Source organism: Streptomyces sp. SKN60 (assembly GCF_026236535.1).
Taxonomy (GTDB): Bacteria; Actinomycetota; Actinomycetes; order Streptomycetales; family Streptomycetaceae; genus Streptomyces.
Window position 1 is genome coordinate 1 of the sequence record NZ_JAHTMW010000013.1, and the last position, 225165, is coordinate 225165.

The window sequence follows — 225165 nt, forward strand, 5'->3', positions numbered from 1 at the left end:
CCGCCCGGAGGCGTACCCCCACCCGGAACACCCGGCGGCGGAGGCGGAGGCGGCGGCGTACCCGGACCACCCGACGAAGCCGGACCACCCGGGCCCAGCTGGCTGGGCTGGGCCAGCATCGTCGCCGCGTGCGCGACCCCGCCCGGAGGCGTACCCCCACCCGGAACACCCGGCGGCGGAGGCGGAGGCGGCGGCGTACCCGGACCACCCGACGACGCCGGACCACCCGGGCCCAGCTGGTCGGGGTGCGCGAGCATCGTCGCGGCCTGGTGCACGGCCGGCGGCGGCGTCGGCGGACCGGGGGGACCAGGCGGCGTCGGCGCACCGGGCGCACCGGGCGCACCGGGCGGGGCCGGCGTGCCGCCGGGCAGCTGCGACACCAGCTGGGTGCGCACATAACCGCCGGGCGGCGGCGTGGCCTTGCTGGTCGCGGCGTTGGCGATGTCCGCCGCACCGGCGGAAGCCGGCGGGGCGGAAGGCGCCGGCGGGGCCGCCGGCGGCGTGGCGGGAGCGGGCGGGGTCGCCGGCGGCGGGGCGAGCGGGCCGCCCTGACCGAAGCTGCCGTCCGGGTTCAGGCGCGGGGCGATCGCGGTCGCCGGCAGCGCGCTGCCGCCCTTCATCAGCGCCGTGGGCGCGTCCGCACCCACCACCGGCGGCGGCGCGTCCTCGTCGTCCGCGCCCGTCAGCGGCGGCGCGAACACCGTCGCCGGCAGCGGTACGGCTCCGTCGGCGCCGCCCGAACTGGCGTTGGCGTCCGCCCACGGGCTCGCCGGCGTCGCGGGCGCGGGCACTGGCGCGGACACCGGCACACCGTCGTTCGCGGTCGGCTCGTGGGCCTCTGCGGCCTCCGGCTCGCTCGACTCCTCGACGGTCTCGACGGCCTCGACCGCCGCAGGCTCAGCGGGCTCCACCGCCACCGGCTCGACCACCGGCTCCACCGGAGCCGCCACCGGCTCCGACGCCTCCTCCGACGGCTCGGCCGCCGGCGCCGCGGACGGCAGCCCCGCCGCCGGGGTCGACGACGCGCTCTCCGACGAGGCACCCGCCGACGCCTGCGAGGCGTTCGACTCCACCGGCGGCAGACCGATCTTGTCCGCCGCCTCCTGCAGCCACTCCGGCGGACTCAGCAGGAACGACGTCTGGTTCAGGTCGATCCGCGCCGCCGGCGCCGCCGCCGGGGCCGCCGCCTCGGCGGAAGCCCCGTACTCCTCCTCGTAACGGCGGATCACCTCACCCACCGGCAGCCCCGGCCACAGCGTCGCCTCACCGCTGTCCCGCGCGATGACCAGGCGCTGGCGCCCCCCGTCCGGGGTCGGCGCCTCCTCCCGGTCCTCCGCCCAGACCACGAACCCGAGCCCGAACTCCCGTACCCGCACCTCACGGTGCAGATACGCCGGCACGTCGCCGTTGATCCACTCCTCGGCGCGCTCCTGCGCCTGCGCGAACGTCACCACAGCCAGTTCACTCCCCCACCGGGACCACGGGAACGGCGCGCGCGAAGCCGCCGTCCACCATCAGGTTCGCCACCGTCTCCAGCTCCGGCGGACTGCCCGCGAGCCGCTGCAGGAAGGCGTCGAAATCCGCGCCGCAGGGCAGCAGCAGCCGCTCCACCCGCTCGTTCACCGTCCACGCCGCCGCCAACTCACCGGCGTCACGGGCGTCGTCGTACGGACAGAACCACACCGAACCGGTGCCCTGCCCCCGTACCTTCACCGCGAGCAGACCGCCCTGCACGAAGGCGACGCCCAGATAGTCCTTCGTCAGATGGTCCCGCAGACACTTGTTGACGTAGACGAGGTCATTGATCCCCGCCTCCTCGCGCAGCGTGAAGAACGGCTGGTCGACGAGGACACCCAGCTCCGCGTCGAGCGCCGTGCCCACCGGAGCACTGCCGCCCGCCGCCTTCAGGAACGAGCGGTACGCCCCCGGCAGCCGGTAGCCCAGGTCCTCCTCCACGCCCTGCACCTGCTGCTCCGACACCGCCACCACACGCTTCGGCAGCCCGAAGTGCACCGGCCGGGTCTCCTGCAGCGGACGCGTACCGCGCTTCGACTGGTCCACACCGACCGCCGTCGCCACCCCGCCGTGATGCCGCAGCAGCGCCTTCACCTCGACCGGGACCAGTTCGAGCCGGCGGGTGCCCGCCACGTGGTGCCAGGTCCAGCCGTGCGGCGTCGCCACCGCCGGAATCGTGTCCCACAGCTCGTGCCCGGTCGCGGCGAGCGCCGCGTTCGCCGACACGTAGTCCGTCAGGCGCAGTTCGTCGACGCCGAAGCCCTCCGGCGGATCGGCGATCTCCGCCGCCGCCCGCGCGTACGGAGAAAAGTCCGGAAAGCCGCGCTCGTCCACCCGCACCCCTCTAGGATGCCGGGAGGCCCGGACCGGATCCGGGAAGTGCACGACCTGACCGGCGTACGCCGCGTTCGGCGGCGGCGCGATGTCCTGGCCGAGCCGACCTGTCGTCATGGCGGTTGCCCCCTGAGTGGCTGTGCCTGCTACTGCGTGGCTGCTTCTACTGTCCCTGGCTGGTCCGCACAGCCTAAGCGCTGCCCACGACTGCCGACCCGGCCCGCCCCGGCACCACCGCCACCACCCCCCGCACCGTCACCAACGGTGACCAAGTGTCACGACGGCATGACGACGCCACCATGATTCCGACACACCGAAAGCGTGTTTCCGCGCCCCAGCTTCCCCATCGGGCACCGCGTTTGGCAGGCTGTTCACGCAACTCGGGGGATTGCAGGAGGGGAAGACCAGCACCATGCACGCAAGCACCACACCAGCACCAGCGCCCACGCAGGGTGACCCACGCCTCATCTGGGGCAACGACGCCGACACCGCTCGCGCCCCCTTACTGCGCCACCGCCGCGACGGCATCCTGCCCACCGTCGGCGCCGCCCTCTCCGTCCGCGGCGAGACCACCCTCACGTGCACCGCCGCACGCGGCGAGACCGCGCCCACCCTCCACCCACTCGTCCAGGACTTCCTCGACACCCTCACCAGCAGCCAGCGCGAACGCTTCACCGGACGCTGCCCCGAGGCCATCCTGCTGTCCCGGCACCTCACCGCCACCGAGGGCGCCCGCTCCAAGCGCGCCCAGCGCAAGCCGCTCACCCACAGCGAGGCCCGCCGCTCCCTCAAGCACGCCAAGCTCACGGCGCGCCGCATCCGCGAGGACGGCGACCCGCTGCACGGCAGCTACGCCGCGCCCTGCCGCTCGTGCAGCGCGATGCTCGCGCACTTCGGAGTCCGTACGGTCGACCCGACCACCACCCAGAACAGCTGACCGCCACCCATGCCCGATCTCCGCAGCACCCGCTTCCCGGTCAACGTCGACGCCGCCCTGCGCGAGGCCGGCTGGCAGCCCGGCCGCTGGGACATAAAGCTCGCCGAACAGTGGGCCGACACCCTGCGCGGCCACGTCTCCCCCGGCGGCCACCGGCACAGCGTCTTCCCCGCCGTCGTCGAGGCCTGGGCGGAATTCGGCGGCCTGCGCGTCACCGCCCCCGGCCACGGCCGGCAGATAGCCCCCGCCACCCTCCGCTTCGACCCCCTCACCGGCCTCCACCTCGCCCGCACCCTCGGCGACCTCGGCCGCGCCCTCGACACCGAGCTGGCGCCCCTGGGCGAGGAACTGGGCGAGGAGGGCGAGGCCGGCGAGCAGCGCGCGGTCCTGGCGATGGACATGGAGGGCCGGGTCTACAGCGTCGACCACACCGGCGACTGGTACCTGGGCCGGGACATCGACACGGCGCTCGCGACGCTGATCACGGGGACGCTGCCGACGCGGCTGACGGCGGGCGGCTGAGCGCCTCTCCCGGCCCCGTACGTACGGGCGGGGCTGCCGTTACGTCGCCACGGGGCGAGCTCCGTCCGTACGTACGCGGGCTGCCGTCACGCGGACCGCTGAGGTACGACCTCGGCGGCCGCCGCCACCGGCAGCACCGCGCTCACCCGGAAACCGCCCGCGTCCGTCGGCCCCGACACGAACGCACCGCCGAGCCGGGTCACCCGCTCCCGCATGCCGACCAGACCGTTCCCGCCGCTCGGCAGATCCGCGGCCGCCGCGGCCGCGTCCGAAGGCCCGTTCTCCACCTGCATCGCGACCTCGGCCTCCCGGTGCGCGAGCCGCACCACGACCTCGGCGCCCGCCGCGTGCTTGTGGACGTTCGTCAACGCCTCCTGCACCACCCGGTACGCGGTCTGCTCGACCTCCGCCCCATACGCCCGGGCCTCCCCCATCACCACGAACTCCACGACCGCACCGGCCTGCCGCGACTGCTCGACCAGGTCCGGGAGCGCGTCCAGGCAGGGCCCGCCGTCCTGCGCGGCCGCCTCCGCCGCAGCGGCGGCGGCACGGCCGACGGCGGCGAGCGGAGCAGCGGCAGGAGCCGCGGGCACGGCCGGCGCCTCCTCGCGCAACACCCCCAGCATCTCCCGCAGCTCCGTCAGCGCCTGCCGGCCCATGTCACCCACCAGAGCCGCGTTCTTCACGGCCTTCTGCGGATCCTTCAACGCCACCGCCTGCAGCGCCGCCGCGTGCACCACCATCAACGACACCCGGTGCGCCACCACGTCATGCATCTCGCGCGCGATCCGCGTCCGCTCCTCCTGCCGCGCCCACTGCGCCCGCTGCTCCGCCCGGTCCGCCAGCAGCGACAACTCCTGCTCCAGACTGTCCGCCCGCTCCCGCAACGACTCCATCAGCCGCCGCCGCGCCCCTATGTAGAGGCCGAGCAGCAACGGCGGGGCGTTGAGCCCGAGCGTGAGGAGCAACGACATGACCGGCACGTACCAGCCACTCGGATCGAAATCCGCCTGCCCCACATCAGCCTGCGCGACGTCCGCCCGCATCCGCACCACGGTCACGATGTACACGGCGGCCGTCGACATGCCGGCGAGCGCCGCCGTGAACCGGCGCGGCACCTCGGAGGCGGCCAGCGAGTACAGCCCGACCAGGCCCATGAGGTAGCCCATCTCGGCGGGCGTGACCGCGATGGAGACCAGCACCACGGTGATCGGCCACCGCCGCCGCACCACGAGCACGGACCCGACCACGAGCCCGAACAGCACCCCCAGGGGCACCGGCAACGACGCCTTCTCGGCGAACCCGACCCCCTCGAGCCCGCACTCCAGCGCCGACACCACGGCCAGCGAGACATCCAGCACGGCACTACGCCGTCTCCCCCACCACCCCCAGCCCCGCCGCGCCCCCTCCACGCCCGCCGTGTCCCGGTCCGCCCCCGTTGTGGTCATGCCTTCCACCCTACGGGCGAGGGCCACCGATTTTCCCTCCGCTGCGGGGCCCGGGAGCGGCGCCCGTCAACGCGCGTGGACACCAGTCCCTCGAACTGTTGAATCGACAGGGTTTTCGACCCGGACGTCCGCATTCCGGACGACGGTGTTCACATGACATCCAGTACGAGCAAGTACACGGACTTCGAGGCCCTGCGCGAACAGGCCACCGCGTTACGCCGAGCAGGCCTCAGCCGCCGGCAGATCCGCGACCGCATCCACGTCGACAACAACGACCTCCTCAACCGACTCCTCGAAGGAGAACCCCCACCGGATTGGACCCGCCGCCCCAACGCCAAGGACGACCTCCGGGCCCGCGCCCGCGAGCTGCGCCTGGAAGGGAAGACGTACGACCAGATCCAGGTCGAGCTGGGGTGCTCGAAGAGCTCGATCTCGCTGTGGGTGCGGGACCTGCCGAAGCCGGAGCGCCGCGATCCGTCGGAGCAGGCCAAGATCGCGGCACGCAAGCGGTGGGATCACGAGCTCGCGATGCGCGATGCGGAACGCCAGAAGACCAAGCGGGCCGCCGCCCTGGAGTTCGACTCGATGACCGAGCGCGAGCTCCTCGTCGCAGGCACCGCCCTCTACTGGGCGGAGGGATCGAAGGACAAACCGTACGCACGCCGCGAGAATGTGCTGTTTGTGAACAGCGACCCCGGCGTCATCCGGCTGTACCTGGCATGGCTCCGCCTCCTCGGCATCGCACCAGAGCGGCTGGCCTTCCGGGTCATGATCCACATGACGGCGGACGTCGAGGGCGCCAAGCGTTTCTGGGCCGATCTCGTCGGCGTCGACCCGGGCGCGTTCCAGAAGACCACGATCAAGAAGCACAACCCGAAAACGGTCCGGAAGAACGTCGGCCCCGACTACCGCGGATGCCTCGTCATCCGGGTCGCACAGGGGGCTGAGTTGTACCGCCGGATCGAGGGCTGGTGGGCCGGAATGGTCAGCGCCGCCACAACGAACAACGCCACCGATCCCTCCGGTAAGGTCTGACGCAGATCCGCCGTGGGGTAACGGTAGCCCGCGGGCCTTTGAAGCCCTGTAGTGCTGGTTCGAATCCAGCCGGCGGAGCTGCTCGGTTCGGGTCCCGACCTCCCAGGTCGGGGCCCTTCCTCGTTCCCCGCCCGACACCCCCCGGTATCCTTCGGTGGTCCAGCCACCCGAAGCCGAAGGGCATCCCCGTGAGCGCCAACCGCCCGGCCGCCGTCGTCGTCCTCGCAGCGGGTGAGGGCACCCGCATGAAGTCGAAGACCCCCAAGGTTCTGCACGAGATCGCCGGGCGTTCGCTCGTCGGGCATGTCGTGTCCGCCGCCCGTGAGCTGGAGCCGGAGGACCTGGTCGTGGTCGTCGGGCATGCGCGGGAGCTGGTGAAGGGGCACCTGGACGAGCAGTACGCGGGGACGCGGACCGCCGTGCAGGAGGAGCAGAACGGGACCGGGCACGCGGTGCGGATGGCGCTGCAGGAGCTGGGGCGGACGCCCGAGGGGACCGTGGTCGTGGTGTGCGGCGACACGCCGCTGCTGTCGGGCGAGACACTGCGGGCGCTGGCCGGCACGCACGCCGCGGACGGCAACGCCGTGACCGTGCTGACCGCCGAGGTGCCGGACTCGACCGGCTACGGCCGGATCGTGCGCGACCCGGCGTCGGGCGCGGTGACCGAGATCGTGGAGCACAAGGACGCCTCGGACGAGCAGCGCGCGATCAAGGAGATCAACTCCGGCGTGTTCGCGTTCGACGGCGCGCTGCTCGCGGACGCGCTCGGCAAGGTGCGGACGGACAACAGTCAGGGCGAGGAGTACCTGACGGACGTGCTGTCGATCCTGCGCGAGGCGGGGCACCGGGTGGGTGCGTCGGTGGCGGCGGACCACCGGGAGATCCTGGGGATCAACAACCGGGTGCAGCTGGCCGAGGCCCGCGCCCTGCTGAACGCGCGCCTGCTGGAGCGGGCGATGCTCGCGGGTGTGACGGTCGTGGACCCGGCGTCGACGTTCGTGGACGTGACAGTGACCTTCGAGGCGGACGCGACGGTCCTGCCGAACACCCTGCTCCTCGGCGCGACGCACATCGCGGAGGACGCGGTGGTGGGTCCGAACACGCGCCTGAAGGACACGACGGTGGCGCGCGGCGCCCGCGTGGACAACACGGTGGCGGACACGGCGGTCGTGGGCGAGGGCGCGTCGGTGGGCCCGTACGCGTATCTGCGTCCGGGGACGAATCTGGGCGCGAAGTCCAAGGCGGGTACGTACGTCGAGATGAAGGCGGCCGTCATCGGTGAGGGGACGAAGGTCCCCCATCTGTCGTACGTGGGCGACGCGACCATCGGCGAGTACACCAACATCGGTGCGGCGAGTGTCTTCGTGAACTACGACGGCGAGACGAAGCACCACACGACGGTGGGCTCGCACTGCAAGACGGGTTCGGACAACATGTTTGTGGCTCCTGTCACCATCGGGGACGGTGCCTACACCGCTGCCGGGTCCGTCATCACCAAGGACGTGCCGCCCGGCGCCCTGGCCGTCGCCCGTGGCCAGCAGCGGAATATCGAGGGTTGGGTGGCTCGAAAGCGTCCTGGCAGCGCCGCCGCGCAGGCCGCGGTGAATGCCACTGAGAAGTCCGCAGGCGAAAGCTGACCGGAAACGAGTACGTCGAACTCGGCGTACCGTGATACGTGCACACAAATTCGGCTGGCTCGCACGCGCGCACGGGAGCGCGGGGATCCGCGGCCAGAGAAACCGTCGAGGAGACAGTGCTGTGACCGGGATCAAGACGACCGGCGAGAAGAAGCTGATGCTCTTCTCCGGCCGCGCCCACCCCGAGCTGGCCGAGGAGGTCGCACACCAGCTGGGTGTCGGCATCGTTCCGACCAAGGCGTTCGACTTCGCCAACGGTGAGATCTACGTCCGCTTCCAGGAGTCGGCGCGTGGCGCGGACTGCTTCCTGATCCAGAGCCACACGGCTCCGATCAACAAGTGGATCATGGAGCAGCTGATCATGATCGATGCTCTGAAGCGGGCCTCGGCCCGGAGCATCACCGTGATCGTGCCGTCGTACGGCTACGCCCGTCAGGACAAGAAGCACCGTGGCCGTGAGCCGATCTCGGCCCGTCTGGTGGCCGATCTGCTGAAGACGGCGGGTGCGGACCGGATCCTGACCGTGGACCTGCACACGGACCAGATCCAGGGCTTCTTCGACGGTCCGGTGGACCACCTGTCCGCCCTGCCGGTCCTCGCGGACTACGTGGGTGCGAAGGTCGACCGCGAGAAGCTGACGATCGTGTCCCCGGACGCCGGCCGCGTGCGTGTCGCCGACCGCTGGTGCGACCGTCTGGACGCGCCGCTGGCGATCGTCCACAAGCGCCGTGACAAGGACGTCGCGAACCAGGTGACCGTCCACGAGGTCGTCGGTGACGTGAAGGGCCGTGTGTGTGTCCTGGTGGACGACATGGTCGACACCGCGGGCACGATCTGCGCCGCCGCGGACGCGCTGTTCGCGCACGGTGCGGAGGACGTCATCGTGACGGCGACGCACGGCATTCTGTCCGGTCCGGCCGCGGACCGGCTGAAGAACTCCAAGGTGAGCGAGTTCGTGTTCACGGACACGCTGCCGGACCCGAGCTCGCTGGAGCTGGACAAGATCACGGTCCTGTCCATCGCGCCGACGATCGCCCGCGCGGTGCGCGAGGTGTTCGAGGACGGTTCGGTGACGAGCCTGTTCGAGGAGCACTGAGCCTCTCAGAGCGATGATGAAGGGCCGTTTCCCCCTGGGGAGGCGGCCCTTCGCCGTTGATCCAGGGGGGCCACGGTGATCCATTTGGGCCCCGGAGTCGTCGCCGTTAGACTGTCGTGGTTGCTCGGCGAGGGAGGCCGGACGCGCGTACGGCGTACGCACGGTTCCGGCGGTCCGTTATCGACGCGCTCTTCGTAGCAGGCCCACGCCAGTCGGGCCGGGTGACAGTCGCATCCGTCACCGCACCACACGAGGAGTGCACATGTCCGAGGTGAAGCTCACCGCGTCCGTCCGCACCACGTTCGGCAAGGGCGCCGCCCGCCAGCTGCGTCGCGCCGCCCAGGTTCCCGCCGTTCTGTACGGCCACGGCTCGGACCCGATCCACCTGGCGCTGCCGACCCACGAGACCGGCATGGCGCTCCGTACGCCGAACGTCCTGCTGTCCCTGGACATCGAGGGCAAGGGCTCCGAGCTGGCCATCCCGAAGGCCGTGCAGCGTGACCCGCTGAAGGGCTTCCTGGAGCACGTCGACCTGCTTCTCGTGAAGCGCGGCGAGAAGGTCACCGTCGAGGTTCCGGTCGTCGCCGAGGGCGAGCTGGCCGCCGGTGGCAACCTGCTCGAGCACGTTCTGAACACCCTCTCGGTCGAGGCCGAGGCCACCCACCTGCCGGTGTCCTTCACCGTCTCCGTGGAGGGCCTGGAGGCCGGTGCCTCCGTCCTGGCGCAGGACGTCGTCCTGCCGTCCGGCGTGACCCTGGTGACCGAGGGCGACGCCGTCGTCCTGCAGGTCCTGGCCGCGCAGGCCGAGGAGCCGGCCGCCGAGGGTGCCGAGGGCGAGGCCGCCGAGGGCGCCGAGGCCTGAGCCGTAGGCTCTGCCTGACGTGACGGGGTGACGGGCCACGGCCCGTCACCCCGTTTCTCTGTGCCGGTACGGATCTGGCCGGTACGGATCTGGCCGGCATGGATCTGTACGAATACGAGGAGACGAGACGCAGATGACGGACGACGCGAACGCCCCCTGGCTGATCGTCGGCCTCGGCAATCCGGGCCCTGAGTACGCGGGCAACCGGCACAACGTGGGCTTCATGGTGGCGGACCTGCTGGCCGACCGGATCGGCGGCAAGTTCAAGCGCGCGGGCAAGGCGCAGGCGCAGGTCGTGGAGGGGCGGATCGGCCCGCCCGGGCCGGCGGGCCGCCGGGTGGTGCTGGCGAAGCCGATGTCGTACATGAACCTGTCGGGCGGCCCGGTGACGTCGCTGCGCGACTTCTACAAGGTGCCGACGGCGCACATCGTGGCGATCCACGACGAGCTCGACATCGACTACGGGGTGCTGCGGCTGAAGATCGGCGGCGGCGACAACGGCCACAACGGGCTGAAGTCGATGACGAAGTCGATGGGCGCGGACTATCACCGGCTGCGGTTCGGCATCGGCCGGCCGCCGGGCCGGATGCAGGTCGCGGACTTCGTCCTGAAGGACTTCTCGTCGACCGAGCGCAAGGAGCTGGACTACTTCGTGGACCGGGCGGCGGACGCGGTGGAGTGCCTGGTGACGGAGGGGTTGGAGCGGGCGCAGTCGGCGTACAACGCGTAGGCGCCGGACCGGGGCGGAACCTTCGCGGGTGACGGCGCATCTTCCTGCCCGCGAGGGGCGGGGAGAGCCCCACCGGGGGAAAGGCGGGTCGGCCCGATGGCGCGGAGGACGGTCGCGGTCGTGGTCCTTGGCATGGCGCTGCTGACGGGAGCGGTCGCCTGTGGCGGCGGCCGGGACGGCGCGGCGCACTGCGGGACGGCGGACCTGCGCTGGAAGGCGACGCGTACGTCCGGTGACGGTCAGGAGGAGCCGGCCGCCGTGCTCAGCGCGACGAACAAGGGCGGCGCCCCGTGCGCCCTGGACGGCTATCCGGAGCTCGACGCCCACGTCGGTAAGGCGCAGGGCACGACGGCGAAGCCGCAGCCGGGGAGGGAGACGCCGGACCGTGTGGTCCTGGAGCCGGGCGAGACGGCCGATTTCGCGCTGTTCTACGATCCGAAGCCCGACTCGGACTACTGCTTCATGGACGGTGTCCTCGACCCGTCGTTGTACGTGTATCCGCCTCACCCGGCTCCGGACGACCACGGCACCCCGGCGGAGCTGACCGACGCGAAGGGCCGGCATGTGCCCGCCCAGATCTGCGGGGACGACGTCCGGATCGGCCCGGCCCGGCTGCGGTAGGCGCCTGGCGCGTTCGGGGTACGACTGTACGATCGCGGGTCATGACGCATGCCCGTAACGCCGCCATGGCCCTCGTCGCCCTGCTTCTCGTCGTCGCCGGGGCGTGGACGTCCTGGCAGACGGCTCAGCACGTGCTGCTTTCGAAGGGCCGCGAGCATGGGGTGTTGACGGTGACGGGCTGCAACGAGGAGACGTGCAGCGGGCGTTATGTGCCGGATGACCGGGCCTCGTCGCGCCACACGGTGACGATCGCGCATTCGGTGGCGGCGGAGAAGGGCGAGACGCTGCCGGTGGTCGTCAAGCCGGGTACGGACGAGGCGGTCCGTACCGGCTGGGGCGGCGGTCTGCACGCGTGGCTGCCGCTGGGCGGTGCGCTGTTGCTGGCGGCGCCGTTGGTGGGCGGCGGGCTGCGGTTGGTGCGGACGGCGTGGTCGGTGGCGGGGGTGGGGGCGGTGTTGTTGCTGGGGGCGTTCTTCGCGCTCTAGTCGTTTTCGGACACTGTGGCCGGTTCCCGCCGAATCGTTATCGTCCCTTGGGTTAAACGTGACTTTGAGCGATGGATAGGCTGCCCCCGCCACCTCCCACTCGGCATCCCTCATCCGACAAGTTGGACGACAATGCGACGTTCTCTCATCTCCGCCGGCGCGCTCTTCGCGGCCGTTGCGGGTTCGCTCGTCACCGCGCCGGCGGCTTCGGCCACCGACGGCCCCATCACCCTTCCCCTGCACCAGGCGAAGGACCTTCCGCTGACCGCCACCGGTTGGACCGGTGACACGAAGAAGGTCTGCGGCGACATCCCGGCCGGCCAGGACGGCTGGCACTTCGTTCTGCCCGGCAGCGGCAAGGACGACAGCGCCGTGTTCACCAAGCTGACGGTGACCTTCGAGCCGGGCGGCACCCAGGTCATCACGAACTTCGGTCCGCCGTCGGACAAGCACGCCTACGTGGGATCCGAGCCCGGCGCCAAGCTGGTCTCCGCCGAGGCCGAGGTCTCCGCCGAGGTCAAGCAGGGCTGGTTCAACCTGTCCCACACCTGCCCGGCATCGGTGAAGCCCACCCCGTCGGGCACCCCGTCCGGCACCCCCTCGGGCACGCCGTCCACGTCGGAGTCCCCGAGCTCCTCGACCTCCCCGTCGACCTCGACGTCCCCGAGCTCCACCGTCTCCCCGTCCGCCTCGGAGAGCGGCGCCGCCGGTGGTCAGCCGACCCCCGGCGCGTCCAACTCCGCGGGCGCCGAGGGTGACCTCGCCGAGACCGGTTCCAGCGCCCCCGTCGGCATCATCGCCGGTGTCGCCGTGGCCCTCGCGGCCGCCGGTGCCTTCCTGGTGACCCGCCGCCGCAAGGCCCAGCAGCACTGACGTCACGCCTCGGCGCCGTCATGACAGTGCCCCCGTGGAAGGACTCCACGGGGGCACTGTCGTACGTATCGGGCCTGGATCAGCCGGTGTTGCGGAGGCCCGCCGCCACGCCGTTCACCGTGAGGAGCAGCGCCCGCGAAAGGAGCGGGTCGGGGTCCTCGCCGCGTTCGGCGGCGGTGCGCTGGCGGGCGAGGAGGGCCACCTGGAGGTAGGAGATCGGGTCCAGGTAGGCGTCGCGGATGGCGAAGGTCTGCTGGAGGACCGGGTTGGAGTCGAGCAGGCGCTCGCCGCCCGTGACCTTGAGGACCTCGGCGACGGTGAGCGCGTGCTCGGCCTCGATGGTCTCGAAGATGTGCTTGAGCTCGTCCGGGACGAGGGTGTCGACGTAGTGGCGGGCGATCCGCAGGTCCGTCTTGGCCAGCGTCATCTCGACGTTGGAGAGGAAGTTGCGGAAGAAGTGCCAGCGTTCGTGCATCTCGCCGAGGACCGCATCGAGGCCGGCCTCGCGCAGCGCCTTCAGGCCGGATCCGACGCCGAACCAGCCGGGGACGATCTGGCGGGACTGGGTCCAGCCGAACACCCACGGGATGGCGCGGAGTCCGTCGAGGGAGACGCCGGAGCCGGGGCGGCGCGAGGGGCGCGAGCCGAGGTGCAGGTCGGCGAGCTGGTCGACGGGGGTGGAGGCGAGGAAGTACGCCGGCAGGCCGGGGTCTTCGACGAGCTTGCGGTACGCGGTGTGGGCAGCCTCCGAGACGGTGTCCATGGCCGCGTCCCAGCGGGCGAGGGCGTCGTCGGACTGGCGCGGCGCGGTGTGCAGGGCGGAGGCCTGGAGGGTGGCGGCGACCGTCAGTTCCAGGTTCTCCCGCGCCAGGGACGGGATCAGGTACTTGTCGGAGATGACCTCGCCCTGCTCGGTCACCTTGATCTCGCCCTCCAGGGTGCCCCAGGGCTGGGCGAGGATCGCGTCGTGCGAGGGGCCGCCGCCGCGGCCGACGGTGCCGCCGCGGCCGTGGAAGAGCCGGAGCCGTACGCCGTAGCGGTGGGCGACGTCGCGGAGCCGGCGCTGGGCGCGGTGGATCTCCCACTGGCTGGTGGTGATGCCGCCGAACTTGGAGGAGTCGGAGTAGCCGAGCATGACCTCCTGGACGTCGCCGCGGAGCGAGACGAGGCGCCGGTAGGAGGGGTCGGCGAGCATGTCGTTGAGGATGACGTCGGCGGCGCGGAGCTCGTCGGTGGTCTCCAGGAGCGGCACGATGCCGATCTTGGCCCAGCCGGCGTGCAGGTCGACGAGGCCGGCCTCGCGGGCGAGGACGGCGGCGGCGAAGACGTCGTCGGCGCCCTGGCACATGGAGATGATGTACGACTCGATGACCTCGGGTCCGAAGACCTCCAAGGCCCGCTTCACGGTCTGGAAGACGCCGAGGGTCTTCTCGCCGGCGGCGTCGAGCGGGGCCGGGGTGGGGGCCAGCGGGCGGCGGGAGCGGAGCTCCTTGGCGAGCAGCTTCTGCCGGTAGTCGCGGGGCATGTCGGCGTAGCGCCAGGACTCCTCGCCGAGCCGGTCGAAGAGCTGGCCGAGGGCGTGGTGGTGGGCGTCGGCGTGCTCGCGGACGTCCATGGTGGCGAGCTGCAGGCCGAAGGCGGCGAGGGTGCGGATGGTGCGGTCCATCCGCCCGTCGGCGAAGAGGCCGCCGCGGTGGGCGCGCAGCGAGGTCTGGATCAGGGTGAGGTCGCGGAGGAGTTCGGCGGTGCCGAGGTAGTCGCGGCCGTCGTGGTGCGGGGTGCCGTTGGCGAGGCGCTCGCGAGTGTTGAGGAGCTTCTGGCGGACGCAGGTGACCTTGAGCCGGTAGGGCTCCTCGGCGTTGAGGCGCTTGTAGCGGGGGCTGATCTCGGGCAGCAGCTCCAGGTCGGCCCGGAGGGACTCCAGGAGCTCCTCGGTCGCGCCGGCGTAGCGGATGGAGTTGGAGAGGAGTCCGCGCAGGTGGTCGACGAGTTCGAGGGCGTCGGTGATGCCGTGCTCGTGCTGGAGGATGAGCACGTCCCAGGTGACCTGGGGGGTGACGTTGGGGTTGCCGTCGCGGTCGCCGCCGATCCAGGTGCCGAAGGTCAGCGGGCGGGTGCCGGCGGGCAGCTCGAAGCCGACGCGTTCCAGCTCGGCGGCGAGGTCTTCGAGGACGTCGCCGACGGCGTCGGCGTGCAGCTCGTCGAGGTAGTAGATGGCGTTGCGGGCCTCGTCGGCGGGCTCGGGGCGGACGACGCGGAGTTCGTCGGTCTGCCAGACGAGGTCGATGTTCTCGGCGAGGCGGAGGTCGACGCGGCGGCGGTCGGCCTCGATGACCGGGGTCTCCAGGAGGGCCCCGATGCGGCGCAGCTTGTTGAGGACGGAGCGGCGGGCGGCCTCGGTCGGGTGGGCGGTGAACACCGGCCGTACGTTGAGGTTCTTGATCGTCTCGCGTACGTGGGCGGGGTCGCCGTCCTTGAGCATGTCGGCGGTGCGGGCGAGGAGGCCGCCCTCGGCGGCGCGCTTCTCGCGCATCTCGCGGCCGCGGTGGACCTGCTCGGTGACGTTGGCGAGGTGGAAGTAGGTGGAGAACGCGCGCACGAGGCGGGCGGCGGTCTCCAGCTCGACGCCGCGCAGCAGCTCGGCGGCTGCCTCGCCGTCCTCGCGGGTGAGGCGGCGGACCTTCTCGACGAGTTCCAGGAGCTCCGGGCCTTCCTGGCGGACGAGGGTCTCGCCCAGGAGATCGCCCAGTCGGCGGATGTCGGCACGCAGCTCGGCGCTGGCGGTGGAGGTCTGGTCGGCACTGCTCACAGGTGCGGCTCCTTGCAGTGTTTGAGCACGTCTGGAGGGGTACTGGAGGCTTGCGGACCGCGCTGTCCGACGCACCCAGGATAGGTGTCCGTCGCCGCGGCACGGGCCACGCCCCGCCTTTGGCGCTCTTGCCGCGCGCCGCGGCGCTGCCATACTTACGTCGCCGTAGGTTACGGAACCGTAGCCAGGGCTCCGTTTTCGTACCCGCCCGTGCGTTCCGCCCGGTTTCCTCGCCCTCACCCTCACCCCCCAGGGGACAGTCATGACCACAAGCCCCGAGTTGACCTCGGAGTCCCGGGAAGTCACCGCTCAGGACCTGCCTTCCGCCACGCTCGGCGGGGACAACAAGCGTTCGATCGAGCAGATCACGCTGCTGCTGTTCATCACGGTGCCCTTCCTGGCGCTGGTCGCGGCGGTGCCGCTGGCCTGGGGGTGGGGGGTGAGCTGGCTGGATCTGGGGCTGATGACGGCGATGTACTTCATCGGCTGCCACGGGATCACGATCGGTTTCCACCGCTATTTCACGCATGGTTCGTTCAAGGCGAAGCGGCCGCTGCGGATCGCGCTGGCGATCATGGGGTCGCTGGCGGTCGAGGGGCCGCTCGTGCGGTGGGTGGCGGATCACCGCAAGCACCACAAGTTCTCGGACGCGGAGGGCGACCCGCATTCGCCGTGGCGGTTCGGGGAGACGGTGCCGGCCCTGATGAAGGGGCTGTGGTGGGCGCACATCGGGTGGATGTTCGACGAGGAGCAGACCCCGCAGCACAAGTACGCACCGGATCTGATCAAGGACCCGGCGATCCGGACGATCTCGCGCCAGTTCGTGCTGTGGACGGTGGTGTCGCTGGCGATCCCGCCGCTGGTGGGCGGTCTGGTGACGATGTCGTGGTGGGGCGCGTTCACGGCGTTCTTCTGGGGCTCGCTGGTGCGGGTGGCGCTGCTGCACCACGTCACGTGGTCGATCAACTCGATCTGTCACGCGGTCGGCAAGCGTCCGTTCAAGTCGCGTGACCGCTCGGGCAACGTGTGGTGGCTGGCGGTGCTGTCGTGCGGCGAGTCCTGGCACAACCTGCACCACGCGGACCCGACGTCGGCGCGGCACGGGGTGCTGCGGGGGCAGGTGGACTCCAGCGCGCGGCTGATCCGCTGGTTCGAGCTGGCGGGCTGGGCGTCCGACGTGCGGTGGCCGGCGCAGGCGCGGATCGACGCCCGGCGCCAGGACGCGTCCGCCGACGCGGCATGATGGAAGACGTGGCGATCGACGGCAGCACAGGCAGTGCGAGCAGCACGAGCGAGCAGAAGCCCCGGCGTGGCCGCCGGGTGAGGATGACGGGCGCCGAGCGCCGGGAGCAGCTCCTCGACATCGGTCGCACGCTGTTCGCGGAGAAGGGCTTCGAGGGCACGTCGGTGGAGGAGATCGCGGCGAAGGCCGGGGTGTCCAAGCCGGTGGTGTACGAGCACTTCGGCGGCAAGGAGGGCCTGTACGCGGTTGTGGTGGACCGGGAGATGCGGCAGCTGCTCGACATGGTGACGGGCGCGCTGACCGCGGGCCATCCGCGTGAGCTCCTGGAGCAGGCGGCCTTCGCGCTGCTCGACTACATCGAGCGCTATACGGACGGTTTCCGGATCCTGGTCCGCGACTCCCCGGTCGCCCAGTCGACGGGCACCTTCGCGTCCCTCATCAGCGACATCGCCACCCAGGTGGAGGACATCCTGGGCCTGGAGTTCAAGGCCCGCGGCTTCGACCCCAAGCTGGCCCCGCTCTACGCCCAGGCCCTGGTCGGCAGCGTGGCGCTGACCGGCCAGTGGTGGCTGGACGTCCGCAAGCCGAAGAAGGCCGAGGTCGCCGCCCATCTGGTCAATCTGGCCTGGCACGGTCTGGACGGCCTGGAGCAGAAGCCCCGGCTGATAGGGCACCGCAAGAGCTGAGGATCTTCGAAGGGGTGGGGGCGGGGCGCCGGCTGCGGCGCCCCGCCCCCGTCTCATTCCAAGGGCTCCAGGAACTCCAGCCGGTTGCCGACCGGGTCGCGGGCCGCGTAGTCGGCGATTCCGGTCACCCGCAGCCCGGGGTGGCCCTTCTTCGCCGCCCGACAGTGGCTTTCTCCGCCTCCGCCGGGGGCCGCCTCGACTCCGAGATGCAGCTGGACCGGCCCCGGGGCGAGCTGGACGTGGTCGACGGCGGATAAGGACATCAGGCGGCCTTCCTCGCGAGGGCGAAAATCCGGCGGAACGGGAACGCGGTGCCGTGCGGGCCCGGCGGGTAGGCCTCGCGGAGGCGGTCGCGGTACTGGGTGAGGAAGGCCTCGGTGGCCTCCGGGTCCTCGCGCAGGGCGGTGAGGACGGGGCGCAGGGCGGTGCCCTTGACCCAGTCGAGGACCGGGTCCTCGCCCTGGAGCAGTTGGATGTACGTGGTCTCCCAGACGTCCGTCTCGCAGCCGAGGTCGGCGAGCCGCTGCAGATAGTCGACGGGCTCCAGGATGTGCACGAAGCGCCGCCCCTGGTCCCCGACCCGGTCCCGCCACTCGGGGCTCTCGCACAGCTCGCCGAGCAGGGCGTGGCTGGGCGAGGTGAAGTTGCCGGGGACCTGGAAGGCGAAGGTGCCGCCGGGCCGCAGTCCGTCGATCCAGACGGCGAAGGACTCGGGGTGGTTGGGCACCCACTGCAGGGCGGCGTTGGAGACGATCAGGTCGTAGGGCTCGTCGGGTGTCCAGTGCGCCGCGTCGGCCTGCCGGAAGTCGAGCCAGCCGCCCCCGGCGGTGGTGCCGGCCCAGTCCTTCTCGGCCCGTTCCAGCATCTCGGGCGAGAGGTCGAAGCCGGTGATGTGCGCGTCGGGCCAGCGGTCGGCGAGGAGGATCGTGACGTTGCCCGGTCCGCAGCCGAGGTCGGCGATGCGGGCGGGGCGCGGGTGGTTCGGCAGCTGCGGTATTCGTGCGAGCAGATCGAGGAACGGGCGGGTGCGATGACCCGCGTGGCGCAGGTACTGCTGTGGGTCCCACGTCGGTGCGGCGGAGTCCACGGAATGCATGTTCGAAGCCCCCTTGCTGGAACGAGTTGCCGAAACGGAACGGAGTTCCGGCCCGGTCCCTTCCCCATAGTCAAGAAGACTATATCTCGACATCAAGATTCTCACCTCCAAGAGACTCGATATCAAGAGACTTTACGTCAACAGACCCTCTACACTGATCGACATGGAGGACGAGGTCGACCGATTGGTCGCTGCATGGCGTCGCGAGCGCCCGGACCTCGACGTGGAACCGCTCGAGGTGCTCAGCCGTGTCTCACGCCTGGCCCGCCACCTCGACCGCGCTCGTCGACTCGCCTTCTCCGAGCACCAGCTGGAGCCCTGGGAGTTCGACGTCCTGACGTCGCTGCGCCGGGCCGGCGCGCCCTACCAGCTCTCCCCCGGCCAGCTGCTCACCCAGACCCTGGTCACCTCGGGCACCATGACCAACCGCATCGACCGGCTCGCCAAGAAGGGCCTGGTGGAGCGGCTGCCCGACCCCAGCGACCGGCGCGGCGTCCTGGTCCGCCTCACCCCCGAGGGCCGCGACCGCGCCGACCAGGCGCTGGCCGGACTGCTCGCCCAGGAGCGCGCCATCCTGGCCCGCCTCCCCCGTAACCAGCGCGGCGAACTGGCCGATCTGCTACGCCAGTTGACCGCCCCGTTCGACAACCTCCCCGGCTAGCGCCGGCCCCGGGACCACCGGCGCCGGCTCCTCCGCCGGGTCCACCCCGGCCCGCCGGGCCAGCGCCACCGCCGCGAGCGTCGAGTGCACGCCGAGCTTGCCCAGGACGTTCTGCATGTGGGTCCGCACGGTGTGCGGCGACAGGAAGAGCCGCTCGGCGACGGCCTTCCGCCCGAGCCCGGCCACCATGCACCGCAGCACTTCCCGCTCCCTCGGCGTCAGCGACTCCACGAGCCGCTCGCTCTCCGTACGGTGCCGGCGGGCCTCCGTCAGCTCCCGCAGCACCCCGGTGAGGAGCGCCGGCGGCAGATGCGTCTCGTCCCTCAGCACGCCGCGCACCACCGCGAGCAACCGCTGCAGCGAGGAGTCCTTGGCCACCCAGCCCCAGGCCCCGGCCTGCAGGGCGAGCGCCGCCCGGCGGGCGTCGTCCCGCTCCGCGAGCACCACGCTGCGCAGCCCCGGCCGGCCCTCCCGGATCTGCCCGACCAGCTCGACCCCGTCGCCGGAGCCCAGCTCGGCGTCCACCAGCATCACGTCGAACCGCCGCCCCTCCGCGGCCGCCCGGTCCAGACACCGCAGGGCGGCCGGCCCGCTTCCCGCGGCGGCGACCTCGACGTCGGGCTCCGCCGCGAGGGCGGCGGCCAGCGATTCTGCGAAGACACGGTGGTCGTCCACCACCAGAACCCGGATACGGGCCACGGAAACCCCTCATGTGGTCGAGGAACGGCCCCGGCACGGGTAGGACGCCGGGCGCGGGCCGTCACTCGCACGGCCGCCGCCGTGCCAGACAGATACCCCCGCCCCGGGCGCCGTACCCGGCGGGTCTCGATACCCCTGATCAGCACCGGCCCCCACCGGCGCTGCGACCAGACTAGGGGCGCCCCCGACGCCCCGCGGCGAAATCGCCGAAGTCCCCCCGCACGCGCGTCACCGAAGCCGACGCGCGCCGTCCCCCGGAACGACCGGAAACACCCGCGGCTCGACGAACCCGGCAGCACCGAACGCCTTCCCGACCGCACCCGCGACCTCGTCGGCGGCGCCGTCCTCCACCAGCACCACCGCGGACCCCCCGAAGCCACCCCCCGTCATCCGCGCCCCGAGCGCCCCCGCCCCGACCGCCGCCGCGACCGCGAGGTCGAGCTCCGGGCAGGACACCCGCAGATCGTCGCGGAGCGAGGCGTGGCCCTCGACGAGCAGCGGGCCGACCGCGCGCGGGTCGCCCGCGTCGAGCAGGGCGATGGTGCGTGCCACGCGCGCGTTGTCGGTGACCACGTGCCGTACGTACCGGCGAACCGTTTCATCGGTCAACCGCCCGAGCGCTGCGGGCAGATGCGCGGCATCCACCTCGCGCAGCGTGCGCACGCCGAGCGCCCGCGCACCTGCCTCGCACCCGGCGCGCCGCTCCGCGTACGCGCCGTCCCCGAGGGCGTGCTTGACCCGGGTGTCCACGACGAGCAGCCGCAGCCCGTGCGCGGCGAGGTCGAAGGGCACCTGCCGGTACGACAGGTCGCGGGTGTCGAGGTGGAGCGCGTGGCCCTCGGTGGCGCAGGCGGAGGCCATCTGGTCCATCACCCCGCACGGCACGCCGACGAAGGCGTTCTCGGCGCGCTGGGCGACCACGGCGAGTTCGGGGCGGCTCAGCCCGAGCCCGTACAGGTCGTTCAGGGCGAGCGCGGTGACGACCTCCAGGGCCGCCGAGGAGGACAGCCCCGCGCCGGTCGGCACGGTGGACGCGAGGTGCACGTCCGCGCCGCCCACCGGGTGCCCGGCCGCGCGCAGCGCCCACACCACGCCGGCCGGGTAGGCGGCCCAGCCGTCGACCGTGCCCGGCTCCAGGGCGGTCACGTCCAGCCGTACCGGACCGCCCGGCACGTCACGGGAGTGCAGCCGCAGGACCCCGTCGTCGCGCCGGGACACCGCGGCCACGGTGGTGTGCGGCAGGGCCAGCGGGAGCACGAAGCCCTCGTTGAAGTCGGTGTACTCACCGATCAGGTTGACCCGTCCGGGCGCGGCCCAGACCCCCTCGGGCCCGGCCCCGTACAGCGCGCCGAACTCCGCCGCGACACCGTTCATCCGTTATCCCTGCTCCTTCTTCTGCGCGAACGCCCACGCGTCCTCGACGATGGCCGCCAGATCCGGGCGGGACGGGGTCCAGCCGAGCCGCTCGCGGGCGGCGTCGGCGGAGGCGACGAGCACGGCCGGGTCGCCGGCCCGGCGCTCGGCCATGACCTCGGGCACCGGGTGGCCGGTGACCTTGCGGACGGTCTCGACGACCTCGCGGACGGAGAAGCCGTTGCCGTTGCCGAGGTTGCAGATCAGGTGCTCGCCCGCGGTCATCGCGTCGAGCGCGGCCAGGTGGGCCTCGGCGAGGTCGGCGACGTGGATGTAGTCGCGGACACAGGTGCCGTCCGGGGTCGGGTAGTCGTCGCCGTAGACGTTGATGGCCTCGCGCTTGCCGAGGGCGACCTGGAGGACCAGCGGGATGAGGTGCGACTCGGGGTCGTGCCGCTCGCCGCACTCCTTGTAGGCGCCGGCCACGTTGAAGTAGCGCAGCGAGACGGCGGCCAGGCCGTGCGCGGCGCACTCGCCGGTGATCATGTGGTCGACGGCCAGCTTGGTCGCGCCGTACGGGTTGGTGGGCGCGGTCGGCGCGGCCTCGGTGATCGGCACGGTCTCCGGCTCGCCGTAGGTGGCGGCGGTGGAGGAGAAGACCAGCTTGCGCACGCCGGCCGCGCGCATGGCGGCGATCAGCGCCATGGTGCCGCCGACGTTGTTGTCCCAGTACTTCTCCGGCTTGGCGACGGACTCGCCGACCTGCGAGAAGGCGGCGAAGTGCAGCACGCCGTCGAAGGACGCGTCGAGCCACTTCGCGGCGTCCTGGATGCGGCCCTCGATGAACTCCGCACCGGCGGGCACGCCCGCGCGGAAGCCGGTGGACAGGTCGTCGAGGACGGTGACCTCGTGCCCCGCCTCCAACAGGTGGGCTGCGACCGTGCTGCCCACATAGCCGGCTCCGCCCGTCACCAGGTACTTACTCAACTGCTTGCCACCTCTCGGAGTCTGTCGGCCGCGGACTCCGGCGACACGTCGTTCATGAACGCGCCCATGCCGGATTCGGTGCCCGCGAGGTACTTCAGCTTGCCAGAGGCCCGCCGGACGGTGAAAAGCTCCAGGTGCAGCGCGAACTCCTCGCGGCCCGCGCCGGTGACCGGGGCCTGGTGCCAGGCGGAGATGTACGGGGTCGGGGGCGCGTCCGGGCCGAAGATCCGGTCGAAGCGGCGGAGCAGCTCCAGGTAGACGGACGGGAACTCGGCGCGGGCCGCCGCGTCGAGCCCGGTGAGGTCGGCGGTCCGCCGGTGCGGCTGAAGATGCACCTCGTACGGCCAGCGGGCGGCGTACGGCACATAGGCGGTCCAGTGCTCGCCGGCGAGCACCACCCGCTCGCCCGCCCGCTCCTCGGCGAGCACGTCCTCGAAGAGGTTGCGGCCGGTGCGGGCGCGGTGGGCGGCGGCGCTGCGGAGCATGGTGGCGGTGCGCGGGGTGGTGAAGGGGAAGGCGTACACCTGCCCGTGCGGGTGGGCGAGGGTGACGCCGATCTCGGCGCCGCGGTTCTCGAAGCAGTACACCTGCGCGACGCCGGGGCGGGCGGACAGTTCGGCGGTGCGGTCGGTCCAGGCGGCGAGCACGAGGGCGGCGCGCTCCTCGTCGAGCTCGGCGAAGGAGGCGTGGTGGTCGGAGGTGAAGCAGACCACCTCGCAGCGCCCGTTGGCGCCGGACAGCGACGGGAAGCGGTTCTCGAAGACGGCGACCTGGTAGTCCCCGGCCGGGATCTCGCTGTGCCAGGCCTCGGTGGAGGGGCAGAGCGGGCAGCTGTCGGCGGGCGGGTGGTAGATGCGGCCCTGCCGGTGGGAGGCGATGGCGACGTGCTCGCCGAGCAGCGGGTCGAGGCGGATCTCGGAGGCGGAGACGACGGGGTCGAGGGGGCGCGGGTCGACGGCGTCGCGCGCTCCGCCCTCGCGGGCGGCGTCCTCGGCGTCGTAGTAGATGAGCTCGCGCCCGTCGGCGAGACGGGTGACGGTCTTCTTCACGGCGGGCGGCTCCCTCAGCCATCCAACAAACAGAACCACCCATAAAAAAGCACAATCAAACATCGACGCGCAACACTCAACCCGATCCGCGCCCCGGATCGACACGAAGGAGGGCTGGCGGAGGGTTGAAGGAGGCTTACGGGTCAGGCGAGGGTTACGGGGTTACGGGTCAGGCCCGCGGCGCCGGCACGCGCACCGGCACCCGGTCGAGCAGCCCCGTCCGCGCCGCGAGCGCCGCCGCCTCCAGGCGCGAGCCCACGCCCAGCTTCATGAGCACCCGCTGCACATGGGTGCGCGCCGTGCTCGGGGCGATCGCCATGCCCGCCGCGATCACCCGGGTGTCCTCGCCCTCGGCCACCCGGACCAGGACCTCCGCCTCGCGCGGGGTCAGCAGCCGCAGCAGCCGCTGCCCCTCGTCGTCGGGCTGCACGGCCGGGTTCAGGAGCTCGGCGAAGGCCCCCTGGATCAGCTGCGGCGCCACCGCGGCCTCGCCCGCGCGCGCCTTCACCAGGGCGCGCTCGACGCCCTCGATCCGCTCGTCGTGGCGGACGTAACCGGACGCGCCGGCCGCGAACGCGGCGGCGATCCCGCGCGGCGACGGCACCGGGCCCAGCACCACCACCGCGATCTGCGGCCGCTCGCGCTTGATCCGCACGACCGGGTCGAAGGTGCCCGGTTCGGCGGGCGCCGCCGTGCCGATCAGGCAGACCTCGGGTGCGCGGCTCACCACCAGCTCCGCGGCCCCGGCCACGGGCGCCGCCGCGGCGAGCACCCGGTGCCCGCGCAGCTTCAGCGCCGAGGCCAGTGCCTCCGCGTGCAGTCGGTGGTCGTCGACCACCATGAGCCGTACGCCCATCGTTCGTTCCCCCATCCCCGGGCCGGCCTTCCCCTGGCCGCCCTGCCCGGCAAGCTACACACTCCCCCGCCCCGCTTTGCCCCAATCGCGCCGACCCGCGAAACGCCCGTGCCCCGAAACGCCCGTGGGGCCCCTTCTCCGGAAGGGACCCCACGGGGCTCGGGTGCGCGGTGCGCGGTGCGCGCCGCACGGGCCGGTCAGCCGCCGACGCGGTAGCCCACGGCCAGGTACTGCTTGAACGTGGAGGTCGACGAGGACGAGGACTTGCTGATGGTCGTCCCCGAGACGAAGAACCGCCCGTTCGCGTAGCGGTACTCGGCGCTGAGCGAGCTGAAGCTGGTCTCGCCCTCCCTGGACGTCTTCTCCGACGGGTTCTCCATCAGCAGCGTCGACTTCATGGTGCCGCCGTCGATGGAGACGATCTGCCCGCCCTTGTCGTACGGCGGGTACTTGTACGCGATCAGGTTGCCGCCGTCCATGCGGAGCGGCACCAGCGTGTACTTGTCGCCGGCGTCGGCCTTGTTCGGCGTCAGCTGGCCGGTGTTCAGGTCGAAGGCGACGATCTCGTTGGTCTCGTCGCCGTACTCCCCGGTGCTGCCCTCGTGCTCCTCGGTCGGCACGTAGAGCCGCCCGTTGCCGACGGCGACCCAGGTGCAGGACTCGACCTTGGTCGAGCGGCAGCGGGCGGCGTAGCGGTCCGCGTCGGCCGTGATCTTCGCCTTCAGCGTGCCGGTCTTCTCGTCGATCGAGAAGAAGTCCGAGATGCCGCTGCCGTCGCCGGCGGTGTCGCCGACCTCGGCCGCGACCACCAGCGGCTTGGTGGAGACCACGGACGCCCACTTGACGCCCTTCGGCATCTTGAACTGCGCGATGGGCGCGCCGGACGTCGGGTTGAGGTTCTGGATGGTGACGGTCGGGTCGTCGTACGAGCCGCACTTGCGGACCGCCACGAGGCCGCCCTCGCCGCCGCCGTACCCCAGGTCCTCGCAGTTGTTGGCGTCGGGCTGCGGCTTCCACCGCGGGTTGCCGTTGGCCAGGTCGAAGGCCGCGCCGCCGTCGCCGCCGCCGGCCGCGACGGTCTGGCCGTGCACGGTGACCTCGCCGAAGGTGACCTTCTTGTCGCCGGCGGTGCCGCCGGTGATCGACTTCGACCACACCAGCTTGCCGGTGTTCAGGTCGACCAGGCCGACCTCGGTGCACGGCTGGAAGTAGCGCGGCGCCGTGCGCTTGGCGGCCTCGAAGAGGATCGGCAGCTTGTGGTCGGCCGTCATGTGGACCGAGGTGCCGCAGACCTGACCGGTCAGCGGCAGGGTCCACTGGACCGTGCCCTTGTCCAGGTCGTAGCCGACCATGGAGTCGATGCCGGTCTTCACGTACGCCTTGTCCGTGATCCAGGAGCCGGCGACGTCGGTGACGTCCGGCACCTTCGGCTGCGGCAGCTGGAAGGACGCGACCGACTTCGGGTCGGCCGGCACCTTCTCCTTGCCGCCCCCGCCGATGCCGCCCGCACCGGCGTCCTTGCCGCCGTCCTGACCGGCGTTCTGCCCGGCGCTGGTCCCGCCCGAACCGCCCTTGGCGGTGTCGTCCCCGTCACCGCCGGAGTTCGCGTACCAGATGCCGCCGCCGACGATCAGCGCCACGGCGACGACCGCCGCGATGACGATCTGCATCTGCGCGGACAGCTTCTTGCCGCCGCCGGGGGCCGGCGGAGGCGTCTGCTGCGGGTACATCGGCTGCGTCGGGTAGCCGTACGGCTGCTGGGGCTGGCCCTGCTGCGGCGGCTGCGGGTAGCCGTACTGCTGCGGCGGCTGGCCGTACGGGGGCTGCGCGGGCGGCTGCTCCTGCGGGTAGCCGTACGGCGGCTGGGCGGGCGGCTGCGCCGGGGGCGGCGGGGGCGTGGGCGCCCCGAAGCCTCCGTGGGGAGGCTCCTGCGGCGCGCCGAACCCGCCCGGGGGCGGCCCCGGCGGCTGGTTCGGCGGAGGGGGCGGCTGGGTCATGGCTGAGGACACCTCGGTCGGATCGGGAAGCGGACGGCGAAACGGACGGCGGATCAGGCGGAACGGAACGAGCGGGGGTCCGCCCGGCGGCCGGCGCCGGACAGACCCCCGGGCGTCACTTGGCGTACGCCATCATCGTCTTGGTCTCCTTCTCCTCCTTGTCGTTGGAGGCGGAGACCCGGCCGGCCGAGATCACGAACGTGCCGTTGGAGTACGCGTACTTGGCGCTGTAGAAGGAGGTCTCCATCGAGGAGACCTCGGCCTGGCCCTGGAGCAGCACCTTCGGCGCGCCACCGGTCGGCGCGAGCGTCGCGACCGCGCTGCCCGTGTCGTACCGCGGCTCGACGTAGAGCAGGACGTCCGAGCCCTCCATGCGCAGCGGGCTCATCTGCTGCTCACCGGGCGCCTTGGAACGCCACTTCGCCTTGCCGGTGTTCAGGTCGAAGGCGATGACCTCGTTGGGCGTGCCGTACGCGGTCTCGGTCGCCATGTAGAAGGTGTTCGCGTCGGCGGCGACACCGGTGCAGCCCTGGAGGTTCTTGCCGAAGATGACGAAGCTGCCGCCGCACTTCGGGGCGAACTTGTCGGTGCCGCCCTGGATCTGCGAGCGCTCCTTGCCGTCCGCGGTGAGCGAGAAGATCGCCCACTTCTTCTGCTCGCGCTGGGTGGCGGAGACGACCAGCGGGTCCACCGAGTAGACCTTGTCGACCTCCCAGGTCGCCTGCAGCTTGAAGGTCCACTTGGTCTTGCCCGTGTTCGGGTCGACCTCGCTGATCTCGTGCTGCTCCTTGTTCACGTCGCCGGTGCGGCACTGGGAGGCGGCGATCAGCTTGCTGCCGCCCGCGTACGCGTAGGGCTTGCAGCCGCTGGTGGGGCCGGTGAAGAGCTGCTTGCCGTCGGCGAGGGAGAAGCCGTAGGCGGAGCTGGAGCCGGAGGCCGTCACCGTGTTGCCGCTGATGGCGAGGGTGTTGTCGGAGAAGGCGAAGAGGCCGGTCGGCTTGGGGATGGACTTCTTCCAGCCCGCCTTGCCGGTGTTGAGGTCGACCTGCTGCATCTCCAGGCACTTGGCGCGGTCGCCGGCGGAGTCCTTGTAGCCGAAGACCATGATGCCGTTGGCGGACGGCTGCGGCGGCGCGGCGCACAGCTCGTTGGGCACGTCGATGTGCCACTTGCTGGAGCCGTCGGCCAGGCTGTAGCCGTCGATGCCCTTGTACATCGCCTTGACGACGGTGTCGCCGACGATCCACGGGCCGTAGACGTCGGAGCCGTTGCGCGGCAGGTCGACGTTGTTCTTGAGCAGCCAGCTGATCTTGGCCTCGCCGTCCTTGCGGCCGGCGTTGAGGTCCTCGGGACCGCCGTTCTCGCCGTCGCCGCTGCCGTCGCCCTTGTCGACGGACTCGGTCGGCTTCGGACCGGTGGTCGCGGACTGGGTCGGCTCGGCGACCGGGTCCTTCTCGCCGTCGCCGCTCAGCGCGAACCAGGTGCCGAGGCCGATGACGAGCGCCGCGGCGACGGAGGCCGCCACGATGATGCCGGGCTTGCCCTTGAAGGGGTTCTTGCCGCCGCCACCGCCGGGCGCCGGGGGCATCGGGGCCGTCGGGTAGGCCCCGTACGGACCCGGCTGTCCCCCTGGGCCTTGCGGCCCGGGAGGTGCCCCCAGCCCGTAGGGGCCGGGCTGCTGGGCGTACGGACCGGGCTGTTGCGGGTACCCGTAGGGGCCGGGCTGGCCCGGCTGCTGCTGCGGCGCCTCCTGCGGGTACCCGTACGGGCCCTGCTGAGGTGCCTGCGGCGGCGTCTGCGGGTACCCGTACGGGCCGGGCTGCGCGGCCGGCGCGGCGGGCACGGTCGGCGGGGCCTGCGGCGGGGCGGTCGGCGGAGCCGGCGGTGCCTGCGGCGGCATCGGCGGGACCGGCGGGACGTTCGGGTCCGGCGCGCCGAAGCCTCCCGGCGGCTGGTTGCTGGGCGGCTGGGTCATCAGCGCTTCCCCCTTGATGTGAGCGGGTTTTCTTTCTACCACTCACCGGATGGCGCAAAAGTGACCGGTCCGTCCCTTGTTCCCAAGGGAGGACCGGTCCGTGATGCCAGCGTTACGCGTCCTCTACGACATCTCTACGCGTCTTCGGCGAGTTCCAGCCAGCGCATCTCCAACTCCTCGCGCTCACCTGCGAGTTCCCGGAGCTCCGCGTCCAGTTTGGCCACCTTTTCGAAGTCCGTGGCGTTTTCGGCGATTTGAGTGTGGAGCTTGCTCTCCTTCTCGGAGATCTTGTCGAGCTGTCGCTCGACCTTCTGCAGCTCCTTCTTCGCGGCGCGGGCGTCGGCGGCCGAGACGCCGGACTTCGCCGAGGCCGCGGGAGCGGCCGGCGCCGGGGCGGCGGCCTCGATCATCCGCTGCCGCCGCTCCAGGTACTCGTCGATGCCGCGCGGCAGCATCCGCAGGGTCCTGTCGCCGAGCAGCGCGAAGGTGCGGTCGGTGGTGCGCTCGATGAAGAAGCGGTCGTGGGAGATGACGACCATCGAGCCGGGCCAGCCGTCGAGCAGGTCCTCCAGCTGGGTCAGGGTCTCGATGTCGAGGTCGTTGGTGGGCTCGTCGAGGAAGAGCACGTTGGGCTCGTCCATGAGCAGCCGCAGCAGCTGGAGCCGGCGCCGCTCGCCGCCCGACAGGTCGCCGACCGGCGTCCACTGCTTCTCTTTGGAGAAGCCGAACTGCTCGCACAGCTGCCCGGCGGTCATCTCCCGGCCCTTGCCGAGGTCGACCCGGTCGCGGATCTGCTGCACGGCCTCCAGGACCCGCAGCTCGGCGGGGAGTTCGGTGACGTCCTGGGAGAGGTAGGCGAGCCGCACGGTCTTGCCGACCACGACCCGGCCGGCGGCGGGCTGGATGTCCCCCTCCGTGACGGCGGCATCGGCGAGCGCCCGCAGGAGTGAGGTCTTGCCCGCGCCGTTGACGCCGACCAGACCGATGCGGTCACCGGGGCCGAGCTGCCAGGTGAGGTGCTGGAGCAGGGTCTTCGGACCGGCGGTGACGGTCACGTCCTCCAGGTCGAAGACGGTCTTGCCGAGCCGGGCGTTGGCGAACTTCATCAGCTCGCTGCTGTCCCGGGGCTCCGGCACGTCCGCGATGAGCGCGTTGGCCGCCTCGATCCGGAAGCGCGGCTTCGACGTCCGGGCGGGGGCGCCGCGGCGCAGCCAGGCCAGCTCCTTGCGGACCAGGTTCTGCCGCTTGACCTCCTCGGTCGCGGCGATCCGCTCGCGCTCGGCGCGCGCGAAGACGTAGTCGGAGTAGCCGCCCTCGTACTCGTACACCGTGCCGCGCTGCACGTCCCACATGCGGGTGCAGACCTGGTCGAGGAACCACCGGTCGTGGGTGACGCAGACGAGCGCGGAGCGCCGCTCGCGCAGGTGCTGGGCGAGCCAGGCGATGCCCTCGACGTCGAGGTGGTTGGTGGGCTCGTCGAGGACGATCAGGTCCTGCTCCTCGATGAGCAGCTTGGCGAGCGCGATGCGCCGCCGCTCGCCACCGGACAGCGGCCCGATGACGGTGTCGAGCCCCTTCTCGAAGCCGGGCAGGTCGAGCCCGCCGAAGAGCCCGGTGAGCACGTCGCGGATCTTGGCGCTGCCGGCCCACTCGTGGTCGGCCATGACGCCGATGACCTCGTGGCGGATGGTCGCCGTCGGGTCGAGCGAGTCGTGCTGGGTGAGCACCCCGAGCCGCAGTCCGCCGCTGTGGGTGACCCGGCCGGTGTCGGCCTCCTCCAGCTTGGCGAGCATCCGGATGAGGGTGGTCTTGCCGTCGCCGTTGCGGCCGACGACGCCGATCCGGTCCCCTTCGGAGACGCCGAGGGACACCCCGTCGAGCAGTGCACGGGTGCCGTACACCTTGCTGACGGACTCGACATTGACCAGGTTGACGGCCATTTCACTCCTGTACGGGGGGTTCGGTCGACGTCCAGGGTAGACGGGTGGGGCGGGTGGGATAGCGTGCGGTGATTCGTTCGCGAGTGCGACCGCGTGCGAAGACGGGGACGGCGTGCGGGATCCCGTATGGGACGCGTACGGGACGGCGGGTGCGAGGGCGTACGGGACGGCGTACGGAACGGGGGCGGAATGACGGATTCGGTGTGGGCGCGGTTCCGGCGGCACCGGTGGCTGCCACAGGCCTCGGCGCTGCTGCTGCTCGCGGCCGTGATCACGGCGTTCGTCCTGGTCAGGGCCGGGCAGCGGGACCGGCACAACGAGGACGCGCTGCGCCGGGCGTGCGGCGGGGCGCTGCCGGCGAAGGCCGCGGCGAAGCTGCTGCCCGACGGCGTCCGGTGGGAGCTGCGGACCGGGCCGGGCCCGCGCGGCCTGGTGTCCTGCTCCCTGTCCGGGGACGACGACGACTCGGGGTTCACGGTGACGGCGGTGCCGGTCCTGGACGCGCCCCTGAAGGGCGTCCGGGTCGACGATCTCGTCTCCGACACCCCGTACGCGAAGCCCCCGGAGTGGACCGAGGACTACGCCCGGGCGGACGAGCGGATCACCGTTCCCTGCCCGAACGGGCTGCCCGGCTATCCGCGGCCCGTCACGACGTTCCGGGTGTACGGGACGACGGACGCGAAGGCCCGGGAGTGGCTCGGCGGCCTCGTGGCGGCCGTCGCCGAGGACGTGCGGAAGGACGCGCGCTGCGGCGGGGCGCCAGTGCGGGACGAAGCCGTGCAGTCGTGGCGGTCGTCCCCGCCGGAGGAGGAACCGGACGGGGAGGAGGAGTGCGGCTGGTTCCGCCCGGAGCTCCTCGGCCCCGCCTGGAAGAACGCCCACTGGGCCGCGGAGGGCGGCACCCACGCCTGGGCCCGGGCCTGCGCCACCACCGTCGGCACGAGCCGGTCCTCGGTGGCGGTGAGCTCCGCGACCTGGTGGGGCGAGGCGCTGCCGGAGGCGCGCGTCGAGTACGGGCGGGAGCTCGCCGCCGTCGGGAAGGGCGCCGAGCCCGGAGGCGAGCAGCAGGCCGGCGAACAGCAGGCCGGGGAGAAGCGGGCCCACCGGCTCGCGGTGTGGGCCGAGGCGCGGTGCGCGGGTGGCCCGGCCCTGCACCGGCTGGGCCTGGAGGGGACGGACCGCGCGCTGCTCGCCGCCCGCGCCGACGCGTTCCTCACGCGCTCGCTGGACGCGTCGGGCGACTGCGACGGCATCAAGGTTCTGGGGAAGGTGTGGGGATGAGCGGGGAGACCGGGGAGACCCGAGAGACTGGGCAGACCTTGGAAGGGTTCCGGCGGCGCCGGAGGATCCGCCTCGCGGCGGGCCTCACGGCCGGCGCCGTGCTGGTGGCGGGCGGCGTGTTCTGGCTGTCCGGCGGCTGGGACGAGTGGCGCCACGACCGGGCCCTCGACTCGGCGTGCGACGGCGCGCTCGCGGCCGGGCCGCTGCGGGAGCTGCTCGGCGGGGCCGAGGTCACCGCCGAGACCAGGCGGGACGCGGGGGCCTGGTGGCAGTGCCGGGTGAGCGGGGCCGACCGGGAGAAGGACGGCCGGATCGACCTGCGGGTGACGGTGGACGAGGCGGGCGACCGCCACGCCGATCTCGAATCGGCCGCCACCGACGCACCGCTCGGCCACGGCTGGACCGGCGGCTTCACGTTCGACCCGGACCACGACTCCGACGATCGGGGCGAGGCGCGGGCCTCGCTGCTCCTCGGCTGCGCCGCCAAGCCCGGTGCCAAGTCCGGCGCCGAGTCCGGTGCCAAGTCCGGCGCCGGAATCTCCGCCGAGGTGAGCGCCCGGATCTCGCGCGCCGACTTCGCCCTGCCGGAGACCCGGACCCGGCTCGCCGCGGTCCTGACCGGCACGGCCTCCGCCTTCGCCCGGCAGCACGACTGCGCGCCCGCCGAGGGCGAGCCGGTGCGGGAGGTCGGCGTCTCGGTGAACGCCTGGGACTACCGCCCGTTCGCCTCGGTCTCGGGCAGCTGCGCCGGCCTGCTCGACGCCCCGACCGCCGCCCGCTGGGGCGTCCGCACCGCCGTCGAGACCGCCCCGGGCCCGAAGCCCACGGAGGGCTGCACGCTCGGCGGCCTGCAGGGCGCGCCGCTGTACGCCTTCGAGGCCCGGTACGGCGCGGCCCTGAGCTGGTACGAGCGGGAGGAACTGCGGGACCTGACCGCCCCGCCGACGCACGTCGACCCGAAGGGCCACTACGTCCTCTGGGCCGAGTGCCCGGGCGCGGCGCAGCTCGCCGCCTACACGGTCACCCCCGACGACTCGGGCACCCGCGCCGCCACCACCGGCCCCGCCCTCGACCACCCCGCCCTGCGCAAGGCCCTGCAGTCCTTCGCCGCCCGCTCGGCGCAGACCCACGGCTGCACGCCGCCGGGCACCGCGCCGGTCTACCCCGACATCGACTAGGGGCAGCCCCTGGACGACCGGCTACGCCCGCCCCCGGCCCGCCCGCTCCACCAGGAACCAGCCCGCGAGCGCCATCGCGATGGCCGCCGGGGCGGTCACCCTCAGGGCGATCAGGGTGGCGGTGTGGCCCTCCAGGAGGCCGCCGAGGCCGGTCATGGAGAGGCCGAGGACGCCGAGCAGGGCCAGGGTGATGCCGAGGGCGGCGAGGGGGGCGCCGGTGTCGGTCGCGGGGGCGGTGCGGGCCGGGTTTTCGAAGCGGCGGAAGAGGGTCACCAGGAGGGCGGTGAGCACGGCCGCCGCCGCGAGGCGCAGCGGGACCTGGGCCCACCAGGCGCCGGTGGCGGGGGCGGGCAGGTCGACGCCGAGGGTGAGCAGCGCGCCGTACACGCCGAGCATCGCCGTCAGGTGCCAGAGGAAGGCGGTCATGGCGATCCCGTTGGCGGCGACGACCGCGCGCCAGACCCGGGCGCGGGCCGTGAGGCGGGCGCCGGGGCCCTTCAGGAGTTCGACCGCGCCGACCAGCCACAGGCCGTGGCAGAGCAGGGCGAGGGTGGGCGGGGCCATGTTGGAGACCTGCTCGCCCGGCATGCCGACCATGGACAGCGGATACGGGCCGAGGGCCACGAGCAGCCCCGCGCCCGCCAGACCGGCCGCCGCGAGGAGCGCCGGGCGGCGGATCATGCCGTCGGCGCGCAGGAAGCCGAGCTGGTGGACGGCCAGCCAGACGAGCGCGAAGTTCAGGAACTCGACGTACGGCACGCCGGCCGCGAACCGCAGCACGTCCACCACGACCGCGCCCGCCACCAGCGCGCCGAACGCGCCCCACCCGTACCGCCCGTGCGCCTTCAGGAGCGGCGGCGTGAAGGCGACCATGGCGAGGTAGATGCCGATGAACCACAGCGGCTGGGTGACGAGCCGCAGCGCCACCCCGGTCAGCCCGCCGTCCGCGCCGAGCAGCTGGACGGCGAGGGCCGGCACGGCCCACACCCCGATGAAGACCATCGTCGGCCGCAGCAGCCGCTGCAGCCGGGCCCGCAGGAAGGCGGCGTAGCGGGGGCGGGAGCGGTGGGCGAGGGCGTGCGAGAAGCCGCCCACGAAGAAGAACACCGGCATGACCTGCAGCGCCCAGGTCAGCACCTGGAGGCCGGGCACGACGGCGAGCAGGTTGCCGACCTGTCCGTCGGCGGTGACGGCCGCCATCAGCCAGTGGCCGAGCACGACGACCGCGAGCGAGGCGACCCGCAGCAGGTCGACGTAGCGGTCGCGGGTCGCGGGCGTGGCGGCGGCGAGTTCCCGAGCACTGATTCCCATACGGGCACGGTGCCGGGCGGGCCCGGGGCGCCGGGAGCGCTCGGATACTCAACTCGCGCGTGAGTACGAGCCGTACCCACGAGTGCCGCCCGGCCCGGATGCCCCGGCCCGGATGGCGGGAGCGCGCTCCACCGCGCGGGCGAACCCACGGCCGGGGCACCGCACCGAAGCCCTGACAGTCCGTCACATTCAGGGCGTCGTCACCTTGTCCCCGAACCCGAGGGAGCCCCATGACCCGCCCCGTCCTCGCCGCCGCCGGCGCCGCGCTCGCCGCCCTGCTCGTCTCCGCACCGATCGGAGGCGACCCGACCGTCTCGCACGCGCGCGTGCTCACCCACTTCGTCGGCGCCGGGCAGACCCCGGAGAACATCGCGCTCGAACCCGACGGCTCGGCCGACCTCACCTTCGCCTTCGCCCACCAGGTCGCCCGCGTCGACAAGAAGGGCGCCATCGACGTCCTCGCCACCCTGCCCGCCGTGGCGAACCCGAACACGCCCGTGGGCGCCGCCATCACCACCGGCATCGCCCGCGCCCACGACGGCACGCTGTACGTCGGCTACGCCACCGGCGACGCGGCCACGAACGGCATCTGGCGGATCGCCCCCGGCAGCGGCGCCGCCGAGCGGATCGTGGCGCTGCCGGTCGACGCGCTGCCCAACGGGATGGCCCTCGACGAAGAGTGCGACGAGCTGTACGTCGCCGACTCCTCGCGCGGTGTGGTGTGGCGCGTACCGGTGAACGGGGGCGAGCCCGTCGTGTGGGCCTCCGGAACGGCCCTGGAGCCGACCGCCGAGCTCCCCTTCGGCGCCAACGGTCTCAAGCTGCACGACGGCGCGGTCTGGGTGTCCAACTCCGCCCGAGGCACCCTGCTGCGCATCCCGATCGGCACCGGTCCCGACCGAGAGGCCGGGCCGGTCGAGACGCGGGCTAGCGGACTCACCCTGGACGACTTCGCCTTCACCGGGCACGGCGACACGGTCCTGGCGGCCCGGATCCTCGACGACAAGCTGGAGCTCATCCGCCCGGACGGCACCCACAAGACGGTCCTCACGGCCGCGGACGGGCTGCGCAACCCGACGTCCGTGGCCGTGCACGCCAAGAAGGTGTACGTGCCGAGCGCGGCCTACTTCCCGCCGCCGAACACGACCCCGGACCCGAACCTGCTGCTCGCCCGGATCTCCAAGAACAAGCTGTAGCCGGCCGAGAAGGATCAGGCGAGAAGGGTCGCCCCGGCCGCCGGGGAGGTCGCCACGCGGGCCGTCCGGCAGGTGCCGGAGGCGATCAGCGCGGCGGCGACCGACTCGGCGGACTCCGGGTCCTTCACCAGGAACGCGGTCGTCGGGCCCGAGCCGGAGACCAGGGCCGCGAGCGCGCCCGCGTCCGTGCCAGCCGCGAGGGTGGCCGCCAGCGAGGGCCGCAGGGACAGCGCGGCCGGCTGGAGGTCGTTGGCGAGGGCGCCCGCGAGCGCGGTGGCGTCGCCGGCGCGCAGGGCGTCGAGGAGTACGGGCGAGGCGGCCGGCTCCGGCACGGCCACGCCCTCGCTGAGCCGGTCGAACTCGCCGTACACCGCCGGGGTCGACAGACCGCCGTCGGCGACCGCGAAGACCCAGTGGAAGGCGCCGCCGGCAGCACCGCCGACCGGCAGCTCGGTCAGCCGCTCGCCGCGGCCGACGCCGAGCGCGGCGCCGCCGACCAGGCTGAACGGCACGTCGGAGCCCAGCTCGGCGCAGATGTCGAGGAGTTCGGCGCGCGGGGTGTTCAGGCCCCACAGCGCGTCGCAGGCGAGCAGCGCGCCCGCGCCGTCGGCGCTGCCGCCGGCCATGCCGCCGGCCACCGGGATGTCCTTGAGGATGTGCAGGTGCACGTCGGGCGAGATGCCGTGGCGGGCGGCGAGCAGTTCGGCGGCGCGCGCGGCCAGGTTGCTGCGGTCGAGCGGCACCTTGTCGGCGTCGGGGCCCTCGCACGTGATCGTCAGGGTCTCGGCGGGCGTCGCGGTGACCTCGTCGTACAGCGACACGGCGAGGAAGACGTTGGCCAGGTCGTGGAAGCCGTCGGGGCGGGCGCCGCCGACCGCGAGCTGGACGTTGACCTTGGCGGGCACCCGTACGGTCACGCTCGTGCTCGTGTTCACGCTCATGCCGTGGCCTCCGGCTTGTTCTCGGCGATCCGGGCGAACTCCTCGACCGTCAGCGCCTCGCCCCGCGCCTGCGGCGAGATCCCGGCCTTCACCAGGGCCTCCTCGGCCGCGGCCGGCGAACCCGCCCAGCCCGCGAGCGCGGCCCGCAGGGTCTTGCGGCGCTGCGCGAAGGCCGCGTCGACGACCGCGAAGACCTCGGCCTTGGCGGCGGTCGTGGCGATCGGCTCCGTGCGCCGGACGAGCGAGACCAGGCCGGAGTCGACGTTCGGCGCGGGCCAGAACACGTTGCGGCCGATGGCGCCGGCCCGCTTGACCTCCGCGTACCAGTTCGCCTTCACGGAGGGGACCCCGTACACCTTGTTGCCGGGGCGCGCCGCCAGCCGGTCGGCGACCTCCGCCTGCACCATCACGAGGGTCCGCTCGATGGTCGGGAAGCGGTCCAGCATGTGCAGGAGGACGGGCACGGCCACGTTGTACGGCAGGTTCGCCACGAGCGCGGTCGGCGCCGGGCCCGGCAGCTCCTGCACGTGCATGGCGTCCGAGTGGACCAGCGCGAACCGGTCCTTCTTCCCCGGCATCCGCGCGGCGATCGTCGCCGGCAGCGCCGCGGCCAGGATGTCGTCGATCTCGACCGCCGTCACCCGGTCCGCCGCCTCGAGCAGCGCCAGGGTCAACGACCCGAGCCCGGGCCCCACCTCGACGACCACGTCGTCCGGCCGCACCTCGGCCGTCCGGACGATGCGCCGCACGGTGTTGGCGTCGATGACGAAGTTCTGGCCCTTCTGCTTCGTGGGCCGCACGCCGAGTGCGGCGGCCAGCTCACGAATGTCGGCGGGGCCGAGGAGGGCGGAGTCGGGGCTGTCGGGGCCGGTGGTGGTGCTCACCGGTACAGCGTAGGGCCTACGCGGGGTGGGAACGGCCGGGGCCGGGCCCGGGCTCCCCGGGGCCTACTGGTGCAGCCGCCGCCCGCAGTGCGGCCACGGGCTCGCGCCCCGCTGCACGTACAGCTTCTTCGCGCGGAAGGTCTGTTCCGCCGCCGGGGCGTTCTGGGCGACGCCGGTGCCGCCGAGGGCGCGCCAGGTGCCGGGGTCGAACTGGTAGAGGCCGCCGTAGGTGCCGGAGGGGTCGACGGCGGTGGGGCGGCCGCCGGACTCGCAGGCGGCGAGGGCGCCCCAGTTCAGGCCGTCGGCGCCGGAGACCGAGGTGGGCAGGGGGCGGGTGCCGACCCGGACGCGCTGGGAGACCGGCTCGCGGACGGTCTCCTCGCCCATGCGGCGCGGCCGCTGCCGGACCCCGTTGACGGTCCGCAGGGCGTACGTGACGCGGCGCACGCCCGGCACGCCCTGGCGTTCGACCAGCTCGGTGCCGGCGAAGAGCTCCGGGTCGCGGGTCCGCTCGACGGCGAATGGCACCGGCTCCTCGCGGATCTCCTGGGTGCCGGTGATCCGCAGCACGGCGACGGTCTGCCCGTCGCGCGGGAAGGAGTCGAGCGGCACCGAGGTGGTGTCCTGCCCGGCGAGCGCGATCCCGGCCTCCTCGGCGGCCTCCCGGACGGTGGCCGCGTTGGTGCGCACGGTCCGCTCCCGCCCGTCCGCCAGGAAGGTGACGGCCCGCTCGGTGCGCACGTCGAGCGCGAGGCCCTGCCGGGAGATCGGCGCCGACCGGGACACCGACAGATACGCGCCCTCCGCCCGCACCCCGAGCTGCCGCAGCGCGCCGTCGACCGTGCGGGCGGTGGTCCACACCTGGCGGCGCCGGCCGTCGAGGGTGAGGGAGACCGGGCGCCCGTAGCGGACGGCGATCTCGTCGCCGCTGCCCAGGGCGGTGCCGGGGGCGGGCGCGACGATGTCGTGCGCGCCGACCACGAGGCCCTCGTCGGCGAGCAGCTCCTCGACGTCGTCGGCGAAGGTGTGCAGGGTGCGCGGGACCCCGTCGACGGAGACCTTCACGGCCTTGTCGTCGGCGACGAAGGCGCTGGTGCCGCCGGCGAGGAAGGCGACGACGAGGGCCTGCGGGACGATCCGCCGCAGCCCTTCGGCGGCGGGCGGGCTCGCCTTGCGGCGCCGGGCGGCCCGGCGAGCCCCGGATCCCCCGGAACGGTGCGAAGTGCTCACGAGGCCGGGACCCTAGCCCCGCGCGCGGTCACTCTCCAAAACCACCCGGCTGCGACACGTAACCGTTATGGATCAGTAATCGAAGGCGCGGGCCGTGTTCACGGCGATCGCCCCGGCCAGCTCCTCCTCCGTGATCCCGCGCACCGCCGCCATCGCCCGCACGGTCACCGGGATCAGATACGGGGCGTTGGGGCGGCCCCGGAAGGGTGCGGGGGTGAGGAAGGGGGCGTCGGTCTCGACGAGGACGAGCTCCAGCGGGGCGACGGCGAGGGCGTCGCGCAGCGGCTGGGCGTTCTTGAAGGTGACGTTGCCGGCGAAGGACATGTAGTAGCCCTTGGCGGCGCAGATCCCGGCCATCTCGGCGTCGCCGGAGTAGCAGTGGAAGACGGTCCGCTCGGGCGCGCCCTCCTCGTCGAGGACGCGGAGCACGTCGGCGTGGGCCTCGCGGTCGTGGATGACGAGCGTCTTGCCCCGCCGCTTGGCGATCTCGATGTGGGCGCGGAAGGACCGCTCCTGGGCGGCCATGCCCTCGGGACCCGTACGGAAGTAGTCCAGGCCCGTCTCGCCGACGCCGAGGACGTGCGGCAGGGCGGCGAGCCGGTCGATCTCGGTGAGGGCGTCGTCGAGGGCCGCGTCGCCGCCGGCCTCCCGCGCGCCCTGGCGGGACCACCCGTCGGGGTCGCCGAGGACGATCCGGGGCGCCTCGTTGGGGTGCAGGGCCACGGCCGCGTGCACGTGCTCGTGCGCGGCGGCGGTCTCGGCGGCCCACTGCGAGCCCTTGATGTCGCAGCCCACCTGGACGACCGTGGTGACGCCGACGGCGGCGGCCTTGACCAGGGCCTCCTCGACGGTGCCGGACTGCATGTCGAGGTGGGTGTGCGAGTCCGCGACCGGGACGGGCAGGGGCTCGGGCAGCGGCGGCGGGGCGTCCTTGGCACTCATGGCCCCGATCGTACGAGGGCCATGAGTGCGAGGGCGAAGGATTACCGGCGGGACCGGCGCGGATTACCGGCGGGACCGGCGCGGATTACCGGCGCGGCCTGCGGTGGAAGAGGTCGGAGAGGTGCCAGTGGTGCGGTACCGGCGGCGGCTCCTCGCCCGCGACGGGGACGGGGACGTCCTCCGTCAGCTCCTGGCCGATCGGCCCGGCGATGCCCACCGGCTTGGCCGGCTTGGCCCCCGGGCCGTGGTGCTCGGTCGCCGCGACCATGTCGAGCACCGAGGACACCCTGCCCGCACGCATGATGCGGACGACGTGGCTGTCGCAGTTCATGCAGGTCGGACGCGACAGCGGGGACGGGACCCGCTGGCCGTCGGCCTTGTAGACGACGTACTCGTGACCGTGCTCGTCGGTGTGGTGCTCGATCTCGTACGCCTGCTCCCAGCCGTATCCGCACCTCATGCAGGCGAAGGCATACGCTTCGTGAGCGACGGGCGTTCCGGTGCCGGTGATCTCACTCATTCCAGCTCCTCTCCACTGATCCAGTGGACGCCTTTTCCGGCCGGAACGCATCAGCGCCGGAAGAACCATGGACGCTCTTTGGCGTTTCCTTGCCCAAAAGGCCTTCGAGCAGCCCCGTCACCGGGTTCCGCTTTGCCTTTCAGATTAGTCCTTTACCGTTTCCAGAGCCCGGTCCCGCCGGGTCCTTTGCCACCCCGGCCGCGTTCTTTGCCGCCACGACGGCATCGAACACCTCGCGCTTGGGAAGCCCCGCCTCGGCGGCGACCGCCGCGATGGCCTCTTTGCGCCGCTCCCCCGCCTCCTCGCGCACCCGCACCCGGCGCACCAGCTCCTCGGCGTCGAGCTCGGCGGGCCCGGTCTCCGGGGCGCCCTCGACGACGACGGTGATCTCGCCGCGTACGCCCTCCTTCGCCCACTCCACCAGCTCGCCGAGCGGGCCACGCCTGACCTCCTCGTACGTCTTGGTCAGCTCCCGGCAGACGGCGGCGCGCCGGTCGGTGCCGAAGACCTCGGCCATCGCGGCGAGCGTGTCGTCGAGCCGGTGCGGGGCCTCGAAGTAGACGAGGGTGCGGCGCTCCTGCCCGACCTCGCGCAGCCGGGACAGGCGCTCGCCGGCCTTGCGGGGCAGGAAGCCCTCGAAGCAGAAGCGGTCCACGGGCAGCCCGGACAGGGCGAGCGCGGTGAGCACGGCGGAGGGGCCGGGCACGGCGGTGACCTTGATGTCCCGCTCGACGGCGGCGGCGACCAGGCGGTAGCCGGGGTCGGAGACCGAGGGCATCCCGGCGTCGGTGACGAGCAGCACGCGCGCGCCGCCCTCCAGGGCCTCCACCAGTTCGGGCGTACGGGCCGACTCGTTGCCCTCGAAGTAGGAAACCACCCGGCCCTGGGTGTGCACACCGAGCGCGCGGGTGAGTCCGCGCAGCCTGCGGGTGTCCTCGGCGGCCACGACGTCCGCCCGCTCCAGCTCGGTGGCGAGCCGCGGCGGGGCGTCCGCGATGTCGCCGATGGGGGTCCCTGCGAGTACCAGCGTTCCAGTCACAGGAGCATCCTCCCAGCCCGGACAGGCGACGCGCACAGGCGCGTTCCCTACGATGGCGCGGTGACCAGAACCGCACCCGAGGCCCTGGAGGGTCAGCAGCCCATGGATCCCATGGACCCCACGGCTCACGTGGACCCCACGGCCCCCGTGGATCCCGCGGCTTCCATGGCCCCCGCCGCGGCGGAGTCCTCCGAGTGGCTGCGCAGGCTGCGGCGCTTCGGTTACCGGCCCGACCCGACGGCCTCCCTCTCCATCGGGCTGCGGGAGCGGCTCGTACCGCCGTACACCCGGCCCTCGCCGCGCCTGTGGTCGCTGTTCGGCATCGGCCCCAAGGCCGCCCACCAGCTGTGGCGGATCGCCGCCTGGGCCGGTCCGCTGCTCGTCGCGCTGGTGGCGGGCCTGCTGCGGTTCTGGAACCTGGGCCGGCCGAACGCGGTGATATTCGACGAGACGTACTACGCCAAGGACTCCTGGGCCCTGATCAACCAGGGGTACGAGGGGGCGTGGCCGAAGGACATCGACAAGACGATCCTGGCGAACCCGGACTCGGTGCTCGTCCCGACGGATCCCGGCTATGTGGTCCATCCGCCGGTCGGCAAATGGGTCATCGGGATCGGCGAGAAGATCTTCGGCTTCGAGCCCTTCGGCTGGCGCTTCATGGTGGCGCTGCTCGGCACCCTGTCGGTGCTGATGCTGTGCCGGATCGGCCGGCGGCTTTTCCGCTCGACGTTCCTGGGCTGTCTGGCGGGTCTGCTGCTCGCGGTGGACGGCCTGCACTTCGTGATGAGCCGCACGGCGCTGCTCGACCAGGTGCTGATGTTCTTCGTGCTCGCCGCCTTCGGCTGCCTGGTGATCGACCGGGACCGGGCGCGGGCCCGGCTGGCCGGGGCGCTGCCGGTGGACTCCGACGGGGGTGCGGGCGTGCTGCGGCCGGACGCGGAGGTCGCGGAGGGCCTGGGGCTCGGCTGGCGGCCGTGGCGGCTCGCGGCGGGCGTGATGCTGGGCCTGGCCGCAGGCACCAAGTGGAACGGGCTTTACATCATGGCCGCGTTCGGCCTGATGACGGTGTTGTGGGACATCGGCGCGCGGCGCACGGCGGGCGCGGTCCGGCCGTACGCGGCGGTGGCCCGGCGGGACCTCGTGCCGGCCTTCGTCTCGGTCGTGCCGGTGGCCGTCGCCACGTATCTGGTCTCCTGGTCGGGCTGGATCTTCACCGACAAGGGCTACTTCCGGAACTGGGCCGCCGAGCAGGACAAGCTCGGCGGCGGCGGGACGTGGGGCTGGCTGCCGGAGTGGCTGCGCAGCCTGTGGCACTACGAGACCGAGGTCTACAAGTTCCACGTGGGCCTGAGCTCGCCGCACACCTACGAGTCCAACCCGTGGAGCTGGCTGGTCCTCGGCCGCCCGGTCTCCTACTTCTACGAGTCCCCCGCCCCCGGCACCGCCGGCTGCCCGGTCGACGCCCAGGAGAAGTGCGCCCAGGAGGTCCTCGCCCTCGGCACCCCGCTCCTGTGGTGGGCGGCCTGCTTCGCGCTCCTGTACATCCTGTGGCGCTGGGCCTTCCGCCGCGACTGGCGCGCGGGCGCGATCGCCTGCGGCGTCCTGGCCGGCTGGGCGCCCTGGCTGCTCTATCAGGAACGCACCATTTTCCTTTTCTACGCGGTGGTGTTCGTCCCCTTCCTGTGCCTCGCGGTGGCGATGATGCTCGGGGCGATCGTGGGCCCGGCGGGCTCCTCGGAAAGGCGCCGCACTTTCGGTGCGGTGGCGGCGGGGGTGCTCGTTCTGCTCATCGTCTGGAATTTCATCTATTTCTGGCCGCTGTACACCGGGACGGCGATTCCGATGGAGCAGTGGCGGAACAGGATGTGGCTGGACACCTGGGTGTAGGGAGCCCCTACGGGGCTTCCTCGCCCAGCGGGGTGAGGCAGAGGGTGAAGCCGCTGCGGCCGGTCTCGGAGTACTCGGCGTAGCGGGTCAGGTCGCAGTGGTCGTAGCCGCTGTCGTGGCGCTCCGCGACCCGGAAGTCGGCCTCCGCGGAGGAGCAGTCGACGACCACGACGTTCGGGAACATCTCGCTGCCCTTGTTGTGGACGCAGGAGCCGACGTCGGCGGTGCTGGCGGCGTCTCCGAAGGCGAACGCCAGCACGCCGACGATGGCGAACGGCAGCAGGACGCCGAGCGCCTCGACGCGGCGGACGATCGGGCGGCCGGGGTCCGCCGGGGGACACACGCCGCCGGAGGGCGGGTTCAGGCGGCCGAGACGGATCCGCTGGACGAGATTGAGCGCCAGAACGACGAACGTGTAGAAGAACGAGGCGGGTCCCCACCAGCCCTGGTAGAGCGTCCGGGCCGTCATCTGCCGGTGCAGGGCGATCCCGCAGTTCCGGCAGAGCGTCTGGCGGCACTTGAAGCTCCGCATGAGGAGCACGATGCCCTGGTGGGCACGGACCGTGGTGCGCAGGGCGGGCCGGGCGCCGCAGATCTGGCAGCCGTCGACGGCGAGTTCGGGAACGGCGGGCTCGGAAGAAGCCGGCGTGGGCTCGGAAGAAGCCGGCGTCGGCTCGGTGGGACCGGCAGGCTTGGACAGCGGTGTGGACATGGTGAATTCCCCCCCGGGAAACAGAAAGAGTGGTACGCGAGAGGCTGAAGAGTACGGCCCCGCACCGACAGACGGTCGGCCGAGCGGATCGCTATCCGGTAACAACCGTCCCGGCTCTCACTCCTGACACCACAGGCGAAGATTAGGCTCCCCGCTGGGGCCATACCTGGGGGAGGGAGGCGCAGTCATGCGCAGTGGTGCCAAGGTCGCGATCGTCGGGGGAGTCTTCGTCGTCGTGGCGAGCGGGGTGGGATACGGGGGCTACAACCTCTGGAACGGGATCAGCGGAGGCTCCGACGGGCCGACGACGGCGTCCGGTTCGAACAGCAAGAAGACCGGGCCGGTCACCGCCGAGGAGGTCACGGCGACCGCGAAGGACTTCCTCGCGGCCTGGGCCGGCGGCGAGTCCGAGACGGCCGCGCAGCTGACCAACAACCCGGTCGCCGCCGGCCCCGCGCTGCTCGGCTTCCGCGAGGAGGCGAAGGTCTCCGCCGCACAGATCACCCCGGGCACGCCGACCGGGACGACGGTGCCGTTCACCGTGAAGGCCACCATCACGTACGAGGGCGGGTCCAAGCCCTGGACGTACGCCTCGCAGCTCACCGTCGTCCGGGGGCTCACGACCGGCCGGCCGCTGGTCGACTGGAAGCCGGCCGTGCTGCACCCGAAGCTGACGGCGGGCGGCTCGCTGCGCACCGGCGGCGCGAGCTCCGGCGAGATCGAGGCCGTCGACCGCAAGGGCCGGGTCCTGACGGCGGAGAAGTACCCCTCGCTCGGGCCCGTCCTGGCCCAGCTGCGCGAGCGCTACGGCTCGACGACGGGCGGCAAGCCGGGCGTCGAGGTGTACGTCGACTCCGGCGCGGAGGGCGTGCCCGACACGACGCTGCTGACGCTCCAGAAGGGCGAGCCGGGGAAGTTGGAGACGACCATCGACGCCGACGTGCAGGCGGCGGCGGAGAAGGCGGTGGCGCGGTACGGGACGGCCTCCGTGGTGGCGATCCAGCCGACGACGGGCGCGGTGCGGGCGGTGGCGAACAGCCCGGCGAACGGCTTCAACGCGGCCTTCGAGGGCGCGAAGATGCCCGGCTCGACGCTGAAAATCCTGACGGCGGCGCTGCTCCTCGACAAGGGCCTGGTGAAGGCCGACCAGGTGACGGAGTGTCCGCGGAACGTGTTGTACCAGGGCCGGACCTTCCACAACCTCGACAACTTCGCGCTGGAGGGCAAGAGCTTCGGGTACGCCTTCGCCAAGTCGTGCAACACCGCCTTCATCAAGAAGATCGACGACGTCCACGACGACTCCGCCCTGGGCAAGGAGGCACGGGAGGTCTTCGGCATCGGCCTGGAGTGGAAGACCGGCATCCGGTCCATGGACGGCAGGATTCCCGACGCGACGGGCGGCGAGGCGGCGGCCCAGTACATCGGCCAGGGCACGGTCCAGATGAACCCGCTGACCATCGCGTCGATCACGGCGACGGCGAAGGCGGGCGTCTTCAAGCAGCCGTTTCTGGTCGCGGCGGACGTGGACGACCGCGAGTTCGCCCAGGCCGAGCGAAGGCTGTCCGCGTCGGTCGCGCGGCAGCTGCGCGACATGATGCGGGCCACCGCGACCACGAGCTACGGCACGGGGACGCGTGCCATGTCCTCCGTCGGCGGCGACAAGGGCGCGAAGACCGGTTCGGCGGAGGTCGACGGCCAGGCGACCTCGGACTCCTGGTTCACCGGCTTCTCGAACGACCTCGCGGCGGCCGCCTTCGTGGAGGGCGCCGGTCACGGCGGCGACGCGGCCGGTCCGGTGGTGGCGCAGGTGCTGCGGGCCGGGTAGCGGTGCCGTAACCCGGTCGCGTGCCTCGTACACGTACCGCTAGCCTGCGAGCCCATGACGACGTCACACGCAGATGCCCATCCCCAGTTCGCCGCGGCCCTGCAGGAGCTGGGCCTCGATGTCGAGGTCCGGCGGTTCCCGGACGAGACGCGGACCGCGCAGCAGGCCGCCGAGGCCATCGGCTGCGCGGTCTCGGAGATCGTGAAGTCGCTGATCTTCGCGGCGGACGGGGTGCCGGTGCTCGTCCTGATGGACGGCGCCTCGCGGGTGGACGTGGAGCGGGTACGGCAGGAGCTGGGCGCCGGGGCGGTCACGCGGGCCGACGCGCGGATCGTCCGGGAGACGACGGGGTACGCGATCGGCGGCGTCCCGCCCTTCGGGCACCGCAGCCGGACCCGGGTGCTCGCCGACCGCGGGCTGCTCGACCACGCGGTGGTGTGGGCGGCGGCCGGCACCCCGCACAGCGTCTTCGCGCTCGACCCGAAGACGCTGATCGCACACGCGGGCGGCACGCTGGTGGACGTCCGCGAGCGCTCCGCCGAGGGCTCCGACGCGCCCTCCGCCGAGCGTTCGGCGTGACGCCGCTGGTCGTCACGGCGGTGCTGCTCGCCGCCGTGACGCACGCGAGCTGGAACGCGATCGCCGCGCGCATCCACGACCAGCTGCTCTCCTTCACGCTGATATCCGGCGGCGGGGCCCTCATCGGCATCGTCGGCGTCTGCTTCACCCCGCTGCCCGACGCCGGCGCGTGGCCGTGTCTGATCGCCTCGGCGGCGCTGCACGTGGCGTACTACGCGCTGCTCATGAAGTCCTTCGCGCTCGGCGACTTCGGCCAGATGTACCCGATCGCGCGCGGCACGGCGCCGCTGGTGGTCACCCTGCTCGCCGCGCTCTTCGTCGGCGAGATCCCGGACGCCGGGCAGCTCGCGGGCGTCGCCGTCGCCTGCGCGGGCCTCACCGGCCTGGCCCTGTGGGGCATCCGCGGCAAGGGCGCCCGGCCGCACTGGCCGGCGCTGCTCGCCGCGGGCACGACGGGCCTGTCGATCGCCGCGTACACCGTCGTCGACGGCGTCGGCGTCCGCGCCTCCGGCACCCCGCTCGGCTACATCGCCTGGCTGATGCTCCTGGAGGGCCTGGTCATCCCGGTCTACGCTGTCACCCGCCGCGGCCCCGCCGTCCTGGCCGCCGAACTCCGGCCCTTCGCCGCCCGCGGCCTGCTCGGCGCCGCGATGTCGGTCGCCGCCTACGCCCTCGTCCTCTGGGCCCAGACCAAGGCCCCGCTGGCCCCGATCGCCGCCCTCCGCGAGTCCTCCATCATCGTCGGCGCCGCCATCGGCGCCCTCCTCTTCAAGGAGCGCTTCGGAGGGCCACGGGTCGCGGCGGCGGGCCTGATGGTGGTGGGCATCGGACTGATGCTGTACGCGAGTTGAGGAGGAACACCATGGACGAGCCGGTACGCACCCGGATCTCGGCCTACGGCATCGTCGTCGACCAGGACCGGGACCGGCTGCTGCTCGCCCGGCTCGGCGCGACGTCGCCCGTCTTCGCGCCCGGGCTGTGGCATCTGCCGGGCGGCGGCCTCGATCCCGGCGAGCAGCCGGCGGAGGCGCTGGTCCGCGAGCTGCGCGAGGAGACCGGGCTGACGGTGGGCGCGGACGAGGTCCGGCTGCTCGACGCCCGTACCTACACCACCGAGCGCGCCGGCACCCGCCGGCACCTCACGGCGCTCTTCTACGCCGTCACCCTCACCGGGGCCGCCGCGGCCGCCCCGCTCGTCGCCGAGACCGACGGCTCCAGCGAGGCCGCCGCCTGGATCCCGCCGGCCGAACTGGCCCGGCTCGACACCGAGAACCGCCTGTCGCCGCCGACGGCGGACGCGCTGCGGATGCTCAGAGGGACGCCCGGACGGCGCGGACCAGGGCCTGGGCGCGCGGGTCGGCCGTGACCGTCTTGCGCATGCCGTTGGTGACGTAGCCGAAGGAGATCCCGGAGTCGGGGTCGGCGAAGCCGAGGGAGCCGCCGCGGCCCGGATGGCCGAAGGAGCCGGGACCGAGGAGCGGGGAGGCCGGGCCGTGGAGCATGTGGCCCAGGCCGAACCGGGTGCCGACGACGAGGACCCGGTCGGCGCCGACGGACTCCTCGGTACGGGCCAGGGCCAGGGTGGCCGGGGCGAAGAGGCGGGGGCCGCCGTCGACCGGGCCGAGGGTGGCGGCGTAGAAGCGGGCGAGGGCGCGGGCGGTGGCGACGCCGGCGGAGCCGGGCAGTTCGGCCGCCCGGTACACCGGGTCGTTCTCGTCGGGGCGCGGCTCGATCACCCCGAAGGCGCGCCGGGTGAGCGACCGCGGGTCCTCGTAGGCGGCGGTCACGGCCGGCTTGGGGCGCAGCCGCAGCGCCGGGCTGTCGGCGGGCTCCTTCTCCTCGACCGGGCCGATCCGGCCGACCCGGTGGGCCTCCTCCTCGGGCAGTCCGATCCACAGGTCGAGGCCGAGCGGGCGGGCGATCTCCTCGGCGGCCCAGCTGCCTATGGTGCGGCCGGTGACCCGGTGGACCAGGCCGGAGAGCAGCCAGCTGAAGGTGTGCGCGTGGTAGCCGTGGGCGGTGCCGGGCTCCCAGGCGGGGGCCTGGGCGGCGATCGCGGCCGTCGCGGTCGGCAGGTCGACGGCCTCGGCGAGGGTGAGCGGCCGGTCGAGGACCGGTACGCCCGCGCGGTGCGCGAGCAGCTGCCGTACGGTCACCCGCTCCTTGCCCGCGGCCTTGAACTCCGGCCAGTACGTGGCGACCGGCGCGTCCAGGTCCAGCTGCCCGCGCTGGTGGAGCAGGAGGGGGACGGCCGCGGCGACGCCCTTCGTCGCCGAGCGCACGACCTGGGCGGTGTCGGCCGCCCACGGCTCCTCGCCGTCGACGTCGCGCGTGCCCGCCCAGAGGTCGACCACCTTGGAGCCGTCGCGGTAGACGGCGACGGCCGCGCCGCGCTCCCCGCGCTGCTCGAAGTTGCGCAGGAACGCGTCCCTGACCGGCTCGAATCCCGCCGCCACCGTGCCCCGGACGTCCACCTGAACCCACGCTTCCTCTCGTACGTACGACCCCCATCGTGCAACGCGGCGGTCCGCCCGCCGATTCCGGGGTCGGGCGTACGGCTCGGGAGGGTTCGGAAGGCTCAGACGTCGACCGCGCTCGGCACGAAGCCGAACGGCAGCTCCAGGCGGTGCCTGGCCATCAGCTCCTCGTCGGAGAGGATCTCCGCGGTCCGCCCGTCGGCGGCGATCACGCCCTCGCTGAGGATCACCGAGCGCGGGCAGAGCTCCAGGGCGTACGGCAGGTCGTGGGTGACCATGAGGACGGTGACGTCCAGGGAGCGCAGGATGTCGGCGAGCTCGCGCCGGGAGGCCGGGTCCAGGTTGGAGGACGGCTCGTCGAGGACGAGGATCTCCGGCTCCATCGCGAGCACGGTCGCGACCGCGACCCGGCGCCGCTGCCCGAAGGACAGGTGGTGCGGGGGCCGGTCGGCGAACTCCTCCATGCCGACCCGGGCCAGCGCCTTGCGGACCACGGCCTCCAGCTCGGCGCCGCGCAGGCCGGCCGCCGCCGGGCCGAAGGCGACGTCCTCGCGGACGGTCGGCATGAACAGCTGGTCGTCGGGGTCCTGGAAGACGATGCCGACCCGGCGCCTGATCTCGGCCAGGTGCTTCTTGCCGACCGGGAGGCCGGCCACGGTCACGCCGCCCGCGCCGCCGGTGAGGATGCCGTTGAGGTGGAGGACGAGGGTGGTCTTGCCGGCGCCGTTGGGGCCGAGCAGGGCGACCCGCTCGCCGCGTCCCACGGTCAGGTTGACGCCGAAGAGGGCCTGGTGGCCGTCGGGGTACGCGTACGCGAGGCCGCGTACGTCCAGCGAGGGGTGCGAGGAGTGCGAGGGGTGCGAGGAGTCCATGGTCACAGGGTCCATCCGAGGAGGCAGATCAGGAGGGCGGCGAGCGGCAGCGCGGCGGCCTGCCGCCACTGGACGGCGCTGGCGGTGACCTCGTCGATGACGGGCATGGTGCCGGTGTAGCCGCGGCTGACCATGGCGAGGTGGACCCGTTCCCCGCGCTCGTAGGAGCGGATGAAGAGGGCCCCGGCGGACTTCGCGAGGACGCCCCAGTGCCGTACGCCGCGCGCCTCGAAGCCGCGGGAGCGGCGGGCGATGGACATCCGGCGCATCTCGTCGGTGATCACGTCGCCGTAACGGATCATGAAGGAGGCGATCTGGACGAGCAGCGGCGGCAGCTTGAGCCGCTGGAGGCCGAGGAGCAGTTCGCGCAGTTCGGTGGTGGCGGCGAGCAGCACGGAGGCGGCGACGCCGAGGGTGCCCTTCGCGAGGACGTTCCAGGCGCCCCACAGGCCGGGGACGGAGAGCGAGATCCCGAGGAACTGGGTCTGCTCGCCGGGGACCACGAAGGGCATGAGCACGGCGAACGCGACGAACGGGATCTCGATCAGCAGCCGCTTGAGGACGAAGCCGCCCGGGACCCGGGCCCGTGCGGCGACGGCGCCGAGCAGGACCGCGTAGAGGGCGAAGGCCCACATCGCCTCGCGGGGGGTGGCGACGACCACGACGACGAAGGCGAGGACGGCCACGAGCTTGGTGTGCGGGGGCAGCGCGTGCACCGGCGAGTGCCCGCCCCGGTAGAGCTTGTGCACGTGCCCCGCTCCCACCTCAGGCCTCCGCGACGACGTCGGCGGTACGGCGGCGGCGCACGACCCAGAAGGCGCCGGTGCCGACGGCGAGGGTCGCGCCTACGCCGATGACGCCGGCGAGGCCGCCGGACAGGCGCGCGTCCGAGACGTCCTTGACGCCGTAGTCGGCGAGCGGGGAGTCGGCGGCGGCGTGCGGCTCGGCCTTGCTGTCGATGCCCTTGTCGGCGGCGACCTTCTCCAGGCCGTCGGGGCTGGCGGAGGCGTAGAAGGAGACGAAGCCGGCGAGGACGAGCGCGGTGACGACCCCGGTGATCCACAGCTTCTTCGGGGAGCGGGCGGCGACCGGCCTGATCTCCGGTGTGGCGTCGACGAGCTCGCCGTCCACGCGCAGCTTGAGCGGGGCGGTCAGGCCGCGGGCGCCGTACACGAGGTCGGGGCGGACGGCGATGACCGCGCCGACGGTGAGCATGGTGATGACGGCCTCGCCGATGCCGATGAGGACGTGCACGCCGACCATCGCGGTGAGCACCTTGCCGAGCGGTACGTCGGTGGTGCCGCCGATCGCGTAGATCGCGGTGAAGGCGGTGGCCGCGGCCGGTACGGAGACCAGGGCGGCCACGAAGGAGGCGACGGTCACCGAGCGGCGGGTGCGCGGCAGGACGAGGACCAGGCCGCGGAAGAGCGCGTAGGAGACGAGGACGGTCACCACGCCCATGACGGTGATGTTCACGCCGAGCGCGGTGAGGCCGCCGTCGGCGAAGAGGACGCCCTGCATGAGCAGGACGACGGCGATGCACAGGACGCCGGTGTACGGGCCGACGAGGATCGCCGCGAGCGCGCCGCCCAGGAGGTGTCCGCTGGTGCCGGCCGCGACGGGGAAGTTGAGCATCTGCACGGCGAAGATGAAGGCCGCGACCAGGCCGGCCAGCGGGGCCGTCCGCTCTCCCCCGTAGCCTCCGGCACGGGAGGTGCCCCCAAGCTCCTTACGCGCTCCGCGCAGGCTGACGGCGACGGCGCCGGCGGCGACGACACCGGCGGCGGCCGATACGGGGGCGTTGATGAATCCGTCGGGTACATGCACGCCCGAATGATAAAGCGTTCCTGCGAACTGTTTGCAAGAGCGCGTGGGGGTCAGGAGTGGAGTGAGGAGCCTTCTCTGGCCGGGCGCGCGCCCCGGAAGAGTGGGACATTGAGGACTAACCGCGCGAACGTGTGTCGCGTACGAGTGTGAGGAGCCGCCCGATGCCCCGCGCCGTCGATGACCGAGAAGTCGAGGACCACGCCAAAGGCCGGATCATCAGCGACGCCCCGCTCTCGCGGCCGGTGCCGGTGGCCCTGCGCTTCGATCCGGGGCTCGAACCCGCCACCGTGCGCTTCGTCTTCCCCGGCAACATCGAGTGGTCCTTCCCCCGCAGCCTCCTGGAGACCGGCCTGCGCGCCCCCGCCCGGCGCGGCGACATAGGCGTGTGGCCGTGCGGCCGGGTGCAGACGGTGGTCGAGTTCCACACGGCCGACGGCGTCGCCGTCGTCCAGTTCGACACCACCGCGCTGCTCCGCTTCCTCAAGCACACGTACGCCGTCGGCACGGCCATGTCGGCGCGCTGACGGCGTACGGGCCGCGTCGGCTCCCCGTCCCCACAGGTTCCGGCGCGTTCCGGGGCGCACCGCCCGCTCAAGCGGCGGCCCCGGAGTTCAGAGGGCTGGCGAGGGTTCTGCCTCAGGCCTTGGCCAGCTCCTTCTCGGTCCCGGCCGGGGGCGCGGCTCCGCCGGCGGGGGCGGCGGCCGCCAGGCCCTCGCCCTCGACGTCGACGTTCGGCAGCACGCGGCCGAGCCACTTCGGCAGCCACCAGGCCTTGTGGCCGAGCAGCGCGAGGACGGCCGGGACGATCGCCATGCGGACCACGAAGGCGTCGAAGAGAACGGCGACGGCGAGGCCGAAGCCGATCATCTTGACCATCTGCTCACTGGAGCCGATGAAGCCCGAGAAGACCGCGATCATGATCACCGCGGCCGCGGTGACCACCCGGGCGCCGTGCCGGAAGCCGGTGACGATCGCCTCGCCGGGGCGCGCGCCGTGGACGTACGCCTCGCGCATCCGGGTGACCAGGAAGACCTCGTAGTCCATGGCGAGACCGAAGACGACGCCCACCATGAAGATCGGCATCATCGACATGATCGGGCCGGTCTGCTCGACGCCGAACACGCTGCCCAGCCAGCCCCACTGGAAGACCGCGACGACCGCGCCGAGGGCGGCGACCACGGAGAGCAGGAAGCCGAGGGCCGCCTTCAGCGGGACCAGGACCGAGCGGAAGACCACCATGAGGAGCAGGAAGGCGAGGCCAACGACCAGGGCCAGATAGGGCAGCAGGGCGTCGTTCATCTTCTGCGAGAAGTCGATGTTCATCGCGGTGGCGCCGGTGACCAGGACGTCGTCGCCGGTCGCGCCGCGGATGTCGTGCACCAGCCGCTCGGTCTCCGCGGAGGACGGGCGGTCCTTCGGGATGACCGTGATCATCGCGGCGTCGCCGGCCTTGTTCGGGGTCGGCGGCGTGACGGCCGCCCAGCCCTCGACGCCCTTGATGGAGGTGACGGTCTTGTCGGCGGCGGCCTTGTCGCCGTCCACGACCACGAGCAGCGGGCCGTTGAAGCCGGGGCCGAAGCCGTCGGACAGCGCGTCGTACGCCCGGCGCTCGCTGGTGGAGGTGGGCTTCGCGCCGTCGTCCGGCAGGCCCATCTCCAGGGAGGCGGCGGGCACGGCGATCGCGCCCAGGCCGAGGACGCCGACGACGAGCACCATCAGCGGGCGGCGGATGACGAAGCGGGCCCAGCGGGTGCCGCCGTTGGGCTTGTCGCTCGCCGTGCCCTTGCCCTTGCCCTTGCGCTGCTTCCGGCTGACGACCTTGTCGCCGGCGAAGCCGAGCAGGGCCGGGATGAGCGTGAGCGCGATGAGGACGGCGATCACGACCGTGCCGGCGGCGGCGAAGCCCATCTTCGTCAGCATCGGGATGTTGACGACGGCCAGGCCGACCAGGGCGATGACGACGGTGAGCCCGGCGAAGACGACGGCGGAGCCGGCCGTGCCGACCGCGCGCCCGGCGGCCTCCTCCTTCGTGTGGCCCTCGGCGAGCTCCGAGCGGTAGCGGGAGACGATGAAGAGGGCGTAGTCGATGCCGACGGCGAGGCCGATCATCGACGCGAGGGTGGAGGTGGTGGTGCCGAGGTCCAGGACGTTCGCGAGCGCGGTGATCGTCGAGACGCCGATGCCGACGCCGATGACCGCGGTGAGCAGCGGGAGCCCGGCCGCGACGAGCGAGCCGAAGGTGATGACGAGCACGACGCCCGCGAGGACGATGCCGATGACCTCGCTCGCACCCTGCTCCGGCATGGTCTGGAGCGCGTCGCCGCCGATCTCGACGGTCAGCCCCTGCCCCTGCGCGGCCCGGCCGGTCTCCTTGAGCGCGTCACGGGTCGCGTCGGTCAGCTCCATCGCGTTGACCTTGTACGCCACGGAGACGTAGGCGGTCGAACCGTCGCGGGAGACCGCCTGGGCCGTGTACGGGTCGGTGACCCGGGCGATCTGGTCGGAGCCGGACTGCAGCGCGGCCACGGTCTTGGCGACCTTGGCCTTGTTCGCCGGGTCCTGCATGCTCTGGCCGGCCGGGGCCTTGAAGACCACGCGGGCGGTGGCTCCGTCGGCGCTGGCCCCGGGGAAACGCTGTTCGAGCAGGTCGAAGGCGCGCTGTGCCTCGGTGCCGGGGATGGAGAAGGAGCTGGAGGTGGCGGCGGGCGCGGTGGCGGCACCGACTCCGGCGAGCGCGAGCAACGCCACCCAGAGGAGGGCGACGAGCCGGCGGCGCCGGAAGGCGGAGCGGCCGAGCTTGTAGAGGAACGTGGCCACGGGGGCGTACTCCCGGTGTTGAGTGGGACAGGGCATGGGGAGCCGGCCCGACGGCGTGAGCGGTGCGCAGTCAGGTGGTGCGGGCGGTGCGGATGAGGAAGGTGGTGGGGGCCGCGGGGTGCGGCGGTGGGTCAGGCGCCGAGTGAGGGGAGCACCACGGCGTCGATGTAGCTGCGGAGGAACGCGGAGTCCACCGGCTGGTCTTCGATCAGCGGGCGGGCGATGAACGCTCCGATCAGCATGTGGGGCACGAGCTTCAAAGCCGGGTTGTCGGCTCGGATCTCGCCTCTCCGGACGGCTCGCTGGAGGACTTCGTCGAGGCCGGTCATCTCGGGCTCGACGAGCAGCTCGCGCAGTGCCTGGAGCAGTTCGGGGTTGTCGTGGACGGCATGGGCCAGGCCCCGCATCAGCGCGGAGTCCTTCTCCATCTGGCAGTCGTCGGAGTTCGCGAGGATCGCGTCGAAGTCGCCGCGCAGGCTGCCGGTGTCGATCTCGGCGAGCGAGACCGGCTTGTTGTGGCGCAGCGCCCTGGCGACGAGCTCGGGCTTGCTCCCCCACTGGCGGTAGAGGGTGGCCTTGCTGGATCGGGTGCGGGCGGCGACGGCGTCCATGGTGAGGGCGTCGTAACCGACCTCGCGCAGCAGGTCGAGCACGGCTTCGTACAGCTCGGCCTCCCGCTCGGGGGTGAGCCTGCTGCGAACTGCCATGGCCGGCCTCCTGCTTCCGTCCGGCGAGCGAACGAAACGGTTTCGTACACGTCGACATAACGAAGATACCCCCCGGTATAGCGAAACGAAACCGTTTCGTACGTGTCGTGGAACACAGGCGTTCCGGAACCTTCCGGACCACTTCCGAACTGCTTCTGGACTGACGTACGAGTTGCCTCACCCCCTTCCCGCGGAAAGCATGAGGAGGTGAGTGACGACGTCGCGTATCTCCGCTTCCCGCACCTCCACGGCGAGCTGCTGTGCTTCGCGGCCGAGGACGACCTCTGGGTCGCCCCCCTCGTGCCCGAGGGCCACCGGCCCGGCCGCGCCTGGCGGATCACCGCCGACCGGACCCGGGTCGGGCCCCCGCGCTTCTCCCCGGACGGCCGCCACATCGCCTATACGAGCTGGCGCAGCCTCGATCCGGAGATCCACCTGGCGCCCGTGGACGGCGGCCCCTCCCGGCGGCTCAGCTACTGGGGCTCCACCGACACCCGGGTCTGCGGCTGGTCCCCGCCCGACCAGGACGGCCGGTCCGACATCCTCGCGGTCTCCTCCCACGGCCAGCCCTTCTCCTACTTCTCCTGGGCCTACACGGTCCCCACCGACGGCTCCCCCGGCGCCAAACTGCCCTGGGGCCCGGTCACCGACATCGCCGTCGCCGACTTCGACGAGGACGAAGCCGAGGCCGAGGGCTCCGCGGCACAGCGGCGCAGCCTCCTGCTCACCGGCACCCCGCCGCACGAACCCGCCTCCTGGAAGCGCTACCGCGGCGGCGCCATGGGCCGCCTGTGGCTGCACGGAAGGCGGCTGCTCCCGGACCTCGGCGGGCACCTCGACGCCCCGATGTTCGTCACCGCCCCGCCCGGCGAGAGCGGCCCGGCCGGCGCGGCCGGCGGGACGCGGATCGCCTTCCTCTCCGACCACGAGGGCATCGGCAACCTCTACTCCTGTCTCCCCGACGGCACCGACCTGCGCCGCCACACCGACCACGACGAGTTCTACGCCCGCAACGCCTCCAGCGACGGGCAGCGGGTGGTCTACCAGCACGCCGGCGAGCTGTGGATCGTCGACGAACTCACCGCCGGCTCCCGCCCGCGCCGCCTCGACGTCCGCCTCGGCGGCCCCCGCACCGGCCGCCGCCCCTACCAGGTGCCCGCCGCCCACCACGTGGACGCCCTGTCCGTGGACGAGACCGGCCGGGCCAGCGCCGTCTCGGTGCGCGGCAGCCTCTACTGGCTGACCCACCGCGACGGCCCCGCCCGCACCATCGCCGACACCCCCGGGGTCCGCGTCCGACTCCCCGAGATGCTGGGCAGCGGCGGCCAGGTCGCCTACGTCACCGACGCCGAGGGCGAGGACGCCGTCGAGATCGCCTACCTCCCCCGCGCCAGCGGCGACCGCCCCCCGCGCCGCCTCGCCTCCGGACAGCTCGGCCGCGTCGAGGAACTCGTCTCCGACCCCGACGGCGAACGCCTCGCCATCGCCTCCAGCGACGGCCGCCTCCTCCTGATCGACGCGACGGAGGAGGACGAGGAACCGGAGCTCACGGAGCCTGCCGCGGGGCGCGCGGACGCGGGCGAGGGCGAGGGCGAGGGCGCCACGGTGCCCACGGCCGAGGGCACCGCCGCCTCGGCCGAGGGCGCCGAGGCCGGCGAGAGCCCTGCGGGCCCCGAGGCCACCAAGAGCACCGAGAGCGCCAAGGCCGCCCAGAGCGCCGACAGCCCCGAGAGTCCCGGGGCCGAGGGCCCCGAGGGCCCCGGTGGCACCCCGCCCCAGGGCAAGGTCACCGAGCTCATCCGCTCCCTCAACGGACCGGTCCGCGACCTCGCGTTCTCCCCCGACGGGGCCTGGCTCACCTGGTCGCACCCGGGCATCGGGCGCTCGCTGCGCTCCATCAAGATGGCCCGCATCTCCGGCCCCGGCGCGCCCGCCATCGTCGACGTCACCAACGGGCGCTTCGAGGACGAGAACCCGGTCTTCACCCGCGACGGGCGCTACCTCGCCTTCCTCTCCTGGCGGGGCTTCGACCCGGTGTACGACGTGCACACCGGCGACCTGTCCTTCCCGCTGGGCTGCCGCCCCTACCTCGTACCGCTCTCCTCCGCGACCCCCTCCCCCTTCGCGCTGCTTCCCGACGGGCGGCCCGCCGCCGGCGGCATGGACCCCGCCGACGAGGAGGCGGGCGCCGGGGACGGCACGGTCACCGTCGAGATCGAGGGACTCCCCGACCGGGTCCACCCCTTCCCCGTGACCGCCTCCAAGTACTCCGCCCTCCAGCCGGTGGCCGGCGGCGGCCTGGTGTGGCTGCGCTGGCCGATCTCCGGCGCGCTCGGCGAGACCTTCGCCAACCCCTCCGATCCCTCCCCCCGCCCCACGCTGGAGCACTACAACATCCCCAAGGCCCGCAAGACCGAACTCGTGGGCCACCTCGACTGGTTCGCGGTGAGCGGCGACGGCTCCCGGCTCGTCGTGGTCGACGAGGGCGAGCTGCGGGCCGTCCCCTCCACCGAGTCCGGCGACAGCGACTCGACGGTCTACCTCGACCTGCGGCGCATCGTGCACGAGGTCGACCCGGCCGCCGAGTGGCGGCAGGCCTTCGACGAGGCCGGCCGGATCGTCCGCGCCTACTTCTGGGAGCCGGACATGGGCGGCGTCGACTGGACGGCCGTCCTCGACCAGTACCGCCCGCTCGTCCAACGGGTCGCCTCCCCGGACGAGTTCGCCGACCTGCTGCGCGAGGTGATGGGCGAGCTCGGCACCTCGCACGCGTACGTCAGCCCCGCCCGCCGCAACGAGGGCCCCGCCCACTACCAGCGCCCGCAGGGTCTGCTCGGCGCCAACCTCGTGCCCCGCGACGACGGCTGGACGGTCAAGCGGATCCTGCCCGGCGACTCCTCCGACTCCAAGGCCCGCTCACCGCTCGCGGGCACCGGAATCCGCGAGGGCGCCGTCCTCACCCATGTCGACGGCCGCCCCGTCGACCCGGTGGCCGGTCCCTATCCCCTCCTCTCCGGCACCGGTGGCACCACCGTCGAACTCACCTTCACCCCCGCCGGCGGCGAGGGCCGCTCCCGCCGGATCGCCGTCGTCCCCCTCGTCGACGAACGCCCGCTGCGCTACCAGGACTGGGTGACCAAGCGGCGCGCGGTCGTGCGCGAGATCAGCAGCGGGCGCTGCGGCTACCTCCACATCCCCGACATGGGCGGCTCCGGCTGGGCCCAGTTCAACCGCGACCTGCGGATGGAGGTCTCCCGGCCGGCCCTCATCGTGGACGTGCGCGGCAACGCCGGCGGCCACATCAGCGAGCTGGTGATAGAGAAACTCACCCGCAAGATCCTCGGCTGGGACCTCACCCGCAACGCCCAGCCGGTCAGCTACGCCTCCAACGCCCCGCGTGGCCCGATCGTCGCGCTCGCCGACGAGGCCACCTCCTCCGACGGCGACATGATCACCGCCGCCTTCAAACTGCTCGGCCTCGGCCCCGTCGTCGGCCAGCGCACGTGGGGCGGCGTCGTCGGCATGACGGGCCGCCACACCCTGGGCGACGGCACCACGATCACCGTGCCGATGAACGCCGCCTGGTTCCCCGAATACGGCTGGTCCGTGGAGAACCAGGGCGTCGCCCCCGACCTCGCCGTGCTGCGCACCCCCCTCGACTGGGCCGAGGGCCGGCACGCCCAGCTCGACGACGCCGTGCACGTCGCCCTGGCCCTGCTCGACGAGAACCCGCCCGCGAGCCCGCCCGGCTATGAGGCGGTGCCGGACCGCTCCCGGCCCAAGCTGCCGCCCCGGTCCAGCTCGTAGAGGTCCAGCTCGTAGGCCGTGCCCGGCTCGCCGTCGAGCGTCACGCTGCCCACCGCGCCGAACCCGACCCGGGCGAGCACCGCCCGGGACGGCCCGTTGCCGAGGGTCGCGGCGGCGGTGAGCCGGCTCAGCCCGTACTCCTCGCGGGCCCGCGCGCACAACTCCCGTACCGTCGCGGTCGCCACCCCGCGGCCGGCGGTCTTCTCGGCGACCCGGTAGCCGAGTTCGGCACTGCCGTCGGCTATGTCCACCAGATTGAACCGCCCCACTATCTCCCCGTCCCCCGCGACCAGCACATGGAAGAGGATCGTCCCGACCTCCTGCTCGTCCAGCAGGGCCTGGTGCCGGGCGGCGAACTCCGCCTCCTCGAAATACGCGTCCCCGCGGTCGGGCACGGACGCGGCGAAGAAGGCCCGGTTCTCCCGCTCGAAGGCGAGCACGGCGGGCGCGTGGTCGGGTCGCAGCCGCTCAAGTACGAACGTCGTCACGTCGATTGCCTCAGGTGCCTGGGTTGCCTCAGTCTCGGACATGAGGATCACGGTACGTAACTCCGCGATTCCGTGCAGGAAGTTATCCACAGGCAGCGGAGACAAACACGCGAAGGCGCACCCGGCGTCCCGGGTGCGCCTTCCTCACAGGACGGCGTCAGGCGTCGTAGTCCATGTCGAGGCGGTCCTGGTCCTCCTGCTGCCGGCGCCGCTCGTCCTCGGACTTCGCACGGTCCTTGGCCTGCGACGCGCGCTCGGAGGCCCGGTCCTTGGCCCCGCTCATCGCGTCCTGCATCTTGCCCTTGGCCTGCTGCGCCTTGCCCTGCATGTCGTCCTTGATGCCCATGAAAGGTCACTCCTAGAAGGGTGTGAGGGAGACGGGGCGTGTCGCCCCTTGGGCTTCGACCAGACTGACACGGCAGGACAACCCGTGCATTTCGATCAGATACGGACAGTCACGAACGCGCGGACCGGCGCTCCGTGCGCTCCTCCTCGTCCGCCGCGCCGCCCGCGCCGACCAGCCCCTTGCCGACGCTTCCGAGCCGCGGCTCGAAGCGCCGCATCTCGCGCTGTCCGACGGAGGCGATGATGCCCGGCAGATAGCCGCGGGTGGACTGCATCCCGCGCAGCCACCACTGGGCGTACACATGGGCCGAGCGCCGCTCGACGCCCGCGACGATCCGGTCGACGGCCGGGCCGAGCGGGTAGGTGCGGTTGGACGGCCAGGGCAGCCGGGAGCGCAGCTCGCGCATCACGTCGTCCTGGTCCGCGCCCCGCACCATGTCGGTGTCGGTCCAGGACAGATAGCCGACGCCGACCTTCACGCCCTTGTACGCGACCTCGGCGCGCAGGCTGTGCGCGAAGGCCTCGGCCCCGGACTTGGAGGCGCAGTACGCCGTCATCATCGGCGCCGGGGTCATCGCCGCGAGCGAGGCGATCTGCAGGAAGTAGCCGCGGGACTCCATGAGGACCGGCAGGAACGCGCGGGCCGTGACGGCGCCGCCGATCAGGTTGACCTCGATGACCCGCCGCCAGGCGACCGGGTCGGAGTCGACGAACGGACCGCCCGCCGCGACACCGGCGTTGGCGACCACGATGTCGACCTTGCCGAACCGCTGCTTCACCGCGGCCGCGACCTCGGCCATCGCCTCGTGGTCGGTGACGTCGGCGTGCCACCAGTCGGCCTCGGTGTGCAGCCGGCCGGCGACCTCCTTCAGGAGCTCCGGCTCCAGGCCGACCAGCGCGATCTTCGCACCGCGCGCCGAGAGCTTGCGGGCGAGGAGCTCGCCGACCCCGCGCGCGCCGCCGGTGACGACCGCGACCTGTCCTTCCAGGCTCACCCTGCTCATGCCCCTGCCCCCTCGTTCTCCTTCGCGCCCAGGTAGGTGAGCGTCAGTTCGCGGATCTGCGCGGTGACGGCCTCCGGCGCCTCCACCGGCGTCATGTGTCCCATGCCGGCCAGCTCGACGAGCCCCGTGCAGTGCGGCAGCGCACCTGCCATGGCCCGCGAGTGGCGCGCCGGGGTGAGCCGGTCGTCGGTGCCGACGAGCACGGCCACCGGCAGCTTCAGTTCGCGCAGCCCGACCTCCAGGTCGAGCGCGGCGAGCACCTGCGACCAGCCGTGGCGGGCGCCGCGCGGGCAGGCGTGCACGATCCGGGCGCACGCGTCGACCTTCTCGGGCGCCGAGCCCGGCCCCATCGTCGCGTACTTGAGGATCTTCTTCGAGACGGGCGTGACGGGCCCGAGCGGCGCCTTCGCGCCGAGGACGGCGGCGGTCAGCCGGGTCCGCAGCCGGCCCGGCGCCATCGGTACGACCAGCGCCTCCTCCGTGAGCCGCGAGGGCCCGGTGGAGCAGAGCAGGGCGGCCGCGGCGTGCTGCCGGAAGGCGGGCCTGCGCGAGGCGGCCATGATCGTCATGCCGCCCATGGAGTGGCCGGCCACCACGGCCCGTTCGCCGGGGCCGAGGGTCGCGGTGAGGACCGCCTCCAGGTCGTCGGCGAGGGCCTCCGTGGAGTAGCCCTTGCCGCCGGCGTCTCGCGAACCGGCGTCGAGCGCGGGCGCCGGGGAGTCGCCGTGGCCGCGCTGGTCGTAGACGACGACCCGGTGGTCGGCGGACAGGGCGTGGATCTGCGCGTCCCAGAAGCGGGTGGAGCAGGTCCAGCCGTGGGCGAGGACGACCGCGGGGGCGCCCTCGGGGCCGTACACCTCGACATGGATCGCCGAGCCGTCGGCGGAGGTCACCATCAGATCGCGCGTCACTGCACGGCCTCCTTCTTACGGGTGGCGCGGCGGCCGGCCGCGGGCTTCGCGGGCGCGCGCAGCACTTCGTACTCGGACAGGTCGACGGTCCGCGTCTCGCGCCGGAACTCGCCGGTGGTGCCCGGCCACAGGGTGGTGTTGCGGCCGTTGGCGTCGAGGTACCAGCTCTCGCAGCCGCCCGACTTCCACACGGTCCGCTCCATCCGCTTCTGCACCCGGCGGTTCCAGACGCCGACGGCGGAGGGGCGGACGGCGAGGGCGGTGCGCCCTCCCAGGACATTGAGCTGGCGCAGGTAGTCGGCCATGTAGTTCAGCTGGGACTCGATCATCAGGATCATCGAGGAGTTCCCGAGGCCGGTGTTGGGGCCGATGATCGTCATCATGTTGGGGAAGCCGGCGGCGGTCGCGCCGCGCAGCGCCTCCATGCCGTTCTTCCAGTGGTCGGCGAGCGAGCGTCCGTCGGCGCCGATGACGCGCGGCGCGATCGGCATGTCGGTGACGTGGAAGCCGGTGCCGAAGATGATCGCGTCGACCTCGGTCTCCGTGCCGTCGGCGGCCACGACCACGTTCCCGCGGACCTCCTTGAGGCCGGAGGCGATGACGTCCACATTGGGCTGGGCGAGCGCCGGGTAGTACGTGTTCGACAGCAGGATGCGCTTGCAGCCGAGGCGGTACGAGGGGGTCAGCCTGGCCCGCAGCGCCGGGTCCTTGATCGCCCGGGCGATGTTGGCCTTGGCGAGCCGCTCGACCAGACCGAGCTCGTCGGGCCGCTTGGTGAACGCGCTGACCTGCAGCTCGCGGATCCCCCACAGGAGGCCGCGGCGGGCGGTCGCGGTGAACGGCAGCTGCCGGTGCAGCCAGCGCTCGGGGGCGCTGATGGCGCGGTCCATCCGGGGCATGACCCACGGGGCCGTGCGCTGGAAGAGGGTGAGCCTCCCGACCTTCGGCTGGATCGACGGGACGATCTGGATGGCGGAGGCGCCGGTTCCGACCATGGCGACGCGCTTGCCGGTCAGGTCGTAGTCGTGGTCCCACCGGGCGGAGTGGAAGACCTTGCCGGTGAAGTCGGCGAGCCCCGGGATGTCCGGGATCCTGGGGTCGGAGAGCGGGCCGGTGGCGGAGACGACGACGTCGGCGGAGAAGCTGCCGCGGCTGGTCTCGATGTCCCAGCGCAGCTCGTCCGCGTTCCAGGCCATCTTCATGACCTCGTGGTTCAGCCGCAGGTGCGGCCGGATCCCGAAGGTGTCGGTGACGTGCTCCAGGTACGCGCGGATGTGGCGCTGGCCGGAGAAGGTGCGGGGCCAGTCGGGGTTGGGCGCGAAGGAGAAGGAGTAGAGGTGGGAGGGCACGTCGCAGGCGCAGCCGGGGTAGCTGTTGTCGCGCCAGGTGCCGCCCACGGAGTCGGCTCGCTCCAGGACGACGAAGTCGGTGATTCCCTCGCGGCGCAGCCGGACGGCGGCTCCGATGCCGCCGAATCCCGATCCGATCACCGCCACCCGTATGTGCTCGTGCTTCGCCATGCCGCCTCCCGTGCGCCCGGCCAAGATTCCGCCAGCAATCACTGGCACAATCGGGACTGTAGAGCAGCCGCATACCGAGCGGTAGGGGTAAGGCCGGGGAAAGTTACCGGCGGTACAACATAGGCTGGCGGGCGTGGCAGATCGATCGGGAGACCAGGCGGACCGGGCGGACCAGGTGAACCGGGCGGGCGCGACGGGCGCTTCGAACACGGCGGGCACGGCGGACGCGACGGGCGCTTTGGACGCGGCGGACACGGCGGAGCCCGCAGGGGCGACCGGTATGCCCGCGGGTACGCCGACGGGGGCGACCGGGACCGGGGCGACCGAGGCCGGGGCGACGTGCGTCGCGGACGGGCCCGCGCCGCACGAGTACCGGATGGCCGAACTCGCCGCCGCGGCCGGCATCACCGTCCGCACCCTCCGCTTCTACCGCGAGCGCGGGCTGATCCCGCCGCCCCGCCGCGAGGGCCGGATCGCCTGGTACGACGATCACCACCTGGCCCGGCTGCGCACGATCTCCGCCCTCCTGGAGCGCGGCCACACCCTCAACGGCATCGCCGACCTCACCGCCGCCTTCGAGTCCGGCCGGAACGTCGGCGAGGTCCTGGAGCTGGGCGCCCCCACCGAGGAGGAGCCCGTCCGCCTCACCCCCGAGGAGCTCGCCGACCACTTCGCGGGCGAGGTCACCCCGGAGAACCTCGCCGCCGCGCTCGACCTCGGCTACCTCGCCACCGACGGCGAGGACATCGTCCACGTCAGCCGCAGCCTGCTCGACGTCTCCTCCGCCCTGGTCCGCGAGGGTGTCCCGCTGGCCGCCGTCCTGGAGGCGGGCGGCCGGGTCCGCGAGCACGCGGAGGCGCTGGCGGAGCTCTTCGCCGAACTGCTCGGGAAGTACGCCGCCGAGAAGGACGTGCAGCGGCTGCGCCCGCTGGCCAAGAGCGTGGTCGAGGCGGAACTCTCCCTCGCCCTGGACCGGCGGATGCACGGCGGCGTCTGAGAACGCTTGCGCGTGGTGCGCGTGCGCTACAGCTCGTAGACCGCCGTCACGGGCGCGTGGTCGCTCCAGCGCTCCGCGTGCGTGGCGGCCCGCTCGACGTACGCCTTGACCGCCTTGGCGGCGAGCCCGGGCGTCGCGACCTGGTAGTCGATGCGCCAGCCGCTGTCGTTGTCGAAGGCGCGGCCGCGGTAGGACCACCAGGAGTACGGGCCGTCCTGCTCGGGGTGGAGGGAGCGGACCACGTCCACGTAACCGCCGTCGCCCTCGTCGAGGACGCGGCCCAGCCACTCCCGCTCCTCGGGGAGGAAGCCGGCGCTCTTCTGGTTGGCCTTCCAGTTCTTGAGGTCGGCCTCGCGGTGGGCGATGTTCCAGTCGCCGCAGACGACGACCTCGCGGCCGTCGGCGGCGGCGCGCTCGCGCAGCTCCTTCAGATACGGCAGGAAGGCGTCCATGAAGCGGATCTTCTCGTCCTGCCGCTCGGTGCCGACCTCGCCGGAGGGCAGATAGAGGCTGGCGACGGTGACGCCGGGCAGATCGGCCTCGACATAGCGGCCGCTGTCCTCGAACTCCGCCGTGCCGAAGCCGACGCGTACGGCGTCGGGCTCACGCCGCGTGTAGAGCGAGACCCCGGCCCGGCCCTTGGCGGCGGCGGGCGCGTGGACGGTGAACCAGCCCTCGGGGCTGCGGACCTCGGCGGGCAGCTGGGCCTCCTCGGCGCGCACCTCCTGCAGGCAGACCACATCGGCGGAGGTCCCGGCGAGCCATTCGACGAAGCCCTTCTTGGCGGCGGCTCGGAGACCATTGACATTCGCTGTCGTGACGGTGAGCATCCCGGGAGAATACCGACAACCGGCGTCCGGACTCCTTCGGCGCATCGCATAGACATACGATTGACAGCATGGACATTCGCCCCAACCCCTTCGACCACCCCGACGCCGTCAAGCTCAACGACGCCGTCCAGCTGGAATACGCCGAGCGCTACGCGGACGACGACGGTGAGGGTGAGGGCGATCTCACACACCTCGAACCCTCGATGTTCGCCCCGCCGCAGGGCCTCTACCTGCTCGCGTACGACCCCGGGGGCCGCCCCGTCGCGACCGGCGGCTGGCGCACCCAGGACGCCAACGACGAGGGGTACGCCGACGGCGACGCCGAGCTGAAGCGCATGTACGTGGTGCCCGAGGCGCGCGGCCTGGGGCTCGCGCGGCGCATCCTGGCCACCCTGGAGACGGACGCCCGCGAGGCCGGCCGGACCCGCATGGTCCTGGAGACGGGCACCGCGCAGCCGGAGGCCATCGCGCTCTACACCTCGTGCGGCTACGAGCCCTGCGAGAAGTTCGGCTTCTACCGGGACTACCCGAACAGCCGCTGCTTCGCGAAGGCGCTCTGACCCGTCACCGCACAGATGTCGACCTCGACCCCGGCCCCGGCCCCGGCCCCGGCCCGAGAATGGCTGTGACAGGCCCCTGACAAACATGCCCGGCTCTGGCACTCTGCCCACGCACGTCGATCCGCACCGTTCTCATCCCCCACCTGCCTCGGCAGAAGGAGACATGCGTGAGACGCCATCGCTTCGCCACAGCCGTGCTGCTGTCCGTCGGCGCCCTCGTCGCCGGCGGGCTCGCGTCGACCGGGGCCGCCCAGGCCGCCCCGGCGCCCCGGGCCGCCGGCGACACCGGCCACTCGTTCACCGCCGCCCAGCAGGACCGGGCGGCCGGCTTCTGGACCCCGGAACGGATGCGCTCGGCCGTCCCGCTGGACCTGACGGCCGCTCCGGGCGCGCTGCACCGGGTCCCGCGCGCGGCCGCCCCGACGACGATCGCCCCGACGACCGTCGACCGGAGCGCCGTCTCCCCCACCGCCTTCCCGCAGGCGGGCGGGGCGTGGACGGGCGGCGGCGCGGTCGTGAAGACCTCGGGCCGGGTGTTCTTCACCTTCCAGGGCCGCACGGCCTCCTGCTCCGGAAACGCCGTCACCAGCAAGAACGCCAGCACCGTCATCACCGCCGGCCACTGCGTGAAGTACCAGGGCGCCTGGCACACCAACTGGGTCTTCGTCCCGGCCTACGCCAACGGCAACGCGCCCTACGGCCAGTGGACCGCCGCCAAGACCCTCACCACCCCGCAGTGGGAGGCGAGCGAGGACATCAACTACGACGTCGGCGCGGCGGTCGTCGCCCCGCTGAACGGCCAGACCCTCACCTCGGTCACCGGCGCCCAGGGCATCCAGTTCAACGGCGCCTACAACAAGCCGATGTACGCCTTCGGCTTCCCGGCCGCCTCGCCCTACGACGGCACGAAGCTCGTCTACTGCTCGGGCAACTCCTCGAAGGACTTCCTGTTCTCCCAGGACCACTCGCTCGGCTGCAACATGACCGGCGGTTCCAGCGGCGGCCCCTGGTTCGCCTCCTTCGACGAGTCCACGGGCACCGGCCTCCAGGCCTCGGTGAACAGCTTCGGCTACACCTTCCTGCCCAACCGCATGTTCGGCCCGTACTTCGGCACGGACGCCCAGACCCTCTACGACAAGGCCCAGAGCTCCTGACGCGCACACAGGACGCGCACACGGCGAAGAGCCCGTCCGATCTGCTGATCGGACGGGCTCTTCGTGTCTGTGGACCTGAGGGGATTCGAACCCCTGACCCCCTCGATGCGAACGAGGTGCGCTACCGGACTGCGCCACAGGCCCCTGCGACGTGTGAAACATTAGCATCCCGACCGCAGTACGAGGAAATCCGTTCCCCCGCAGGTCAACGAGCCGGTCATTCGTTGGCCGCGCGCGGGCGGTCGTCGTCCGCGTACTGGTCGAAGAGCGGCGTGCGCCCGTGGTCGCGGCGGGCCTGCGGGCGGGCGGTGCGCTGACGCGGGGCCGGGGCGGGGGTCGGAGCCGGGTCGGCCGCCGTGGAGGAGCGGGCCGAGCTCCAGGTCTCCGGGTCCGTGATGTCGACGCCGCCGGAGGCGCGCGGGGCGACCGGGGCGGTGACGTACGTGGGGAGCGGCACCGGGACCGGGTCCCAGCTGTCGCCGCGGGCCGGGCCGCGCTCGCGCTGCTGGTCGACCCACTCGGCGTGGTCGGTCTGCTCGACCAGCGCCCGGCGGTCCGCCTCCTGCGGGGAGACGGTCGCCTCGGCGGCCGGCGCCGGGGCGGGCTCCGGCTCGGGCGTGGGGGCCGGGCGACGGCTCTCGCGCAGCCGGGCGGCGGCCGCCTCGGCGTTGCGGCGGTCCATCACGTACACGAAGCGCCGCCGCTCCTGGACGCGCAGATAGACGATGTACGCGCTGAGCAGCAGGGCCGGGGCGGCGGGCGCCCACAGGAAGGCGAGGCCGCCGACGGCCGCGACGACCGCGCCGAGCGTGAAGGCGAGGAAGAGGAGCACCGTGGTGCGCCGGCGCCGGGCCAGGACCTTGCTCCGGCGGGCCCGCTCGGCCGCGGCGCCACCGCCGGCACCCGCGCCCGCGCCCGCGCCACGACGCGCGGGGGCCGGAGCGGGGGCCTTGGGAGCCTTGGCGCCCTTGGAGGCCTGGGGGGCCTTGGGGGCCTCCTCCGGCAGTTCCAGGCGGGCTTCCGTTCTGGCCGCGGGCGCGCAGAAGTCCCGGACGTCGACCGAGCTCAGATGCTCGGTCACCGCGTCCGGGTCGACGTCGGATGCCGGGTCGTCGGCCGCGCGGTCCCGGTCCCTGAGCTCCTTGGCGTAACGGCGCTCCATGCCCGCCCGTCCGGACAGCAGCCGGATGGCGGTGCTGAAGCGTTCCGTCGGACGGGCCTCGTTCAGCTCGTCCTGCCTGCGGAGCCACATCGGCACCAAGTAGGCGGCCCAGGCCCCGACAATGACTGCGTAGATGAGGCCGCTGCTGCTCACGCTTCACACGGTAGAGGGGTTCGGGTGAGGGCATCGGCCAATTGGGCCGGTGTGTCGCACGATCTGGCTGATATCACTGAACTTTTTTGTGATTGTTCAGATCGATTGGCGCTCAACTGCCGATTGAATTCGAACACTTATTGCAATCACTGGTGCTGCCGACGCGCCTCGTGCCAACGCCGCACCAACCCCTCCGGCACCTCCTCCGCCGTCAGCGCGAAGACCAGATGGTCACGCCAGGCGCCGTCGATGTGGAGGTAGCGCGGCCGCAACCCCTCCTCGCGGAATCCCAATTTCTCCACGACGCGGCGCGAGGGGCCGTTCTCCGGGCGAATGCAGACTTCCATCCGGTGCAGTCCGACCGTGCGGAAACAGTGGTCGACGGCGAGCGCCACCGCCGTCGGCATGACGCCGCGACCGGCCACGTCCCGGTCCACCCAATAGCCCACATGACCGGAACACATCGAGCCCCAGGTGATTCCCGCGACCGTCAACTGACCGACCAGACGCCCCTGGTACTCGATGACGAACGGCAGCATCCGCCCCGCGTTCGCCTCCGCCCGCAGATGGCGCACCATCTGACGGTACGTGGGGCGCTGCGTCACCGGGCCGGCCGGGCCGGGCGGCGGGACGGTCGCCTCCCAGGGGCGCAGCCAGTCGCGATTGCGCCGGTTCACCTCGCGCCAGGCCCGCTGGTCGCGCATCTTTATCGGGCGGAGCAGCACGTCGCCGTCGACCAGGACCACGGGCCAGGACGGAATCATGACGCCGGGCCCGCTTCCGCCGCCGGTCTGGGGTGGTCGCCGCCGCGGATCTGGTCCACCGCGTGGACCAGCAGCGGTTCCAGGACCGCGAGACCGTCCCGCACCCCGCCCGACGAACCGGGCAGGTTGACGATCAGCGTGCCGCCGCCCCGGGAGCCCTGCGCGACGCCGGCGAGGCCGCGCGAGAGCGCCGCCGTGGGCACCTTCTCCCGGCCGTACGCGCGGATCGCCTCCGGGATGCCCGGGATCTCCCGGTCCAGGACGCGCCGGGTGACCTCGGGCGTCTCGTCGGTGGGCGAGATACCCGTACCGCCGGTGGTGAGGACGACGTCGTAGCCCGCCTCGACCCCGGCGCGCAGCGCCGCCTCCACGGGCGCGCCGTCCGGGACCACCTGCGGCCCCTCCACGGCGAAGCCCATCCCGCGCAGCGCCTCGGCAATCAGCGGGCCGCCCTTGTCCTCGTAGACACCGGCGGCCGCCCGGTTCGAGGCGGTGACGACGAGCGCGGTGTACGGGCCGGTGTGCGGGGCGATGTGCGTCGTTTCCGCCGGGGCGGGCGCCGCGTGCGCCTGCGCCCCGTGCTCGTGGGCCCCGTGCTCGTGCGCCCCCGCCACCTTGCCCGCGCGGGTCACGCCTGGCTCCGTTCGCCCCGCGTCCAGTGGCCGGACTTGCCGCCGGTCTTCTCCTCGACGCGCACGTCGGAGATGACCGCACCCTTGTCGACGGCCTTCACCATGTCGACGACGGTCAGCGCCGCCACCGACACCGCCGTCAGGGCCTCCATCTCCACGCCCGTCCGGTCGGTGGTCTTCACCGTCGCGAGGATCTCCACGGCGTCGTCCGTGACCCCGAGGTCGAGGGTCACCCCGGAGACCGCCAGAGGGTGGCAGAGCGGGATCAGGTCCGGGGTCTTCTTGGCGCCCATGATCCCGGCGATCCGGGCGGTGGCGAGCGCGTCGCCCTTCGGGACGCCCTCGCCGCGCAGCAGCTCGATCACGCGCGGCGAGACGAGGACCCGGCCGCTGGCGCGGGCGGTGCGGGCGGTGACGTCCTTCGCGGAGACGTCGACCATGCGGGCCGCCCCGGCCTCGTCGATGTGGGTGAGTCCTTGCTGCGTGCTCATGGCGGTGACACTCCCGGTCGCTGTGTGGGACGACACGGTACCCCCACCGGCGCCGGCGCACCGGACGAGGTTCAGCCGGTGGTCACCCGAGAAGCAGCACGTCGAGCTCCGCGCCGGGCTCGACCTCGGTCACCTCCTCCGGTACGACGAGCAGCGCGTCCGCGTGCGCGAGCGCCCCGATCAGGTGGGAGCCGGAGCCACCCACAGGGCTGACGGCGCCCGACTCCGCGTCGTACGTCCCGCGCAGGAACTGGCGCCGTCCGGCCGGCGAGGACAGCGTCCGGTCGGCCTTGAGCACGGCGCGCACCCGGGGCCGGTGCGCGTCGGGCCGGTCGCCGAGGCCCATCAGGGCGCGGATCGCGGGCCGCACGAACAGCTCGAAGGAGACGTACGAGGAGACCGGGTTGCCCGGCAGCGCGAGCAGCGGGGTGTGCTCGGGGCCGATCATGCCGAAGCCCTGCGGCTTGCCGGGCTGCATGGCGAGCTTGCGGAAGTCGACGTCGCCGTCGGCCGTCAGGGCCTCCTTGACCACGTCGTAGGCGCCGACGCTGACCCCGCCGGTGGTGACGATGAGGTCGGCGCGGATCAACTGGTCCTCGATGGCGGCGCGCAGCGACTCGGCGTCGTCGGCGACGGCCGGGACGCGGTAGGCGAGGGCTCCGGCGTCGCGGGCGGCGGCGGCGAGGGCGAAGCTGTTGGAGTCGTAGATCTGGCCCTCGCCCAGCGGCTCGCCGGGCTGGGTCAGCTCGCTGCCGGTGGAGATGACGACCACCCGCGGGCGGGGGCGCACCCGCACGGTGCCGCGGCCGATCGCGGCGAGCAGGCCGATCTGCGGCGGGCCGAGGACGGTGCCCGCGGCGAGCGCCAGCTCGCCGGCGGTGACGTCGCTGCCGCGGGCCCGGACGTGGGCGCGGGCCTCGGCGGGGCGGTGGACGCGGACCTCGCCGGCCGCGCCCTCGGGGGCGGCGCTGGCCGGGCGCATCCCGCCGGCGGCGCCTCCGCCGGTGCCGCCGTCGGTCCACTCGACGGGGACGACGGCCTCGGCGCCGGGCGGCAGCGGGGCGCCGGTCATGATCCGGGCGGCCTGGCCGGGGCCGACCTCGGGCAGGCCGCCGGCGCCGGCGGCGACGTCGCCGATCACGGTCAGGACGGCGGGGAACTCCTCGCTCGCCCCGGCCACGTCGGCGACCCGCACCGCGTACCCGTCCATGGAGCTGTTGTCGAAGGGCGGCAGCGCGACCGGCACCGTGACGTCCTCGACGAGCACACAGCCCTGGGCGTCGGCCAGTTGCAGCTCGATGGGCTCGAGCGGGGAGACCGTGGCGAGGACGTCGGCCAGGTGCTCGTCGACGGACCACAGGCCCTTGGCCGGACCGGCGCAGGGGTCGCCGGGGCCGTGGCCATGGTCGTGGCCGTGGCCGTGGCTGCCGTCGTGGCCGTGCTCGTGGCCGTGGTCGTCGCCGGGACCGGGGCCGTGGTCGTGGCCGTGGTCCGCCGGTGCCGTACCGCTGCTGCTCAAGGTGCTACATCTCCTCGCTGACGTAACCGCGGAGCCAGGTCCGGAAGTCCGGCCCCAGATCATCACGTTCGCACGCCAGTCTGACAATGGCACGCAGATAGTCGCCGCGGTCGCCGGTGTCATAGCGCCGGCCCTTGAAGACGACGCCGTGCACGGGGCCGCCGACCCGCTCGTCCTGGACGAGCTTCTGCAGGGCGTCGGTCAGCTGGATCTCGCCGCCGCGGCCCGGCGCGGTCTCGCGCAGTATGGCGAAGACGGCGGGGTCGAGGACATAGCGCCCGATGATCGCCAGGTTGCTGGGGGCCTCGGCCGGCTCCGGCTTCTCGACCAGGCCGGTCACCTTCACCACGTCCGACTCGCCGGTGGGGCCGACGGCGGCGCAGCCGTACAGGTGGATCTGCGAGGGCTCGACCTCCATCAGCGCGATCACGCTGCCGCCGAACCGCTCGCGGACCTCGACCATGCGGGCGAGCAGCGGGTCGCGCGGGTCGATCAGGTCGTCGCCGAGGAGCACGGCGAAGGGCTGCTCGCCGACGTGCGGGGCGGCGCACAGGACGGCGTGGCCGAGGCCGCGCGGGTCGCCCTGGCGCACGTAGTGCATGGTGGCGAGGTCGCTGGACTCCTGGACCTTGGCGAGCCGTTCCTCGTCGCCCTTGCGGGTCAGCGCTTCTTCCAGCTCGTAGTTCCGGTCGAAGTGGTCCTCAAGGGGGCGCTTGTTGCGGCCGGTGATCATCAGGACGTCGGAGAGCCCGGCGGCGACGGCTTCCTCGACGACGTACTGGATGGCCGGTTTGTCGACGACCGGCAGCATCTCCTTCGGCGTCGCCTTGGTGGCCGGCAGGAACCGGGTGCCGAGACCGGCGGCCGGGATGACAGCCTTTGTGATGGACGGCGTCTGAGTCATGCGGTGCACCCTAGCCGTTCGGTATGTGAGGAAGGTAAGGATCACATGAGCTTTCTCAACCCTCGTACCGCTACCGCCCGATACAAGAGGAATACGAGCCGCGTTGAGCATCGAGTCGACGACCGGGTCCACGACCGAACCGCCTGAGAAGCCGGGCACCGAACCGCCTGAGAACACCACCGAGAAGGCGCTGTTGCGCCGGGCGCTGCTCGGGGCCCGTGCCGCCCTGACCGCCGAGGAGCGCGAGCGGGCCGCCGGGGAGCTCGCGCTGGCCGCGCTCGATCTGCCGGAGCTGGCGGAGGCGGGCACGGTCGCCGCGTATGTCTCGGTGGGGCGCGAACCGGGCACGCGCGCGCTGCTCGACGTGCTGCGCGAGCGGGGCGTACGGGTGCTGCTGCCGGTCCTGCTGCCCGACAACGACCTCGACTGGGCGCCGTACGAAGGCTCCGAGCGGCTGACGAAGGCGGGCCGCGGGCTGCTGGAACCGGTCGGCGAACGGCTCGGCCCGGACGCGGTGTGCGGGGCGGACGCCGTGCTGCTTCCGGGGCTCGCGGTCGACGGGCGGGGCATGCGGCTCGGGCGGGGCGGCGGTTCGTACGACCGGGTCCTGGCCCGGCTGGTCCGGTCGGGCGCGGATCCGGCGCTCGTGGTGCTCCTGTACGCGAACGAGGTGGTCGCGCGGGTCCCGGAGGAACCGCACGACCACCCCGTGCACGCGGTGGTGACCCCGGAGGGGGTCCGGCGTTTCAGGCCGTGAGGGCTGGGGCTACGGCTCCAGCTTCAGGGTGTCCCGGGTGGTGGCCTCGACGGCCGCCTGTCCGTAGGACCAGTCGAGCAGCTCGCCCTTGACCCACTTCTCCGTCTGGTCGGTGTAGTGGCTGTCGAAGGCGTGGCCGGAGGCGCCGGAGAGGTTGATCCAGCGAGACTTGTCCCAGTCGCCGACGTTGACCACCATCCGCATGGACGGCACCCAGATCACGTCGTAACCGCCGGCCGCGTTCCAGCCGGTGGCGTCGACGGCGGCCTCGCCGCCGCCGAGGTTCCACGGGCCGCGGTTGAGCAGGGACTGCACGAAGCCGGGGCCGGCGGTGCCGAGGGTCTGGTTCTTCAGGGTCAGCTGGTGCAGCCGGCCCCAGCTCCAGGTGGAGACGTCCTTGCCGAGCTTGGCGGTCAGCTCCCAGCGGGCGTCCTTCATGGCCTGCGCGAGCAGCTGGTCACGGGTCTCGGTGGCGGCGTTCAGCCGGTCGCCCGGGGTGTTCCACCACTCGCTCTTCTCCTGCTTCAGGAGCGGGCGGACCACCTCGTACCAGCGGTCGCCGCCGTCCGGCTGCGCGGTGTCGGGGTCGCGCTCGCCGCACTCGGGGACGAGCTTGTTCTGCTCGTCGACCGGGCCGGTGGTGTCGGCGACGCGGACGTTGATGCACTCGCCCTCGACGCGCAGTTCCTTGGGCAGCTTGTTGCCGAAGGCGAGCTTGAGGACGTTGCGCCAGACCGCGTTGAAGTACGCGGCGGCGGCGGAGTCCGGCTCCTGGGTGTAGTCCCAGCCCTCAAGGAGCTTCTGCGCCTCGCGGACCTGCGGGTCGGAGATGTCGATCTTCAGCAGGAGCGGGTTGAGCAGGGTCGCGATCTCGCTGCGGTTGTCCATCTGCAGGGACTGCATGTCGTCCGGCGAGATCTTGCCGCCGTCCTTGAGCTTGGACTCGATCAGATCGTTGATCCGCTGGCTGCGCGAGCCGTAGCCCCAGTCCCGGGTGAGGAGGTAGGGGTACTTCTTCTCGTCGATGACGGACTGGTTGGCCGTGACGATGTAGCCGCGCTTCGGGTTGTACTCGTAGGGCAGCTCGGCGTACGGGATGTAGCCCTTCCAGTCGTACGAGGAGTCCCAGCCGGGCGCGGGCAGGGTGCCGTCGTAGGCGGCGCCCTTGGTGCGGACCGGGATCTTGCCGGGCGCCTGGTAGCCGATGTTGCCGGCGGTGTCGGCGTAGATCAGGTTCTGGGACGGGACCTCGAAGTCCTTGGCGGCGGCCCGGAAGCCGGCGAAGTCCTTGGCGCGGTTGAGCGCGAAGACGGCGTCCATGGACTTGCCGGGCTGCAGCGCGGTCCAGCGCAGGGAGACGCCGTAGCCGGTGCCGCGGTCGGGGGCGGCGTTGCCGACGGGGGCGGTCTGGCCGACCCGCTCCAGTTCGGTGGAGCGGTCGGAGACCAGCGGGCCGTGCTCGGTGGAGCGGATGGTGATGGGGCGGTCGTCGCCGCCGGCGACCTTGATGACCTCGTCGCGGGTGACGAACGGCTTGGTCTTGCCGTCGACGACATAGCCGTCGGTGCCGATCTTCTCCAGGTAGAGGTCGGTGACGTCGGCGCCGAGGTTGGTGAAGCCCCAGGCGATGGAGTTGTTGTGGCCGATGATCACGCCGGGCATGCCGGAGAAGGTGTAGCCGGCGACGTCGTAGCGGCAGTTCGCGGAGACCGAGCGGCAGTGCAGGCCCATCTGGTACCAGAGGGACGGCAGCATCGGCGCGAGGTGCGGGTCGTTGGCGAGCAGCGGCTTGCCGGAGGTCGTGAAGTTGCCGGAGACGACCCAGGAGTTCGAGCCGATGCCGTTGCCGTTGGGGCCGAGCAGGGCCGGGATCTCGTCGAGGGCGTCGGAGAGCGCGGCGAGCTGGGACTGGATGCCGTTCTGCCCGCCGGAGGTGCCGGTGCCGCCGGAGGTCGTGTCATCGCCCTTCGGCTGAGCCTCGGGGTCGAACTTGCCGGTGACCTTGTCGACGGCGCCGCGGTCGACGATCGGCTGGTGCAGGTCGTACGGGTACCCCGGGTAGAGGTCCTTGATCTGCTGGGGCTTCAGCCGGCTGGTCATCAGGGAGCGGTCGATCTCGTCCTGCATGTTGCCGCGCAGGTCCCAGGCCATGGCCTTGAGCCAGGCCACCGAGTCGACCGGGGTCCAGGGCTCGATGGTGTAGTCGCCGGTGAAGGCCAGGGCCGCGTACTCGACGGAGACGTCGGCCGGGTCCCGGTCCTTGAGGTAGGCGTTGACGCCCTCGGAGTAGGCCTGGAGGTTCTTCTTGGTCTCCGCCGACAGGACCTTGTCGTACTCCTCCTGCGCGACCTTGCGCCAGCCCAGGGTGCGCAGGAAGGCGTCGGTGTCGACCTGGCTCTTGCCGAACATCTCGGAGAGGCGGCCGGCCGTCGTGTGGCGGCGGACGTCCATCTCGTAGAAGCGGTCCTGGGCCTGGACGTAGCCCTGTGCGCGGAACAGGTCCGCCTCGTTGTCGGCGTAGATCTGCGGGACGCCGTTGGCATCGCGCTTGACCTCGACGGGTCCGGTGAGCGCGTCGAGGCGGATCGTGCCGGTCGTCTGCGGGAACGAGCCGCGGACGGTGCTGACGCCCCAGTAGCCCCCGTACCCGACGCCCGCGACCAGCGCGAGCACCAGGACGAGGACGATCAGGCGGGCTCGCCGTCCCTTCTTCTTCTTGGCAGGGGGCGCGGTCGTGTTGGAGGGCATCGCTGTCCTTCGAGGGGCAGGGTGGTCCTGGAGTACGGGAGCAACCTTAGGCGCAGCGTCCGGAGGCCCCGGACGCGGAGTCAGGAAGAGATCCGTTCTTATACGCACTGTTGTGCGATCACACACCAAGAGGGCGTCAAGGATGCGTTAAAGATTAGGTAAGGTAACGAAGTACCGGTGCCGCAGGAACGATCCGTTCGCGGCCCCCGGATCGCCTTTGAGGGGAAGGAACGGCCACTGACTGTCCACCAGCTCAACGAACTCCTGCTCATCTGCTCGCTCGTGCTGCTGATCGCTGTCGCGGCGGTGCGCATCTCCTCCCGGAGCGGGCTCCCCAGTCTGCTGCTCTACCTCGGGATCGGGATCGCCATAGGGCAGGACGGCATCGGCAACGTCGCCTTCGACAACGCCGAACTGACCCAGGTGATCGGCTATGCCGCACTTGTGGTGATCCTGGCCGAGGGTGGCCTGGGCACCAAGTGGAAGGAGATCGAACCCGCGTTGCCCGCGGCGGTCGTGCTGTCGACCGTCGGCGTCGCGGTGAGCGTGGGCATCACGGCGGCCGGGGCGCACTACCTCGTCGGGCTCGGCTGGCAGCAGTCCCTCATCATCGGCGCCGTCGTCTCCTCCACCGACGCCGCCGCCGTCTTCTCCGTGCTGCGCAAGGTGCCGCTGCCCTCGCGCGTCACCGGCGTCCTCGAAGCCGAGTCCGGCTTCAACGACGCCCCCGTCGTCATCCTGGTCGTCGCCTTCTCCACCGCCGGCCATGTCGACGCCTGGTACGTCCTGGTCGGCGAGATCGCGCTCGAGCTCGCCATCGGCGCCGCCATCGGCCTCTCGGTCGGCTTCCTCGGCGCCTACGCGCTGCGCCACATCGCCCTGCCGGCCTCCGGCCTCTACCCGATCGCCGTCATGGCCATCGCGGTCGTCGCCTACGCCGCCGGCGCCATGGCCCACGGCTCCGGCTTCCTCGCCGTCTACCTGGCCTCGATGGTGCTCGGCAACGCCAAGCTGCCGCACGCCCCGGCCAACCGCGGCTTCGCCGAGGGCCTCGGCTGGATCGCCCAGATCGGCATGTTCGTCCTGCTCGGTCTGCTCGTCACCCCCCATGAGCTCGTCCGCGACTTCTGGCCGGCCGTCGTCATCGGCCTGGTGCTCACCGTGGTCGCCCGGCCCATGGAGGTGCTGGTCAGCCTCCTCCCCTTCCGGATCCCCTGGCAGGAGCAGGCCCTGATGTCCTGGGCCGGCCTGCGCGGCGCCGTCCCGATCATCCTGGCCACCATCCCGATGGTGGCCCAGATCGAGGGCAGCGAACGGATCTTCAACATCGTCTTCGTGCTGGTCGTCGTCTACACCCTGGTCCAGGGCCCGACCCTGCCCTGGCTGGCCAGGGCCCTGAAGCTCGGCGACCAGGGCGAGGCCGCCGACCTCGGCGTCGAGTCCGCGCCCCTGGAGCGACTGCGCGGCCATCTGCTCTCCGTGGCCATCCCGGAGGCATCCAAGATGCACGGCGTCGAGGTCGCCGAGCTCCGGCTGCCCGCGGGGGCCGCCGTCACCCTGGTCGTCCGCGACGGGAAGAGCTTCGTCCCCAGCCCCGCCACCGTGCTGCGGCGCGGCGACGAACTCCTCGTGGTCGCCACCGACCCGGTCCGGGACGCCGCCGAACGACGGCTCCGGGCGGTCGGCCAGGGCGGCAAGCTGGCCGGCTGGCTCGGCACCGGCGGCTCGGCCCCCACCCCGCCGGACCGCCCCGCGACCGGATTCCGTCGGCCCTTCCGAAAGCCCCCACGGCAAACATCCGGTTAATCCCAGGCATCATTTCGGACCGGAGGGCGTTTTCCCAGGCGGGAAGACGCCCTTCCCTGTACCATGAAGGCACACCAGATCGAACCAACTCTGCCTGACGCAGAGCTGGCGCGACCGTATGGCGGCCGAGGCGCCCTCCGCAGTGGGCCCCGGTATCTACCGCAGTTCCGCGCAAGAGGACAGCTCTCGGCGACGCCCGCACCACCATGCCTGGGCCCGCTACCAGGTGGCAGAAAGGCATGGACCGTGGCATCCACGGTCGTCACCGAGAAGCGACCCGGCTACGGACAGCTCCTCCGCACCCCCGGTGCTCTCTCCTTCCTGCTGCCGGGCTTCGCCGCCCGCCAGCCGTTCGCGATGCTCACCATCGGCATCGTCCTGCTCGTCCAGCACACCACCGGCTCCTACGGCAGCGCCGGCGCCGTCGCCGCCGTCACCGGTGTCTCCATGGCGCTGTTCGCCCCGCAGAGCGGCAAGCTCGCCGACCGCTTCGGCCAGCGGGCCGTCCTCGTCCCCGGTGTGCTGATTCACACCGCCTCGGTCTCCCTCCTCGTCGCGCTGGCGCTCTCCGGCGCCCCGCTGTGGGCCCTGTTCCTCGCCGCCGTCCCCTCCGGCGCCTCGGTGCCGCAGGTCGGCCCGATGGTCCGGGCCCGGTGGGCGGCGAAGCTGGACAACACCCCGCTGATGCCGACCGCCGCCGCCTTCGAGTCGGTCACCGACGAGTTCACCTTCGTCGTCGGCCCGGTCCTCGCGACCGCGCTGTGCACCGGCATCCACCCGGCCGCCGGCCTGATCACCGAGGCCGCGCTCACCCTGCTCGGCGGCCTCTTCTTCGCCGCCCAGCGCGGCACCCAGCCCGCCTACGGTCTGGCCGCCGCGGCCGGCCACGCCGACGGCGAGCCGCACCGCTCGGCCCTGTCCATCCCCGGCGTCCGGGTCCTGATCGTCGCCTTCCTCGGCATCGGCTCGGTCTTCGGCGGCATGCAGGTCTCGCTCACCGCCTTCTCCGAGGAGATCGGCAACCCCGGCGCCAACGGCCTGCTGTACGGCATCTTCGCCGCCGGCAACATGCTCGCCGGCATCGCCATGGGCGCCGTCGCCTGGAAGATCGGCCCGTGCCGCCGGCTGATCCTCGGCTACGCCGGTCTCACCGTCGCCGCCTCCCTCCTGTGGTCCGCCCACTCCGTCCTGCTGCTCGGCGCCCTCGGCCTGGTCGTGGGTCTGTGCATCGCCCCGGCCCTGATCACCGGCTACACGATCGTCGAGACCCTGGTCCCGGCGACCTCCCGCACCGAGGCCTTCACCTGGCTGACCGGCGCCGTGGCGCTTGGCCAGGCCGCGGCCGTCACCGTCGCCGGCCGGCTGGCCGACGCCCACGGCGCGAGCACCGGATTCCTGGTGCCGATGGCCGGCACCCTGCTGGCTCTGATCACGCTGGTGGCCCTCCGCTCGCGGCTCTCGCCCCAGGCGACGAGCCGGGTCGCGGCACGTGGTATCGGTCACCGAGTTCCCGTGCCGGTGGACTGAACCCGCGGAATACGTCACTATGGATCGTCGTTAGCACTCGATGAGTGTGAGTGCCAGGAGGAAGACAAGTGCCGACCTACCAGTACCAGTGCACCGAGTGCGGCGAGGGCCTCGAGGCGGTGCAGAAGTTCACGGATGACGCCCTGACCGAGTGCCCGAACTGCAAGGGACGCCTGAAGAAGGTGTTCTCCGCGGTCGGCATCGTGTTCAAGGGTTCCGGCTTCTACCGCAACGACAGCCGCGGCTCGTCGTCCAGCAGCACGCCGGCCTCGTCGAAGTCCTCCTCGGCCTCGACCTCCTCTTCGTCGTCGACGACGTCTTCCTCGTCCTCCTCGGACGCGAAGCCCGCGTCGTCCTCCAGCACGTCGAGCTCTTCGAGCTCCACGTCGGCGGCCTGACCTCCGCACCTCCCGTTCTTCCCGGTGCCCCGTCGCTCCCGCGACGGGGCACCGGCGTTTTTCGGACGTCCTCCGGCGGCGGGCCCGCCACCCCTCGGACCCCCTGGGCTGCCGGCCCGGCCGGGTGGCTAGGGTGACGGCCATGGCGACCCACAGGACTGATCGGACGGCCGACCGGACGGCGGGCGGGACGCCCGGACCGGCGGCGGACTCGTTCGCGGACATCGGCGTGATCGGCGGCTCCGGGTTCTACTCCTTCCTGGACGATGTGACCGAGGTGTCGGTCGACACCCCGTACGGCAGCCCCAGCGACTCCCTCTTCCTCGGCGAGGTCGCCGGCCGTCGGGTTGCCTTCCTCCCCCGGCACGGCCGCGACCACCGGCTGCCGCCGCACCGGATCAACTACCGCGCCAACCTCTGGGCCCTGCGCTCGGTGGGCGTGCGCCAGGTCCTCGGGCCGTGCGCGGTCGGCGGGCTGCGCGAGGAGTACGGCCCCGGCACCCTCGTCGTGCCCGACCAATTGGTCGACCGGACGAAGACCCGCGCGCAGAGCTACTTCGACGGTGAACCCCTGCCCGAGGCCTGGGGCGGCGCCGTGCCCCGCGTGGTTCACGTGACCTTCGCCGACCCCTACTGCCCCGACGGGCGGCGGGTGGCCCTGAAGGCCGCCCGGGGGCGGAGCTGGGAACCGGTCGACGGCGGCACGATGGTCGTCGTCGAGGGCCCCCGCTTCTCCACGCGCGCCGAGTCGCGCTGGCACGCGGCCGCGGGCTGGTCGGTCGTCGGCATGACCGGCCATCCCGAGGCCGTCCTCGCCCGGGAACTGGGACTCTGCTACACCTCCCTCGCACTGGTGACGGATCTGGACGCGGGTGCGGAGACCGGGGACGGGGTCTCGCACAACGAGGTCCTCCGCGTGTTCGGCGAGAACGTCGGCCGGCTGCGCGACGTGCTCTTCGACGCGGTCGGCGCGCTCCCCGCGACGGTCGACCGGGACTGCCTGTGCACGCGGGCCCACGAAGGGTGGGACCTGGGGATCGAACTGCCCTGAGCCTCGGGGCCGGGGGTCGGGCCGGGTGAGGGCCGGCCGCCCGCGAGGTCCGGACACGTTCCAGGTTCGCCGACCCCGCGCCACGTCGGCAATCGCTCGCGGGAGTGAGGAAGTTATCCACATACGCCCGGTTGTCCACAGGCCCGAGCGGGATCGCGGCGGGTGCGGGACGGTGGACCCGGTTCGCCGGAAGGTGGACCCCGCTCGCCGGACCGTCCGGTGAACGGCCGTGCCACGACAGGCGGTTGCGCGATGACCACGAACTCCTGCCTCACCCACACCCCGGCCTCGGTGCCCGCGCCGTGCGGGCTTCCCGCCTTCGATCCGCTGCGGGTGCGCGGCGCGCGGCTACGGCTGCGCCGGGCGCTGCGGCGCAGGCGGCGGGCCCCCGCCGCGGTGCTCGCGATGACCGCGGTCACCCTCGCGGCGGCCGGCGCCGCCGGGGCCGACGACCCGGCCCCGCAGCCCCCTCCACCGCCCGCCCGGGTGGCGCACCGGCCGGCCGCCGTGTCGCTCGTGTCCGCTCCGGTGCGGATCGCCGACGCGGCGACCGTGCGGCTGCTGCAGCCCGGTGACCGGGTCGACGTGATCGCCGCGCCCAACTCCGTGACGGGCGTGGCCGGAGAGGCCCGGGTGGTCGCCTCGGGCGCCCGAGTGGCCGAAGTGCCACAGCCGGGCGAGACTCGACCGGAGGGCGGGGCCCTGGTCGTCCTGTCCGTTCCACGGTCGACGGCGACGGCGCTCGCCGGGGCGGGCATGACGTCCCAACTGGCGGTGACACTGTGCTGATTCGCACGGATGGACTGTCAAGTCACCGTCCCGTGTGTACGGATTGGACGCCTTCGCGCCAGGCGCGGCGTAATGGCTCCGCACACTGCACACGCGAAGAAAGGCACCTTGGTGGCCGAGAAGAAGGAAAGCTTGCTGGGAGGCTTCAAGGCCTTCCTGATGCGCGGGAACGTGATCGACCTGGCGGTGGCGGTCGTCATCGGCGCCGCGTTCACCAACATCGTGAACTCGGTGGTCAAGGGCATCATCAACCCGATCGTGGGTGCCTTCGGCACGAAGGACCTGGAGGGCTACGCGTCCTGCATCAAGGACAGCTGCAAGATCGTGAACGGCGAGATGCAGGGCATCCAGATCCAGTGGGGCCTGGTGCTCAGTGCCGTCCTCAGCTTCGTGATCACGGCCGCCGTCGTCTACTTCCTGATGGTCCTGCCGATGGCCAAGATCCTCGCCAAGCGTGCCGCGCACGACAAGGCGAAGGAAGGCGTCCAGGAGACCCTGGAGGTCAGCGAGCTGGAGGTGCTCAAGGAGATCCGCGACCACCTGGTCGCCCAGCGCGGCCCGAGCTCGGGCTCGACGGCCGGTTCCAACACCTGAGGCGGGGCGCACCCCACCTCCTGACCGACCGTCGCGGTCGGTGTCAGAGGTGGTGCGGCGGCTTCTCGTCGAGGAAGCGCGCGAGGTCGGCGGCGCTGCCGCCGGCCGGAGGCCGCTCGCCCCACCCGCGGTCCGTGTCGTCCGCGGACTGCTGGTCCAGCGGATCGTCGAAGATCAGTGCCGGACGGGGTCGGGAATCGGAATCGTTGTCGGACTGCTTCGCTGCTCGCGGTCCGTGGGCGGGGGCGGTGCTCATGTTTTCAGGGTACGCCCGGAGCACCGCCCCGTACCCTCCCGATCCGGGGTCTGATCTGCGGGATTCCGCTCATCCGTCCCGCCATCGGTTCCCGCGCCGGCCGGTTCACCGGTCCTTCGGGTCGAGCAGCCAGAGGCCGAGGACGACGAGGAACGACAGGACCAGGAAGCCCGCGCCCCACCAGGCGGTCCCGGTGTCGCCGGACATCCACTCGTCGACCACGATGGTGAGCCCCCACAGCTGGCCGATGAGCACGGTCAGGGCCAGGGCGAGGCGGGCGGAGAGTTTGGAGGAGCGCTCGGGTTCCTGCTCGGTGCCGGCACCCGGGCCGGGTCCGGTGTGGCGGATACGGGGGTCCCCGTAGCCGCTGGTGGGGCGGATCTGCGGGTAGCGCTCGTGGACCGGGCGGTTGAGCCGCGGCTGGGCGCTGCCGGGGGTGTAGACGGGCCGGGGCGGCGGGGTCCCGGGAGCGGCGGCGGGGTCGCCGGGGGCGCCCGGGTCCTTGGGGAACGGGGTGTCGGTCATGTCCGTCGGCTCCCTTCGGCGGCGGGGCCGCCGGCGCCCGGGCAGCCGAGGCGTTCGGCGAGGCCGGGGCGTTCCCCGCCGAGCTGGCGGCACAGGCCCTCGCGGACGCTCTCTCCGGAGCGGGTGGTGCCCACGGCCCAGACGCTTCCGTCGGTCTCCTCGACCAGGAGCACCCTGGGCAGGCCGCGGGGCGGCGGGCCCGCGGTGACCTCGCCGGTGCGGGCGTCGAAGACGCCCTCGTGGCAGGGGCAGTACAGCTCGCCCTCGCTCCCCCGGTCGTTGCGCCAGAGCACCGCGCAGGCGAGGTGGGTGCAGACGGCGGAGTAGCCGGCGAGGGTGCCGTCGGCGAGGCGGATGGCGACGGCGCGGTCCTCCTCGTCGGGGTAGCGGAAGGCGATCGAGTCGCCGGGCAGGAGCTGGTCGGCGATCTTCTTCGGTTCGGGTGCGCCGTCGTCGCTGTCGCCGTGGCGGTGCAGGATGCCGGAGGCGACGCCGATGCCGCCGGCGGCCAGGCCGCCGGAGACGGTGGCGACGATCCGCAGGTAGTCGCGGCGGGTGGTGAGCGAGTCGGCGGCGATCCGGTCGTGGAGGGCCGCGTGGGCGGCGTCGGCGGGCCGGTTCGGGTCGTCCGGGTCGGTGGCCGCGCCGGCGCCGTTGTCCGGGGGTGGTTCGGTGAGGCTCATCGGACATCCACTCCGTTGACTTCGACGATGGGCAGACCGCCGGGGACCGGCCACTGGACTCGGTCGGCGGGGACGACCATCGCCACACCGGTGGAGATGGTGGTGGATCCGAAGGTGAAGGAGTCGGCGACCTCGACGCCGGGGCGTTCGGCGCGGAGTTCGTCGAGGGTTCCGTAGAAGAGGGCGCCGGTGGGGCAGACGGTGGCGCACATGGGGGCGAGGCCGTAGGCGGTGCGGTCGTAGCAGAGGTTGCACTTCATCTGCAGCTTCGCCTTGAGGTCGATCTTCGGGACGCCGAAGGGGCAGGCGTTGACGCAGTTGGCGCAGCCGATGCAGCGGGTGGTGTCGGCCTGCTGGACCACGCCGTCAGCGGTCACCAGGATCGCGTCGGCGGGGCAGACCTCGGCGCACGGGGCGACGGGGTCCTCGCAGTGCATGCAGACGGTGGGGAGGGAGGCTACGGAGTGGCCCTCGTCGGGGTAGTCGAGGTGGATCATCGACTTGCCTCGGTGGGAGTCGCATTCGCGGCAGGCGGAGACACAGGCCTGGCAGCCGATGCAGCGGCCGGGGTCGATGAAGATCGTGCGGCCCATCATGTGCGGCTCAGCTCCTCTCCGAGGTGCCACGGCCCTGCGGGGACGTGGGCGGCAGGGGGTCGTCGCGGGAGACCTGGGTCTCGGGGTAGGCGACGTGGCCGGGGGCGGTGGGCGGTGCGGGGACCTCGTCGATGCCTTCGGCGGCCTCGATGCGGGCGGCGCAGACCTTGTACTCGGGGATCTTCGACCGGGGGTCGAGGGCGTCGATGGTCAGCGCGTTGGCCGCGGTGGGTACGGGCCAGTGGTAGGGGACGAAGACGGTGTCGGGGCGGATGGCCTCGGTGACCAGGGCGGGGAAGACCTCGCTGCCGCGGCGGGTGACGACGCGGACCGGGTCGCCGTTGCGGAAGCCGTGGGAGGGGTGGACCTCGACCCAGGGGCGCGGGGTCTGTTCGACGAGGGCGCCCAGGCGGCGGGTCTGGTTGCCGGAGAGGAAGTGGGCGACGGTGCGTCCGGTGGTGAGCGAGAGGGGGTACTCCTCGCTGTACGGGTCCATGGGCGGGTGCCATTCGACGACCTGCATATGGATCTTGCCGTCGGCGTGGTAGGTCCGGCCGTCCTCGAAGAGGCGGGGGGTGCCGGGGTGGTCGGTGGAGGGGCAGGGCCAGGCGATGCCGCCGGTCTCCTCCAGCCGGTCGTAGGTGATGCCGTAGTAGTCGTTGACGGTGCCGGCCGAGGCGATGCGCAGTTCTTCGAAGACGGCTCGGGAGTCGGGGAAGGCGAACTTGGCGCCGGCGCCGAGGCGTTTGGCGAGTTCGCAGATGACCCAGGTATCGGTGCGGACGCCGGCCGGGGGTTCCTGGGCCTTGTTGTGCTTGACGACCCGGGCCTCGGCGTTGGCCATGACGCCGTCGTCCTCGGCCCAGACGGTGACGGGGAAGACGACGTGCGCGTTGGCGGCGGTCTCGGAGAGGAAGAAGTCGAATTGGGCGTGGAACTCGGTGGTGTCGTAGCCCTCCTTCACCGTGGCGTAGTTGGGGAGGGAGACGAAGGGGTTGTTGCAGATGCCGATGAGGCCGCGGATCTCGCGGCGCTGCATCTGCCAGACCATCTCCATCATGGAGGTGCCGGCAGGCGGGAGTTCGGACTCGGCGATGCCCCAGATCTCGCAGATCTGGCGGCGGTGCTCGGGGTCGGAGATGGAGCGCCCGCCGGGCAGCAGGTCGGACTTCTGGCCGTGCTCGCGGCCGCCCTGGCCGTTGCCCTGGCCGGTGATGGTGCCGTATCCGGCGCCGGGGCGGCCGATGTTCCCGGTGGCGACGCACAGGTTGATGATCGTCAGGCAGTTCTCGACGCCCTGGGAGTGGTGTTCGACGCCGCGGGCGTGCCAGGCCATGGCCTTGCCGGCGCCGGCGAACATCCGGGCGACCTGGACGATCTGTTCCGCGGGGACGCCGCAGATCTCGGCGGAGCGGGCGGGCGGGTATTCGGCGACGGTCTTCTTCACCTCCTCCCAGCCGGTGGTGTGGGCGGCGAGGTAGGCCTCGTCGGTGAGGCCCTCGGCGACGACGACGTGGAGGACGGCGTTGAAGAAGGCGGAGTCGGTGCCGGGCTTGAGCGCGACGTGGATGTCGGCGGTGCGGGCGATGGCGGTCTCGCGCGGGTCGACCACGATGAGGGTGGCGCCGCGGTCCCGGGCTCCCCAGAGGTACTGGGTCATCACGGGGAAGCATTCGCCGACGTTGGAGCCGGCGATGAGCAGGCAGTCGGTGAGCAGGATATCGGAGAAGGGGTTGCCGGCCCGGTCGATGCCGAAGGAGAGCTTGTTGGCTCCGGCGGCGGAGACCATGCACAGCCGCCCGTTGTAGTCGACGTGCCGGGTCTTCAGGGCGACCCGGGCGAACTTGCCGACGAGATAGGTCTTCTCCGAGAACAGGCTGGCGCCGCCGAGCAGGCCGAAGGCGTCGTTGCCGTACTCGGTCTGGATGCGGCGGATCTCAGCGACGGTGAAGTCGAGCGCCTCGTCCCAGCCGACCTCGCGGAAGGGTTCGTCGCGGTTGCGGCGCATGAGCGGGGCGGTGAGCCGGTCGGGGTGGTTAACCTGCTGATACGCGTTGATGCCCTTGGGGCAGAGCCGCATCCGGTTGATGTCGTGGTTGCGGGGTTCGACGCCGAAGACCTTGCCGTGGTGGTCGACGCGCAGATACATGCCGCACTGCACGCCGCAGAAGCAGCAGTGGGTGGGGACGAGGGTCTCGCCGTTCTGGTCGGCGTGCCAGCGGTCGGCGGGGATGCCACCGGCGTCGCGGAAGTTGCGGGTGCCGGGCGGGGCGACGGAGGGGTCAAGAGGCAGCGGGGAGGTCACTTGAAGCCCTTCTTGACGTGGGTGAGGTAGGCGGTGCCCCGCAGGACGCGCTTGCAGCGGGGGCAGTACTCGGCCCATTCGTCGAAGTCGAGCTTCAGATCGCGCATGGTGCCCTGGAGGTTCTCGACGTAGGGGGCGGTGTCGATGGGGCGGCCGCAGCGGCGGCAGCCGAGCAGGCCGTCGGCGCTCACCTCGCCGGGCACTCCGGCCGCGGCGGCGGCCCCGGTCACGGCCCCGGCCGTGGCGGCCGGCTCGCCCTTGCGGCGGGCGGTGTACTTGAACAGCTGCATGCCGACGGCGGCGGGCCGCTGCACGATGTGGAAGAACTTCCCGAAGGGGATGTAGATGAGGGTGAAGACCACCGACACCATGTGCAGGATCGCCAGGAACTCGTAGCCGCCGCCGTGCAGGAAGATCGAGGAGAAGGTGAGGAGCAGACCGGTGACGGAGATGACGATGAGGGCGATCAGCGGCACCAGGTCGTAGGCGAAGCGCTGGCCGGTGATGGCGCCGCGGTCCTTCATCCGCCGCCACAGGAAGTAGGAGGCGCCGGGGATGACGAGGACGGCGGCGATGTCCAGGCCGTGGAACATGAGCCAGCCGACGGCGTTCAGCGCGTCGAAGCCGAGGATCTTGAAGCCCCAGATCCGCATCTCGTAGCCGGGCCCCGAGCCCGTGGAGGAGGTGAAGGTGAACCAGCCCCAGGTCAGCGGGAAGGTGATGAGGGCGGCGAGGACGCAGCCCCAGAAGATCAGCTGGTGAGCCGCCCAGCGGGCGTGTGAGCGGGCGCCGAGGAACTTCTGGAAGCCGAGGTAGGTGGCGATCATCCGGGGCAGGGCGGTGGGCGCCCTGCGGAAGTTCCCGGCGGAGAAGAAGGCGCGCCAGCCCTGCTTGAACAGGCGCCGGGCGCCGGGGGCGGAGACCCACACGGTGTAGCGATAGGCGACGCCGAAGGCGAGGAAGACGGTGGCCACCGCGTACGGGAGAAGGGCCGAGTCGAAGTCGCGCAGCAGCCGGCTGCCGAGCACGATCGCGAGGATCAGCAGCACGGAGACGACGACCCCCGCGAGGGTCGCGCGGCGACGCACCTGGGCGGGGGTCTGCGGCGGCCGGTCGGCGACGACGGGCGGCGGCGCGGCGGGGGCCTGCGGTGGCTCGATCACGCGGCCACCCTAGGGCCGAACAGCCCCCTATGCCCGTTTTGCGCCGCTGGCGGGTGGGCGTGGTCCCTCAGACCGCGTACAGCCCGTGGGACCGGAATACCTCGCGGGCCGAGGCGATCTGGTCCGGGGTAGGGGACGGGGTGTGGTGGAGGGTGAACGGCTTGGCGAGTGCTCGCCATTTCGCTTCGCCGAGCTTGTGGAAGGGGAGGATGTCCACGCGGGAGACATTGCCGAGGCCGCCGGCGAAGGCGGCGACGCCCTCGATGTCGGCAGGGGCGTCGGTGAGCCCGGGGACGAGCACGAAGCGGACGTGGACCTCCTGGCCGAGGTCGGCGAGGCGGCGGGCGAAGTCCAGGGTCGGGCGGAGCGGCCGGCCGGTGACCTTCTTGTACGTGCCCGGGTCCCAGCACTTGATGTCGAGAAGCACCAGGTCGGTGTCGCGCAGCAGGGCGTCGGTGGCCCGGGCGCCGAGGAAGCCCGAGGTGTCGAGGGCGGTGTGCAGACCGAGCTCGTGCTTCATCCGGTGCAGCAGTTCGCCGGCGAAGACGGGCTGGAGCAGGGGCTCGCCGCCCGAGACGGTGGCCCCGCCGCCGGAGGCCGCGATGAAGCGGGTGTACTTGGCCGCTTCGGCGATGACGGCGTCGGCGGAGGTGCGCTTGCCGTTCCGCATCCGCCAGGTGTCGGGGTTGTGGCAGTAGAGGCAGGTGAGGGGGCAGCCGGAGAGGAAGGTGACGAAGCGGGTGCCGGGGCCGTCGACGCCGGTGGACAGGTCCCAGGAGTGCACCGACCCCACGGCGGGACGGTGGGTCGCCGCGGCGGCCGGGGTGACGGGGCGGGTCGGGATGTCCGAGCCGGGGAGTACGGCCATGGCAGGGCCTCCTGTCCGGGAGGAACGAGGTCGAAGGGATCGAGGAAGGGGGTGTGGGAGCGGGGAGCGGCCAGCGCGCTCGCCTCGGCCCGGCCCGGCCCGGCCGGGTGAGGGCTACAGGGAGCCGTGGAAGGTGCGGTTCAGGACGTCGAGTTGTTGTTCGGGGGTGAGGCGGACGAAGTTCACCGCGTAGCCGGAGACCCGGATGGTGAGCTGCGGGTGGTTCTCGGGGTGGGCCATGGCGTCGAGGAGGACGTCGCGGTTGAGGACGTTGACGTTCATGTGGAAGCCGTCGCTCGCCATGTAGCCGTCGAGGACGCCGGCGAGGTTCCGGATCCGTTCCTCGGGGGTGCGGCCCAGGCCGTCGGGGGTGACGGTGTTGGTCAGTGAGATGCCGTCCTCGGCGTCCTCGTACGGGAGCTTGGCGACCGACAGGGCCGAGGCGACGTAGCCGTGGGTGTCGCGGCCGTTCATCGGGTTGGCGCCCGGGGAGAACGGCTCGCCGGCGCGGCGCCCGTCGGGGGTGTTGCCGGTCTTCTTGCCGTAGACGACGTTGGAGGTGATGGTCAGGACGGACTGGGTGTGTTCGGCGTCGCGGTAGGTCGGGTGCTTGCGCACCTTCTTCATGAACTCCTCGACCAGCCATACCGCGATCTCGTCGGCGCGCTCGTCGTTGTTGCCGTACGCCGGGTACTCGCCCTCGATCTCGTAGTCGGTGGCCAGGCCGGTCTCGTCGCGCAGGACGGTGACCCGGGCGTACTTGACGGCGGCCAGCGAGTCGGCGGCGACCGAGAGGCCGGCGATGCCGCAGGCCATGGTGCGGCGCACGTCGCGGTCGTGGAGGGCCATCTCGACGCGCTCGTAGGCGTACTTGTCGTGCATGTAGTGGATGACGTTCAGCGCGTGGACGTACACGCTCGCCAGCCACTCCATCTGCTCGTCGAACTTGCGCATCACCTCGTCGTGGTCGAGGACGTCGGAGGTGATGGCGCCGGTGTCGGGGCCGACCTGGGCGCCGGAGCGCTCGTCGCGGCCGCCGTTGATCGCGTAGAGGAGGGTCTTGGCGAGGTTCACGCGGGCGCCGAAGAACTGCATCTGCTTGCCGACGGGCATCGCGGAGACGCAGCAGGCGATGGCGGTGTCGTCGCCGAAGCGGGGCCGCATCAGCTCGTCCGACTCGTACTGCACGGAGGAGGTGTCGATCGAAACCTTGGCGCAGAACTCCTTGAAGCCCTGGGGGAGCTGCGGCGACCAGAAGACGGTCATGTTCGGCTCGGGGGCCGGGCCGAGGTTGTAGAGGGTCTGCAGATAACGGAAGGAGGTGCGGGTGACCAGCGGACGGCCGTCCTCGCCCATGCCGGCGATGGACTCGGTGACCCAGGTCGGGTCGCCGGAGAACAGCTCGTCGTACTCGGGGGTGCGCAGGAAGCGGACGATGCGCAGCTTGATGATGAAGTCGTCGACCAGTTCCTGGGCCTGCTCCTCGGTGAGGAGGCCGGCTTCGATGTCGCGCTGCAGATAGACGTCGACGAAGGTGGAGGTGCGGCCCAGGGACATCGCGGCGCCGTTCTGCTCCTTCACGGCGGCGAGATAGGCGAAGTACAGCCACTGGATGGCTTCGCGGCCGGTGCGGGCGGGGCCGGAGATGTCGTGGCCGTAGGAGGCGGCCATCGTCTTCAGTTCGCCGAGGGCGCGGATCTGTTCCGCGAGCTCCTCGCGCAGTCGGATGGTCTCCTCCAGCGAACGGTTGCCGGTGGGGAGGGAGTCGAGTTCCTCCTTCTCCTCCTGCTTCACCTCGATCAGGCGGTCGATGCCGTAGAGGGCGACCCGGCGGTAGTCGCCGATGATGCGGCCGCGGCCGTAGGCGTCGGGGAGTCCGGTGACGATGCCGGCCTTGCGGGCGGCGCGGATCTCGGGGGTGTAGGCGTCGAAGACACCGGCGTTGTGGGTCTTGCGGTATTCGGTGAAGACCTTCTCGAGGTCGGCCGGGACCGGGTAGCCGTAGGTCTCCAGGGCGCCGGCGACCATGCGCCAGCCGCCGTAGGGCATGATCGCGCGCTTGAGCGGGGCGTCCGTCTGGAGGCCGACGATCAGGTCCTTGTCGCGGTCGATCCAGCCGGGGGCGTGGGCGGTGATGGTGGACGGGATGTCGTACGCGACGTCGTACACGCCCCTGGCGCGCTCTTCCGGGAACCGGTCCGTGATGGCCTGCCACACGGCGGTGGTCCGCTCGGTGGGGCCGGCGAGGAAGGAGTCGTCGCCCTCGTACGGGGTGTAGTTGTGCTGGATGAAGTCGCGGACGTCGACGGCGTCGCGCCAGAGGCCGCCCTTGAAGCCTTTCCAGGCGCCGTCGTTCGCCGTTGCCTCGGCTGTCTCAGCAGTTGTCTCAGCAGGGTTCGCAGTCACTGCCCGCACCGCCTTCCCGGTCTTCTCGATCTCTCGGAACCGCCTCTTCGCTTGCTTCCATTGCACTGCGCCCGACCGCCCGGAAGCGGTCGGCAATGGTCACCACTCGACGGCCGAAGGTCCCTGTCCGGGCATGGGAGAAGGCCCCGCCTCGGCAGGGCCTTTCCCGGCATCCGGCAGGGCCGGTCAGCTGGGGGCTTCGGCGCCCTTGCGGGCGTAGTACCACCAGGTCACGACGATGCAGCTCAGATAGAAGCCGACGAATCCCCACATCGCGCTGGTCACCGCGATCGAGCCGAAGAGGGCCGGGATGAAGAAGAAGCCGTAGGCCGCGATGGCCGAGGTGAAGCCGGTGACGGCGCCGGACTCCATCTCCGCCTGCTTCAGCGCCGCGGCGTATTCCGGGGTGCCTTCCGTCAGGCCCTTCAGATGGGTCCCGCGGAAGATCACCGGGATCTGGCGGAAGGTCGAGCCGTTGCCGATGCCCGAGAAGAAGAAGGCCGCGAGGAAGCAGAGGAAGAAGCCGAAGAAGGAGCCGCTGTCACCGCCCGAGGGAAGGAAGCCGATGACTCCGATGATGGCCGCCGCCATGCCCACGAAGGACAGGATCGTGACCCGCGCGCCGCCCCACTTGTCGGCGATCCAGCCGCCCGCCCACCGGGCGAGGGCGCCGACCGCCGGGCCCATCCAGGCGTAGGTGGCGACGGAGTAGTCCGGGAAGGTGGTCTTGATCAGCATCGGCAGGGCCGCGGCGAAGCCGATGAAGGAGCCGAAGGTACCGACGTACAGCCAGGTCATCAGCCAGTTGTGCTTGCGCCGGAAGATGACCTTCTGCCGGCTGAACGGGGTGGAGGCGACCTTCAGGTCGTTCTGGCCGAACCAGGCGACGGCGGCCAGGACCAGGACGACCGGGACCCAGACGAAGGCCGCGTTCTGCAGGTGGACCGGGGTGCCGTCGGCCTTGTGCTGGGCGGAGCCGATCGCGATCGTCGACCAGGTGATGACGATCGGGGTCAGCAGCTGGACCACGGAGACGCCCAGGTTGCCGAGGCCGCCGTTGATGCCGGTCGCGCTGCCCTTCTTCGCCTTCGGGAAGAAGAAGCCGATGTTGGCGAGGGAGGAGGCGAAGTTCGCGCCGCCGATGCCGCACAGCGCGGCGATGGCCACCATCACCCCGTAGGGGGTCGACGGGTCCTGGATCGCGATGCCCAGCCAGATCAGCGGCACCACCAGGACCACCGTGGACAGGGCGGTGAAGCGCCGCTGCCCGATCATCGGGCCGAGGAAGGTGTAGAGAATGCGGGCCGTGCCGCCGGTCAGGCCCGGGATGGCCGTCAGCCAGAACAGCTGGGAGGTGGAGAAGCCGAAGCCGACGTCCTTCAGATTGGTCGCGGTGACCGACCACACCTGCCAGACCACGAAGGCCACGAGCAGGGCCGGCACCGCGATCCACAGGTTGCGGTTCGCGACCTTGCGGCCGATGGACTTCCAGAAGAGCTCGTTCTCCGGCTCCCAGTCGGTGATCGGCCGGCCGGGCCCGTACTGCTCCGCGTCGTACGAGACGGGCGACGACCCGCCCGCCGTTCTGCTGTCCTGGACTACGGAACCCATGACACTTCCCTGAGCTTGCCCGAACTTCCCTGGTTTTCCCCGCACTTCGCAGCACGGGGGCGCACAGCGCCGCGAGGGGATCGCTGTGCCGCCCTTCCAGGCTCCGCCCGCGCCCCCGGGCGGTGTCAGTGCCGATCGTCGGCAGAGCGGATGGGCCTAGGTCCCGTCCGGGCAGGGCCGTAGGGACGTCCGGAACGGGCAGGGTGACCCCTGGGAATAACGGAGCCCGACCAGGTGTCGTGCTGTGCGCGGGTCGGGCACGCGTGCTGTTCTGTCGTCCATGACGCAACCTCTTCTTCCGCTCACCGCGCGCTCGCGTGACGAGGCGCACCGGGCGGCCACGCCCCTCGAGCTGTTCTTCGACCTGTGCTTCGTCGTGGCCGTCGCCCAGGCCGGGGCGGAGCTCGTGCACGCCGTCGCGGAGGGGCACGCCGGGACCGGGATCCTGAACTACGCGATGGTGTTCTGGGCCATCTGGTGGGCCTGGATGAACTTCACGTGGTTCGCCTCGGCGTACGACAACGACGACGTGCTCTACCGGGTGGTCACGCTGGTGCAGATCGCCGGCGTGCTGATCCTGGCGGCAGGGGTGTCACGGGCCTTCGAGGACCACGACTTCCTGGTCGTGTACATCGGGTACGTCGTGATGCGGCTCGCGCTCTCCTCGCAGTGGCTGCGCGCCGCGCACCACGCCACCGACCCGGGCGAGCGGACGATGTGCCGCCGCTACGCGGCCGGGGTGATGGCCTGCCAGGTGGGCTGGCTGGCGCTGCTCTTCGTGGCGGAGGACGTGCGGCCGTGGGTGTTCCTGGTGATGGCGCTGGCGGAGATGGCGGTGCCGGTGTACGCGGAGAAGGACGTCACCACGCAGTGGCACCCGCACCACATCGCCGAGCGCTACGGCCTGTTCACCATCATCGTGCTCGGCGAGACGATCGCGGCGGCGACGGTTGCCGTGAAGTCGGGCGTCACCGAGAACGACGCGCTCGGCGAGGTGCTGCCGATCGCTGCCGGCGGGCTGCTCATCGTCTTCGCCGCCTGGTGGATCTACTTCGTCGTGCCCGCCCACGACCGGCTGACCTCCAACCGGCAGAGCTTCCTCTGGGGCTACGGCCACTATCTGATCTTCGCCTCGGCCGCCGCGATCGGCGCGGGCATCGAGATCGCCGTCGAGCAGGCGGTCGGCAAGGCGCACATCACCACCCTCGCCGCCGCCTCCGCCGTGACCATCCCGACCGCGGTCTTCCTGATGAGCGTGTGGCTGCTGCACGCCCGCTACTTCAAGGTCGGGCTCGCTCAGCAGGCCGTGCTGCCGGTGGCGTCCCTGGCGATCCTGATGTGCTCCTTCGCCGGGCACTGGGCGGTGTTCGCGGCCGGTCTGGTGGCCGCCGCGACCGTGGCGGTGGGGGTGACCCTGACCGCCACCAACCCGGCCACCCGCCGCCCCCGCACCCCCTGACCTGACCGGACCGGACCGGAACAGCCGGACCCGAGCGGGCCCGAGCAGGCCGGACCCGAGCGGGCCGGATCGCCCGCTCCTCGGCCAGAATGCCTCGCATGATCTTCCGGCTGCTCGGTCCGCTCACCGTCGGCGATCCGCCCGTGCCCGCCGCCGGCGGTCCCCGGGTACGGGCGCTGCTCGCGCTGCTCCTCCTCGACGCGGGCCGGATCGTGCCGGCCGGGCGGCTCGTCGACGGGCTGTACGGGGACGAGCCGCCGACCGGGGCGGCGAACGCCCTGCAGTCGCAGGTCTCCCGGCTGCGCCGGGCGGGGCTGCCGGAGGGGGTGACGGTGGAGCACTCGGCCGCCGGTTACCGGCTCGCCGGGGTCGGCGGCGAGGACGTGGACGCGCTGCGTTTCGAGCGGCTGGCCCGGGAGGGCGCCCGGGCCGGGGCGGCCGGGGACGCCGTACGGGCCGAGGGGCTGCTGCGCGAGGCGCTCGGGCTGTGGCGGGGGCCCGCGCTCGCGGACGTACGGGAGGCTCCGTACGCCGAGGGGCAGGCCGCCCGGCTCGACGCGCTGCGGCTCGACGCTCTGGAGGAGTGGGCGGCGGCCCGGCTCGCGGCCGGCGGTGATCCCATACCGCTGGTACGGGAGTTGACGGATGCCGCGGCGGCGCATCCGCTGCGCGAACGGCTCCGGGCGCTCCAGATCCGGGCGCTCGCCGGGGCGGGACGACAGGCGGAGGCGCTCGCCGTGTACGAGGAGGTGCGCGGGGCGCTCGCGGAGGAGCTGGGCGCGGATCCGTCGGCCGAACTGGCCGCGGCGCACCTCGCGGTGCTGCGCGGTGACGCGGGCGGCCACCGGCCCGTGGCAGCCGCCCGGCCGCCCGTACCGCTGACCGACTTCGTCGGGCGTGAGCGGGAACGGGAGCGGTTGGGGGCGCTCCTCGCCGCCGTGCGCCTGGTGACCCTGGTCGGGCCGGGCGGCGCGGGCAAGACGCGGCTCGCCCTGGAACTCGTACAGCGGGAGGAACCGGGGACCCTGGAGGCGGTCTTCGTGGACCTGGGCGCGGTCGGGCCCGGCGAGGTGGCGGGGGCGTGTGCGCGGGCGCTGGGGGTACGGGACGCGGGCCCGGACGCGCTTCTGCGGGCGCTCGCGGGCCGGCCGGTGCTGCTCGTCGTGGACAACTGCGAGCACGTGGTGGCGGAGGCGGCGCCGCTCGTACGGGAGTTGCTGGCCGGTTCCGGCGGGCTGCGGGTGCTCGCGACGAGCCGGGAGGCGCTGGGCATCACGGGCGAGTCGCTGCTGCCGCTGGGCGCGCTGGCGCCCGATGCGGCGGAGGAGCTGTTCCTGCGGCGCGGGGCGGCGGCCCGGCCCGGGTTCGCCGAGACGGTCACCGGCCCGGACGCGGATCCGGACGCACGCGCGCGCGTGCGGGAGGTCTGCGCGGCGCTCGACGGGCTGCCGCTCGCCCTGGAACTGGCGGCCGCCCGGCTGCGGACGCTGACCCTCGACGAGCTGGCCGACCGGCTCGGGGAGCGATTGGGCGACCGGCTCGGCGACCGGCTGGGCGACCGATTCCGGGTGCTGTCGCGGGGCGACCGGACCGCGCCGGAACGGCACCGGACGCTGGCCGCCGTGGTGAAGTGGAGCTGGGAGCTCCTGGGTGAGGAGGAGCGGACGGCGGCGGCGCGTTTCTCGGTGTTCCGGGGCGGGGCGACGGCCGGGGCGGCGGCCGCGGTGTGGGGGACGGACCGCGCGGACGCGGAGGACCTGCTCGCCTCGCTGGCCGAGAAGTCGCTGTTGGAGGCGGGTTTCGACACGGGCGCGGTCCGCTATCGGATGCTGGAGACCGTGCGCGCCTACGCGGCGGGCCGGCTGCCCGCCGACGATCCCGCCCACGCCGCCCACACGGCCCACTTCCTGGCCCTGGCCCGGGCCGCCGACGCCGAACTGCGCGGCCCGGACCAGCTGGACCGGCTCGCCCGGCTCGACGCCGAGGACGCGAACCTGCGGGCCGCGCTGCGCCGGGCGGACCCGGCGGACGGGCTGCGGCTGGTCGCCGCGCTCACCGGGTACTGGTGGCTGCGCGGCCGGCGCGGGCAGGTCTCGGGTCTGGTGGCGGAGCTGCTGGAGAGAGTGGACACGGCCGGCCTGGTCGCGGGAGAGGTCCCGGGCGGGCTCGGCGAGGAGTACGCGCTGTGCGTGCTGACCGCCGGGGCTCCGGCCGGGGAGCGGCCGGAGCGGCTCGACCGGGCGCGGCGGCTCCTGACGGAGCGGGCGGAGCCGCTGCGGCAGCCGTTCACGGCGTTCCTGTGGGCGACGGCGGTCGGGCCGGAGGACCGCCTTCCGGTCCCGTCCGACGCCTGGTCCCGGGCCCTCGGTCTGGCCGGGCAGGGGCATCTGGCGCTCGCGCACGGCGACCGGGACACCGCCGAACAGGCCCTGTCGGAAGCCCTCACCGCCTTCCGTGCCCTCGGCGACCGCTGGGGCACGGCCACCGCGCTCGAAGGCCTCTCGGTCCTCTCCCCCGATCCGTTCCCGCTGCTCGCCGAGGCCCTCGGCCTCTTCGAGTCACTGGGCGTCGCCGAGGACATCGTCGATCTGCTCGGCCGTCGTGCCGCCCTCCACGAGGCCGCCGGCGCGGCCGAGGCAGCCCTCGCCGACCGCGCCCGGGCGGCGGAGACGGCCCGCCTGGCAGGCCTCCCGGCCCCCTTCTGACTCCCCTTGTCAGCGGCGGTCAGCGTGCGGTGCGCGGTCCGTCAGCGCGCGCCGTCACTCTCCTCCTGTCGCGGCGGACGCCCGTTCGCCGGCACCGCGGTCCGACCGGAGGAATCCGCCATGCAGCACCAGCACCAGCACCAGTCCGGCACCACCGAGAACACCACAGAGAACACCACCGAGAGCAGCAACGCGCGGGGCAGCCGTCTCCTCCGCACCGCGCTCGTCACCGGCGCCTCCCGCGGCATCGGGCGCGCCATCGCCCGGCGCCTGGCGCGGGACGGGATGGGCGTCGCCGTGCACTACGGGGCCGACGCGGCCGCCGCGCAGGAGACCGTGGAACTGATCGCCGCCGAGGGCGGGCGGGCGTTCGCCGTGGGGGCGGACCTGGCTTCCCACGAGGGCGTGCTCGCGCTCGTCGAGGGCGTACGGGCCGGGCTCGCGGCCCATGCCGGGGACGGCGGCCTTGACGTGCTGGTCAACAACGCGGCCGTCACGACGTCCGGCGGGCACCTTCAGGAGGAGACGGTCGAGGCGTTCGACCGCCTCTTCGCGGTGAACGTGCGGGCCCCGTTCTTCCTGGTCCAGCAGCTGCTGCCGGTGCTGCGGGACGGGGGCGCCATCGTGAACATCGGCTCCGCCGTCACCCGGATCTCGCTCGCCGACGAGCTGGCGTACGCGATGACGAAGGGCGCCATGGAGACCTTCACGCGGACGCTCGCGAACGTCGTCGGCGCCCGTCGGATCACCGTGAACACGGTCGCGCCGGGCCCGACGCAGACGGCCTCGCTGACCGCCGCGATGGCGGCGGTGCCGCAGCTGGAGGAGATGCTGATCGCCGGTCAGGCGCTGCCCTGGGTGGGGCAGCCGGAGGACATCGCCGATCCGGTGGCGTTCCTGGCCTCGCCGGCCGGGCGCTGGATCACCGGCACGGTGGTCGACGCCTCGGGCGGCACCTACCTCGGGCCGAAGCGCTGACGTCCGTACCGCATCCCTCGCCGCCGACTTCCGTGCTACCCAGGACGTATGACTGAGCAGCAGCGCACCGAGCAGCAGCACGCCGAGCAGCAGCGCAAGGGACCGCTCGACGCCCTCACCGACGTGGCCGGCCTCCGGGTCGGCCACGCGCGCGTGGCGGGGGAAGGGGCGCTGTCCGGCACCACTGTGGTGCTCGCGCCGGAGGGCGGCATGGTGGCCGCCGTGGACGTGCGGGGTGGCGGGCCGGGCACACGGGAGACGGACGCGCTGGATCCGCGCAACGTGGTGCAGCGGATCGACGCCGTGGTCCTGACCGGCGGCAGCGCGTACGGGCTCGACTCGGCGGGCGGGGTGATGGCCTGGCTGGAGGAGCGGGGGCGCGGAGTCCGGGTCGGCCCCGATCCGGCGCACGTGGTGCCGGTGGTGCCCGCCGCCTGTGTCTTCGACCTCGGCCGGGGCGGCGACTTCGCGGCCCGGCCGGACGCCTCGACGGGGCGGGCGGCGGTGGCGGCGGCCGCCGCGAGCGAGCCGCACACGCGCGTGGCGACGGGCGCGGTGGGCGCGGGCACCGGGGCGGTGGTCGGCGGCCTGAAGGGCGGAGTGGGGACGGCGAGCACCGTCCTGGAGTCGGGGATCACGGTCGCCGCGCTCGTGGTGGTCAACGCGGTCGGCTCGGCGGTCGATCCGGCGACGGGCGTGCCCTACGGCGCGTACTTCGCGGGCGGGCGTCCCGAACACCCCGAGCCGGCCGTGCACGAGGCGGCGCGGCGGCGGCTCGCCGAGGCTCGGGCGAAGCTCGCCCCGCCGCCGCTCAACACCACGCTCGCGGTGGTCGCGACGGACGCGGCGCTGACCCGGGCACAGGCGCACAAGCTCGCGGGGACCGCGCACGACGGCATCGCGCGCGCCGTCCGTCCGGTGCATCTCCTGAACGACGGCGACACGGTCTTCGCGCTCGCCACGGGGGCGCGCGAACTGCCCTCCGCGCCGGGTCCGCTCGCCCTGAACGAGATCCTCGCGGCGGGCGCGGACACCGTCACGCGGGCCATCGTGCAGGCGGTGCTCGCGCCCACTGCCGGGGCCTACGGGCCTGGTGGGGACTTCCCCGCCTATCGGGAGCTGTACGGCGGCGCGCACGACGGCTAGCCCGCGCCGCCGACTGCCGGTATACCAAGGGGAGTTGGGGAATATGCCACAGGGGCGTGGGAACTCGCTGTGCGCCCCCGTTCGTTTTCCCGAACGCCGGACACGATGTCAGACCCAGGGACTACGTTTAGCAAGCAGCAAGTGACATGCGGCGACGGCCTGGAGACCCTCTTGAACGATCCGCAGGATCAGTCACACGATCCGTACGAGACGACCGAGACCCATCTTGAGCGACTCCTCGGCCGGGCGCTCAACTCCTTCGACCTGCCCGACTCCACGATCGAGCGCCTGGAGTCGGCCCTCGCCCACTCCACCGCGCTGTACTCCTCGCACCACAGCGCGTCGCTGCACCGCACCACCTACCGTCACACCTATCTGCTCCCCGACGGCACGGCGCCCAGCCTGTGGGAGCTGGTCCACAACTCCGGCCGGGACGGCGCCGACCAGCACGAGCTGTACGTGGAGGAGGCGGAGGCCCGGCTCGCCGCGTCGCGGCTGCCGGCCGGGCCGTCGCTCGGCTGGACCGTGGAGCGCGCCGACGGCACGCCCCTGGAGGAGGACGACGACCTGGAGGGGCTCAGCGCCCTCCTCGCCCGCCCGATACCGGCCCAGCCGAGGATGTACGTGCCGGACAACTCGGCCGACCACGCGCGCCGGGTGCTGCGCCGCGCGGAGAACGCGGACCGGCCCGGCGAGGCCACGGCGCGCCGCCTGCGGCTCGCCTTCGCGCACCACATCACGCAGGCGCTCGGGCGCCACTGCCCCGCGGAGGGCGGCCGGGACGCCGGCTTCACCCTCTACGAGCACCAGTTCCTGCTGGTCGACGGCAGCGAGCTCAGCCTGTGGGAGGTCGAGCACACGGCGACCCCCGACGGGCGCCACATGTGCGAGGTGTACGAGGAGGAGCGCGCCGCGCGCGACGCGATGGAGTCCCGCAGCCGGCGCAGCCGGGTCCTCTGAGGGACCAGGGCCCCAGGCCCCTGACCCCCGGGCCCCTGGACGGAACGCCGGAGGGGCGGCGCGCACCAGGTGCGCGCCGCCCCTCCTCGTACCCCCGTTGAGTCCTTCGAGTTCTTCGAGTTCTTCGACGTCCTGGGTCCACCGGGTCAGGAGACCAGCTCGGGCTCCTTCGTCACCGGGCCCTCCGGGGCGCCGGGGGCGTCCGAGGTGGCGTCCTCGCCGCCCTCCAGGTGCTGCTTGGGCTTGGCGGGGAGGGCGAACATCACCAGGAAGATGCCGGCGAGCACCACGGCCGCCCAGCCCAGGGAGTTCTGGAAGGCATCGGTGAAGACCTTGCCGGTCTCCTGCGGGAAGGCCGCGAGCCGCTTCTCGTCGATGGTCCCGAAGAAGACCACGGACACCAGGCCGAGGCCGAGCGCGTTGCCCATCTGGCCGGTGGTGTTGATCAGGCCCGAGGCCGAGCCGGCGTGCTCGCGCGGCACCTCGGAGAGCACGGCGTCCGTCAGCGGCGCCACGATGAGACCCATGCCGAGACCCATGACGACCAGGGCCGGGATCATCTGCCAGGGGTGGATGTCCGTGCCGTAGCGGCCGGCCAGGAAGAAGTACAGCAGGATGCCCGCGCCCATGGTCAGGGCGCCCGCCTGGAGGACCTTGCGGCCGAAGCGCGGCACCAGCTGCTGGACCGACAGGCCCGCCGCGGTGGACACGGCGATGGAGAACGGCACACCGGTCAGACCGGCCTTGAGCGGGGTCCAGCCGAGTCCGATCTGCATGTAGAGCGTCCAGACCAGGAAGAAGATGCCCATCACGACGCCGAAGGTCAGCTGGACGGCGATACCGGCGGCGAACGACTTCACCTTGAACAGCGACAGTTCGACGAGCGGCGAGCCGTCCTTCTTCGTCTTGTACTTCTCGTACGCGACGAGGGCGCCGAAGACGAGGACGCTGCCGGCCATCATCAGGTGGCCCCACAGCGGCCAGTCGAGCTCGCGGCCGCGGGTCAGCGGGTAGATCAGCATGAGCAGCGCGACCGTCACCAGGAGCACGCCGACCATGTCGAGCTTCAGCGCCTTCGGCGCCTTGGACTCGGTGATGAAACGGCGGCCCAGGATCAGGGCGGCGATGCCGACCGGCAGGTTGATGAGGAAGATCGGGCGCCACTCCAGGCCCGCGATGTTCCACTGGGTGAGCAGCGCGCCGAGCAGCGGTCCTGAGACCGCGCCGAGGCCGATGATCGCGCCGAACAGGCCGAAGACCTTGCCGCGCTCGTGCGCCGGGAAGGTGACGTGCACGATCGACAGGACCTGCGGCACCATCATCGCGGCCGCCGCGCCCTGGAGCAGGCGGGAGCCGACCAGCATCTCCTGGTTGGCGGCGAAGCCGCACAGCGCGGAGGCGAGGGTGAAGCCGGCGGTGCCGGTGAGGAAGAGGCGCTTGCGGCCGTAGATGTCGCCGAGGCGGCCGCCGGTGATCAGGCCCGCGGCGAACGCGAGCGCGTAGCCGGCGGTGATCCACTGGATGGCGCCGAAGGAGGCGCCGAGGTCCCGCTCGATGCTGGGGATCGCGATGTTGACGATCGTGGCGTCGACCAGGTCCATGAAGGCGGCGGTCATGACGATGGCCAGGGCGATCCAGCGTCTGCGGTCCGAACCGCCGGGAGCGGCCGCGTCGGGTGCGGCCGCATCGGGTGCGGCCGCGTCGGAAGCCGCCGCGGGGAGGGCGTCGTGTGAACTCATACGAGGAAAGTAGAGGCCATATAGGTCAGCTCATGTCCTAGTTGCACCGCATGCTGGATAACATGACGGACACACCGGCACGACTCCTGAATCTGCTGTCGCTCCTCCAGACCCCGCGCGAGTGGCCGGGCAGCGAGCTGGCCGAGCGGCTCTCGGTCTCGCCGCGCACGATCCGCAGGGACATCGACCGGCTGCGCGACCTGGGCTATCCCGTCGAGGCGAGCAAGGGCGCGGTGGGCGGCTACCGGCTTGTGGCGGGTACGGCGATGCCGCCGCTGCTGCTCGACGACGAGGAGGCCGTGGCCATCGCGGTCGGCCTGCGGGCCGGGGCGGGGCACGCCATCGAGGGCGTCGAGGAGGCCTCCGTACGGGCCCTCGCCAAGCTGGAGCAGGTGCTGCCGTCCCGGCTGCGGCACCGGGTGTCCACGCTGCAGAACGCGACGATCCCGCTCACCCGCGGGGACGGCGCGACCGTCGCACCGCAGACCCTGACCGCGCTCGCCGGCGCGGTGACCGGGCAGGAGAAGCTGCGCTTCGGCTACCGGGCGGGCGACGGCACGGAGAGCCGGCGGCTCGTGGAGCCGTACCGGCTGGTGTCGACGGGGCGCCGCTGGTACCTCGTCGCGTACGACCTGGGGCGCGAGGACTGGCGCACCTTCCGGGTCGACCGGGTCACCGAGCCGTTCCCGACCGGGGCCCGGTTCGCGCCGCGGGAGCTGCCGGCGGGGGACGCGGCGGCGTACATGGCGCGGTCGATGGCGCGGGCGCGGGCGCAGGGCGAGGTGGACCTGGACGTGGAGTTCGCCGCGCCCGCCGAGTTCGTCGTGGCGCGGCTGCCGGCGCATCTGGTGCCGGTCGCGACCGGCACGGACCGGTGCCGGCTGCGGGCCCGGGTGGCCGACTCGGTGGAGTGGCTGGCCCTGCGGCTCGCGCTGATGGACGTCGACTTCACCGTCCATGCGCCGGATTCGCTGATCACGTACATGCGGGAGCTGTCGGCGCGGTTGGCGGCGGCGACGGAGGCTTGACGGGGGTGCGGGGGGCTGCGCGCCCGCTGTGGCGGGTGCGCGCGGGTCGCCCGCCCGGCGGGGGCCGGGCGGGGGCGCATTGCCGGCCGCCTAGGCCACCGCGTCGAAGCCCGTGTCGCGGGCCATCTTCTTCAGTTCCAGGAGCGCGTGCTTCTCGATCTGGCGGATGCGCTCGCGGGTCAGTCCGTGCTCCTTGCCGACCTCGGTGAGGGTTCGCTCGCGGCCGTCCTCGATGCCGTAGCGCATACGGATGATCGAGGCCGTGCGGTTGTCCAGCTTGTCGATCAGGTCGTCGAGCTCCTCACTGCGCAGCAGGGTGAGGACGGACTGCTCGGGGGAGACCGCCGAGGTGTCCTCCAGGAGGTCGCCGAACTGGGTCTCGCCCTCGTCGTCCACGGACATGTTGAGCGAGACCGGGTCGCGGGCCCAGTCGAGGACGTCGGTGACCCGCTCCGGGGTCGAGCCCAGCTCGGTGGCGATCTCGGCGGGCTCCGGCTCGCGGCCGTGCTCGCGGTTGAACTCGCGCTGGACCCGGCGGATGCGGCCCAACTCCTCCACCAGGTGGACGGGGAGCCGGATGGTGCGGGACTGGTCGGCTATGGAGCGGGTGATGGCCTGGCGGATCCACCACGTCGCATACGTGGAGAACTTGAAGCCCTTCGCGTAGTCGAACTTCTCGACCGCGCGCACCAGGCCCGCGTTCCCCTCCTGGATCAGGTCGAGCAGCGGCAGGCCGCTGCGCGGGTAGCGCCGGGCCACGGCGACGACGAGCCGCAGATTGGACTTGATGAAGAGGTCCTTCGCCCGCTCGCCCTCGGCGACCAGCGCCTCGAGCTCCTCGCGGGTCGCCGCGGTCTCGGTCTCGCTCTGTCCGTCGAGGATCTGCCGGGCGTAGACGCCCGCCTCGATCGTCTGGGAGAGCTCGACCTCCTTGGCGGCGTCGAGCAGGGGCGTGCGCGCGATCTCGTCGAGGTACATGCCGACCAGGTCGCGGTCGGCGATCTCCCCGCCCACGGCGCGAACGCTGCTTGCCCGGCGCTCTCCGCTCGCGGCGGAGGTCTGACGACGGGCGACGGCACGGGTTGCCATGCGTGCTCCCTTGCTGAGTAGGTCGCGACACCCTCGCGGGTGCCCTGCATCCGACGGAAACAACGACTGGAATCAGGACAGAATTCCCACCCGGCACATGGATTTTCGCGATCATGCAGTATCCTGCGCCGCCGACACGTCGTCGACATGCTGCCCGGCCGGCCGCCGCGACCCGTGGACGCGCAGGTCAGAGCGGGCAAAGCGGGCGATCCGGCCGCTCTCGCAGGGCCCGCCGCCGCGACGTCGTCACGACGCCGTCACGACACCTATGAGACGGCCGTCACATCCGGAGCGGTGACACCTTCGGCCCCGTTCCGCTGTCGAAGACGCCGCTGCCGCCCTCTCGGTTGCTCAGCCGAACTGGACCGAGCGCTTCGCGAGCCCCATCCAGAAGCCGTCGATCACGCTGCGCTCGGCGCCCAGGTCGCCGGCCGCGTCCGCCGCGCCCATGGCGACGAAGAGCGGGGCGAAGTGCTCGGTGCGCGGGTGGGCCAGGCTGCCGGCCGGGGACTTGTGCTCGAAGTCGAGCAGCGCGTCGATGTCGTGCGCGGCGAGCGCCTCGCGGCCCCAGGCGTCGAACTCGGCCGACCAGCCGGGCACGCCCGGGCCGGTGTGCCGCAGGGCGGCCAGGTTGTGGGTGAAGAAGCCGCTGCCGACGATCAGCACGCCCTCGTCGCGGAGCGGGGCGAGCCTGCGGCCGATGTCCATGAGCCGGCGCGGGTCGAGGGTGGGCATGGAGATCTGCAGTACGGGGATGTCGGCGTCGGGGTACATCTCGACGAGCGGCACGTACGCGCCGTGGTCCAGGCCCCGATCGGGGATGTCCTGCACGGGCGTGCCGGGCGCGCGCAGCAGTTTGCGGACGGCCTCGGCGAGTCCGGGCGCGCCGGGGGCGGCGTACTGCACCTGGTAGTAGTGCTCGGGGAAGCCCCAGAAGTCGTAGACGAGCGGCACCGGCTCGGTGGCGCCGAGGGCGAGCGGGGCCTCCTCCCAGTGGGCGGAGACCATCAGGATCGCCTTGGGGCGGGGCAGCCCCGCGGACCAGGCGGCGAGCTCGCCGGGCCAGACGGGGTCGTCGGCGAGGGGCGGGGCGCCGTGCGAGAGATAGAGGGCCGGCATTCGTTCCTGCGTGGCGTCGTTCATGGCGTCCGCCTCCTTACCGCGCGTTCCCGCCAGTACGGGATCTTGATGCTTGAAGTTTCAAGCTTGACTCGAGCCACCTTAGACCCGATCTAGTTCAACTTTCAAGAATCGCCCGTACTATGGATCCATGACCGAACCCCGCTGGCTCAGCGACGAGGAGCAGCGCGTCTGGCGCTCCTACCTCCACGCCACCACCCTCCTGGAGGACCATCTCGACCGCCAGCTGCAGCGCGACGCCGGGATGCCCCACATCTACTACGGGCTGCTCGTCAAGCTCTCCCAGGCGCCCAAGCGCCGGATGCGGATGACGGAGCTGGCCAAGGACGCCAAGATCACCCGCTCGCGGCTCTCGCACGCCGTCGCCCGCCTGGAGAAGAACGGCTGGGTGAACCGCGAGGACTGCCCGTCCGACAAGCGCGGCCAGTTCGCCGCGCTGACGGACGAGGGGTACGCGGTGCTGCGCCGCACCGCGCCCGGCCATGTCGACGCCGTACGGCAGGCCCTCTTCGACCGGCTCTCCCCCGAGCAGGTCGAGCAGCTGGGCGGGATCATGCGCACCGTCGCCGAGGGCCTGCAGCCCACGGGCCCGGACGCGGACCTGCCCTGGCTCCGCTGAGCGGAACCAGGGCAGGATGCGCCGGATCGGGTGGCCCCCGGGTCCCGGCGGGACCGGGACCGGGTCGGTGCCTCAGTGCGCGATGACGGGGATCTTCACCTCGTCCTCGACACCGGCGGCGGAGTCCTTGCCGGCGCCCGACCCCGAGCCGGCGACCGCGCCGGTGCCCGGCTTGCCGGTGTTGATCAGGGTGAGGGCGAGGGTCGCCGAGACGACCAGGATGCCGACCGCCCACCAGATGGCCGCCGAGTAGCCCTCGACCATGCCCTGGAGCTGGAGCAGCTTCTGCGCCGCCGGGGTGGTGGCGCCCGCCGCGTGGTCCACCAGGTACGCGGTGGTCGCCGAGGCGGCGATGGTGTTCAGCAGGGCCGTACCGATGGCGCCGCCGACCTGCTGCGAGGTGTTGACCATCGCGGAGGCCACACCGGCGTCCCGCGGGTCGACCCCGTGGGTGGCCAGCGACATGGCCGGCATGAAGGCGGTGCCCATGCCGAGGCCGAGCAGCAGCTGCGCCGGCAGGATCAGACCGGCGTACGAGGAGCCGATCTCCAGCTGGGTCAGCAGCAGCATGCCGACGGCGGCGGTCAGGAAGCCGGGGCCCATCAGCCAGCGCGGCGGGACCCGGGTCATCAGCCGCGTACCGATCTGGGTGGAACCGGTGATCATGCCCGCGATCATCGGGAGGAACGCGAAGCCCGTCTTGACCGGCGAGTACCCCTTCACGACCTGCAGGTAGTAGGTCAGGAACAGGAACAGGCCGAACATCGCGATGACGGCGAGGCCGAGGGAGAGGTAGACACCGCCGCGGTTGCGGTCGGTGACGACGCGCAGCGGCAGCAGCGGGCTCTTCACCCGCGACTCGACCAGGGCGAAGGCCAGGAGCAGCACGCCGGAGGCGACGAACAGACCGATGGTCGTCGGGTCGCTCCAGCCGTCGGACTCGGCGCGCGTGAAGCCGTAGACCAGGGAGACCAGGCCGAGGGTGGAGAGCAGCACGCCGGGGACGTCGAGCGGCGAGCGGTTGCGGCCGCCGGCCGGCTCACGGATCACGAAGTACGCGCCGAGCGCGGCGACGATCGCGAACGGGATGTTGACGAAGAAGGTCCAGCGCCAGTTCAGGTACTCGGTGAGGAAGCCGCCGAGGATCAGACCCACGGCGCCGCCGCCACCGGCGATCGCACCGTAGATGCCGAAGGCCTTGGCACGCTCCTTGGCGTCGGTGAACATCACCGCGAGGAGGGAGAGGGCGGCGGGCGCGAGCAGCGCGCCGAACGCACCCTGCAGCGCGCGGGCGCCGAGCATCATCGCCTCGCCGGTGGCCGCGCCGCCGAGGGCGGAGGCCGCGGCGAAGCCGATCAGACCGACCACGAAGGTGCGCTTGCGGCCCCACAGGTCGGCGACCCGGCCGCCGAAGAGGAGCAGACCGCCGAAGGCGAGCGCGTAGGCCGTGATGACCCACTGGCGGTTGCCGTCGGATATCCCCAGGTCCTGCTGGGCCGAGGGCAGTGCGATGTTCACGATCGTGGCGTCGAGCACCACCATCAGCTGGGCGAGCGCGATGAAGACCAGGGCCTTCCAGCGGCTCGGGTCCGCCTGCACGGGCGGGGACTGGGCGATTTTTGACATGGGGGTAGCCACCTCTTGGCGCAAAAGGCTGAAAAAGGACGTCGTGCGTCGTCGCTAAGTCATCAAAGGAAATGACAAAGGGAGTTACGGGGTGCGGTGGGTGCCGCGAGCGGCAGGCGTCTCGGTCGGGGTCGGGGCGGGGGCGCTCAGCGGCCCGCGCAGATCTCGCTCCTCAGGGTCTCCAGGGTCGCGGCGGAACCGGGCAGTTCGGAGCGCGCGGGCGTCTCCAGGCCGTCCAGGAACAGCTGCAGATGGCGGTGGACGAAGCGGTCCATGTTCAGACAGGCCGTCCCGGGCAGCGGCCGGGTCAGCTGCGAGACCGCGACCATGAGGTCTCCGACACCGACGTCGGTACGCATCCGGCCGGCCGCCTGCGCCCGGTCGACGAGGCCCTGGACGGCCTCCTCCAGGCGCGAGCGCTCGGCCAGCAGGTCGGGGTGGTGCTTGTCGAAGTCGCCGTCGAGCATCGGGCACAGGGCACCGACCCGCTCGTCGGCGGCGGCGTGGGTGAAGCGGCGGAGCGCGACGAACGGATCGCTCTCCTCCTCGGCGGCCTCGTGCGCCCGCTCGGTGATGCGGGCGGTGAGGGAGAGGACGACCTCGCGGACGAGATCGGCGCGCTCGGGGAAGTTGCGGTACAGCGTGGCGTTTCCGACGCCCGCCCTGCGGGCTATCTCGTCGAGCGGCACCTGGGCGCCGAACTCCACGAACATCTCGCGGGCCGCCGTGACGATCCGCTCCCGGTTGCGGAGGGCGTCCGCCCGGGGGCGGGGCATCCGGCGGGCCGGGGCGGCGGGCGCGGCAAGCGCGTCGGCAACCGTGTCGGCGTCGGCAAGCGCGCCGGCGACTGCCGTTTCGGCGGGGCTCATGCTCACTGCCGTACCTCTCCCAAGTGATGTGACCCGAGTCCACTGACCCGAGTCATGCGACCCGAGTGATGCGATCCGAGTGGCGTGACCCGAGTCATGCGATCCGAGTCATGCGATCCGAGTCATGCGATCCGGGGACCAAGTCCCCACTTCGTCGAACACAGGGGTAAACGGGGACTCGCTCCCCGGTTATTTCCCGCCCGCCTTGTGACCTGCGTCACATCCCCCGGTCGGGCCACCCGGCGCGCGCCTCTCGATCACCCGCCACAGGCTGATCGCAACGACCGACCGGAGAGAGGCCACCGCATGCAGGAGACCCGCCGACGGATACGCAGACCCATCGCCCTGGCCTCGGCGGCCGCGCTCGCGATCGCCGCCCTGGCAACGGCCAGCACGACCCTGCCCGGCCCGGCCCCCGCCTCGGCGGGCCCGGTGGCCGCCGGCTCCGGGGAAGCACCGCTGGGACCGTGCCGGATCGCCACGACGATGGGTGTGCAGATGTCGGAGGGACTGCCCACCGCCCCCGGCTACGCCCGCTCCACCGGGCGGATCAAGGCCCTCAACCTGATGGTCGACTTCCCGGACGCCCCCGGACAGGGCACCGCGATGAGCCGCTTCCGCGAGTTCTTCCCGCAGACCGCCGACTGGTTCCGGGTCAGCTCCTACGGCCGCCTCCACTACACGCCCGAGACCCCGATACCCGACTGGCTGCGGATGCCCCGCCCCTTCTCCTCGTACGGAGTCGAGCGCGGCTCGCCGTACGAGCCGGGCTACCGCGGGCTCGTCCAGGACATCGTCAAGGCCGCCGACGCCCGCGTGGACTTCAGCGCGTACGACCTGATCAACGTCCTGGTCACCCCGAACGCCGGGCCCTCGGCCCTCGACACCGTGCTGTCCGTGACCTTCTCCGGCAACGACGACGCCCCCTACGCGGACGGCGTCCCGCTCGCCAACACGTCCTTCGTCTACAGCCGCCAGGACGACGGCTCAGGCAGCTACGGCGACACCGGCTACCGGGTCCTGCCGCACGAGAACGGGCACGTCTTCGGACTGCCCGACCTCTACACCGTCGACGGCGGCGGCACCGTCGGCCACTGGGACATCATGTCCGAGGACTGGGGAGCCAACAACGACCTGCTCGGCTGGCACAAGTGGAAGCTGGGCTGGCTCGACAACGACCAGGTCGGCTGCGCCTCCCGGCCCGGCGACTTCGAGTACACGCTCACCCCGCTCGCCACCGCCGGCGGCCCCAAACTCGCCTTCGTCCCCCTCTCCGGCACCTCCGGCTACGCCGCCGAGGTGCGCACCCGCGAGGGCAACGACGAGGCGGTCTGCAAGACCGGCGTCCTCGTCTACCGGGTCGAGACCGACGTGGACACCGGGCACGGACCGGTCACCGTCGCCGACAGCGACCGCTCCAGCGGCGGCTGCACCCGGCGCCCCAATGTGCACGCCGAACTGTCCGACGCCCCCTTCGGCCCCGGCGAGACCTTCACCGACCGGACCAGCGGAATCCGGATCAGCGTCCTCGACGAGGACCCGGAGACCGGCGGCTACCGGATCCGCATCACCCGTTCGTGACCGGTGACTTCGACTCCCCGACCGGTGACTTCGACTCCCCGACCGGCGCCTTCGGCGCGCGGTCCTGACCGGTGACTTCGGTGCGCAGCTCGCGCTTGAGGACCTTGCCGGTGGCGTTCCGGGGCAGTTCCGTCTCCCGTACGAGGACGTGCGCGGGCACCTTGAAGGCGGCGAGCCGCGCGCCGACGTGCGCCCGCAGTTCCTCCGGGCCGGCCGTCGCGCCCGCCCGGAGCCGGACCACGGCGGCGACCTCCTCGCCGAGCTGCGGGTGCGGCACGCCGAGGACGGCGGCCTCGGCGACGTCCGGGTGGGCGTGGAGCACGCCCTCGACCTCCCCGCAGTACACGTTCTCGCCGCCCCGGATCACCAGGTCCTTGATCCGGTCGACGACGGTGACCCGGCCGTCCCGGACCCGCGCCAGGTCGCCCGTACGGAACCAGCCGTCCGGCGTGAACGCGGCCCGGGTGGCCGCCTCGTCGCCCCAGTAGCCGCGGATCAGGGACTGGCCGCGCAGCAGCAGCTCGCCGACCCCGTCGGCGTCCGGCCGGTCGATCCGCAGCTCCACGCCCGGCGCGGGCCGGCCCGCGCTGTCCGGGTGCGCCCGGTACTCGGCGCCGAAGTTGGCGAGCACGCCGCCGCAGGTCTCGGTGAGGCCGTAGCCGTTGCGGGGCTCGATCCGCTCCCCGTACGCGGCGGCGAGCCGTGCCGTGATCTCCGGCGGGGCCGCCGCTCCCCCGGTGTTGAGCATCGTGAGGGAGGTCAGCGGGTCGCCGGTGCGCTCGGCGAGGTCGAGCAGCTGGAGCGCGGTGGTGGGGACGCCCGCGTAGTGGGTGACGCCGTGGGTCCGGATCAGCTCCAGGGCCTTCGCCGGGTCCCACTTGCGCATCAGGACGAGGGTGCCGCCGGCCGCCATGACCGAGTAGAAGGAGGTGAAGGCGGCCACGTGGAAGAAGGGGTACGTGGTGAGGGAGACCGGCGCCGGCCCGCTGCCCGGCCGCTCGCCGCGGCGCACCGCGGACGCGGCGGCGAACCAGCGCGGGTGCATCGCCGCCCCGGCCTGCGCGAGATGGGTGGCGACGGCTCCCTTGGGGCGGCCCGTGGTGCCCGAGGTGTAGATGATCGTCGCGTCCTGCTCGGGCAGCACGTCGACGGGCGGCGGCCCGAGGTGCGGGTCGGTGTCGGGGACGTACGGCTCGAAGCCCGCCGCCCCCCGGTCGATTTCGGTGTCCTCGCCGTGGAAGACGATGCCGGGTACGGAGTGGGCGCGGGCCCAGGCGGCGACGCGCGGCACCCGCTCGCCGTCCACCAGGAGCACCCGCGGCGCGCAGTCGTCCAGCGCGTACGCGAACTCCGGCTCCGTCCACCAGGCGTTGAGCGGTACGGCGACGAGGCCCGCGAGCTGGGCGGCCCAGAAGGCGATCTGCCACTCGGGGTGGTTGCGCATCGCGACGACCGCCCGGTCGCCGGGGCGCAGTCCGTACACGTCGACCAGGCGGCGGGCGAGGCCGCAGGCGGCGTCGAAGAAGGCGCGGTAGCCGAGCACGCCGTCCTCGGAGACGAGGAAGGGCCGGTCGCCGTAGCCCCAGGTGGCCTCCACGAACTCGCGCAGGGTGCGCGGCCCGCCGGTGTACACGCCGTCGGCGACGGCGAAGGGCGCGCCGGGCGCGGTGAGTGCGGTGAGCGCCTTCATCGACGGGTCGGCTGACGGGTCGGCTGACGGGTCGACTGACGGGTCGATGTACGAGTCGGCCACTGCGCGCCCCTCTTCCCTGTTCCCCGGGCTTCCTGAGCTGTTTGTTCCCGGGCTTCCCGAGCCGCTAAGCGCTTGCTCAGCCCGGCTGCCGACGACGCTACCAGCACCGGCAGGGCCCGCGGTCAGGAAGGGAGCTCCGCCTGCGGGAACTCCGTCCGAGGGAGCTCCGCCTGCGGGGGCTCCGCCTGCGGGAGCTCCGCCGGTACGGGCTCCTCGCCGCCCGGTACGCGTTCCCGGTCGCCGGCCGCCACGAACAGGCCCACTCGCGCCGCGCCCACCACGCGCGGCAGGAGGAAGGCCCAGAAGCGGGTGAGCGGGGCCCGCTCCAGCCAGCGCGGGTCCTGGTGGCCCAGGGCCTCGTGGCCCGCCGCGACCGCGACGACCGCCGCGGCGACGTCGCCGGCGGTGGCATCGGGCGCGAGCAGCCCCGCACGCTCGGACCGCACCACGATGCCCTCGACCCACTCGCGCCACCGGCGCCTCAAGTCCCGGTCGGTGCGGGTCCGTTCCGGGGCGGCGCTCAGCGCGAAGCCGGCGCGCAGCACCGCGTCGGAGCCGAGCCCCTGGACCAGTTCGTGGCTGGCGTCGATCAGGGTCTGCAGCGGCAGCGCCTCGCGCTCCCGGGTGATCCGCAGCAGCCGGTCGCCGGCCGCCGCGACGACCGCGTCGGCCAGCGCCGCCTTGCTGGGGAAGTGGAAGTGCAGGGCTCCGCTGCTCACTCCGGCGCGGGCGCTGATGGTCGCGAGCGAGGCGACCTCGTAACCTTCCCGGTCGAAGAGCACCGCCGCCGACTCGACGAGAGCGTTGCGGGTCCGGATCGCCCGCTCCTGCTTGGCCAAGGGACCTCCGTCACCGACCGTGGGAGTGCCGACACTTCTCCGCAACGATAACAAACCGGATCGACGGTTTTCCACAGAACGAAACAGACCGCGGATCGCTCTCGCCGAGCCCGCCGGGCACCGTCAGCCGGCCGCGGTCACGCTCGCGGGCAGCCGGACCGGCAGGGCCCCGTACCCGTTCAGGAGGAAGGTCGGCAGCGGTGCCAGCGCGCCCTCCGGGCAGGCGAGTTCGAGGTCGGGGAAGCGCTCGAAGAGGGCTTCGAGGGCGATCGTCGCCTCCAGGGTGGCGAGCGGGGCGCCGAGGCAGCGGTGCGCGCCGTGGCCGAAACCGAGCGGGTCGCGGTCGGTGCGGAGCACGTCGAAGCGGCCGGCGTCCGGGCCGTGGCGCTCCGTCTCCAGGCCGCCGGCGGCGAAGTTGACGAGGATCGGGTCGCCCTGGGCGATCTTCACCCCGTCCAGCTCGATGTCCTCGACCGCGAAGCGGAGCGGCGAGTAGGCGGCCGGACCGTGGGTGCGCAGGGTCTCGGCGACCACGTCGTCCCAGCTCGCGCGGCCGGCCCGGACGTGGGCGAGCTGCTCGGGGTGGGCGAGCAGCGCGGCGGCGGCGTTCACCACGAGCGCGGCGGTGGTGTCCTGGCCGGCGGCGATCAGCAGGAAGAGGGAGCCGAGGAGCTCGTTCTCGGTGAGGGCGTCGTCGCCGTCGCCGTCGCGGGCGGCGATGAGCGAGGAGGTCAGGTCGTCGCCGGGCATCTCGCGGCGGGCCGCGACCAGCGCGCCGAGCAGCCGGAAGGCGGTGCCGCGCGCGGCCTCCATGGTCTCGGCGGAGACGCTGGAGCTGAAGACGGTGCGCAGGGCGGCGGTGAGCTCGGCGCGGTCGGCGCCCTCGGCGACACCGAAGAGCTCGCAGATGACCTGGAGCGGCAGCGGTTCGGCGTAGCCGGTGCGCAGTTCGGCGGTCTCGCCGGCGGCGAGGCGTGCGGCCAGGCCGTCGAGGAGCGTGGCGGTGATCTCCTCGATACGGGGGCGGAGCGCGGCGGTGCGGCGGGCGGTGAACGCGGCGGCGACCAGACGGCGGAGCCGGGCGTGCTCGGCACCGTACGAGAAGAGCATGTTCTCGTTGGCGACCCAGGGGTAGAGCGGCCACTCGGGGGTGATCCGCCCCTCGGCGAAGGCGGGCCAGTGGCGGCGGGCGTCCTTGGAGACGCGCGCGTCGACGAGCAGCCGCTCGACGTGCTCCTGGCGAACCACGGCCCAGGCGCCGACGCCGCCGGGGAGCTCGACGGGGACGGCGGGCCCCTGCTCCCGGAGGGCCGCGGCCTCGCCCGCGAGGTCGCGGCCGGTCACGTCGAGGGCGTACGGGCAGCCGCCCGCGGCCGCGAGGTGTCTGCTGCCGTCCGGGCCGAGGCCCTGGTGCAGGACCTGGTCCAGGTCTTGGTCCTGGGCGTGGCCCTGGTCCAGGTCCTGGTGCAGGTCCTGGTGCAGGCCCTGCTGCATGTCGCTGCGCTCGTCCATGCGGTGTTCTCCGTCTTCGGGATCGGTACGTCTCTGCGGCGCCGTGCCGTCACGGGTCCGCGGTGCCGCGGACCCGCTCCGTCGCGGTCCGCGGTCCGCGTGTGCCCCCACCCGCACGCGCGGCCGAGGAGAACAGGACGTCCCCTCCCCCTGGTAGAGCCCGATCGACCCTGATGGAGTTCCCCCGGTCCGGGGTTCCTCCGGTCGACGAGCGCCCGGCTCGGTTCTACTACCGGCCGGCCGGATTCCGCTACCGCCCCCGCCCGGCCCGTTGGTCCGAGGCGGCGGCGAGCCGTCGGTCCGACGCGTCGCCGAACCGTCGGTCCGACGCGGAGTCGAATCGTCAGTCCGACGCGGCGGCGAGCGCGGTGGTGCCGGTATCGCGCGCCCGCGCGGCTTCCTCGTACGTCAGCTTCGCCCGCTCAGGCGTGAAGTCGAGGCGGACGAGCACGCCGGGCACGGCGATGGCGCTCACCATGGTCCGCATCAGGTCGGCGACCCGCTCCACCATGTCCGCGTGCCGGGTCATGATCTTCGACAGCACCTGCACTCCGGTGAAACTGCCGGTGAACAGGGTGGCGGCAGAGGAGATGTCCACGTGCGGCAGCAGTTCGCCGGCCGCCTTCGCGCGGGCCAGGACGTCCGTGTTGTGGCTGATCCAGCCCTGCATCGGTACGCCGCGGTCGAGGCCGTCGTACGGCGAGCCCTGGTCGACGGTGAGGCGCACGCTGCCGCGCACCATGGGGTCGCCCACGTGCAGCAGGTACGCCAGGACGAGCGCCTCGTCGGTGAGCTGCTGCAGGAAGAGCTCACGCTCCGGCACCGGCGGCAGCGCCGCGACCTGCCCGGCGAGCACCTCCTGGGCCAGCTCCTCCTTGGAGGCGAAATGGAAGTAGAGCGCGCCCTTGGTCACGCCGCACCTCTTCAGGACCTCGGAAATCGTGGCGGCCTCATAGCCGACCTCGTCGAACAGCTCCGCGGCCGCGAGCACGATCTTCTGGCGCGTGCGGATGGCTCGTTCCTGTTGTGCCACTACATCCTCCGTACCTCGCGGCCCGAAGGAGACCGGGAGGCTGGTATTCCAACGGCTCACATGGAGTGATGAGTCGGCGACCGGTCCGCTGGAACCCCGCCGGCAGTAGGGTGAGCCCGGCGATCCCGGTTTTTTCACACGTCCACATTTCAAGAATAAAACCAGCTAGCCGGTTTGACAAGCGAAATTGAAACAAAACCGGTTGGTACGTATCTTGTTCGGGCAAGGTCACCTCTTCCCTGCCGGTCACACTCTTTTCGGGGGAGCCGATGCTCCAGCACGCGGAGGCACCACTCAGACACGACGTCGATGTCGATGTCGATGTCGATGTCGATGTCGATTTGGATATCGATCTCGATGTTCCTGTCGACGACGTCCGTGCCGATGCCGATGTCCGTGCCGATGTCCGTGCCGAAGACGACGACGCGTCCGCCGAGGTGGAGGCGCTCTCCCGGCTCCTCTTCGACGGCGACGGGCGCGAACGCGTGCACGGCGAATGGCGCCGGCTGATCGCCGGGGCCGCCTTCGCGCACCGGCCCGGCCTCACCTTCGCCGAGCGCGCCGCCCTCTCGTACGAGCGACTGCGGCTGGTCAACGACACCGTCGCCGGCCCCGCGGCGGAGGCCCTGGCGTACGACGCGCGCCGGCTCGCCGCGCTGCACGAGTGGACCGGATTCGTCGACGGCGGGGTGTGCACGCTCGCCAGCATTCACTACAACCTGTTCCTCGGCAGCCTCCTCGACCACGACGGATACCGCCGCGACTTGACGGACTACACGTCCATGGAGCGGACCGGCACCTTCCTGTGCACCGAACTCGCCCACGGCAACGACGTCGCCGCCCTGGAGACCGTCGCCGTCCTCGACCGCGAGACCGGCGGCTTCGTGCTGCACACCCCGAACCCCGGGGCCCGGAAGTTCATGCCCAACACCAGCCTCACCGGCGGCCCCAAGACCGCCGTGGTCGCCGCCCGGCTGCTCGTCGACGACCAGGACCAGGGCGTCTTCCTCTTCCTCACCCCGCTCAGCGACGCCGACGGACACCTGCCGGGCATAGAGGTGCGGGCCCTGCCCGAGCGCACGGGCACTCCGGTCGACCACTGCCTCACCTCCTTCGATCACGTCCGGCTGCCCCGCGAGGCCATGCTGGAGGCCGCGCACGGCCGGCTCGACAAGGACGGACGGCTCGTCAGCAACCTCGGCAACCGGCGCAAGCGGTTCCTGCGTTCCGTCGGCCGGGTCACCATGGGCAAGCTCTGCATGAGCGGCGGCACCCTCGGCATGGCCCGCGCCGCCCTCGCCATCGCCGTCCGATACGCCCACCACCGCCAGGTCGCCGCGCCCAGGGCCGGCGAGCGGATACCCCTGAGCGCGCACCGCACCCACCACGGGCGGCTGCTGCGCTCTCTCGCCACCTCCTACGCGATGACCTTCCTGCACCGCGAGGTCCTCGACCGCTGGTGCGGCCACGACCCGACCGACCCGCAACAGCGCGAGGAGGTCGAGCGGCTGATCGCGGTCGCCAAGGGCTGGATCACCTGGCAGGCCCGCGACATCACCGTCGAGGCCCGCGAACGCTGCGGCGCGCAGGGCCTGTTCCCCGCGAACGGCATCTCCGACCTGCCGTTCAACGTCGAGGGCGGCATCACCGCCGAGGGCGACAACCTGGTCATCTGGGCCAAGGCCGCCTCCGAGCTGGTCTTCGCCCACGAGGCCGGCCCCGACCGGACCCCCGCCGGAACTGAGGGCCGGCTCCCCGACTTCAGCGACCTCGGCTTCCTGCGCGACCTGCACGCCCACGTCGAGCGCATCTGGCAGACCCGGGCCCGCGCCGCCCTGCGCGGCGGCCCGACCGGCGACCCGATCGGACGCTGGAACGAGACCTCCGGCGCCGCCCTGGAAATGGTCGCCGCACACGCCCGCACGGCCGCCGCCGACGCCTTCCTCGGCGCCGTCGACCGCGCGACCACCCCCGGCAGCCGGCTCCTCCTGGAGCAGCTGGCCCGGCTCTTCCTCCTCCACGAACTGCGCCCGCACACCGGCGACCTGCTCGCCGCCGGCCATCTCACCCCCGCCCAGGTCGAGGCCCTCCACCCGACGACCGACCGCACGATCGCCGCACTCGCCCCCCACCTGCTGCCGCTGGTGGACGCCTTCGACCTGCCGGCCGAGTTCCTGGCGACGGCGCCGATCGCGAACGCGGACTACCTGGACCGGTTCGACGGCTGAACCGCGCGCGTCGAGCGTGCGGCCTTACGGCTCGACGATCCCGGTCGGACAAGGCGAGGGGACAGTGACCCATGGACAAGAAGTGGCTGCCGCTGACCGTCGTGCTCGGCGTCGCCGGGGTGGCCGTCGTGACGGCGAGCCTCTGGCCCGACGAGGAGAAGCCGCCGCTGCCGCAGAGCCTGTGTTACGGGGCGCTCAGCCGGCAGACGGCGGAGCTGATCGACGACGGCAAGGGCGGCGAGGTCAGCACGGAGGAGTACGAGAGCAAGGGTGAGAACGGCGACTACGCGGTGTTCAAGGAGTGCAGCGTGCTGCGCGCCAACCCGGACAGCGACTACCCCCGGGGCATCTTCAAACTGATCATCGCGGACGAACGGCACGCCTCCGGCCCCCGGAAGAACTCCGTCCCCCTCGGCCCCGGCTTCAAGGACTGGGTGCGCCCCGACGAGTCCGCGGCCACCCTCCCCGCCGGCTGCGCCGCCCGCATGGGCTCGACCGCCCCGTACATCACCGTCACACTCATGACGCCCTCGCAGGAAGACAAGAAGGGCCTCGTCCCCCACGACACAGCCCTCCGCACCAACACCACAGTGCTCCGCGAGGCGGCCCGAAACCTCGCCCGTAACGCCGGCTGCTGAGCCGCCGGACCCCGGCAGTCTCCATCCGCTACCCTGTTCACTGGTCTCGCCTTCGTAGCTCAGGGGATAGAGCACCGCTCTCCTAAAGCGGGTGTCGCAGGTTCGAATCCTGCCGGGGGCACCAGCGGAAAGGCCCCCTACCGGTGTCGGTAGGGGGCCTTTCGCGTGCCCGTCGGTGGGTCAGGCTGTCAGTCGGACAGGCCCGGCTGGTTGAAGGTGTCCGGGATCGGGAGGGTGGACCAGTGGGGGACGGGCCAGGCGACGACTACGGCGCGGCCGACGACGTCGGTGAGGGGGACCATGCCCGCGTGGGGGTCGGTCTGGTGGTAGCGGGAGTCGAGGGAGGCCTGGCGGTGGTCGCCCATGACCCAGAGGCTGCCGGGCGGGACGGTGACCTTGAACTGGCCGGCGGGGTCCTGGCTGCAGGGGGTGTTGCCGGCGTAGACGTAGGGCTCGTCGAGGGGGTGGCCGTTGACCTTCAGGGGGCCGGTGCCGTTGCATTCGACGGTGTCGCCGGCGACGCCGATGACCCGCTTGATCAGGTGCTTCTCACCGGCCGCCGGCATCAGGCCGATGAAGCCGAGGACGTTCTGGAAGGCGCTGGGCTCGGGCACCGGGCTGTTCGCCAGCCAGTCGGCCGGGTCGCGGAAGACGACGACCTCGCCCCGCTCCGGTTCGGAGCCGAACCACGGGGTCAGCTTGTCGACCAGGACGCGGTCGTCCGTCTGCAGGGTGTTCTGCATCGAGCCGGAGGGGATCAGGAAGGCCTGGAGCAGGAAGGTCTTGATCAGGAAGGCGAGGACCAGCGCGACGGCGACCAGGACCGGGATCTCCACCCACAGCGGGCGCTTCCGCTCCGCGCCCTTGCCCGCGCCCTTGCCCTTCGGGGCCGTCGTCTCGTCCTGCGCGCCCGATCGCGCGTCCACCGCCATGTCGCCCACTGCTGTCCACCGCCGACTTCGCCACGTCACATACGTACGGACGGGACCCTATGCCCGTGCGGACCTCACCGAAGTCCCCTACTGCCTCGTGCCCCACGTACGAGTGACGTCGGCGGCCGTCAGCGGAGCTCTTCCGGGCAGGCCGTGCCGCGCGGGAAGAGCTTGTACGGGGCGCCCAGACGGTAGGTGCCGGCCTTCGGGGCGACGAGCTCGGTCCACTCGTCGCCCTCCGCGTCCGGCTCGGCCTTCAGGAGGCAGCCCTCCTTGTTGGCGAAGGCCTTCGGGACCTCCACGTCGGACCCGGCGGCGTCGGCCTCCTCGCGGGCCTGCTTCGACGCCTCGGTCTCCTGCGGCGGCTCGATCTTGCCGCCGTTCTCGTCGAGGAGCGCCAGCCACGGCGAGTACGGGACGCGGATCTTGATCCGGGCCGGGCGGTCGAGGTGCAGCACCACCTCGTCGGACTCGGCGCGCTGCACCTCGGCGGGCGCGTCGGCCAGCGGGGTGGGGTCGGTGACCGCGTAGAGCCGCCAGTTCGCGTCCGACCAGACCTGCTTCAGATACGGCAGCCCGTCGTCGACCAGTTCCGCCTCGCGCTCCGCGCCCGAGTCAGGGGCGCCGGTCGGAAGCACCACGTAATGGACGGCCCAGCGGCCGAGCCAGTCCCGGTAGTTCGCGGCGTTGAGGGTGTCGTCGTAGAAGAGCGGGTTGCGCTTGAGGTCGGCCTGCCGGTTCCAGCCGCGGGCCAGGTTGATGTACGGGGCGAGGGCGGAGGACTCGCGGTGGCTGGAGGCCGGCACGACCTCGACCCGGGCCTGCTCGGCGCCGCGCACCTGGAGCTGGTTGATCAGCGGCGCCACCTCGCGCGCCCAGGACGCGTCGGGGGCGGTGCGGATGACGTCGTCGACGCCCTTGAAGCCGATCCACGCGTTCAGGCCGGCGAAGGCGAGCACGAGCGCGTACCAGCGGCGCGAACGCGGCCGGGCGTACGGCAGGGCGGCGAGCAGCACCACCCCCGCGAAGAGCATCACGAGCCGGCTGACGTTCGACCCGATCTGCGAGTCGATCAGCCAGGTGAGGAAGGTGCCGGCCGAGTAGACGGCGGCGGCCGTGCGCACCGTCCGCCAGTCCTTCGGGACCAGCAGGAAGACCAGGACGCCGAAGGCGAAGGGCAGCGAGGTCGACCCCAGGCTCATCGGCTGGGTGCCGGAGAACGGGAACAGCCAGGCCGACAGCGCCACCACCGCGACCGGGGCGAGGCCGACGGCGTACGCGCCCGGGCGCCGCTTGTTGAGGAACAGCGCCGCCGCGACCACGCCGAGGAACAGGCCCGCGACGGGGCTGCACGCGGTCGCCAGCGCGGCGAGCGGCGCGGCCACCGCCGCCTTCGCCCAGCGGTGGTAGCGCCAGCGGTGCGGCCAGCAGAACACCGCCGCGACCGAGCCGATCGCGAACATCATGCCGAGGCCGAAGGTGACCCGGCCGGAGAGCGCGTTGCAGAGGAAGGCGAAGACGCCGGCGAGCGCGCACGCCATCGGATTGCGCACCGCCCGCACCCGCACCAGGATCAGCGCGGTCAGCGCCGCGGACAGCGTCCCGGCGATCATCATCGTGGTGCGGACGCCGAGCACCGACATCACGTACGGCGAGACGACGCTGTACGAGACCGGGTGCATGCCGCCGTACCAGGCGAGGTTGTACGCCGAGTCCGGGTGCCGGCCGACGAACTCGGCCCAGGCGTCCTGCGCGGCCAGGTCCCCGCCGCTGTTGGCGAAGAAGAAGAACCACAGGACGTGGGTGAGGGCCGCCACGGCGGTCGCGACGAGCACCGGGTAGCGGCGCTTGCGCCGCCAGGGGCGCCGGTCCGGCTCGGTGAGCCCGTCGGATTCGGGGAACCCGTCCGGTCCGGTGCGTCCGGGGGCCGCTCGGTCCGGTCCGGGGTGCTGTTCCGCTCCGGACTGCTGTTCCGCGGACGGGCGCTGCGCCGGAAGTTCTATTCGCGAAGGTGAAGACACGTCGGGTTTGCCTCCGGCCTCACGGGTCCCCTCGGCGGTGCTCAATGCGGCCCTCTCCCGTGCTGCCCTTCTCCTCGTTCCCCCAGGGAACGCTAACAGGCGGGCGCCCGGGGAGCTCCCGGGCGCCCGTCCGATCAGCCCAGTCGGGTCAGCTTCTGGCCGAAACCGGGCTCCACGAGGTCCTTCGCGAGGGCCACCGGTGCGCTGACCGCTCCCGCGCCGGTGCCGATCGACACCTGGCCGACGACGTCGCCGGCCTTGGCCGCGTGCGGCGGCTTCTTGCCGCCGTCGCCGAGCTGCAGGCTCACCTTGAGGCCCGGCCAGCCGACCGCCTTCAGGTCCTTGGTCGACACGACCGGCGTACGGCCGCCGAGCCCGTCGTCCACATAGCCGACGACCTGGTCCTTCCTCACCACGGCGGCGGAGGTGACGTCGGCCTGCGCCTTCTGGATGACCTTGAGGCTGTTGGAGATGGCCAGGTCCAGCTTCTGCCAGAGCTGCGGGGCGTCCTTGGCCCCCATCACGATGCCGAGGATGCGGCGCTTCTGGCCGTCGACGACCGTGTACGCCGACCACAGCAGATTGCCGCCGGCCGGGGTGGAGGAGCCGGTCTTGATGCCGGCCACGCCCGGCTTCAGGAGGATCGAGTTGTTGTTGATGATCTTCTTCGGGATGCCGTCGATCATGATCTCCGGCGTGTCCACGATCTCCCGGAGCACGTCGTACTGCATCACCGCCTTACCCAGCTTGAGCTGGTCCAGCGGCGTCGACACGGTCGTCGACTGCAGGCCGGACGGGTCCGTGTACGTCGAGTCCGTCATGCCGAGCTCCTTGGCCGCGGCGTTCATCTTCTCGACGAACGCGGCCTCCGAACCGGCGTCCCAGCGCGCGAGCAGCCGCGCCACGTTGTTGCCCGACGGGATCATCAGGAGCTGCAGCAGCTCCTTCTCGCTGTAGGTCTGGCCCTTCTTGATGGGGGCCGTCGACTCGTCCTCGGACTTCGCCTCCTCGCCGGCGGTCGCGTCGACCTCGATCTCCGGACCGTCATCATTCCCCTTGATCGGGTGGTCGCGGAGGATCACGTACGCGGTCATGGTCTTCGCCACGCTCGCGATCGGCGCCGGCTTCTGCGGGCCGTACGTGCCGAGCGAACCGACGCCCTCGACCTCGGCCGCGCCCTGGCCCTCGGACGGCCACGGCATCTGCAGCGGGCCGCCCTCGAAGGTGTAGGTCGGGTTGGCGGACAGCACCAGCTTGGGGTCCGGGAGCGGGCGCACGAACTGTACGACCGCAAAGACGACCAGGAGGAGCAGGACCAGCGGGGTCCAGATCTTGAACCGGCGGAACGTGGTCCGCAGCGGCGTCTCCGGCGGCGGCGGGGTGTTGGTCAGCTCCGCCAGGATCTCCAGCGGCGGACGGGGCGGCAGCGGCTGCTGCCGGGTCCGCTCCGGCTCGGCCAGCGCCGCCGGTACGGGCGCGGGCGCCGCGGCCACGGGCGCGGCGGGCTTCGGCTCGGCCGGCTCGGGCTCGGCGGGCCTGGGCTGCGCCGGTCTGGGCTGTTCCTGGGTGATGTCGCCCTTGAGCGGGCGGAAGGTCGACGGCGGCAGCTTCAGGGCCGTCGTCGGCTGGTCGACGGGCTTGGCGGCGGGCTTGGGCTCCTCACCCGCGGGCTTGGCCTCGGGCTCGGGCTTGGCCTCGGGCTTGGCCTCGGCGGGCGGGTTGAACGCCTTGAAGACGGCCGTCGGCTGATCGACCGGCGGCTTCGCCGCGGGCTTGGGCTCCTCGGCCGCGGGCTTGTCCTCCGCGGGCTCCGCCTTCGCCGCGGGCGGCGTGAACGCCTTGAAGACCGCCGTGGGCTGGTCCACGGGCTTGGCGGCGGGCTTCGGCTCCTCCTCGGCCGCCTTCTCCTCCGCGCTCTCCTCCGCCTTCTCCTCCGCCTTCGGCTCGGCCGGCTTGCGCGCGGCGAACCACGACTCGCCCTCGGGCTTGTCGTCCTCGGCCTCGGGCTCGTCGTCCTCGACCTCTGCCTCGGCCTCCGCCTCCGGCACATCGACCGCAAGGTCGAGCTCGGTCGCGTCCTCGTCAGCGTCGACGTCCGCATCCACGTCGGCGTCCGAAGCTTCGTCGGCTTCGTCTGCTTCCGCGTCCACGTCCGCATCCACTTCCGCGTCCACGTCAGCGTCCGCAACCGCCTCGCCCTCGGCCGCGTCCTCCGCCCCGGAAGGCTCGGCGTCCGACGACTCGTCCTCCGGCGCCGTCCGCGGGGCCAGGGCGCGGAAGACGGCCGTCGGCTCGTCCACGCGGTCCTGGAGGACGGACAGTCGGGGGTCCTTGCCGTCGCCGCCGACCGCGTTCTCCCGCTGCTCCGCCTTGTCGGGGGACTCGCCCGCCACCGTGCCTCCTCCATCGCTCATGCGTTCATGCCTACGTCCGAACCGTCTACCAGTGTCCTGTGTGAACCCCTTGGCTCCGGTGCTAGACGAGAACGACATACCTACTGGTTCCCGTACGAAGCACCCAGGCACTCTCGACAGATGAATGTGAGAGGGGTCACCCTGTCATTCATCCACGCGGGGAGGCATGGATGGGCAGGAGCCGCAGAACTATTCCGGAGGAGCTTCTGCTGCTCGCTCTGGACCCGGCCACGGGTACCACAGCGCAGCCGCAGTCGCTCGACCTCGGCCTGGCCGGAGCACAGCTAGTGGAGCTGGCTCTGGCAGGACGGATAGCCCCTGACGGGGATCGTATCGCCGTGGTGATGCCACGGCCGACCGGAGATCCGACTCTGGACTCCGCACTGGAACTGCTGCGCAGACGCGGCAGTCCGGTCCGGGCCGTCCATTGGATCGGCGGGCCCCGACTGGGGCTGCGCCAGACGTATCTCTCGCATCTGGAGCGCTGCGGCATGGTGCATGCCGTGGAGGGCCAGATGTGCGGGGTGTTGCCGACGACTCGCTACCAGGCGACGGACACGGCCATCAGCCGGGAGATCAGGGCCCGGCTGGACAGTGCGATCCGCACCGGCGTACCGCCGGACCCGCGGACCGCGGCGCTCGCCGCACTGGCCCACGCGGTCGGTCTCGGCAAGCACCTGTACCCCGGCAACGAAGGCAGGTCGTCGCGGTCCCGACTGCGCGACCTGATCCGGCACGACCCGATGGGCGGTCTCGTGGCGCACGCCGTCATGGACGTCCAGAACGGCGTGGGCGCCCAGCCCCGCCGGACCGCCACGGCGGGTGGCGCGGGCGGCGGCGTGCCGTCCCAGCCACGCCGCGGCACCATGGCGCGCGCCGCCATGTGACGTACGGGCGCCCGCGCACGTACACGTACACGTACAAGAACAGCGCTCCACCTCCGCACCGCCACGTACGGGACGGCCGCCACCCACGGCCGTCCCGTACGCGCACCCCCCTACACCTACGCACGCCTGCGCGCACGCATATGCCCGCGTCTGGTCATTCGCCAGCGCACACAGCACCTTTGGTGGCAGTCTGCCAAGCGGTAGATACTCACAGCTACGCAGCCGACAGCCGGAGGTGCAGTTTCCGTGGCGTCCAACGTCAACCCCACCGTCAGGCGACGCCGATTGGGACAGGAGCTGCGCCGGCTCCGGGAGGCGAAGAACATGACGGCCGAGCAGGTCGCCGAGCGCCTGCTCGTCTCCCAGTCGAAGATCAGCCGCCTCGAGAACGGGCGTCGCTCCATCAGCCAGCGCGATGTCCGCGACCTGTGCGGGGTGTACGAGGTCGAGGACGAGCGGGTGGTCGACTCGCTGATGCAGATGGCCAAGGACTCGCGCCAGCAGGGCTGGTGGCACGCCTTCGGCGACATCCCGTACAGCGTCTACATCGGTCTGGAGACGGACGCGGAGAGCCTGCGGGTGTACGAGCCGCAGATCATCCCGGGTCTGCTGCAGACCCACGCGTACGCCGAGGCCGTGATCGCCGGCGCGCTGCCCGAGTCCACCCCGGCGGACATCGACAAGCGGGTCACCGTGCGCACCCGCCGCCAGGACCGCATCAAGGACGACGAGCGTCCGCTGCGCCTGTGGGCGGTCATCGACGAGGGCGCGCTGCGCCGGCTGGTCGGCAACCGCCAGCTGATGGTGGAGCAGTTGGAGCACCTCGTCGAGCAGTCGCACCTGCCGCACGTGACCGTGCAGGTGCTGCCGTTCCACATGGGCGCGCATCCGGGCATCAGCGGGCATTACGCGATTCTGGAATTCCCGGACACCTCCGACTCGTCCGTGGTCTACATCGAGGGCGTGACGAGCGACCTGTATCTGGAGAAGGCCCAGGATGTCGCGAAGTACAGCGTCATGTACGAGCACTTGCGGGCACAGGCGCTGAATGTGGAGGACACCCGGGAGTTCGTGACGGAGATTGCGAAGCGGTACGCCGACGGAAAATAGGACGTCCAGGGCTTCCTGGGCTTCCAGGGCTTCCTGCGCGTCGCGGGCCGAATGCAGCTGAATGCCGCTGTTCGGCGGGAGCCCGGGGGAAGAGGCCGGTACGGTACACCCCCGACTCGCTTCAGCGGAAGCTCACTTGGAATATGCCATCCGGTCGGGTGAACGCCGGTCCCGCACGACGGGGCCGGGCAGTAGCGTCGATCACGCCAAAGCAAGCAAGAACCTTGGCGCGACATCTACTGGCATCACTCGCACTCGAAGAAACCGGAGTTGAGAACAATGGCGATTATTCAGGGCGGTACGGACAGCTGGACGAAGTCCTCTTATTCCGGTGGCAACGGCGCCTGCGTCGAGGTCAAGTCCCCCGTCGTGAACGCGATCGACGTGCGTGACTCGAAGGCCCCCGAGGGCCCTTCGATTTCTTTCGGACCGGGGTCGTGGAACGCGTTCGTGGGCGAGGTGAGCGCCGGGGTCCTGTGACGACCCCGCGCGCACCACGCGCCGCGTTAAGGAATGAGCCCTCTCGCCCGGTCCGCCGTCCTGGTCGAGGGGGCTCGGCCTTTGCCCCGACCCCGCCCGGAAGGGCTCAGCGCAGCTCGTCCACGTAGCGGTCCGTCCCCGGCACCGTCGGGATGAACGGCGCCACCAGCTCGACCCGGCCGCCGCCCCCGCCCCCACCTAGGGACTCCAGGTCGGCGAAGTGCTCCGCCCAGCACTCCCGGGGGTCCTCCTCCAGGAACCACAGCAGGGTCAGCCGGGTGTCGACGCCCTCGACCTGCTTCACGTACGTCATCCGGTCGCCCGGCAGCGGCGTAGGCCGGAAGACGGTCACCATCGCCGCGGGCGACCCGGCGAGGCGGCGGGGCAGTTCGCGCGACCGCAGCCGCTCCAGGAGTTCCGCCCGCGCCTCGGGGCCCTCGCTGTCGATCACCTGCAGGACGAGTCCGCGGTACGGGTGGTCGAGCGCGTGCAGGTCGCGCGGACCGTGGGGTCCCCCGTGCCGAAGGCCGGGGGACCCGTCGCGGTAGACGGTCGCCTCGTGGTCCTGGAACGACGTGAAGACGTGGGTGCGGTCGTGGTAGACCCGGGCGTCGCGGTTGAGGCGCTTGTTGATGGCGACGGTCCACTTCATGTGCTCGTCGTAGCGCCCGTCGGTGATCCAGTACGTGGCGAGGTAGCAGCCGGCGGTGACCGGCTGGGCGACCGCCGACTTCTCCGGGACGCGCAGCTCCTGGAGGGGGCGGGTGGCGACCCAGCGGCGGCCCGCGAACATCCAGGGCATGGCCATGGCGCCGGCGTAGTAGTGGTCGTCCTCGTACCAGCGGTTGTACGCGTACTCGTGACCCGGGTGCGGTTCGACCATGGTGATCAGGGCGTGCCCCGGGTGGGTGCCGTACGGCCCGACGGCGGCCAGCTCCCCGTACATCTCGCTCGTCTCGCTCATCCTCGCTCCCCTTCCCTTCCCTTGTCGGTGACCGGCACCTACTCTGACGGGCCGTCAGATAAATGAACAGGCTCTGGGAGGTCGCGCATGCTGCTCCAGGGAAAGACGGTCGTGGTGTCCGGCGTCGGCGCCGGGCTCGGGCACCGGGTGGCCGAGACGGTGGTGCGGGACGGGGGCCGCGCGGTCCTCGGCGCGCGCACGGAGGCGAACCTCGCGAAGGCGGCCGCCGAGATCGATCCGGCCGGGACGAGAACGGCCTTCCTGCCCACCGACATCACCGACGAGGCCCAGTGCGAGGCGCTCGCCGCGCTCGCCGTCGAGCGCTTCGGCGGGATCGACGCGGTGGTGCACGTGGCCGCCTGGGACTCGTACTTCGGGGGCCTGGAGGACGCCGACTTCGGCACCTGGCAGGGCGTCCTGGACGTGAACCTGCTCGGCACGCTGCGGATGACCCGGGCCTGCCTGCCCGCCCTCAAGGAGCGGGGCGGCTCTGTGGTCCTGATCGGCACGCAGTCGGCGGTGGCGGCGCCCTCGCAGGTGCGGCAGGCGGCGTACGCGGCGTCGAAAGGGGCGCTGACCTCGGCGATGTACTCGCTGGCGCACGAGCTGGGGCCGCACCGGATCCGGGTCAACACGGTGCTGCCGGGCTGGATGTGGGGGCCGCCGGTGAAGGCCTTCGTGCAGTTCACGGCGCACACCGAGCAGGTGCCGGAGACCGAGGTGCTCGGCCGGCTGACCGAGCGGATGGCGCTGCCGGAGCTCGCGACGGACGGGGACGTGGCGGAGGCGGCGGTCTTCCTCGCCTCGGACCGCGCGCGGGCGATCACCGGGCAGTCGCTGCTGGTCAACGCGGGTGAGCTGATGCGCTGAGCCGCCGCGCACAGGGTTGAGACCCAAAACCAGCTGGTTCACAGACATGAACAAGGGTCAGTAAACCGAACGATTTTACTGTCCCTTGACCCTCCCCTGCATTGTCCCCGCCTTCCAACTCCCCACACCATGAACGGCGTTCACAAGGCGGACCGGACCTCATGGAGGGCGGGCAATGAACAGTCTCGACTGGGTCGTGCTCATCGGCTATTTCGGCGTCATGGTCGCGATCGGAGTCTGGTCCCACAAGCGCGTGGACGACGTCTCGGACTTCTTCACGGCCGGCGGCCGCATGCCCTGGTGGCTGTCCGGGATCTCGCACCACATGTCCGGCTACAGCGCGGTGATGTTCACCGGCTACGCCGGCATCGCCTACACCTACGGCGTCACCTCCTACGTCACCTGGTCCTTCCCCATAGCCATCGGCATCGCCGTCGGGGCCCACCTCTTCGCGCCCCGGCTCAACCGGCTGCGCTCCCGGCTCCACGTGGCCTCCCCGCTGGAGTACCTGAAGAACCGCTACAACCTGCCCACCCAGCAGGCCCTCGCCTGGTCCGGCGTACTGCTCAAGATCGTGGACGTGGGCGCCAAGTGGGCCGCCATCGCCACCCTGTTGTCCGTCTTCACCGGGATCTCGCTCAACCAGGGCATCCTCATCACCGGTGTCATCACCGGCATCTACTGCACGGTCGGCGGCCTGTGGGCGGACGCCCTCACCGAACTCGGCCAGTTCGTCATCCAGTTGCTCGCCGGACTCGCGATGCTGGTCGCGGTGCTCGGCAAGCTCGGCGGGATCGACGCGCTGTGGAGCGTGTGGGACCGGCCCGAGCTCCAGGGGCACACCGCGCCGACGGCCGGCCCGTACACCCTGACCTTCCTCCTCGCGTATCTCTTCATCAAGACCTTCGAGTACAGCGGCGGCATGTGGAACCAGGCCCAGCGCTACATGGCCACCCCCACCCCCCGCGAGGCCACCCGCTCCGGCCGGCTGTCCGCGCTGCTGTGGCTGGTCTGGCCGGCCGTGCTCTTCTTCCCGATGTGGTGCGCACCGCTGCTCGTCCACCCGACGAAGCCGGACGCCTCCGACGCGTACGCCCTGATGACCGAACAGCTCCTCCCGCACGGGCTGCTCGGCCTGGTGGTCGTCGGCTTCTTCTCGCACACCATGGCCATGTGCTCCTCCGACGCCAACGCCATCGCGGCCGTCTTCACCCGGGACATCGCGCCCGTGCTCAGCAAGGCCGCCCGGTCCTGGACCCAGCGGGCCGGGCTGCTCGCCGCACGCCTGTCGACGGTCGCCTTCCTCGCCCTGTCGATGGCGGTCGCCACCCAGGTCAACTCCCCCACCTTCAAGGACATCATCACCGTCGTGATCAAGTGGGTGGCCGGGCTCATGGGGCCGATCGCGATCCCGTTCATGCTGGGTCTGCTGCGCACCTTCCGGAAGTCCGGCCCGACGGCGGCGCTCGTCTCCTGGGCGGCCGGTCTCTTCGCCTTCTGGCTCACCAACTACGGCCTGGACGGCGTCGAGCTGCAGATCCAGATCGTGGCCCCGCTCGCCACCTCGCTGGTCCTCTACGTCCTGATCGGGTACGTGAAGCCCGAGGCGACGCCGGAGCGCGACGCGCTGCTCGACCGGCTGGACGGCGGCGACGGTGCCGTAGCCATACCGGCCCAGGAGTCCGGCGACCGGACGGGTCAGCCCCTCGGGTAGGACCCCGTCAGGTCCTCGGGTAGCGGGTCAGCCAGCCCGAGGCCAGGTCGGCGGGGCCGTGCAGGGCCGCCCCCTGGGTCATCTCCATCGCGAAGTCGTCCGCGAGCGCCAGGACCGTCGCACGGCCCTCCAGTTCGGCCACCCAGGCCGGCGGGAGGGCCGTCTCGCCGTGCAGGGCGCCGAGCAGCGCCCCGGTGAGGGCGCCGGTCGCCGCCGACGGGCCGTCGTGGTTGACCGCGAGCCGCAGCCCGTGCCGGACGTCCTCGCCGACCAGCGTGCAGTACACGGCGGCCGCCAGCTGCCCCTCCGCCCGGTCCTCGGCCGCCCCGAGCGCGGTCACCCGCTCGTCGTCCGGCGCCCCTTGGCGTACGGCGTCCAGCGCGGCCTCCAGGGCCTCGGTCACCCGCTGGTGGCCGGGGCGGGCGGCGAGCTGGGCGAGCGCGGTGGCGACGGCCGCGTCGACGCTGCCGCCCCGGGCCAGGCCGTGCACGACCACCGCGAACGCGCCGGCCGCCAGATACGCGGCGGGGTCGCCGTGCGTCTGGGCGGCGCACTCCACCGCCAGCTGGCAGACCAGCTGCGGCTCCCAGCCGACGAGCAGCCCGAACGGCGCCGAGCGGACCACGGCACCGCTGTCGGCGGCCTGCGGGTTCTTGGGCCGGTCGAGCGTGCCGAGCTGCGCGTCGCCGAGGCCGGTGAGGCAGGCCCGGGCCGGGTCCCGGCGGGCGTACAGCCACTCCTCGCGGGCCAGCCAGCCGAGGTCGGTGCGCCGCTCGTCGGGGCCCCAGTCGCGCTGGGTGGCGGCCCAGCGCAGGTGGGCCCGGTGCACATCGGTGGGCGGGTGCCAGTGGCCGGTGTCGCGGCGGACCTGGGCGCGGATGAGGCCGTCCACGGTGAACAGCGACATCTGGGTGGCGGCGGTGACCGCTCCGCGCCGCCCGTAGGCGGGGGCGAGCTCGGTCAGGCCCTCGGGGCCGTGCGCGGCGCGCAGCTCGGCGAGGGTGCGGTCGGCGGCCCCGGCGCCGAGGGCGTCACCGACCGCGCCGCCGAGCAGGCAGCCGCGGACCCGCGAGCGGAAGTCCTGCTGTTCGGTGCGGCCCCACACGGCCGCGGCTGTGGTGGTCACGACGTGCCCTCCCCCGTACACCGACCGGTCTGCTCGGCACTCTCAGCACTGTAATAGACCGGATGCGCTCGTTCAGGGGCCGGAACGTTATGCGTTCCGGCGCCCTTCAGGCCGTTTTTGACCGGGTTTCCGCCCTCCTCCGGTTACTCCCGTTACTCCCGTTACTCCCGTTACTCCGGGGGCAGGAGCGGCAGCAGCTCCGGCAGGTGCCCGTCCGAGGCGCGGGCCGCCGACCGCCGCTCCTCGGGCACCTCGCCGTACAGCGTCGTGCGCGGCCGGGAGGGCCGGCCGGCCGCCTCGGCGATGGCCTCCAGGTCGCGGATCGAGCGGTACGAGCCGTAACTGGAGCCCGCCATCCGGGAGATGGTCTCCTCCATCAGCGTGCCGCCGAGGTCGTTGGCGCCGGAGCGCAGCATCGCGGCGGCGCCCTCCGTGCCCAGCTTGACCCAACTGGTCTGGATGTTGGGGATGTACGGGTGGAGGAGCAGCCGGGCCATGGCGGTGACCGCGCGGTTGTCGCGGGTGGTCGGGCCGGGGCGGGCGATGCCGGCGAGGTAGACGGGCGCGTTGGTGTGGATGAAGGGCAGGGTCACGAACTCGGTGAAACCGCCGGTGCGTTGCTGGATGCCGGCCAGGGTGCGCAGATGGCCGAGCCAGTGGCGGGGCTGGTCCACGTGCCCGTACATCATGGTCGAGGAGGAGCGGATGCCGAGCTCGTGGGCGGTGGTGATCACCTCGATCCAGGTGGCCGTGGGCAGCTTGCCCTTGGTGAGCACCCAGCGGACCTCGTCGTCGAGGATCTCGGCGGCGGTGCCGGGGATGGAGTCGAGTCCGGCCTCCTTGGCGGCGGTGAGCCACTCGCGGATGGACAGGCCGGTGCGGGCGGCGCCGTTGACGACCTCCATCGGCGAGAAGGCGTGCACGTGCATGCCGGGGACCCGTTCCTTCACCGCGCGCGCGATGTCGAAGTAGGCGGTGCCGGGCAGGTCGGGGTGGATGCCGCCCTGCATGCAGACCTCGACGGCGCCGACCTCCCAGGCCTGGGCGGCCCGGTCGGCGACCTGGTCGAGGGAGAGGGTGTAGGCGTCGGCGTCGGTGCGGCGCTGGGCGAAGGCGCAGAAGCGGCAGCCGGTGTAGCAGACGTTGGTGAAGTTGATGTTCCGCGTGACGATGTACGTCACGTCGTCGCCGACCGCGGTCTTGCGGACGTCGTCGGCGACCGCGCAGAGCGCGTCGAGGGCCGGGCCGTCGGCGTGGAACAGGGCGAGGGCCTGCGGGTCGGTGAGCCGGGTCGGGTCGTCGGCGGCGACCGCCAGGGACTCCCGTACGTCGCCGTCGATCCGCTCGGGCGCGCGCTGGTCGGGCACCAGGCCGGGCGCGGCGGCCTCGCGCAGCGCGTCCCAGTCGCCGTAGACGTGGTCGAAGTCCTCGCGGCGGTCGCCGGTGCGGCCGGTGGTGTCGATGGTGGCGTGGAGATCCGTGCGGCCGCTCGCGCTGAACGCCTCGTCCGGCTCCTGCCAGGGCAGGCCCCGGACGGGCGCGTCCGGGTTCGCCAGGCCGGTCTCGGGGTCGGCGAGCGCGCGGACGTGCGGGACGATGCGGGGGTCGAGCCAGGGCTCGCCGCGCCGTACGAACTCGGGGTAGACGCAGAGGCGTTCGCGGAGCTCGAAGCCGGCGGCGCGGGAGTGCTCGGCGAGCTCCTCGATCCTCGGCCAGGGGCGCTCGGGGTTGACGTGGTCGATGGTGAGCGGCGAGACCCCGCCCCAGTCGTCGATGCCGGCGGCGATCAGGCGCTCGTACTCGGCGTCGACGAGGTTCGGCGGGGCCTGGAGGCAGGCGGCGGGGCCCATGATGAGGCGGGCGACGGCCACGGTGGCGACCAGGTCGTCGAGTTCGGCGTCCGGCATGCCGCGCATCGCCGTGTCCGGCTTGGCGCGGAAGTTCTGGATGATCAGCTCCTGGACGCCGTGGTAGGAGCGGGCGATCCGGCGCAGCGCGAACAGCGACTCGGCGCGCTCCTCCGGCGTCTCGCCGATCCCGAGCAGCAGACCGCTGGTGAACGGGACGGAGGAGCGCCCGGCGTCCTCCAGGACCCGCAGCCGGACGGCGGGCTCCTTGTCCGGCGAACCGTGGTGCGGGCCGCCGGGCTCGGACCACAGGCGGGTCGCGGTGGTCTCCAGCATCATCCCCATCGAGGGCGCGACCGGCTTGAGCCGCTGGAGGTCGGTCCAGGAGAGCACCCCGGGGTTGAGGTGCGGGAGGAGTCCGGTCTCCTCCAGGATCCGGATCGACATGGCCCGTACGTACGCGATCGTGTCGTCGTACCCGTGCGCGTCCAGCCACTCCCGGGCCTCGGGCCAGCGGTCCTCGGGCTTGTCCCCGAGGGTGATGAGGGCTTCCTTGCAGCCGAGCGCGGCGCCCTTGCGCGCGATGTCCAGGACCTCGTCCGGGCTCATGAACATCCCGTGTCCTGCCCGGCGCAGCTTGCCGGGCACGGTCACGAAGGTGCAGTAGTGGCACTTGTCCCGGCACAGCCGGGTGAGCGGTATGAACACGCTCTTCGAGTACGTGATGATCCCCGGCCGCCCGGCGGCCTCGAGCCCCGCGTCCCGCACCCGCCCGGCCGTCCCCACCAGCTCCGCCAGATCCGCCCCGCGCGCCCTCAGCAGCACGGCGGCCTCCCCCACATCGAGCGCCACCCCGTCCCGGGCCCGCTTCAGGGCCCTGCGCATGGCGTTCTCGGTGGGACGGGCGTCGTGGGCGTCGCGTGCTGCCTGGTGATCCGTCATGGACCGAGCATACGAGCGGGTAGGCAGGACGGGGACGGTCAGTCGGTGTCCTTGGGGTGCCGGGGAGCGGCGTACACCAGGTGCACGGTGCGGCGTTCCTCGTCGACGAGGTAACGCACCCGCCCACCGGCCGTCACCTCGTACTCCCACTGCGGGTAGGCGCGGCCTCCGAGCGACCCGGTCGCCAGACGGCCGCGGCGCCTGTGCTGGCGGTCGGGATCGGTCCGCGAGAGCCGGTCACGGCGCAAGGCCTCGAAGCAGCGCCGTGTGTTGCCCGGTGCTTCCGCGCCCAACTCGCCCCAGCCCTTGGCCGCCTCGTTCGTGGCGAAGCGAAGGCGCCACTCGGCGCCGACCGGTGGCGGGGCGACGTCGTCGCCGCGCTTCGGCGTCACGGAGCGGTCACCTCTCCGTGGTCCTCGTCCGGGAGGGCGCGGGTGAGCCGGGCGGTGAGATCGGGGTCGGCGAGGACGCGGGCCGTCGCCCGCCATTCGACGATGGCGCGATGGAGATTGGCGTGGACGTCGAGCTCGGCCACGTCGCGGGTCGCGTCGGTCAGCTCCTGGACGAACTCCCGCAGCTCCTCCGCCGACAGATGGCGGACCCAGGGGAAGACCGACGGAATCGCACGCCTTATGGCGACCTCGCCGCCCTCCGCGGCAAGAAGGGCTGCGAGCAGGCGCGCGGTGACGTCCGCCGTCTCCTCGCGCTGCCGATCGTGGCGGGCGGTCGTGAGGTAGAGGTCCTGCCCGTCGCGGCGCGTGATGTGCAGGCGCTGGGCCCGGTCGAGCGTCTCGGCCACCCGCTTCGAGTTCTTGGAGAGCTCGGAGAACGAGACAGTGGGGGTCACCATGCACCGACCGTACTTCGGAACGTATTCCGAAGTCAAGTGGTGCCGACACCGTCAGAGGTACCGGGCATACCCATCCAGGGCCTCCAGGACCTCCTTCTCGTCGCCCGGCGGCAGCTGGAGGACCACCTCCGGGCAGCCGAGGTCCGCGTAGTGGGCGAGCTTGCCGGGGTTCGGGTGGACGCCGAAGGGGACGACCTGGAGGGAGTCCGGGGTGCGGCCGGCCGCCTCCCAGGCCGCGCGGAGGAGCGGCAGGTTGGTGGAGAGGCCGCGGCCGCCGATGGGCATCCAGCCGTCGGCGTAGTCGGTGATGTGGGAGAAGAGCTTGGGGCCCGCCGCGCCGCCGACCAGGGTGCGCGGGGCGCCGGCGGGGGGCTTGGGCCAGGCCTCGGAGGCGCTGACGGAGCGGCCGAAGGCGCCCTCGTACGCGGTGGGTTCGGCGGACCACAGGGCGCGCATCAGGTGCACGGCGTCCCGGGTGCGCTCGCGGCGGGTGGGCCAGTCGACGCCGTGGTCGGCGGCCTCCTCGCGGTTCCAGCCGAAGCCGACGCCGAGGGTGAAGCGCCCGCCGGAGAGGTGGTCGAGGGTCGCGATCGTCTTGGCGAGGGCGATCGGGTCGTGCTCGGCGACCAGCGTGATGCCGGTGCCCAGGAGCAGGCGCTCGGTGACGGCGGCGGCCTGGCCGAGCGCCACGAAGGGGTCGAGGGTGCGGGCGTACTCGCGGGGCAGCTCGCCGCCGCCACCGCCGAACGGGTAGTCGGACTCCCGGGAGACGGGGATGTGGGTGTGCTCGGGGAGGTAGAGCCCGGCGAAGCCGCGCTCTTCGAGGGCGCGGGCGAGGCGCACGGGGGAGATGGTCTCGTCGGTCAGGAAGATCGTGGTCGAGATCCGCATGGGGGCACGGTAGGGGGTGGGGCGTGGAATTCCGAGGGGCGTGCGGTACGTGTACGGGTACGGCACGGGTCCCGCGCCGTGGGTGCCGGGTGGGTGCCGGGTGCCGCTCGCGTTGTTCCGGTGTTCACCTCCGCGCGCCACAGTCATGGGCATGACGGATACGACTCGACGCGCGCTCCTCATGACGGGCGCGGCGACCGCGTTTACGTTGGGCACCGTGAGCTTCGCGCATGCCGATCCCGGAGGCGAGGACGGCGACGGCGTCCTCACCCGCACCGTGCGCGGCACCCTGCCGCCCGGCTCCCCCGACTTCGTGTACCTGCCGGTGGAGCTGCCGCACGGGGTGCGCGAGCTGCACGTCGCCTACGCGTACGAGCGGCCCGCCGTGCCCGCCGGCACCCAGGGCAACGCCCTCGACATCGGCCTCTTCGACCAGCGCGGCACCGCCCTCGGCGGCCAGGGCTTCCGTGGCTGGTCGGGCGGCGCCCGCAAGGAGTTCTTCGTCCGCACCGACGACGCCACGCCCGGGTACGTGGCCGGGCCGCTGCGGGCCGGGACCTGGTACGTGGCGCTCGGCCCGTACACGGTGGCGCCGCAGGGGCTCGCGTACACCGTGACGATCACCCTGCGGCTCGGTCCCTCCGCGCCCGCCGTACGCCCGGCATACCCGCCGGAGCGGGCCCGCGGCCGGGGCCGGGACTGGTACCGCGGCGACTGCCATCTGCACACCGTGCACTCCGACGGGCGCCGCACCCCGGCCGAGGTCGCCGCGCTCGCCCGCGCCGCCGGCCTCGACTTCCTCGCCGGCACCGAGCACAACACCCACGCCGGGCACGGCGCCTGGGCCGAGCACGCCGGCGACGACCTGCTGATCCTGCTCGGCGAGGAGGTCACCACCCGCAACGGCCACGTGCTCGCCCTCGGCACCGCCCCCGGCACCTTCGTCGACTGGCGCTACCGGGCCCGGGAGAACCGCTTCGGCCGGTTCGCCCGCGAGATCCGCCGCTCGGGCGGGCTCGTCGTGCCCGCGCACCCGCAGGCCACCTGCATCGGCTGCGCCTGGAAGTTCGGCTTCGGCGACGCGGACGCGGTCGAGGTGTGGAACGGCCCCTACACGCCGGACGACGAGGTCGCCCTGGCGGGCTGGGACGGGGCCCTCGCGCAAGGGCGGTGGACCCCGGCGATGGGGAACAGCGACGCCCACCGCGACCCCGACCGGGTCGGGACGCCGCAGACCGTGGTCCTGGCCGACGAGCTGAGCCGGGCGGCGATCCTCGACGGGCTGCGGGCGGGGCGTTCGTACGTCGCCGAGTCGGCGGCGGTCTCCGTGGACTTCACGCTCACCGACAGCCGCGGGCGCTCGGCCGGCCTGGGCGAGCGCCTCACCGTCCCGGCCGACGAACCGGTGACCGCCCGACTCCGGGTCACCGGCGCGCCCGCGGGCGGCACCCTGCGCCTGGTCACCGACCAGGGCGTGCTGCACACCGCGCAGAGCACCGGCACGGGCGTGGACGCCGTCGACTGGACGACGACGGCCGCGTACGCGACCTATGTACGGGCGGAGGTCCGCCACCCGGTGACGGCCCCGCCGCTCCCGGGCGCGCTCGCGGCCTTCACCAACCCGGTCTTCCTGACAGCCGCCTGAGCGGTCACACCTGATATTCGGTCAGGTCGATGGCGTGGACCCGCAGCGGGTGCCCGTACACCGGGTGGACGGTCTCCCGCTCCGGGACCATGCCGAGCTTGCGCATCACGTTCTCCGAGGCGGTGTTGCCGACCCGCGCGATGCTGATCACCCGGTCGAGCCCGCGGTCCTGCAGCCCGAACTCGAGCGCCGCGTGCGCCGCCTCGGAGGCGTAGCCCTGCCCCCAGTAGGGCCGTCCGAGCCGCCAGCCGATCTCGACAGCGGGCAGCACCTCGGGCAGGAACTCCGGCACGGAGAGCCCGGTGAACCCGATCAGCTCCCCGGACCCGAGCAGCTCGACCGCGAACAGCCCGAAGCCCTCCTCGTCCCACTCCTCCTCGATCCGCTCGATCGCCTCGGCGGTCTGCTCCAGATCGCGCACGGACCCGTCGCCGATCCAGCGCATCACCTCGGGGTCGGCGTTGATCTCGGCCATCGGCACGAGGTCGTCGTCGCTCCAGCGACGCAGCAGCAGGCGGGGCGTGAGGATCTCGGTCATGCCCCCATCATCGCGCGTCTGCGCGTCCCGTATTCCGTCTCGCATTCCGTCCCGTATTCAGGTGTGCCCCGCCGCCGGTCTGCGTACGGTGGCCCGCATGCTGACGCGTCTTGAGACCTATTACGACTCCGTGCCCCGCTCCGCCGCCCGCGCCGAGGAGTTCGGGCCGCTGACCCTGTTCGTACGGGAGGGGGCGGGCTGGCCGTACTACGCGCGGCCCGCGCTCGGGCAGGCCGGGGCCCGGGAGGTGCCGGTGGCGGCGGTGGAGAAGGTGCGGGCGCGGCAGCGGGAGCTGGGGGTGCCGGAGGCGTTCGAGTGGGTCGCGGAGACCACGCCGGGGCTGCGGGCGGCGGTCGAGGCGAGCGGGCTCGTGGTGCACGAGCACCCGCTGATGGTCCTGTCGGCGGAGGCCGAGGCGGAGCAGCTCCCGTCGCCGCCGCAGGACGTCACCGTCCGCATGGTCGGCCCGGACGACCCGGACCTGGCGAGCGCGGTCGCCGCCCCGTACGCCGCCTTCGGCGCCACCCCCGCGCCCGGCGCGACCGCCCAGGTCACCGCCCGCCTCACGGCCGGCCTCACCCGCCTCGCGGCCGCCTTCGACCCCTCCGGCACCGCCCTCGCGGCCGGCCAGCACCAGCCCGTCGGCCCGGTCACCGAGGTCGTCGGCGTCGGCACCCTCCCGGACTCCCGCCGCCGCGGCCTGGGCCTCGCGGTCACCGCCGCCCTCGTCGCCGACGCCCGCGCCCTCGGCGTCGAGACGGTCTTCCTCTCCGCCACGGACGCCACGGTGGCCCGCCTCTACGCCCGGCTCGGCTTCCGCACGGTGGGCACGGCGCTGATCGCGGAGGCGGCGGGGGACGACGCCTCCTGACGTACGCCGGGAACGGCCGGCTCCCGGACCATCAGGACGTCGATCGGGTCCTCGGACTCGACCGTGAAGCCCTCGCGCTCGTAGAGGCGGCGGGCGGCGCTGCCCCGGATCACGACGAGGCGGACCGGGACGCCCTCCGCGTCCGCGCGGGCGAGGAGGGTGCGGAGGACGGTGGTGCCGAGGCCCCGGCCCTGGGTCTCGGGGGCGAGGTAGAAGTGCTCGATGTAGTAGCCGGGGCCCGCCTTGTACGGGGCGAAGGAGACGCAGCCCGCGAAGGCGCCGGCGACCTCGATCACCGTCGTGTGCGCGGGGCGGAACTCGTCGCGCAGCCGCTGCCGGACCCGGTGCGTGTCGTAGCGGCCGAGCCGCTCCAGGTCGGGCCGCATGACCACGGCCTTCAGCTCGGCGACGGGCTCGACGTCCGCCGCGGTCGCCGGGCGCGGCGACCAGTTCGTGTCGTCGTACGAGGTGGGATGCGGGGATGACATGGGCGCATCGTAGGAGGGGCAGGCGTAACCCCGGCCGCCCGGGCGGCGTTCACGCGGCATGAAGAAGATCCTCACCGCCGTCGCCCTGACCTCCTTCGCCGTGACCGGTGCCGTGGCCGGTGGCCTCGCCGCCGCCGGGAGCGCCGCCGCCGACACCGGCGGCGCCAACCTGCCCTCCGTGGTGCCGCTGAGCGGTGTCCTGATGCCCAAGGCCAAGCCGGCCTCCGCCGAGCAGATGCCGGGCGCCAACAAGCTGGTCGAGGGGCTCCTCCCCGGCCAGCACTGAGCCGAGCACTGAGCCGAGGGAAGACACAGCAGAACGACGAAGGTGGCGGGACCCCCCACGGGCCCGCCACCTCGTCGTTCTCCGTCACCGGACGGCCGAGGAGTCCATCAGTCCTCGACGACCAGCGACGGCGTCTCCTTGGTGAGCACCTCGCCCCGGAAGAACGCGGGGCTCTTGGCGCGCATCACCAGCATGATCACCAGGCCGAGCAGCAGCAGCCCGACGCCGATCACGAACACCGACCCGACGCCGAAGACCGCGGAGCCGGAGCCGTACGCCGGGTCCCACATGTCGTACAGCGTCTTGCCGAAGACCGCCGACAGGAGCAGCCCGCCGAGCAGCGGGAAGAGGCCCTTGAAGACCAGGTCGCGGAAGGAGGCGGTCAGCTCGCGGCGGAAGTACCAGGCGCAGGCGAAGGCGGTCAGCGCGTAGTAGAAGCAGATCATCAGGCCGAGCGCGTAGATCGTGTCGACCAGGACGTGCTCGCTGACCAGGGTCATCACCGTGTAGAAGACGCCGGTGGCGACGCCGGCCACGATCGTGGCCTTGCCGGGGGTCTTGAAGCGCGGGTGGACCTTGGCGTACGAGGCGGGCAGGGCCTCGTACGCGGACATGGCCAGGACCGTGCGGGCCACCGGGATGAAGGTGGTCTGGAGGCTGGCGGCGGCCGAGGCGAGCACCGCGAGGAAGAGCAGGATGCCGAGGGCGGGGCCCATGACGGGGCCGGCCAGGGCGGCGAAGACGTTGTCGGAGGTCTCCGGGTTGGCGAGGCCGAGGCCCTGGTCGCCGGAGCCGACGGCCATCTGGGCGGCGACGCCGGTGGCGAGGTAGGAGCCGACCAGGACGACCATCGCGATGAGCGCGGCGCGGCCGGGGGTCTTCTCGGCGCCGACGGTCTCCTCGTTGGCGGTCAGACAGGTGTCCCAGCCCCAGTACATGAAGATCGACAGCGAGAGTCCGGCGGTGAACGCGCCGAAGGACTGCACCGCGAAGGGGTTCATCCAGGACCAGGAGAAGTCGACCGAGCTCTCGAAGGAGCCGGCCTTCGACAGGGCCATGCCCACGAAGACGGCGAGGACGACGAGCTGGAGGCCGACGAGGGTGTACTGCACGCCCTTGGTGGCGGTCATGCCGCGGTAGCTGATCGCGGTCGCGGCGGCGATCAGGGCGAGGCAGGTGACGATGTGGACGGCCTTGTTGTCGTCCAGGGCGCCGATCGAGGGGTTGCCGGTGATCTCGCCGGCGAGCAGCCAGAAGTACGAGGTGGCGACGCCGGCCAGGTTGGAGAGCACGATGATCGTGGCGATCACCAGGCCCCAGCCGCACATCCAGCCGAGCTTGGGGCCGAAGGCCTTCACGGTCCAGGTGAAGGAGGTGCCGCAGTCCGGCATGACCTTGTTGAGCTCGCGGTACGCGAATGCGACGAGCAGCATCGGCAGGAAGCCCGCGAGGAAGACGGCGGGCATCTGCAGGCCGACCTCGCCGGCGGTGGAGCCGAGGGTGGAGGTCAGGCAGTAGACGGGGGCGACGGTGGAGATGCCGATGACGGCGCTGCCGAGGAGGCCGACGGAGTTGCCGCCGAGTCCCTTGCTGCGCACGCCGTCGGTGCCGCCCCGCGCCGGGACGTCCCTCACCGTGTCTCCGGCCTGGGGCCGCACATCCACCTGAGTCATGAACAGGACGTTAAGTGCTGCGATTTCCACATCCGGAAGATCGAAATCCGCCCAGCGGAGTGATCATAGCCTTGCATTGCAAGGGTCGAATCGGACGCACGCCAAAGATTGAAAGATCGACTGACGAGCTGAACCGGCCAAGCCTCCGGACGGAACCGAGTGTCCGATATACGGAAACCGCAGCCGCGCCCGGAATCGCCCGTTCCAGACTTTCCCTGTGACGTGCGTCACCCCGGCCAGACGACCGCCTGCAGCTCGCTGTACGCGTGCAGCGCGTACGAGCCGACGTCCCGCCCCACCCCGCTCTTCTTGAAGCCGCCGAACGGCGCCTCCATGTTCCGGCCGATGGTGTTCACGCCGACCCCGCCGGCCCGCAGCCGGGCCGCGACCCGGAAGGCGCGGGCCACGTCGCCGGACCACACGTAGTCGATCAGTCCGTAGTCGCTGTCGTTCGCGAGTGCGACGCCCTCCTCCTCGTCGTCGAACGGCACCACGACGACCACCGGGCCGAAGATCTCCTCCCGCACCACCCGCATCTCGTTGGTGCACTCCGCGAGCAGCGTCGGCGCCACGTAGAAGCCCCGGTCGAGGCCGGGGCCTGCCAGGCGCTCGCCGCCCGCGACGACCCGCGCGCCCTCCTTCCGGCCGAGCTCCACGTACGCCTCGATCCGGTCGCGGTGGGCCGCCGAGATCACCGGGCCGACCACCGTGCCGCGCTCCGCCGGGTCGCCGACCTTCAGGAAGCCGGTGTAGGCGGCCAGCTTCTCGACCAGCCGGTCGTGGATCGCGCGCTGGGCGAGCACCCGGGTCGGGGCCGTACAGATCTGGCCGCTGTAGAAGGAGAAGGTGGTCCCGATGCCACTGACGGCCGCGTCCAGGTCGGCGTCGTCGAAGACGAGGGCCGCGCCCTTGCCGCCGAGCTCCATCAGCTGCCGCTTCATCGCCCGGCCGCAGACCTCGCCGATGGCCTGCCCCACGGCCGTGGAGCCGGTGAAGGAGACCATGTCGACGGCCGGGGAGTCCACGGCCGCCTCGCCGACGGCGGGCGCCGAGCCGGTGACCAGATTGACCACACCGGCCGGCACCCCCGCCTCCTCCAGGGCCCGCACCATCGCGAAGACGGACAGCGGGTCCTGCGGGGCGGGTTTCACCACGACCGTGTTTCCCATGGCGAGCGCCGGGGCGATCTTGCCGGCCGGGTTGGCCCAGGGGTTGTTGTACGAGGTGATGCAGGTGACCACGCCCACCGGGCGCCGTACCGCCACCGCCCCGAACACCCCGGCCTTCCCCATCGGCCCGGCCTCGTTGATCTGCGGCGGCAGCGCCTGCTCGACCGGCTCCAGGGCGCCCCGCGCGTACCGCCGGAAGCGCGAGGCGCCGACCGCGACCTGCATGCCGCGGGCCGTGGCCGTGGTGGCGCCGGTCTCGGCGCGGGCAAGCTCGGTGTGGGCCGCGGCGTCCCGGGCCATCAGGCCGGCGGCCCGGTCGAGGATCGCGGCCCGCTCCTCCGGTGCCGTACGGGACCAGGCCGCGAAGGCGGTACGGGCGGCCTCGGCGGCCTCGTACACCTGGGCCCGGGAGGCCTCGGGGGCGTGGCCCACGAGCTCCTCGGTGGCGGGGTTGATCACCGGGTAGTGCCCGCCGTCGGGCTCGACCCACTCCCCGCCGATGTACAGCCGCTCCGTGATCTCGTGCGTCATCGGGTGCTCACCGTCCTCGTGTCGCGGCCCGAGCGCAGCACCCGCCCCGGGATGGCGCCCGTGACCTCGTCGTCGCGGATCGTCTCGACGCCGTTGACCCGTACGGACACGATGCCGACGGCTCGCGAGTCCAGGCGCGGGCTGGCGCCGGGCAGGTCGTGGACGAGGGTCGCCGGTCCCGCGTCGATCCGCTCCGGGTCGAAGAGCACCAGGTCGGCGTGGTAGCCCTCGGCGATCCGGCCGCGCTCGCGCAGCCCGAAGAGCCGGGCCGGGTCGTCGCTGAGCATCCGTACGGCCTGCTCCAGGGGCACCAGCTTGCGGCCGCGCAGACAGTCGCCGAGGAAGCGGGTGGTGTACGGCGCCCCGCACATCCGGTCCAGGTGCGCGCCCGCGTCGGAGCCGCCCAGCATGACGTCCTCGTGCTGCCAGGTCTCGGCGCGCAGCGCCCAGGAGGCCGGGTCGTTGTCGGTGGGCATCGGCCACAGGACGGTCTTCAGGTCGTCGTTGGCGCAGATCTCGACGAGGGCCTGGAAGGGGTCCTGGCCGCGCTCGGCGGCGATGTCCTTGACGACCCGGCCGGTCAGGCCCTCGTTCTCACGGCTGTAGGTGTCGCCGATGACGTAACGCCCGAAGTGCGCGAGCCGCCGGAAGACGCCGGCCTCCTTGGAGTCGGCGCGGCGCAGCATCTCGGCCCGTACGGCCGGGTCGCGGAGCTTCGCGATCCGCTCGGGGACGGGGAGGGCGAGGATCTCCCCCCAGCCCGGGATGAGGTTGAGGGCGCAGAAGGTGCCGAGCGACATGTTCATGGGGGTGAGGATCGGCATGGTGAGGGCGACGATCCGGCCGCCGGACTTGCGGGCCTGCTCGGAGGCGAGGAGCTGGCGCGGGACGCGTTCGGGGACGGTGGCGTCGATGGTGAGGACGTTCCAGTTGAGGGGCCGTCCGGCGGCGGCGCTCATCTCGACGAACAGCTCGATCTCGGCGTCGGAGAACTGGTCGAGGCAGCCGGCGACGATGGCTTCGAGCTGGGTGCCCTCGTGCTCGCCGACCGCCTTCGACAGGGCGATCAGCTCCTCCGGGCGGGCGTGCCGGGAGGCGACGGGGGCGCCGTCGCCGTCGGAGTGCGTCGACGACTGGGTGGTGGACAGGCCCCAGGCCCCGGCCTCCATCGCCCCCTTGAGCAGGGCCGTCATCCGCGCGAGCTGCTCGGGCGTGGGCTGCCCGCCGACCGCGTCGGCGCCCATCACATACCGGCGCAGGGCGCAGTGCCCGACCATGAACCCCGCGTTGACCGCGATCCGCCCCTCCAGGGCGTCCAGATACTCCGCGAACGACGACCACCCCCAGTCGACGCCCTCCTCCAGCGCCTTCAGCGCCATCCCCTCGACCTTCGACATCATCCGGCGCGTGTAGTCGGCGTCCTCGGGCCGGTCCGGGTGGAGCGGGGCGAGGGTGAAGCCGCAGTTGCCGCCGGCGACGGTGGTGACGCCGTGGTTCATGGACGGGGTGGCGTACGGGTCCCAGAACAGCTGGGCGTCGTAGTGGGTGTGCGGGTCGACGAAGCCGGGGGCGAGGACGAGGCCGGTGGCGTCCTCGGTGGTGGTCGCCGGCTCCCCGGGCGCGGGGAAGACGATCCGGCCGTCGCGTATGCCGACGTCGGCGGTGCGGGCGGGGGCGCCGGTGCCGTCCACGACGGTGGCGCCCTTGATGAGGTGATCGAGCATGACGATCCGTGACCTTTCTGCACATGGACGCGGGTGCGCCCCGGCCCGGGGCCGCCGCGGAACGACCTCCGGCCGGGGCCGTCACGGGACGGCGGTCCGGGAAGACACCGCCCCGCGCTCCAGGTACGGGGCCGGCCGGCCCCCTTGCTCAGCTCCCCGCGGACTGCCGGAAGCGCGTGGTGCGGTGGACCGGGTCCGTGTCGATCTCCGGGATCACGTGCTCGCCGATGAGCTTGATCGTGGTCATCGTGTCCTCGTAGGAGATGCCGATCGGCAGGCCGAAGGACAGCTGGTCGGCGCCGGCCTGTTCCCAGCGCTTGCACTGGGCGAGGACCTCCGACGGGTCGCCGCAGATCATCAGCTCCTCGGCGATGAGGAGTTCGATGATCTCGGCGGAGTACTCGGGCAGGAGCTCGGGCCACTCGGGGACGCCCTCCGGCCGCGGGAAGGTGTCGTGGTAGCGGAAGAGCAGGGACTGGAGGTAGTTGAGACCGCCGCCGACGGCGATCTCGACGGCCTTGTCGTGGGTCTCGGCGCAGATCGCGGTCGAGGTGACCATGACGTTGTCGTTGACGAAGTCGCCGACCGCCTTCGCCTCCTTGATCGCGTTCTTGTAGGACTCGACGACCCACTCCATGTCGGAGACCTTCTGCACGCTGAAGCCGAGGACCCCGAGCCCCTTCTTCCCGGCCATCGCGTACGAGGCGGGCGAGCCGGCCGCGTACCACATGGCCGGGTGGGACTTCCCGTACGGCTTCGGCAGCACCTTGCGCGGCGGGAGCGACCAGTGCTTGCCCTGGAACCCCTCGTACTCCTCCTGGAGCCACATCTTGGGGAACTCGGCGATGGTCTCTTCCCAGATCTCCTTGGTGTGGTTCATGTCCGTGATGCCCGGGAAGAAGCCGAGGATCTCGTGCGAGCCGGCGCCGCGGCCGGAGCCGAACTCGAAGCGGCCGCCGGAGAGGTGGTCGAGCATGGCGACCTTCTCGGCGACCTTCACCGGGTGGTTGACCTGGGCGAGCGGGTTGAAGATGCCGGAGCCGAGGTGGATCCGCTCGGTGGCGTGGGCGAGGTAGCCCAGGTAGACGTCGTTGGCGGAGAGGTGGGAGTACTCCTCCAGGAAGTGGTGCTCGGAGGCCCAGGCGTACTTGAAGTTCGACCGGTCGGCCTGGATGACGTACTCGGTCTCCTCCATGAGCGCCTTGTGCTCGGCTTCGGGATCGGTCTCGGCCCGCTTGCCGACGTATCCCTGTACGAAGATCCCGAATTCCAAGGAAGTTCACCGCCCTTGTGAGTTTCCGATGCGTTCCTGACGCATCGTCAGATTCTTGGTCGCACCCGTTGCCGTGTCAATAGCTGATGGTCCGTCAGAACAGGTCCCGGCTAGAAGAGCTTCACGCCCGCCAGCCACCCGCCGTCGATGACGAACGGCTGCCCCGTGATGTACGAGGAGTCGTCGGCCGTCAGGAAGAGCGCGAGGGCCGCCACCTCCTCCGGCCGCCCGATCCGGCCCAGCGGCACGAGGCCGCGGTAGAGCTCGGCGGTCGCCGCCGGGTCCACGCCCTCCGGGTTGCTCATCGCGGTGTCGATCGCGCCCGGGCAGACCGCGTTGACCCGGATGCCCCGCGGCGCCAGCTCCAGGGCGGCGACCCGGGTGAGGCCGAGGACCGCGTGCTTGGTGGCGGCGTAGGCGCCGACGCCCGCCATGCCCGTCACGCCCGTGTACGAGGCGGTGTTGACGATCGTGCCGCCGCCGGCCGCACCGATCTCCGGGGCGACCGACTTGATGCCGAGGAAGCAGCCCACCTGGTTCACCTGGACCAGCGCCTGGAACTCCTCCAGCGGCGTCGACACCAGCTCGTTGAAGCGCAGGATGCCCGCGTTGTTCACCAGGCCGTCGATCCGCCCGAAGCGCTCCTTCGCGACGGCCACGGCACCCGCCCAGTCCGCCTCCCGCGTCACGTCGAGGTGGACGTACGCCGCCCGCTCCTCCCCCAGCTCCTTGGCCAGCGCCTCGCCCGGGGCGTCCAGGAGGTCGCCGAGCACCACCCGCGCGCCCTCGGCGGCGAAGAGCCGCGCCTCCTGCTCGCCCTGCCCGCGCGCCGCGCCCGTGATGACGACGACGCGTCCGTCCAGCTTGCCCATTCGTCGGTCCTCCTGATGCCTGGAGTTCTAGAGGTGCGGGGCGACCTCGGTCGCGAACGCGGCCATCTGGTCGGTGAGTTCGGTACGGCTCCGGGAGCGGAACCGGACCTGGATCTGCGCCACGCCCATCGCCCCGTACGCACGCAGCGACTCGGCGAGGGCCTGCGGCTTGCCGGTGAGGGCGCGCCGGCCGGTGTCCCAGCCGGGCTCGCCGACGTACAGCGCCTCGGTGATCGCGCCGACCGTGATCGGGGCCTCGATCCCGGCCTCCGCGCGCAGCCGCCGCAGCTTCGCGATCTGCCCGGCGAGCCGGTCGCGCGGATCACCCTGCGGCAGCCAGCCGTCACCCTTGAGCGCGGCCCGGCGCACGGCGGCCGGCGAGGAGCCGCCCACCCAGACGGGCACCCGGTCCTGGGCGGGCCGGGGCCGCTGGCCGAGGTCCCGGAAGGCGAAGCGCTCCCCCGCGTGCTCGGGGTACTCCTCGGGCCCGAGCGCGGCCCGCAGCGCGTCGATCGTCTCGTCGAGCACCCCGCCGCGCCCGGCGAAGTCCGCGCCGACCGCCTCGAACTCCTCCTGCACGTGTCCGGCCCCGACCCCGAGGACGAGCCGGCCCCCGGAGAGGTGGTCCAGGGTCGCGTACGCCTTGGCCGTGACGAGCGGGTGGCGCAGGCCCACGACGGCGACGTGGGAGAGCAGCCGGACCCGCTCGGTGGCGGCGGCGAGGTAGGCGAGGGTGGCCACCGGGTCGTACCAGACGGTGCTCATCGCCCCGGCGAGCCGGCGCGGGATGGCGACGTGGTCACAGCAGGCGAGGTAGTCGAAGCCGTGGGCGTCGGCGGTGCGGGCGACGGCGAGCAGGTCGTCGGGGCCGGCGGCGGCCTCCCAGGGTTCGGCGTAGAGGGTGCTCTGGGACTGGACGGGCAGCTGGATCCCGTAGACGACCGTGGGACTCATGGGACTCCCCTCTCACTATCTGACGTTCCGTCAGTTCCGATCGGGGAGTCATGCTGTCCGCTGACGCTCCATCAGACAAGGGGTCGCACCGGGGTATCCGGCAGCGCCCGCCCCGTCACGGCACCCAGAGGCCGTCCTCCGTGAGCCCGAGCAGCTCGATCGCGTTGCCGCGCACGATCCGCTCCACGACGTCCGGCGCCAGGTGGCCCATCTGGGCCTCGCCGACCTCGCGCGACTTGGGCCAGGTGGAGTCCGAGTGCGGGTAGTCCGTCTCGTACAGGACGTTGCCCACCCCGATGGCGTCGAGGTTGCGCAGCCCGAAGGCGTCGTCGAAGAAGCAGCCGTAGACGTGCCCGGCGAAGAGCTCCGACGGCGGGCGCAGCACCTTCTCGGCGACCCCGCCCCAGCCGCGGTTCTCCTCCCACACCACGTCCGCGCGCTCGAGGATGTACGGGATCCAGCCGATCTGGCCCTCCGCGTACATGATCCGCAGGTTCGGGAAGCGCTCGAACTTGCCGCTCATCAGCCAGTCGACCATCGAGAAGCAGCAGTTGGCGAAGGTGATGGTGGAGCCGACCGCCGGCGGCGCGTCGGGCGAGGTGGACGGCATCCGGCTGGACGAGCCGATGTGCATCGCGATGACGGTGCCGGTCTCGTCGCAGGCCCGCAGGAACGGGTCCCAGTGGTCGGTGTGCACCGACGGGAGCCCGAGGTGCGGCGGGATCTCGGAGAAGGCCACCGCCCGCACGCCCCGCGCCGCGTTGCGCCGCACCTCGGCGGCGGCGAGCTCGGGGTCCCACAGCGGGATCAGGGTGAGCGGGATCAGCCGCCCCCGCGCCTCGGGGCCGCACCACTCCTCGACCATCCAGTCGTTGTAGGCGCGGACGCCGAGCAGACCGAGTTCACGATCGGAAGCTTCGGTGAAGGTCTGTCCACAGAATCGGGGGAAGGTCGGGAAGCAGAGCGCGGACTGGACGTGGTTGACGTCCATGTCGGCGAGCCGATCGGGGACGCTGTGCGACCCCGGGCGCATCTGCTCGTAGGTGATGACCTCCAGGCGTATCTCGTCGCGGTCGTAGCCGACGGCGGTGTCGAGCCGGGTGAGCGGGCGGTGCAGGTCCTCGTAGACCCACCAGTCGCCGATGGGGCCTTCGTCCCCTTTGGCGCCCATCACGGGGGCGAACTTTCCGCCCAGAAAGGTCATTTCCTTCAACGGGGCGCGGACGATCCGCGGGCCGGTGTCGCGGTAGCGGGACGGGAGCCGGTCCTGCCAGACGTGCGGGGGCTCCACGGTGTGGTCGTCCACCGAGATGATCTTGGGGAAGCTCTCCATGCGCTTCACGGTAGCGCCGATCTGACGATCCGTCAGTAAACTGGCGGGGACGGAGGCCGCACCACCGGTTCCGGCCGCTCCGGATCGGCCGACCCGATGCTGACGCGCACCCTCCGGACAAGGCAGACTGTCTCGGGCGAAACCAGCGGTACGGGCAGGGGGACATATGGACCGTGAGAACGGGCCGCGCGTTCCGGGACAGCGGACACCGGCCCCGGGTTCGGGCGGCAGCGGCGGGAGCACCGCCGGCAGCACCGGCAACAGCGCCGACGGCGGTACGGGCGCGGGCGCGGGCCCCGTCGGGAACGGCCCCATCGGGAGCGGCCCCGCCAGGAACGGCCCCGCCGGCGCCGGGCTCAGCTTCGGCGTGCTCGGGCCCGTACGGGCCGCGCGGGGCGGCGAACCGCTGCCCACCGGGTCGCCGCAGCAGCGCGCGCTGCTCGCCGCCCTGCTGCTGCGGGACGGCCGTACCGCCACCTCCGGCGAGCTCATCGACGCCATCTGGGGCGAGGACCCGCCCTCCCAGGCGCTCGCCGCCGTCCGCACGTACGCCTCCCGGCTGCGCAAGGTGCTCGACCCGGGCGTGCTCGTCAGCGAGTCCGGCGGCTACGCCATCCGCACCACCGCGCTCGACCTGACCGCCGCCCACGAGCTGGCCGCCGAGGCCGAGAAGCTGCGCGGCGGCGGCCGGCGGCAGGAGGCCCGCGACCGGCTGAACGAGGCGCTCGCGCTGTGGGACGGCGAGGCGCTCGCCTCGGTGCCCGGCCCGTACGCCGAGACCCAGCGGACCCGCCTGGAGGAGTGGCGGCTGCAGCTCCTGGAGAGCCGGCTCGACCTCGACCTGGAGGTCGGCGCGCACGCCGAGGCCGTCTCCGAGCTCACCGCGCTCACCGCCGCGCACCCGCTGCGCGAACGCCTCCGCGAGCTGCTGATGCTCGCGCTCTACCGGTCCGGCCGGCAGGCCGAGGCGCTCGCCGTGTACGCCGACACCCGGCGCCTCCTCGCCGACGAACTGGGCGTCGACCCCACCCCCGAACTCTCCCGGCTCCAGCAGCGGATCCTCCAGGCCGACGCCGAACTCGCCCGGCCCGTCGAGGAACCCGCCCCGGCCGCCGCGCCCGTCGCCCGCCCCGCTCAGCTGCCCGCCACGGTGCCCGACTTCACCGGCCGCGCCGCCTTCGTACGGGAGCTGAGCGACCAGCTCGCCACCGCCGAGGGCTCCGTCATGGCCGTCTCCGCGCTCGCGGGCATCGGCGGCGTCGGCAAGACCACGCTCGCCGTGCACGTCGCCCACGAGGCCCGCCCGCACTTCCCGGACGGCCAGCTGTACGTGGACCTGCAGGGCGCGGGCGCGCGGGCGGCGGCGCCGGAGGCGGTGCTCGGCGCGTTCCTGCGGGCGCTCGGCACCCCGGACTCGGCGATCCCGGACTCGCTCGACGAGCGCGCCGCGCTCTACCGCTCCACGCTCGACGGGCGCCGCGTCCTCGTGCTGCTCGACAACGCCCGCGACGCCGCCCAGATCCGCCCGCTGCTCCCCGGCACGGCGGGCTGCGCGGCCCTGGTGACCAGCCGGATCCGCATGGTCGACCTGGCGGGCGCGCATCTGGTGGACCTGGACGTGATGTCCCCGGAGGAGGCGCTGCAGCTCTTCACCCGGATCGTCGGCGAGGAGCGGGTGCGGGCGGAGCGCGAGGCGGCCCTCGACGTGGTCGCCGCCTGCGGCTTCCTGCCGCTCGCCATCCGCATCGCGGCCTCCCGGCTCGCGGCCCGCCGCACCTGGACGGTGTCCGTGCTCGCCGCCAAGCTGGGCGACGAGCGGCGCCGGCTCGACGAGCTCCAGGCGGGCGACCTCGCGGTCAAGGCCACCTTCGAGCTCGGCTACGGCCAGCTCGAACCGGCCCAGGCCCGCGCCTTCCGCCTCCTCGGCCTCGCCGACGGCCCGGACATCTCGCTCGCAGCCGCGGCCGCGGTCCTGGACCTCCCCGAGTGGGAGACGGAGGACCTCCTGGAGGCGCTCGTCGACACCTCGCTCGTCGAGTCGGCGGCGCCGGGGCGCTACCGCTACCACGACCTGGTGCGGCTCTACGCGCGTGCGTGCGCGGAGAGGGACGAACAGCCTTCGGCGGAGCGGGAGTCGGCGCTGTCGCGGCTGTTGGACTTCTATCTGGCGACGGCGGCGCGGGTGTACGCGATCGAGCGGCCGGGCGAGCGGGTGCGCGACCACTTCGCCGCCACCGCGTACCCGGGGCTCGCCCTGGACACCGCCGGCGCCGCGCTCGACTGGCTGTTCACCGAGGCCAGCGGCCTCCTCGCGTGCGCCCGCCAGTCGGCGGCGACGGGGAATCCGCGCCGAGCCGCGGATCTGCTCCTGGCGGCCGTGGACCTGGCCGAGTCGGGCGCCAACGCCCACCAGTACGCGCAGGCGGCGCAGGCCGTGAGCGAGGCCGCCCGGGCGGCCGGCGACCGGCTCGCGGAGGGCCGGGCCCGCACCATGCTGACCCATGTGCACAGCACCTCGGGCCGCTTCGCGGCGGCCGAGGAGGAGGCCCGCCGGGCGCACGAGGTGGGCCTCGCGGCGGGCGACCCGGTCGCCTGCGGTCAGGCACCCAACCAGCGCGGGATCATCGCCCTCTACGAGGGGCGGCACGCCGACGCCGAGACCTTCCTCTCCCAGGCGCTCGCGGCCTTCCGCGCCGACGGCAACAAGCCGGGCGAGGCCAGCGCGCTCTGCAACCTCTCGCGGGTGCACCTCGCGATGGGCCGGACGACGAGCGCCGTGGAGCTCGCGCGGCAGGGCATCACGATCTACGAGGGCGCCGACAACGGGCTTCCGCTGCGGCTCGCCAACGGCAAGTACGCGCTGGGCCTCGCGCTCACCGCGGCGGGCGAGACGGCGCAGGCGCAGAGCGTCCTGACCGAGGCCCTGGAGGTGTTCCGGGAGGGCCGGCAGAAGCTCTGGCACGGCATGACGCTGTTCCGGCTCGCGGAGCTGTACCTCGCGGACCGGCGGGCGGCGACGGCCGCCTCGCACGCGGAGCAGGCCCTCGCGGTGCTGCACGGCATCGGCGGCGACTGGCGCCGGGCGAACGTCCTGACCGTCCTGGGCCGCGGCCTGTCGGCGGTCGGTCAGCTCGACCGGGCCCGGGTGTGCTGGCAGGAGGCCCTGTCGGTGTTCGAGGAGCTGGACTCCCCGGAGGCGATGGACGTGCGCGCGCTGCTGCGGCCGGCCGCCGCGGCCTGACCCGCGGGTCCCGCGCGCAAGCCCGCCCATCGGGCCCGCGCACGGGGCTCGTTCATCATTCGTTTATCGCCGCCGGGCATTCTCGTACGCATCGAGTCGCCGCGTCGGGGGGCAGGCGGAACGATGTACGGCCCCACCGTTATGGTGATCGGCCCTGGAGCCGTCCGCCCGGCGGCCCCACGGGGGGAGTTGCCGGGCGGACGTGCTCTCTTCACTGCTCATCAACTATCAGGAGTTGATCTTCATGGCGGACAACCTCAAGCCGGCCGACGCGCACGCGACGGGCACCGAGGAGGTCACCACGCTGGACGCCCACGCGACCAGCGAGCCGATCAAGCCGCTCGACGCGCACGCGACCAGCGAGCCGATCACCACCCTGGACGCGCACGCCACCAGCGAGCCGATCAACTGACACGGAAGCTGGGGCTTCACTCGCGGGGGACGGTTCCGGCGGCGCCATCGGGGGAGTCGCCGGGGCCGGGCGGGGACGTACGGAGCGCGGGCTCGGGGGACGCCGCAGGGGACGAACCTGGGGCTGAGTCCGCGCGGTCCGTACGGACCCGGATGCGGAGGGGTCGGGCGAGCCGCCCGGCCCCTCCGACGCGTTCCGACGCGTTCCGACGCGTTTCGGCCAGCGACCTGACGGATTCGGCGGGAAAGGCTCGCTCCCGCGTTCGACCTCGGGTGATGATCGGATCCGGCCGGGACGGCAGGCGGTGGGGACCGCCCGTCGGCGCGGCCGGCACGCCACGCGCGCGCAAGGGGGGAGGGCCCGGGCCGGGAAACCGGTCCGGGCCCTTGGCGTGTCAGCGGGCCCCGTCAGCGTGTGGCCCGGGCCCGCAGCTCGCCCTTCACCACCTTGCCGCTCGCGTTCCGCGGCAGCGCGTCCACGAACTCGACCTCCCTCGGCACCTTGTAGTTCGCCATCTCGCGGCGCGACCAGGCGATCAGGTCGTCGGCCGTCAGGGTCGAGCCCGGGCGCCGTACCGCATAAGCCTTGCCCACCTCCCCGAGGCGCCGGTCCGGGATCCCGACCACCGCGACGTCGGCGATGTCGGGGTGGAGCCCGAGGAGTTGCTCGATCTCCGCCGGGTAGGCGTTGAAGCCGCCGACGATGAACATGTCCTTGATCCGGTCGGTGATCCGCAGGTTGCCCGACTCGTCGAGCACCCCCACGTCGCCGGTGCGCAGCCAGCCGTCCGGGTCGATCGCCGCGGCCGTCGCCTCCGGGTCCTCGAAGTAGCCGCGCATCACGTGGAAGCCCCGGACCAGGACCTCGCCGGCCGCGGAGAGGCGGACCTCGGTGCCGGGGATCGCGCGGCCCGAGGTGTGCGCGATGACCTCGGCCGGGTCGCCGCGCCGGCACATCGTGACGATGCCGCTCGCCTCGGAGAGGCCGTACGCCGTGAGGACCGTGCCCACGCCCAGTTCCGACCGCAGCCGCTCGACGAGCCGCAGCGGCACCACCGCCGCGCCGGTGACGACCAGGCGGAGGCTGGACAGGTCGTGGGCGGTACGGGACGGGTGGTCGAGCAGCGACTGGTGGAGGGTCGGCGGGCCGGGAAGGACCGAGATCCGCTCGGCCGCGATGTTGGCGAGCACGGTGTCCACGCTGAAGACCGGCTGCGGCACCATCACCGCCCCGCGCAGCAGGCAGGCGACGATCCCGGCCTTGTAGCCGAAGGTGTGGAAGAAGGGGTTCACGATCAGATACCGGTCGCCCGCGCGCAGCCCGGCGAGCTCGCTCCACACCTCGTAGCAGCGCAGGGTCTGCTCGTGGGTGATGACGGCGCCCTTGGGGCGGCCGGTGGTGCCCGAGGTGTAGATGATGTCGGAGGGGTCCGAGGGGGCGATGGCGTCGGCCCGGGCCCGTACCCGCGCCGGATCCACCCCGGCGCCCGCCGCGAGGAAGGACTTCCAGGTGGTGTACGCCGGGTCGTCCGGCACCGTGTCGCTGAACACCACCACCCGCCGCAGGTCCGGGAGTTCGGCCCGGGCACGGCGCAGCGAGGCGACGTAGGAGGTGCCGAGGAAGGTGCCGGTGACGAAGAGCAGCCGGGCCCGGGAGCGGGCGAGGACGTCGGCGGCCTCGGCGCCCTTGAAGCGGGTGTTGAGCGGGATGAGGACGGCGCCCGCGCTCACCGCGCCGAGCGCGGCGACGATCCAGTCGAGGGTGTTGGGCGCCCAGATCGCGACCCGGTCCCCGGCCCGTACGCCGGTGGCGAGGCACGCGGCCGCGGCGCGTTCGACCCGGGCGCCGAGTTCGGCGTACGAGACGCGGGTGCGGCCGTCGACGACCGCCTCCCCCGGCCCGTACCGCTCGGCCGCCCGGCGCACCAACTCCGGTATCGAGACCGACTCCGGCATCGAGTCCCACTCCGGTATCGAGTCCGCCCGTGGTACCGGGTCCGCCTCCGGTATCGAGCCGTGCTCCATCCTGACCCCACCTCCCGTAGCTGACTATCCGTCAGATTAGCTGTAGCCTGACGCGCTGTCAGCCATCGGATCAGCGTGGAAGACCGTGGGGGTTGCCGTGCTCAAGGACCGCACAGCCATCGTCGGGATCGGCCAGACACCCTTCGCGAAACACCTCCCCGAGTCCGAGAAGGCGCTCGCCTGCCGGGCGATCCTCGCCGCCCTCGACGACGCCGGGATCGACCCGTCCGAGGTCGACGGCTTCGCCTCGTACACGATGGAGGAGACGGACGAGGTGGAGGTGGCCAAGGCCGTCGGCGCCGGCGACGTCACCTTCTTCTCCAAGGTCGGCTACGGCGGCGGCGGTTCCTGCGCCACCGTCGCCCACCTCGCCGCCGCCGTCGCCACCGGCCAGGCCTCCGTCGGCGTCGCCTGGCGGTCCAGGAAGCGCGGCTCCGGCCCCCGCCCCTGGAAGAACACCGCCGTCCAGCTGCCCACCCCCGGCCAGTGGACCCGGCCCTTCGGGCTGCTCCGCCCCGCCGACGAGATCGGCATGCTCGCCCGCCGCTACATGCACGAGTACGGCGCCACCCGCGACCACCTCTTCAACGTCGCCCTCGCCTGCCGCAACCGGGCCAACCAGAACCCGGCCGCGATCATGTACGAGCGCCCGCTGACCCGCGAGATGTACATGACCTCCCGCTGGATCAGCGAACCCCTCTGCCTCTTCGACAACTGCCTGGAGACCGACGGCGCCCTCGCCTGCGTCGTCGTCTCCGCCGAACGCGCCCGCGACTGCCGGCAGAAGCCCGTCTACGTCCACTCCGCCGCCCAGGGCCTGCCCGCCCAGCACCACGGCATGGTCAACTACTGGAACGACGACCCGCTTACCGGCCCCGCCTGGACCGCCGCCCGGCACCTGTGGAAGACCGCCGACTTCGGCCCCGAGGACGTCGACGTCGCCCAGATCTACGACGCCTTCACCCCGCTCGTCCCGCTCTCCCTGGAGGGCTACGGCTTCTGCGGCAGGGGGGAGGGGGCGGCCTTCACCGAGGGCGGCGCCCTGGAGATCGGCGGCCGGCTGCCCCTCAACACCGGCGGCGGCGGGCTCTCCGAGGCGTATGTCCACGGCTTCAACCTCATCACCGAGGGCGTGAAGCAGCTCCGCGGCGTCTCCACCGCCCAGGTCCCGGACGCCGCCACCTGCCTCGTCACCGCCGGCGAGGGCGTCCCCACATCGGCCGTTCTGCTGAGGAGTTGAGATGCTGACCCCCGTCATCGACGAAGACGGCGCCCCCTTCTGGGAGTTCGCCGCCCGGCGCGAGCTGCGCGTTCAGGGCTGCGCGGACTGCGGCGAACTGCGCTTCCCGCCCCGCCCCTGCTGCCCGCACTGCCGGTCCTTCGACAGCGAGTGGCGGCTGATGTCCGGCCGCGGCCGGATCTGGTCGTACGTCCTCCCCCACCCACCGCTGCTCCCCGACTACGCCGCCCAGGCCCCGTACAACGCGGTCCTCGTCGAACTCGCCGACGCCCCGCGCATCCGCCTCGCCGGCAATGTCGTCGCCGCCCCCGACGCGCCCCTGAACTCGGTCGACCCGGCCCGGCTGCGGATCGGCGCCGCCGTGCGCGTCGCCTTCACCGAGGTCGACGGCGTGACCGTGCCCCGCTGGCTCCTGGAGCGCGGATGAGCACCTCCGGCATGAGCACCTCTGGCATGAGCACCTCCGGCGTCCAGGTCGAGCGGGACAAGGAGACCGGGGTCGCCGTCGTCACCCTCGACCGGCCCGAGAAGCACAACGCCGTCACCCTGGAGATGGCCGGGCGGCTCGGCGAGATCTGGCGCGGCTTCCGTTACGAGGACGAGGTCCGCGCGATCGTCGTCACCGGGGCCGGCGGGCGGGCCTTCTGCACCGGCATCGACCGCGCCGACGCCGGCCGGGTGCCGCAGCCCTCGTCCCCGTACACGATCGACGATCCGCTGATCTCCATCGGCCCCAAGGCCAACGACCTGTGGAAACCGGTGATCGCCGCCGTCGAGGGCATGGCCTGCGGCGGCGCCTTCTATCTGCTCGGCGAGGCCGAGTTCCTGATCGCGGGCGAGGGAGCCGAGTTCTTCGACCCGCACGTCACCTACGGGATGGTCAGCGCCTTCGAGACCATCCACATGGCGCAGCGGATGCCGTTCGGCGAGGTCGCCCGGATGGCCCTGATGGGCGGCGCCGAACGCATCTCGGCCCGGCGGGCGTACGAGACCGGGCTCGTCAGCGAGCTGACGGCGCGCGGCGGGGCGCTGGCCGCGGCCGTGCGCGCCGCCGAGGTGATCGCCGGCGCGCCGACGGAGGCCGTGCAGGGCACCGTACGGGCCCTGTGGACGACCAAGGGGCCCGCCAGGTCCCAGGCCCTCGCCCAGGCCCCGCACCTGGTGACGCTCGGCAACCTGCCGGCGGAGCGGCAGGCCGAGCTGTTCACCGGGCGGGGCCGGGGCGGGGGTGGGGCCGGGGGCTTCCGGGTGCGCTGAGGGCGCACCCAAGCGTCAGGCGTCCGGCGTCCGGCGTCCGGCGTCCGGCGTCCGGCGTCCGGCGTCAGCCGATGGTGCGGTTGGCGAAGGCGACCTCGCAGCGGGTGTACTCGGAGCCGTCGCCCTTGCCGGTGTACGGGGTGCTCGCCTCGGTCGACTTCGAGGCGCCGCCCTCCACCCGCAGGTCGCTGACCTGCGCGATCGCGAGGTCGACGGTCTTGCCGGCGGCACCCTTGAACTGCAGGGTGGCGTCGTACAGGTACGCCGAGGAGTCGCTGTTGGTGAAGGTCAGCTTGGCGACCAGCTGCTTGCCGTCCGAGCTGAGCGCGCACTCGTCGATCTTGATGTCGCGCATGGCGCGGTCCCTCGACGAGCCGCCGACGCCGCTGACGCTGCCCGAGGAGCCGCTGGTGCTGCTGCCGTCGGAGCCGCTGCTGGAGTGGCTGGAGCTGCCGCCGGAGCCGTGGCTGCTGCCGCCGCCGCAGCTGGCGCCGTGGGAGCCGCGGGCGCCCGTGAGGGCGAAGACGGCGAGACCGAAGACGGCGATGGCACGGACATGACGAAGCTTCACGCTTCAACCCCCGTTGAGTGTGTGGTGTGTGCAAGTGCACAGGCAGAGTGAAGGTGCCCGTCGGCGAAGTTCATTGACAGGCGCACGACACCCTACTGGACGCTGACGCCCTCGATTTCACACCGCTTGACCTGACCGACGTTCTTCGGGTTCCGCATCGCAACATCGACGGTCCTGGCGGCGTCGCCGTCGACCGAGACCACGGTCTCGGCCCGGTCCACCGCCGTGCCGGCCGGCCCCTCGAACTCCACGACCACCTTGAACGTCCGCGCGTACGAGGTGTGCGAGACGACCTTCACCGTCGCGGTGGTGTCGGCCTTCCGGGCCGGCCTGCCCTTGCTCTTCTTCCGCGCGGGCTCGACGCAGTCGACGACGAACGCCTCGACGTCCGCCGTCGGCGACGAGGTCACGGTCGGATCCGGCGTGTACGTGGCGTCGTTCGACCCCGAGCCGCCGCCCGAACCGGCGTCGTCATCGTCGTCGTAGTCGTGGTTGCTCTTCTTGGAGCTGGAGCAGCCGCCGCCACCGCCACCGCTGCTGCTGCGGCTCTTCCCGCTCTTGCTCTTGCCACCGCCGTGGCCGCCGGTGCTCGTCTGGAAGCCGGTCAGCGCGAGCACCACCACCGTGAGCGTCGCCGCGAGCTTCAGCCTGGTGCGGATCATCGCCGCGCCCCCTGTCCGTCTCCCCATGGATTCGTCGTGCGCGCGTCACCCTAGCGCCGCACCGCCGCACCGGGCGCCCGGCGCCGCATGGCGGGGCCCAGGCACCCGGCGTAGCGTCGACAGCGAGAGCCGGACCAAGGGAGGCCGATCGGTGATCCGCAACATCATCGGCTCCGTCCTGGCCCTCGCCGGAGCGACGGCCGCCGTCTGGAGCCCCTTCCGTGCCTGGTACGACGGCCGTCACGGGCGCGACTACCCGATCGAGGACCTCTTCGCCGGCATCACCGACGCCAAGGCCGAGGTCATCGGCTCGATCCTGCTGCCCTTCGCCTTCGCCGCCGTGCTCACCCTCGCCGGGGTCGTCTTCCGCCTCCGCTGGCTGGTCGCCCTCGCCGGCTTCGTCGTGCTCGGTTTCACCATCCTGTGGATGGTCCGGGTCGGCCAGGCCCAGGGCGGACTCACCGTCGGCTCCGACGGGCGCGGCCTCGGCGACGGCGTCGCGAACGCGCTCGGCGGCGGCTTCCTGCTGCTTCTCGGCGCGGTCGTCATGTCGGGGCGCCCGAAACCGCACGCCACCCGGGTCGACCAGCCTCACGTACCCACGCACCCGACCCTCGACGGCCCGCCGACCCAGACGTACGACACCCCGCCTCCGCCGCCGGAGCAGGCCCCGGAGCCCTCCTCCGACGTGCCGTGGGACCCGGGGCGCGACGAGACACCGCCGCCCCCGGAGCACCGGGCCTAGGGCCTGTCCGACCCTGATCCACCGGACAGGCCCTAGGCCTTCCGTACGGGCTACGCGCCCCGGTTGGTCGCCGTGCCCTTCACCGCGTCGAGCGCGTACACGCAGCGGTCCTTGCTGCACGCGTACACGACACCGTTGCGGGCCACCGGCGAGCCGGTGATCTCGCCGCCGGTCGCCAGCTTCCAGCGCAGCTGGCCGCCGCTCGCGTCCAGCGTGTAGAGCACGTGGTCGGCGGAGCCGAAGTGCACCCGGCCGTCGGCGACCACGGGGGCGCCGATCAGCTCGCCGCCCGCCGCGAACCGCCACTTCGGGGTGCCGGTGACCGCGTCCAGGGTGTAGAGCGCGCTGCCGCTGCCGACGTGCACGTTGCCCGCGGCGACGAGCACCGGCTCGGTCGACTGGCGCTGCTCGGTGGCGATCCGCCAGCGGTCCTTGCCGGTCGTGGCGTCGAGCGCGTACACCGTGCCGAGGTGGTCGGCGAGGTACACCCCGCCGCCGGTGACCGCCGGGCCGGGCGCGAACGCGGGCGGCGACAGGAACACGGCCGGCGCCTCGAAGTGCCAGCGGACATGGCCGCTCGCGATGTCCACGCACAGCACCCGGGTGCCGGCCGCCACGTAGACGCAGCCGTCCTCGGCCGGGGCGAGCCGCACCGGCACATGGGCGCAGGAGGCGGCGTCGCCGATCGGGTACGACCAGCGTTCCGTGCCCGTACGGGCGTCGAGCGCGGCCAGCCGGGCGTCCCGCCACACGTACACGGTGTCGCCGTGCACCGCCGGGCCGCCCTCCGGCGTCTCGAAGTCGGTCTGGGCGCCGGTGAGCTCCCACAGCTTGGCGCCGTTGGAGGCCTCCCAGGCCTGGACGCCGCCGCCGCGGGTGCCGGTGACGACGGTGCCCCGGTCCACCTGGAGGGAGTACACCCAGGAGTCCGTGTGCAGCCGCCAGCGCTCGCCGCCGTCGTGCGCGTCGAGCGCGTACAGCGTCGGGCCGTCGGAGGCGTGGATCCGGCCCCCGGACACCGCCATCGACCAGGCGACGTCACGGGTCTTGAACTGGCGCCGGCCGCTCGCCGTGTCCAGGGCGTGCACCTCGAAGGAGGTCACGTAGAGCAGGTCGCCATCGACCACGGGGGTGCCCCACACGTCGTTCGACATCCGGAACCGCCACGGCCGCCAGTGGCCGGGCGCCTCGGGCGCCTGGGTGGCGCCGGTCTCCGGGGTACGGGCGGCGGGCCCGGGCCCCGCGAGCGGGCGGGAGCCGGGCGGCGGGCCGGGCTCGGCGCCGTTCGCGCCGCCGGGCGGCCGGATCCAGCCGGTGGCCGTGTCGGGCGAGGAGCCCGGGCCGACCCGGACGGCGGCCCGGGTGTCGGCCACCCGCGGGCCGGGACCGATCGGCACGGCGGCGCCGGCGAGCCGTACCGGACCGGGATCGGACGCCGACGCCGACGCCTGTACGGACACGGGCGCGGGCGACGGCGCGGGGTCGCCGGCCGGACCGGCGTGCCGGCCGCCCGGGAAGCGCGGGTCGCCGCCGCCCTGCCCGTCGGGGGCGCGCGGCGGGCGCGGCGGCATCGGCGGCTGCGCCGGGACCTGCGGGGCGGGCCGGCCGCCGCGGCGGGTCTCGATCATGGCGACGGCACTCTGCGGCAGCCAGGCCGCGGCGGTGCCGCTGTCGTCCTCGCCCGACCCGAAGAGGTGCGGGGCGAGCATCGCCTGCAGATCGGCCGGGGTGGGGCGCTGGGCGACGTCCATCTGCATGCAGGCGTCGATCAGCGGCCGCAGCTCGTCCGGCAGCCCCTCCAGGTCCGGGCCCTCGCGCAGCAGCATGAACACGGTCTCGACCGGGTTCGCACCGTGGAACGGCGCGTGCCCGGTGGCCGCGAAGACCAGCATGGAGCCGAGCGAGAAGACATCGCTGGCACCGGTGACGCTGCGCGAGTCGCGGGCCTGCTCGGGCGACATGTAGGCGGGGGTGCCGACGGCGACGTTGGTCATGGTCAGGCGCGTGTTCGAGACGCCCGACGCGATGCCGAAGTCGATCACCCGGGGGCCGTCCTCGACGACGAGGACGTTGGACGGCTTGAGGTCGCGGTGGACGAGCCCGGCGCCGTGGATGGACTGCAGGGCCTCGGCGACACCGGCCGCGAGCCAGCGCACCGCCTGGGCCGGGAGCGGCCCGCACTCGTTCACTATCTCTTCGAGGGAGGGCGCCGGCACGTACGCGGTCGCGAGCCACGGCACGGCGGCACGCGGGTCGGCGTCGACGACGGCCGCCGTGTAGAAGCCGGAGACCGCGCGGGCGGCCTCGACCTCACGCGTGAAGCGGACCCGGAACAGCTGGTCCTCGGCGAGCTCCGTCCGCACGGTCTTGATCGCCACGCGCCGCCCGGACGCCGAGCGCGCGAGATACACGAGACCCATTCCGCCCGCGCCGAGCCGGCCCAGCACCTCGAAGGGCCCGATCCTTCTCGGGTCGTGCTGCGTCAGCTGCTCCACTTGCCTGCCACCTCCCCGTAGGGCCATGAGATTACGGCCCCGTGGCCCCTGATTGTTCCTGTCCGGGGCGGTGGTTGCGAACCCGGGGGCGGATCGGGGTGTCCTATCTCATTTCGGAGGCGTGTCGGAGGCCGGGGTGGCGGGCGTGTCGCCGCGCGTCGCGTCCGATTCCTCCCGGTCTGCCGGGTCGGGCTCGGCAGCGGGTTCGGCGATTGACTCGGCGGTCGGCTCGGCGATTGGCTCGGCGATTGGCTCGGCCAGGACGGCGAAGCGGGCGCCCTGGTTGTCGTGGAGGACGGCGATGCGGCCGTAGGGGGTGTCGACGGGGCCTTCGGCGACGCGGCCGCCGAGGCGGACGGCGGTGGCGCAGGCCTCGTCGCAGTCGTGGACGGCGAAGTAGACGAGCACATGGCCGGGCATCTCGGCCGGGAAGGCGTCGGTGATCACGGCGCGGCCGCCGAAGGCGGTGTCGTCGCCGGGACGGGAGCCGGGCGGCGACCACACGCGGTAGTCGAAGCCCTCGGCGCGGCCCTCCGCGGCGGGGTCGACCTGGCGGCCGAGCCAGCCGAAGACGCTCGCGTAGAAGGTGTCGACCGCCTCGGGCTGCCGGGTGTACACCTCCAGCCAGCAGAAGGACCCGGGCTCGCCGGTCACCTCGAAGCCGTCGGCGTCGCCGGCCTGCCGCAGCCCGAAGACCGCTCCGCCGGGGTCGGCGGCGAGCGCGAGCACCCCGAAGGGCCCGACGGGGTACGGCTCCATCACCATCCGCCCGCCGGCCGCCTTCACCCGGGCGGCCAGCGCCCCGGCGTCGTCGGCGGCCAGATACACGGTCCAGGTGGTCGGCATCCGCCCGTCCCGCTTGGGCACGAGCCCGGCCACCCGCCGCCCGTTCAGCAGCGCCTCGTCCCGCGAGGCGTCGAAGCTCCAGCCGAAGAGCTCACCGTAGAAGCGCTTCCCCCCTTCGAGGTCGGGAAGCTGCGCGTCCACCCAGCAGGGGGTGCCCTGTGCGAATACGGCCATGCCACCAGAATGGGTCGGCCCGGGCGGCCGCGCACGCGCCCGAAAGCGAACGATTGTGCCCATTCAGGCGCCGGAGCCCTTGTCCTGCTTGGGTTGTCCACCGAAGTTGTCCACAGCCTGTTAATAAGCCTTATGAGGTGCGCGCTCGCGCTCGGACCCCTCCGCGCGGGCTCCGGAGACCCCTCCCCGCCCCCCCCCGGAGGCCCCGCCCGAAGGCCCGCTCAGCGGCCCGTCAGAGGGGGTGCACCCCATTTGCAGTCGGCCGAATCGCGCGTCGATCACCCCTCGGTAAGCTGACGGCATGACAGGACAAGTACGCACCGTCGACGGCCGCGTGGCCGGACGACGCGGCCAGGCGACGCGGCAGAAGCTGCTCGACTGCCTCGGTGAGATGCTCAGCTCCTCGCCCTACCGGGACGTCAAGGTCATCGACGTGGCCCGGAAGGCGGGCACTTCGCCCGCGACGTTCTACCAGTACTTCCCTGACGTCGAGGGTGCCGTCCTCGAGATCGCGGAGGAAATGGCCAAGGAGGGCGCCGGGTTGACCGAACTGGTCTCCGGGCGGTCCTGGGTCGGCAAGGCCGGCTGGCAGACCTCCGAGGAGCTGGTCGAGGGATTCCTCGACTTCTGGCGCAAGCACGACGCGATCCTGCGGGTGGTGGACCTCGGGGCCGCGGAGGGCGACAAGCGGTTCTACAAGATCCGCATGAAGATCCTGAACTCGGTCACCAACTCCCTCACGGACGCGGTGAAGGAGCTCCAGTCGAAGGGCAAGGTCGACAAGGACGTCAGCCCCGCGGCGATGGCGGGCTCGCTGGTGGCGATGCTGGCGGCGGTCGCCGGCCACCAGAAGGGCTTCCAGACCTGGGGCGTGAAGCAGGCCGAACTCAAGCCGAACCTCGCTCTGTTGGTGCACCTGGGGATCACGGGCAAGAAGCCGACGAAGTAACCCCGTGCCCCGGGAGCGCCCCGCTGCTCCCTTCACCCGTCCTGTCGCGCCGGCGGCGGTCCCGCCCGTACCTGTTCCGTACGGGAGGCCGCCGCCGGCGTTTGTTCGGCCCCGGTCAGCCCGGTCAGCCCGGTCAGCCCCGGTCAGTCCCCGCCCGGGGTCCGGGTCAGCCGGAAGAGGCGGATCTCGCGCTCGATCCGCGCCTGGTACGTGGCGTAGGGCGGCCAGAAGACGAGCGCCGCCCGCCAGGCCTCGGCGCGTTCGTCGCCGGTGAGCAGTCTGGCCCGTACGGGGAGGCTCTCGCCGCGCCAGCTGATCTCGGCGTCCGGGTGGGCGAGCAGGTTGGCGGTCCAGGCGGGGTGGCCGGGGCGGCCGAAGTTGGAGCCGACGAGCAGCCAGCTGCCGCCCGGCTCGGGCATGCAGGCGAGCGGGGTGACGCGCGGCTGTCCGCTCTTCGCACCCTTGGCGGTGAGCACCACGCCGGGCAGCATACGGGCGCTGAGCAGCACTTTTCCGCCGGTGAGCCGGTGCACGGCGCGGTCCATGGCGGGGATGAAGCGGGGCGCGACCTTCGCGAAGGCGCGGGTCGAGGAGACCTTCTGCAGCATGCGCAGTCCGACGGGCATCAGGCCACCTCTCCGGGGGTCGCGCCGAAGAGTCCGCCGCGTTCGGCGGCCCGCGCCCGGAGCCGTACCGCCGGGCCGAAGAGGAGTTCGTCGGCGGTCGCCCGCTTGAAGTACAGATGGGCGTCGTGTTCCCAGGTGATGCCGATGCCGCCGTGCAGTTGGATCGTCTCGGCGGCGGCCGCCCGCTGGGCGTCCAGGGCCTGGGCGAGGGCGAGCGCGGCGGAGACGCCGTCACCGTCCGTCGCCGCGCAGCGCGTGAGCGAGCGCGCCGACTCGATCTGGACGAGCAGGTCGGCGAGCCGGTGCTTGACCGCCTGGAAGGAGCCGATGGGGCGGCCGAACTGTTCGCGGGTGGCGGCGTGTTCGACGGTCCGGTCGAGGGCGCCGCGGGCGGCTCCGACGGCCTCGGCGGCGAGCATGACGGCGGCCCCCCGCCCGGCGGCGGCGAGCGCGCCGGGCACGTCGAGCGGCTCCTCCCCCAGCAACTCGGCTCGCACGTCCCGCAGTTGGACGGTCGCCTGGGAGCGGGTGAGATCGAGGGTGGGTTCCCGGTGCCGTACGAGCCCGTCCGCGTCCTCCGGTACGAGGAAGAGCAGCGTACGGCTGCGCGGGAAGCCGCCGGCGTGGGCGGCGACCAGGAGCAGTCCGGCGCTGTGTCCGTCGAGGACGTGACCGGCCTCGCCGTACAGGGTCCAGCCCTCGCCGTCCGGTGCGGGGACGGCCTGGATGCCGCCGGCGCGGCCGCCGCCCGCCCAGGGCGTGCCGGTGTTGTCGCCGGTGAGGCCGAGGGCGAGCGGGAGGGAGCCGCCGGGCAGGGCGAGGGCGCAGGTCAGGGTGCCGTCGGCGATCCGGGGCAGCAGCGCGGCGCGCTGTGCCTCGGTGCCGAGGGCGGCGACGAGCGGGGCGGCGAGGACGGCGGTGGCGAGCAGCGGGGTGGGGGCGAGGACGCGGCCGGTCTCCTCGCAGGCGAGGGCGAGTTCGGCGGGGCCGCAGCCGACTCCGCCGTACGCGGCCGGGAGGGCGAGGCCGGGAAGGCCGAGGGTGCCGGCCAGGGTGGCCCAGAGCCCGGTGTCGTATCCCTCGGGGGTGGCGACGGCGGCCCGGACGTCGGCGGGTCCGGCGCGTTTGGCGAGGAGCTCGCGCAGGGTGCGCCGGATCTCCAGCTGCTCTTCGGTGCCGGTGCCGGGGTCGGTGCCGGGGTCGGCGCCGGGGTCGGTGCCGGTTCCGAGAATGCCTCCGGTGCCGGGGCCGGGACCGGGGCCGGGGTCCGTGTCGGGGTCGGTGGCGGCGGCGCTGTCCATGGGCTGGGGCTCCCCTCCGTATCTGACGGGCCGTCATGCTAGAGCCGCGCGGGACAGAAGCACAGACCGCCGGGACCTCCGGATCGAGCCGAATCTGATGTACCGTCAGATCCATGCCCACCACCTCAACGGACCGCCGTCGTCGCGTCGCCGTCGTCGGCATATCCCTCTCCGACGTCGGCCGGGTCGACGAGGCCACGCCCTACGCCCTGCACGCCCAGGCCGCCCGCCGCGCGCTCGCCGACAGCGGCCTGGACCGCTCCGTGATCGACGGCCTCGCCTCGGCGGGCCTCGGCACCCTCGCCCCGGTGGAGGTCGCCGAATACCTGGGCCTGCGGCCGCGCTGGGTGGACTCCACCTCGGTGGGCGGCGCCACCTGGGAGGTCATGGCGGCGCACGCCGCCGACGCCATCGCCGCCGGGCACGCCAACGCCGTCCTGCTCGTCTACGGCTCCACCGCCCGCGCCGACATCAGGGCGCGCCGCCGCACCGGCAACCTCTCGTTCGGCGCGCGCGGCCCGCTGCAGTTCGAAGTGCCGTACGGGCACAGCCTGATCGCCAAGTACGCGATGGCCGCGCGCCGCCACATGCACGAGTACGGCACGACGCTCGAACAGCTCGCGGAGGTCGCCGTCCAGGCGCGGGCGAACGCGGCGCTCAACCCGGAGGCGATGTTCCGCGACCCGATCACGGTCGACGACGTGCTCGACGGCCCGATGATCGCGGACCCCTTCACCAAGCTGCACTGCTGCATCCGCAGCGACGGCGGCTGCGCGGTGCTGCTCGCGGCGGAGGAGTACGTACCGGACACGGCGAAGGCGCCGGTGTGGGTCCTCGGCACCGGCGAGCACGTCTCGCACACCACGATGTCGGAGTGGGCGGACTTCACCGTCTCCCCGGCGGCGGTCAGCGGCCGGCTGGCCTTCGAGCGCGCGGGCGTGAGCCCGGCCGATGTCGATGTCGCCGAGATCTACGACGCCTTCACCTACATGACCCTGGTGACCCTGGAGGACCTGGGTTTCTGCGCGAAGGGCGAGGGCGGGGCGTACGTCGCCGAGAAGGACCGGCGGGTGTCGGTGAACACGGACGGCGGGGGCCTGTCCGCCTGCCACCCCGGGATGCGCGGCCTCTTCCTGCTGGTCGAGGCGGTACGCCAACTGCGCGGCGAGGCACCGGGGTTGCAGGTGCGGCGGCCGGACGGCTCGCTGCCGGAGCTGGCGGTGGCGTCGGGGACGGGGGGCTGGTTCTGCTCCTCGGGAACGGTGGTCCTGGGCCGGGGCTGACCGCCCACCCCTCGGATCTATACAACCGTCATAGACAGATGTGTAGGACATCCGTATAGTCGCCTGTGCGGGGCCGGAAGCGACCCCGCACCACCCGACAAGGAGTCCTCTCGTGAGCTCTGCCAAGACCGTCCTCATCTCCGGCGCCTCGATCGCCGGCCCCGCCCTCGCCCTCTGGCTGCACCGCTACGGGTTCGCCCCCACCGTCGTCGAGAAGGCCCCCGCCCTGCGCACCGGCGGCTACAAGGTCGACCTGCGCGGCGGCGCCATCGAGATCTGCGCACGGATGGGCATCCTGGACGAGGTGCGGGCCCGCTCCACGGACATGGCGGGCGGCTCGTACGTCGACTCCCGCGGCCGCACGATCGGCGAGCTGCCGGCCGAGATCTTCGGCGGCCGGGAGGAGGGTGACGACGAGATCATGCGCGGCGACCTGGCCCGGATCCTGTACGAGCGCACCCGCGACGACGTCGAGTACCTCTTCGGCGACTCGATCGCGAGCCTGACGGAAGACGCGGACGGGGGCGGGGTCACCGTCACCTTCGACTCCGGCACCGTCCGCCGCTTCGACCTGGTGGTCGGCGCGGACGGCCTGCACTCGCACACCCGGCGGCTCGTCTTCGGCGAGGAGCGGCGGTTCAGGCAGCACCTCGGCGCGTACATCTCCATCTTCTCCGCGCCCAACCGGCTCGGCCTGACCCGCTGGGAGACCTACCACGCCCGCCCGCACAAGCTGGTCTCCGTCTACGCGACGGCCGGCGAGCAGGCCGGCACCGCCAAGAACTGCTTCGTCTTCGCCTCCCCCGCCGAACTCCCCTACGACCACCGCGATTCCGCCGCCCAGCAGCGGCTGCTCACCGAGGCCTTCGCGGGCGACGACTGGGAGATCCCGGCGCTGCTCGCGGACGCGGCCGGCGCGGAGGACTTCTACTTCGACTCGATCGCCCTGATCCGGATGGACCGCTGGTCGCGCGGCCGGGTCGTCCTCCTCGGCGACGCCGCCCACTGCGCCTCCCCCGCCTCCGGCCAGGGCACCGGCCTCGCCCTCACCGGCGCCTACGTCCTCGCCGGCGAACTCGCGGCGGCCGGCGGCGACCACGAGCGCGCCTTCGCGGCGTACGAGCGCGTGATGCGGCCGGGCGTGGAACTGAACCAGAGGTTCGCGGCGTCCTTCGCCAAGGAGATGGCGGTGTCCTCGCGTTGGAAGATCGCGCTGCGGATGTTCATGGTGCGGACCCTGCCGAAGACCCCGTGGAAGAACCTGATCGCGAAGAAGATCCGCGACGACATCCAGAGGGCGGCGAACGCGGTGCCGCTGAAGGAGTACGGGGCGGCGCCCGCCGCGGCGGCCGGGATGACGCCCGCGTCGGCCACAGCAGTTTGAACGGGTTCGAAATCCTCTTCCCCCTGTCGGACCCTCTTGTTACGATCACGCCTTCGAGCGGGGTCCGCCGCAGGGGGCGGCGCACCGGCCCCCGCTCCATGGGAGGGGAATCTCTTGAGCAAGAGCACGCGCGCCCGCGCGAACCGGAAGAAAGCGCTCGCCGTCGCGACCACCTTCGGCATCGCGGCCGGCCTCTGCGCCGCCACGACGGCCCCGGCCACCGCCGCGCCGGCGGCCCCGGCCGCGACGACCGCCACGGACGAGGTCGTGGTCCCGAACCCGGGTCGCTTCCTGCCGCGCGGCGAGGACCTGGGCCAGGCCGGTGCCGCCGGCTACGCCCACAAGCAGGAGGGCTCGGCCGGCTGGGCCTGGACGGACTTCGCCACCGGCACCGACAAGCCGATCACCCAGGCGCAGGCCACCGAGGGCCACTCCGGCCTCCACGCCGTGGAGGAGGTGGACCCGAACGCGCCGGGCGACCGCGTCAAGGTCACCGACCTCGCCACCGGCGACACCCGCGTCGACGTCGTCCTCCCGAACAACAACGAGTGGACCGGCGCGTACAACGCCGACACCGTCGTCTCCGCCGGCCGCGACGAGAACCACGGCATCGTCTCGGTGCAGCTGCTCCGCATCGAGGACGGCAAGCAGACCGCGACCCCGGTGACCGGTCTGAACGAGGTCTTCCAGGGCAGCCTGGACCTCGTCGCCCAGGACGCGAAGGGCGCGCTGCTGCGCTTCTACCGCGAGGGCGACGAGTTCCCCGTCACGTACCTGCTGGACTACGCCACCGCCACGCTCACGCGGGCGCCGGTCGGCGACGAGGCGGTGGAGCCCTACCTCGGCGCCACGCACATCGTCCAGCACAACCTGTACGACGACACCGTGGTGAGCACCCCGCGCACCGACCCCGCGGCGGAGCAGGTCACGACCCCGATGCCGGATCCCGGCGACTCCCTCGGGCTCGGACCATTCGGCACGGTCGGCGACTGGATCGTGATCACCCGGCCCGTGCCCGGCTACAAGCAGCCGTACGTCGCCGGCGAGAAGCTCCAGGCCGTCCACATCGGCAGCGGCGAGGTCAAGGACCTCCTGCCGCACGCCGCGACCGAGCTCGCCACCGCCCCCGACGGCAGCCTCCTCGCCGTCGGCGGCACCAGCGCGACCGACTGGGCCCTCCAGCGCGTCACCGTCGGCGCCGACGGCACGCCGCAGATCACCAAGGTCCGCGACATTCCTCCGGTCTCCGCGAAGGTCACCGACCTGGCGCTCGGCGGCGGCCGGCTGAGCTTCCGGGCCAACGCCCAGGCCGGACCGGGATCGGGCATCTACGACTCCGACACCAGCCTGACGAGCACGCCCACGGCGACCGCGCCCAAGCTGCGCGCCAACCTCGGCCAGACCTTCGGCGGCCTCGCGTCACTGGGCGACGGCGAGTCGGTGTACTCCACCGGCAGCCAGCTCCGCTCGCCGATCACCACCAGCACCTTCCGCACGGCCGACGTGCCGTCGAGCCAGACCGGCCACAAGATCACCGACACCTCCGGCCGTTACGTCCTGGCCACCGGCTCCGAGGGCACGTTCGTCGCCGATCTGGAGAACTACACCGACACCTCGGACGTGGTGCTCCCGCTCCCCGACTCCTCCGCCGCCCTGTGGGGCTCGAAGGTCTGGAAGCCCACCGCCACGGCCGGCCAGGTCAACGCCTACGACCTGAAGACGAAGACGACCTCCGCCGCCGTCGACCTGGACTCCGCCACGAACTGCCGGCCCACCGAGCTCCAGGCCGTCGGAAACTGGCTCTACTGGGCCTGCGGCGCGGACAAGGCCGGTGTCTACGACATCGCGCTGAAGAAGAGCGTGGCCGTGCCCACCGGCGAGGCCCTGCTCGGCGACGGCTTCGTCGTCCGTCACGAGGGCGACAAGCTGCGCCGCACCGACGCGGCCACCGGCGAGACCACGGACTTCGCGGACCTGCCCGCCTCGGCGGCCGGCTCCGGCCGCCGGGAGACCTGGACCGTGGACCGCTTCGGCGGTGACGTCGCCTTCGTCGACGCGAAGAACGAGATCCACGTCAAGCGGATCGACGGGCCCCGCGCCCCGCTCGCGCAGCTCGTGCACTCCGTCGAGGACCTGGGCTTCGAGGGCACCGGCGTCGAGCCCGCGCCCGCCACCTGGTCCCCGGTGTTCCGCTTCTCCAAGCCGGTCGGCTCCTGGGAGCTGCGCATCTCCAAGGGCAACGGCGAGGGCGTCCGCACCCTCACCGGCGCCCGCGGCGACGGCGCGGCCGTCCGCGTCCAGTGGGACGGCAAGGACACCAAGGGCCGCGCCGTCGAGTCCAGCCAGTACCGCTGGGAGCTGATCGCCCGTCCGCTGGACGGCACGGCTCCCCAGGGCCTCAGCGGCGCGTTCAACGTCACCGGCAGCTCGCTCACCACCCTGCCCGGCACCTTCACGCCGGTCACCCCCGCCCGCCTCCTGGACACCCGTTCCGGGCTCGGCGCGCCGAAGGCGAAGGTCGGGCCGAACGGCACCGTGCTGTTCAAGGTGGCCGGCCAGGCCGGGGTGCCCGCCGAGGGGCTCACCTCGGTGGTGCTCAACGTGACCGCGACCAACGCCACGGCGGACAGCTTCGTGTCCGTCTACCCGTACGAGACGCAGCGGACGGCGGCCTCCAGCCTCAACTTCAAGGCCGGGCAGACGGTGGCCAACCTGGTGACCGTCCCGGTCGTCAACGGCTGGGTCGAGCTGTACAACAAGAACGGCTCGGTCGACCTGCTGGCCGACGTCGCCGGCTTCTACCAGGAGGGCACGGCCGGTTCCTCCTACGAGCCGGTCGCCCCGAAGCGCCTGATGGACACCCGCACGGGGATCGGCGTGCCGAAGGCCAAGGTCGGCGCGGGGCAGACGGTGACGCTCACCGTCGCCGAGCCCGGCGTCACCGCCGTCGCCCTCAACCTGACGGCGACCAACGGGACTTCGGCGAGCTTCGTCTCCGCGTACCCCTACGGGACCACCCGGCCCGAGGTGTCCAGCGTCAACTTCGCGGCCGGGCAGACCGTGCCCAACATGGTCGTGGTCCCGGTCAAGGACGGGAAGGTCACCTTCTACAACCGGTCCGGCTCCGTCGACCTCATCGGTGACGTCGCCGGGTACTTCAAGCAGGGCTCCGGTGCCGTCTTCACCGGCATGCAGCCGAAGCGCCTGATGGACACCCGTTACGGCACCGGCGTGCCGAAGGCCAAGATCGGCGCGGGCGGGACCGTCACGCTCACCGTCGGGACCAAGTACAAGGCCGTCGTCCTGAACGTGACCGCGACCAACCCGACGGCCACCAGCTTCGTGTCCGTCTACCCGTACGGCACCGCCCGCCCCGCCGCGTCGAACCTCAACTTCGTCGCCGGGCAGACCGTGCCCAACGGGGTCGTCGTCCCGGTCAAGGACGGCAAGATCACCTTCTACAACCACAGCGGGACCGTCGACCTCATCGCCGACGTGACCGGCTTCTACACCGACTGATCCACCGCCTGATCGCATAACGCGGCACCGCAGGGCCTCATGATGGACGCCATGGACGACGAACGGCGTTTTCAGGAGGCCCTGCGGTCCGTGCGGGTCTGGGACACCGAGCTGCCCGGCTTCGATCCGGCGGACGTGCCGGAGGAGCCGGTCGCGCTCTTCCACGGGTGGTTCACTGGGGCGGTCGAGGCCGGCGCGGTCGAGCCGCACACGATGGCGCTCGCCACCGTGGACGGCGAGGGGCGGCCGGACGCCCGCATCGTGATGCTGCACGGGGCGGACGCGCGCGGCTGGCACTTCGCCTCGCACGCGGGCAGCGCCAAGGGCCGCCAGCTGGCCGCCCGGCCCGAGGCGGCGCTCACCTTCTACTGGCCCGTGCAGGGCCGCCAGGTGCGGGTGCGGGGCCGGGTGGTGACCGGGACGGCCGAGGAGGCGTACGCGGATCTGCACGCCCGGACCACCGGGGCGCTCGCCTCCGCGCTCGTGGGGCACCAGAGCGAACCCCTCGGCTCGCTCGACGAGCTGGCCGGGGCGAGCGAGGCGGCCTGGGAGCGGGCGCAGCGGGAGCCGGAGGCGCACGCGGAGAGCTGGACGCTGTACGTGGTGGAGCCCGTGGAGGTCGAGTTCTTCCAGGGCGACGAGCGGCGCCGGCACATCCGGCTCCGCTATCGCCGCCGCCCCGGGGACTCCGGCTGGACGCGCGAACTCCTCTGGCCCTAGCGCTACTTGGGGTACATCTCCTCGATCTCCTTCGCGAAGTCCCGCAGCACCGCCCGCCGTTTCAGCTTCAGCGACGGCGTCAGATGGCCGCTCGCCTCCGTCCACTCGGTGGAAAGGATCCGGAAGGCGCGGATCGACTCCGCCCGCGAGACCAGGCGGTTGGCGTCGTCGACGCCGCGCTGGACCACGGCGAGGAGCTCGGGGTCGCGGGCGAGTTCCCACAGCGCCAGGTGGTCCTTGTGGCGCATCCGGCGCCAGTGGAGCAGGCCCTCGTGGTCCAGGGTGACGAGCGCCGAGACGTACGGGCGGTCGTCGCCCAGGACCATGCACTGGGCGACCAGCGGGTGGGCGCGCAGCCAGTCCTCCAGCGGGGCGGGGGCCACGTTCTTGCCGGCGGAGGTGACGAGCATGTCCTTCTTGCGGCCGGTGATCCGCAGATGGCCCTCGTCGTCGAGGGCGCCGAGGTCGCCGGTGGGGAACCAGCCGTCGTCGGTGTACGGCAGGGCGACCCCGCGCTGGGCGTCCCAGTAGCCGGCGAAGATGTGCCCGCCCTTGAGCCAGATCTCGCCGTCGCGGGCGATCCGTACGGCGGTGCCGGGCAGCGGGCGGCCGACGGTGCCGGGGCGGGGGCCGTGGAGTGGGGTGACGGTGGCGGCGGCGGTGGTCTCCGTCAGGCCGTACCCCTCGTACACCTCGATGCCCGCGCCGGAGTAGAACTCGGCGAGCCGGGCGCCGAGCGACGAGCCGCCGCTGATGATGTGCCGGACGCGGCCGCCGAGCGCGGCCCGGACCCGCTTGTAGACGAGCGGTTCGTAGAGGGCGTGGGCGGCGCGCAGTCCGAGGGTGGGGCGGGCGGCGGCGGCCGTGCTCCGGCCGTAGCGTTCGGCGATCGTGGCGGCGCGGTCGAAGGCGGCGGCGCGCCCGGCGCGTTCGGCGGTGGCGCGGGCGGTGTGGAAGACCTTCTCCAGGACGTAGGGGATGGCGAGGAGGAAGGTGGGCCGGAAGGTGGCGAGGTCGGCGAGGAGTTCGTCGCCCTCGACGCTCGGCGCGTGCCCGACCCGTACCCGGGCGCGGACGCAGCCGACGGCGACCATCCGGCCGAAGACATGCGAGAGCGGCAGGAAGAGCAGAGTGGAGGCAGGCTCTTTGGTCGCCGATCGGAACACCGGGTGGAGGAGCGCGACCGCGTTGTCGACCTCGGCGAAGAAGTTGGCGTGGGTGAGGGCGCAGCCCTTGGGGCGGCCGGTGGTGCCGGAGGTGTAGACGAGGGTGGCGAGGGTCTGCGGGGTGAGCAGTCCGCGGCGGGCGGTGACGGCCTCGTCGGCGACCCGTGCGCCGGCCTTGCGGAGCTGGTCGACGGCGCCGGTGTCGAGCACCCAGAGGTGCCCGAGGGAGGGCAGCTGACGGCGTTCGTTCGAGACCAGGCGGGCCTGGGCGGCGTCCTCGACGACGCAGGCGGCGGCGCCGGAGTCCTGAAGGATCCAGCGGATCTGGTAGGCCGAGGAGGTGGGGTAGAGCGGGACGGTGACGAGTCCGGCGGCCCAGGCGGCGAAGTCGAGCAGGGTCCACTCGTAGCGGGTCCGGGCCATCAGGGCGAGCCGGTCGCCGGGGCGCAGGCCCTGGGCGACGAGCCCGCGGGCGACGGAGTGCACCTCGGCGGCGAAGGCGGCGGCGGTGACGTCGGTCCAGGTGCCGTCGGGGCCCTTGCGGGAGAAGAGCGCGGCGGTGGGTTCGTCGCGCGCGGTCTCGTACGGCAGGTCGGCGAGGGAGCCGCGGCGCGGCGGCGGCACGAGCGCGGGTACGGCGGCCTCCCGCACGACGCCGTCGACGCGGACCAGCTCGGGCTGAGGCTCGGTTGGCGGCGCGGGCGTGGGCCCGTGCGGCGGCTCGGTGACGGGCACGTGCGGCTCCTCAGGGGGAGAACCGGACAGTAACCTTACTTCCGAGTAAATCTAGGGCGTGGAAAGGGTTTTGGACAGATCCGGCGCCAGGTCGGCAAGGCCCCGCCACACCAGCCCCATCAGCGTCTCGGCCGCCCGCTCCGGCGACACCCCGGACGACACCCCGGCCCGCCCGTTGGCCCAGTTCGCCAGCGACTCCGCCGCCCCCACCAGCGCCTGCGCGATCCCCTCGGCATCGCACGGCTCCTGCGCGGCCGCCGCGACGAGCTCCGCCACGTACGCGATGATCCGGTCCCGCATCCGCTCGGCCTCGGTCGCGAACGGCTCGCCCTGCGCCCGCGCCTGCCGGCTCAGCACCGCCCAGGCGTCGGGGTGTCCGGCGGTGTGCGTGAAGAAGGCGAGCACCCCGGCCCACAGCCGCTCCTCGGCCGGCCCGTCGCCCTCCACGGCGCCGGCCACCACCCGCAGCAGCGCCTCGGACTCGCGCCGGATGCACGCGGTGAACAGCTCTTCCTTGGAGTGCAGATAGAGATAGACCAGCGGCTTGGACACCCCCGCGAGCTCCGCGATCTCGTCCATCGACGCCGCCTGGTACCCCCGCCGCCCGAAGGTCAGCACCGCCGCGTCCATCATCTGCCGCTCGCGCACCTCGCGCGGCAGCCTCCTCGTCCCCGCCACACCGGCCACCCTACGGGTACGGATACGGGCGCGGGCACGCGCGAGGCCCGCGCCCCCGAGGGGGAACGGGCCTCACGACGTTCGTCCGTACGATGCCGGGATCAGGCGGCAGCGGCGACCGGGGTCTTCTGCTCGGCCGCGGGGGCGTCCACCAGGTCGTCGACCGGGGAGGCCGAGGCGGACTCGTAGGCGGCGAGGTCCAGGATCTTCTCGCGGGCGGAGACGAGGACCGGGACCAGCGCCTGGCCGGCCACGTTGGTCGCGGTGCGCATCATGTCCAGGATCGGGTCGATCGCCATGAGGAGGCCGACGCCCTCCAGCGGGAGGCCGAGGGTGGACAGGGTCAGGGTGAGCATGACCGTCGCGCCGGTGAGGCCGGCGGTGGCCGCCGAGCCGATGACCGAGACGAAGGCGATGAGCAGGTACTCCTTGACACCCAGCTGGACGTCGAAGATCTGCGCGATGAAGATCGCGGCGAGCGCCGGGTAGATCGCGGCGCAGCCGTCCATCTTGGTGGTGGCGCCGAACGGCACGGAGAAGGAGGCGTACTCCTTCGGGACGCCGAGGCGCTCGGTGACCCGCTGGGTGACCGGCATGGTGCCGACCGAGGAGCGGGAGACGAAGGCCAGCTGGATGGCCGGCCAGGCGCCCTTGTAGAACTGGATCGGGTTGAGCTTGGCGACGGTCGCGAGGAGCAGCGGGTAGACGCCGAAGAGGACCAGGGCGCAGCCGATGTAGACGTCGGCGGTGAAGGTGGCGTACTTGCCGATGAGGTCCCAGCCGTAGTTCACGATGGCGCGGCCGATGAGGCCGGCGGTGCCGATCGGGGCGAGCCGGATGACCCACCACAGGGCCTTCTGGAGCAGCTCCAGGACGGACTCGGAGAGGGTGAGGATCGGCTGGGCCTTGGCGCCGAGCTTGAGGGCGGCGATGCCGGCGACGGCGGCCATGAAGACGATCTGCAGGACGTTCAGCTCGGTGAACGGCGTGATGACGTCCGTCGGGACGATGCCGGTGAGGAAGTCGATCCAGCTGCCCTGGTGCTCGGGGAGCTTGCCGTCCTTCGGGGTGAGGCCGGTGCCGGCCCCCGGGTTGGTGATCAGGCCGATCGCGAGGCCGATGGCGACCGCGATCAGCGAGGTGATCATGAACCAGACGAGGGTCTGCGCGGCGAGGCGGGCCGCGTTGTTGACCTTCCGCAGGTTGGTGATCGAGACGAGGATCGCGAAGAAGACGAGCGGGGCGACGGCCAGCTTGAGCAGCTGGACGAAGATGCCGCCGACCTGGCTCAGGGTCTCCTTGAGCCAGTCGACGTCCTGGCTGCGGGCGAGCCAGCCGAGCAGGACGCCGATGACGAGACCGGCGACGATCTGGGCCCAGAACGGGACCTTGGGTATACGCGCGGAAGACGCGGACACGGGCACACTCCACTGGTGCGTATCGGGGAATACGGGACGGGGGTGCGGCACACACGCGCTCACGCGCGGGCCGCTGCATGATGCCGGATCAGAAGGCGCGGCAACAGACCGCGGACATACAGCGGCACAGATCGACATGCAGGCGCGCCACGAGCGGGGTGCTCGGGTCCTGGAGGAGGCGCACTGCGGCTGTCATGGCGAGAACGTTAACACCTGTACTTTGAGAACCTCAAAGCAGTTCTTTGAGATGGCCTGAGGCCAGAGGCCGTCTCAGCCTTCGGAACGCAGAAAACCCCTGACCGGAGCCTTCGAAGCTCCCGCCAGGGGCGGATATGTGATGCTGCTTACGCAGTCTTTACGCGGCGTCCTCCGCCGAGCGGTTGGACTCCAGGCGGCTCTTCGCCCGGTCCACCTTCTCGACGATCTGGACGCTCATGTCGTCCCGCTGCTTGCGCAGCAGCACGAAGCTGAGCGGCGCGGAGACGACGAGCGAGAGCAGCAGGACCCAGAGGAAGTTGGAGTCGCCGAGGCCGCGCGGCAGCACGCCGACGTAGACCAGGCCCCACAGCGCCAGGAAGCTGCCGGCGAAGATGCCGAGGCGCATCAGGGTGTAGCGGAGCATGTGCGTGTCCCTCCCATACCGGACGAGCGTCCCTCCAGTGAAGCACGCGACCGGGCCCGGCCCGGGAGCGGGTCCGGTCACGTCCCCTTGAGTGACCCATCCGTAAGGGATAATCTCCATCTATGACCCTTACCTTTGAGTTGGATCCCGCCGTCGACCGCGCGCTGCGCGACGGCGTCCTCGCCCTCTGGGCGGACGTGTCCAACGCGGGCGGCGCCGTCGGCTTCGTCCCGCCCGTGACGCCGGAGGAGATCCGGCCCGCGCTGCTCAAGCACCTGGTCGGGATGGCCGACGGCGGCACGCGGCTGCTCGTCGGCCGGGACGCGGACGGCGAGGTCGCCGCGACCGCCTTCTACACGTCCAACGGGCACCCGCTGATGCGGCACTGGGTGTGGCTGTACACGGTGATGGTGCACCCGAAGCACCAGGGCAAGGGGTACGGGCTCGACCTCATGGCGGCGGTCGAGGAGGCCGCCCGGACCGGCGAGGGCTTCGAGCACGTCGAGGCGATCCGGCTCACCTGCCGGGGCGGCACCGGCGTCGACGCCTTCTACGCGCGGGCCGGCTACAAGGAGGTCGGACGCGTCCCGGCCGCCATCCGGGTGGCCCCGGGCGACGACCGCGACGACATCATCATGCTGCTCCAGCTGACGTGACGCCCGCCGGAAGCGTCAGAGACGGATCAGAGCCGCATCAGAGGCGCATCGGCTGCGGCGCCTCGCGGCGCTCCGCGTCCGGGCCCGGGTACTCGCGGATGATCTCGTAGCGCGTGTTGCGCTCGACCGGCCGGAATCCGGCGTCCTGAATCAGCTCCAGGAGGTCTTCCCGGGTCAGCTTGTTCGGGGTGCCGTAGTTGTCGGCGTCGTGCGTGATCTTGTACTCGACGACCGAGCCGTCCATGTCGTCCGCGCCGTGCTGCAGCGCCAGCTGGGCGGTCTGCACGCCGTGCATGACCCAGAAGACCTTGACGTGCGGGACGTTGTCGAAGAGCAGCCGGGAGACCGCGAAGGTCTTCAGGGCCTCGGCGCCGGTCGCCATCGTGGTGCGCGCCTGCAGCTTGTTGCGGACCTTGCCGTCCTGCATGTCGACGAAGTCGTGCTGGTAGCGCAGCGGGATGAAGACCTGGAAGCCGCCGGTCTCGTCCTGCAGCTCGCGCAGCCGCAGCACGTGGTCCACGCGGTGGCGCGGCTCCTCGATGTGCCCGTAGAGCATGGTCGAGGGGGTCTTCAGACCCTTCTCGTGCGCGAGCCGGTGGATCCGGGACCAGTCCTCCCAGTGGGTGTTGTGGTCCACGATGTGCTGCCGGACCTCCCAGTCGAAGATCTCGGCGCCGCCGCCGGTCAGCGACTCCAGACCGGCCTCGATCAGCTCGTCGAGGATCTCCGAGGCCGTCAGGCCGGAGATGGTCTCGAAGTGGTGGATCTCGGTGGCGGTGAAGGCCTTGAGCGAGACGTTCGGCAGCGCCTTCTTCAGCTCGGAGAGCGAGCGCGGGTAGTAGCGCCAGGGCAGGTTGGGGTGCAGCCCGTTGACGATGTGGAGCTCGGTGAGGTTCTCGTTCTCCATCGCCTTCGCGAGGCGCACGGCCTCCTCGATGCGCATGGTGTACGCGTCCTTCTCGCCCGGCTTGCGCTGGAAGGAGCAGTAGGCGCAGGAGGCGGTGCAGACGTTGGTCATGTTGAGGTGCCGGTTGACGTTGAAGTGAACGACGTCGCCGTTCTTCCGCGTCCGCACCTCGTGGGCGAGGCCACCGAGCCAGGCCAGATCGTCCGACTCGTACAGGGCGATGCCGTCCTCACGGCTCAGCCGCTCGCCGGCGAGGACCTTCTGCTCCAGCTCACGCTTGAGCCCGACGTCCATCACGGCCGCCTCCCTTGTTCTCCGACCTTTTCTCCGAAACAGGCCTGCCAACCGTACTCTCAGACCTCTTCGGGCAGATCTCCGACCCGGTTCTCCCACTTGGTGGAGAGCACGATCGTGGTGCGGGTGCGGGAGACGCCCTTGGTGCCGGAGAGGCGGCGGATGGTCTTCTCCAGGCCGTCGACGTCGCTGGCGCGGACCTTGAGCATGAAGGAGTCGTCGCCGGCGATGAACCAGCAGTCCTCGATCTCGGCCAGGTCCTTCAGGCGGCGGGCCACGTCCTCGTGGTCGGCGGCGTCGGAGAGCGAGATGCCGATGAGCGCGGTGACGCCGAGGCCGAGGGAGGCCGCGTCGACGGTGGCGCGGTAGCCGGTGATGACACCGGCGGCCTCCAGGCGGTTGATGCGGTCGGTCACGGAGGGGCCGGAGAGCCCGACGAGCCGGCCGAGTTCGGCGTACGAGGCGCGACCGTTCTCGCGCAGGGCCTGGATGAGCTGCCTGTCCACGGCGTCCATAGGGAAACACCTTCCATTGTCCAGCGGTACCGCGAGTTTAGGTATAGAATCTAAGGTACACAGGGGCCGACACCCTGTGAATCTTTCAGTGGATCAAAGACGATCTTTCAGGAGTGGTGTTCACCGTGTACACGATCGAGATGGCCTACGCCCGTATGCGCGAGCTGCAGGACCTGGCCAACCGCTCGCGTGCCCACCAGCCGTCCGCCTCCAAGCGCGGTGCGAAGAAGCGCGCCGCCGCCAAGAAGCGCTAGCAGCGCCGGAGGCCTAATCAGGGCGGGACGAGGCACCACCGAGCTCTCCCTCCCAACGGCGGTACAGCTCGTGCGGCACCCCTGCCGCGTCGAGCACCCGCCCGGCGACGAAGTCCACGAGGTCCTGGATGTGCGTCGCCCCCGTATAGAACGCCGGAGAGGCGGGCAGCACCACGGCGCCCGCCTCGTCCAGCGCCACCATGTGCCTGAGGGTCTGCCCGTTCAGCGGCGTCTCCCGCACGACGACCACCAGCGGCCGCCGCTCCTTGAGCGTCACGCTCGCCACCCGCTGCAGCAGGTCCTTCGAAAGCCCGAGTGCGATCCCCGCCACCGCGGCCGTCGACGCCGGCACCACCAGCATCCCCTTGACGGGGTACGAGCCCGAGGACGGCCCGGCCGCCAGGTCACCGGCCGGCCAGAACCGCACGCCGCTCACATCGGCGTCGAAGGTGTCCGGCTTCCCGTCGGCCCCCCGCGCCAGCCACGCCGCCAGGTCCTCGCGCCAGTGCGCGTCCCGGAAGGCGATCCCGGTCTCGTCGAGCAGCGTCAGCCGCGAGGCCCGCGAGACGATCAGGTCGACGTCCTCCCCCGCGGCCAGCAGCCCCCGCAGCACGGCGGCGGCATAGGGCGTCCCCGACGCCCCCGACACCCCGACCACCCAGGGACGACGCTGCTTGCTGTTGTTCGGCTCCACGCCGCCGAGCCTATCCGGCGCCTAGACCGTCAGCCCGCGCACCAGCAGGTCGAGCAGCGCGCACACGAAGAGCGCGATGCCGATGAAACCGTTGACGGTGAAGAACGCCCGGTTCAGGCGGGACAGGTCGTGCGGCTTCACGATCGAGTGCTCGTAGCAGAACGCCGCCGCCACGATCACCAGTCCGGCCCAGAAGAACACGCCCGCGTCCGTGGCCAGCGCGTACCAGACCAGCAGGCCCGTCGTCACGACCGCCGACACCCGAGCGCCCCACAGGGCGGCCGGGATGCCGAAGCGGGCCGGGACCGACATGACGCCCTCCGCCCGGTCGGCGGCGACGTCCTGGCAGGCGAAGATCAGATCGAAGCCGCCGATCCAGATGCCGACCGCGAGACCGAGGATCACCGCGTCCCAGGACCACTCCCCCGACACCGCGAGCCAGGCGCCGATCGGGCCGATGGACTGGGCGAGACCGAGGATCGCGTGCGGGAAGTTGGTGAACCGCTTCCCGTACGGATAGACCACCATCGGGATCACGGCGAGCGGCGCGAGCGCCAGGCACAGCGGGTTGAGCAGCGCCGCCGCGCCCAGGAACACGACCACGGCCACGCCGGCGCCGGTCCACGCGGACCGCACCGACACCGCGCCCGTCACCAGCTCGCGGTTGGCGGTGCGCGGATTGCGGGCGTCGATCTCCCGGTCGATGATCCGGTTGCACGCCATGGCGAAGGTCCGCAGACCCACCATGCAGACCGTCACCAGGAACAGCGTCCACCAGTGGATCCGCCGGTCGAGCTGGAACATCGCGGTCAGCGAGGCGATGTACGCGAAGGGCAGCGCGAAGACCGAGTGCTCGATCATCACGAGGCGGAGGAACGCCTTGGTGCGGCCCGGCTGGGCGCCGGGCACGGCGGCGGTGGTCACAGCCCGTACTCCTTCCAGCGGCGGTCCACCAGGGCCGCCGTCGCCGGGTCCGACTCGACCATGTCCGGCCAGCCGCCGTCCCGGGTGTAGCCCTCCTCGGGCAGCTTCTTCGTGGCGTCGATACCGGCCTTGCCGCCCCAGAACTGCTGGTAGGAGGCATGGTCCAGATGGTCCACCGGGCCCTCGACGACCGTGAGGTCGCGGGCGTAGTCGGTGTTGCCGAGGGCCCGCCAGGACACCTCGTGCAGATCGTGCACGTCGCAGTCCTTGTCGACCACGATGATCAGCTTGGTCAGCGACATCATGTGCGCGCCCCAGATGGCGTGCATGACCTTCTGCGCGTGCTTCGGGTACTTCTTGTCGATCGAGACGATCGCGCAGTTGTGGAAGCCGCCGGACTCCGGCAGGTGGTAGTCCACGATGTCCGGCACGATGATCTTGAGCAGCGGCAGGAAGAACCGCTCCGTCGCCCGCCCGAGCGGCCCGTCCTCGGTCGGCGGCCGGCCGACCACGATCGACTGCAGCAGCGGACGCTTCCGCATCGTGACGCAGTCGATCTTCAGCGCCGGGAACGGCTCCTGCGGCGTGTAGAAGCCGGTGTGGTCGCCGAAGGGCCCCTCCGGCAGCATCTCGCCCGGCTCCAGCCAGCCCTCGATCACGACCTCCGCCTGCGCCGGGACCTGGAGCGGGACGGTCTTGCAGTCGACCATCTCGATCCGCTTGCCCTGCACGAAGCCGGCGAAGAGGTACTCGTCGATGTCGCCCGGCAGGGGGGCGGTCGAGGCGTACGTGACGGCCGGCGGGCAGCCGAAGGCGATCGCGACCGGCAGCCGCTCGCCGCGCTCGGCGGCCACCGCGTAGTGGTTGCGGCTGTCCTTGTGGATCTGCCAGTGCATGCCGATGGTGCGCTTGTCGTGGCGCTGCAGGCGGTAGAGGCCGAGATTCCGTACGCCCGTCTCCGGGTGCTTGGTGTGGGTCAGGCCCAGGTTGAAGAAGGAGCCGCCGTCCTTCGGCCAGGTGAAGAGGGCCGGCAGCCGGTCGAGGTCGACGTCGTCGCCGGTGAGCACGACCTCCTGGACCGGTGCCTCTTTGACCTTCTTCGGGGGCACGTGGACCATCGAGCCCAGCTTCCCGAAGGCCTCGCGGACCCCGACGAAGCCGTGCGGCAGCTCCGGCTTGAGGAGACCGCCGATCTTCTCGCTGATCTCCTCGTACGACTTCAGGCCGAGCGCCTTGAGCAGCCGGCGGTCCGTCCCGAAGACGTTCATCGCGAGCGGCATGGCGGAGCCCTTCACGTTCTCGAAGAGCAGCGCCGGGCCTCCCGCCTTGTTCACCCGGTCGACGATCTCCCCGACCTCCAGGTACGGATCGACTTCGGCCTTGATGCGCTTGAGGTCGCCTTCGCGCTCCAGCGCCCGGAGCAGCGAGCGGAGATCGTCGTAAGCCATAGGGGTCAGTATCGGTCACCGGCTAGGCTGGGCACGTCACCGGGGCCGCCGAAACCGCTGCCCGCCGATGCTTTCCAGGGGGCTGTCCCACATGCTCAGGGCGCTGATGTACATCCTGCCGCTGGCGCTGACGATCTACGCGTTCATCGACTGCCTCAACACCCCCGAGGACGAGGCCAAGCACCTGCCCAAGGTGGTCTGGGTCATCATCATCCTGCTCTTCTGGATCGTCGGACCCATCGTCTGGTTCGCCGCCGGCAAGATGCGCCGTGCCCCGGCCGGCGGCCGCACGCCCAGCGAGTGGCACCGCAACCACCGCCACGAGTGGGTCGCCCCGGACGACAACCCCGAGTTCCTGAAGTCGCTGCGCGACGAGAACAAGAAGGACGAGGCGCTCCTGAAGGACTGGGAGGCCGACCTGCGCCGCCGCGAGGAGGAGCTGAAGCGCCGCGAGCGCGGGGAAGAGTCGGAGAGCTGATGGAGCTGCGGCTCCTCGTCACCTTCGAGAAGGTCGCCACGGTCCTCTCCTTCACCCGGGCCGCCGCCGAACTCGCCTACGCCCAGTCCAGCGTCACCAGCCAGGTCAAGGCCCTGGAGACCTCGCTGGGCGTCGAGCTCTTCGAACGGCTCGGCTCCCGGATCCGGCTCACCGAGGCCGGCGAGCGACTCCTTCCGTACGCCCGGCAGATCATCGCCCTCGCCGACGAGGCCCGCACCGCCGTCACCGGCGACGGCGAACCGGCCGGCACGATCGCCGTCGGCACCATGGAGTCGCTCACCTCCTACCGCCTGCCGCCGCTCCTCGAACTCTTCCACCACCGCTACCCGGGCATCCGGCTCGCCCTGCGCCCCACCCTCGGCGACGCGACCCGGCAGGCGCTGCGCGAGGGCACGTACGACCTCGGGCTGCTGATGGAGCGGGAGACGGAGCACGAGGGCCTGGACAGCGAGGTCCTCGCCGAGGAGCCGCTGGTCCTGGTGGCCTCGCCGCGCCACCCGCTGGCCGGGCGCACCGGTCTCAGCGCCGGGGAGCTCGCGGGCGCGGCGCTCGTGGGCACGGAGCCCGGCTGCGCCTACCGGGACCTGTTCGAGGCCGAACTGAAGCCGTACGGGCCGGTGTTCACCGAGTACGGCACGATCGAGGCCAGCAAGCGGGGCGTGGCGGCGGGGCTCGGGATCGCCCTGCTGCCCCGGATCGCCGTCCACGAGGAACTGGCGTCCGGGGCGCTGGTGGTACTGGACTGGCAGCCGCCGTTCAGGCTCTTCACGCAGATCGCGTGGCGGCGGGGGAAGCGGCTGCCGGCGCATGTGCGGCTGTTCGTGGAGCAGGCGCGGCGGCTGGTGTCCGAGCAGCAAGGGTGACCTTGAGGCTGGCCAGGACGATCAGCGGGACGCCGAGCGCCTGGACGAGCCCGATGTGGTGCCCGTACACGGCCCAGTCGACGCCCATCGCGACGGCCGGGTAGGTGAAGGCGAGCACCGCGATCCGGGCGGTGGGCAGCTTGGCGTACGCCGCGTACATCAGGACGTACATCACTCCGGTGTGGACGATCCCGAGCCCGACCAGCCAGCCCCAGCCGGCGCCGAGCCGCGCGGCCTCGCCGAAGTCGGCGAAGGGCAGGAGCAGCGGGATGCCGGTGGTGACCTGCACGAGGGCGATGAGGTGGGGCCGTACGCCGCTGATCCGCTTGGTCACGATCGTCGACAGGGCGTAGAGCACGGCGGCGGCGAGCGCGAAGCCGAGGCCCTTCAGCGACGCCGTGTCCCCGGGCCGGATGCCCGAGACGAGGACGAGCCCGGCGAAGGCGACGGCGAGCCAGCCGAGCTTCCCGGCGCTGATCCGCTCCCGCAGCACGGCCGCGCCGAGGACCACCAGGAAGAACGGCTGGGTGTGGTAGACGACGGTGGCGAAGGAGATCGAGGTGGCCTCGTAGGCCTCGAAGAGGAACACCCAGTTGAAGACGATGAACGCCCCGCCGAGCGCCGCGAGCCCGAGCTTGCGCGGGGTGAACCCGTGGCCGGTGAAGAAGCCGCGGGCCAGGCTGTAGACGCCGAGGGCGAGGGCCCCGAAGACGCACCGGAAGAAGACGACGTTGAACGGGGAGGCCCCCGACTCGACGACGAAGACGCCGAGGGTGCCGGAGAGCACCATGGCGGCGGTCAGTTCGATGTTTCCCCTGGTCTCGTTTCTCATGCCCATGACGCTACGAACGGGCGCGGGTCGCGGTCCACGAGCCAGTGGGGCGTCCTGCCGATCGGGCCATCGGGGCCACCGATCGCCCCAGGTCGAGGACGCTCAGGCCGAACATGAGCACCCCGAGGGGGACGTGCGCGGCGGGCTGGTGGGCGATGCCGAGGATCACCTGCGCCGAGGCGAGCACGAGGAACCCGGTGGAGTACAGGACCGGTCGGGCCGGGCCGCCGCCGGGCTTCCAGGCGAGGACGGCGGCGAGCACGTACAGCATGGTCGCCCCGTACATGACGCGGGCGCCGACGCTGTGGAGGGTCTCGCCGTAGGAGGTGGAGAGGAGCAGCCCGGCGGTGGTGGCCTGGAAGAAGAGGGTGAGGGTCTGAAGCCCGATGGCGATGCGGGTGAAGAGGTTGGTGCTGCTGGTGCTGCTGGTGCTGCTTTCGCTCATGACGAATTCCTTTTCGCTGGGCCGCTCGGAGGGTGTTCCGTATCCCCGACGAGACGGCACCGCGAAATGTGAGGCGGGGGACGTGGGGTACACGAGCGAGGTCATCGGCGAGCGGCGCCACCTGACCAACCTGGCCTACCGGCTGCTGGGTTCGGTGACGGAGGCCGAGGACGCGGTGCAGGAGACGTACGCGCGCTGGTACGGGCTGACGCGCGCGCGGCAGGACGCGGTCGAGAACCCGGGCGCGTGGCTGACCACGGTCGCGACCCGGGTCTGCCTGGACCAGCTGGGCTCGGCGCGCGCCCGCCGTGAGCGCTATGTCGGCGAGTGGATCCCGGAGCCGCTGCCCGACCGCACCGAGTGGACGGGAGTGGCTTCCGGCCCGGTCGACCCGGCCGACCCGGCGGACCGGATCACCCTGGACGAGTCGGTGAACATGGCCTTCCTGGTGGTCCTGGAGGCGATGACCCCGGCCGAACGGGTCGCCTTCGTCCTCCACGACGTCTTCCGCTACCCGTTCGCCGAGGTCGCCGCGATGCTCGGCCGCAGCCCGGCCGCCTGCCGCCAGCTCGCGACCTCGGCCCGCCGCCGCATCCCCACCCCTACCCCCGCCCCGCCGCCGGCCCCGGCCGGTCTGGTGCGCGCCTTCAAGCGGGCCTGGGAGGCCAAGGACATCGACGCCCTGGTCTCCCTGCTCGCGCCGGACGCCACCCTGGTCGCCGACGGCGGCGGCCTGGCCGGCGCCGTCCTCCGCCCCCTCGAAGGCGCCGCCCGCATCGCCGACTACCTGCTCTTCATCGCCGCCAAGGCCCCCGGCCTCACCCTCCTGGAACACACCGTCAACGGCACCCCCGGCCTGGTCGCCCAGCACACCGGCACCACCGTCACGGTCGCCGCCTTCGAGGTCACGGGCGCCCACGTCACCCGCATCTGGGCGGTCCGCAACCCGGAGAAGCTGGGCCCCTGGCAGCCCCGCGGCCCGGGGGAGGACGCCGGGGCGTGAGGCCGGGCCGGTCCGGTCGCCTCAGCGGGAGTCATCGAGGAGACAGCGCGTCCTCCTCGTAGTGCTTGAGCCGGAAGGCGCCGAGCTTGGCGAGGGCCTCCGCGAACGCGTCGTCCTCGTGCGGGGCGAGCGGCTCGGCCCGGTCCGCCGGCGCTTCCCGCTGCGTGCGCTTGCCGGCCTGGTTGATCAGCGCGACCTCCTGGTTGACGGCGACGAAGTCACGCAGCTCCCTTTCGTACGCGGCGAAGGCGGCGCGGTGGTCGCCGGGCGCGGCGGCGAGCTCGCCCGCCAGGACGTACGCGGCGGTCATGGCCACCGTGGTGCCCTGGCCGGAGGCGGGCGACGCGCAGTAGCCCGCGTCACCGAGGAGGGTCACCCGGCCGTGGGACCAGGTGTCCATGTGGATCTGGGCCAGCGCGTCGAGGTGGAAGTCGGAGGCGTTCCACATCTCCTTGAGCAGCCTCGGCAGCTCCCAGCCGGCCCCCTCGTACGCGCGGGCGACCAGCCGCTTCTGCGCGTCGGTGTCGCGCGGGAGGAACGTCGCGGGCGGCTCGTCGGACTCGATCCCGATGAAGGCGCGGGCCTCCGAGTTGTCCCGCACGCTCATCACCATCGCACCCCAGACATCCCGTCCCGGCATCTGGTAGATCACCTCCCAGCGGTCCAGGCCGAGATGGTTGGGGACCGTCCAGACCCCGAGGTAACCGCCCAGGTGGCGCAGGTAGTTCTCCTCGGGCCCGAAGACGAGTCCGCGCGTGTGGGAGTGCACGCCGTCGGCGCCGACGACCAGATCGAAGACGCGTGACGTGCCGCTGTCGAACACGACCCGCACCTCGTCGTCGTCCTGGTCCAGGGTGGCGATGGAGTCCCCGAAGAGATACTCGATGCCGCTGCCGCCCGCGCCGTACAGGATCCGGGCGAGGTCGTCGCGCAGGATCTCCACGTCCGGGCTGTCGATCTGCCCGCCGCTCATGGTGAATTCGGTGGTCCTGGACAGCTCGTTGCCGTCGGCGTCGACGGTCGACATCCCGCGCAGGTCGGTACTCCGGCGCTGGATCTCCTCCAACACCCCCATCCGCTCGGCGACTTCAAGCGCCGGCCCTCGCACGTCGATCGCCTGCCCGCCCGGCCGCAGGCCGTTGGACCGCTCCACCACCGTGACGCGGAAGCCGTACCGGTTCAGCCAGTAGGCGAGGGTGGGGCCGCCGATGCTGGCGCCGGAGATCAGGACGCTCTTCGATTCGCTGGGTATGGACATGTGCGCTCCTCGTACGTCTGCGGAACTTCCCTGCGTACGAGGCTGATCGCCCCCCACCGACAGGCCGCCGACAACGCGCTTACGGCAACCGACAAGGCACCGACGCCGTTCGGTCCTGTGGCAGGATCACCGGATGCTACGACTCACCGACTTCATCATCGACTGCCCGGACACGATGAAGCTGGCAGCCTTCTACTCCGAGGTGACGGGGCTCCCGGTCAAGGCCGGCAGTGACGAGAACTGGGCCGGCATCAAGCTCGGCGACATCGAACTGGCCTTCATCCGGGTGGACGACTACCGCGCCCCGCAGTGGCCCGACAGCGAGCACCCCAAGCAGTTCCACCTCGACTTCGAAGTCGACGACATCGAGCCCGAACAGCGCCGCGTCCTGTCCCTCGGCGCGACCCTCCAGCGCGACTGCACCGACCCCGACGGCTACGGCTTCCGCGTCTACACCGACCCCATCGGCCACCCCTTCTGCCTCTGCCGCAACAAGGGCGTCACCTGGACCCCCGAAGGCCGCCCCGTCTGGCCCAACCGCGACCAGTAGCCGTCGGGCGGTAGGGGGCGGGGCCGCGCGAAGGGTCCGGGTAGTGCCCGGGCGCCGTGGGCGGGTGGCGGGCCGGTGGGTGGTGGGGCCGGGTATCGCTCCGCACCGGGGGCATTCTGCTGCCCGGTGGGCGGGGGCTCGGTTCACGGCGAGGGCGAGTGGGCCGTTCCCGCCGGTCAGGGGTGCGCGGGAGTGGAATGGGGTGCCCATTCCCGGCTGGCGGCCGACGCCCGCCGTCAGGCCGGGGCGCATGCCCCGCTGATCACGGCCGGCGGGTGGCACAAACCCCGCTCGCGCGAGGTCCTGGGCGACGACGGGCGCCTCTGGAGTCACATCCGCCTCGCCCGCCCCGTCGGGGGTGGGGATTGCCGACTTTGCACCGCCCGGAAAGGGCCGATGGCGGGGACGAGCGGGCAAACCCCGCTTGCGCGAGGCCTTCGACTCTGTAGGTCACCTCTGGAATCACAGAAGTCCCACGCGCCCCATCGGGGGTGGGGGTTGCGGACTTTGTGTCGCCTGGCAGGGGTGAATGGCGGTGACGGGCGGGCGAAGTCCGCAATCCCGGGGCCTGGTTGAGGGTGGGGTGGTGCCGGACGGGTGTGGGTGTTGTTCGGGCGGTGGCCGACGGCGGGCCGGCGATCGCGGGACACGCGATCCAGGGCGCGGCGGGGTCGACGATCCCGGCCGGCCCTCATCAACCACCGTCGACTTTCTCCGTAGGTACGCCTATGATCTACGGCGACATCGCGTGTCGGTCACCGGCTGGGTGAGGCATGGAGGTGTCAGGACATGCCTTCGGAGGCATTCCTTGTCAGTCGAGTTGAATCACACGATCGTTCACGCCCGGGACAACCGGGAGTCCGCAGAGTTCTTCGCGAACCTGCTCAACCTTGAGATCACCGCCGAGTGGGGTCCGTTCATCGCGGTCGGCCTGGGCAACGGCGTCACGCTGGACTTCGCCACCATCCCCGCGGACAGCATCACCCCCCAGCACTACGCCTTCTTGATCTCCGAGGAGGAGTTCGACGCGGCGTACGCGCAGATCGAACAGCGCGGCATCGAGCACTACGCCGACCCCCACCGGAAGCAGCCCGGCACGATCAACCGCAACGACGGCGGCCGCGGCGTGTACTTCATGGACCCGGCGGGCCACGCGATGGAACTCATCACCGTGCCGTACGGCGGCTGGACCTCGTAACCACACACGTCGAGGGCCGCACCCCAAGCACGGGTGCGGTCCTCGACGGCTGTTGCACCCCATGCAATCGCCGCCGATGTGCGCTGCGAAACCCAAGTCCGCTCGCGCGAGGCGTTGGACGCCCAGGAGTTCACATCCGCCTCATCGCGGCTGCGGATGACCGACTTCGTTCCGCCAGGCAGGGCGCAGACGCCCGGTCGGCATGCAAACCCCGCAATCGCGGGCCGGTCCCGTCCGTAGCTCGCCCCTGAAGTCACACCGGCCCCATGCGCCGCGCGGAGGCCCGGGGTTTGCCGACTTCGCCCGCCCGTCATCCTCATTGGCCACTGCCGGGCGGTGCAAAGTCGGCAATCCCCGTCCCCCGACGGGGCGGGCGAGGCGGGTGTGACTCCAGAGGCGCCCGTCGTCGCCCAGGACCTCGCGCGAGCGGGGTTTGTGCCACCCGCCGGCCGTGATCAGCGGGGCATGCGCCCCGGCCTGACGGCGGGCGTCGGCCGCCAGCCGGGAATGGGCACCCCATTCCACTCCCGCGCACCCCTGACCGGCGGGAACGGCCCCACTCGCCCTCGCCGTGAAGCGAGCCCCCGCCCACCGGGCGGCAGAATTCCCCCGGTGCGGAGCGATACCCGGCCCCACCACCCACCGGCCCGCCATCCGCCCACGGCGCCCGGGCACTACCCGGACCCTTCGCGCGGCCCCGCCCCCTACCGCCCTCCGAGTGGTTAAAGGCCCCCGGAGCCACCGGGTCAAGGGTGGCCGTAGGCCATCGCTTGCGACGCGACCGAAGGGAGCGCCCTTGAGGCGGTGGTGGAGGGGCCACGCTCGGAGAGAGGGCGGCCGCACCAGAAGCTCACCAGAAACGGCCACCCGCCGAACCTCCACCCGCGCGCCGCACGGGCCTTCGCCTCGCCGCGCCCCAGAGCTTCGCCCGGGGTGGGGCACCACTGGTGAATGCGAAGCCAGGGGGTCGTACCCCCAGTGCGGTACATCGCAAGGCGCCGGAGCGTTTCAGCTCAGGGCCCCCAGGCCCTCCGGGCCTGGCGGGCGCGGCGGCCGCCAGGCGTCGCGGCGCCGGTCAGGACCGGGGACGACGCGGCCGGTGCTCCGACCACCCTCGCCCACACGTTCGATCTTTACGTGTTTCCGCCCCACCGGTCCACGGGCGCGGGCCGGGCCGCTGGGCGGCCCGGCCCGTCGGCGATCAGGCGTGGACCGCGCGCCACGGGGTGCACTGGCGCTCGCTGCCCTTCACGACGCATCCACGCAGCTTGTACGCGTGTCCCTCGGGCAGGTTGCCGGAGACGACCTTCATGTAGATCGCCTTGTGGCCGCGCGTGGAGGCGACGCGGCCGTTGCTCAGCTCGGCCTCGACCGCCCAGCCGTCGGGGCTGATGTCCTTGGCGATGAGGGAGTCGCCCGGGATGTTCGGCGCGGGCTGCGGGTCCGCGTTCCACCGGACGAAGCCCATGTCGTGGCCGTCTCGGGGGCTGCTGATGTGGATGGTCAGCGACCCGTCCGCCGACATCGCGGCACGTTCCGTGACCCCGGTGATGGACAGGGAGACCTCGCTGTCGGGCGCAAGGTCACCCGTCTCGTCGGCGCTGGCGGTTCCGGCCCCGGCGGTGAGCGCCACGCCGGCGAACAGGGCGGCCGAACCGAAGACCGCGCCGATGCGCTTGTGAATCGAACCCATGATTTCCTTCGTTCCCGCGCACGACGGCATGCCGCCGTGCGCACGTTCCCCCGCCGGCCTCGAACATCGCCGGCAGTCAGTCAGTCAAAACCACTGTATCCGGGCCCTGTTGAAGGCCTACTGGTGGGTATCTTCATGCCCGGAATACCCCCGGCGCCCTCGGGGTTGCCACCGGCATGACCACCGACCGCTCGTTCCTCTTCGTCCTCGGCAGCTCCCGCGCCGACGGAAACTCCGAGATACTCGCCCGCGCCGCCGCCGCGCACCTGCCCGCCGGCGTGCCGCAGCGCTGGGTGGATCTGAATGAACACGTGCTGCCGGACTTCCAGGACGGGCGGCACGAGAGCGGCGACCGGCAGGTCTCGGCGAGCGAGGAGCTGTTGCTGCGGGCCACGGCGGAGGCCAGCGACGTCGTGATCGTCTCGCCTCTCTACTGGTACAGCCTGTCCGCGCAGGCCAAGCGGTATCTGGACTACTGGTCGGGCTGGCTGAACGTGCCGGGGTCGGACTTCAAGGAGCGGATGGCGGGCGGCACGCTGTGGGGGGTGACGGCCATGGCCGACGACGAGCACGTGGTCGCGGACGGTCTGGTGACCGGGCTGAGCCATTCGGCGGCCTATCTGCGGATGCGGTTCGGCGGGGTGCTGACCGGGACGGGCTCCCGGCCCGGCCGGGTGCGGGCCGACGAGCGGGCGATGGACCGCGCCCGGACCTTCTTCCAGGGCGAGGCGCCGCTCGCCCGCTTCCCCTACGCGGAGGAGGCCGGCGCCCTCGTGTGAGGAACCGTGTGACGTGGGCGTCTCCCCGGGGAAGGCTCCCCGCATGGACCAGGAACAAGGCCGCCGCTGGCTGAGCACCGCGCTCGACGAGGCGCGGGCCGGGCTCGCGGAGGGCGGGGTGCCGATCGGGGCCGCGCTCTACGGGCCGGACGGGGAGCTGCTCGGGCGCGGGCACAATCGGCGGGTGCAGGACGGTGATCCGTCGGCGCACGCGGAGACGGCCGCGTTCCGGGCGGCGGGCCGGCAGCGCTCGTACCGGGGTACGACGATGGTGACGACCCTGTCGCCCTGCTGGTACTGCTCCGGGCTCGTCCGGCAGTTCGGCATCTCGCGGGTCGTGGTCGGCGAGGCCCGCACCTTCCACGGCGGGCACGACTGGCTCGCGGAGCACGGGGTGGAGGTCCTGGTCCTGGACGACCCCGAGTGCGTCGCCCTGATGCGGGGCTTCATCGCCGAGCATCCGGCCCTGTGGAACGAGGACATCGGCGAGGAGCCCGAAGCATGAGCGAGGCCCGGCTTCCCACCATCGATCTGCGCCGCGATCCCCGCCCGCAGCTGCCCGCCGTCGACCTCGCCCTCCGCAAGGCCGGGTTCCTGCTGGTCGCCGGCCACGGCGTGGACAGGGACCTGCGGGCGGAGATCCGGGCCGTTGCCCGCCGCTTCTTCCACCTCCCGACCGCCGTCAAGGAGCCGTACGCGGTGAAGGTCGGCGGCCGCGGCTGGCTGGGCCCCGGTGCCGAGGCCAACGGCTATGCCGAGGGCACCGCCACCCCGCCCGACCTCAAGGAGTCGCTGTCCTTCGCGGCGGAGGCGCCGACCGGGGATCCGGCCGTGGACGCCGAGTGGTTCCTGCCGAACACCTGGCCCGACGAGGTCCCCGAGCTCAGACCCCTCGTCGAGACGTACCTGGCCCAGATGCGGGAGCTCTCCGACCACGTCCTCGACCTCCTCGGGCTCGCGCTCGGCGAGGAGCAGGACTTCTTCACCCGGCACACCGGGCATCCCACCTTCGGCTTCAACATCAACTGGTACCCGGGGACCGAGCGGACCGGAACACCCGAGCCGGGCCAGTTCCGGATCGGGCCGCACACCGACTTCGGCACCGTGACGATCCTGGACCGGCAGGCGGGCCGGGGCGGGTTGCAGCTGTTCACCGACGAGGGCGGCTGGCAGGACGCCCCGTACGACGCGGAAGCCGACGCCTTCACCGTCAACATCGGGGACCTGATGGCAGGTTGGACGGGCGGACGCTGGCGCTCCGGGCGGCACCGGGTGCTGCCGCCGCCGGTCGACGCGCCCGCCGAGGAGCTGATGTCGCTCGTCTACTTCTACGAGTGCACCCCGGGCACCACGATCAACGGCATCGAGTCCCACTCCTATCTGCGGGCCCAGCTCGACGCCATCTCCGCGGAGTGACTCGACTTCCGAAAACCCTGGCCGATGACCAACTCCCCGTCGATAATTCGGACTTGAGGATGTGACGGGGCACGTCTGACGGGATGCGGGGGATTACCGGTGCCGAGAGTCCTGTACGGCCGCGAGGCGGTGCTCCAGCGCACGGGGCTCGCCGCGCGCCTCATCGGGTTGGCGGGCGAGGGGCTCGGCCGTGTGCCGTACGAGCACGGGGACGACCCGCCCGTCGTCGTGTTCACCGGCGGGCGCGGCATGGGCAAGACCGCGCTGCTCAAGCAGCTCCGCGACACCTACAGGGTCGCCACTCCGCTCGCCCTGCTCGACTGCGACCGGATCGAGCCGCCCGCCGACCACGGCCCGGGCTGGACCGAACTGACCGGCGCTCTCGCAGAGTTGGCGGTACAGCTGGCGCCGCGGGTGACCGGGGCGAAGCCGGTGCAGTTCCCGCGGCTCTCGCTCGGGCTTGTCGCGGTCGCGTCGGTCGGCTGGTCGCGGGAGGACGAGGAGCGGGCCCAGCGGGATCTGCAGCGGCTCGGGCCGGTGCTGTCCACCGTCGACGCCACGAAGGGCGCGGCGGCGAACTGGGTCACCAAGGTGCTGACCAAGCTCGCCGCGACCTTCGCGGAGACCGCAGCCCCGCTCGCCGGGCTGCTCGCGGAGGCGACCGTCGAGACCGTCCTGGAGGAGGTCTTCGGGCGGATGCAGCAGAAGTCGGAGGGCTGGTACGGGAGTTACCGGAACGCCGGCGGGCGCGGCAAGGCCGGGCTCCAGCAGCTCGCCATCGACTTCGAGCAGGGCGGCCGGCGCCGCCGGGAGGCCGAGGGCTTCCTGGTCGGCGCGCTGGTGGAGGACCTGGGCCAGGCCTACAGGGGCCTCACCCGGGTCGGCACCCGGCGCGGCCGGCCCGTCGTGCTGCTCGACAACGCGCACGGCGAGCTGGGCCGTCGGCTCGTCGAGCCGATCCTGCGGGCCCGCCACGAGGGCCGCCGCGACAAGCTGGTGGTGTTCGCCGCCTCCCGGGTCCGTGAGCACGAGGGCCTGCGGCACGCGCACCGCCTGAAGCTGCCGGAGACCGCGCACCGGGCGCCCGCGCCGCGCGGCGACGACGTCACCTCCGGCATCCTCGCGGTCGACCTCACCCCGCTCTCGCCGGGCCAGACCCAGGCCGCCTTCGACCGGCTCGACCCGTCCGGCCGCACCCCCGCCGACCTGGCCCGGGGCGTGCACCGGCTGACCGGCGGCCGGCCGCTCGGCGTGGTGCTGCTCGGCCGGGCCGCCGCCGAGGCGCCGCGCGCCGAACGCCCCGGGCTCACCCCGGGCGCCCTGCTCGACCTGACCGTGGAGCTCCGCGAGGACGCGCACCCGGTGCCGGTCGCGCCGACGCTGCTCGGGGCGCTGCTGCCGCAGCCTCGCCTGGAGCCGTTCACGGTGCTCGCCGCCGCGCACGACGAGGAGTCCGCGCGGCTGCTCGCCCACACCCGGCTGCGCGCCGAGAACCGGGACGGCGACATGGCGCTGCTCGTACGGGACCGGCTGCGCGCCGAGGACTGGGCGGAGGGCCCCGAGCACTTCGTCGCCGACCCGCTGCTCCGGGCCCTGCTCCTGCACCGGCTGCGCTTCGAGGACGCCGACCATCCGCGGCACGCGGCCTGGCGGGCGGTGCACGAGACGCTGCACCGGCATTACGGGCGGGCCGGCGCGCCCGCCGCCGAGCTGCCGTACCGGCTGTTCCACGAACTCGCCCTGGGCCGGACCGAGGACGCGGTGACGCATCTGCGGACCACGTTCCCTGAGCCGGACGTGGTGGGCTGGCTGGGGCGGCTGCGGTTCGTGGCCTCCGCCCCGTATCCGCGCGAGGCGAGCAGCGGCGGACCCGACCCACGGCGGGCCGCCGCCCTCGGCCGCCCGGACGGCCGAGGGCCCGTCCCGCTGCCGGACGGCCTGGACGCGGACGCGACCGCCCTGCACCTGTCCGTACGCCGGCTGCTGCACGCCGTGTGGCTGCTGACCGATCCGCTGGCGCTGCCCGACGAGGAGGTGACCGAGAAGCTGGCGCACGAGCTGCGGCAGCTGTCCGGCCGCCATCTCACCGGCAACAGCCCGCTGTGGGACGCGGCCACCCACTGGCCCAGGGACATTCACGCCTGGCGGCGCCCCTCGCTGCCGCCGGGCCGCCAGGACGGAGTCTGAGGCGATGACCGACTCGCTGCACCCGCACCCGCGCAACCGTTTCCTCGCCCGCCATCTCTACACCCCGAGACAGCGGTTCTTCGCCGCCGTGCTCGCCCTGCTCGTGATCGGGCTGCCGCTCGGCTGGGCGATCAAGACCTGGACGACTCCGGAGAACCGTTCCTGTGCGGCGGGGGTCGCCCGCCCCGCAGACTCCGCCGAGTGCGTCGGCGTCAACGGCGACGGCTTCGACTTCCGGATCCCCGAACTCGCCCACATCGCCGGGCTGATCGGCCGCGAGAACGCCACCCTGAAGCCCGGCGAGTACGCCACGGTCGCCGTCCTGCTGCCGCTCACCTCCCCCGACGCGGGCATGCGCGTCAAGGTGCTGCACGAGCTCCAGGGCGCGTACGCCCGCCAGCACCGGGCCAACCACGAGTCCAACAGCGAGACCCCGAAGATCCGCCTGGTCCTCGCCAACACCGGCAAGAACAACGCCCATTGGCGGGCCACCGTCGACCAGCTCAAGGGCATGACCGACGCCCCGGACCAGCTGCGCGCGGTCACCGGCGTCGCCACCTCCTCCGCCGAGGTACGCCAGGCCGTCACCGCCCTCACCCACGAGGCCGGCCTCGCCGTCGTCGGCACCACCATCACCGCCGACGACATCGCCAACGGCCCCGGCCCCGGCAACAACCGCTTCCCCGGCCTCGCCCGGGTCTCCCCCACCAACAGCGACGAGGCCGACGCGCTGGCCCACTTCGGCAAGGTGAACGCCGCCAAGGCCCTCCTCGTCCAGGACACCCGCACCGGCGACCACTACACCGACACCCTCAAGTCGGCCTTCGCCAAGTCCCTGCAGGGCGCCCCGTACGAGCCGCAGCTGTTCACCTCGCCCGCCGACCCCACCGAGGAGGGCACCACCGCCAACACCTTCCGGCAGATCACCCATCTCATCTGCGACACCCGCGCCGAGACGGTGTTCTTCGCGGGCCGGCACACCCAGCTGCGCCAGTTCATCAACGCGCTCGGCGCCCGCGGCTGCGCCGAGCGCTCCTTCACCATCCTCACCGGCGACGAGGGCTCCTACCTGGGCGCCGACTCCAAGCTCGACCGGCGGGCCCTCAAGACGCGCCTCACCGTGCGTTACGCCTCGCTCGCGCACCCGGACGCCTGGCGGGCCGCGCCGGGCCGGCCGGTACCGGCGACGGGCGGGTCGACGGTCGCGTACGACACCTTCCTGACGGACATCGCCCGCGCGGACGAGAAGCCGGTGGCGCTCGCGGACGGGCAGGCGATCGTCGCGTACGACGCGATGGCGACCGCCGTCCACGCGATCCGCCAGGCCACCCCGGACGGCGCGGCCTTCCCGGAGCTGGACGACGTGGCCACCCAGTGGCCGCAGGTCAAGGGCTCGCTGCGGGTGCAGGGCGCGAGCGGCTGGATCTGCCTGGACAACTTCGGCAACCCGTACAACAAGGCGGTCCCGATCGTGGAGCTCGCCGGGGACGGCACCCAGCGTTTCGTGGCGATCGCCTGGCCGGCGGGCGGCCCGCCGGCCACGAGCTGTCTGCCGCCGAAGAAGGGCTGACCATACGGATACGGATACGGGTGTGACTACGGCTCCCACTTCGGCCAGGGCGCCTCGTCCCGCTCGTACAGCTCCCGCAGCTCGCGCCAGCGGTCGGGCGTCCAGTCCCGCCAGTCCGTGGGGTGCCCGTTCAGGGCCCTGACCAGCCGTTCCAGGTGCTCGTGCCAGCCGGCCAGCATGTCGAGCATGGCCTCCTTCGAGCCGGTGAACTCGGCCGTGAAACGCAGCACGGTCGACACGTCGTGGTCCGGGCCCGGTTCCAGGTGGAAGCGGATCCGGCCGTGCGGCGGGTCGACCGTGTACTCGGCGACGTATTCGGGGTCCCAGGCGGTGACCTGTCCGGAGACGACGGTGTCGCTGTTCAGCCAGCGGAGCGTGACCCGGCCGCCGAGCCGGGGCTCCAGCGGGTCCGCGGCGCACAGCCAGGCGGGCAGGCCCTCGGGGGTGGCGACGGCGGCCCACACCGCGATCGGCGGGTGTGGCAGCTCGACCACGTAGCGCAGCAGGTGCGCGTCGCCGTCGTGGGTCTCGCTCCGGCCCCGGGGTATCTCGCTCATACCTCCAGCGTGGCCCCGGGGCGGGGCGGGTGCCAGCTCAGACGCCGACGGTCACACTCCGGCGTACGAGTGCTTGCTGCTCACGAAGATGTTGACGCCGTAGTAGTTGAAGAGGAAGCAGGCGAAGGCGATGAGCGCGATGTACGCGGCCTTGCGGCCCTTCCAGCCGGCGGTGGCGCGGGCGTGCAGGTACGCCGCGTAACCGACCCAGGTGATGAAGGACCAGACCTCCTTGGCGTCCCAGCCCCAGTAGCGGCCCCACGCGTCGCCGGCCCAGATCGCGCCGGCGATGATCGTGAAGGTCCACAGCGGGAAGACCGCCGCGTTGACCCGGTAGGCGAACTTGTCGAGGCTGGCCGCGGCGGGCAGCCGCTCCAGGACGGAGCGGGCGAAGGAGCCGGGGTTGCCGCCGGTGGCGAGCTTGTTCTCGTACGAGTCGCGGAACAGGTACAGGAGGGTGGCGACGGCGCCCAGGTAGAACACGGCGCCGCAGAAGATCGCGGTGGAGACATGGATCCACAGCCAGTACGAGTCGAGCGCCGGCACCAGCTGGTCGCTGGGCGTCTTCAGCCAGGTGACCGCCATGCCCAGGTCGAGCAGGACCGTGGTGACCAGCGGCAGGCCGATCCAGCGCACGTTCTTCTTGGCGACGAGGAAGCCGAGGTACGCGCCGACCGCCACCGTGGAGAAGGTGGTGGAGAACTCGTACATGTTGCCCCAGGGGGCCCGCTGCACGGAGAGCGCGCGGGTGATCACGCCGGCCGCCTCGATGAGGAAGGCGAGCGCGGTCAGCGAGACCGCGATCCGGCCGTACAGGTCGCCCTGGACGGTGCCGCCGGCCGCGCCGGGGCCGTCCGGGACGTCCCGGGCGCCGGCCGCGGAGCGGGTGACGACCTGCGGCTTGTCGAGCACGGCGGTGCCACCGCCGGCCGTCTTCACCTGGACGGCCGGGGCGGCTGCGGCCGCCTTCGGCTGCTGCTGCGTGAGGGCGGCGGCGGTGCGGCCGACCTTGCTGCGGCTGCCGAACACCCACTCGGCGATGTGGGCGAAGAAGGCCAGGGTGTAGACGGCCATGGACGAGTAGACGAGCAGGTCGCTCAGCTGCGCCAGGCTCTCGTTGGTCTCGGCGGCGAGGATCACTTCTCAGCCCCTTCGGACTTTGCGGCAGGTTCCGCGGCAGGGTCTTCTGCGGATTCGGGTTCCGGCGCCGTGGGCGCCTTCGCGTGGAGCGTGGCCGCGAGCTCGGCCAGCTCCTCGGGCAGCTTGGCGGACTCGCTGCGGCCGAGGCCCGCCATCTCGACGACGGTGACGCCGTCCTCGCCGCGGACCGCCCGGACCCAGACGCGGCGGCGCTGGATGAACAGCGAGCCGGCGAGTCCGGCGATGGCGGCGACCGCGCCGGTGAGCGCGAGGCCGTTGCCGGGCTGCTGCGAGATCTGGAAGCTCGCCCACTCCTTGATGTCCTTCTCGAAGGTGATCGAGCCGGCGCCGTCGGGCAGCGTCATGGTCTCACCGGGAAGCAGGCGGTTGGCCTTGCCGGTGCCGCCGGCGACCGCGAACTGCTTCATCTTCGAGGTGTCGAGCTGGTAGACGTTCTGCGGCATACCGGAGTCGACCCGCAGGTCGCCGTGGAAGCCGGTGAGCGCCATGACCGGGAAGTCGAGCGCCGGGAACTGGGAGAACATCGTCCCCTTGCCGGCGCCCGCGAAGGTCGGCACGAAGAAGGCCTGGAAGCCCAGCTGCTCCTTCTTCCCGTTCTTGTCGCGGTAGCCGTCCATCACCTTGATCGCACCGGACGAGGTGATGTTGTTGTCGATCGGCAGCAGCGGCACGGGGCCGCTGGTGACGACCTTGCCGCGGCCGTCCCGGACGGTGACGACGGGCGCGTAGCCGTGGGCGATCAGATAGACCTTGGAGCCGTCGACCTCCAGCGGCTCGTTGACCCGGATGACCGCCTTCTTGTCCTGGCCGCCGTTCTCGGAGTAGGTGACGGCCGCCTCGAAGGTGCGCGGGGTGCCGCGCTGGGGGCCGTTCTTCTCGTACGTGCCGGTGAAGCTGTCGAGCTTGAAGCCGAACGGCGCCAGGTCCTCGACGGAGAACTGGGAGCCGGACTTGAAGTCGTCGTACTGGGTGAGCGTGTTGGAGAAGCCGTCGCCCTCGACGATGAGCTTGCCGCCCTCGGACTTGAAGAGCTGGCCCACGGCGAAGGCCACGAGGATGACGATCAGGGCGACGTGGAAGAGCAGATTGCCGGCCTCGCGCAGATAGCCCTTCTCGGCGGCGACGGCGTCACCCGCGGTGTGGGCGCGGAAGCGGCGGCCCTTGAGGGTCGCGAGCGCGGCGGCCCTGACCTCCTCGGGATCGGCCTCGGTGCGCCAGGTGGCGTACGCGGGGAGCCGGGTGAGGCGCTTGGGGGCGCCCGGCGGGCGGCCGCGGAGCTGGCCGACGAACTGCCAGGTGCGGGGGACGATGCAGCCGATGAGGGAGACGAACAGCAGGATGTAGATCGCGGAGAACCACACCGAGCTGTAGACGTCGAAGAGCTGGAGCTTCTCGTAGAGCGGCGTGAGGGTCTCGTGGGCCTGCTTGAACTGCGCCACCTTCAGCTCGTCCGCGCTGGTCTGCGGGATGAGCGAGCCGGGCACGGCGCCCAGGGACAGCAGGAAGAGCAGGATCAGCGCGACCCGCATGGAGGTCAGCTGCCGCCAGAACCAGCGGATCCAGCCGATGACGCCGAGGGTGGGGCCGCCGAGCGCGGTCTCCTCGCGGGGGGCGGTGGACAGCTGTTCCCCGGCGGCGCCGAGGCCGTCCTGCTGCTCCGTGGCTTGCCCTGTCGTTTCGGTCTTGCTCATGGATCAGATTCCCGGAGTGAAGTCGGCCGCCCAGGACTGCATCGCGGAGACGATTCCGTCCCAGGCCCCGGTAACGAGCAGGAGTCCGGTGACGATCAGCATGATGCCGCCGGTGCGCATGACCCACACATAGTGCCGCTTCACCCAGCCGAAGGCACCGAGCGCCCGCCGGAAGGCGATCGCGGTGAGGATGAACGGCAGGCCGAGGCCCACGCAGTAGGCGACGGTGAGCAGTGCGCCGCGGCCCGCGCTGGCCTCGTTGGAGGCGAGGGCCAGGACGGCGGCCAGGGTGGGTCCGATGCAGGGGACCCAGCCGAGGCCGAACAGCACGCCGAGCATGGGGGCGCCGAGGAGGCCGGCCACCGGGCGCTTGTGGAAGCGGAACTCGCGGCGGGTCAGCCAGGGCATGGCGCCCATGAAGAAGGCGCCGAGGACGATGGTGAGGACGCCGAGCACCTTGGAGATGATCTCCCGGTGCACCTGCAGGGCGCTGCCGAAGCCGCCGAACAGGGCGCCGCCGGAGACGAACACGACGGTGAAGCCGAGGACGAAGAGGGCGGCCCCGCCCGCCATGCGGCCGCGGCGGGCCTCGGCGAGGTCGGTGCCGGTGACCCCGGTCACGTAACTGAGGTAGCCGGGGACGAGGGGCAGCACGCAGGGCGAGAAGAAGGAGACGAGTCCTCCGAGCACGGCGATGGGGACCGCCAGGAGGAGCGCTCCGCTGAAGACCGTCTCGTTCACGTCACTTCTCCGCGACCAGCGGGTCGATCACGGACTTCAGCTTGTCCTCGTCGAGCGCCATGAGGGAGCGGGCGGCGATCTTGCCCTGCTTGTCGAGGACGATGGTGGAGGGGATGGCCTGGGGCGGCAGCGAGCCCTTGGGGAAGGCACCGAGGACGATCTTCCCGGCCGGGTCGTACAGACTCGGGTACGTGATGTCGTAGTCCGCCTCGAAGTTGACGGCGTTCGACTTCTGGAAGTCGCGGGTGTTGATCCCGACGAACTCCACGCCCTTGGGCTGGTACTCCTTGGAGACCTTGGCGAAGTGCGGCGCCTCGGCGCGGCACGGCGCGCACCAGGAGCCCCAGACGTTGAGGACGACGACCTTGCCCTTGAAGCCGGCGACGTCGAGCTGCTTGCCTTCGAGGGTCTCCCCGGCGAGCTCGTTCACCGCCTTGCGCTCGCCCTTGGCGACGGTGGCGATACCCCCCGTGTTGGTCACGAAGTTGGTGTCGCCGCCGCCGCCCGACTTGCCCTTGGAGTCGGAGCTGCATGCGGTCAGCACGAGCGCGGCGGCCACGAGGGCGACCGCCGGCAGGGCGCGACGAGGGGCATGGCTGAGGCTCATGTGAAAAGTTTCGCATGGGCGTTTCGCCGATCTTGGGCACCCCCACTACGTGCCCGTAACGCCCCTTGTCAAGATCGTCTAAGTCGGGCGGGGCGGGCTAGGCGGCCGGGCGGAGGAAGGTGTTCCAGCCGCCGGCCGGGGACTGGCCGACCTCCAGGGTACGCAGCTTGGCGAGGATCTTGGGGTCCTGGACGTCCAGCCAGTCGGTGAACTGGCGGAACGAGACGAGCCGCACGTCCTTCTTGCCGGCCATCCCCTTCAGGGCCTCCTCGACGGCGTCCATGTAGATGCCGCCGTTCCACTGCTCGAAGTGGTTGCCGACGAAGAAGGGGGCGCGGTTGGACTCGTAGGCGCGGTTGAAGCCGTTGAGGTACGCCTCGGCGGCCTGCTTGCGCCAGCCGGGATAGCGCGAGGGCATGCCCTTGGTCGTGTTCTTCGACTGGTTGGCGAGCATGTTGTAGTCCATGGACAGGACCTCGAAGGAGTGCCCGGGGAAGGGCACGGCCTGCAGCGGCAGGTCCCAGACGCCGCCGCGCCTGACCGGCCACATCTGGCGGCCGCCGGGCGAGCTCGCGTCGTAGCGCCAGCCGAGGCGCTTGGCGGTGGGCAGCAGGTTGTCCTGGCCGAGGAGGCAGGGGGTGCGGCCGCCGACGAGCTCCTTGGAGTAGTCGAAGGGCAGCGACGGCAGGTCGGTCCAGCCGGTGTTGGTCCGCCACTGGGTGACGAAGCCCACGGCCTGGTCGATCTCGTTCTGCCACTGCGCGGGGGTCCAGTGGGCGACGGAGCCGGAGCCGCCGCAGAAGTGCCCGTTGAAGTGGGTGCCGATCTCGTGGCCGTCGAGCCAGGCCTGCCGGACGTTCTTCAGCGTCTCCTTGATGTGGTCGTCGGTGAGGTAGCCGATGTCGGAGGCGCCGACCCGGTTGTTCGGCGGGCGGTAGAGGTCCTTCTTGGACTCGGGCAGCAGATAGAGGCCGGAGAGGAAGAAGGTCATCGCCGCGTCGTGGTTCTTGGCGAGTTCGAGGAAGCGCGGGAAGAGGCCGTTGCCGACCTCGCCGGCACCGTCCCAGGAGAAGACGACGAACTGCGGCGGGGTCTGACCGGGTTCGAGCGGGACGGGGGCGTCGGGCTGGTTCGGCTGCTTTCCGGTGTCGGAGGTGGAACCGTCACCGATCGGTCGGCCGTCGTCCTGGGTGGGCTTGGCGGAGGGGTCCGGGGCGCCGGTGGCGTCTCCCCCCTTGCCGGGTCCGGAACGTCCGGTGTTGTCCTTGTTGTTGGTGCTGCAGGCGGCCAGCCCCATCGCGGCGGCGGCACCGACTCCCGCCCCGAGCAGACTCCTCCGATTGATCCCGCGCATGACTTCCCCATTCGCGCTGACGTAAGACCTGAACGTCATCCAAACCGACAATGAGTGAGATGACGGGAGGAACACGGAGGTTCCGGGAAATAGCACAAATTTCAGGGCGGTCGAACGACGTGCTGTCGTCCGACCGCCCTGAGGGTGTACTGCGGCGGGAGCCTCGGTGTCTACGCCCCGAAGGCCACCGCCTATGCCTTACGCCTTACGCCTTACGCTCCGAAGGCCTTCGCCTTGCCCGGCACCGGCTTCGCGCCCGCGCGCAGGTGGACGGGGACCAGGTCGAGGGCCGGCTCGCTGTACCCGACGGAGACGATCTTGTCGCCGCGGTACGTGAACGAGGTCAGCGAGGCCAGCGTGCACTGCCGGCGCCGCGGGTCGTGCCACAGCCGCCGCTTCTCCACGAAGCTGCGCACGATCCAGATCGGCAGCTGGTGGCTCACGCACACCGCCTCGTGGCCGCGCGCCGCGTCCTTCGCCGCGTCCAGGGCGCCCATCATCCGGACGACCTGCTCGACGTACGGCTCGCCCCAGGACGGCTTGAAGGGGTTGGTGAGGTGCTTCCAGTTCGCCGGCTTCTTCAGCGCGCCGTCGCCGACGCCGAAGGTCTTGCCCTCGAAGACGTTCTCCGCCTCGATGAGCCGTGCGTCCGTGGCCAGGCCCAGACCGTGCGTCTTGGCGATCGGCGCCGCCGTCTCCTGCGCCCGCTCCAGCGGGGAGGCCACGACATGGGTGATGTCGCGGTCGGCCAGGTGCTCGGCGACCCGGTCGGCCATCTGCCGGCCCAGCTCGGACAGGTGGTAGCCGGCCCGGCGCCCGTACAGCACGCCGTCCGGGTTGTGCACCTCGCCGTGCCGCATCAGGTGGACGACGGTGATGTCGGTCTCGGGGGCGCTCATGCGGTGGCCTCCGCGGCGGCGCGGGCGGCGGCCGGCAGCGCGGCGGCGATCCGCTCGACCGCGCGCTCGTCGTGGGCGGTGGACACGAACCAGGACTCGAAGGCCGACGGCGGCAGGTAGACGCCGTCCGCGAGCATCGAGTGGAAGAAGGCGTTGAAGCGGAAGGCCTCCTGCTTCTTCGCGTCGTCGTAGTTCCGCACCTCGCCGTCGGTGAAGAACACGGAGAACATGTTGGAGGCGGTCTGCAGCCGGTGCGCCACGCCCTCCTTGGCGAGCGCGCCGGTGACCAGGCCCTGGATCTCCTTCGAGACCGCGTCGACCTTCTCGTACGCGGCGGGGTCGAGCAGCTTCAGCTGCGCGAGTCCCGCGGCGGTGGCGACCGGGTTACCGGACAGGGTGCCCGCCTGGTAGACCGGGCCGGCCGGGGCCAGGTGGCCCATGACGTCGGCGCGGCCGCCGAAGGCCGCCGCCGGGAAGCCGCCGCCCATGACCTTGCCGAAGGTCATCAGGTCGGGCTTGACGCCGTCCACGCCGTACCAGCCGGCCCGCGAGGTGCGGAAGCCGGTCATGACCTCGTCGGAGATGTACAGCGCGCCGTTCTTCGCGCAGGCGTCCTTCAGCCCCTGGTTGAAGCCCGGCAGCGGCGGGACGACGCCCATGTTGCCCGGGGAGGCCTCGGTGATCACACAGGCGATCTCGCCGGGGTGGCGGTGGAAGGCCTCGTGCACGGCCTCGATGTCGTTGTACGGCAGGACGATGGTGTCGCCGGCCTGCGCGCCGGTCACACCGGGCGTGTCGGGCAGGCCGAAGGTGGCGACGCCGGAGCCGGCCGCGGCGAGCAGCGCGTCCACGTGCCCGTGGTAGCAGCCGGCGAACTTGACGACCTTCGCGCGCCCGGTGAAGCCGCGGGCCAGCCGGATCGCCGACATCGTCGCCTCGGTGCCGGAGGACACCAGACGTACCTGCTCGACCGGCTCGATCCGCGCCACGATCTCCTCGGCGAGCGCGACCTCGCCCTCGCCCGGCGTACCGAACGAGGTGCCGCGCGCCACCGCCGCCTGCACCGCCGCCGTCACCTCGGGGTGCGCGTGGCCGAGGATCATCGGTCCCCACGAGCAGACGAGGTCGACGTACTCGCGACCGTCCGCGTCGGTGAGGTACGGACCGGTACCGGACACCATGAACCGGGGCGTTCCCCCCACGGCCCGGAAGGCCCGCACCGGCGAATTCACGCCGCCGGGCGTCACAAGGGAGGCGCGGTCGAAAAGCGTCTGTGAGACTGGGGCTTCGTATGAGTACGGCACTGTGATCCTGACCTGATCCTGACCTGCGAGGACGACGTCGAGTACGTGGGGACGGTGTGGGCACCCTGTGAATTACGCCGGGGCGTGTCTCCGTCGCGTCTGCGAAACTGGGGCGTCATAAGGATGGCTCACGGAATCCATGGTGTCAGAGGCCACGGCGATCTTGCGGACAGGTGTTTCACCGTACGACCGTGGGGGAGGTCACTGTCACGATGATCGGGCCGCGCGCGCAGACCGCGGACCGGAACAGCAGTCGGGTGGAGATATGCATCGCGGTGGCGGACCGGGCGAGGGGACGGACGACCTGGGTCCCGACCCTGTCCGGAGGGGGAGGCACCGGCGCCGGCGGACGGAAGAGCCGCGGGCCAACGAGCCGCGGGCCAATGAGCCGCGGATGGGCGCGGAGCCGAGGTCGGGCGCCGAGCCGCGGATGGGTGCCGACCCGCGGATGGGCGCCGAGCCCGTACGCCCGGTGGAGCCGGTCGACCCCACGCCCCCGAGCCCTGCCCCGAGCCCTGCCCCCGCTCCCGCCCCCGAGCGGAGCCAGCCTGCCGCCGACGAGTCCCGCCTCGGGCGCGCCCGGGCCCGCCGCGCCGCCCGCGCCCGCGAGGCCGGCCCCGTCGAGGGCTCGGTGACCCCGGTGGGCGGCGGAGACACGGGCGGAAACGGTCACGGGAACGGGGGCGGGCGCTTGGGCGTCACGTACAAGTACTTCGGCGCTCCCGACGGCGCGACGGCGGCCCGGGTCCCGATCTCGATGCGCCCCGAGGAGCTGGGCGGCGACGAGCTCGGCATGGGCGGCATGTTCACCAAGATCAAGCCGGAGACCATAGCCGCGATGGTCCTCACCGGCATCCAGGGCATGCCCCTGCACAAGGTCCCGCCGCTGGAGCTGGTCGTCCTCCACCCCGACTACGCGGTCGTCAAGCTCCCGATGACCGTCGTCGACCCCCTCCGCGGCATCGGCGAGGAATCCGTCGGCGCCGCCGCCTTCATCTGGTCCACGGTCCCCGACCGCGGCGGCCCCCAGGACGCGTTCAACGTCTACCAGCTGCTCCACGAGTGGCAGGACTTCAGCCACCGCCTCCACGAGGCGGGGCACCAACCCTACTGCCTGGTGTGGCCGTAGGACCGGTGCCTCTGTCGCGTGTACGGGGTCGGGTCAGGGGCGCCGGCCGGTGGCCTTCCGCGCGTCCTCGATCAGCCCCTCGGCCACCTCGGCGGCGAGCAGGAACGGCAGGAAGCGGTTGCTCGGCGTCTCGTGGTCCCGGTAGCGGGCGAACGGCAGGAGCGAGGCGAACAGCGCCCACCGGTACTCCAGGTCCGTGAACGCCCAGTTCGGCTGCTCACACCCCTTGAGGATGGCCCGCAGCCGCGTCACACAGGTCAGCACCCGCCGTACCTCGGGATCCGCCGTCTCCGGGATCGCCGGAGCCCACAGCGCCTCCCCGCTCAGCGCCCGCGCGAACCACGGCCGGATCTCGGCCAGCTGCTCTGGCGTCCAGGCGAACGTCCGTGACCACAGGGCGGATTCGAGACGGGCGAAGTCCTTGCAGATGTGGCCGCGGTGGGTGGTCTCGAAGTCGATGATGTACAGGTCGGGGCGCCGCTCGGCCCGCTCCGTACCGCCCACCAGGACGTTCTCGCAGTGCAGATCGCCGTGGGCGACACAGGTGAGGTACGAGCGGGTGGTCAGGCCCGCCTGGCGGTCGTACAGCAGCCATTCGAGCAGCTCGGCCGGGTCCTCCTGGGCCTCCTGGTCCTCCTGGTCCTGCTGGTCCTGCTGGTCCTCCTGGTCCTCCTGGTCCTGCTGTGCTGGGTTCTCGGGCCCCTCCGGGAAGACCTCCGCGATGTGCGCCACCAGCCACAGCGGGTTGGTCAGCCCGGCGTCGCGGTCGTCGGCCAGCAGGCCGGCCCGGGACGCGGAGCCCTCGAACAGCGCCCCGAGGGTGCGGGGCCGCCAGGTGAGCCCGCCGTCGACGCCGAAGATCTCGGCGACCTCCGGGGTCACGAAGTGCTCCAGCTCGGTCCGGGCGTCCTTGCCCGGGACGTATTCGGTCCGCTCGTGGTCGTCGGGCCGCAGCGCCGGGTACTCGCCTCGCAGGTCGCCCATGGCGCGGCTGGCGTTGCTCAGCCAGGGCCCGAGGGCTTCGAGCAGCAGATCGTCGACCACGTCCTGGAGGGTCTCCCCCTTGACGTCGTCGGACCGCACCAGCCACGCCCGCAGGGTGGTCGGCTCGTCGCGGTTGCGGAACACGTACGAGGTGAGGATGCCCTGGTAGCGCTGCCCGTTGCTGCTGTTGATGACGGTCGCGGTGGACACCGTGCACTTGCTCGACCGGTAGACCGGGTGCAGCAGCTCGCCGAACGCGTCGAAGTTCCGTTTCTCGCGCTGGACCTTGGTGGCCTCGTCGATCTTGAGGACGCCGATCGGGCCGAAGACGTTGGAGGCGAGGAAGGTCGGTACGGGCCGGTCGGCGAAGAGCGCGCCCTGCATCACGGCGCCGTTCGTCTTCGGCGCCAGCTCCACGGCCACGCCCTGCAGCAGCCGGTTGGGCAGCTGGACCGCGGAGTCCCGCTCGGTCAGCGACATCGAGGTGGAGGCGGCGGCGCCGGACGCGCCCGGCTCCCAGGCGTTGCGGACCACGCGGACCGCGCGGGCGGCGGTGAGCATGGCGAGGGCGCGCTCCCGCCAGAACTCGCGGATCTCGTCCTTCGCCACCGGTCCGCCCAGGGCGGTGTAGTGGGGCCGGTACAGGGCGGCGAGCAGGCGCTCCAGGCCCTCGGCCTTCCAGTTGGAGAGGATCAGCAGGATGAAGGCGATGCTGTCCCAGTGTTCCGGTTCGCCCGCCCACTGCCTGAGGAGAAGCTGCGCCCACTGCTCGGGAGGGAAGTAGCGGCCCGAGTCGTCGGGGCGCTGAACGCGCGCGTGCCGCCTGGCCTCCCCCGGCAGCACCGGTTCGGGCCCGCGGACGAGCAGCTGGAACCCGACGGCGAGCCGTACCCACTGACAGACCTGGTTGACGCTGTCCAGGTGGTACTCCTGGAGTTCGCCGACGGCGACGAGCGAGGTCGCCTCGGAGACGGCGAGGAGATCCTCGCGGCGGGCGTTGTCGACCCGGTACTCGATCTGCAGGGTCTGCAGGTAGCCCAGGACGTCGGCCACGATCTGGTAGTCGTTCTCCGCCATGTGCCGCCGCAGGGAGACGTTCAGCAGCGCGGACGACAGCCACTGCAGCCGGATCTGCCGGCCCTCCGCGGCCGTCCCTCCCCGGGCGTACGTGCGCGTGTCGCGGGCCGTGACGTGCCGGACCTCCTTCGCCCGCTCGTGCAGCGGCGCGTAGACGTCACTGGGGACGGAGGTTCCGGCGAGATGGTCCCTGAGCCGCCGCAGATCGTCTTTGAGCAGAGCTCCGAACCGATCGGCCGCCGTCGGCGCGTTCCGGCGGAGCATCTCCATCACGTGCTCGCCGAAGGCGTCGATCAGGTCCTCGGCGGGCGTCTCGTCGGCCCCGCCGTCCCGCCACTCGGCGAGGAGCTGCTCCCAGTTGACGTTCCGGTGGTGCTCCCGGAGCGCCGATCCCTCGGTCTCGCCGTCGTCGGAGTCGTCATCGGCGGCGGTGCGCCGCCAGGCGGACGCCGAGCCGGCCTGGCGCGGCACGGGCGCGGGCGCGGAGGTCTGGACGGGTGCGGAGGTCTGGGTGGTGGTCTGCGCGGGCGCCTGGGCGGCACTCTCATCCGGGGAGGGCTCGGGGGCCGAGGCCGGAGAGGGCGTCGGCGGGGTGGGCTCCGGCGGCTCCGGTGCCGGGAGGTCGAGCTGGGCCAGGTGCTCCTTGCACTTCGCGATCGACCCGGCGAACTGCGGCTGGTCGCGGAAGCCGTACAGCTTGATCGCTATGTCGAGGAGTCCTCGCGCCCGGTCCGGGTCCACCCTCATGTAGTGGTCCACGGCCACGGTGCGCGCCGTATTGGCGATCTTGAAGGCCGGTCCGACCATGTTGCCGCCGGCGAGCTCCTGCTCCGCCTCCGTCATGACTTCGCGCGACCTGGCGAACCGCGGTTCGAGCCACGGTTCGGCGGCCAGGGCATCGCCCATGGCCTCGTCGACGGTCGTTAAACAGTGCTCGAATTCGTCCCGCGAGATGTATGGCGCCATTGCCATGCCCTTTCGTACCGCTTGCGCGCAGAGGGTCGTTCGGCATGGATCTATCGCAGATCATCGGCGGTACGGGAGGGGCCATTGCGCCACGCGCGCGTGAGCGGACGCGGCGGGCCTCGGGTCGCCTGCGGGACGGGTCAGGACGCCGGGGTGAGGTCCTCGCGGAACCGCTTGTCACCTGCGAGGAAGGCCGACTGCGGCAGGACGACATGGGTCTGCGCCCGGCCGCGGGCGATCTCGCCGCGGTTCACGCCGATCACCATCTGCTCGTCGGAGTCGGCCGCCAGTTCGAGCAGCGCGTCGCGCAGCCGGACCGCCTCCGGCTTGTCCGGAACCAGGTCGTAGACGTCGAAGAAACGGATCTGCCGGTAGTTCTCCCCCGGCACCTTCAGCGGCCCGTCGATGACGCGGCGGGCTGACCGGAAACCGACCTCCCGGGCGAGCGGAATGAGTTCTTCATGGCCCACTTCGCCGAGTTCCTCGACGAGTTCGCGCCGCAGACAGTCGGTCGCGGTCTCCCGGTCGGTCTCCTTGGACAGCCAGCGGGCGAAGCCCAGGACGCGCAGCGCGCCGAGGAAGCCGCGCAGGTCGTGCCTCATCACCTCGCGGTTGCGGCCCTCGGGCTCGAAGCCGAGCTGTTCCAGGGTCCGCTTGGCCGACTCCTGGTACTTCACGACGCCGCCGGGCGGGCCGAACGCGCCGGGCCGGTTGGCGGAGGCGAAGAGCACGAAGTGGTCCTCGTCGTACACGCGCAGCAGCACCGCCACCGAGACCCGCGCCCGCCCGAACGGCGTGAACAGCACCCACAGCAGCGAGAGATGCTTCCTGTTCGCCCACAACAGGCGCCCCACGCCCGTCAGCAGGGCCACGACGATGCCGCCAACGATCTTCTCGACCACGGGGCGCCCCCTCCGTCACACCACGACACGCCTCATTCCGGGTCCACCAATGTACGCGCGTCGGCGCCGACTTGGCGTGCCGATGCCAGCAGGTAGGGGACGTCGATCACGACCACGTTCTTCATGAAGAGCAGCCGGGCCTTCAGGCGCAGCGCGATCTGGTTGTGCAGCGGCTGTTCCCACCAGTGGCCGACGACGTATTCGGGGATGACGACGGAGACGACCGCGTCGCCGGTGCGCTGCGGGGCGTCGCGGATGTGGCGCAGGACCGGCTGGACGACGGAGCGGTATTGACGGCCTGGAGGGCGTAGAAGAGGACGTGCCAGTCGCCGAAGGTGGCGCGGCCGATCTGGGCGAGCACGGTGGAGGTCGGGGTGCCCGGCGCGAGCCCGAGTTCGGTCGGGTCCTCGGCGACGTGCACGTCGTAGACCATCGCGAGGGTGGTGATGCCGAAGAACATGGTCACGGACAGTCCGCCCATGATCGCGAGGGTGGTGGCGGCGTTGCGGCTCTTGGGTTTCTCGAAGGCGGGCACGCCGTTGCTGATCGCCTCGACGCCGGTGAGCGCCGTGCAGCCGGAGGCGAAGGCGCGCAGGCCGAGCAGGACGAGCGCGAGGCCGGAGTACGCGGACACCGGGTGCACCGGCAGGTCGGCGGACTCGGCGCGGATGGGCGTGCCCGTCGCCATGCGGATCGCCGCGACCGCGAACATCAGATAGATCACGGCGACGAAGGCGTACGTGGGCAGGGCGAACCAGCGCCCGGACTCGCGCACCCCGCGCAGGTTGAGCCAGGCGAGCAGCGCCACGAAGGCCACGGACAGCAGCGTGGCGTACCCGTCGAGCGCCGGCACCGCCGAGGTGATGGCGGCGACCCCGGAGAGCACGGACACGGCGACCGTCATCACGTAGTCGATGAGCAGCGCGCTCGCCGCGATCAGGGCGGGCGTGGTCCCCAGGTTCTCGGCGGAGACCACATAGGCCCCGCCGCCGCCCGGGTAGGCGTGGCAGGTCTGCCGGTAGGAGGCGACGACCACGAGCAGCAGGATGACGATGCCGACCGCCGCGTACCAGGCCAGATGGAGCACGGCGAGCCCGCCGAGCGCGAGGATCAGCAGGATCTCCTCGGTGGCCGTACGCGACGGAGGAGAGCGGGTCGCTGCAGAAGATCGGCAGGGCGATCCATTTCGGCAGAAGGGTCTCGCCGAGCCGTGCGCTGTCCAACGGACGTCCTACCAGCAGGCGTTTCGCCACGCTTCCAGCTCTCATAAGTGCTGAAGTTAGGACGAATCGGATGTAATGCGCGGAAGCCGCGCCCCGAGGAAGGACCCGATGTGCTCAGCAGCCCCGTGCGCCCCATGAAGATCGGCGAGGTCGCCGCCCGGACGGAACTGTCCCTGCGCACCATCCGCCAGTACGAGGACAGCGGCCTGGTCGTCCCGTCCGCGTCCTCCGAGGGCGGCTTCCCGCTCTACACCGACGCCGACGTCGCCCGCCTGATGGTGATCCGCCGCATGAAGCCCCTCGGCTTCACCCTCGACGAGACCCGCGAACTCCTCGACGCCGTCGACCGCCTCACGGCCGACGCCCCCGCCACCCCCCACGAACTCGACCCCACCACCCGCGCCGCCCTCGTCGCCCGCGTCCGCAGCTACGAACACGCGGCCACGGAACGCGTCGCCGAACTCCGCGCCCAACTGGCCCGAGCGGAGGAATTCGCGGGGTCGCTGCGGGCGCGGGTGCCGTAGGAGACGCCGGCAGGCGCCCGGGCGGGCTTCAGGCCGCCCTGGACTCCAGAGTGGCCGTCAGGTCCTGGAAGAAGCGGGCGACGGCCTGCGGGCTCGGCGGGGTTTCCGGGTTCCAGGGGGTGAGGTGGGCGGCCGGGGGGACGACGTGCGGAGGGGTCGCGTTGGCGCGGCTGTCGAAGAGGACCAGGTCGGGGGCGAGGTCCAGGGCGTGGTCCCAGTCGGTGGTCAACCAGTTCGCGCCCGGGCCCGGACCGGGGTCGAGGAGACGGACGCCCAGCTCGGCGAGGCGGGCCAGCTCCGGCCAGGCCTCGGGGCGGGCCAGGTGGACCTGGTCGGGGCCCGCGCCCGAGAGGGCGAGGACCCGCAGGGCGCCGCGGCCGGCGGCGGCCCGCAGCGCGGCCTCCGCGTCGGCCACCCGCGCCGTGGCAGAGCCCGCCACACCCAGCGAACCGGCCAGCTCACCGAACCGCGCCACGATCGCCGCCAGCGTCAGCTCGTTGCCGACGGACAGCGCGACCAGCGGCGCCCCCAGCCCCTCCGCGAGCGCCTCGTCGAGCGCGTACGGGCTCTTGCCGTCGTACGTCACGTCCGCCACCAGGTCGATCCCGCCGGGCCCGCACAGCTCCCGTATCCGCGCCGCGGTCAGCGTCCGCCCCGGCCCCAGGTACGGCACCCCCGCCGCCGCGAGCCCGCCCGCCTTCACCGGGTCGAGGCGCTCCCCGTCGTGCCCGGAGCCGTAGACCGCGACGGGCCGCACCCCCAGGTCGAGCAGGGCGGCCCCGGCCCGTACGTACGCGAGGACCCGCTCCGGTCGGCGCGTGGCCGTCAGGCCCGTACCCCGGTCGTCCGTGAAACCCCATGCGCCCGTGCTCGTACCCGTCGCGTCCGACATGCGGATGCTCCCTCCCCGGCCGGAAATCTCCGTCCCCGACACCTTGGGGCGGTTCCCGGGCCCGCACAAGAGGGCCCTGGCGGGGCAGGACGGGGGTGGGGCGGAGGCGGGGCGGGGGCGGGACTTTGGTCCCGGGACCCCCTGCCGAAAGACCCCCAGGGTGGTGTTAACTGAACGGGTCGGGAGGAAGCAGTAGGAATCGCGTCTTCGGAGTCAGCCATGACCTTGCCCGGCCAGTTCTCGGACCCCCGCGTCCTCACCCTCTTCGGCCTGCTCGCCGTCTCGGCGGCCGTATGGGTCGCCCTGGGGCTGCGCGCCCGCACCCGCCGCGAGCGCCCGCTCGCCCCGCTGGACCGCGTGTGGCACCCGCAGGAGACGATCCCGCTCACGCCGGCCGAGGAACGCGCCTTCGGACAGGTCGTCTCGCGCCTGTCGGTCGGCGCGGCGGGCCGGATCCGCTAGGCGACCCGCGCGCTAGGAGGCCTTCGCCTCCGGGTCGCGACCCGTCAGCGCGAGCAGCCGCTCGAAGGGCGTCGGGCCCACGCCCGAACCGTCGCCGTCCCCCGGCTCCTGAAGCCGCGCCTCGGGGCCGAAGACCCCCATCTTCCGGGCCGTCGGCGCCATCCGCGCCACCTCCCCCGCCAGTTCGGCGACCACCGCCGCGTCCGGCTCGAAGGACCGGCCGGTCGCCCGGGCCAGGTCCCAGACGTGCACGGTCAGATCGAGCAGCACCATCGCCCCGACCGTCCGCGCGGGCATGTCCATGGCGCCGGTCGTGCCCTCCTCCGCGCCGGGCACGGCCCACGCGGCGACCAGCCGCCCGGTCTCCGTCTCGAAGCGTGCCCGCCAGTCCGGCTCCGCGAGCCGCGCCGGGTCGGGGCCGGCGAAGTCGGAGGGCTGCTTGGCGGCGAGCAGGGTGAAGTTCTCGACCACCCGGAAGAGGTGGTCGAGCAGCCCGCGCACGTCGTACTCGGCGCAGGGCGTGGGCGCGTCCAGATCCGCGTCGGCGGTGCCGCGCACCATGGGCACGGCGTGCGCCGCGGCGATCCCGAGCAGTTCGGCGAGCGGGGGATTCCGGGTGCCGGCTTCGTACGTCATGGGACCGACGCTAGGCGGCGAAAACCGGCTCTTCTTGAAGAAACGCGCCAGGCCGGAACCCGGCGCCTAGCATGCGAAGAATGACGACCGCCTCCGGACCCGGACCAGGACCAGAGCAAGGGCAGGGGCCGGGGCCCCGGCGTGACACCCGGGGGATCGTCGACGCCGCCGAACTGCTGGCCCGGGTCCGCTTCCGGCGGCACATGCCGGCGCCCGAGCTCCGCCCGTATCTGGAGCACTACTGGCTGATCGACTGGGACCTCACGGAGCCGTACGCCTCGCACGTCGTCCCGCACCCCTCCGTGAACGTGGTCTTCGAGCGCGACGCGCGGCCGACGGGGCCTTTGGACTCCGCCGTGGTGTCCGGCATCGGTCTGGAGCTCTTCACCAAGGAGCTGACCGGCACCGGCCGGGTCTGCGGCGTGCAGTTCCGGCCGGGCGGCTTCCGTCCGTTCGCGCCCGCGTGGCCGGTGTCGCACTGGACGGGCCGGATCGCGCCGCTGGCGGAGGCGTTCCCGGAAGCGGAGGACGAGGGACCGGAGGACGAACCGGCCGCCCGGATCCTCTCCCCCGCCGGGGACCACGCGCGCGTGGCGGCGCTCGACGCGTTCCTGCTGGCGCATGGCCCGGTCCCCGACCCGGCGGCCGAGGAGGCGATGGCCCTGGTGGACCTGGTGCGTACGGACCGGGGCATGCGCCGGGTGTCCGCGCTCGCCCGGGCGGCCGGCCTCTCGCCGCGCTCGCTGCAGCGCCTCTTCGCCTCCCACGTGGGCGTCGGCCCGAAGTGGGTCATCCTCCGCTACCGCATCCACGAGGCCCTGGAGCGCGCCGAGTCCGGCGCCCCCGCCGAGACCCCGGACTGGGCCGGGCTCGCCGCCGACCTCGGCTACAGCGACCAGGCCCATCTCGTACGGGACTTCACGGCCACGGTCGGGGTGCCGCCGACCGCGTACGCGCGGGCGTTGTCAGCGGCCTGACCTACGGTGTCGTCATGGAGATCGGCGAGAGCGGCGAGAGCGGCGAGAGCGGCGAGAGCAGCACGGGCGTCCGGCTCGTCCCGTGGTCGGACGAGGACGGCGGGCTGCTCCGGGCGGTGAACGCACCGGAGTTGATGGGGCATCTGGGCGGCCCGGAGAGCGAGGAGCAGCTCGTCGTCCGCCAGCGGCGGTACGTGGAGCTGAGCGCCGCCGCCGACCGCCCCGGGTGCATGTTCCGGGTCGAGGTGCTTCCGGAGGGGCGGCCGGCCGGTTCGGTCGGCTTCTGGGAGTCGTCCTGGGAGGGCGAGCCGGTGTACGAGACGGGCTGGACCGTCCTGCCCGGGTTCCAGGGCCGGGGCGTGGCCACCGCCGCGACGCTCGCGGTGATCGAGCGCGCGCGGGCGGAGGGCCGGTTCCGGTCGCTGTTCGCCTTCCCGTCGACGGACAACGCGCCGTCGAACGCGGTGTGCCGCAAGGCGGGCTTCACCCTGCTCGGGGAACGGGACTACGAGTACCCGCCGGGCCACCCGCTACGGTGCAACGCCTGGCGCCTCGACCTGGAGCAGGGCCGGGTCCCTACGGCAGGGGCTTGAGCTCCCGGGCGAAGTTGAAGGCGACGATGTCGAGGCGTTCGCGCAGGTAGAAGCGGTGGGCCGCGGTGCGGTGGGTGCCGGAGTCCAGGTTGAGCTCGTAGCAGCCGGCCGCGCGGGCGTGGCCCTCCAGGTGTGCGATCATCGCGTGGCCGACCCCGCCGGAGCGGGCGTTCTCGCTGGTCACGAGGTCGTCCACGTACAGCTTCTTGACCGCGCTGGTGTTGATGACGATCCGCCAGCCGGCGACTCCGACGCAGGCGCCGTCGTCGGCGTAGGCGGCGCTGAAGCGCAGGCCCTGGGCGTGGCCGGTGGCGTAGATGTCGCGGAACAGCTCGGGGGTGAGGTGCGGGCGCAGCTCGCGGAGCACGGGCAGCAGCTCGGTCTCCAGGCGCGGGTCGCCGGGTTCCAGGTCGATGATCTTCATGCCGGGACCGTACCCCGGCCTCTGGCCCGGGGGCCTTGGCCCGGGGGTGCGGCAGGCGGCGGGGCGGGGGCAGGGGGCGGAATTGCCTGGCAGGGCGGGTGCGGGCGGTGACATTCTGGCTCCGTGAACGGACCGGAGATCCAGATCGCCTTCGCCCCCGGCCTGCGCCTCTTCGTCGCGGCCGACCGCCGCGCGGGGTACAGCACCGTGACCACGGACGGCGCCTCGTCGCTCGGACACGTGGTGGAGTCGCTGGGCGTGCCGCTGACCGAGGCCGGACGGCTGCTCGTGGACGGGCGCCCGGTGGAGCCGTCGCACGTGCCGGCGGCGGGCGAGACGATCGAGGTGGAGGGGGTCGAGCGGCCCCAGCCGGTGCCCGGCGCGCCGCTCCGCTTCCTGCTCGACGTGCACCTGGGGACGCTGGCCCGCCGGCTGCGGCTGCTCGGCGTCGACGCGGCGTACGAGAGCGAGGACATCGGCGATCCGGCGCTCGCCGCGCTGTCCGCGAAGGAGCGGCGGGTGATGCTGTCCCGGGACCGCGGGCTGCTGCGCCGCCGCGAACTGTGGGCGGGCGCCTACGTCTACAGCGACCGGCCGGACGACCAGCTGCGGGACGTACTGGAGCGCTTCGCGCCGCCGCTCGCGCCGTGGACCCGCTGCACGGCGTGCAACGGGCCGCTGACGGAGACCGACAAGGACGCGGTGCGCGAGCGGCTGGAGAAGGGCACGGAGAACACGTACGACGTGTTCGCACAGTGCACCGAGTGCGGGCGGATCTACTGGCGGGGCGCCCATCACGCGCGCCTGGAGGCGATCGTGACGGACGCGGTCCGCGAGTTCGGCGGCGCGACGGCGGCACCGCGCCCCTGACCCGTACCGCCTCGGTCGGCCCGCCGACCGCCCGACCTGTCGCCTGAGGCGCTACGGGGCCTCGGCCGTCAGATAGCGCTGGATCGTCGGGCCGAGCCAGGCGACGACGTCCGCGCGCTCCATCTCGGCGACGGGCCGGAACCGCAGCACATAGCGGGTGAGCGCCATGCCGAGGATCTGCGAGGCGACGAGTCCGGCGCGGCGCGGCGCGTCGGCGGAGTCGGGGCAGAAGCCCGCGACGAAGGGGCCGACCTGTTCGGCGAAGAGCTGCTGCATGCGCTCGGCTCCGCTGTCGTTGGTGACGGCGACCCGCAGCAGCCCGGTCAGCACGTCGTCGCGCTCCCAGCGGTCCATGAAGTGCTCGACCATGGCCGCGCCGATGTGCCGGGCGGGCATCGAGCCGAGCTCGGGAAGGTCCAGCTCGATGATGGAGGCGGCGGCGAACAGCCCCTCCTTGTTGCCGTAGTAGCGCATGACCATCGACGGGTCGATCCCGGCGTCCTTGGCGATGGCGCGGATGGTCGCGCGCTCGTAGCCGTCGGCGGCGAAGCGCTCGCGGGCGGCGTCGAGGATCGCGGCGCGGGTGGCGTCGGAGCGTCGTGCGGTCGTCATGTCCACAAGTGTAGGCCCACAGGCGTTGACATCGCGATGCGGACGGGTCTACCTTTGCCTACAAGCGTTGACCCACAAGCGTTGGCCCACAGCCGTTGGCCGACGCTCGGGCAACGGGCATCGGACCCGGACGACCGCAGGCACCCCCTGGAGGCAGCGATGAGCACCACGGGCACCACGCACGGCACGGCCACGAACCACGACGCCACCCCCTCTCCCGACCTCACTCCCGCCCACGACACGGACGTGCTCGTCGTCGGCGCCGGGCCCACCGGGCTGCTGCTCGCCGGGGACCTGGCCGCCGCCGGGCTGAAGGTCACGGTCGTCGAGCGGCGGCCCGCCGGCCGCTCCAACCTGACCCGCGCCTTCGCCGTCCACGCCCGCACCCTGGAGCAGCTCGACGCCCGCGGCCTCGCCGACGAGCTGCTCGCCACCGGCACGACGATCACCAGCCTGCGCCTCTTCGGACAGCTCTCCCTCTCCCTCTCCGGGCTCCAGACCCGCTTCCCCTTCCTGCTCATCACCCCGCAGTACGAGGTGGAGCACCTGCTCGAACGGCGCGCACGGTCCGCCGGAGTGGACTTCCGGTACGGGACGGAGCTGCACGCCCTGCGGCAGGACGCCGACGGCGTCACCGCCGAACTCACCGGCCACGACGGGGCGGACGAGGCCGACGGATCGCACGCGGCCGACGGAACCGACGGGACCGACAGGACCGACAGGACCGACAGGACCGACGGGACCGACGGGCCGGTCACCGTACGGGCGCGCTATCTGGTGGGCACCGACGGCGTGCGCAGCGCGGTCCGCACCGCGCTCGGGCTGCCGTTCCCCGGCGCCTCGGTGATCCGCTCGATCGTCCTCGCGGACGTGCGCCTCGACGAGGAGCCCGACAAGCTGCTCACCGTGGCCGCCTCGCCGTCCGGGGACGCCTTCGCATTCCTCGCCCCCTTCGGCGACGGCTGGTACCGGGTGATGGGCTGGGACCGGCGCCGCCAGGTCGCCGACGACGAGCCGGTGGAGCTGGACGAGCTCCGGAACATCGCCCGCCGGGCCCTGGGCCGCGACTACGGCATGCGCGACGCGCGCTGGATCTCCCGCTTCCACAGCGACGAGCGCCAGGCCCCCGCCTACCGCGCCGGCCGGGTCTTCCTCGCCGGCGACGCCGCCCACGTCCACTCCCCCGCCGGCGGCCAGGGCATGAACACCGGCCTCCAGGACGCCGCCAACCTCTCCTGGCGGCTCGCCGCCGTGCTGCGCGGCACGGCCCGCGACCCCGAGGCCGTCCTCGACGGCTACCAGACCGAGCGGCACCCGATCGGCGCCCGCGTGCTGCGCACCAGCGGCGCCATCGTCCGGCTCGCCATGGCGCACACCCCGCTCCAGCGGTTCGGCCGGAACCTCGCCACCCGGGTGATCGGCTCCGTCCGCCCGGTCGCCGACCGGGCGATCGGCCAGATCAGCGGCATCGGCATCGGCTACGGCCCCGGGACCCGCCGGGTCCCCGACCTGAAGCTGCGCGAGGGCCGGCTGCACGAGCTCCTCCGGGCCGGCGAGTTCGTCCTGGTCACCCCCGAGGACTCCGACGGCGCCACCCCGGCCCTTCCCGGCACGGCCCCGGTCACCGACGGCGGCCTGATCCGCGCCACCTGGGCCAACCCGGCCCGCCGCGACACCCTCCTGGTCCGCCCCGACGGCTACACGGCCGCGCTGTAGGGAGGAGGGGCGCGGTGTCAGAAGACGTACGGGTCGCCCGTCGCGAGGACCAGGACATGGTGACGGTCGTTGCGCGGGTTGCGGTCGGCGGCGCCGTCGCGCCAGACCGTGCGGATGTCCACGGTCAGCTCCTCGGGGCGGCCCGCCGTCCGCAGGGTGAGCGCGATCTCGTCGGCCGCGCCGGCCGCCCGCAGCTCACCCGTACGGCAGGAGATCACCCGGTCGCTGCTCCACAGACAGGCCGCCGGCAGCTCCTGGCCGCCCGCCATCGGGGCGGAGAAGGCGAGCCGGACGGTCGCCTGGTGGACGTCCGTGGGGCCGTGGTTCTCGCTGACCAGCCAGACGCCGAGCTCCCCGTCCCACAGGGAGACATGGCCGTGGTGGGCCAGGTCCGCCTCGTCCCCGGCCGTCCGGGCCACGGCCCCGGTGCCGGTCCCGGCCACCAGGGCAGCCGTCAGGGTCACGCCGAGCAGCACCTTGCGCATCGCACTCATGCCCCGAAGATACCGATTGATCCGCATATATTCTGACTACCCGTCAGTACCGCCCGGCCGCGTGTCCCGCCCGTGCCACCCTGCCCCCATGCTCATCGCCCGCTCCGCCGCCCTGTTCGTCGTCGCCGCCCTCTTCGAGATCGGCGGCGCCTGGCTCGTCTGGCAGGGCGTCCGCGAACACCGCGGCTGGGCCTGGATCGGCGCAGGCGTCATCGCCCTCGGGCTCTACGGCTTCGTCGCCACCCTCCAACCCGACGCCCAGTTCGGCCGCATCCTCGCCGCCTACGGCGGCGTGTTCGTCGCCGGCTCGCTCGCCTGGGGCATGGTCGCCGACAACTACCGGCCCGACCGCTGGGACGTCACCGGAGCGCTGATCTGCCTCGCCGGCATGGCCGTGATCATGTGGGCCCCGCGCGGCCGCTGACCAGCCCCGCCTATCCTGACCACGCCGGCCACCAGGCCCACCGACCACCCGCGCGAGGAGTCCGTCATGACCGCCCCCGGCAAGCCCATCGCCGTCGTCACCGGAGCGAGCAGCGGCATCGGCGCGGCCACCGCCCGACAGCTCGCCGCCGCCGGCTACCGCGTCGTCCTCACCGCCCGCCGCAAGGACCGCATCGAGGCCCTCGCCGCCGAGCTCACCGAGGCCGGCCACCAGGCCACCGCCTACGCCCTCGACGTCACCGACCGCGCCGCCGTCGACGAGTTCGCCACCGCCTTCCGCACCCTCGCGGTCCTCGTCAACAACGCCGGCGGCGCCCTCGGCGCCGACCCCGTCGCCACCGGCGACCCCGACGACTGGCGCCGCATGTACGAGGTCAACGTCATCGGCACGCTCAACCTCACCCAGGCCCTGCTCCCCGCCCTCACCGCCAGCGGCGACGGCACGGTGGTCGTCGTCTCCTCCACCGCCGGCCACTCCACCTACGAGGGCGGCGCCGGCTACGTCGCCGCCAAGAACGGCGCCCGCGTCCTCGCCGAGACCCTCCGCCTGGAGATCGTCGGCACCCCGGTCCGCGTCATCGAGGTCGCCCCCGGCATGGTCCGCACCGAGGAGTTCGCCACCACCCGCTTCCGCGGCGACACCGAGAAGGCCGCCAAGGTCTACGCGGGCGTCGCGGAGCCGCTCACCGCGGACGACGTCGCCGACACCATCACCTGGGCCTGCACCCGCCCCCCGCACGTCAACATCGACCTCCTGGTCGTCCGCCCCCGCGCCCAGGCCTCCAACACCAAGGTCCACCGCGAGCTCTGACCGTTCCCGGAGCGCCGCCAGGCCCCGCGGCGCTCCGGCTGCTTCACTGACGGCATGCCCTTCGAACGCTACGGCGTGCTCTCGGGAACCGTGTACCGCCACTACCGCGACCAGCCCGACGACCAGGGCCGCTGGTTCCACGTCCACGTGGAGGTGGACGCCCCCGCCGGGCGCTACCAGTGCGCGATCGACGTCGACAGCCACCAGTCCAACGTCGGCGTCGAGTGGAAGACCCTCACCCTGGACGCCCACACCCTCGGCCAGGCCGCCGCCCTCACCCCCGGCTACCACGACCTCGCGCCCAGCCCGGACTCCGGCGCCCTCGACTACCTCCGCCACCCACCCCTGGTCGACCACTCCGGCGTCCTCTTCCAACGCCGCCCACCGACCTGGCTCGAGGAACTCCTCGACCTCCTCGGCTCCCACCCCTGGCAGGCCGGCACCAACCTCGACGCCGCCACCGCCCTCGAACCCCTCCTCGCCCCCGGCCGCCCCATCCTCGTCTTCGGCGAGCCCTTCGACGACGACCCCCCGGGCGACCTCGGCATGCACAACATCCACCAGAACCAGGGCGACCCCGCCGGCTCCCAGTGGTGGCCCGAAAACGGCATCTGGCAGGACGGCGCCACCGCCACCCGCCGCCCCGACGGCCGCTACGACGTCTTCCTGAACAAGTTCTCCAGCCAAGCCGCCCACACGAACATCCTCGGCCACCCCGCGAACTGACCCGTTCGGGTGAATCCCCCGAAAGCCCCAACGCCACCCGAACGCCCGACCTACGGTCAAAACAACTCCATACAGCAACGGCCCCCGGCCGGGACTGCAATCCCGACCGAGGGCCTCACCATCAGGAAGGCGCAACTTCCCATGGCTGAACACGACCCTAGCGCGCCGACGCTCTTCGACCTCGACGCACCCGCCAGTTCCTTCATGGACCTGGAAAACCCCGACTACGCGTACATGTTCGGCTTCCTCCAGGCCGACGGGCACCTCGCCCAAGGTGCGGGCCAGAAGGGCAGGCTGACGGCCGAGATCAACGCCCGCGACATCGCGATCCTGGAAGAATTCCAGCGCCTCACGCCGTACAACAGCAGCATCACGCAGCGCACCCGGGCGACGAACTTCGCCGCAGTCAGCCACACCGCGACCTGGACCCTTTGCGCCCTGGAAGCCCGCACGAAGCTCAACGAGCTCGGCATCCCCTACGGCCGCAAGTCAAAGCGCATCACACCACCCCGAGTGCCGTTCTCCCGACCCGACTACCTGCGGGGCCTGATCGACGCCGATGGCTCGGTGGGCTTCACCAAACAGGGCATCCCCTTCGTCAGCCTCACCACCCAGAGCACGGCCATCGCCCTCTACCTCTGCCACTACACCAATCGCACTCTGGGTATCCGCAAGCTCCCCGGACGCAACAAGCGCGACGGCATCTACAACGTGACATACATGCAGGAAGCTGGCGTGGCACTAGCACAGCACCTCTACACGCCCGGCGCACTCGCCCTCGACCGCAAGAAGGCGGCAGCGACCGAAGTCAGCGCCTGGCAACGCCCGGCCGGCATGGCTCCGCCCCGCCAGCGGCGCGCGTGGACTCCACTGGAGGACCGGATCCTGCTCGAAGCAGCAACGATCGATGATGCCGCCGCAGCACTCGGCCGGACCCACCAGTCCTGCAATCTGCGCCGTTGGCGCCTGCTGAAGAAGGACTGATCCCCGCACCGCATGAAGAGGGCCGATGCGCACGCATCGGCCCTCTCGGCGTCTCGTCTCAGCCCTTCACGTTCACGACCTGCTTCAGCTTCGCGACCACCTCGACCAGGTCCCGCTGCTGCTCCATCACCTTCTCGATCGGCTTGTAGGCACCCGGGATCTCGTCCAGCACGCCCGCGTCCTTCCGACACTCCACGCCCCTGGTCTGCTCCTCCAGGTCCTTGGTCGTAAACCGTCGCTTCGCCTCGCTGCGGCTCATCCGGCGGCCCGCGCCGTGCGAGGCGGAATTGAACGCGGCCTCGTTGCCGAGCCCCTTCACGATGTACGAGCTGGTGCCCATGGAGCCCGGGATGATGCCGAACTCGCCGGAGCCGGCCCGGATCGCGCCCTTGCGGGTGACCAACAGATCCATCCCCTCGTACCGCTCCTCCGCCACGTAGTTGTGGTGGCAGGAGATCACCGACTCGAAGGTGACCTTCGCCTTGCGGAACTCTCGCCGCATGACCTCCTGCAGCAGCGCCATCATGACGGCCCGGTTGTACTTCGCGTATTCCTGCGCCCAGTAGAGATCGTTACGGTAGGCAGCCATCTGCGGGGTGTCCGAGACGAACACCGCAAGGTCGCGGTCAACCAGCCCCTGGTTGTGGGGCAGCTTCTGCGCCACGCCGATGTGGTACTCGGCGAGCTCCTTGCCGATGTTGCGGGAGCCGGAGTGCAGCATCAGCCAGACCGAACCTGACTCATCGAGACAGACCTCGCACAGATGGTTGCCCGCTCCGAGCGTTCCCATCTGCTTTTCAGCCCGTTCGCGACGGAATTTGACCGGATCCGCGACCGTGTCGAAGCGCGACCAGAAGTCCCCCCACCCCGCCGTCGGGAACTGGAACAGCCTGGCCGGGTCCACCGCCTCGCGGTGCATCCCCCGGCCCACCGGGATCGCCTGCTCGATCTTGGAGCGCAGCCGCGAGAGGTCGCCCGGGAGGTCGTTCGCGGTGAGGGAGGTCTTGACGGCCGACATGCCGCAGCCGATGTCCACGCCCACCGCCGCCGGGCACACCGCGTCGCGCATCGCGATGACGGAGCCGACCGTCGCGCCCTTGCCGTAGTGCACGTCGGGCATCACGGCGAGGCCCTTGATCCAGGGGAGCGTCGCGACGTTCTGGAGCTGGCGCATCGCGCCGTCCTCGACGGAGCCCGGGTCGGTCCACATGCGGATGGGTACCTTCGCGCCCGGTACCTCTACGTACGACATACTCCCTCGATTCCCCCGAAAAGTATGATAACGCAAAAACCGGAGCCAAAGCCCGTACAGGTGACTGCGGACCGGCATCGACGGCCGTGCTTGCGATACACATTGTGTTCATCGCGCCAGGCGGCGCGGCAATCGGTTTTCGGGGGTTCGCCTCCCGGAGAAGGGAGCCTGGGATCGTGCAGCGCAAGGCGTACGGGTCCGTGGTGGTCTCCGCGGTGGCCATGGCCCTGGGGGTCGGGCTGACCGGCTGCTCCTCCGGTACCGCCCCGAGTGCGGAGACGGTGGACGCCAAGGCGGGTCCGGCCACCACGACGGCGGCGCCCGGGCGCTACCGGACGCTGTTCGAGCCGTGTGGTGCCGTGCCGCAGGCGACCTTGAAGGATCTGCTGCCGGGGGCCGCCGCGCTGTCGGACGCCGAGCGGGACCGGACCTATCGGGGGACGGCGGCGGCGACGTTCGACACAGACCGGCGGGTGGGGTGCAGCTGGAAGGCGGACGCGCCCGACGCGACGCACCGGCTGACGCTGGACTTCGAGCGGGTGGTGTCGTACGACCCGGCGGTCAGCGACGCCGACCGCGCGCAGGAGGTGTTCGGGAGCAAGCAGTCGGCCGCGGGCATCGTCGCGCCGCCGCCGACCACGACCCAGACCCCGGCCACGGCCCCGACCCCGACCGGTGCCCCGACCGGTGCCCCGAGCGGCGCGGCCACCTCCGCGCTCGCCGGGCACGAGCCGTCGCACGGGAGCACGGCCCCATCGGCCCCGTCCGCCCCGGCTACTCCCGCCTCGCCGACGACCGGTCTGGAGCCCCGTACGCTCGACGGGCTCGGCGAGGTCGCGTTCGTGAACGACACGCTCGCCGCGCCCGGCCCGTCGGGCGCGAAGCGGCTCGTGAGCGTGGTGTTCCGCACATCGAACGTCATCGTGACGGTGGCGTACGAAGAGCAGACGACGACCTCCGCCGAGGTGCCCGACAGCAGGGAGCTGCAGGAAAAGGCCCGGAATCTGGCCCGGCTGCTCGCCGAGCGGCTTGAGGAGTAGCCGTCCGGACCCGCTCCGTGAGCGGCGTCGGACCACGTAACGTGTCGGCGTATCCGCCCGTCGGCAGCCGGCCGTCGGCCGGCCGGACGCGCTCAGGGCGCCCCCGGACCGTACGACAAGCGACTGAAGGAACCATGCAGCGATCTGCCCCGCGCCTCTCCCGCATACTCGCCTGCGCCGCCGTCCCGGTGATGCTCGTCGCCGCCGGCTGCTCCTCCGGATCGGACTCCGGCGACAAGGGCTCCGGTGCCCCGGACAAGGGGGCGTCCTCGTCCGCGGCGGCGCCGCAGCCCACGCAGTCGACGAAGAAGGTGGAGCCGGCGAAGTTCGGGAAGCTGCCGGAGATCTGCAAGTCGGTCTCGTCGAAGACGGTCGAGAGCCTCGTGCCGAAGGTGAAGAACAAGAACGGCACGGAGGCCACCTCCAGCGATGCCGCGAGCCGTGGCGGTTGCTCGTGGAACGGTCTGGAGGACAAGGGCACGAAGGGCTCGCAGTACCGCTGGCTCGATGTGTCGTTCTACCGTTACGAGTCGGACGCGACGCTCGGCAGCGGCCAGGAGCGGGCCACGGAGAGCTACGCCAAGGAGCTGGCGAAGGTCCAGGCCACGGCGGGTGCGAAGAAGCTGAAGACGACGCAGACGACGGGCGTCGGCGAGCAGGCGGACACGGTGACGTACCAGTTGCGCAAGACGGACGAGGACTTCCAGTACGCCTCGGTGGTCGCGCGTGCGGGCAATGTGGTGGTGCTGCTGTCGTACAACGGTGCCGGTTACGCCGGGGCTGACACTCCGTCGGACAAGACGATCTCGGATGGTGCGCTGAAGGCCGCCAAGGAGGCGATCGCCGCCGTCGAGGCGGCCAACAAGTAGGCGTCTGCACGGCGTCTGTACGGCGTCTGTACGACGTTTGCGCGCCGTTTGTGCTGATTCGTTCCGGAGCCCGTCCCTCCCCCGGGGGTCGGGCTTCGCGCACATGTGCCAGTCTGTGCCCGCGAGATGTCGAACGACGGGAGGGATCGCGGGTGGCCGCGATGCAGCTGACACGCACGCACCGGATACTCATCGGCCTGGTCGTCGCGGGTGCGGTGATCATCGCCGGGATCGGTTTCGCCGGCTCGTACGCCGCGGTGCGCGAGCTCGCCGTCGACAAGGGCTTCGGGAACTTCTCGTACTTCTTCCCGATCGGCATCGACGCGGGCATCTGTGTGCTGCTCGCGCTCGATCTGCTGCTGACCTGGATCCGGATCCCGTTCCCGTTGCTGCGGCAGACGGCGTGGGTGCTGACGGCGGCGACGATCGCGTTCAACGGCGCGGCGGCGTGGCCGGACCCGCTGGGTGTGGGCATGCACGCGGTGATCCCGGTGCTGTTCGTGGTCGCGGTGGAGGCGGCGCGGCACGCGGTGGGCCGGATCGCGGACATCACGGCCGACAAGCACATGGAGGGCGTGCGGCTGACCCGCTGGCTGCTGTCGCCGATTCCGACGTTCCGGTTGTGGCGGCGGATGAAGCTGTGGGAGCTGCGTTCGTACGAGCAGGTGATCAAGCTGGAGCAGGACCGGCTGATCTATCAGGCGCGGCTGCAGGCCCGGTTCGGGCGGGCGTGGCGGCGGAAGGCGCCGGTGGAGGCGCTGATGCCGCTGCGGCTTGCGAAGTACGGCGTGCCGCTGGCGGAGACGGCGGCGGCGGGCCTGGCGGCGGCCGGTGTGGAACCGGCCCTGCTGCCGCCGGCCCCGGTGGCTCCGGTGGCTCCGGTGGCTCCGGTGGCTCCGGAGCTGCCCCAGGCGCAGGCGCAGGCGCAGGCGCAGATGCAGCCGGTGCAGGTGGCGGCGCAGGTGCCCGGGCAGACGGTGCCCGGGCAGACGGTGCCGGCTCAGGCGGTGCCCGCTCAGCAGGGTGTTCCGGGTGAGGACGGCAACCCGTGGTTCGCGGCGCAGCAGCTCTCGCCGGAGACCTATCAGGGTACGTACGACCCTCAGATCGTGGAGGGTCTGGAGCCGACTCCGGTGCCGATCCCGCAGGGTCCGGACGATGTTCCGCCGCCGGGTCCGGAGGAGTTCGAGGAGTACTCGGAGTTCGTGGACGAGGAGCCGTCGACGGTCGAGTTCGCGGAGTCGGCGTACAAGGCGATGTGGGACTACGTGGAGGAGAACCAGGAGTTCCCGACGTCGGAGCAGCTCGACATAAGGCTGAGTGACCGGTACGGGATCACTCATCCGCGG

Annotated in this window: 202 protein-coding genes, 3 tRNA genes and 1 pseudogene (1 of these 206 only partly in view); 90 read left to right on the forward strand and 116 right to left on the reverse strand. The window is 72.3% G+C overall.

The features are described from left to right. Nucleotides 1–1454, reverse strand: a pseudogene (locus KV205_RS22010) (hypothetical protein); the annotation flags it as partial. A 7-nt stretch (nucleotides 1455–1461) separates the two neighbouring features. Continuing rightward, a complete protein-coding gene (locus KV205_RS22015) occupies nucleotides 1462–2466 on the reverse strand; it encodes an SMI1/KNR4 family protein (RefSeq protein ID WP_265866265.1) in 1005 nt (334 codons plus the stop codon). 295 nt (nucleotides 2467–2761) lie between these two features. Here KV205_RS22015 and KV205_RS22020 point away from each other — a divergent pair, with 295 nt between their 5' ends. Then, nucleotides 2762–3286: a YwqJ-related putative deaminase gene (locus KV205_RS22020; protein WP_265866266.1), complete on the forward strand. Its 525-nt coding sequence runs from the start codon at nucleotides 2762–2764 to the stop codon at nucleotides 3284–3286. Nucleotides 3287–3295: 9 nt separating this feature from the next. After that, nucleotides 3296–3808 carry an SUKH-3 domain-containing protein gene (locus KV205_RS22025; RefSeq protein WP_265866267.1) on the forward strand — a complete coding sequence of 171 codons (513 nt, stop codon included), beginning with the start codon at nucleotides 3296–3298 and terminating at the stop codon, nucleotides 3806–3808. 86 nt (nucleotides 3809–3894) lie between these two features. Here the strand turns inward: KV205_RS22025 and KV205_RS22030 are convergent, their stop codons facing one another. Next, nucleotides 3895–5256, reverse strand: coding sequence for a sensor histidine kinase (locus KV205_RS22030; protein ID WP_265866268.1), 1362 nt, complete (start codon nucleotides 5254–5256; stop codon nucleotides 3895–3897). 153 nt (nucleotides 5257–5409) lie between these two features. On the opposite strand from KV205_RS22030, the gene KV205_RS22035 reads away from it, so the two are divergent. From KV205_RS22035 to KV205_RS22075, 9 genes are all read left to right on the forward strand, one after another. Beyond that, on the forward strand, nucleotides 5410–6291 hold the full coding sequence (locus KV205_RS22035) for a hypothetical protein (RefSeq protein WP_265866269.1): 882 nt from the start codon (nucleotides 5410–5412) through the stop codon (nucleotides 6289–6291). 6 nt (nucleotides 6292–6297) lie between these two features. Continuing rightward, nucleotides 6298–6369, forward strand: a tRNA-Gln gene (locus KV205_RS22040). A 110-nt stretch (nucleotides 6370–6479) separates the two neighbouring features. Further along, nucleotides 6480–7928 (forward strand): bifunctional UDP-N-acetylglucosamine diphosphorylase/glucosamine-1-phosphate N-acetyltransferase GlmU, encoded by a 1449-nt coding sequence (glmU, locus tag KV205_RS22045; protein WP_265866270.1) that lies wholly within the window; start codon nucleotides 6480–6482, stop codon nucleotides 7926–7928. A gap of 121 nt (nucleotides 7929–8049) precedes the next feature. Beyond that, nucleotides 8050–9024: a ribose-phosphate diphosphokinase gene (locus KV205_RS22050; RefSeq protein WP_265866271.1), complete on the forward strand. Its 975-nt coding sequence runs from the start codon at nucleotides 8050–8052 to the stop codon at nucleotides 9022–9024. Between the two features lie 262 nt (nucleotides 9025–9286). Then, on the forward strand, nucleotides 9287–9886 hold the full coding sequence (locus KV205_RS22055; RefSeq protein WP_265866272.1) for a 50S ribosomal protein L25/general stress protein Ctc: 600 nt from the start codon (nucleotides 9287–9289) through the stop codon (nucleotides 9884–9886). A gap of 133 nt (nucleotides 9887–10019) precedes the next feature. Further along, entirely contained in the window at nucleotides 10020–10616 is a 597-nt protein-coding gene (pth, locus tag KV205_RS22060; RefSeq protein ID WP_265866273.1) for an aminoacyl-tRNA hydrolase, read from the forward strand. A 96-nt stretch (nucleotides 10617–10712) separates the two neighbouring features. Further along, complete coding sequence (locus tag KV205_RS22065) at nucleotides 10713–11237, forward strand: DUF4232 domain-containing protein (protein WP_265866274.1); 525 nt, start codon at nucleotides 10713–10715, stop codon at nucleotides 11235–11237. Nucleotides 11238–11278: 41 nt separating this feature from the next. After that, nucleotides 11279–11722, forward strand: coding sequence for a hypothetical protein (locus KV205_RS22070; RefSeq protein ID WP_265866275.1), 444 nt, complete (start codon nucleotides 11279–11281; stop codon nucleotides 11720–11722). A gap of 132 nt (nucleotides 11723–11854) precedes the next feature. Beyond that, complete coding sequence (locus KV205_RS22075) at nucleotides 11855–12595, forward strand: LPXTG cell wall anchor domain-containing protein (protein ID WP_265866276.1); 741 nt, start codon at nucleotides 11855–11857, stop codon at nucleotides 12593–12595. 79 nt (nucleotides 12596–12674) lie between these two features. Here the strand turns inward: KV205_RS22075 and ppc are convergent, their stop codons facing one another. Continuing rightward, nucleotides 12675–15404, reverse strand: coding sequence for a phosphoenolpyruvate carboxylase (gene ppc, locus KV205_RS22080; RefSeq protein WP_265866277.1), 2730 nt, complete (start codon nucleotides 15402–15404; stop codon nucleotides 12675–12677). Nucleotides 15405–15666: 262 nt separating this feature from the next. Here ppc and KV205_RS22085 point away from each other — a divergent pair, with 262 nt between their 5' ends. Both KV205_RS22085 and KV205_RS22090 read left to right on the forward strand, forming a co-directional pair. Beyond that, nucleotides 15667–16647 (forward strand): fatty acid desaturase, encoded by a 981-nt coding sequence (locus tag KV205_RS22085; RefSeq protein WP_265866278.1) that lies wholly within the window; start codon nucleotides 15667–15669, stop codon nucleotides 16645–16647. Beyond that, nucleotides 16644–17333 (forward strand): TetR/AcrR family transcriptional regulator, encoded by a 690-nt coding sequence (locus KV205_RS22090; RefSeq protein WP_265866279.1) that lies wholly within the window; start codon nucleotides 16644–16646, stop codon nucleotides 17331–17333. Before KV205_RS22085 ends, KV205_RS22090 begins: the two co-directional genes overlap by 4 nt. A 53-nt stretch (nucleotides 17334–17386) precedes the next feature. Here the strand turns inward: KV205_RS22090 and KV205_RS22095 are convergent, their stop codons facing one another. Together KV205_RS22095 and KV205_RS22100 are read right to left on the reverse strand one after the other, a co-directional pair. After that, nucleotides 17387–17596 carry a hypothetical protein gene (locus KV205_RS22095; RefSeq protein WP_265866280.1) on the reverse strand — a complete coding sequence of 70 codons (210 nt, stop codon included), beginning with the start codon at nucleotides 17594–17596 and terminating at the stop codon, nucleotides 17387–17389. After that, nucleotides 17596–18429, reverse strand: coding sequence for a trans-aconitate 2-methyltransferase (locus tag KV205_RS22100; RefSeq protein WP_265866281.1), 834 nt, complete (start codon nucleotides 18427–18429; stop codon nucleotides 17596–17598). Before KV205_RS22100 ends, KV205_RS22095 begins: the two co-directional genes overlap by 1 nt. A gap of 163 nt (nucleotides 18430–18592) precedes the next feature. Here KV205_RS22100 and KV205_RS22105 point away from each other — a divergent pair, with 163 nt between their 5' ends. Further along, nucleotides 18593–19090 (forward strand): MarR family winged helix-turn-helix transcriptional regulator, encoded by a 498-nt coding sequence (locus tag KV205_RS22105; protein ID WP_265866282.1) that lies wholly within the window; start codon nucleotides 18593–18595, stop codon nucleotides 19088–19090. On the opposite strand, the gene KV205_RS22110 is transcribed toward KV205_RS22105, so the two are convergent. From KV205_RS22110 to KV205_RS22145, 8 genes are all read right to left on the reverse strand, one after another. After that, nucleotides 19049–19789: a response regulator transcription factor gene (locus KV205_RS22110; protein ID WP_265866283.1), complete on the reverse strand. Its 741-nt coding sequence runs from the start codon at nucleotides 19787–19789 to the stop codon at nucleotides 19049–19051. The genes KV205_RS22105 and KV205_RS22110 overlap by 42 nt on opposite strands. Before the next feature lie 228 nt (nucleotides 19790–20017). Then, a complete protein-coding gene (gene galK, locus KV205_RS22115) occupies nucleotides 20018–21163 on the reverse strand; it encodes a galactokinase (RefSeq protein ID WP_265866284.1) in 1146 nt (381 codons plus the stop codon). Nucleotides 21164–21166: 3 nt separating this feature from the next. Then, complete coding sequence (galE, locus tag KV205_RS22120; protein WP_265866285.1) at nucleotides 21167–22129, reverse strand: UDP-glucose 4-epimerase GalE; 963 nt, start codon at nucleotides 22127–22129, stop codon at nucleotides 21167–21169. Beyond that, nucleotides 22126–23178, reverse strand: coding sequence for a galactose-1-phosphate uridylyltransferase (galT, locus tag KV205_RS22125; protein ID WP_265866286.1), 1053 nt, complete (start codon nucleotides 23176–23178; stop codon nucleotides 22126–22128). The genes galE and galT overlap by 4 nt, the downstream gene beginning before the upstream one ends. Before the next feature lie 169 nt (nucleotides 23179–23347). Next, the gene (locus KV205_RS22130; RefSeq protein WP_265866287.1) at nucleotides 23348–24034 is read right to left on the reverse strand and encodes a response regulator transcription factor; all 687 of its coding nucleotides are present in this window, start codon (nucleotides 24032–24034) and stop codon (nucleotides 23348–23350) included. Nucleotides 24035–24231: 197 nt separating this feature from the next. Then, on the reverse strand, nucleotides 24232–26031 hold the full coding sequence (locus tag KV205_RS22135) for a PQQ-binding-like beta-propeller repeat protein (RefSeq protein WP_265866288.1): 1800 nt from the start codon (nucleotides 26029–26031) through the stop codon (nucleotides 24232–24234). Between the two features lie 115 nt (nucleotides 26032–26146). Continuing rightward, nucleotides 26147–28006, reverse strand: a complete 1860-nt coding sequence (locus KV205_RS22140; protein ID WP_265866289.1) for a PQQ-binding-like beta-propeller repeat protein — start codon at nucleotides 28004–28006, stop codon at nucleotides 26147–26149. Between the two features lie 134 nt (nucleotides 28007–28140). After that, entirely contained in the window at nucleotides 28141–29946 is a 1806-nt protein-coding gene (locus KV205_RS22145) for an ABC-F family ATP-binding cassette domain-containing protein (RefSeq protein WP_265866290.1), read from the reverse strand. A gap of 189 nt (nucleotides 29947–30135) precedes the next feature. Here KV205_RS22145 and KV205_RS22150 point away from each other — a divergent pair, with 189 nt between their 5' ends. Next, entirely contained in the window at nucleotides 30136–31227 is a 1092-nt protein-coding gene (locus tag KV205_RS22150; RefSeq protein WP_265866291.1) for a hypothetical protein, read from the forward strand. Next, on the forward strand, nucleotides 31224–32405 hold the full coding sequence (locus tag KV205_RS22155; RefSeq protein WP_265866292.1) for a hypothetical protein: 1182 nt from the start codon (nucleotides 31224–31226) through the stop codon (nucleotides 32403–32405). The genes KV205_RS22150 and KV205_RS22155 overlap by 4 nt, the downstream gene beginning before the upstream one ends. Before the next feature lie 21 nt (nucleotides 32406–32426). On the opposite strand, the gene KV205_RS22160 is transcribed toward KV205_RS22155, so the two are convergent. Then, entirely contained in the window at nucleotides 32427–33716 is a 1290-nt protein-coding gene (locus KV205_RS22160) for an acyltransferase (RefSeq protein WP_265866293.1), read from the reverse strand. Between the two features lie 230 nt (nucleotides 33717–33946). On the opposite strand from KV205_RS22160, the gene KV205_RS22165 reads away from it, so the two are divergent. Further along, entirely contained in the window at nucleotides 33947–34912 is a 966-nt protein-coding gene (locus KV205_RS22165; RefSeq protein ID WP_265866294.1) for a hypothetical protein, read from the forward strand. A gap of 14 nt (nucleotides 34913–34926) precedes the next feature. Here the strand turns inward: KV205_RS22165 and KV205_RS22170 are convergent, their stop codons facing one another. The 6 genes from KV205_RS22170 to rsmI all read right to left on the reverse strand — a co-directional run bounded on the left by KV205_RS22170 (nucleotide 34927) and on the right by rsmI (nucleotide 40468). Beyond that, entirely contained in the window at nucleotides 34927–35853 is a 927-nt protein-coding gene (locus KV205_RS22170) for a 4-(cytidine 5'-diphospho)-2-C-methyl-D-erythritol kinase (protein ID WP_265866295.1), read from the reverse strand. Continuing rightward, nucleotides 35850–36737 carry a 16S rRNA (adenine(1518)-N(6)/adenine(1519)-N(6))-dimethyltransferase RsmA gene (gene rsmA / locus KV205_RS22175; RefSeq protein WP_265866296.1) on the reverse strand — a complete coding sequence of 296 codons (888 nt, stop codon included), beginning with the start codon at nucleotides 36735–36737 and terminating at the stop codon, nucleotides 35850–35852. The genes KV205_RS22170 and rsmA overlap by 4 nt, the downstream gene beginning before the upstream one ends. A 63-nt stretch (nucleotides 36738–36800) precedes the next feature. After that, a complete protein-coding gene (locus tag KV205_RS22180; protein WP_308404089.1) occupies nucleotides 36801–37967 on the reverse strand; it encodes a ubiquitin-like domain-containing protein in 1167 nt (388 codons plus the stop codon). Between the two features lie 72 nt (nucleotides 37968–38039). Continuing rightward, nucleotides 38040–38909: a TatD family hydrolase gene (locus KV205_RS22185; protein WP_265866297.1), complete on the reverse strand. Its 870-nt coding sequence runs from the start codon at nucleotides 38907–38909 to the stop codon at nucleotides 38040–38042. An 85-nt stretch (nucleotides 38910–38994) separates the two neighbouring features. Further along, nucleotides 38995–39429 (reverse strand): hypothetical protein, encoded by a 435-nt coding sequence (locus KV205_RS22190; protein WP_265866298.1) that lies wholly within the window; start codon nucleotides 39427–39429, stop codon nucleotides 38995–38997. 139 nt (nucleotides 39430–39568) lie between these two features. Beyond that, nucleotides 39569–40468, reverse strand: coding sequence for a 16S rRNA (cytidine(1402)-2'-O)-methyltransferase (gene rsmI / locus KV205_RS22195; RefSeq protein ID WP_265866299.1), 900 nt, complete (start codon nucleotides 40466–40468; stop codon nucleotides 39569–39571). 60 nt (nucleotides 40469–40528) lie between these two features. Between rsmI and KV205_RS22200 the strand changes: the two genes are divergently transcribed. Next, nucleotides 40529–42355: a dolichyl-phosphate-mannose--protein mannosyltransferase gene (locus KV205_RS22200; protein WP_374214707.1), complete on the forward strand. Its 1827-nt coding sequence runs from the start codon at nucleotides 40529–40531 to the stop codon at nucleotides 42353–42355. 7 nt (nucleotides 42356–42362) lie between these two features. Here KV205_RS22200 and KV205_RS22205 read toward each other — a convergent pair whose 3' ends face one another. Further along, nucleotides 42363–43067 (reverse strand): hypothetical protein, encoded by a 705-nt coding sequence (locus KV205_RS22205; protein ID WP_265866300.1) that lies wholly within the window; start codon nucleotides 43065–43067, stop codon nucleotides 42363–42365. Nucleotides 43068–43254: 187 nt separating this feature from the next. Here KV205_RS22205 and KV205_RS22210 point away from each other — a divergent pair, with 187 nt between their 5' ends. Genes KV205_RS22210 through KV205_RS22225 form a run of 4 tightly spaced genes read left to right on the forward strand, consistent with a single transcriptional unit; the run spans nucleotide 43255 to nucleotide 46837 of the window. Further along, nucleotides 43255–44892, forward strand: a complete 1638-nt coding sequence (locus KV205_RS22210) for a penicillin-binding transpeptidase domain-containing protein (protein ID WP_265866301.1) — start codon at nucleotides 43255–43257, stop codon at nucleotides 44890–44892. A gap of 54 nt (nucleotides 44893–44946) precedes the next feature. After that, nucleotides 44947–45471, forward strand: coding sequence for a YbaK/EbsC family protein (locus tag KV205_RS22215; RefSeq protein ID WP_265866302.1), 525 nt, complete (start codon nucleotides 44947–44949; stop codon nucleotides 45469–45471). Continuing rightward, complete coding sequence (locus KV205_RS22220; protein ID WP_265866303.1) at nucleotides 45468–46322, forward strand: DMT family transporter; 855 nt, start codon at nucleotides 45468–45470, stop codon at nucleotides 46320–46322. Before KV205_RS22215 ends, KV205_RS22220 begins: the two co-directional genes overlap by 4 nt. A gap of 11 nt (nucleotides 46323–46333) precedes the next feature. Further along, nucleotides 46334–46837 carry an NUDIX hydrolase gene (locus KV205_RS22225; RefSeq protein WP_265866304.1) on the forward strand — a complete coding sequence of 168 codons (504 nt, stop codon included), beginning with the start codon at nucleotides 46334–46336 and terminating at the stop codon, nucleotides 46835–46837. Here KV205_RS22225 and KV205_RS22230 read toward each other — a convergent pair. The 4 genes from KV205_RS22230 to KV205_RS22245 form a co-directional block, all read right to left on the reverse strand. Next, nucleotides 46782–47945 carry a serine hydrolase domain-containing protein gene (locus KV205_RS22230; RefSeq protein ID WP_265866305.1) on the reverse strand — a complete coding sequence of 388 codons (1164 nt, stop codon included), beginning with the start codon at nucleotides 47943–47945 and terminating at the stop codon, nucleotides 46782–46784. The genes KV205_RS22225 and KV205_RS22230 overlap by 56 nt on opposite strands. Before the next feature lie 104 nt (nucleotides 47946–48049). Beyond that, nucleotides 48050–48820, reverse strand: coding sequence for an energy-coupling factor ABC transporter ATP-binding protein (locus KV205_RS22235; protein WP_265866306.1), 771 nt, complete (start codon nucleotides 48818–48820; stop codon nucleotides 48050–48052). Between the two features lie 2 nt (nucleotides 48821–48822). Then, nucleotides 48823–49584 carry a cobalt ECF transporter T component CbiQ gene (cbiQ, locus tag KV205_RS22240; RefSeq protein WP_265866307.1) on the reverse strand — a complete coding sequence of 254 codons (762 nt, stop codon included), beginning with the start codon at nucleotides 49582–49584 and terminating at the stop codon, nucleotides 48823–48825. A 1-nt stretch (nucleotide 49585) separates the two neighbouring features. Beyond that, nucleotides 49586–50647, reverse strand: a complete 1062-nt coding sequence (locus KV205_RS22245) for an energy-coupling factor ABC transporter permease (RefSeq protein ID WP_265866308.1) — start codon at nucleotides 50645–50647, stop codon at nucleotides 49586–49588. Nucleotides 50648–50808: 161 nt separating this feature from the next. On the opposite strand from KV205_RS22245, the gene KV205_RS22250 reads away from it, so the two are divergent. Further along, complete coding sequence (locus KV205_RS22250; protein ID WP_265866309.1) at nucleotides 50809–51171, forward strand: SsgA family sporulation/cell division regulator; 363 nt, start codon at nucleotides 50809–50811, stop codon at nucleotides 51169–51171. A 112-nt stretch (nucleotides 51172–51283) separates the two neighbouring features. Here KV205_RS22250 and KV205_RS22255 read toward each other — a convergent pair whose 3' ends face one another. Beyond that, entirely contained in the window at nucleotides 51284–53464 is a 2181-nt protein-coding gene (locus KV205_RS22255) for an MMPL family transporter (protein WP_265866310.1), read from the reverse strand. 131 nt (nucleotides 53465–53595) lie between these two features. Next, entirely contained in the window at nucleotides 53596–54171 is a 576-nt protein-coding gene (locus tag KV205_RS22260) for a TetR/AcrR family transcriptional regulator (RefSeq protein ID WP_265866311.1), read from the reverse strand. A gap of 207 nt (nucleotides 54172–54378) precedes the next feature. On the opposite strand from KV205_RS22260, the gene KV205_RS22265 reads away from it, so the two are divergent. Further along, nucleotides 54379–57978 (forward strand): S41 family peptidase, encoded by a 3600-nt coding sequence (locus KV205_RS22265; RefSeq protein WP_265866312.1) that lies wholly within the window; start codon nucleotides 54379–54381, stop codon nucleotides 57976–57978. Here KV205_RS22265 and KV205_RS22270 read toward each other — a convergent pair. From KV205_RS22270 to KV205_RS22290, 5 genes are all read right to left on the reverse strand, one after another. Further along, nucleotides 57921–58508: a GNAT family N-acetyltransferase gene (locus tag KV205_RS22270; RefSeq protein WP_265866313.1), complete on the reverse strand. Its 588-nt coding sequence runs from the start codon at nucleotides 58506–58508 to the stop codon at nucleotides 57921–57923. The genes KV205_RS22265 and KV205_RS22270 overlap by 58 nt on opposite strands. Before the next feature lie 115 nt (nucleotides 58509–58623). Next, entirely contained in the window at nucleotides 58624–58812 is a 189-nt protein-coding gene (locus KV205_RS22275) for a hypothetical protein (RefSeq protein ID WP_265866314.1), read from the reverse strand. 109 nt (nucleotides 58813–58921) lie between these two features. Next, a complete protein-coding gene (locus KV205_RS22280; RefSeq protein WP_265866315.1) occupies nucleotides 58922–59815 on the reverse strand; it encodes an SDR family oxidoreductase in 894 nt (297 codons plus the stop codon). Then, on the reverse strand, nucleotides 59812–60711 hold the full coding sequence (locus KV205_RS22285; protein WP_265866485.1) for an alpha/beta fold hydrolase: 900 nt from the start codon (nucleotides 60709–60711) through the stop codon (nucleotides 59812–59814). The genes KV205_RS22280 and KV205_RS22285 overlap by 4 nt, the downstream gene beginning before the upstream one ends. Nucleotides 60712–60722: 11 nt before the next feature. Then, nucleotides 60723–62246 (reverse strand): NAD(P)/FAD-dependent oxidoreductase, encoded by a 1524-nt coding sequence (locus tag KV205_RS22290; RefSeq protein WP_265866316.1) that lies wholly within the window; start codon nucleotides 62244–62246, stop codon nucleotides 60723–60725. A 376-nt stretch (nucleotides 62247–62622) separates the two neighbouring features. Between KV205_RS22290 and KV205_RS22295 the strand changes: the two genes are divergently transcribed. After that, nucleotides 62623–63243 (forward strand): MerR family transcriptional regulator, encoded by a 621-nt coding sequence (locus KV205_RS22295; protein ID WP_265866486.1) that lies wholly within the window; start codon nucleotides 62623–62625, stop codon nucleotides 63241–63243. A gap of 26 nt (nucleotides 63244–63269) precedes the next feature. Here the strand turns inward: KV205_RS22295 and KV205_RS22300 are convergent, their stop codons facing one another. Beyond that, nucleotides 63270–64073, reverse strand: coding sequence for an exodeoxyribonuclease III (locus KV205_RS22300; RefSeq protein WP_265866317.1), 804 nt, complete (start codon nucleotides 64071–64073; stop codon nucleotides 63270–63272). A gap of 68 nt (nucleotides 64074–64141) precedes the next feature. Between KV205_RS22300 and KV205_RS22305 the strand changes: the two genes are divergently transcribed. Both KV205_RS22305 and KV205_RS22310 read left to right on the forward strand, forming a co-directional pair. Beyond that, nucleotides 64142–64633 (forward strand): GNAT family N-acetyltransferase, encoded by a 492-nt coding sequence (locus KV205_RS22305; RefSeq protein ID WP_265866318.1) that lies wholly within the window; start codon nucleotides 64142–64144, stop codon nucleotides 64631–64633. Between the two features lie 167 nt (nucleotides 64634–64800). After that, entirely contained in the window at nucleotides 64801–65787 is a 987-nt protein-coding gene (locus KV205_RS22310) for a serine protease (protein WP_265866319.1), read from the forward strand. 70 nt (nucleotides 65788–65857) lie between these two features. On the opposite strand, the gene KV205_RS22315 is transcribed toward KV205_RS22310, so the two are convergent. The 7 genes from KV205_RS22315 to galU all read right to left on the reverse strand — a co-directional run bounded on the left by KV205_RS22315 (nucleotide 65858) and on the right by galU (nucleotide 71412). After that, nucleotides 65858–65931: transfer RNA gene (locus KV205_RS22315), tRNA-Ala, on the reverse strand. 73 nt (nucleotides 65932–66004) lie between these two features. Beyond that, on the reverse strand, nucleotides 66005–67102 hold the full coding sequence (gene glpR / locus KV205_RS22320; RefSeq protein WP_265866320.1) for a gephyrin-like molybdotransferase receptor GlpR: 1098 nt from the start codon (nucleotides 67100–67102) through the stop codon (nucleotides 66005–66007). A gap of 146 nt (nucleotides 67103–67248) precedes the next feature. Then, nucleotides 67249–67866, reverse strand: a complete 618-nt coding sequence (locus tag KV205_RS22325; protein WP_265866321.1) for a GNAT family N-acetyltransferase — start codon at nucleotides 67864–67866, stop codon at nucleotides 67249–67251. After that, nucleotides 67863–68498: a molybdenum cofactor biosynthesis protein B gene (locus KV205_RS22330; protein ID WP_374214708.1), complete on the reverse strand. Its 636-nt coding sequence runs from the start codon at nucleotides 68496–68498 to the stop codon at nucleotides 67863–67865. Before KV205_RS22330 ends, KV205_RS22325 begins: the two co-directional genes overlap by 4 nt. Then, nucleotides 68495–68989, reverse strand: a complete 495-nt coding sequence (moaC, locus tag KV205_RS22335; protein WP_265866322.1) for a cyclic pyranopterin monophosphate synthase MoaC — start codon at nucleotides 68987–68989, stop codon at nucleotides 68495–68497. Before moaC ends, KV205_RS22330 begins: the two co-directional genes overlap by 4 nt. 82 nt (nucleotides 68990–69071) lie before the next feature. Beyond that, a complete protein-coding gene (gene glp, locus KV205_RS22340; protein ID WP_265866488.1) occupies nucleotides 69072–70349 on the reverse strand; it encodes a gephyrin-like molybdotransferase Glp in 1278 nt (425 codons plus the stop codon). A 163-nt stretch (nucleotides 70350–70512) separates the two neighbouring features. Continuing rightward, nucleotides 70513–71412: a UTP--glucose-1-phosphate uridylyltransferase GalU gene (galU, locus tag KV205_RS22345; protein ID WP_265866323.1), complete on the reverse strand. Its 900-nt coding sequence runs from the start codon at nucleotides 71410–71412 to the stop codon at nucleotides 70513–70515. 190 nt (nucleotides 71413–71602) lie between these two features. On the opposite strand from galU, the gene KV205_RS22350 reads away from it, so the two are divergent. Further along, on the forward strand, nucleotides 71603–72169 hold the full coding sequence (locus KV205_RS22350; RefSeq protein ID WP_265866489.1) for a 5-formyltetrahydrofolate cyclo-ligase: 567 nt from the start codon (nucleotides 71603–71605) through the stop codon (nucleotides 72167–72169). Nucleotides 72170–72178: 9 nt separating this feature from the next. Here the strand turns inward: KV205_RS22350 and KV205_RS22355 are convergent, their stop codons facing one another. After that, entirely contained in the window at nucleotides 72179–74917 is a 2739-nt protein-coding gene (locus tag KV205_RS22355; RefSeq protein ID WP_265866324.1) for a penicillin acylase family protein, read from the reverse strand. A gap of 237 nt (nucleotides 74918–75154) precedes the next feature. Here KV205_RS22355 and KV205_RS22360 point away from each other — a divergent pair, with 237 nt between their 5' ends. The 6 genes from KV205_RS22360 to mscL all read left to right on the forward strand — a co-directional run bounded on the left by KV205_RS22360 (nucleotide 75155) and on the right by mscL (nucleotide 81082). Beyond that, nucleotides 75155–76723 carry a potassium/proton antiporter gene (locus KV205_RS22360; protein ID WP_265866490.1) on the forward strand — a complete coding sequence of 523 codons (1569 nt, stop codon included), beginning with the start codon at nucleotides 75155–75157 and terminating at the stop codon, nucleotides 76721–76723. A 246-nt stretch (nucleotides 76724–76969) separates the two neighbouring features. Further along, nucleotides 76970–78250 carry an MFS transporter gene (locus KV205_RS22365; RefSeq protein WP_265866325.1) on the forward strand — a complete coding sequence of 427 codons (1281 nt, stop codon included), beginning with the start codon at nucleotides 76970–76972 and terminating at the stop codon, nucleotides 78248–78250. A gap of 68 nt (nucleotides 78251–78318) precedes the next feature. Next, entirely contained in the window at nucleotides 78319–78648 is a 330-nt protein-coding gene (locus KV205_RS36330; protein WP_265866326.1) for an FmdB family zinc ribbon protein, read from the forward strand. 142 nt (nucleotides 78649–78790) lie between these two features. Then, nucleotides 78791–79699 (forward strand): S-methyl-5'-thioadenosine phosphorylase, encoded by a 909-nt coding sequence (locus KV205_RS22375; protein ID WP_265866327.1) that lies wholly within the window; start codon nucleotides 78791–78793, stop codon nucleotides 79697–79699. A gap of 252 nt (nucleotides 79700–79951) precedes the next feature. Continuing rightward, nucleotides 79952–80488, forward strand: coding sequence for a hypothetical protein (locus KV205_RS22380; protein ID WP_265866328.1), 537 nt, complete (start codon nucleotides 79952–79954; stop codon nucleotides 80486–80488). Nucleotides 80489–80560: 72 nt separating this feature from the next. Then, nucleotides 80561–81082 carry a large conductance mechanosensitive channel protein MscL gene (gene mscL / locus KV205_RS22385; protein ID WP_265866329.1) on the forward strand — a complete coding sequence of 174 codons (522 nt, stop codon included), beginning with the start codon at nucleotides 80561–80563 and terminating at the stop codon, nucleotides 81080–81082. A 43-nt stretch (nucleotides 81083–81125) separates the two neighbouring features. On the opposite strand, the gene KV205_RS22390 is transcribed toward mscL, so the two are convergent. The 9 genes from KV205_RS22390 to KV205_RS22430 form a co-directional block, all read right to left on the reverse strand. Next, nucleotides 81126–81338 carry a hypothetical protein gene (locus KV205_RS22390; RefSeq protein WP_265866330.1) on the reverse strand — a complete coding sequence of 71 codons (213 nt, stop codon included), beginning with the start codon at nucleotides 81336–81338 and terminating at the stop codon, nucleotides 81126–81128. A gap of 105 nt (nucleotides 81339–81443) precedes the next feature. Further along, nucleotides 81444–81863 carry a hypothetical protein gene (locus tag KV205_RS22395; protein ID WP_265866331.1) on the reverse strand — a complete coding sequence of 140 codons (420 nt, stop codon included), beginning with the start codon at nucleotides 81861–81863 and terminating at the stop codon, nucleotides 81444–81446. Next, a complete protein-coding gene (locus KV205_RS22400; RefSeq protein WP_265866332.1) occupies nucleotides 81860–82546 on the reverse strand; it encodes a Rieske (2Fe-2S) protein in 687 nt (228 codons plus the stop codon). Before KV205_RS22400 ends, KV205_RS22395 begins: the two co-directional genes overlap by 4 nt. Next, the gene (locus KV205_RS22405; protein WP_265866333.1) at nucleotides 82543–83142 is read right to left on the reverse strand and encodes a 4Fe-4S dicluster domain-containing protein; all 600 of its coding nucleotides are present in this window, start codon (nucleotides 83140–83142) and stop codon (nucleotides 82543–82545) included. The genes KV205_RS22400 and KV205_RS22405 overlap by 4 nt, the downstream gene beginning before the upstream one ends. 7 nt (nucleotides 83143–83149) lie before the next feature. Beyond that, a complete protein-coding gene (locus KV205_RS22410) occupies nucleotides 83150–85447 on the reverse strand; it encodes a molybdopterin oxidoreductase family protein (RefSeq protein WP_265866334.1) in 2298 nt (765 codons plus the stop codon). Further along, the gene (locus tag KV205_RS22415; RefSeq protein ID WP_374214709.1) at nucleotides 85444–86610 is read right to left on the reverse strand and encodes an MFS transporter; all 1167 of its coding nucleotides are present in this window, start codon (nucleotides 86608–86610) and stop codon (nucleotides 85444–85446) included. The genes KV205_RS22410 and KV205_RS22415 overlap by 4 nt, the downstream gene beginning before the upstream one ends. A gap of 67 nt (nucleotides 86611–86677) precedes the next feature. After that, nucleotides 86678–87478: a pyruvate formate-lyase-activating protein gene (pflA, locus tag KV205_RS22420; RefSeq protein WP_265866335.1), complete on the reverse strand. Its 801-nt coding sequence runs from the start codon at nucleotides 87476–87478 to the stop codon at nucleotides 86678–86680. 114 nt (nucleotides 87479–87592) lie between these two features. Continuing rightward, entirely contained in the window at nucleotides 87593–89884 is a 2292-nt protein-coding gene (pflB, locus tag KV205_RS22425; RefSeq protein ID WP_265866336.1) for a formate C-acetyltransferase, read from the reverse strand. Between the two features lie 186 nt (nucleotides 89885–90070). Then, nucleotides 90071–91495: a NarK family nitrate/nitrite MFS transporter gene (locus KV205_RS22430; RefSeq protein ID WP_265866337.1), complete on the reverse strand. Its 1425-nt coding sequence runs from the start codon at nucleotides 91493–91495 to the stop codon at nucleotides 90071–90073. A 280-nt stretch (nucleotides 91496–91775) separates the two neighbouring features. Between KV205_RS22430 and KV205_RS22435 the strand changes: the two genes are divergently transcribed. From KV205_RS22435 to KV205_RS22455, 5 genes are all read left to right on the forward strand, one after another. Next, nucleotides 91776–92954: a low temperature requirement protein A gene (locus KV205_RS22435; RefSeq protein WP_265866338.1), complete on the forward strand. Its 1179-nt coding sequence runs from the start codon at nucleotides 91776–91778 to the stop codon at nucleotides 92952–92954. A gap of 98 nt (nucleotides 92955–93052) precedes the next feature. Further along, nucleotides 93053–95659 carry a BTAD domain-containing putative transcriptional regulator gene (locus tag KV205_RS22440; RefSeq protein ID WP_265866339.1) on the forward strand — a complete coding sequence of 869 codons (2607 nt, stop codon included), beginning with the start codon at nucleotides 93053–93055 and terminating at the stop codon, nucleotides 95657–95659. 120 nt (nucleotides 95660–95779) lie between these two features. Further along, nucleotides 95780–96637, forward strand: a complete 858-nt coding sequence (locus tag KV205_RS22445; RefSeq protein WP_265866340.1) for an SDR family oxidoreductase — start codon at nucleotides 95780–95782, stop codon at nucleotides 96635–96637. Between the two features lie 48 nt (nucleotides 96638–96685). Further along, a complete protein-coding gene (locus KV205_RS22450) occupies nucleotides 96686–97783 on the forward strand; it encodes a P1 family peptidase (RefSeq protein ID WP_265866341.1) in 1098 nt (365 codons plus the stop codon). 171 nt (nucleotides 97784–97954) lie between these two features. Then, complete coding sequence (locus KV205_RS22455; RefSeq protein WP_265866342.1) at nucleotides 97955–98743, forward strand: DUF6227 family protein; 789 nt, start codon at nucleotides 97955–97957, stop codon at nucleotides 98741–98743. Nucleotides 98744–98889: 146 nt separating this feature from the next. Here the strand turns inward: KV205_RS22455 and KV205_RS22460 are convergent, their stop codons facing one another. Next, entirely contained in the window at nucleotides 98890–100482 is a 1593-nt protein-coding gene (locus KV205_RS22460; RefSeq protein ID WP_265866343.1) for an MFS transporter, read from the reverse strand. Nucleotides 100483–100544: 62 nt separating this feature from the next. Between KV205_RS22460 and KV205_RS22465 the strand changes: the two genes are divergently transcribed. Next, nucleotides 100545–101510 (forward strand): YafY family protein, encoded by a 966-nt coding sequence (locus tag KV205_RS22465; protein WP_265866344.1) that lies wholly within the window; start codon nucleotides 100545–100547, stop codon nucleotides 101508–101510. Nucleotides 101511–101600: 90 nt separating this feature from the next. On the opposite strand, the gene KV205_RS22470 is transcribed toward KV205_RS22465, so the two are convergent. Next, complete coding sequence (locus KV205_RS22470) at nucleotides 101601–102599, reverse strand: RNA polymerase sigma factor RpoD/SigA (protein WP_265866345.1); 999 nt, start codon at nucleotides 102597–102599, stop codon at nucleotides 101601–101603. Between the two features lie 351 nt (nucleotides 102600–102950). Beyond that, a complete protein-coding gene (locus KV205_RS22475) occupies nucleotides 102951–103742 on the reverse strand; it encodes a dioxygenase (RefSeq protein WP_265866346.1) in 792 nt (263 codons plus the stop codon). A 127-nt stretch (nucleotides 103743–103869) separates the two neighbouring features. Between KV205_RS22475 and KV205_RS22480 the strand changes: the two genes are divergently transcribed. Continuing rightward, complete coding sequence (locus tag KV205_RS22480) at nucleotides 103870–104358, forward strand: MarR family transcriptional regulator (protein ID WP_265866347.1); 489 nt, start codon at nucleotides 103870–103872, stop codon at nucleotides 104356–104358. Nucleotides 104359–104430: 72 nt separating this feature from the next. On the opposite strand, the gene KV205_RS22485 is transcribed toward KV205_RS22480, so the two are convergent. Beyond that, entirely contained in the window at nucleotides 104431–105984 is a 1554-nt protein-coding gene (locus tag KV205_RS22485) for an MFS transporter (RefSeq protein WP_265866348.1), read from the reverse strand. A gap of 146 nt (nucleotides 105985–106130) precedes the next feature. Then, the gene (locus KV205_RS22490) at nucleotides 106131–106853 is read right to left on the reverse strand and encodes a TetR/AcrR family transcriptional regulator (protein ID WP_374214710.1); all 723 of its coding nucleotides are present in this window, start codon (nucleotides 106851–106853) and stop codon (nucleotides 106131–106133) included. A gap of 306 nt (nucleotides 106854–107159) precedes the next feature. Here KV205_RS22490 and KV205_RS22495 point away from each other — a divergent pair, with 306 nt between their 5' ends. Next, on the forward strand, nucleotides 107160–108434 hold the full coding sequence (locus tag KV205_RS22495; protein ID WP_265866349.1) for a M6 family metalloprotease domain-containing protein: 1275 nt from the start codon (nucleotides 107160–107162) through the stop codon (nucleotides 108432–108434). Here the strand turns inward: KV205_RS22495 and KV205_RS22500 are convergent. The 5 genes from KV205_RS22500 to KV205_RS22520 form a co-directional block, all read right to left on the reverse strand. After that, nucleotides 108421–110124 carry a class I adenylate-forming enzyme family protein gene (locus KV205_RS22500; protein ID WP_265866493.1) on the reverse strand — a complete coding sequence of 568 codons (1704 nt, stop codon included), beginning with the start codon at nucleotides 110122–110124 and terminating at the stop codon, nucleotides 108421–108423. The two genes, KV205_RS22495 and KV205_RS22500, sit on opposite strands and share 14 nt — an antisense overlap. A 185-nt stretch (nucleotides 110125–110309) precedes the next feature. Further along, entirely contained in the window at nucleotides 110310–111026 is a 717-nt protein-coding gene (locus KV205_RS22505) for a ScbR family autoregulator-binding transcription factor (protein ID WP_265866350.1), read from the reverse strand. A gap of 123 nt (nucleotides 111027–111149) precedes the next feature. Next, on the reverse strand, nucleotides 111150–112538 hold the full coding sequence (locus KV205_RS22510; protein ID WP_265866351.1) for a cytochrome P450: 1389 nt from the start codon (nucleotides 112536–112538) through the stop codon (nucleotides 111150–111152). A 343-nt stretch (nucleotides 112539–112881) separates the two neighbouring features. Further along, on the reverse strand, nucleotides 112882–113571 hold the full coding sequence (locus tag KV205_RS22515) for a ScbR family autoregulator-binding transcription factor (protein WP_265866352.1): 690 nt from the start codon (nucleotides 113569–113571) through the stop codon (nucleotides 112882–112884). Between the two features lie 149 nt (nucleotides 113572–113720). Continuing rightward, nucleotides 113721–114062 (reverse strand): hypothetical protein, encoded by a 342-nt coding sequence (locus tag KV205_RS22520; RefSeq protein ID WP_265866353.1) that lies wholly within the window; start codon nucleotides 114060–114062, stop codon nucleotides 113721–113723. Between KV205_RS22520 and KV205_RS22525 the strand changes: the two genes are divergently transcribed. The 3 genes from KV205_RS22525 to KV205_RS22535 all read left to right on the forward strand — a co-directional run bounded on the left by KV205_RS22525 (nucleotide 114057) and on the right by KV205_RS22535 (nucleotide 116561). Then, entirely contained in the window at nucleotides 114057–115799 is a 1743-nt protein-coding gene (locus tag KV205_RS22525) for an acyl-CoA dehydrogenase (protein WP_265866354.1), read from the forward strand. The genes KV205_RS22520 and KV205_RS22525 overlap by 6 nt on opposite strands. Before the next feature lie 71 nt (nucleotides 115800–115870). Further along, a complete protein-coding gene (locus KV205_RS22530; protein WP_265866355.1) occupies nucleotides 115871–116437 on the forward strand; it encodes a hypothetical protein in 567 nt (188 codons plus the stop codon). Nucleotides 116438–116485: 48 nt separating this feature from the next. Further along, nucleotides 116486–116561: transfer RNA gene (locus KV205_RS22535), tRNA-Arg, on the forward strand. A gap of 64 nt (nucleotides 116562–116625) precedes the next feature. Here the strand turns inward: KV205_RS22535 and lepB are convergent. The 3 genes from lepB to KV205_RS22550 form a co-directional block, all read right to left on the reverse strand. After that, nucleotides 116626–117369 (reverse strand): signal peptidase I, encoded by a 744-nt coding sequence (gene lepB, locus KV205_RS22540; RefSeq protein ID WP_274710734.1) that lies wholly within the window; start codon nucleotides 117367–117369, stop codon nucleotides 116626–116628. 128 nt (nucleotides 117370–117497) lie between these two features. Further along, the gene (locus KV205_RS22545; RefSeq protein WP_374214711.1) at nucleotides 117498–119390 is read right to left on the reverse strand and encodes an MFS transporter; all 1893 of its coding nucleotides are present in this window, start codon (nucleotides 119388–119390) and stop codon (nucleotides 117498–117500) included. Nucleotides 119391–119524: 134 nt separating this feature from the next. Beyond that, on the reverse strand, nucleotides 119525–121804 hold the full coding sequence (locus KV205_RS22550) for a D-alanyl-D-alanine carboxypeptidase family protein (protein ID WP_265866357.1): 2280 nt from the start codon (nucleotides 121802–121804) through the stop codon (nucleotides 119525–119527). Between the two features lie 170 nt (nucleotides 121805–121974). Here KV205_RS22550 and KV205_RS22555 point away from each other — a divergent pair, with 170 nt between their 5' ends. The 3 genes from KV205_RS22555 (at nucleotide 121975) to KV205_RS22565 (ending at nucleotide 124281) form a co-directional block, all read left to right on the forward strand. Further along, nucleotides 121975–122691, forward strand: a complete 717-nt coding sequence (locus tag KV205_RS22555; protein WP_265866358.1) for a GPP34 family phosphoprotein — start codon at nucleotides 121975–121977, stop codon at nucleotides 122689–122691. Nucleotides 122692–122937: 246 nt separating this feature from the next. Next, on the forward strand, nucleotides 122938–123801 hold the full coding sequence (locus KV205_RS22560; RefSeq protein WP_265866359.1) for a helix-turn-helix transcriptional regulator: 864 nt from the start codon (nucleotides 122938–122940) through the stop codon (nucleotides 123799–123801). Between the two features lie 279 nt (nucleotides 123802–124080). Then, nucleotides 124081–124281 carry a DUF397 domain-containing protein gene (locus KV205_RS22565; protein WP_265866360.1) on the forward strand — a complete coding sequence of 67 codons (201 nt, stop codon included), beginning with the start codon at nucleotides 124081–124083 and terminating at the stop codon, nucleotides 124279–124281. Nucleotides 124282–124387: 106 nt separating this feature from the next. Here KV205_RS22565 and KV205_RS22570 read toward each other — a convergent pair whose 3' ends face one another. Further along, the gene (locus tag KV205_RS22570) at nucleotides 124388–125245 is read right to left on the reverse strand and encodes a hypothetical protein (RefSeq protein WP_265866361.1); all 858 of its coding nucleotides are present in this window, start codon (nucleotides 125243–125245) and stop codon (nucleotides 124388–124390) included. A gap of 87 nt (nucleotides 125246–125332) precedes the next feature. Here KV205_RS22570 and KV205_RS22575 point away from each other — a divergent pair, with 87 nt between their 5' ends. Next, entirely contained in the window at nucleotides 125333–126115 is a 783-nt protein-coding gene (locus tag KV205_RS22575) for an SDR family oxidoreductase (RefSeq protein WP_265866362.1), read from the forward strand. Between the two features lie 175 nt (nucleotides 126116–126290). Next, on the forward strand, nucleotides 126291–127829 hold the full coding sequence (locus KV205_RS22580) for a sodium:solute symporter family protein (RefSeq protein ID WP_265866363.1): 1539 nt from the start codon (nucleotides 126291–126293) through the stop codon (nucleotides 127827–127829). A gap of 7 nt (nucleotides 127830–127836) precedes the next feature. Here KV205_RS22580 and KV205_RS22585 read toward each other — a convergent pair whose 3' ends face one another. The 5 genes from KV205_RS22585 to KV205_RS22605 form a co-directional block, all read right to left on the reverse strand. Next, a complete protein-coding gene (locus KV205_RS22585; protein WP_265866364.1) occupies nucleotides 127837–128955 on the reverse strand; it encodes an ADP-ribosylglycohydrolase family protein in 1119 nt (372 codons plus the stop codon). Nucleotides 128956–129125: 170 nt separating this feature from the next. Next, a complete protein-coding gene (locus KV205_RS22590) occupies nucleotides 129126–131744 on the reverse strand; it encodes a bifunctional FO biosynthesis protein CofGH (RefSeq protein ID WP_265866365.1) in 2619 nt (872 codons plus the stop codon). A 38-nt stretch (nucleotides 131745–131782) separates the two neighbouring features. Beyond that, nucleotides 131783–132136 carry a hypothetical protein gene (locus KV205_RS22595; RefSeq protein ID WP_265866366.1) on the reverse strand — a complete coding sequence of 118 codons (354 nt, stop codon included), beginning with the start codon at nucleotides 132134–132136 and terminating at the stop codon, nucleotides 131783–131785. Then, the gene (locus KV205_RS22600; RefSeq protein WP_265866367.1) at nucleotides 132133–132594 is read right to left on the reverse strand and encodes a prevent-host-death family protein; all 462 of its coding nucleotides are present in this window, start codon (nucleotides 132592–132594) and stop codon (nucleotides 132133–132135) included. Before KV205_RS22600 ends, KV205_RS22595 begins: the two co-directional genes overlap by 4 nt. Before the next feature lie 51 nt (nucleotides 132595–132645). After that, entirely contained in the window at nucleotides 132646–133485 is an 840-nt protein-coding gene (locus KV205_RS22605; protein ID WP_265866368.1) for an LLM class F420-dependent oxidoreductase, read from the reverse strand. Nucleotides 133486–133630: 145 nt separating this feature from the next. Here KV205_RS22605 and KV205_RS22610 point away from each other — a divergent pair, with 145 nt between their 5' ends. After that, complete coding sequence (locus tag KV205_RS22610) at nucleotides 133631–135130, forward strand: CehA/McbA family metallohydrolase (RefSeq protein ID WP_265866369.1); 1500 nt, start codon at nucleotides 133631–133633, stop codon at nucleotides 135128–135130. 4 nt (nucleotides 135131–135134) lie between these two features. Here KV205_RS22610 and KV205_RS22615 read toward each other — a convergent pair whose 3' ends face one another. Then, the gene (locus KV205_RS22615; protein ID WP_265866370.1) at nucleotides 135135–135668 is read right to left on the reverse strand and encodes a GNAT family N-acetyltransferase; all 534 of its coding nucleotides are present in this window, start codon (nucleotides 135666–135668) and stop codon (nucleotides 135135–135137) included. A gap of 97 nt (nucleotides 135669–135765) precedes the next feature. Here KV205_RS22615 and KV205_RS22620 point away from each other — a divergent pair, with 97 nt between their 5' ends. Next, nucleotides 135766–136539 (forward strand): GNAT family N-acetyltransferase, encoded by a 774-nt coding sequence (locus tag KV205_RS22620; RefSeq protein ID WP_265866371.1) that lies wholly within the window; start codon nucleotides 135766–135768, stop codon nucleotides 136537–136539. On the opposite strand, the gene KV205_RS22625 is transcribed toward KV205_RS22620, so the two are convergent. Further along, complete coding sequence (locus KV205_RS22625) at nucleotides 136467–137027, reverse strand: GNAT family N-acetyltransferase (protein WP_265866372.1); 561 nt, start codon at nucleotides 137025–137027, stop codon at nucleotides 136467–136469. The two genes, KV205_RS22620 and KV205_RS22625, sit on opposite strands and share 73 nt — an antisense overlap. A gap of 58 nt (nucleotides 137028–137085) precedes the next feature. Between KV205_RS22625 and KV205_RS22630 the strand changes: the two genes are divergently transcribed. Beyond that, nucleotides 137086–137313: a hypothetical protein gene (locus tag KV205_RS22630; protein ID WP_265866373.1), complete on the forward strand. Its 228-nt coding sequence runs from the start codon at nucleotides 137086–137088 to the stop codon at nucleotides 137311–137313. Nucleotides 137314–137420: 107 nt separating this feature from the next. Here KV205_RS22630 and KV205_RS22635 read toward each other — a convergent pair whose 3' ends face one another. The 7 genes from KV205_RS22635 to KV205_RS22665 form a co-directional block, all read right to left on the reverse strand. After that, nucleotides 137421–138986: an APC family permease gene (locus KV205_RS22635; protein WP_265866374.1), complete on the reverse strand. Its 1566-nt coding sequence runs from the start codon at nucleotides 138984–138986 to the stop codon at nucleotides 137421–137423. Between the two features lie 227 nt (nucleotides 138987–139213). After that, the gene (locus tag KV205_RS22640; protein WP_265866375.1) at nucleotides 139214–140686 is read right to left on the reverse strand and encodes an aldehyde dehydrogenase family protein; all 1473 of its coding nucleotides are present in this window, start codon (nucleotides 140684–140686) and stop codon (nucleotides 139214–139216) included. Then, nucleotides 140683–142410: an amidohydrolase family protein gene (locus KV205_RS22645; protein WP_265866376.1), complete on the reverse strand. Its 1728-nt coding sequence runs from the start codon at nucleotides 142408–142410 to the stop codon at nucleotides 140683–140685. Before KV205_RS22645 ends, KV205_RS22640 begins: the two co-directional genes overlap by 4 nt. Nucleotides 142411–142558: 148 nt before the next feature. Continuing rightward, complete coding sequence (locus KV205_RS22650) at nucleotides 142559–143683, reverse strand: LLM class flavin-dependent oxidoreductase (protein ID WP_265866377.1); 1125 nt, start codon at nucleotides 143681–143683, stop codon at nucleotides 142559–142561. 110 nt (nucleotides 143684–143793) lie between these two features. Next, the gene (locus KV205_RS22655; protein WP_265866378.1) at nucleotides 143794–144555 is read right to left on the reverse strand and encodes an SDR family NAD(P)-dependent oxidoreductase; all 762 of its coding nucleotides are present in this window, start codon (nucleotides 144553–144555) and stop codon (nucleotides 143794–143796) included. Nucleotides 144556–144582: 27 nt separating this feature from the next. Next, nucleotides 144583–145509, reverse strand: coding sequence for a TIGR03619 family F420-dependent LLM class oxidoreductase (locus KV205_RS22660; RefSeq protein ID WP_265866379.1), 927 nt, complete (start codon nucleotides 145507–145509; stop codon nucleotides 144583–144585). Between the two features lie 115 nt (nucleotides 145510–145624). Next, nucleotides 145625–146842, reverse strand: coding sequence for an amidohydrolase family protein (locus KV205_RS22665; RefSeq protein WP_265866380.1), 1218 nt, complete (start codon nucleotides 146840–146842; stop codon nucleotides 145625–145627). A 166-nt stretch (nucleotides 146843–147008) separates the two neighbouring features. Between KV205_RS22665 and KV205_RS22670 the strand changes: the two genes are divergently transcribed. Both KV205_RS22670 and KV205_RS22675 read left to right on the forward strand, forming a co-directional pair. Then, nucleotides 147009–150083 (forward strand): BTAD domain-containing putative transcriptional regulator, encoded by a 3075-nt coding sequence (locus tag KV205_RS22670; protein ID WP_265866381.1) that lies wholly within the window; start codon nucleotides 147009–147011, stop codon nucleotides 150081–150083. A 202-nt stretch (nucleotides 150084–150285) separates the two neighbouring features. Then, the gene (locus KV205_RS22675; protein ID WP_265866503.1) at nucleotides 150286–150495 is read left to right on the forward strand and encodes a hypothetical protein; all 210 of its coding nucleotides are present in this window, start codon (nucleotides 150286–150288) and stop codon (nucleotides 150493–150495) included. Nucleotides 150496–150902: 407 nt separating this feature from the next. On the opposite strand, the gene KV205_RS22680 is transcribed toward KV205_RS22675, so the two are convergent. Continuing rightward, nucleotides 150903–152450, reverse strand: coding sequence for a FadD3 family acyl-CoA ligase (locus tag KV205_RS22680; protein ID WP_265866495.1), 1548 nt, complete (start codon nucleotides 152448–152450; stop codon nucleotides 150903–150905). A 154-nt stretch (nucleotides 152451–152604) separates the two neighbouring features. On the opposite strand from KV205_RS22680, the gene KV205_RS22685 reads away from it, so the two are divergent. The 3 genes from KV205_RS22685 to KV205_RS22695 are packed head-to-tail and all read left to right on the forward strand — an operon-like array spanning nucleotide 152605 to nucleotide 155016. Further along, the gene (locus KV205_RS22685; RefSeq protein WP_265866382.1) at nucleotides 152605–153759 is read left to right on the forward strand and encodes a lipid-transfer protein; all 1155 of its coding nucleotides are present in this window, start codon (nucleotides 152605–152607) and stop codon (nucleotides 153757–153759) included. A gap of 1 nt (nucleotide 153760) precedes the next feature. Further along, nucleotides 153761–154186: a Zn-ribbon domain-containing OB-fold protein gene (locus KV205_RS22690; RefSeq protein ID WP_265866383.1), complete on the forward strand. Its 426-nt coding sequence runs from the start codon at nucleotides 153761–153763 to the stop codon at nucleotides 154184–154186. A 26-nt stretch (nucleotides 154187–154212) separates the two neighbouring features. Beyond that, nucleotides 154213–155016 (forward strand): enoyl-CoA hydratase/isomerase family protein, encoded by an 804-nt coding sequence (locus KV205_RS22695; RefSeq protein WP_265866496.1) that lies wholly within the window; start codon nucleotides 154213–154215, stop codon nucleotides 155014–155016. Nucleotides 155017–155080: 64 nt separating this feature from the next. Here KV205_RS22695 and KV205_RS22700 read toward each other — a convergent pair whose 3' ends face one another. After that, a complete protein-coding gene (locus KV205_RS22700; RefSeq protein WP_265866384.1) occupies nucleotides 155081–155587 on the reverse strand; it encodes a hypothetical protein in 507 nt (168 codons plus the stop codon). 92 nt (nucleotides 155588–155679) lie between these two features. Continuing rightward, a complete protein-coding gene (locus tag KV205_RS22705) occupies nucleotides 155680–156249 on the reverse strand; it encodes a hypothetical protein (protein ID WP_265866385.1) in 570 nt (189 codons plus the stop codon). Between the two features lie 151 nt (nucleotides 156250–156400). On the opposite strand from KV205_RS22705, the gene KV205_RS22710 reads away from it, so the two are divergent. Continuing rightward, nucleotides 156401–156994, forward strand: a complete 594-nt coding sequence (locus tag KV205_RS22710; RefSeq protein ID WP_265866386.1) for a hypothetical protein — start codon at nucleotides 156401–156403, stop codon at nucleotides 156992–156994. Between the two features lie 50 nt (nucleotides 156995–157044). Here KV205_RS22710 and KV205_RS22715 read toward each other — a convergent pair whose 3' ends face one another. Both KV205_RS22715 and KV205_RS22720 read right to left on the reverse strand, forming a co-directional pair. Beyond that, the gene (locus KV205_RS22715) at nucleotides 157045–159516 is read right to left on the reverse strand and encodes a PQQ-binding-like beta-propeller repeat protein (RefSeq protein ID WP_265866387.1); all 2472 of its coding nucleotides are present in this window, start codon (nucleotides 159514–159516) and stop codon (nucleotides 157045–157047) included. An 81-nt stretch (nucleotides 159517–159597) separates the two neighbouring features. Then, the gene (locus KV205_RS22720) at nucleotides 159598–160509 is read right to left on the reverse strand and encodes a VOC family protein (protein WP_265866388.1); all 912 of its coding nucleotides are present in this window, start codon (nucleotides 160507–160509) and stop codon (nucleotides 159598–159600) included. Between the two features lie 301 nt (nucleotides 160510–160810). On the opposite strand from KV205_RS22720, the gene KV205_RS22725 reads away from it, so the two are divergent. Beyond that, on the forward strand, nucleotides 160811–161458 hold the full coding sequence (locus KV205_RS22725) for a TetR family transcriptional regulator (protein WP_265866389.1): 648 nt from the start codon (nucleotides 160811–160813) through the stop codon (nucleotides 161456–161458). 143 nt (nucleotides 161459–161601) lie between these two features. Here KV205_RS22725 and KV205_RS22730 read toward each other — a convergent pair whose 3' ends face one another. Together KV205_RS22730 and KV205_RS22735 are read right to left on the reverse strand one after the other, a co-directional pair. Next, the gene (locus KV205_RS22730) at nucleotides 161602–162084 is read right to left on the reverse strand and encodes a nitroreductase family deazaflavin-dependent oxidoreductase (protein WP_265866390.1); all 483 of its coding nucleotides are present in this window, start codon (nucleotides 162082–162084) and stop codon (nucleotides 161602–161604) included. Next, entirely contained in the window at nucleotides 162084–163385 is a 1302-nt protein-coding gene (locus KV205_RS22735) for an acyl-CoA dehydrogenase family protein (protein WP_265866391.1), read from the reverse strand. Before KV205_RS22735 ends, KV205_RS22730 begins: the two co-directional genes overlap by 1 nt. Before the next feature lie 113 nt (nucleotides 163386–163498). Here KV205_RS22735 and KV205_RS22740 point away from each other — a divergent pair, with 113 nt between their 5' ends. The 4 genes from KV205_RS22740 (at nucleotide 163499) to KV205_RS22755 (ending at nucleotide 170291) form a co-directional block, all read left to right on the forward strand. Further along, nucleotides 163499–164668, forward strand: coding sequence for an acetyl-CoA acetyltransferase (locus KV205_RS22740; RefSeq protein WP_265866392.1), 1170 nt, complete (start codon nucleotides 163499–163501; stop codon nucleotides 164666–164668). Nucleotides 164669–164780: 112 nt separating this feature from the next. Next, nucleotides 164781–166052: an FAD-dependent monooxygenase gene (locus tag KV205_RS22745; protein WP_265866393.1), complete on the forward strand. Its 1272-nt coding sequence runs from the start codon at nucleotides 164781–164783 to the stop codon at nucleotides 166050–166052. 114 nt (nucleotides 166053–166166) lie between these two features. After that, a complete protein-coding gene (locus tag KV205_RS22750) occupies nucleotides 166167–169571 on the forward strand; it encodes a hypothetical protein (protein WP_265866394.1) in 3405 nt (1134 codons plus the stop codon). Nucleotides 169572–169622: 51 nt separating this feature from the next. Further along, nucleotides 169623–170291 (forward strand): pyridoxal 5'-phosphate synthase, encoded by a 669-nt coding sequence (locus KV205_RS22755; RefSeq protein WP_374214712.1) that lies wholly within the window; start codon nucleotides 169623–169625, stop codon nucleotides 170289–170291. A gap of 2 nt (nucleotides 170292–170293) precedes the next feature. Here KV205_RS22755 and KV205_RS22760 read toward each other — a convergent pair whose 3' ends face one another. The 4 genes from KV205_RS22760 to KV205_RS22775 all read right to left on the reverse strand — a co-directional run bounded on the left by KV205_RS22760 (nucleotide 170294) and on the right by KV205_RS22775 (nucleotide 174910). Then, nucleotides 170294–172192, reverse strand: a complete 1899-nt coding sequence (locus KV205_RS22760) for a long-chain fatty acid--CoA ligase (RefSeq protein ID WP_374214713.1) — start codon at nucleotides 172190–172192, stop codon at nucleotides 170294–170296. A 51-nt stretch (nucleotides 172193–172243) separates the two neighbouring features. Continuing rightward, a complete protein-coding gene (locus KV205_RS22765) occupies nucleotides 172244–172852 on the reverse strand; it encodes a TetR/AcrR family transcriptional regulator (protein WP_265866498.1) in 609 nt (202 codons plus the stop codon). Nucleotides 172853–172971: 119 nt separating this feature from the next. After that, on the reverse strand, nucleotides 172972–174351 hold the full coding sequence (locus tag KV205_RS22770) for a dicarboxylate/amino acid:cation symporter (RefSeq protein WP_374214714.1): 1380 nt from the start codon (nucleotides 174349–174351) through the stop codon (nucleotides 172972–172974). A gap of 292 nt (nucleotides 174352–174643) precedes the next feature. Next, nucleotides 174644–174910, reverse strand: coding sequence for a DUF4229 domain-containing protein (locus KV205_RS22775; protein WP_265866397.1), 267 nt, complete (start codon nucleotides 174908–174910; stop codon nucleotides 174644–174646). Nucleotides 174911–175032: 122 nt separating this feature from the next. On the opposite strand from KV205_RS22775, the gene KV205_RS22780 reads away from it, so the two are divergent. After that, entirely contained in the window at nucleotides 175033–175566 is a 534-nt protein-coding gene (locus KV205_RS22780; protein ID WP_265866398.1) for a GNAT family N-acetyltransferase, read from the forward strand. Between the two features lie 37 nt (nucleotides 175567–175603). Here the strand turns inward: KV205_RS22780 and mqnE are convergent, their stop codons facing one another. Further along, a complete protein-coding gene (gene mqnE, locus KV205_RS22785) occupies nucleotides 175604–176767 on the reverse strand; it encodes an aminofutalosine synthase MqnE (RefSeq protein WP_265866399.1) in 1164 nt (387 codons plus the stop codon). Nucleotides 176768–176826: 59 nt separating this feature from the next. Continuing rightward, on the reverse strand, nucleotides 176827–177282 hold the full coding sequence (locus tag KV205_RS22790) for an Lrp/AsnC family transcriptional regulator (protein ID WP_265866400.1): 456 nt from the start codon (nucleotides 177280–177282) through the stop codon (nucleotides 176827–176829). 113 nt (nucleotides 177283–177395) lie between these two features. Between KV205_RS22790 and KV205_RS22795 the strand changes: the two genes are divergently transcribed. Beyond that, nucleotides 177396–177536 (forward strand): hypothetical protein, encoded by a 141-nt coding sequence (locus KV205_RS22795; RefSeq protein WP_265866401.1) that lies wholly within the window; start codon nucleotides 177396–177398, stop codon nucleotides 177534–177536. 13 nt (nucleotides 177537–177549) lie between these two features. On the opposite strand, the gene KV205_RS22800 is transcribed toward KV205_RS22795, so the two are convergent. Genes KV205_RS22800 through KV205_RS22810 form a run of 3 tightly spaced genes read right to left on the reverse strand, consistent with a single transcriptional unit; the run spans nucleotide 177550 to nucleotide 180602 of the window. Next, nucleotides 177550–178230, reverse strand: coding sequence for a UbiX family flavin prenyltransferase (locus KV205_RS22800; RefSeq protein WP_265866402.1), 681 nt, complete (start codon nucleotides 178228–178230; stop codon nucleotides 177550–177552). Between the two features lie 21 nt (nucleotides 178231–178251). Continuing rightward, nucleotides 178252–179154 (reverse strand): menaquinone biosynthesis prenyltransferase MqnP, encoded by a 903-nt coding sequence (mqnP, locus tag KV205_RS22805; protein WP_265866403.1) that lies wholly within the window; start codon nucleotides 179152–179154, stop codon nucleotides 178252–178254. Then, nucleotides 179151–180602 carry a menaquinone biosynthesis decarboxylase gene (locus tag KV205_RS22810; protein ID WP_265866404.1) on the reverse strand — a complete coding sequence of 484 codons (1452 nt, stop codon included), beginning with the start codon at nucleotides 180600–180602 and terminating at the stop codon, nucleotides 179151–179153. The genes mqnP and KV205_RS22810 overlap by 4 nt, the downstream gene beginning before the upstream one ends. 91 nt (nucleotides 180603–180693) lie before the next feature. On the opposite strand from KV205_RS22810, the gene KV205_RS22815 reads away from it, so the two are divergent. Together KV205_RS22815 and KV205_RS22820 are read left to right on the forward strand one after the other, a co-directional pair. Next, nucleotides 180694–181080 (forward strand): PLD nuclease N-terminal domain-containing protein, encoded by a 387-nt coding sequence (locus KV205_RS22815; protein ID WP_265866405.1) that lies wholly within the window; start codon nucleotides 180694–180696, stop codon nucleotides 181078–181080. Next, on the forward strand, nucleotides 181080–181964 hold the full coding sequence (locus KV205_RS22820; protein ID WP_265866406.1) for a LysR family transcriptional regulator: 885 nt from the start codon (nucleotides 181080–181082) through the stop codon (nucleotides 181962–181964). Before KV205_RS22815 ends, KV205_RS22820 begins: the two co-directional genes overlap by 1 nt. On the opposite strand, the gene KV205_RS22825 is transcribed toward KV205_RS22820, so the two are convergent. Together KV205_RS22825 and KV205_RS22830 are read right to left on the reverse strand one after the other, a co-directional pair. After that, a complete protein-coding gene (locus KV205_RS22825; protein ID WP_265866407.1) occupies nucleotides 181867–182796 on the reverse strand; it encodes a DMT family transporter in 930 nt (309 codons plus the stop codon). The two genes, KV205_RS22820 and KV205_RS22825, sit on opposite strands and share 98 nt — an antisense overlap. A gap of 10 nt (nucleotides 182797–182806) precedes the next feature. Beyond that, nucleotides 182807–183241 carry a hypothetical protein gene (locus KV205_RS22830; RefSeq protein WP_265866408.1) on the reverse strand — a complete coding sequence of 145 codons (435 nt, stop codon included), beginning with the start codon at nucleotides 183239–183241 and terminating at the stop codon, nucleotides 182807–182809. 82 nt (nucleotides 183242–183323) lie between these two features. Here KV205_RS22830 and sigJ point away from each other — a divergent pair, with 82 nt between their 5' ends. Beyond that, entirely contained in the window at nucleotides 183324–184244 is a 921-nt protein-coding gene (sigJ, locus tag KV205_RS22835) for an RNA polymerase sigma factor SigJ (RefSeq protein WP_265866409.1), read from the forward strand. Nucleotides 184245–184275: 31 nt separating this feature from the next. On the opposite strand, the gene KV205_RS22840 is transcribed toward sigJ, so the two are convergent. Next, nucleotides 184276–185502, reverse strand: a complete 1227-nt coding sequence (locus KV205_RS22840) for an FAD-dependent monooxygenase (protein WP_265866410.1) — start codon at nucleotides 185500–185502, stop codon at nucleotides 184276–184278. Nucleotides 185503–185635: 133 nt separating this feature from the next. Between KV205_RS22840 and KV205_RS22845 the strand changes: the two genes are divergently transcribed. Together KV205_RS22845 and KV205_RS22850 are read left to right on the forward strand one after the other, a co-directional pair. Next, a complete protein-coding gene (locus tag KV205_RS22845) occupies nucleotides 185636–186052 on the forward strand; it encodes a VOC family protein (RefSeq protein WP_265866411.1) in 417 nt (138 codons plus the stop codon). A gap of 808 nt (nucleotides 186053–186860) precedes the next feature. Further along, nucleotides 186861–187250 (forward strand): VOC family protein, encoded by a 390-nt coding sequence (locus KV205_RS22850; RefSeq protein ID WP_265866412.1) that lies wholly within the window; start codon nucleotides 186861–186863, stop codon nucleotides 187248–187250. Nucleotides 187251–188451: 1201 nt separating this feature from the next. Here KV205_RS22850 and KV205_RS22855 read toward each other — a convergent pair. Next, nucleotides 188452–188943 (reverse strand): hypothetical protein, encoded by a 492-nt coding sequence (locus tag KV205_RS22855; RefSeq protein ID WP_265866413.1) that lies wholly within the window; start codon nucleotides 188941–188943, stop codon nucleotides 188452–188454. A 176-nt stretch (nucleotides 188944–189119) separates the two neighbouring features. Here KV205_RS22855 and KV205_RS22860 point away from each other — a divergent pair, with 176 nt between their 5' ends. From KV205_RS22860 to KV205_RS22880, 5 genes are all read left to right on the forward strand, one after another. Continuing rightward, nucleotides 189120–189722 carry an NAD(P)H-dependent oxidoreductase gene (locus KV205_RS22860; protein WP_265866414.1) on the forward strand — a complete coding sequence of 201 codons (603 nt, stop codon included), beginning with the start codon at nucleotides 189120–189122 and terminating at the stop codon, nucleotides 189720–189722. Nucleotides 189723–189765: 43 nt separating this feature from the next. Next, complete coding sequence (locus KV205_RS22865) at nucleotides 189766–190227, forward strand: nucleoside deaminase (RefSeq protein WP_265866415.1); 462 nt, start codon at nucleotides 189766–189768, stop codon at nucleotides 190225–190227. Further along, nucleotides 190224–191138 (forward strand): isopenicillin N synthase family oxygenase, encoded by a 915-nt coding sequence (locus KV205_RS22870; protein WP_265866416.1) that lies wholly within the window; start codon nucleotides 190224–190226, stop codon nucleotides 191136–191138. The genes KV205_RS22865 and KV205_RS22870 overlap by 4 nt, the downstream gene beginning before the upstream one ends. A 99-nt stretch (nucleotides 191139–191237) precedes the next feature. Further along, a complete protein-coding gene (locus tag KV205_RS22875) occupies nucleotides 191238–193325 on the forward strand; it encodes a hypothetical protein (RefSeq protein WP_265866417.1) in 2088 nt (695 codons plus the stop codon). A gap of 4 nt (nucleotides 193326–193329) precedes the next feature. Continuing rightward, nucleotides 193330–194895 carry a hypothetical protein gene (locus tag KV205_RS22880; protein ID WP_265866418.1) on the forward strand — a complete coding sequence of 522 codons (1566 nt, stop codon included), beginning with the start codon at nucleotides 193330–193332 and terminating at the stop codon, nucleotides 194893–194895. Between the two features lie 26 nt (nucleotides 194896–194921). Here KV205_RS22880 and KV205_RS22885 read toward each other — a convergent pair whose 3' ends face one another. The 8 genes from KV205_RS22885 to hemL form a co-directional block, all read right to left on the reverse strand. Continuing rightward, nucleotides 194922–195452, reverse strand: a complete 531-nt coding sequence (locus KV205_RS22885; protein WP_265866419.1) for an SRPBCC domain-containing protein — start codon at nucleotides 195450–195452, stop codon at nucleotides 194922–194924. A gap of 51 nt (nucleotides 195453–195503) precedes the next feature. Further along, nucleotides 195504–196592: a c-type cytochrome biogenesis protein CcsB gene (gene ccsB / locus KV205_RS22890; protein WP_265866420.1), complete on the reverse strand. Its 1089-nt coding sequence runs from the start codon at nucleotides 196590–196592 to the stop codon at nucleotides 195504–195506. Beyond that, entirely contained in the window at nucleotides 196589–198304 is a 1716-nt protein-coding gene (locus KV205_RS22895; protein WP_265866421.1) for a cytochrome c biogenesis protein ResB, read from the reverse strand. Before KV205_RS22895 ends, ccsB begins: the two co-directional genes overlap by 4 nt. Nucleotides 198305–198307: 3 nt before the next feature. After that, on the reverse strand, nucleotides 198308–199045 hold the full coding sequence (locus KV205_RS22900) for a cytochrome c biogenesis protein CcdA (RefSeq protein WP_265866422.1): 738 nt from the start codon (nucleotides 199043–199045) through the stop codon (nucleotides 198308–198310). Nucleotide 199046: 1 nt separating this feature from the next. Beyond that, entirely contained in the window at nucleotides 199047–199652 is a 606-nt protein-coding gene (locus KV205_RS22905; RefSeq protein ID WP_265866423.1) for a TlpA disulfide reductase family protein, read from the reverse strand. A gap of 97 nt (nucleotides 199653–199749) precedes the next feature. Then, nucleotides 199750–201006 carry a hypothetical protein gene (locus KV205_RS22910; RefSeq protein ID WP_265866424.1) on the reverse strand — a complete coding sequence of 419 codons (1257 nt, stop codon included), beginning with the start codon at nucleotides 201004–201006 and terminating at the stop codon, nucleotides 199750–199752. Nucleotides 201007–201218: 212 nt separating this feature from the next. After that, complete coding sequence (locus tag KV205_RS22915) at nucleotides 201219–201905, reverse strand: histidine phosphatase family protein (RefSeq protein WP_265866425.1); 687 nt, start codon at nucleotides 201903–201905, stop codon at nucleotides 201219–201221. Further along, nucleotides 201902–203209, reverse strand: a complete 1308-nt coding sequence (gene hemL / locus KV205_RS22920) for a glutamate-1-semialdehyde 2,1-aminomutase (RefSeq protein ID WP_265866426.1) — start codon at nucleotides 203207–203209, stop codon at nucleotides 201902–201904. The genes KV205_RS22915 and hemL overlap by 4 nt, the downstream gene beginning before the upstream one ends. Nucleotides 203210–203639: 430 nt before the next feature. Between hemL and KV205_RS22925 the strand changes: the two genes are divergently transcribed. Beyond that, on the forward strand, nucleotides 203640–204338 hold the full coding sequence (locus tag KV205_RS22925; protein WP_374214715.1) for a hypothetical protein: 699 nt from the start codon (nucleotides 203640–203642) through the stop codon (nucleotides 204336–204338). A gap of 33 nt (nucleotides 204339–204371) precedes the next feature. Here the strand turns inward: KV205_RS22925 and KV205_RS22930 are convergent, their stop codons facing one another. From KV205_RS22930 to KV205_RS22940, 3 genes are all read right to left on the reverse strand, one after another. Then, entirely contained in the window at nucleotides 204372–207371 is a 3000-nt protein-coding gene (locus KV205_RS22930) for a phosphotransferase (protein ID WP_265866427.1), read from the reverse strand. A gap of 134 nt (nucleotides 207372–207505) precedes the next feature. Further along, the gene (locus KV205_RS22935; RefSeq protein ID WP_265866428.1) at nucleotides 207506–208267 is read right to left on the reverse strand and encodes a hypothetical protein; all 762 of its coding nucleotides are present in this window, start codon (nucleotides 208265–208267) and stop codon (nucleotides 207506–207508) included. Between the two features lie 142 nt (nucleotides 208268–208409). Next, nucleotides 208410–209354, reverse strand: a complete 945-nt coding sequence (locus KV205_RS22940; protein WP_265866429.1) for an APC family permease — start codon at nucleotides 209352–209354, stop codon at nucleotides 208410–208412. Nucleotides 209355–209624: 270 nt separating this feature from the next. On the opposite strand from KV205_RS22940, the gene KV205_RS22945 reads away from it, so the two are divergent. After that, a complete protein-coding gene (locus KV205_RS22945) occupies nucleotides 209625–210014 on the forward strand; it encodes a MerR family transcriptional regulator (protein ID WP_265866500.1) in 390 nt (129 codons plus the stop codon). A 28-nt stretch (nucleotides 210015–210042) separates the two neighbouring features. Here KV205_RS22945 and KV205_RS22950 read toward each other — a convergent pair whose 3' ends face one another. Next, nucleotides 210043–210906, reverse strand: coding sequence for an ABC transporter substrate-binding protein (locus KV205_RS22950; RefSeq protein ID WP_265866430.1), 864 nt, complete (start codon nucleotides 210904–210906; stop codon nucleotides 210043–210045). 219 nt (nucleotides 210907–211125) lie between these two features. Between KV205_RS22950 and KV205_RS22955 the strand changes: the two genes are divergently transcribed. Then, entirely contained in the window at nucleotides 211126–211368 is a 243-nt protein-coding gene (locus tag KV205_RS22955; RefSeq protein ID WP_265866431.1) for a hypothetical protein, read from the forward strand. A gap of 12 nt (nucleotides 211369–211380) precedes the next feature. Here KV205_RS22955 and KV205_RS22960 read toward each other — a convergent pair whose 3' ends face one another. Next, entirely contained in the window at nucleotides 211381–212004 is a 624-nt protein-coding gene (locus KV205_RS22960; protein WP_265866432.1) for a TIGR03086 family metal-binding protein, read from the reverse strand. 80 nt (nucleotides 212005–212084) lie between these two features. On the opposite strand from KV205_RS22960, the gene KV205_RS22965 reads away from it, so the two are divergent. After that, a complete protein-coding gene (locus tag KV205_RS22965) occupies nucleotides 212085–212981 on the forward strand; it encodes a helix-turn-helix domain-containing protein (RefSeq protein WP_265866433.1) in 897 nt (298 codons plus the stop codon). A gap of 14 nt (nucleotides 212982–212995) precedes the next feature. Further along, nucleotides 212996–213574 (forward strand): GNAT family N-acetyltransferase, encoded by a 579-nt coding sequence (locus KV205_RS22970; RefSeq protein WP_265866434.1) that lies wholly within the window; start codon nucleotides 212996–212998, stop codon nucleotides 213572–213574. Here the strand turns inward: KV205_RS22970 and KV205_RS22975 are convergent. Then, a complete protein-coding gene (locus tag KV205_RS22975; RefSeq protein WP_265866435.1) occupies nucleotides 213558–213998 on the reverse strand; it encodes a GNAT family N-acetyltransferase in 441 nt (146 codons plus the stop codon). The two genes, KV205_RS22970 and KV205_RS22975, sit on opposite strands and share 17 nt — an antisense overlap. A 123-nt stretch (nucleotides 213999–214121) precedes the next feature. Here KV205_RS22975 and KV205_RS22980 point away from each other — a divergent pair, with 123 nt between their 5' ends. Continuing rightward, nucleotides 214122–214868, forward strand: coding sequence for a Mut7-C RNAse domain-containing protein (locus KV205_RS22980; protein WP_265866436.1), 747 nt, complete (start codon nucleotides 214122–214124; stop codon nucleotides 214866–214868). A gap of 51 nt (nucleotides 214869–214919) precedes the next feature. Here the strand turns inward: KV205_RS22980 and KV205_RS22985 are convergent, their stop codons facing one another. Further along, entirely contained in the window at nucleotides 214920–215480 is a 561-nt protein-coding gene (locus KV205_RS22985; protein WP_265866437.1) for a TetR/AcrR family transcriptional regulator, read from the reverse strand. A gap of 159 nt (nucleotides 215481–215639) precedes the next feature. Here KV205_RS22985 and KV205_RS22990 point away from each other — a divergent pair, with 159 nt between their 5' ends. After that, complete coding sequence (locus KV205_RS22990) at nucleotides 215640–217196, forward strand: FAD-dependent oxidoreductase (protein ID WP_265866438.1); 1557 nt, start codon at nucleotides 215640–215642, stop codon at nucleotides 217194–217196. A 17-nt stretch (nucleotides 217197–217213) separates the two neighbouring features. Here KV205_RS22990 and KV205_RS22995 read toward each other — a convergent pair whose 3' ends face one another. Then, nucleotides 217214–217690, reverse strand: a complete 477-nt coding sequence (locus tag KV205_RS22995; RefSeq protein WP_265866439.1) for a hypothetical protein — start codon at nucleotides 217688–217690, stop codon at nucleotides 217214–217216. Nucleotides 217691–217778: 88 nt separating this feature from the next. Between KV205_RS22995 and KV205_RS23000 the strand changes: the two genes are divergently transcribed. The 4 genes from KV205_RS23000 to KV205_RS23015 all read left to right on the forward strand — a co-directional run bounded on the left by KV205_RS23000 (nucleotide 217779) and on the right by KV205_RS23015 (nucleotide 220655). After that, complete coding sequence (locus tag KV205_RS23000) at nucleotides 217779–218114, forward strand: YnfA family protein (protein WP_265866440.1); 336 nt, start codon at nucleotides 217779–217781, stop codon at nucleotides 218112–218114. 66 nt (nucleotides 218115–218180) lie between these two features. Further along, nucleotides 218181–218945, forward strand: coding sequence for an SDR family NAD(P)-dependent oxidoreductase (locus KV205_RS23005; RefSeq protein WP_265866441.1), 765 nt, complete (start codon nucleotides 218181–218183; stop codon nucleotides 218943–218945). A 54-nt stretch (nucleotides 218946–218999) separates the two neighbouring features. Next, nucleotides 219000–219671 carry a DUF2278 family protein gene (locus KV205_RS23010; RefSeq protein ID WP_265866442.1) on the forward strand — a complete coding sequence of 224 codons (672 nt, stop codon included), beginning with the start codon at nucleotides 219000–219002 and terminating at the stop codon, nucleotides 219669–219671. A gap of 141 nt (nucleotides 219672–219812) precedes the next feature. Continuing rightward, nucleotides 219813–220655, forward strand: a complete 843-nt coding sequence (locus KV205_RS23015) for an LAGLIDADG family homing endonuclease (RefSeq protein ID WP_265866443.1) — start codon at nucleotides 219813–219815, stop codon at nucleotides 220653–220655. 58 nt (nucleotides 220656–220713) lie between these two features. On the opposite strand, the gene KV205_RS23020 is transcribed toward KV205_RS23015, so the two are convergent. Next, a complete protein-coding gene (locus KV205_RS23020; protein WP_265866444.1) occupies nucleotides 220714–221907 on the reverse strand; it encodes an RtcB family protein in 1194 nt (397 codons plus the stop codon). Nucleotides 221908–222083: 176 nt separating this feature from the next. On the opposite strand from KV205_RS23020, the gene KV205_RS23025 reads away from it, so the two are divergent. The 3 genes from KV205_RS23025 to KV205_RS23035 form a co-directional block, all read left to right on the forward strand. After that, nucleotides 222084–222947, forward strand: coding sequence for a DUF3558 domain-containing protein (locus KV205_RS23025; RefSeq protein WP_265866445.1), 864 nt, complete (start codon nucleotides 222084–222086; stop codon nucleotides 222945–222947). A 134-nt stretch (nucleotides 222948–223081) separates the two neighbouring features. Continuing rightward, the gene (locus KV205_RS23030; protein WP_265866446.1) at nucleotides 223082–223816 is read left to right on the forward strand and encodes a DUF3558 domain-containing protein; all 735 of its coding nucleotides are present in this window, start codon (nucleotides 223082–223084) and stop codon (nucleotides 223814–223816) included. Between the two features lie 161 nt (nucleotides 223817–223977). After that, a protein-coding gene (locus KV205_RS23035) for a DUF2637 domain-containing protein (RefSeq protein ID WP_265866447.1) crosses the window boundary here: on the forward strand, nucleotides 223978–225165 show its 5' portion. Its footprint extends 81 nt past the window's final position; the window shows 1188 of its 1269 coding nt (coding positions 1–1188); the start codon lies at nucleotides 223978–223980; its stop codon lies beyond the right edge, outside the window.

Excerpts from the sequence above, each read along its gene's own strand:
- KV205_RS22015 (WP_265866265.1), bottom strand. The coding sequence starts at position 2,466 with ATGACGACAGGTCGGCTCGGCCAGGACATCGCGCCGCCGCCGAACGCG.
- KV205_RS22020 (WP_265866266.1), top strand. The coding sequence starts at position 2,762 with ATGCACGCAAGCACCACACCAGCACCAGCGCCCACGCAGGGTGACCCA.
- KV205_RS22025 (WP_265866267.1), top strand. The coding sequence starts at position 3,296 with ATGCCCGATCTCCGCAGCACCCGCTTCCCGGTCAACGTCGACGCCGCC.
- KV205_RS22030 (WP_265866268.1), bottom strand. The coding sequence starts at position 5,256 with ATGACCACAACGGGGGCGGACCGGGACACGGCGGGCGTGGAGGGGGCG.
- KV205_RS22035 (WP_265866269.1), top strand. The coding sequence starts at position 5,410 with ATGACATCCAGTACGAGCAAGTACACGGACTTCGAGGCCCTGCGCGAA.
- KV205_RS22055 (WP_265866272.1), top strand. The coding sequence starts at position 9,287 with ATGTCCGAGGTGAAGCTCACCGCGTCCGTCCGCACCACGTTCGGCAAG.
- pth (WP_265866273.1), top strand. The coding sequence starts at position 10,020 with ATGACGGACGACGCGAACGCCCCCTGGCTGATCGTCGGCCTCGGCAAT.
- KV205_RS22065 (WP_265866274.1), top strand. The coding sequence starts at position 10,713 with ATGGCGCGGAGGACGGTCGCGGTCGTGGTCCTTGGCATGGCGCTGCTG.
- KV205_RS22070 (WP_265866275.1), top strand. The coding sequence starts at position 11,279 with ATGACGCATGCCCGTAACGCCGCCATGGCCCTCGTCGCCCTGCTTCTC.
- KV205_RS22075 (WP_265866276.1), top strand. The coding sequence starts at position 11,855 with ATGCGACGTTCTCTCATCTCCGCCGGCGCGCTCTTCGCGGCCGTTGCG.
- KV205_RS22085 (WP_265866278.1), top strand. The coding sequence starts at position 15,667 with ATGACCACAAGCCCCGAGTTGACCTCGGAGTCCCGGGAAGTCACCGCT.
- KV205_RS22090 (WP_265866279.1), top strand. The coding sequence starts at position 16,644 with ATGATGGAAGACGTGGCGATCGACGGCAGCACAGGCAGTGCGAGCAGC.
- KV205_RS22095 (WP_265866280.1), bottom strand. The coding sequence starts at position 17,596 with ATGTCCTTATCCGCCGTCGACCACGTCCAGCTCGCCCCGGGGCCGGTC.
- KV205_RS22100 (WP_265866281.1), bottom strand. The coding sequence starts at position 18,429 with ATGCATTCCGTGGACTCCGCCGCACCGACGTGGGACCCACAGCAGTAC.
- KV205_RS22105 (WP_265866282.1), top strand. The coding sequence starts at position 18,593 with ATGGAGGACGAGGTCGACCGATTGGTCGCTGCATGGCGTCGCGAGCGC.
- galK (WP_265866284.1), bottom strand. The coding sequence starts at position 21,163 with ATGAACGGTGTCGCGGCGGAGTTCGGCGCGCTGTACGGGGCCGGGCCC.
- KV205_RS22130 (WP_265866287.1), bottom strand. The coding sequence starts at position 24,034 with ATGGGCGTACGGCTCATGGTGGTCGACGACCACCGACTGCACGCGGAG.
- KV205_RS22135 (WP_265866288.1), bottom strand. The coding sequence starts at position 26,031 with ATGACCCAGCCGCCCCCTCCGCCGAACCAGCCGCCGGGGCCGCCCCCG.
- KV205_RS22140 (WP_265866289.1), bottom strand. The coding sequence starts at position 28,006 with ATGACCCAGCCGCCCAGCAACCAGCCGCCGGGAGGCTTCGGCGCGCCG.
- KV205_RS22145 (WP_265866290.1), bottom strand. The coding sequence starts at position 29,946 with ATGGCCGTCAACCTGGTCAATGTCGAGTCCGTCAGCAAGGTGTACGGC.
- KV205_RS22150 (WP_265866291.1), top strand. The coding sequence starts at position 30,136 with ATGACGGATTCGGTGTGGGCGCGGTTCCGGCGGCACCGGTGGCTGCCA.
- KV205_RS22155 (WP_265866292.1), top strand. The coding sequence starts at position 31,224 with ATGAGCGGGGAGACCGGGGAGACCCGAGAGACTGGGCAGACCTTGGAA.
- KV205_RS22160 (WP_265866293.1), bottom strand. The coding sequence starts at position 33,716 with ATGGGAATCAGTGCTCGGGAACTCGCCGCCGCCACGCCCGCGACCCGC.
- KV205_RS22165 (WP_265866294.1), top strand. The coding sequence starts at position 33,947 with ATGACCCGCCCCGTCCTCGCCGCCGCCGGCGCCGCGCTCGCCGCCCTG.
- KV205_RS22170 (WP_265866295.1), bottom strand. The coding sequence starts at position 35,853 with ATGAGCGTGAACACGAGCACGAGCGTGACCGTACGGGTGCCCGCCAAG.
- KV205_RS22185 (WP_265866297.1), bottom strand. The coding sequence starts at position 38,909 with ATGAGTGCCAAGGACGCCCCGCCGCCGCTGCCCGAGCCCCTGCCCGTC.
- KV205_RS22190 (WP_265866298.1), bottom strand. The coding sequence starts at position 39,429 with ATGAGTGAGATCACCGGCACCGGAACGCCCGTCGCTCACGAAGCGTAT.
- KV205_RS22205 (WP_265866300.1), bottom strand. The coding sequence starts at position 43,067 with ATGTCCACACCGCTGTCCAAGCCTGCCGGTCCCACCGAGCCGACGCCG.
- KV205_RS22210 (WP_265866301.1), top strand. The coding sequence starts at position 43,255 with ATGCGCAGTGGTGCCAAGGTCGCGATCGTCGGGGGAGTCTTCGTCGTC.
- KV205_RS22215 (WP_265866302.1), top strand. The coding sequence starts at position 44,947 with ATGACGACGTCACACGCAGATGCCCATCCCCAGTTCGCCGCGGCCCTG.
- KV205_RS22225 (WP_265866304.1), top strand. The coding sequence starts at position 46,334 with ATGGACGAGCCGGTACGCACCCGGATCTCGGCCTACGGCATCGTCGTC.
- KV205_RS22235 (WP_265866306.1), bottom strand. The coding sequence starts at position 48,820 with ATGGACTCCTCGCACCCCTCGCACTCCTCGCACCCCTCGCTGGACGTA.
- KV205_RS22250 (WP_265866309.1), top strand. The coding sequence starts at position 50,809 with ATGCCCCGCGCCGTCGATGACCGAGAAGTCGAGGACCACGCCAAAGGC.
- KV205_RS22260 (WP_265866311.1), bottom strand. The coding sequence starts at position 54,171 with ATGGCAGTTCGCAGCAGGCTCACCCCCGAGCGGGAGGCCGAGCTGTAC.
- KV205_RS22270 (WP_265866313.1), bottom strand. The coding sequence starts at position 58,508 with ATGTCCGAGACTGAGGCAACCCAGGCACCTGAGGCAATCGACGTGACG.
- KV205_RS22275 (WP_265866314.1), bottom strand. The coding sequence starts at position 58,812 with ATGGGCATCAAGGACGACATGCAGGGCAAGGCGCAGCAGGCCAAGGGC.
- KV205_RS22280 (WP_265866315.1), bottom strand. The coding sequence starts at position 59,815 with ATGAGCAGGGTGAGCCTGGAAGGACAGGTCGCGGTCGTCACCGGCGGC.
- KV205_RS22285 (WP_265866485.1), bottom strand. The coding sequence starts at position 60,711 with ATGGTGACCTCCGCCGACGGCTCGGCGATCCATGTCGAGGTGTACGGC.
- KV205_RS22290 (WP_265866316.1), bottom strand. The coding sequence starts at position 62,246 with ATGGCGAAGCACGAGCACATACGGGTGGCGGTGATCGGATCGGGATTC.
- KV205_RS22295 (WP_265866486.1), top strand. The coding sequence starts at position 62,623 with ATGGCCGAACTCGCCGCCGCGGCCGGCATCACCGTCCGCACCCTCCGC.
- KV205_RS22300 (WP_265866317.1), bottom strand. The coding sequence starts at position 64,073 with ATGCTCACCGTCACGACAGCGAATGTCAATGGTCTCCGAGCCGCCGCC.
- KV205_RS22305 (WP_265866318.1), top strand. The coding sequence starts at position 64,142 with ATGGACATTCGCCCCAACCCCTTCGACCACCCCGACGCCGTCAAGCTC.
- KV205_RS22325 (WP_265866321.1), bottom strand. The coding sequence starts at position 67,866 with ATGATTCCGTCCTGGCCCGTGGTCCTGGTCGACGGCGACGTGCTGCTC.
- moaC (WP_265866322.1), bottom strand. The coding sequence starts at position 68,989 with ATGAGCACGCAGCAAGGACTCACCCACATCGACGAGGCCGGGGCGGCC.
- galU (WP_265866323.1), bottom strand. The coding sequence starts at position 71,412 with ATGACTCAGACGCCGTCCATCACAAAGGCTGTCATCCCGGCCGCCGGT.
- KV205_RS22355 (WP_265866324.1), bottom strand. The coding sequence starts at position 74,917 with ATGCCCTCCAACACGACCGCGCCCCCTGCCAAGAAGAAGAAGGGACGG.
- KV205_RS22375 (WP_265866327.1), top strand. The coding sequence starts at position 78,791 with ATGGCGACCCACAGGACTGATCGGACGGCCGACCGGACGGCGGGCGGG.
- KV205_RS22380 (WP_265866328.1), top strand. The coding sequence starts at position 79,952 with ATGACCACGAACTCCTGCCTCACCCACACCCCGGCCTCGGTGCCCGCG.
- mscL (WP_265866329.1), top strand. The coding sequence starts at position 80,561 with ATGGCTCCGCACACTGCACACGCGAAGAAAGGCACCTTGGTGGCCGAG.
- KV205_RS22390 (WP_265866330.1), bottom strand. The coding sequence starts at position 81,338 with ATGAGCACCGCCCCCGCCCACGGACCGCGAGCAGCGAAGCAGTCCGAC.
- KV205_RS22395 (WP_265866331.1), bottom strand. The coding sequence starts at position 81,863 with ATGACCGACACCCCGTTCCCCAAGGACCCGGGCGCCCCCGGCGACCCC.
- KV205_RS22400 (WP_265866332.1), bottom strand. The coding sequence starts at position 82,546 with ATGAGCCTCACCGAACCACCCCCGGACAACGGCGCCGGCGCGGCCACC.
- KV205_RS22405 (WP_265866333.1), bottom strand. The coding sequence starts at position 83,142 with ATGATGGGCCGCACGATCTTCATCGACCCCGGCCGCTGCATCGGCTGC.
- pflA (WP_265866335.1), bottom strand. The coding sequence starts at position 87,478 with ATGGCCGTACTCCCCGGCTCGGACATCCCGACCCGCCCCGTCACCCCG.
- KV205_RS22430 (WP_265866337.1), bottom strand. The coding sequence starts at position 91,495 with ATGGGTTCCGTAGTCCAGGACAGCAGAACGGCGGGCGGGTCGTCGCCC.
- KV205_RS22435 (WP_265866338.1), top strand. The coding sequence starts at position 91,776 with ATGACGCAACCTCTTCTTCCGCTCACCGCGCGCTCGCGTGACGAGGCG.
- KV205_RS22440 (WP_265866339.1), top strand. The coding sequence starts at position 93,053 with ATGATCTTCCGGCTGCTCGGTCCGCTCACCGTCGGCGATCCGCCCGTG.
- KV205_RS22445 (WP_265866340.1), top strand. The coding sequence starts at position 95,780 with ATGCAGCACCAGCACCAGCACCAGTCCGGCACCACCGAGAACACCACA.
- KV205_RS22450 (WP_265866341.1), top strand. The coding sequence starts at position 96,686 with ATGACTGAGCAGCAGCGCACCGAGCAGCAGCACGCCGAGCAGCAGCGC.
- KV205_RS22460 (WP_265866343.1), bottom strand. The coding sequence starts at position 100,482 with ATGAGTTCACACGACGCCCTCCCCGCGGCGGCTTCCGACGCGGCCGCA.
- KV205_RS22465 (WP_265866344.1), top strand. The coding sequence starts at position 100,545 with ATGACGGACACACCGGCACGACTCCTGAATCTGCTGTCGCTCCTCCAG.
- KV205_RS22470 (WP_265866345.1), bottom strand. The coding sequence starts at position 102,599 with ATGGCAACCCGTGCCGTCGCCCGTCGTCAGACCTCCGCCGCGAGCGGA.
- KV205_RS22475 (WP_265866346.1), bottom strand. The coding sequence starts at position 103,742 with ATGAACGACGCCACGCAGGAACGAATGCCGGCCCTCTATCTCTCGCAC.
- KV205_RS22480 (WP_265866347.1), top strand. The coding sequence starts at position 103,870 with ATGACCGAACCCCGCTGGCTCAGCGACGAGGAGCAGCGCGTCTGGCGC.
- KV205_RS22485 (WP_265866348.1), bottom strand. The coding sequence starts at position 105,984 with ATGTCAAAAATCGCCCAGTCCCCGCCCGTGCAGGCGGACCCGAGCCGC.
- KV205_RS22490 (WP_374214710.1), bottom strand. The coding sequence starts at position 106,853 with ATGAGCCCCGCCGAAACGGCAGTCGCCGGCGCGCTTGCCGACGCCGAC.
- KV205_RS22495 (WP_265866349.1), top strand. The coding sequence starts at position 107,160 with ATGCAGGAGACCCGCCGACGGATACGCAGACCCATCGCCCTGGCCTCG.
- KV205_RS22500 (WP_265866493.1), bottom strand. The coding sequence starts at position 110,124 with ATGAAGGCGCTCACCGCACTCACCGCGCCCGGCGCGCCCTTCGCCGTC.
- KV205_RS22510 (WP_265866351.1), bottom strand. The coding sequence starts at position 112,538 with ATGGACGAGCGCAGCGACATGCAGCAGGGCCTGCACCAGGACCTGCAC.
- KV205_RS22530 (WP_265866355.1), top strand. The coding sequence starts at position 115,871 with ATGGACAAGAAGTGGCTGCCGCTGACCGTCGTGCTCGGCGTCGCCGGG.
- lepB (WP_274710734.1), bottom strand. The coding sequence starts at position 117,369 with ATGGCGGTGGACGCGCGATCGGGCGCGCAGGACGAGACGACGGCCCCG.
- KV205_RS22550 (WP_265866357.1), bottom strand. The coding sequence starts at position 121,804 with ATGAGCGATGGAGGAGGCACGGTGGCGGGCGAGTCCCCCGACAAGGCG.
- KV205_RS22555 (WP_265866358.1), top strand. The coding sequence starts at position 121,975 with ATGGGCAGGAGCCGCAGAACTATTCCGGAGGAGCTTCTGCTGCTCGCT.
- KV205_RS22565 (WP_265866360.1), top strand. The coding sequence starts at position 124,081 with ATGGCGATTATTCAGGGCGGTACGGACAGCTGGACGAAGTCCTCTTAT.
- KV205_RS22570 (WP_265866361.1), bottom strand. The coding sequence starts at position 125,245 with ATGAGCGAGACGAGCGAGATGTACGGGGAGCTGGCCGCCGTCGGGCCG.
- KV205_RS22575 (WP_265866362.1), top strand. The coding sequence starts at position 125,333 with ATGCTGCTCCAGGGAAAGACGGTCGTGGTGTCCGGCGTCGGCGCCGGG.
- KV205_RS22580 (WP_265866363.1), top strand. The coding sequence starts at position 126,291 with ATGAACAGTCTCGACTGGGTCGTGCTCATCGGCTATTTCGGCGTCATG.
- KV205_RS22590 (WP_265866365.1), bottom strand. The coding sequence starts at position 131,744 with ATGACGGATCACCAGGCAGCACGCGACGCCCACGACGCCCGTCCCACC.
- KV205_RS22600 (WP_265866367.1), bottom strand. The coding sequence starts at position 132,594 with ATGGTGACCCCCACTGTCTCGTTCTCCGAGCTCTCCAAGAACTCGAAG.
- KV205_RS22605 (WP_265866368.1), bottom strand. The coding sequence starts at position 133,485 with ATGCGGATCTCGACCACGATCTTCCTGACCGACGAGACCATCTCCCCC.
- KV205_RS22610 (WP_265866369.1), top strand. The coding sequence starts at position 133,631 with ATGGGCATGACGGATACGACTCGACGCGCGCTCCTCATGACGGGCGCG.
- KV205_RS22615 (WP_265866370.1), bottom strand. The coding sequence starts at position 135,668 with ATGACCGAGATCCTCACGCCCCGCCTGCTGCTGCGTCGCTGGAGCGAC.
- KV205_RS22620 (WP_265866371.1), top strand. The coding sequence starts at position 135,766 with ATGCTGACGCGTCTTGAGACCTATTACGACTCCGTGCCCCGCTCCGCC.
- KV205_RS22625 (WP_265866372.1), bottom strand. The coding sequence starts at position 137,027 with ATGTCATCCCCGCATCCCACCTCGTACGACGACACGAACTGGTCGCCG.
- KV205_RS22630 (WP_265866373.1), top strand. The coding sequence starts at position 137,086 with ATGAAGAAGATCCTCACCGCCGTCGCCCTGACCTCCTTCGCCGTGACC.
- KV205_RS22635 (WP_265866374.1), bottom strand. The coding sequence starts at position 138,986 with ATGACTCAGGTGGATGTGCGGCCCCAGGCCGGAGACACGGTGAGGGAC.
- KV205_RS22640 (WP_265866375.1), bottom strand. The coding sequence starts at position 140,686 with ATGACGCACGAGATCACGGAGCGGCTGTACATCGGCGGGGAGTGGGTC.
- KV205_RS22645 (WP_265866376.1), bottom strand. The coding sequence starts at position 142,410 with ATGCTCGATCACCTCATCAAGGGCGCCACCGTCGTGGACGGCACCGGC.
- KV205_RS22655 (WP_265866378.1), bottom strand. The coding sequence starts at position 144,555 with ATGGGCAAGCTGGACGGACGCGTCGTCGTCATCACGGGCGCGGCGCGC.
- KV205_RS22660 (WP_265866379.1), bottom strand. The coding sequence starts at position 145,509 with ATGAGTCCCACGGTCGTCTACGGGATCCAGCTGCCCGTCCAGTCCCAG.
- KV205_RS22665 (WP_265866380.1), bottom strand. The coding sequence starts at position 146,842 with ATGGAGAGCTTCCCCAAGATCATCTCGGTGGACGACCACACCGTGGAG.
- KV205_RS22670 (WP_265866381.1), top strand. The coding sequence starts at position 147,009 with ATGGACCGTGAGAACGGGCCGCGCGTTCCGGGACAGCGGACACCGGCC.
- KV205_RS22680 (WP_265866495.1), bottom strand. The coding sequence starts at position 152,450 with ATGCCGGAGTCGGTCTCGATACCGGAGTTGGTGCGCCGGGCGGCCGAG.
- KV205_RS22690 (WP_265866383.1), top strand. The coding sequence starts at position 153,761 with ATGCTGACCCCCGTCATCGACGAAGACGGCGCCCCCTTCTGGGAGTTC.
- KV205_RS22695 (WP_265866496.1), top strand. The coding sequence starts at position 154,213 with ATGAGCACCTCCGGCGTCCAGGTCGAGCGGGACAAGGAGACCGGGGTC.
- KV205_RS22705 (WP_265866385.1), bottom strand. The coding sequence starts at position 156,249 with ATGATCCGCACCAGGCTGAAGCTCGCGGCGACGCTCACGGTGGTGGTG.
- KV205_RS22715 (WP_265866387.1), bottom strand. The coding sequence starts at position 159,516 with ATGGCCCTACGGGGAGGTGGCAGGCAAGTGGAGCAGCTGACGCAGCAC.
- KV205_RS22720 (WP_265866388.1), bottom strand. The coding sequence starts at position 160,509 with ATGGCCGTATTCGCACAGGGCACCCCCTGCTGGGTGGACGCGCAGCTT.
- KV205_RS22725 (WP_265866389.1), top strand. The coding sequence starts at position 160,811 with ATGACAGGACAAGTACGCACCGTCGACGGCCGCGTGGCCGGACGACGC.
- KV205_RS22730 (WP_265866390.1), bottom strand. The coding sequence starts at position 162,084 with ATGCCCGTCGGACTGCGCATGCTGCAGAAGGTCTCCTCGACCCGCGCC.
- KV205_RS22735 (WP_265866391.1), bottom strand. The coding sequence starts at position 163,385 with ATGGACAGCGCCGCCGCCACCGACCCCGACACGGACCCCGGCCCCGGT.
- KV205_RS22740 (WP_265866392.1), top strand. The coding sequence starts at position 163,499 with ATGCCCACCACCTCAACGGACCGCCGTCGTCGCGTCGCCGTCGTCGGC.
- KV205_RS22755 (WP_374214712.1), top strand. The coding sequence starts at position 169,623 with ATGGACGACGAACGGCGTTTTCAGGAGGCCCTGCGGTCCGTGCGGGTC.
- KV205_RS22775 (WP_265866397.1), bottom strand. The coding sequence starts at position 174,910 with ATGCTCCGCTACACCCTGATGCGCCTCGGCATCTTCGCCGGCAGCTTC.
- KV205_RS22780 (WP_265866398.1), top strand. The coding sequence starts at position 175,033 with ATGACCCTTACCTTTGAGTTGGATCCCGCCGTCGACCGCGCGCTGCGC.
- mqnE (WP_265866399.1), bottom strand. The coding sequence starts at position 176,767 with ATGGACGTCGGGCTCAAGCGTGAGCTGGAGCAGAAGGTCCTCGCCGGC.
- KV205_RS22790 (WP_265866400.1), bottom strand. The coding sequence starts at position 177,282 with ATGGACGCCGTGGACAGGCAGCTCATCCAGGCCCTGCGCGAGAACGGT.
- KV205_RS22810 (WP_265866404.1), bottom strand. The coding sequence starts at position 180,602 with ATGGCTTACGACGATCTCCGCTCGCTGCTCCGGGCGCTGGAGCGCGAA.
- KV205_RS22815 (WP_265866405.1), top strand. The coding sequence starts at position 180,694 with ATGCTCAGGGCGCTGATGTACATCCTGCCGCTGGCGCTGACGATCTAC.
- KV205_RS22820 (WP_265866406.1), top strand. The coding sequence starts at position 181,080 with ATGGAGCTGCGGCTCCTCGTCACCTTCGAGAAGGTCGCCACGGTCCTC.
- KV205_RS22825 (WP_265866407.1), bottom strand. The coding sequence starts at position 182,796 with ATGAGAAACGAGACCAGGGGAAACATCGAACTGACCGCCGCCATGGTG.
- KV205_RS22830 (WP_265866408.1), bottom strand. The coding sequence starts at position 183,241 with ATGAGCGAAAGCAGCACCAGCAGCACCAGCAGCACCAACCTCTTCACC.
- KV205_RS22840 (WP_265866410.1), bottom strand. The coding sequence starts at position 185,502 with ATGTCCATACCCAGCGAATCGAAGAGCGTCCTGATCTCCGGCGCCAGC.
- KV205_RS22845 (WP_265866411.1), top strand. The coding sequence starts at position 185,636 with ATGCTACGACTCACCGACTTCATCATCGACTGCCCGGACACGATGAAG.
- KV205_RS22855 (WP_265866413.1), bottom strand. The coding sequence starts at position 188,943 with ATGGGTTCGATTCACAAGCGCATCGGCGCGGTCTTCGGTTCGGCCGCC.
- KV205_RS22860 (WP_265866414.1), top strand. The coding sequence starts at position 189,120 with ATGACCACCGACCGCTCGTTCCTCTTCGTCCTCGGCAGCTCCCGCGCC.
- KV205_RS22865 (WP_265866415.1), top strand. The coding sequence starts at position 189,766 with ATGGACCAGGAACAAGGCCGCCGCTGGCTGAGCACCGCGCTCGACGAG.
- KV205_RS22870 (WP_265866416.1), top strand. The coding sequence starts at position 190,224 with ATGAGCGAGGCCCGGCTTCCCACCATCGATCTGCGCCGCGATCCCCGC.
- KV205_RS22880 (WP_265866418.1), top strand. The coding sequence starts at position 193,330 with ATGACCGACTCGCTGCACCCGCACCCGCGCAACCGTTTCCTCGCCCGC.
- KV205_RS22885 (WP_265866419.1), bottom strand. The coding sequence starts at position 195,452 with ATGAGCGAGATACCCCGGGGCCGGAGCGAGACCCACGACGGCGACGCG.
- KV205_RS22895 (WP_265866421.1), bottom strand. The coding sequence starts at position 198,304 with ATGAGCAAGACCGAAACGACAGGGCAAGCCACGGAGCAGCAGGACGGC.
- KV205_RS22905 (WP_265866423.1), bottom strand. The coding sequence starts at position 199,652 with ATGAGCCTCAGCCATGCCCCTCGTCGCGCCCTGCCGGCGGTCGCCCTC.
- KV205_RS22910 (WP_265866424.1), bottom strand. The coding sequence starts at position 201,006 with ATGCGCGGGATCAATCGGAGGAGTCTGCTCGGGGCGGGAGTCGGTGCC.
- KV205_RS22915 (WP_265866425.1), bottom strand. The coding sequence starts at position 201,905 with ATGAGCGCCCCCGAGACCGACATCACCGTCGTCCACCTGATGCGGCAC.
- KV205_RS22925 (WP_374214715.1), top strand. The coding sequence starts at position 203,640 with ATGGGTGCCGACCCGCGGATGGGCGCCGAGCCCGTACGCCCGGTGGAG.
- KV205_RS22930 (WP_265866427.1), bottom strand. The coding sequence starts at position 207,371 with ATGGCAATGGCGCCATACATCTCGCGGGACGAATTCGAGCACTGTTTA.
- KV205_RS22945 (WP_265866500.1), top strand. The coding sequence starts at position 209,625 with ATGAAGATCGGCGAGGTCGCCGCCCGGACGGAACTGTCCCTGCGCACC.
- KV205_RS22950 (WP_265866430.1), bottom strand. The coding sequence starts at position 210,906 with ATGTCGGACGCGACGGGTACGAGCACGGGCGCATGGGGTTTCACGGAC.
- KV205_RS22955 (WP_265866431.1), top strand. The coding sequence starts at position 211,126 with ATGACCTTGCCCGGCCAGTTCTCGGACCCCCGCGTCCTCACCCTCTTC.
- KV205_RS22960 (WP_265866432.1), bottom strand. The coding sequence starts at position 212,004 with ATGACGTACGAAGCCGGCACCCGGAATCCCCCGCTCGCCGAACTGCTC.
- KV205_RS22965 (WP_265866433.1), top strand. The coding sequence starts at position 212,085 with ATGACGACCGCCTCCGGACCCGGACCAGGACCAGAGCAAGGGCAGGGG.
- KV205_RS22970 (WP_265866434.1), top strand. The coding sequence starts at position 212,996 with ATGGAGATCGGCGAGAGCGGCGAGAGCGGCGAGAGCGGCGAGAGCAGC.
- KV205_RS22975 (WP_265866435.1), bottom strand. The coding sequence starts at position 213,998 with ATGAAGATCATCGACCTGGAACCCGGCGACCCGCGCCTGGAGACCGAG.
- KV205_RS22985 (WP_265866437.1), bottom strand. The coding sequence starts at position 215,480 with ATGACGACCGCACGACGCTCCGACGCCACCCGCGCCGCGATCCTCGAC.
- KV205_RS22990 (WP_265866438.1), top strand. The coding sequence starts at position 215,640 with ATGAGCACCACGGGCACCACGCACGGCACGGCCACGAACCACGACGCC.
- KV205_RS22995 (WP_265866439.1), bottom strand. The coding sequence starts at position 217,690 with ATGAGTGCGATGCGCAAGGTGCTGCTCGGCGTGACCCTGACGGCTGCC.
- KV205_RS23000 (WP_265866440.1), top strand. The coding sequence starts at position 217,779 with ATGCTCATCGCCCGCTCCGCCGCCCTGTTCGTCGTCGCCGCCCTCTTC.
- KV205_RS23005 (WP_265866441.1), top strand. The coding sequence starts at position 218,181 with ATGACCGCCCCCGGCAAGCCCATCGCCGTCGTCACCGGAGCGAGCAGC.
- KV205_RS23010 (WP_265866442.1), top strand. The coding sequence starts at position 219,000 with ATGCCCTTCGAACGCTACGGCGTGCTCTCGGGAACCGTGTACCGCCAC.
- KV205_RS23015 (WP_265866443.1), top strand. The coding sequence starts at position 219,813 with ATGGCTGAACACGACCCTAGCGCGCCGACGCTCTTCGACCTCGACGCA.
- KV205_RS23020 (WP_265866444.1), bottom strand. The coding sequence starts at position 221,907 with ATGTCGTACGTAGAGGTACCGGGCGCGAAGGTACCCATCCGCATGTGG.
- KV205_RS23030 (WP_265866446.1), top strand. The coding sequence starts at position 223,082 with ATGCAGCGATCTGCCCCGCGCCTCTCCCGCATACTCGCCTGCGCCGCC.